This is a genomic window from Oligoflexus tunisiensis, assembly GCF_001748245.1.
GTDB classification, from domain to species: domain Bacteria; phylum Bdellovibrionota_B; class Oligoflexia; order Oligoflexales; family Oligoflexaceae; genus Oligoflexus; species Oligoflexus tunisiensis.
This window is the reverse complement of record NZ_BDFO01000001.1, coordinates 612893-843578: the sequence shown is the minus strand read 5'-3', so window position 1 is coordinate 843578 and position 230686 is coordinate 612893. Positions and strand designations below refer to the sequence as shown.

Annotated in this window: 194 protein-coding genes, 2 tRNA genes, 1 other RNA gene, 6 pseudogenes and 1 riboswitch (2 of these 204 cut by a window edge); of the genes and pseudogenes, 100 read left to right on the top strand and 103 right to left on the bottom strand. The window is 52.6% G+C overall.

Annotated elements, in window-relative coordinates:
* From dmeF to OLTU_RS03780, 3 genes are all read right to left on the bottom strand, one after another.
* Positions 1-553: the 5' portion of a CDF family Co(II)/Ni(II) efflux transporter DmeF gene (gene dmeF, locus OLTU_RS03790; protein WP_141731423.1), read on the bottom strand. The gene continues 407 nt to the left of window position 1, outside the view; 553 of the gene's 960 nt are visible here — the first part of the coding sequence; its start codon is at positions 551-553; its stop codon lies beyond the left edge, outside the window.
* A 117-nt stretch (positions 554-670) separates the two neighbouring features.
* Positions 671-1786, bottom strand: a complete 1116-nt coding sequence (locus tag OLTU_RS03785; RefSeq protein WP_141731422.1) for an SGNH/GDSL hydrolase family protein — start codon at positions 1784-1786, stop codon at positions 671-673.
* A gap of 76 nt (positions 1787-1862) precedes the next feature.
* Entirely contained in the window at positions 1863-2774 is a 912-nt protein-coding gene (locus OLTU_RS03780) for a TIGR02147 family protein (protein WP_141731421.1), read from the bottom strand.
* Positions 2775-3092: 318 nt separating this feature from the next.
* Here OLTU_RS03780 and OLTU_RS03775 point away from each other — a divergent pair, with 318 nt between their 5' ends.
* Positions 3093-3365 (top strand): LysR family transcriptional regulator, encoded by a 273-nt coding sequence (locus OLTU_RS03775; protein ID WP_141731420.1) that lies wholly within the window; start codon positions 3093-3095, stop codon positions 3363-3365.
* Positions 3366-3396: 31 nt separating this feature from the next.
* Here OLTU_RS03775 and OLTU_RS03770 read toward each other — a convergent pair whose 3' ends face one another.
* Positions 3397-3669, bottom strand: coding sequence for an acylphosphatase (locus tag OLTU_RS03770; protein WP_141731419.1), 273 nt, complete (start codon positions 3667-3669; stop codon positions 3397-3399).
* Between the two features lie 119 nt (positions 3670-3788).
* Between OLTU_RS03770 and OLTU_RS03765 the strand changes: the two genes are divergently transcribed.
* Both OLTU_RS03765 and fliG read left to right on the top strand, forming a co-directional pair.
* Complete coding sequence (locus OLTU_RS03765) at positions 3789-5057, top strand: AAA family ATPase (protein ID WP_141731418.1); 1269 nt, start codon at positions 3789-3791, stop codon at positions 5055-5057.
* A gap of 89 nt (positions 5058-5146) precedes the next feature.
* Positions 5147-6145 carry a flagellar motor switch protein FliG gene (gene fliG / locus OLTU_RS03760; RefSeq protein WP_141731417.1) on the top strand — a complete coding sequence of 333 codons (999 nt, stop codon included), beginning with the start codon at positions 5147-5149 and terminating at the stop codon, positions 6143-6145.
* 1 nt (position 6146) lies between these two features.
* Here the strand turns inward: fliG and OLTU_RS03755 are convergent, their stop codons facing one another.
* From OLTU_RS03755 to OLTU_RS03730, 6 genes are all read right to left on the bottom strand, one after another.
* Positions 6147-6326 carry a hypothetical protein gene (locus tag OLTU_RS03755; protein WP_141731416.1) on the bottom strand — a complete coding sequence of 60 codons (180 nt, stop codon included), beginning with the start codon at positions 6324-6326 and terminating at the stop codon, positions 6147-6149.
* A 55-nt stretch (positions 6327-6381) separates the two neighbouring features.
* Complete coding sequence (locus OLTU_RS03750) at positions 6382-7605, bottom strand: hypothetical protein (protein ID WP_141731415.1); 1224 nt, start codon at positions 7603-7605, stop codon at positions 6382-6384.
* Positions 7602-9575, bottom strand: coding sequence for a hypothetical protein (locus tag OLTU_RS03745; protein WP_141731414.1), 1974 nt, complete (start codon positions 9573-9575; stop codon positions 7602-7604). Before OLTU_RS03745 ends, OLTU_RS03750 begins: the two co-directional genes overlap by 4 nt.
* 450 nt (positions 9576-10025) lie before the next feature.
* Positions 10026-11009: an alpha/beta hydrolase gene (locus OLTU_RS03740; protein ID WP_141731413.1), complete on the bottom strand. Its 984-nt coding sequence runs from the start codon at positions 11007-11009 to the stop codon at positions 10026-10028.
* 108 nt (positions 11010-11117) lie between these two features.
* Positions 11118-12203 (bottom strand): WD40 repeat domain-containing protein, encoded by a 1086-nt coding sequence (locus tag OLTU_RS03735; protein ID WP_141731412.1) that lies wholly within the window; start codon positions 12201-12203, stop codon positions 11118-11120.
* 54 nt (positions 12204-12257) lie between these two features.
* Positions 12258-14201 carry a WD40 repeat domain-containing protein gene (locus tag OLTU_RS03730; protein WP_141731411.1) on the bottom strand — a complete coding sequence of 648 codons (1944 nt, stop codon included), beginning with the start codon at positions 14199-14201 and terminating at the stop codon, positions 12258-12260.
* 225 nt (positions 14202-14426) lie between these two features.
* On the opposite strand from OLTU_RS03730, the gene ssrA reads away from it, so the two are divergent.
* Positions 14427-14788: a transfer-messenger RNA gene (gene ssrA / locus OLTU_RS03725) on the top strand.
* Positions 14789-14847: 59 nt separating this feature from the next.
* Here the strand turns inward: ssrA and OLTU_RS03720 are convergent.
* The gene (locus OLTU_RS03720; protein ID WP_141731410.1) at positions 14848-16413 is read right to left on the bottom strand and encodes a hypothetical protein; all 1566 of its coding nucleotides are present in this window, start codon (positions 16411-16413) and stop codon (positions 14848-14850) included.
* Positions 16414-17263: 850 nt separating this feature from the next.
* Here OLTU_RS03720 and OLTU_RS03715 point away from each other — a divergent pair.
* The 7 genes from OLTU_RS03715 (at position 17264) to OLTU_RS03685 (ending at position 31860) form a co-directional block, all read left to right on the top strand.
* Positions 17264-17539 carry a helix-turn-helix transcriptional regulator gene (locus tag OLTU_RS03715; RefSeq protein ID WP_218109818.1) on the top strand — a complete coding sequence of 92 codons (276 nt, stop codon included), beginning with the start codon at positions 17264-17266 and terminating at the stop codon, positions 17537-17539.
* Positions 17540-18184: 645 nt separating this feature from the next.
* Positions 18185-21454: a DISARM system SNF2-like helicase DrmD gene (gene drmD / locus OLTU_RS03710; protein WP_141731409.1), complete on the top strand. Its 3270-nt coding sequence runs from the start codon at positions 18185-18187 to the stop codon at positions 21452-21454.
* A gap of 6 nt (positions 21455-21460) precedes the next feature.
* Positions 21461-25270: an Eco57I restriction-modification methylase domain-containing protein gene (locus OLTU_RS03705; RefSeq protein ID WP_141731408.1), complete on the top strand. Its 3810-nt coding sequence runs from the start codon at positions 21461-21463 to the stop codon at positions 25268-25270.
* A 79-nt stretch (positions 25271-25349) separates the two neighbouring features.
* Complete coding sequence (gene drmA / locus OLTU_RS03700) at positions 25350-28748, top strand: DISARM system helicase DrmA (protein ID WP_141731407.1); 3399 nt, start codon at positions 25350-25352, stop codon at positions 28746-28748.
* A gap of 3 nt (positions 28749-28751) precedes the next feature.
* The gene (drmB, locus tag OLTU_RS03695) at positions 28752-30554 is read left to right on the top strand and encodes a DUF1998 domain-containing protein (RefSeq protein WP_141731406.1); all 1803 of its coding nucleotides are present in this window, start codon (positions 28752-28754) and stop codon (positions 30552-30554) included.
* 4 nt (positions 30555-30558) lie between these two features.
* Complete coding sequence (gene drmC / locus OLTU_RS03690) at positions 30559-31350, top strand: DISARM system phospholipase D-like protein DrmC (protein WP_176736309.1); 792 nt, start codon at positions 30559-30561, stop codon at positions 31348-31350.
* A 219-nt stretch (positions 31351-31569) separates the two neighbouring features.
* Positions 31570-31860: a nucleotidyltransferase family protein gene (locus OLTU_RS03685; protein ID WP_141731404.1), complete on the top strand. Its 291-nt coding sequence runs from the start codon at positions 31570-31572 to the stop codon at positions 31858-31860.
* A gap of 65 nt (positions 31861-31925) precedes the next feature.
* On the opposite strand, the gene OLTU_RS03680 is transcribed toward OLTU_RS03685, so the two are convergent.
* The gene (locus tag OLTU_RS03680; protein ID WP_141731403.1) at positions 31926-32225 is read right to left on the bottom strand and encodes a hypothetical protein; all 300 of its coding nucleotides are present in this window, start codon (positions 32223-32225) and stop codon (positions 31926-31928) included.
* Complete coding sequence (locus OLTU_RS03675) at positions 32222-32983, bottom strand: hypothetical protein (protein ID WP_218109817.1); 762 nt, start codon at positions 32981-32983, stop codon at positions 32222-32224. Before OLTU_RS03675 ends, OLTU_RS03680 begins: the two co-directional genes overlap by 4 nt.
* 228 nt (positions 32984-33211) lie before the next feature.
* Between OLTU_RS03675 and OLTU_RS03670 the strand changes: the two genes are divergently transcribed.
* The 7 genes from OLTU_RS03670 to OLTU_RS03640 all read left to right on the top strand — a co-directional run bounded on the left by OLTU_RS03670 (position 33212) and on the right by OLTU_RS03640 (position 38841).
* Complete coding sequence (locus OLTU_RS03670) at positions 33212-33481, top strand: hypothetical protein (RefSeq protein WP_141731401.1); 270 nt, start codon at positions 33212-33214, stop codon at positions 33479-33481.
* A 25-nt stretch (positions 33482-33506) separates the two neighbouring features.
* The gene (locus tag OLTU_RS03665; RefSeq protein WP_141731400.1) at positions 33507-34127 is read left to right on the top strand and encodes an NlpC/P60 family protein; all 621 of its coding nucleotides are present in this window, start codon (positions 33507-33509) and stop codon (positions 34125-34127) included.
* Positions 34128-34142: 15 nt separating this feature from the next.
* Entirely contained in the window at positions 34143-35423 is a 1281-nt protein-coding gene (locus OLTU_RS03660; protein ID WP_141731399.1) for a hypothetical protein, read from the top strand.
* 768 nt (positions 35424-36191) lie between these two features.
* Positions 36192-36710, top strand: a complete 519-nt coding sequence (locus OLTU_RS03655; RefSeq protein WP_141731398.1) for a HEAT repeat domain-containing protein — start codon at positions 36192-36194, stop codon at positions 36708-36710.
* A 95-nt stretch (positions 36711-36805) separates the two neighbouring features.
* The gene (locus OLTU_RS03650) at positions 36806-37600 is read left to right on the top strand and encodes a CPBP family intramembrane glutamic endopeptidase (protein ID WP_141731397.1); all 795 of its coding nucleotides are present in this window, start codon (positions 36806-36808) and stop codon (positions 37598-37600) included.
* A gap of 502 nt (positions 37601-38102) precedes the next feature.
* A complete protein-coding gene (locus OLTU_RS03645) occupies positions 38103-38423 on the top strand; it encodes a DUF4258 domain-containing protein (RefSeq protein WP_141731396.1) in 321 nt (106 codons plus the stop codon).
* Positions 38407-38841: a helix-turn-helix domain-containing protein gene (locus OLTU_RS03640; protein ID WP_141731395.1), complete on the top strand. Its 435-nt coding sequence runs from the start codon at positions 38407-38409 to the stop codon at positions 38839-38841. Before OLTU_RS03645 ends, OLTU_RS03640 begins: the two co-directional genes overlap by 17 nt.
* A gap of 87 nt (positions 38842-38928) precedes the next feature.
* On the opposite strand, the gene OLTU_RS03635 is transcribed toward OLTU_RS03640, so the two are convergent.
* Positions 38929-42309, bottom strand: a complete 3381-nt coding sequence (locus OLTU_RS03635; protein ID WP_176736308.1) for a TM0106 family RecB-like putative nuclease — start codon at positions 42307-42309, stop codon at positions 38929-38931.
* A gap of 400 nt (positions 42310-42709) precedes the next feature.
* Between OLTU_RS03635 and OLTU_RS03630 the strand changes: the two genes are divergently transcribed.
* The 4 genes from OLTU_RS03630 to OLTU_RS03615 all read left to right on the top strand — a co-directional run bounded on the left by OLTU_RS03630 (position 42710) and on the right by OLTU_RS03615 (position 46648).
* Positions 42710-42934, top strand: coding sequence for a hypothetical protein (locus OLTU_RS03630; RefSeq protein WP_141731393.1), 225 nt, complete (start codon positions 42710-42712; stop codon positions 42932-42934).
* Positions 42935-43103: 169 nt separating this feature from the next.
* Positions 43104-43472 carry an IS66 family insertion sequence element accessory protein TnpB gene (tnpB, locus tag OLTU_RS03625; protein WP_141731392.1) on the top strand — a complete coding sequence of 123 codons (369 nt, stop codon included), beginning with the start codon at positions 43104-43106 and terminating at the stop codon, positions 43470-43472.
* A complete protein-coding gene (gene tnpC, locus OLTU_RS03620) occupies positions 43469-45100 on the top strand; it encodes an IS66 family transposase (RefSeq protein WP_141731391.1) in 1632 nt (543 codons plus the stop codon). Before tnpB ends, tnpC begins: the two co-directional genes overlap by 4 nt.
* Before the next feature lie 129 nt (positions 45101-45229).
* A complete protein-coding gene (locus OLTU_RS03615; protein ID WP_141731390.1) occupies positions 45230-46648 on the top strand; it encodes a chemotaxis protein CheX in 1419 nt (472 codons plus the stop codon).
* Positions 46649-46740: 92 nt separating this feature from the next.
* Here the strand turns inward: OLTU_RS03615 and OLTU_RS03610 are convergent, their stop codons facing one another.
* Positions 46741-47076 (bottom strand): serpin family protein, encoded by a 336-nt coding sequence (locus OLTU_RS03610; RefSeq protein WP_141731389.1) that lies wholly within the window; start codon positions 47074-47076, stop codon positions 46741-46743.
* Positions 47077-48508: 1432 nt separating this feature from the next.
* Here OLTU_RS03610 and OLTU_RS03605 point away from each other — a divergent pair.
* Together OLTU_RS03605 and OLTU_RS03600 are read left to right on the top strand one after the other, a co-directional pair.
* Positions 48509-49516: a type IV toxin-antitoxin system AbiEi family antitoxin gene (locus tag OLTU_RS03605; protein ID WP_176736307.1), complete on the top strand. Its 1008-nt coding sequence runs from the start codon at positions 48509-48511 to the stop codon at positions 49514-49516.
* Positions 49498-50301 carry a nucleotidyl transferase AbiEii/AbiGii toxin family protein gene (locus tag OLTU_RS03600; RefSeq protein WP_141731387.1) on the top strand — a complete coding sequence of 268 codons (804 nt, stop codon included), beginning with the start codon at positions 49498-49500 and terminating at the stop codon, positions 50299-50301. Before OLTU_RS03605 ends, OLTU_RS03600 begins: the two co-directional genes overlap by 19 nt.
* Before the next feature lie 128 nt (positions 50302-50429).
* Here OLTU_RS03600 and OLTU_RS33115 read toward each other — a convergent pair.
* Positions 50430-50648: pseudogene (locus OLTU_RS33115) on the bottom strand (DUF2201 family putative metallopeptidase); the annotation flags it as partial.
* A 155-nt stretch (positions 50649-50803) separates the two neighbouring features.
* Here OLTU_RS33115 and OLTU_RS03590 point away from each other — a divergent pair.
* Complete coding sequence (locus tag OLTU_RS03590) at positions 50804-53233, top strand: EndoU domain-containing protein (RefSeq protein ID WP_141731386.1); 2430 nt, start codon at positions 50804-50806, stop codon at positions 53231-53233.
* A 14-nt stretch (positions 53234-53247) separates the two neighbouring features.
* Positions 53248-53727 (top strand): hypothetical protein, encoded by a 480-nt coding sequence (locus OLTU_RS03585; protein ID WP_141731385.1) that lies wholly within the window; start codon positions 53248-53250, stop codon positions 53725-53727.
* A gap of 244 nt (positions 53728-53971) precedes the next feature.
* On the opposite strand, the gene OLTU_RS03580 is transcribed toward OLTU_RS03585, so the two are convergent.
* The 3 genes from OLTU_RS03580 to OLTU_RS03570 all read right to left on the bottom strand — a co-directional run bounded on the left by OLTU_RS03580 (position 53972) and on the right by OLTU_RS03570 (position 57353).
* Entirely contained in the window at positions 53972-54499 is a 528-nt protein-coding gene (locus OLTU_RS03580) for a matrixin family metalloprotease (RefSeq protein WP_141731384.1), read from the bottom strand.
* Between the two features lie 488 nt (positions 54500-54987).
* Complete coding sequence (locus OLTU_RS03575; RefSeq protein WP_141736737.1) at positions 54988-55443, bottom strand: chemotaxis protein CheW; 456 nt, start codon at positions 55441-55443, stop codon at positions 54988-54990.
* A 155-nt stretch (positions 55444-55598) separates the two neighbouring features.
* Entirely contained in the window at positions 55599-57353 is a 1755-nt protein-coding gene (locus OLTU_RS03570; RefSeq protein WP_218109815.1) for a methyl-accepting chemotaxis protein, read from the bottom strand.
* 629 nt (positions 57354-57982) lie between these two features.
* On the opposite strand from OLTU_RS03570, the gene OLTU_RS03565 reads away from it, so the two are divergent.
* The 4 genes from OLTU_RS03565 (at position 57983) to OLTU_RS03550 (ending at position 61524) form a co-directional block, all read left to right on the top strand.
* Complete coding sequence (locus OLTU_RS03565) at positions 57983-59008, top strand: N-formylglutamate amidohydrolase (RefSeq protein ID WP_141731382.1); 1026 nt, start codon at positions 57983-57985, stop codon at positions 59006-59008.
* Between the two features lie 332 nt (positions 59009-59340).
* A complete protein-coding gene (locus OLTU_RS03560) occupies positions 59341-59640 on the top strand; it encodes a ribbon-helix-helix domain-containing protein (protein ID WP_141731381.1) in 300 nt (99 codons plus the stop codon).
* Positions 59641-59843: 203 nt separating this feature from the next.
* A complete protein-coding gene (locus tag OLTU_RS03555; protein ID WP_141731380.1) occupies positions 59844-60830 on the top strand; it encodes an NAD(P)-dependent alcohol dehydrogenase in 987 nt (328 codons plus the stop codon).
* Between the two features lie 130 nt (positions 60831-60960).
* The gene (locus OLTU_RS03550; RefSeq protein WP_141731379.1) at positions 60961-61524 is read left to right on the top strand and encodes a histidine phosphatase family protein; all 564 of its coding nucleotides are present in this window, start codon (positions 60961-60963) and stop codon (positions 61522-61524) included.
* 100 nt (positions 61525-61624) lie between these two features.
* On the opposite strand, the gene OLTU_RS03545 is transcribed toward OLTU_RS03550, so the two are convergent.
* The 3 genes from OLTU_RS03545 to OLTU_RS03535 all read right to left on the bottom strand — a co-directional run bounded on the left by OLTU_RS03545 (position 61625) and on the right by OLTU_RS03535 (position 63669).
* Positions 61625-62116 (bottom strand): VOC family protein, encoded by a 492-nt coding sequence (locus OLTU_RS03545; protein WP_141731378.1) that lies wholly within the window; start codon positions 62114-62116, stop codon positions 61625-61627.
* A gap of 165 nt (positions 62117-62281) precedes the next feature.
* Positions 62282-62821: a hypothetical protein gene (locus OLTU_RS03540; RefSeq protein ID WP_141731377.1), complete on the bottom strand. Its 540-nt coding sequence runs from the start codon at positions 62819-62821 to the stop codon at positions 62282-62284.
* Positions 62822-62832: 11 nt separating this feature from the next.
* The gene (locus tag OLTU_RS03535; protein ID WP_141731376.1) at positions 62833-63669 is read right to left on the bottom strand and encodes a hypothetical protein; all 837 of its coding nucleotides are present in this window, start codon (positions 63667-63669) and stop codon (positions 62833-62835) included.
* A 448-nt stretch (positions 63670-64117) separates the two neighbouring features.
* On the opposite strand from OLTU_RS03535, the gene OLTU_RS03530 reads away from it, so the two are divergent.
* The gene (locus tag OLTU_RS03530; RefSeq protein WP_141731375.1) at positions 64118-64597 is read left to right on the top strand and encodes a hypothetical protein; all 480 of its coding nucleotides are present in this window, start codon (positions 64118-64120) and stop codon (positions 64595-64597) included.
* Positions 64598-64828: 231 nt separating this feature from the next.
* On the top strand, positions 64829-65254 hold the full coding sequence (locus tag OLTU_RS03525) for a hypothetical protein (protein ID WP_141731374.1): 426 nt from the start codon (positions 64829-64831) through the stop codon (positions 65252-65254).
* 69 nt (positions 65255-65323) lie between these two features.
* On the opposite strand, the gene OLTU_RS03520 is transcribed toward OLTU_RS03525, so the two are convergent.
* Positions 65324-65584: a hypothetical protein gene (locus tag OLTU_RS03520; protein WP_141731373.1), complete on the bottom strand. Its 261-nt coding sequence runs from the start codon at positions 65582-65584 to the stop codon at positions 65324-65326.
* A 242-nt stretch (positions 65585-65826) separates the two neighbouring features.
* Here OLTU_RS03520 and OLTU_RS03515 point away from each other — a divergent pair, with 242 nt between their 5' ends.
* Positions 65827-67344: a hypothetical protein gene (locus OLTU_RS03515; RefSeq protein ID WP_141731372.1), complete on the top strand. Its 1518-nt coding sequence runs from the start codon at positions 65827-65829 to the stop codon at positions 67342-67344.
* Between the two features lie 64 nt (positions 67345-67408).
* Here OLTU_RS03515 and OLTU_RS03510 read toward each other — a convergent pair whose 3' ends face one another.
* The 3 genes from OLTU_RS03510 to OLTU_RS03500 all read right to left on the bottom strand — a co-directional run bounded on the left by OLTU_RS03510 (position 67409) and on the right by OLTU_RS03500 (position 71536).
* Complete coding sequence (locus OLTU_RS03510; RefSeq protein ID WP_141731371.1) at positions 67409-68281, bottom strand: sigma-70 family RNA polymerase sigma factor; 873 nt, start codon at positions 68279-68281, stop codon at positions 67409-67411.
* Positions 68281-69441, bottom strand: coding sequence for an NAD(P)/FAD-dependent oxidoreductase (locus OLTU_RS03505; RefSeq protein ID WP_141731370.1), 1161 nt, complete (start codon positions 69439-69441; stop codon positions 68281-68283). The genes OLTU_RS03510 and OLTU_RS03505 overlap by 1 nt, the downstream gene beginning before the upstream one ends.
* Positions 69442-69547: 106 nt before the next feature.
* Positions 69548-71536 (bottom strand): 7TM diverse intracellular signaling domain-containing protein, encoded by a 1989-nt coding sequence (locus tag OLTU_RS03500; protein WP_141731369.1) that lies wholly within the window; start codon positions 71534-71536, stop codon positions 69548-69550.
* A 253-nt stretch (positions 71537-71789) separates the two neighbouring features.
* On the opposite strand from OLTU_RS03500, the pseudogene OLTU_RS03495 reads away from it, so the two are divergent.
* A pseudogene (locus tag OLTU_RS03495) lies at positions 71790-72029 on the top strand (plasmid stabilization protein); the annotation flags it as partial.
* Between the two features lie 173 nt (positions 72030-72202).
* Complete coding sequence (locus OLTU_RS03490) at positions 72203-73615, top strand: phosphoribosyltransferase (RefSeq protein WP_141731367.1); 1413 nt, start codon at positions 72203-72205, stop codon at positions 73613-73615.
* A 57-nt stretch (positions 73616-73672) separates the two neighbouring features.
* On the opposite strand, the gene OLTU_RS03485 is transcribed toward OLTU_RS03490, so the two are convergent.
* The 10 genes and pseudogenes from OLTU_RS03485 to OLTU_RS03445 form a co-directional block, all read right to left on the bottom strand.
* Positions 73673-75286: a response regulator gene (locus OLTU_RS03485; RefSeq protein WP_176736306.1), complete on the bottom strand. Its 1614-nt coding sequence runs from the start codon at positions 75284-75286 to the stop codon at positions 73673-73675.
* Between the two features lie 17 nt (positions 75287-75303).
* Positions 75304-76149 (bottom strand): CheR family methyltransferase, encoded by an 846-nt coding sequence (locus tag OLTU_RS03480; protein ID WP_141731365.1) that lies wholly within the window; start codon positions 76147-76149, stop codon positions 75304-75306.
* A 16-nt stretch (positions 76150-76165) separates the two neighbouring features.
* Entirely contained in the window at positions 76166-79621 is a 3456-nt protein-coding gene (locus tag OLTU_RS03475; RefSeq protein WP_141731364.1) for a response regulator, read from the bottom strand.
* Between the two features lie 196 nt (positions 79622-79817).
* A complete protein-coding gene (locus OLTU_RS03470) occupies positions 79818-80204 on the bottom strand; it encodes a nuclear transport factor 2 family protein (protein WP_141731363.1) in 387 nt (128 codons plus the stop codon).
* A 51-nt stretch (positions 80205-80255) separates the two neighbouring features.
* A complete protein-coding gene (locus OLTU_RS03465) occupies positions 80256-80660 on the bottom strand; it encodes a VOC family protein (RefSeq protein WP_141731362.1) in 405 nt (134 codons plus the stop codon).
* Between the two features lie 17 nt (positions 80661-80677).
* Positions 80678-81115 (bottom strand): annotated as a pseudogene (locus OLTU_RS33110) (GyrI-like domain-containing protein); the annotation flags it as partial.
* Positions 81116-81145: 30 nt separating this feature from the next.
* A pseudogene (locus OLTU_RS33105) lies at positions 81146-81562 on the bottom strand (YciI family protein); the annotation flags it as partial.
* 25 nt (positions 81563-81587) lie between these two features.
* Entirely contained in the window at positions 81588-81941 is a 354-nt protein-coding gene (locus OLTU_RS03455; protein ID WP_141731360.1) for a YciI family protein, read from the bottom strand.
* Positions 81938-82297: a YciI family protein gene (locus OLTU_RS03450; RefSeq protein ID WP_141731359.1), complete on the bottom strand. Its 360-nt coding sequence runs from the start codon at positions 82295-82297 to the stop codon at positions 81938-81940. The genes OLTU_RS03455 and OLTU_RS03450 overlap by 4 nt, the downstream gene beginning before the upstream one ends.
* A gap of 104 nt (positions 82298-82401) precedes the next feature.
* Positions 82402-83661 (bottom strand): RNA polymerase sigma factor, encoded by a 1260-nt coding sequence (locus OLTU_RS03445; protein WP_218109814.1) that lies wholly within the window; start codon positions 83659-83661, stop codon positions 82402-82404.
* A gap of 209 nt (positions 83662-83870) precedes the next feature.
* On the opposite strand from OLTU_RS03445, the gene OLTU_RS03440 reads away from it, so the two are divergent.
* Positions 83871-84131: an ACT domain-containing protein gene (locus OLTU_RS03440; RefSeq protein ID WP_141731358.1), complete on the top strand. Its 261-nt coding sequence runs from the start codon at positions 83871-83873 to the stop codon at positions 84129-84131.
* Between the two features lie 76 nt (positions 84132-84207).
* On the opposite strand, the gene OLTU_RS03435 is transcribed toward OLTU_RS03440, so the two are convergent.
* The 3 genes from OLTU_RS03435 to OLTU_RS03425 form a co-directional block, all read right to left on the bottom strand.
* Entirely contained in the window at positions 84208-84915 is a 708-nt protein-coding gene (locus tag OLTU_RS03435; RefSeq protein ID WP_141731357.1) for a hypothetical protein, read from the bottom strand.
* A 120-nt stretch (positions 84916-85035) separates the two neighbouring features.
* Complete coding sequence (locus OLTU_RS03430) at positions 85036-86136, bottom strand: NADH:flavin oxidoreductase (RefSeq protein WP_141731356.1); 1101 nt, start codon at positions 86134-86136, stop codon at positions 85036-85038.
* 75 nt (positions 86137-86211) lie between these two features.
* Positions 86212-87648: a hypothetical protein gene (locus OLTU_RS03425; RefSeq protein ID WP_141731355.1), complete on the bottom strand. Its 1437-nt coding sequence runs from the start codon at positions 87646-87648 to the stop codon at positions 86212-86214.
* 50 nt (positions 87649-87698) lie between these two features.
* On the opposite strand from OLTU_RS03425, the gene OLTU_RS03420 reads away from it, so the two are divergent.
* The gene (locus OLTU_RS03420; RefSeq protein WP_218109813.1) at positions 87699-88358 is read left to right on the top strand and encodes a HutD/Ves family protein; all 660 of its coding nucleotides are present in this window, start codon (positions 87699-87701) and stop codon (positions 88356-88358) included.
* Positions 88359-88589: 231 nt separating this feature from the next.
* Positions 88590-89657 (top strand): signal peptidase I, encoded by a 1068-nt coding sequence (gene lepB / locus OLTU_RS03415; RefSeq protein ID WP_176736305.1) that lies wholly within the window; start codon positions 88590-88592, stop codon positions 89655-89657.
* On the opposite strand, the gene OLTU_RS03410 is transcribed toward lepB, so the two are convergent.
* A complete protein-coding gene (locus OLTU_RS03410) occupies positions 89606-90379 on the bottom strand; it encodes an NAD-dependent deacylase (protein ID WP_218109812.1) in 774 nt (257 codons plus the stop codon). The genes lepB and OLTU_RS03410 overlap by 52 nt on opposite strands.
* 169 nt (positions 90380-90548) lie before the next feature.
* Between OLTU_RS03410 and OLTU_RS03405 the strand changes: the two genes are divergently transcribed.
* Together OLTU_RS03405 and OLTU_RS03400 are read left to right on the top strand one after the other, a co-directional pair.
* Positions 90549-91409, top strand: coding sequence for an EcsC family protein (locus OLTU_RS03405; protein WP_176736304.1), 861 nt, complete (start codon positions 90549-90551; stop codon positions 91407-91409).
* An 81-nt stretch (positions 91410-91490) separates the two neighbouring features.
* On the top strand, positions 91491-92771 hold the full coding sequence (locus tag OLTU_RS03400; protein ID WP_141731351.1) for a class I SAM-dependent RNA methyltransferase: 1281 nt from the start codon (positions 91491-91493) through the stop codon (positions 92769-92771).
* On the opposite strand, the gene OLTU_RS03395 is transcribed toward OLTU_RS03400, so the two are convergent.
* On the bottom strand, positions 92737-94089 hold the full coding sequence (locus OLTU_RS03395) for a hypothetical protein (protein ID WP_141731350.1): 1353 nt from the start codon (positions 94087-94089) through the stop codon (positions 92737-92739). The two genes, OLTU_RS03400 and OLTU_RS03395, sit on opposite strands and share 35 nt — an antisense overlap.
* A 12-nt stretch (positions 94090-94101) precedes the next feature.
* Entirely contained in the window at positions 94102-95160 is a 1059-nt protein-coding gene (locus tag OLTU_RS03390; RefSeq protein ID WP_141731349.1) for a hypothetical protein, read from the bottom strand.
* A gap of 631 nt (positions 95161-95791) precedes the next feature.
* On the opposite strand from OLTU_RS03390, the gene rbp reads away from it, so the two are divergent.
* The 3 genes from rbp (at position 95792) to OLTU_RS03375 (ending at position 99076) form a co-directional block, all read left to right on the top strand.
* Positions 95792-96133, top strand: coding sequence for an RNA-binding regulator (gene rbp / locus OLTU_RS03385; protein WP_141731348.1), 342 nt, complete (start codon positions 95792-95794; stop codon positions 96131-96133).
* 327 nt (positions 96134-96460) lie between these two features.
* A complete protein-coding gene (locus tag OLTU_RS03380) occupies positions 96461-97615 on the top strand; it encodes a DEAD/DEAH box helicase (protein WP_176736303.1) in 1155 nt (384 codons plus the stop codon).
* Positions 97616-97744: 129 nt separating this feature from the next.
* The gene (locus OLTU_RS03375; RefSeq protein ID WP_141731346.1) at positions 97745-99076 is read left to right on the top strand and encodes a S8 family serine peptidase; all 1332 of its coding nucleotides are present in this window, start codon (positions 97745-97747) and stop codon (positions 99074-99076) included.
* Positions 99077-99078: 2 nt separating this feature from the next.
* Here OLTU_RS03375 and mgtE read toward each other — a convergent pair whose 3' ends face one another.
* Positions 99079-100416 carry a magnesium transporter gene (gene mgtE / locus OLTU_RS03370; protein WP_141731345.1) on the bottom strand — a complete coding sequence of 446 codons (1338 nt, stop codon included), beginning with the start codon at positions 100414-100416 and terminating at the stop codon, positions 99079-99081.
* Positions 100417-100627: 211 nt separating this feature from the next.
* Positions 100628-100724, top strand: a riboswitch (purine riboswitch).
* On the opposite strand from mgtE, the gene OLTU_RS03365 reads away from it, so the two are divergent.
* The 5 genes from OLTU_RS03365 (at position 100718) to OLTU_RS03345 (ending at position 109416) form a co-directional block, all read left to right on the top strand.
* Positions 100718-101248 (top strand): hypothetical protein, encoded by a 531-nt coding sequence (locus tag OLTU_RS03365; protein ID WP_141731344.1) that lies wholly within the window; start codon positions 100718-100720, stop codon positions 101246-101248. Its footprint overlaps the riboswitch before it by 7 nt.
* A gap of 164 nt (positions 101249-101412) precedes the next feature.
* Entirely contained in the window at positions 101413-102684 is a 1272-nt protein-coding gene (locus tag OLTU_RS03360; RefSeq protein WP_141731343.1) for a replication-associated recombination protein A, read from the top strand.
* 105 nt (positions 102685-102789) lie between these two features.
* Positions 102790-106392: an ATP-binding protein gene (locus OLTU_RS03355; RefSeq protein WP_141731342.1), complete on the top strand. Its 3603-nt coding sequence runs from the start codon at positions 102790-102792 to the stop codon at positions 106390-106392.
* A gap of 296 nt (positions 106393-106688) precedes the next feature.
* Entirely contained in the window at positions 106689-108647 is a 1959-nt protein-coding gene (gene ftsH, locus OLTU_RS32610; RefSeq protein ID WP_141731341.1) for an ATP-dependent zinc metalloprotease FtsH, read from the top strand.
* Positions 108529-109416, top strand: a complete 888-nt coding sequence (locus OLTU_RS03345; protein WP_245676855.1) for a LysR family transcriptional regulator — start codon at positions 108529-108531, stop codon at positions 109414-109416. Before ftsH ends, OLTU_RS03345 begins: the two co-directional genes overlap by 119 nt.
* A gap of 24 nt (positions 109417-109440) precedes the next feature.
* Here the strand turns inward: OLTU_RS03345 and OLTU_RS03340 are convergent, their stop codons facing one another.
* The 5 genes from OLTU_RS03340 to OLTU_RS03320 form a co-directional block, all read right to left on the bottom strand.
* Positions 109441-114660: a SpoIIE family protein phosphatase gene (locus OLTU_RS03340; protein ID WP_176736301.1), complete on the bottom strand. Its 5220-nt coding sequence runs from the start codon at positions 114658-114660 to the stop codon at positions 109441-109443.
* Positions 114661-114831: 171 nt separating this feature from the next.
* Positions 114832-116004, bottom strand: a complete 1173-nt coding sequence (locus OLTU_RS03335) for a pyridoxal phosphate-dependent aminotransferase (RefSeq protein ID WP_141731338.1) — start codon at positions 116002-116004, stop codon at positions 114832-114834.
* Between the two features lie 21 nt (positions 116005-116025).
* On the bottom strand, positions 116026-116880 hold the full coding sequence (locus OLTU_RS03330) for a tryptophan 2,3-dioxygenase (RefSeq protein WP_141731337.1): 855 nt from the start codon (positions 116878-116880) through the stop codon (positions 116026-116028).
* Positions 116881-116968: 88 nt separating this feature from the next.
* The gene (gene rlmD / locus OLTU_RS03325) at positions 116969-118264 is read right to left on the bottom strand and encodes a 23S rRNA (uracil(1939)-C(5))-methyltransferase RlmD (protein ID WP_141731336.1); all 1296 of its coding nucleotides are present in this window, start codon (positions 118262-118264) and stop codon (positions 116969-116971) included.
* 120 nt (positions 118265-118384) lie between these two features.
* Positions 118385-119491, bottom strand: coding sequence for a hypothetical protein (locus OLTU_RS03320; RefSeq protein WP_141731335.1), 1107 nt, complete (start codon positions 119489-119491; stop codon positions 118385-118387).
* A gap of 264 nt (positions 119492-119755) precedes the next feature.
* Between OLTU_RS03320 and OLTU_RS03315 the strand changes: the two genes are divergently transcribed.
* The 4 genes from OLTU_RS03315 to OLTU_RS03300 all read left to right on the top strand — a co-directional run bounded on the left by OLTU_RS03315 (position 119756) and on the right by OLTU_RS03300 (position 122637).
* Positions 119756-120514 carry a response regulator gene (locus tag OLTU_RS03315; RefSeq protein WP_141731334.1) on the top strand — a complete coding sequence of 253 codons (759 nt, stop codon included), beginning with the start codon at positions 119756-119758 and terminating at the stop codon, positions 120512-120514.
* Between the two features lie 113 nt (positions 120515-120627).
* Positions 120628-121629: a chemotaxis protein CheW gene (locus tag OLTU_RS03310; protein WP_176736300.1), complete on the top strand. Its 1002-nt coding sequence runs from the start codon at positions 120628-120630 to the stop codon at positions 121627-121629.
* Positions 121626-122270, top strand: a complete 645-nt coding sequence (locus tag OLTU_RS03305) for a CPBP family intramembrane glutamic endopeptidase (RefSeq protein ID WP_141731332.1) — start codon at positions 121626-121628, stop codon at positions 122268-122270. Before OLTU_RS03310 ends, OLTU_RS03305 begins: the two co-directional genes overlap by 4 nt.
* An 85-nt stretch (positions 122271-122355) precedes the next feature.
* Positions 122356-122637 carry a (2Fe-2S)-binding protein gene (locus OLTU_RS03300; RefSeq protein WP_141731331.1) on the top strand — a complete coding sequence of 94 codons (282 nt, stop codon included), beginning with the start codon at positions 122356-122358 and terminating at the stop codon, positions 122635-122637.
* On the opposite strand, the gene OLTU_RS03295 is transcribed toward OLTU_RS03300, so the two are convergent.
* The 5 genes from OLTU_RS03295 to OLTU_RS03280 form a co-directional block, all read right to left on the bottom strand.
* A complete protein-coding gene (locus OLTU_RS03295) occupies positions 122634-123203 on the bottom strand; it encodes a D-glycero-alpha-D-manno-heptose-1,7-bisphosphate 7-phosphatase (RefSeq protein WP_176736299.1) in 570 nt (189 codons plus the stop codon). The genes OLTU_RS03300 and OLTU_RS03295 overlap by 4 nt on opposite strands.
* Complete coding sequence (locus OLTU_RS31760) at positions 123181-123462, bottom strand: hypothetical protein (RefSeq protein ID WP_176736298.1); 282 nt, start codon at positions 123460-123462, stop codon at positions 123181-123183. The genes OLTU_RS03295 and OLTU_RS31760 overlap by 23 nt, the downstream gene beginning before the upstream one ends.
* A 133-nt stretch (positions 123463-123595) precedes the next feature.
* On the bottom strand, positions 123596-123901 hold the full coding sequence (locus OLTU_RS03290) for a hypothetical protein (protein ID WP_141731329.1): 306 nt from the start codon (positions 123899-123901) through the stop codon (positions 123596-123598).
* 95 nt (positions 123902-123996) lie between these two features.
* Positions 123997-124770 (bottom strand): hypothetical protein, encoded by a 774-nt coding sequence (locus tag OLTU_RS03285; protein WP_141731328.1) that lies wholly within the window; start codon positions 124768-124770, stop codon positions 123997-123999.
* Between the two features lie 25 nt (positions 124771-124795).
* The gene (locus OLTU_RS03280; protein ID WP_141731327.1) at positions 124796-126040 is read right to left on the bottom strand and encodes a thioredoxin domain-containing protein; all 1245 of its coding nucleotides are present in this window, start codon (positions 126038-126040) and stop codon (positions 124796-124798) included.
* Between the two features lie 162 nt (positions 126041-126202).
* Here OLTU_RS03280 and OLTU_RS03275 point away from each other — a divergent pair.
* A tRNA-Ala gene (locus OLTU_RS03275) sits at positions 126203-126278 on the top strand.
* A 435-nt stretch (positions 126279-126713) separates the two neighbouring features.
* On the opposite strand, the gene OLTU_RS33100 is transcribed toward OLTU_RS03275, so the two are convergent.
* Positions 126714-127073 carry an IS3 family transposase gene (locus OLTU_RS33100; protein WP_176736297.1) on the bottom strand — a complete coding sequence of 120 codons (360 nt, stop codon included), beginning with the start codon at positions 127071-127073 and terminating at the stop codon, positions 126714-126716.
* 92 nt (positions 127074-127165) lie between these two features.
* Positions 127166-127468 carry a transposase gene (locus OLTU_RS03265; RefSeq protein WP_176736296.1) on the bottom strand — a complete coding sequence of 101 codons (303 nt, stop codon included), beginning with the start codon at positions 127466-127468 and terminating at the stop codon, positions 127166-127168.
* 412 nt (positions 127469-127880) lie between these two features.
* Here OLTU_RS03265 and OLTU_RS03260 point away from each other — a divergent pair, with 412 nt between their 5' ends.
* Positions 127881-131864, top strand: a complete 3984-nt coding sequence (locus OLTU_RS03260) for an NACHT domain-containing protein (RefSeq protein ID WP_141731324.1) — start codon at positions 127881-127883, stop codon at positions 131862-131864.
* A 169-nt stretch (positions 131865-132033) separates the two neighbouring features.
* Here the strand turns inward: OLTU_RS03260 and OLTU_RS03255 are convergent.
* The 5 genes and pseudogenes from OLTU_RS03255 to OLTU_RS03240 all read right to left on the bottom strand — a co-directional run bounded on the left by OLTU_RS03255 (position 132034) and on the right by OLTU_RS03240 (position 134725).
* Positions 132034-133091 (bottom strand): annotated as a pseudogene (locus tag OLTU_RS03255) (IS481 family transposase).
* A gap of 152 nt (positions 133092-133243) precedes the next feature.
* On the bottom strand, positions 133244-133972 hold the full coding sequence (locus tag OLTU_RS31755) for a hypothetical protein (RefSeq protein WP_176736295.1): 729 nt from the start codon (positions 133970-133972) through the stop codon (positions 133244-133246).
* Positions 133969-134169 carry a hypothetical protein gene (locus OLTU_RS03245; RefSeq protein ID WP_141731323.1) on the bottom strand — a complete coding sequence of 67 codons (201 nt, stop codon included), beginning with the start codon at positions 134167-134169 and terminating at the stop codon, positions 133969-133971. Before OLTU_RS03245 ends, OLTU_RS31755 begins: the two co-directional genes overlap by 4 nt.
* Before the next feature lie 108 nt (positions 134170-134277).
* Positions 134278-134412 carry a hypothetical protein gene (locus OLTU_RS32850; protein WP_281181097.1) on the bottom strand — a complete coding sequence of 45 codons (135 nt, stop codon included), beginning with the start codon at positions 134410-134412 and terminating at the stop codon, positions 134278-134280.
* 109 nt (positions 134413-134521) lie between these two features.
* Positions 134522-134725 (bottom strand): hypothetical protein, encoded by a 204-nt coding sequence (locus OLTU_RS03240; protein ID WP_141731322.1) that lies wholly within the window; start codon positions 134723-134725, stop codon positions 134522-134524.
* 127 nt (positions 134726-134852) lie between these two features.
* On the opposite strand from OLTU_RS03240, the gene OLTU_RS03235 reads away from it, so the two are divergent.
* On the top strand, positions 134853-135089 hold the full coding sequence (locus OLTU_RS03235; protein ID WP_141731321.1) for a hypothetical protein: 237 nt from the start codon (positions 134853-134855) through the stop codon (positions 135087-135089).
* A 265-nt stretch (positions 135090-135354) separates the two neighbouring features.
* On the opposite strand, the pseudogene OLTU_RS33095 reads toward OLTU_RS03235, so the two are convergent.
* The 5 genes and pseudogenes from OLTU_RS33095 to OLTU_RS03215 all read right to left on the bottom strand — a co-directional run.
* Positions 135355-135605 (bottom strand): annotated as a pseudogene (locus tag OLTU_RS33095) (molybdopterin cofactor-binding domain-containing protein); the annotation flags it as partial.
* Positions 135606-135709: 104 nt separating this feature from the next.
* On the bottom strand, positions 135710-138877 hold the full coding sequence (locus OLTU_RS03225; protein ID WP_141731320.1) for a response regulator: 3168 nt from the start codon (positions 138875-138877) through the stop codon (positions 135710-135712).
* 129 nt (positions 138878-139006) lie between these two features.
* Positions 139007-139270, bottom strand: coding sequence for a hypothetical protein (locus OLTU_RS32230; RefSeq protein ID WP_218109811.1), 264 nt, complete (start codon positions 139268-139270; stop codon positions 139007-139009).
* An 846-nt stretch (positions 139271-140116) separates the two neighbouring features.
* Positions 140117-140518: a type II toxin-antitoxin system tRNA(fMet)-specific endonuclease VapC gene (gene vapC, locus OLTU_RS03220; protein WP_141731319.1), complete on the bottom strand. Its 402-nt coding sequence runs from the start codon at positions 140516-140518 to the stop codon at positions 140117-140119.
* Complete coding sequence (locus OLTU_RS03215) at positions 140515-140739, bottom strand: antitoxin (RefSeq protein ID WP_141731318.1); 225 nt, start codon at positions 140737-140739, stop codon at positions 140515-140517. Before OLTU_RS03215 ends, vapC begins: the two co-directional genes overlap by 4 nt.
* Before the next feature lie 510 nt (positions 140740-141249).
* Between OLTU_RS03215 and OLTU_RS33335 the strand changes: the two genes are divergently transcribed.
* Both OLTU_RS33335 and OLTU_RS03205 read left to right on the top strand, forming a co-directional pair.
* Complete coding sequence (locus OLTU_RS33335) at positions 141250-141414, top strand: BrnT family toxin (protein WP_245676807.1); 165 nt, start codon at positions 141250-141252, stop codon at positions 141412-141414.
* Positions 141401-141721, top strand: a complete 321-nt coding sequence (locus OLTU_RS03205) for a BrnA antitoxin family protein (RefSeq protein WP_218109810.1) — start codon at positions 141401-141403, stop codon at positions 141719-141721. Before OLTU_RS33335 ends, OLTU_RS03205 begins: the two co-directional genes overlap by 14 nt.
* A gap of 249 nt (positions 141722-141970) precedes the next feature.
* On the opposite strand, the gene OLTU_RS03200 is transcribed toward OLTU_RS03205, so the two are convergent.
* Together OLTU_RS03200 and OLTU_RS03195 are read right to left on the bottom strand one after the other, a co-directional pair.
* The gene (locus tag OLTU_RS03200; RefSeq protein WP_176736293.1) at positions 141971-142246 is read right to left on the bottom strand and encodes a transposase; all 276 of its coding nucleotides are present in this window, start codon (positions 142244-142246) and stop codon (positions 141971-141973) included.
* On the bottom strand, positions 142230-142607 hold the full coding sequence (locus OLTU_RS03195; RefSeq protein WP_141731315.1) for a hypothetical protein: 378 nt from the start codon (positions 142605-142607) through the stop codon (positions 142230-142232). Before OLTU_RS03195 ends, OLTU_RS03200 begins: the two co-directional genes overlap by 17 nt.
* Before the next feature lie 312 nt (positions 142608-142919).
* On the opposite strand from OLTU_RS03195, the gene OLTU_RS03190 reads away from it, so the two are divergent.
* From OLTU_RS03190 to OLTU_RS03185, 3 genes are all read left to right on the top strand, one after another.
* Positions 142920-143540 (top strand): hypothetical protein, encoded by a 621-nt coding sequence (locus OLTU_RS03190; RefSeq protein WP_141731314.1) that lies wholly within the window; start codon positions 142920-142922, stop codon positions 143538-143540.
* Between the two features lie 177 nt (positions 143541-143717).
* Positions 143718-143861: a hypothetical protein gene (locus OLTU_RS32225; protein WP_218109809.1), complete on the top strand. Its 144-nt coding sequence runs from the start codon at positions 143718-143720 to the stop codon at positions 143859-143861.
* 232 nt (positions 143862-144093) lie between these two features.
* Positions 144094-144402, top strand: a complete 309-nt coding sequence (locus OLTU_RS03185; RefSeq protein ID WP_141731313.1) for a nucleotidyltransferase family protein — start codon at positions 144094-144096, stop codon at positions 144400-144402.
* 96 nt (positions 144403-144498) lie between these two features.
* Here the strand turns inward: OLTU_RS03185 and OLTU_RS03180 are convergent, their stop codons facing one another.
* The 4 genes from OLTU_RS03180 to creB all read right to left on the bottom strand — a co-directional run bounded on the left by OLTU_RS03180 (position 144499) and on the right by creB (position 148783).
* Positions 144499-144813 (bottom strand): hypothetical protein, encoded by a 315-nt coding sequence (locus tag OLTU_RS03180; protein ID WP_141731312.1) that lies wholly within the window; start codon positions 144811-144813, stop codon positions 144499-144501.
* Positions 144814-145242: 429 nt separating this feature from the next.
* A complete protein-coding gene (creD, locus tag OLTU_RS03175; RefSeq protein ID WP_176736292.1) occupies positions 145243-146571 on the bottom strand; it encodes a cell envelope integrity protein CreD in 1329 nt (442 codons plus the stop codon).
* Between the two features lie 112 nt (positions 146572-146683).
* Positions 146684-148102: a two-component system sensor histidine kinase CreC gene (creC, locus tag OLTU_RS03170; protein ID WP_141731310.1), complete on the bottom strand. Its 1419-nt coding sequence runs from the start codon at positions 148100-148102 to the stop codon at positions 146684-146686.
* The gene (gene creB / locus OLTU_RS03165; protein ID WP_141731309.1) at positions 148103-148783 is read right to left on the bottom strand and encodes a two-component system response regulator CreB; all 681 of its coding nucleotides are present in this window, start codon (positions 148781-148783) and stop codon (positions 148103-148105) included. It lies immediately after the preceding gene.
* 307 nt (positions 148784-149090) lie between these two features.
* On the opposite strand from creB, the gene OLTU_RS03160 reads away from it, so the two are divergent.
* Complete coding sequence (locus OLTU_RS03160; RefSeq protein ID WP_141731308.1) at positions 149091-150143, top strand: ABC transporter substrate-binding protein; 1053 nt, start codon at positions 149091-149093, stop codon at positions 150141-150143.
* Positions 150144-150166: 23 nt separating this feature from the next.
* Here OLTU_RS03160 and OLTU_RS03155 read toward each other — a convergent pair whose 3' ends face one another.
* The 7 genes from OLTU_RS03155 to OLTU_RS33090 all read right to left on the bottom strand — a co-directional run bounded on the left by OLTU_RS03155 (position 150167) and on the right by OLTU_RS33090 (position 158226).
* Positions 150167-152902, bottom strand: coding sequence for a response regulator (locus tag OLTU_RS03155; protein ID WP_141731307.1), 2736 nt, complete (start codon positions 152900-152902; stop codon positions 150167-150169).
* 6 nt (positions 152903-152908) lie between these two features.
* Positions 152909-155095 (bottom strand): ATP-binding response regulator, encoded by a 2187-nt coding sequence (locus OLTU_RS03150; RefSeq protein ID WP_141731306.1) that lies wholly within the window; start codon positions 155093-155095, stop codon positions 152909-152911.
* Positions 155071-156132, bottom strand: a complete 1062-nt coding sequence (locus OLTU_RS03145) for an ATP-binding SpoIIE family protein phosphatase (protein WP_141731305.1) — start codon at positions 156130-156132, stop codon at positions 155071-155073. The genes OLTU_RS03150 and OLTU_RS03145 overlap by 25 nt, the downstream gene beginning before the upstream one ends.
* A gap of 4 nt (positions 156133-156136) precedes the next feature.
* Entirely contained in the window at positions 156137-156544 is a 408-nt protein-coding gene (locus OLTU_RS03140; protein ID WP_141731304.1) for an anti-sigma regulatory factor, read from the bottom strand.
* Positions 156525-156920: an STAS domain-containing protein gene (locus OLTU_RS03135; protein WP_141731303.1), complete on the bottom strand. Its 396-nt coding sequence runs from the start codon at positions 156918-156920 to the stop codon at positions 156525-156527. Before OLTU_RS03135 ends, OLTU_RS03140 begins: the two co-directional genes overlap by 20 nt.
* Positions 156921-156933: 13 nt before the next feature.
* Positions 156934-157818 (bottom strand): STAS domain-containing protein, encoded by an 885-nt coding sequence (locus OLTU_RS03130; RefSeq protein ID WP_141731302.1) that lies wholly within the window; start codon positions 157816-157818, stop codon positions 156934-156936.
* A gap of 72 nt (positions 157819-157890) precedes the next feature.
* The gene (locus OLTU_RS33090; protein WP_141731301.1) at positions 157891-158226 is read right to left on the bottom strand and encodes a helix-turn-helix domain-containing protein; all 336 of its coding nucleotides are present in this window, start codon (positions 158224-158226) and stop codon (positions 157891-157893) included.
* Between the two features lie 258 nt (positions 158227-158484).
* Between OLTU_RS33090 and OLTU_RS03120 the strand changes: the two genes are divergently transcribed.
* From OLTU_RS03120 to OLTU_RS03105, 4 genes are all read left to right on the top strand, one after another.
* A complete protein-coding gene (locus OLTU_RS03120; protein WP_141731300.1) occupies positions 158485-159366 on the top strand; it encodes a hypothetical protein in 882 nt (293 codons plus the stop codon).
* A 173-nt stretch (positions 159367-159539) separates the two neighbouring features.
* A complete protein-coding gene (locus tag OLTU_RS03115; protein ID WP_141731299.1) occupies positions 159540-160019 on the top strand; it encodes a DUF333 domain-containing protein in 480 nt (159 codons plus the stop codon).
* Between the two features lie 75 nt (positions 160020-160094).
* On the top strand, positions 160095-161552 hold the full coding sequence (locus tag OLTU_RS03110) for a hypothetical protein (protein ID WP_141731298.1): 1458 nt from the start codon (positions 160095-160097) through the stop codon (positions 161550-161552).
* A gap of 134 nt (positions 161553-161686) precedes the next feature.
* The gene (locus OLTU_RS03105; protein ID WP_141731297.1) at positions 161687-162730 is read left to right on the top strand and encodes a vWA domain-containing protein; all 1044 of its coding nucleotides are present in this window, start codon (positions 161687-161689) and stop codon (positions 162728-162730) included.
* A gap of 37 nt (positions 162731-162767) precedes the next feature.
* On the opposite strand, the gene OLTU_RS03100 is transcribed toward OLTU_RS03105, so the two are convergent.
* Positions 162768-163262 carry a TrbJ/VirB5 family protein gene (locus tag OLTU_RS03100; protein ID WP_141731296.1) on the bottom strand — a complete coding sequence of 165 codons (495 nt, stop codon included), beginning with the start codon at positions 163260-163262 and terminating at the stop codon, positions 162768-162770.
* Positions 163263-163465: 203 nt separating this feature from the next.
* On the opposite strand from OLTU_RS03100, the gene OLTU_RS03095 reads away from it, so the two are divergent.
* The 4 genes from OLTU_RS03095 (at position 163466) to OLTU_RS03080 (ending at position 166709) form a co-directional block, all read left to right on the top strand.
* A complete protein-coding gene (locus OLTU_RS03095) occupies positions 163466-163714 on the top strand; it encodes a hypothetical protein (protein WP_141731295.1) in 249 nt (82 codons plus the stop codon).
* Between the two features lie 373 nt (positions 163715-164087).
* Positions 164088-164762 carry a PilZ domain-containing protein gene (locus tag OLTU_RS03090; RefSeq protein WP_218109808.1) on the top strand — a complete coding sequence of 225 codons (675 nt, stop codon included), beginning with the start codon at positions 164088-164090 and terminating at the stop codon, positions 164760-164762.
* 87 nt (positions 164763-164849) lie between these two features.
* A complete protein-coding gene (locus tag OLTU_RS03085; RefSeq protein WP_218109807.1) occupies positions 164850-166259 on the top strand; it encodes an aldehyde dehydrogenase in 1410 nt (469 codons plus the stop codon).
* Positions 166260-166469: 210 nt separating this feature from the next.
* Positions 166470-166709: a hypothetical protein gene (locus OLTU_RS03080; protein WP_141731293.1), complete on the top strand. Its 240-nt coding sequence runs from the start codon at positions 166470-166472 to the stop codon at positions 166707-166709.
* Between the two features lie 36 nt (positions 166710-166745).
* Here OLTU_RS03080 and OLTU_RS03075 read toward each other — a convergent pair whose 3' ends face one another.
* On the bottom strand, positions 166746-167351 hold the full coding sequence (locus OLTU_RS03075; protein WP_141731292.1) for a tRNA (adenine(22)-N(1))-methyltransferase TrmK: 606 nt from the start codon (positions 167349-167351) through the stop codon (positions 166746-166748).
* Between the two features lie 183 nt (positions 167352-167534).
* On the opposite strand from OLTU_RS03075, the gene OLTU_RS03070 reads away from it, so the two are divergent.
* Entirely contained in the window at positions 167535-169067 is a 1533-nt protein-coding gene (locus tag OLTU_RS03070) for a S1 family peptidase (RefSeq protein WP_176736290.1), read from the top strand.
* A 4-nt stretch (positions 169068-169071) separates the two neighbouring features.
* Here OLTU_RS03070 and OLTU_RS03065 read toward each other — a convergent pair whose 3' ends face one another.
* The 3 genes from OLTU_RS03065 to hrpB all read right to left on the bottom strand — a co-directional run bounded on the left by OLTU_RS03065 (position 169072) and on the right by hrpB (position 174682).
* A complete protein-coding gene (locus OLTU_RS03065) occupies positions 169072-169884 on the bottom strand; it encodes a TrmH family RNA methyltransferase (RefSeq protein WP_141731290.1) in 813 nt (270 codons plus the stop codon).
* Between the two features lie 15 nt (positions 169885-169899).
* A complete protein-coding gene (gene metG, locus OLTU_RS03060) occupies positions 169900-171909 on the bottom strand; it encodes a methionine--tRNA ligase (RefSeq protein ID WP_141731289.1) in 2010 nt (669 codons plus the stop codon).
* A gap of 229 nt (positions 171910-172138) precedes the next feature.
* Positions 172139-174682: an ATP-dependent helicase HrpB gene (hrpB, locus tag OLTU_RS03055; RefSeq protein ID WP_141731288.1), complete on the bottom strand. Its 2544-nt coding sequence runs from the start codon at positions 174680-174682 to the stop codon at positions 172139-172141.
* 132 nt (positions 174683-174814) lie between these two features.
* Here hrpB and OLTU_RS03050 point away from each other — a divergent pair, with 132 nt between their 5' ends.
* Positions 174815-175759, top strand: a complete 945-nt coding sequence (locus OLTU_RS03050) for an RluA family pseudouridine synthase (protein WP_176736289.1) — start codon at positions 174815-174817, stop codon at positions 175757-175759.
* Here OLTU_RS03050 and OLTU_RS03045 read toward each other — a convergent pair.
* Positions 175721-176974 carry a small ribosomal subunit Rsm22 family protein gene (locus OLTU_RS03045; RefSeq protein WP_141731286.1) on the bottom strand — a complete coding sequence of 418 codons (1254 nt, stop codon included), beginning with the start codon at positions 176972-176974 and terminating at the stop codon, positions 175721-175723. The genes OLTU_RS03050 and OLTU_RS03045 overlap by 39 nt on opposite strands.
* 49 nt (positions 176975-177023) lie before the next feature.
* Here OLTU_RS03045 and lipA point away from each other — a divergent pair, with 49 nt between their 5' ends.
* The 17 genes from lipA to OLTU_RS02960 all read left to right on the top strand — a co-directional run bounded on the left by lipA (position 177024) and on the right by OLTU_RS02960 (position 198809).
* Positions 177024-178058 (top strand): lipoyl synthase, encoded by a 1035-nt coding sequence (gene lipA / locus OLTU_RS03040; protein WP_141731285.1) that lies wholly within the window; start codon positions 177024-177026, stop codon positions 178056-178058.
* Entirely contained in the window at positions 178055-178978 is a 924-nt protein-coding gene (locus OLTU_RS03035) for a lysophospholipid acyltransferase family protein (protein WP_176736288.1), read from the top strand. Before lipA ends, OLTU_RS03035 begins: the two co-directional genes overlap by 4 nt.
* A complete protein-coding gene (locus tag OLTU_RS03030) occupies positions 178906-179613 on the top strand; it encodes a hypothetical protein (RefSeq protein WP_141731283.1) in 708 nt (235 codons plus the stop codon). Before OLTU_RS03035 ends, OLTU_RS03030 begins: the two co-directional genes overlap by 73 nt.
* Before the next feature lie 194 nt (positions 179614-179807).
* On the top strand, positions 179808-182117 hold the full coding sequence (locus OLTU_RS03025) for a tetratricopeptide repeat protein (RefSeq protein WP_141731282.1): 2310 nt from the start codon (positions 179808-179810) through the stop codon (positions 182115-182117).
* 335 nt (positions 182118-182452) lie between these two features.
* Positions 182453-182740 carry a hypothetical protein gene (locus OLTU_RS03020; protein ID WP_141731281.1) on the top strand — a complete coding sequence of 96 codons (288 nt, stop codon included), beginning with the start codon at positions 182453-182455 and terminating at the stop codon, positions 182738-182740.
* A 142-nt stretch (positions 182741-182882) separates the two neighbouring features.
* Positions 182883-184295, top strand: a complete 1413-nt coding sequence (locus OLTU_RS03015; protein ID WP_141731280.1) for a hypothetical protein — start codon at positions 182883-182885, stop codon at positions 184293-184295.
* Between the two features lie 9 nt (positions 184296-184304).
* Positions 184305-187478: a mediator complex subunit 15 domain-containing protein gene (locus OLTU_RS03010; RefSeq protein ID WP_141731279.1), complete on the top strand. Its 3174-nt coding sequence runs from the start codon at positions 184305-184307 to the stop codon at positions 187476-187478.
* A gap of 45 nt (positions 187479-187523) precedes the next feature.
* A tRNA-Val gene (locus OLTU_RS03005) sits at positions 187524-187600 on the top strand.
* 164 nt (positions 187601-187764) lie between these two features.
* Positions 187765-189090, top strand: coding sequence for an NfeD family protein (locus OLTU_RS03000; protein WP_141731278.1), 1326 nt, complete (start codon positions 187765-187767; stop codon positions 189088-189090).
* Between the two features lie 2 nt (positions 189091-189092).
* Positions 189093-189857 (top strand): slipin family protein, encoded by a 765-nt coding sequence (locus tag OLTU_RS02995; RefSeq protein WP_141731277.1) that lies wholly within the window; start codon positions 189093-189095, stop codon positions 189855-189857.
* A gap of 66 nt (positions 189858-189923) precedes the next feature.
* Positions 189924-191138, top strand: a complete 1215-nt coding sequence (locus OLTU_RS02990; protein ID WP_141731276.1) for a proline dehydrogenase family protein — start codon at positions 189924-189926, stop codon at positions 191136-191138.
* Positions 191139-191411: 273 nt separating this feature from the next.
* Positions 191412-192110 (top strand): outer membrane beta-barrel domain-containing protein, encoded by a 699-nt coding sequence (locus tag OLTU_RS02985; protein ID WP_141731275.1) that lies wholly within the window; start codon positions 191412-191414, stop codon positions 192108-192110.
* Positions 192111-192136: 26 nt separating this feature from the next.
* The gene (locus tag OLTU_RS02980; protein WP_218109806.1) at positions 192137-193759 is read left to right on the top strand and encodes a hypothetical protein; all 1623 of its coding nucleotides are present in this window, start codon (positions 192137-192139) and stop codon (positions 193757-193759) included.
* Between the two features lie 29 nt (positions 193760-193788).
* Positions 193789-196941 (top strand): tetratricopeptide repeat protein, encoded by a 3153-nt coding sequence (locus tag OLTU_RS02975; RefSeq protein WP_141731273.1) that lies wholly within the window; start codon positions 193789-193791, stop codon positions 196939-196941.
* 18 nt (positions 196942-196959) lie between these two features.
* On the top strand, positions 196960-198207 hold the full coding sequence (locus OLTU_RS02970) for a tetratricopeptide repeat protein (protein WP_141731272.1): 1248 nt from the start codon (positions 196960-196962) through the stop codon (positions 198205-198207).
* A gap of 9 nt (positions 198208-198216) precedes the next feature.
* Entirely contained in the window at positions 198217-198477 is a 261-nt protein-coding gene (locus OLTU_RS02965; RefSeq protein WP_141731271.1) for a hypothetical protein, read from the top strand.
* Between the two features lie 8 nt (positions 198478-198485).
* On the top strand, positions 198486-198809 hold the full coding sequence (locus OLTU_RS02960) for a hypothetical protein (protein WP_141731270.1): 324 nt from the start codon (positions 198486-198488) through the stop codon (positions 198807-198809).
* Here the strand turns inward: OLTU_RS02960 and hutF are convergent.
* From hutF to OLTU_RS02940, 4 genes are all read right to left on the bottom strand, one after another.
* Entirely contained in the window at positions 198799-200190 is a 1392-nt protein-coding gene (hutF, locus tag OLTU_RS02955) for a formimidoylglutamate deiminase (RefSeq protein WP_141731269.1), read from the bottom strand. The two genes, OLTU_RS02960 and hutF, sit on opposite strands and share 11 nt — an antisense overlap.
* Positions 200187-200999, bottom strand: a complete 813-nt coding sequence (locus tag OLTU_RS02950) for an N-formylglutamate amidohydrolase (protein WP_141731268.1) — start codon at positions 200997-200999, stop codon at positions 200187-200189. The genes hutF and OLTU_RS02950 overlap by 4 nt, the downstream gene beginning before the upstream one ends.
* A 95-nt stretch (positions 201000-201094) precedes the next feature.
* On the bottom strand, positions 201095-201475 hold the full coding sequence (locus OLTU_RS02945; RefSeq protein ID WP_141731267.1) for an Hpt domain-containing protein: 381 nt from the start codon (positions 201473-201475) through the stop codon (positions 201095-201097).
* Between the two features lie 23 nt (positions 201476-201498).
* Entirely contained in the window at positions 201499-202218 is a 720-nt protein-coding gene (locus OLTU_RS02940) for a response regulator transcription factor (protein WP_141731266.1), read from the bottom strand.
* A gap of 415 nt (positions 202219-202633) precedes the next feature.
* Here OLTU_RS02940 and OLTU_RS02935 point away from each other — a divergent pair, with 415 nt between their 5' ends.
* Positions 202634-203218 (top strand): matrixin family metalloprotease, encoded by a 585-nt coding sequence (locus tag OLTU_RS02935; protein WP_141731265.1) that lies wholly within the window; start codon positions 202634-202636, stop codon positions 203216-203218.
* A gap of 56 nt (positions 203219-203274) precedes the next feature.
* On the opposite strand, the gene OLTU_RS02930 is transcribed toward OLTU_RS02935, so the two are convergent.
* Positions 203275-204690 carry an undecaprenyl-phosphate glucose phosphotransferase gene (locus OLTU_RS02930; protein WP_141731264.1) on the bottom strand — a complete coding sequence of 472 codons (1416 nt, stop codon included), beginning with the start codon at positions 204688-204690 and terminating at the stop codon, positions 203275-203277.
* On the bottom strand, positions 204687-205778 hold the full coding sequence (locus OLTU_RS02925) for a glycosyltransferase (protein ID WP_141731263.1): 1092 nt from the start codon (positions 205776-205778) through the stop codon (positions 204687-204689). Before OLTU_RS02925 ends, OLTU_RS02930 begins: the two co-directional genes overlap by 4 nt.
* 331 nt (positions 205779-206109) lie before the next feature.
* On the opposite strand from OLTU_RS02925, the gene OLTU_RS02920 reads away from it, so the two are divergent.
* On the top strand, positions 206110-207273 hold the full coding sequence (locus tag OLTU_RS02920) for a sigma-54 interaction domain-containing protein (protein WP_141731262.1): 1164 nt from the start codon (positions 206110-206112) through the stop codon (positions 207271-207273).
* A gap of 51 nt (positions 207274-207324) precedes the next feature.
* Here the strand turns inward: OLTU_RS02920 and frr are convergent, their stop codons facing one another.
* The 5 genes from frr to OLTU_RS02895 form a co-directional block, all read right to left on the bottom strand.
* The gene (frr, locus tag OLTU_RS02915) at positions 207325-207879 is read right to left on the bottom strand and encodes a ribosome recycling factor (protein ID WP_141731261.1); all 555 of its coding nucleotides are present in this window, start codon (positions 207877-207879) and stop codon (positions 207325-207327) included.
* 26 nt (positions 207880-207905) lie between these two features.
* Positions 207906-208622: a UMP kinase gene (gene pyrH / locus OLTU_RS02910; protein ID WP_141731260.1), complete on the bottom strand. Its 717-nt coding sequence runs from the start codon at positions 208620-208622 to the stop codon at positions 207906-207908.
* Between the two features lie 89 nt (positions 208623-208711).
* Positions 208712-209608 (bottom strand): translation elongation factor Ts, encoded by an 897-nt coding sequence (tsf, locus tag OLTU_RS02905; protein ID WP_141731259.1) that lies wholly within the window; start codon positions 209606-209608, stop codon positions 208712-208714.
* 199 nt (positions 209609-209807) lie between these two features.
* Positions 209808-210596, bottom strand: coding sequence for a 30S ribosomal protein S2 (gene rpsB / locus OLTU_RS02900; protein ID WP_141731258.1), 789 nt, complete (start codon positions 210594-210596; stop codon positions 209808-209810).
* 160 nt (positions 210597-210756) lie between these two features.
* Positions 210757-211317, bottom strand: coding sequence for a YceD family protein (locus OLTU_RS02895; protein WP_141731257.1), 561 nt, complete (start codon positions 211315-211317; stop codon positions 210757-210759).
* Between the two features lie 170 nt (positions 211318-211487).
* Between OLTU_RS02895 and OLTU_RS02890 the strand changes: the two genes are divergently transcribed.
* From OLTU_RS02890 to fabD, 4 genes are all read left to right on the top strand, one after another.
* Positions 211488-214304, top strand: a complete 2817-nt coding sequence (locus OLTU_RS02890) for a 7TM diverse intracellular signaling domain-containing protein (RefSeq protein ID WP_141731256.1) — start codon at positions 211488-211490, stop codon at positions 214302-214304.
* Between the two features lie 127 nt (positions 214305-214431).
* Positions 214432-215703 (top strand): hypothetical protein, encoded by a 1272-nt coding sequence (locus OLTU_RS02885; protein ID WP_141731255.1) that lies wholly within the window; start codon positions 214432-214434, stop codon positions 215701-215703.
* A gap of 151 nt (positions 215704-215854) precedes the next feature.
* A complete protein-coding gene (gene rpmF / locus OLTU_RS02880) occupies positions 215855-216070 on the top strand; it encodes a 50S ribosomal protein L32 (protein ID WP_141731254.1) in 216 nt (71 codons plus the stop codon).
* The gene (fabD, locus tag OLTU_RS02875) at positions 216071-216997 is read left to right on the top strand and encodes an ACP S-malonyltransferase (protein WP_141731253.1); all 927 of its coding nucleotides are present in this window, start codon (positions 216071-216073) and stop codon (positions 216995-216997) included.
* Between the two features lie 56 nt (positions 216998-217053).
* Here the strand turns inward: fabD and OLTU_RS02870 are convergent, their stop codons facing one another.
* From OLTU_RS02870 to OLTU_RS02855, 4 genes are all read right to left on the bottom strand, one after another.
* On the bottom strand, positions 217054-218412 hold the full coding sequence (locus OLTU_RS02870; protein ID WP_141731252.1) for a M16 family metallopeptidase: 1359 nt from the start codon (positions 218410-218412) through the stop codon (positions 217054-217056).
* The gene (locus OLTU_RS02865) at positions 218409-219800 is read right to left on the bottom strand and encodes a M16 family metallopeptidase (protein WP_141731251.1); all 1392 of its coding nucleotides are present in this window, start codon (positions 219798-219800) and stop codon (positions 218409-218411) included. Before OLTU_RS02865 ends, OLTU_RS02870 begins: the two co-directional genes overlap by 4 nt.
* A gap of 159 nt (positions 219801-219959) precedes the next feature.
* Positions 219960-221939: a (Fe-S)-binding protein gene (locus OLTU_RS02860; protein WP_245676854.1), complete on the bottom strand. Its 1980-nt coding sequence runs from the start codon at positions 221937-221939 to the stop codon at positions 219960-219962.
* 149 nt (positions 221940-222088) lie between these two features.
* A complete protein-coding gene (locus OLTU_RS02855) occupies positions 222089-222451 on the bottom strand; it encodes a hypothetical protein (RefSeq protein WP_141731249.1) in 363 nt (120 codons plus the stop codon).
* A 243-nt stretch (positions 222452-222694) separates the two neighbouring features.
* On the opposite strand from OLTU_RS02855, the gene OLTU_RS02850 reads away from it, so the two are divergent.
* The 6 genes from OLTU_RS02850 to OLTU_RS02825 all read left to right on the top strand — a co-directional run bounded on the left by OLTU_RS02850 (position 222695) and on the right by OLTU_RS02825 (position 227947).
* A complete protein-coding gene (locus tag OLTU_RS02850) occupies positions 222695-223192 on the top strand; it encodes an RrF2 family transcriptional regulator (protein WP_176736285.1) in 498 nt (165 codons plus the stop codon).
* A 22-nt stretch (positions 223193-223214) separates the two neighbouring features.
* Entirely contained in the window at positions 223215-224660 is a 1446-nt protein-coding gene (gene sufB / locus OLTU_RS02845) for a Fe-S cluster assembly protein SufB (RefSeq protein ID WP_141731247.1), read from the top strand.
* 24 nt (positions 224661-224684) lie between these two features.
* Entirely contained in the window at positions 224685-225437 is a 753-nt protein-coding gene (gene sufC, locus OLTU_RS02840; RefSeq protein ID WP_141731246.1) for a Fe-S cluster assembly ATPase SufC, read from the top strand.
* Between the two features lie 12 nt (positions 225438-225449).
* Positions 225450-226736: a Fe-S cluster assembly protein SufD gene (sufD, locus tag OLTU_RS02835; protein WP_141731245.1), complete on the top strand. Its 1287-nt coding sequence runs from the start codon at positions 225450-225452 to the stop codon at positions 226734-226736.
* A gap of 64 nt (positions 226737-226800) precedes the next feature.
* Entirely contained in the window at positions 226801-227364 is a 564-nt protein-coding gene (locus OLTU_RS02830; protein ID WP_141731244.1) for a NifU family protein, read from the top strand.
* Positions 227365-227563: 199 nt separating this feature from the next.
* Positions 227564-227947 carry a hypothetical protein gene (locus tag OLTU_RS02825; RefSeq protein WP_141731243.1) on the top strand — a complete coding sequence of 128 codons (384 nt, stop codon included), beginning with the start codon at positions 227564-227566 and terminating at the stop codon, positions 227945-227947.
* A 40-nt stretch (positions 227948-227987) separates the two neighbouring features.
* Here the strand turns inward: OLTU_RS02825 and OLTU_RS02820 are convergent, their stop codons facing one another.
* The 4 genes in view from OLTU_RS02820 to OLTU_RS02805 are tightly spaced (at most 48 nt apart) and all read right to left on the bottom strand, a layout consistent with a single transcriptional unit that may run on beyond the window.
* Positions 227988-228527: a PaaI family thioesterase gene (locus tag OLTU_RS02820; RefSeq protein ID WP_141731242.1), complete on the bottom strand. Its 540-nt coding sequence runs from the start codon at positions 228525-228527 to the stop codon at positions 227988-227990.
* Between the two features lie 48 nt (positions 228528-228575).
* Complete coding sequence (locus tag OLTU_RS02815) at positions 228576-229751, bottom strand: ABC transporter permease (protein ID WP_176736284.1); 1176 nt, start codon at positions 229749-229751, stop codon at positions 228576-228578.
* Positions 229741-230472 (bottom strand): ABC transporter ATP-binding protein, encoded by a 732-nt coding sequence (locus OLTU_RS02810; protein ID WP_141731240.1) that lies wholly within the window; start codon positions 230470-230472, stop codon positions 229741-229743. Before OLTU_RS02810 ends, OLTU_RS02815 begins: the two co-directional genes overlap by 11 nt.
* Positions 230469-230686, bottom strand: the 3' end of a protein-coding gene (locus OLTU_RS02805; protein WP_176736283.1) for an alpha/beta fold hydrolase. Its footprint extends 1195 nt past the window's final position; 218 of the gene's 1413 nt are visible here — the last part of the coding sequence; its start codon lies beyond the right edge, outside the window; it ends in the stop codon at positions 230469-230471. Before OLTU_RS02805 ends, OLTU_RS02810 begins: the two co-directional genes overlap by 4 nt.

Sequence of the window (230686 nt, the reverse complement as noted above, 5' to 3'; positions counted from 1 at the left end):
AGCGCAAATTCAAATCATGACCATGATCATGCTTATGATCGTGGCCGTGTCCATGATCATGATGGTGATGATCATGCTCGTGGTCATGGCTGTGACCATGCCCGTCCTTCAGAAGCCACGCACAAAGCACATTCGTCGCCAGCCCCAGGACGGCAATCGCAATCGCTTCATTATAACGAATGGCAGCCGGCGTAATGAACCGTTCCACCGATTCAAACAGCATCATCCCGGCCACACCCAGCAAAAAGATGGCGCTGGTATAGCCCCCCAGAACTTCGATCTTCCAGGTCCCAAAACTAAAATGCGAGTGCCCCGCCAGCTTCCGCGCCGCGGCATAAGCCGCCACCGAAAGCCCAAGTGCCAGCGCATGCGAGGACATATGCCAGCCATCCGCCAGCAGCGCCATGGAATTGAACCACCAGCCGCCAATGATTTCCACAACCATCACCACGGCGGTCAGGATCACCGCACGCATGGTGTTGCGTTCCGCCAGAGGGTTGCCTGCATCAAACACGTGGGAGTGATCGCCTTGAATACCGTGCGGCCTTGTCATTGTCTTTTACTTCCGTGAACAGAATGGGGGCTTGTCCTTGCATCATCATAACCCGGCGTTGCGTCCAACGTCATAATTTTTGCGGGCGGCGGGAAGTCAGTCAATCCGGATCAGATATCAGGGCATGGCCTTGCGCATGGCCTCATCCACCATCTTTGCCAGCTTCAAGTGACCCTTCAGGCTCAGATGAAAGCAGTCATTGCTGATATCCTCGCCGATAAATATAAGGTCCGAGGTTTCCCGCAGATGGTGTATCTTGAACGACGGGTGCACATCCGCCAGCTTTTTCGCCAGCTTCTCCAGCTCCTGCCGATACGCGGCCAGCATTCCGGACAAACGCAGCTGCACCTCCGTGCCGCCTTCCTCATGCACCGAAAAAAGCGAAGGGCAATATCCCCGTGGCCCCTGCCCAAACATCAGACCAAAGATAAACTTGTCGCTCATCCCTTCCTTCAGGATCTCGCCCGTTGGACTTTGAAAACGCCCGCTCTGCAGATCCCGACAGGTCAGATCCTGTCCATAGGCCTTCACCGGCCGTGCAAGAATATCGGGCGAACTCACCGTCTGCAAAATCCCCAGCGGATCCAGCAGCCAAATATGCGTTGCACTGTGATCAGGCTGAGCATTTCGAATGAAATAGCGCAGCGCCGCTTCCTGATGTTTCGCATAATCTGCCGCCTCAGTCGCAAATTCTGCTTGCGGGGCACAGAGGTCATTGCCGGTAAAAAACATGAAAACATGTCGCGGGGCCTTTGAGTCTGTCGCATCCAGCAGACGATCGACCTGCCGCGTGGCATGCTCGGAACGTTCCCCATCCCGCGCTGCGATGAATATCTCATGCGGGCTGACCTTCCGTTTCCGGCCAAGCAGATAGCCCCAGCTGTATTCCTCTGTGTCCAGATAACGACGGCCCAGGGTGAACATCGCGCTGTCCGTCACCCAACTGAACGGGTTGCTGAACTCCCTGGGCGAAAATTCCAATCGTCGTGGCGGGAGCGCCGGCTTTTCGATCGGTTCCCAGGTCTCCTTGAGGATTTGGTAATATTCAGGTCCCGGACTGAGATCCACCTTGCCCGCAAAAATCTCGCTTAAAACGTCCAGATCAAAGCGCAGCGTTTCATGCGCAGCTCCCCCGGTGCTGATGCTATCGCCCAAAAAAGCGACCGTATCACCCCTTACAGGCCCGGCCCAGGTCATCAGACCGGCCAGGAGCCAACCCCAATATTTACGCATGGTGTCTCCGCTGAAGATAGCAGCGGAAGTTTTGACGTTTCCGCTGAAGATAGCAGCGGAGTCTTGACGGCTCCGCTTAGGAAGGCTGCGGAGTTTTGCGGCTGTCGTCCTTGGTTGAACACTCGGAGACGGGGAAGAACTGCGTGCTAAGGCAGTAGACCGTATCCTTCGCTCCAATATCGACATCCATTCTCTCCGCGAGTCTGTTGCATGTTTCACGCAGGGTAGCCATCAGCTGCGGCAGATTTTTTTCGGCAACTGCAACCATGTAGCTATGCATGGCGTGTGGGCGTGTCTCATCGACCGCCTCAATGGCCTTCCATAGTATCTGTCTGCAGAATTTTTGGAAAGACTCGGATTCGACTGACCCGACAAAGTTTTGCTGGGCCTTGACCAGTTCCAGGCGCCCCTCGTCGTTGCGCTTCAAGAGCCCCAGCCTTTCAAGGCGCTGCAAGGCGTCCTTGGCCTGCTCCACGGGGATCCGCAGGCTTTTAGCAATGTAATCCGGTTCGGCCTTCACATGATCAAGGCGGAGCAGTTCCATCACCGCGAGATTGTACCAGTCAGAAATTAAATGGAAGGTGTCATCACCGATCAAATCCGCAAGAGGCGAACGGCGGAACCTCTGCAACCTTATGCGGGCCGCTTCACGCAGGAGGCGACTGCGACCGTGCTGGCTTTCCACCAGGTCGAGGAAATACTGGGTTTCCTCTTCACTGAATCGCATCAGTCGCGCAATTTGCTGCGCTACTTGAGTTGACACACCCTGCTTGCCGTGTAAAATCTCGCTAAGTCTGCTGGGTGTTAGCGCGAGGTCACGTGCAAATGCTCCTTGCGAATAGCGAGGATTCTGTTTGATGCGACGTGCCAGTTCGCCATGGAGAATCTCGCGATAATCCTGATGCTTCAACACATCCATCAGACCCACTCCGGACAAAGGAGGACAAAAATCCTCGTTGGTTCGTAAGGCTTCAGGCACAAGGGCCATGGAGCTCCGTCTACGTCTCGACCTTGGGCGGCAACTCGGGGAAAAGAATCATGCACCTTTTGTATGCCAGCCAACAGTCTGCTGGCAAGCTCCGCCTGGTGTCACGGACCCTTTCGCATGAAAAAAACGATCCACTGTGGTTAAACTTTTGTATCGTGCCCAGGTACGCCAGAACAACAAGGCAAAAATACGGGAGAACTTCCCAGAATATTTTGTTTGACCAAAAAGTTGACCTCTTGGCCAGTTTTGTTTTCAATAGGGGGAAACTACCCGTACGTGAACCCAGGGGAAACCTTTCAGGAGTGAAGAGGCTGCGTCATGGAACCACAAAGCGAAAAATATAAGAAACTTCGCATGCTTGACATCGACGACTTGATCCTCCTGCAGCATTTGCTGAGGGGCGGACGACCTTCGACAGGAGCGGCGTTGCTTGGCTTGACCCCACCAGCGGTGAGCCACAGACTTCGGAAAATTGAAGATGTCTTTGAAATCAAGTTGTTTGATCGGATTGGCTCGAAGCTGAGTTTGAACAATGCGGGCAAGGCCCTGTCAGAAAAGGCCGATCGCGCTCTGCTTCTGATGAGCAACTGAGGCCCGTGAGCATCCACGATGTCTGTTCGACTCATCTTCTGATTTCAAAGCCTTTGAGCTGCAGAGCGGTGACATCCTGGACCTCATAACTGTGAATGTATCCAGTGAATCTATCCTGAATGGCTCGCAATAACGCAGCCAGCACCTCTTCCTCACCCTCGGCATGCATTTCCACCCGTCCGTCCGGAAGATTTTGCACAAAACCACGAACAGGAAATGCTGCGGCCAGGCTTTGCGTATGGTAACGAAAGCCCACGCCTTGCACGCGGCCCTTGAAGAAATAGCGTTTCGCGACTGTGGTCATTTAAGAGTCTCCTTTCCAGCGAGGCTCCATGATGACACCAGAATACTTCATCTTTCTATTCGCATTTTCCCACAACCCACATGCGCGTATAGTGAAACCGAACAACTGCCGGGACCGTCATGAGCCATCGTAAAGAACCCGATCCAGAAAACGCCCAAAGAGACTTCGAGGATTTCGTGCATCAACGATTCAGCGGCAGTTTCCCCAATTTTTCAAGCGCCGTGCAACCGCCACCACCACGCCGCGACCCGCGCGAGGAGGACGCCACGAACTGGGACTGGGAATTTCCCTACAAACCAAAGGACGTGAAGCGTTTCCTGGACCGCTCCATCATGAAGCAGGATGAAGCGAAGCGTGCCCTGGCGATTGCCATCTGCGATCATTACAACCAGGTGAAAGCCGTCTATAACGGCACCGACGCCGGCACCGAGGAATACACCAAGCAAAACATTCTGCTCCTCGGACCCAGCGGCGTGGGCAAAACCTATCTGATTCGCAAAATTGCCGAGCTCATCGGTGTGCCTTTCGTCAAAGCCGATGCCACAAAATTCAGCGAAACTGGGTACGTCGGCGCCAATGTCGAAGACCTCGTTCGCGAGCTCGTCAGTCAGGCGCGGGGTGATCTCCGCAAAGCGGAATGTGGCTTGATTTATTTGGACGAGGCTGACAAGCTCGCGTCCCGTCAGCGATCTCCTGGTCGCGATGTCAACGGGAGAGGAGTACAGTTTGGCCTACTTCGTCTTATGGAAGAAACCGAAATCGATCTGCGTTCCGGCCATGATCTACAATCGCAGCTCCAGACAATTATGGATTTCCAGCGCGGCAAGCTCGGTCGCGGGAAGATCAGCACGAAGCATATACTCTTCATTGTCAGTGGAGCCTTTACTGGACTTGAAGACATTATCCTCCGAAGAATCGGACGAGGTGCGCTCGGGTTCCAAACGGATCATACCCGGATCCCAGACGTAAACGGTCCCATCTTCGATCAAGCTACCAGTGAAGACTTTGTTACCTTTGGCTTTGAACCGGAATTCATCGGCCGTCTTCCGGTCCGCGTTGCGTGTCATCCCTTGAGCAAGGATGACCTTCTCAGCATCATGCTGAATTCCGAGGGTTCCATCCTCCGGCAGTATCAAAAATCTTTTCGTGCCTATGACATCGATCTGCGTTTTAGCGCGGACGCGCTGGATCGGATTGCGTCGCTCGCCCATGCGGAGAAAACCGGAGCGCGGGGGCTGATGACGATCTGTGAGAAAATTCTGCGGCCTTTCAAGTTTGAGCTTCCCTCGACCATGATTCGGGATCTGGAGGTTACGAGCGAGATGGTGACCGATCCGCAGGGGTTTTTGGAGCGACTGCTCCTGGATTATGAGAATACGTTGCATTGATAACTTAACTTATTGATATTATTTAAATAATAAGCATCAAGACCAGACCGTAAGCAGCCGATAAAGACCTTAAGAAATTGAGGTTTTTCATGGCTGCACGCAAATTCAATCCATCTCAAAAAGCTGCCATCCTTCTCCTGTCCCTGGGAGAGGAACTCGCGGCCGAGATCTTCCGCGGCATGAGCCCGAGTGAAGTGCGGACTGTCGGTACCGCACTGAAGCAGCTCGGGAGAGTGGAGCAGGCGGACATTGATGCGGTCTTGAAAGAATTCCTTGCAGCTCTGAACACCACAGCCAAAGGCATGAACAAGGACACCGCGGACTTTGCCCAGAAGGCCATCCAGCTCGCCTTCAAGGGTGACAAGGGTCAACAGATTGCCAAACAGCTCGGCCGCGGTCCTGCAAAAATGCGGTCCCTTGAGATCACCGATGCCACAACCCTGGCCCGCATTATGCAACTCGAGCATCCGCAGACCATAGCCATGATCCTCGCGCATGCGACATCCGACAAGGCCAGCGCCGTACTATTACAGCTCCATGAATCGCTGCGGACCGAGATTATGGTCCGTCTTTCCAAACTCGAACCCATCGATCCGGACCTGGTGATGGAAATCGATCAGCATATTTTGCAGGAAGTCGAACGAATGGGGTCGCTGGGTCAGAGAAAGCTCGGTGGCAGTCGAAAGGTGGCGGAGATCCTGAATCACCTCGACAAGGAAGGTCTGCAGCTGCTGGAAAAGATCGAAGAGCGGAATCCCGATCTGTCCGAGGAAATCCGGCAGAAGATGTTTACCTTTGATGATCTCGTTCTGATTGATTCCCGTGGTGTTCAGGAGCTGATCAAGGTTGTGCCGCGGGGGTCATTAACCCTGGCCCTGCGTGGGACCACGGAAACCATCAAAAACCTTTTCTATAAAAATATGTCGGAACGTTCCGCAAAAATGCTCGCGGATGACATCGATGCCCTGGGTCCCCAGAAGCAAAGTGATATTTTGAAAGCGCAGCATGAAGTCTTGAGCGAGGTAAGGAAGCTCGAGGAGGATGGGCGCCTCGTGATCGATCGCGACCAGAAGCGCCAGGTCAGTTGACTTATTCAGCCTTGGCCTTGGGACGTGGCAGCTTGATCAGGCCTTCGGCCACCAGGATCTTCACTTTATCTTCACCATGAACATATTTGCCCCTTTGCATGATCGCGTAGCGACCGCTGCGCTTTTTGATCAGGCGATAGGGTTTTTTGTCTTTCTTTGCAGTCTTAGCAGCCTTGGCCATGATACAGGATCTCCTCTGGGGTATTTGGGGACTATTGTATCATGAAGCTGAAAAATCAGATCCCGCGGATTTGAAAGGCGAGGCAGCGGATATGCTGGCCACCCTGGGAAAAGTTTTGAATGGCCTGCACGGCGGAACCGAATCTTTGCCTGACGACCTGGAGGGATTCGTCATCAGGGATAAGGACGAAACCCCTTAAATCCTGGGCTTTTTTTGGCCATTTTTGCAAAACGTCTGCAAGGTCCTTATAAAAATCCGCTGGGCGGGTCAGGCGTAACCCATAGGGTGGATTCAAGGGCATGAGGATGCGTTCGGCATCAGGCAGAGAGGCATGGAAAAGGTCAGCACATAGAGATGTCGCCTGCGGCTTCGCACCGAGAGGCTTGCTGAAGTTTTCAAGATGAGCAGGCAGGGCTGCGGCGATGTCCGGTTCCTTTTCTATGAGAAGTGCAGAAGGCAAAGCACTCTGTCGCTCCTGCAACCTTTTACGAATGGAATCGAGCGTCGCGCGGGGAGTTGCCGGAAGGCTTTCAAGATACTGATCCGGTCTCCACAAATAGGCCGGGATTTGTCCCAGGAGGAGCCACGATTCAAAGAGCAGGGTTCCACTGCCGGCAAAGGGCACCACGATAGAATCGGGTCGCCATTCTCCCTGAAGGCTCATCATCCAGCGCAAAGCCGAAGCCGCGAGACACTCCTGAAGAGGGGCTCCGTGCCTTGCTTCTGCTTTATAACCTCGGTGATGCAAGGGGTAGGGGCCCAGAGCGAGGAAGAGTTTGAACCGATTGCCGCGCTGCTCGGCCAGGATATACCAGGGGGCATCATCCTTCACAGTATGACCGTGATCGGTGAATATCCGGCTGATCTGCTCGTGGAGTTTGCCTTCATGATAAAGGTGGCTTTGAAAGGATTGTACCTTCAGTTGGACAGGGCATTTTTCAGGGAGAAACAGGTCAAAATCAAGGTTTCCGAGGGCCTGTTCCAGTTCCCCAAAACTGCCCACATGCCGGTCGAGGATATTCCAAAGGCAGGCTTGCGCGGTTAGAAGTCTTTGCGGGATTTCGATGAGCTGACGGAAATCCACCTGGGTGAGTCCGATGCCTTCCGGATCGTCCTGGATCTCCGCCTGGAATTTCCCGGGCTGGGTGAAGGTCTTGAGGATAAACCTGAGTTCATCCTCACAGATTTCCTTCCACCCTGGGGCCGGGACAATGCGAACATCCTGAGGCTTCGCATGAATATGTTTCTTAATCCGTTTCTCAAGAGCCGCTGCGGTCACCGAATCACCTTGCGCAGATAATCTTCCAAGAGACTATCCGTCTCCTCCGAGGATTCGCGTTTTTTCAGTTCGCGGACGTCATCCAGAACGTCCTCGCGGTAACGCCGATTCACCTGGTAGTCACGCCGAAGGTCCACATCACCACCGGCGACCTGATTACCATAGTATTGATCGCTCGTCACGCGCCGACGACGGCCGCGTTTGCCGTTATCCCTTTGCGACTGACGGGCGGCACTTTCAGCCTGCTGGAGGAGTCGACCTGCCATATCTGATGCGGATTCGGCATCCGTGAATTTATTCTCATTGCCGGAATCAATCGTAGCCTCCATGGCCTGGACGGCGGCTTTCATCCTTTCGCCGGCAGTTGGCGACATGGAACGGAGTTGGGCTTCGAGTTCGCGGGTGCCTTTGATATTGGAATTCTGATCCATTCTTACCGAACCCCAGCTTTCCTGCAGATCCGCCTCTTCACGTTGAGCAGCCTTGTCGAGCTTGGTTGAGACAGTGCTTTGGCGTTTCTGGAGTTCACGCAGTTGGTTCTGTGCGTTAGCCAGACCCTGCTGTCTTTGCTTTTCCTGCTCGGCCCGGCTTTGATCTTCCTTCTTTTCCAGGGCTTCGATCCACTGGCGATAAGATTCCACCGTCTGCGAGAGTTTTTGCAGGGCGTCCTCGGTTTGCGGTGGTTTGCTTGTGTCCATTTTTTCGATCTGGGTGAGAGCCTCGGTGAAGGGTTTTTTCTGAACCTGTGGCCATTCCTGGGGTTGGTTTTCAGGGCTCATGTGCTGCGTGCGCAGTTCCCAGCGGCGGTGGCGCTCTTCGAGGAAGTTTTTCATGCGTTCCACGACCCTGTTGACCGGGACTTTACGCTCTTCGGCTTTTTGTTCGAGCAGACGGCTGAGCGTCCGGGCGGCGACGAAGAAGTCGCGGTCGCGCTCACGGTCGTCGAGGGATTCGTGTTCGAAAAGGAACCGATTGAGATCTTCGCTGACCTGAACTGTGAGTTCCTGGTCCGGCCTCTTGGCGATGGCTTGGAATGTTTGCTGGAACATGCGGATCTGATGGCGGTCGAGACCGTCGAAGTATGGGGAATCTTCAGCCTGCTTGACCGCCTTGTTGCCGAGTTCGGCGAGGTGATTGGGGTCGTGGCCCTCCTTGCCTTGGACGGCCAGGTCCAGTTCTTTCTTGGCTTCAGCAAGTGTGCGCAGGGTTTGTTGGTAGCGGCCGTAGGCGCTCACGACTTTGATAACAAGGGGTTTGCTGCGCCCGACCAAGGGTCCGCTGATGGCACGGTCGGTGGCTTCGGCTACGATTTCTAGTTCCTGCTCGTCCTTGTCCATATAGGTTTCGAGGGGGAGGTTGTAGCTGGTTTCCAGTTCCAGTTTGTCCTGAGCTAGAACTTCTGTGACCAGTTCTTTGTGAGTTCTCTCACCGGCTTTGATTACGAGTTGAACGGACTGCAGGGGGTGTTCGGCCTTGACGAAAATATCGAGTGGAAGCGGTTTATCATCGGGCCAGGCTTCCTCGATGTCTGCGATGGTGCTTAAGGTTACTTGTGGAACGGGCAGGCGCTTCACCTTGATAACGGCTGTTGGTGTGCTGTTTGAAATTGTGCTGAGGTAGAGCTGGGCGTCTTCCGTCAGTGCAAATGTTACTGAGAAACGGCCGGTGGTTTCATTTCCCTCTGGGCCGGCGGCCTTGACCAGGCGGAAGGTTTGCAGGCTTTTGCCTTGGCTGTCTTTGAGTTGCAGGCTGGGTGCCGATTCCGGTTGGGCTGTTACCTGAACTTCAATCAGGTTCTGCTCCAGCACAGTAAGTTCAAGAGTGTCGCGGCTGAGCTTGAGCATTTCGCCTTCAGATTCCGGCATGCCTTCGACCACGCGTAGGCGTGCTCCATAGGTTAGACTGAGAGCGGCGCGCTCGAGAGATTGCAGGGCGCTTTCCCAGGCATGGCCTGCGGTTTGGCTTAACATGATGAGCGCTGCCAAAGGTATAAGCAGGGATGAACCCTTTGAGATGAGGAGATGCCAGCCGTCTTTTTTGTGCCTCTTTAGCTCGGAATCTATGAGTCGATTCCAGGTTGGATCCAGTGCATTATCCTTGGGCAGTTGAAAGGCGCTTTTGTTCGATTGTGGGTTGGCCATTTCCAAAGAAAGGAGCCATTCGCTCATCGAACTTGGACGCAGGCCTTTCTGCCAGCCAAGTACTAGAAATACAAAAAGACTGACAAGAAATATTGCCAGTTGCTGTCCCCAGGCTTCTGGACTGACCCAGGCCCATAGCAGGAACGTGCATAATGCAAGCACAGCCCCGCGGAGAACCCGCAAGGCGCCCAGCGCAAAGTTTATATTCCGCCGAAAATGATTCAGACGTGCAAGAGACATGGCCAAAGGCGAAGATTCTTCCATGGGCACCGTCACTAATTATGAGGTTGCTGAGATTTCACAACGTTTGCGCATCCAGGGTAGGAGGACTTCAAAGAGTCGCTCCAGTTCCTCTGGATCGCCGGAAAGAGCGTGAGACGAGATTCCTGTTACTTCAGCGATTTCTAGCTGGACAGGGTTTTTGTTCTGACTCACGAGTTTATGTAAAAGAGCATTGTTATAGAAAAGGTCATCTGTTGGGCAGATGAAAAGGACGTTGGCATCAATGGTTTTGAAAACATCGGCTACGGTCCGGATTGCTTGGAGGAGTTCCTCGGCAAAGCGGGCGGTGATGATGAGTGTTGCGTCCAGGCCGCGTTCCTTGCTTTCGTCGCTGAGGGGTAGAAAGTAGGGCAGCAGGAATCGGGGTACTCTTGCCCCGGGGAAAAGCTGGGCCATGCTGCTGACCAGGAGGCGGCTGAAGAATGGCAGGACGGTTTGCTCCTGTAGAATTGGAGAGAGCAGCAGGCATCGCTGGACATATTGGGGGTACATGGTTTGGAAATGCATCAGGATTAAGGCGCCTACACCCTGGCCGATTAGGAAGGGCTTTTTCCGCTGCGATTTGTGCCGGATCCAGGCTACCACTTGCAGTAAGTCATTCACCAAATCCTGAAACCGTAAGACATCCCCGGTCAGTGCCATTGAGCGGCCGTGTCCGCGCAGATCGAAACCGAAGACATTGAACCCGTTCTTTACGAGCAGTCCCGCCGCTTCGGCGTATAGCTCGACGTTCTCACCCAAATCATGAACAAAGATCACCGGCGGCTGCTCATTATGCGGCCGGGCCCAGCCTTGGACATAAACGGATGATCCTTCGTGGTCGATCGGGCAGGAGAAGGCTAGATTCTGAGCGGGCTCATCGTTCTCTTCTTCTGCGAAATGCTGCATCAAAGACGAGGGGCCGGTGTGGGTGGGGGTCTCCAGCTTCTGCGCACCCGTGGCCTGATCTTGTGGGTTTGGGGTGGTAGTCCGGATATCCAAAGCGGCCCTCCGCGCGACTTAAAAGCCAAAATGGCGACATTAAACCATCCTATTCTACCACAGTTTCTCGATGGTTAAGTAGCCGCATCTTAGCCCTTTGGTCCAGCCTCACTGCTGGGTGCATAAATCCTGAAACTGGGCCTTATACTTGTCAATGAACCAGGATGACTTCAGAACATCACCAGCGCCCGCGCAGACCATCTCCTTCAACGCCTCGACGTCCCGGGTCAGAGGCAAATTCCAAACTTTGATCAGCCCGTCATCGTCTCCAGTCATCAAAAGTCCGTCCTTCTCGGAATAATACATGGCGCGGGACGCTTTGGACGAGACCATGAGAGGCACACCAACGACCTTCTGATCCTTTGGATTCCAGATGCGCACTTTGCCGTCATTACTCGCAGTGACCAGATAGCCCGTGCTGGAATTCTCGAAGATGTCCCAGACGATACTGCCATCCGTATCAAAGTGATAATTCTCTGTGAAGCTGGCCAGGTCCACAGATCCCACCAGGCCATTCCAAAGACCTACGAATGCGGTTTTTCCATCTGTGGACAGATATCCGGAAATGAGTGCTTCGCTAAACGGAATCTGCTGGGTAACTTCCAGGGAAACGGGGTCAAAAAGCCCTAGATACTTATCGCGGGAAAGAAGAAGTAGCTTTTTGGATTGAGGTTCAAACAACAACTTGGCCCAACCAACGGAGACCTTGGCATCCGTTGACTCCATTGCCCCTTTAGGAGCCAGAATATAGCCATCCCAGCTTCCCAGATACATCTGAGATGTCCAAGGGTCAAACGCCATGGAATAGAGCCAGGTTCCGCTTCTTTCAAAAACAGGGTTTTCAACAGCAAGTGATTCCAGCGAATAGCGACGAACATGCCCATCCTTTGAAGAGGCATAAAGATAGTCTTTCTGTGGAGACAGCTTCAAATCATAGATCGTATCGGCCTGATCAACGACAATGCCTGCTCCGGACTTCATATCCCAAGCCATAACTTTGCCATCCGTTCCACCTGAGAAGAGCCTTTGATGATTCTCGTCGAACGCTAAACTTCGAATGGAGCTATTCCCTGTATGCCCAGTCAGTGTCTGGACAAAGTCATTTTTTCCGTTTGATCCCCAAATGCGGAGAATCGATGTATTGACCGTTGCGGCATAAATAGTCCCATCAGTATTGATAGCAACTTCATCCATTCCAAAGTAGTCAACTTTATGTGGCCCTTCAACCAATTGGGCAGTTTCCAGATCTCAGACACGGATGGCATTATCGAGCGAACCTGCGATAACGCGGTGGGCGCCTACATCAATCGACGTCACCGAAGCAGAGAGACTGGCAAGACGCTTGTGCAATGTTCCATCAGCAACATTATGAACCAATATTTGTCCATCTTTAGCAGCAGATATCAAAAAGCGCGAATCATGGGAAAACTCAATGGCGTTAACACCATCGGCATGGTCGGTTTCCATTTTCCTGACGAATGCACCTGATGTCAGATCCCAAAGTTTGACCGTTCGGTCCCAGGAACCAGTTGCAAAATATTTGCCGTCTGGAGAAATCTTCAAATCCATGATGACGTCTTGATGAAAATTCTGCTCGGATTCACTGGATATCGACTTTTGAAGCACTCCGTCTATGGACCAGATTTTCACAAACTTGTTCCACGAAGAGCCAACGATAAACTTTTTATCCGGCGACAGATCAATACGAAGAAACTCACCTTGGCAACAGGGTATTTCGCTCAATAGCTTGGTCTGTTCCAGATCCCAAACCTTAATAGTCTGGTCAAAGTTACCTGACACCAGGATCTTGTTATCAGGACTCAGAGAGAACGAAGATGCCGATGCCCAGTGCCCCTTAAGGGTGGAGATTCGTTTTTTGCTTCTTAGGTCAAAAACCTGAATATCACCATCATAGAGTCCGGCAATCAACTTCTCCCCATCAGGCGTCATCATCATGTTATTCGTTCGGCCCGCGATGCTGATAAATTGCGAATAATTATTCATTCCTATGTGTGCTGCATAAAAGAGCGAGATGATCGCATCTTTAACTTTATTCCTTTCGAATTCCGTCGCGAGACTTTTCCAAAGGGAATAATTGGAAAAAGCTTTATGAAGGACATCAAAAATTCCGTGAACCTTGCCAATCTCGGTTTGCAGCATTTCTGACCGACTTTCCAATTTTATCTGCTGCATTGCTGAGCTATCTGCATACAAGATGGGTGTGACCTGCTTCCAATCTGATCGATTGCCAGCCACATCAATCGCGGCGAAGTGCAATTCCCATGTTCCTGAATTCATACTTGGGGAGATCGGTTCCCCAACCGCTGCTGTTCTAATTTGATCTGGCTCACAAACGCGCTCACGGGAAGCAACGCTTTCGTCGACGGGTAGAAAGCAATACTCCACCCTCACGTCATCTTTAGTCGTGGTCTGCATCTTGAACCGCAACTGCTCCTGCCGGGGGATTACAAAATAATCCTTACCCTCGGTTGTATCCAGGATGAGATGACTACGATCCAGATCCGCTTCTGGAGGGGTGTTATCCAATTCCACTTTACATTCATGATCTCTGATTTGATCCTGCCTTAGATCCTGGATCTTGAACTTGAGACTGTACGATCCATCCTCTAGATGACCGGATATCAGTGGCAGCGATTGGCTACCCAAAAGCCAATTGCTTTGCAAAATGGGAATTTCAGAGTTGGCATCATAGAGCTCATAATTCACCCCCAAGCGAGTGGACGCTGATCCTTCCACCTTAAAAATCTGCTCGAATGTCAGTTTCGCTGAATTGAGGGTCTTTGTCGGGCAGGACAGTTTCAAAAGGTCAGAGGTGTTCGGCTCCAATTGCAGTCGATGTCCCCCGGAATCAACTATGCCGACTGTGGTCATAAGCCTTGATTCCTTATGCGCCACAGACCTTACTATCCATTCTGACTGTGATGGCATACGAAAACAGCCCTTGCTGCTGACTTCCTGCAGCTGCCATGTCCCATCAGTGAGCCCAATTACTTCAAACTCATTTCGGACAAGGAGGGTGCCTCTTGAAGTTTCGACGCGGAACCAGGGACGGCCGTTCGCAACGAAGTCTTCACCGCATTCCAGTGTTGCAGGCTGGACTCGATTGGTCAGCTGCCTGCATCCTGACATGACAAGAAGTAGTAGAAAGAAAATATTCACGTGCTGTTTCATCCGGATATCCTACTGTGCGTTGCGCTGCAGCAAGATGCCCTATCAAGCCCGGACTATCAATTTGCGCATCCGGAAACGGGGCTAAGCACGGGCAATTACACTTAGAATATCGTTCTCAGGATTTCTTTTTATAATATGACGCATCAAATTTCCGTGTTGTACTGGCAACAAAAGGCAACTAGTATGGGCTTCGCCATAACCGCCAAAGGTTATTTCCTGAATATTGGGGGCGTACTGGTTTCGACGGGTGTGGCAGTAGATTTTAAGGAGCATGTCCGGGGTGGGTACGCAACCCGGTTATAAAGGCGTACTAAACGTATAATCGGCAACGATCATACTTACGCACTCGCAGCCTAATTAGACTGCGCGTTGACCACGAGGCTCCAACACTCTTGGAAGACGTATTATCTGTTGGATTACCTTAACGACTCTCCGTCTGGGGGCTGTTAAGGGAAATTAATCAGGCTGCGGCCTTGGGTGCATGTCCGTGCGCACTTGAGGCAAGAGGATTAATAACGGTGCTAAGCATGTAGTAGCCTTTGTCAACACACATTCGGACGCGGGTTCGATTCCCGCCGCCTCCACCAAAGGTAAAAAACCCGCTGTTAGAAGCGGGTTTTTGCATTTCAGGGGTTTCAAAGCCATTTTACGGCTTGAGATGTGATGGCAATTTTGACGGATTTGGATTCGTATCGATCACGCCCTTCAAATCTGGGATTTGCACAGGCACCCTATCAGGATCAAAGTGCAGGTAACCAGGTCGCTCTGCCTTTTCTCCTGGTCCTGGAATCGGTTTATCATCGGGGCCATTGTTACTGTCGATCAGTTGGAAGTTCTTCCTCCAGTTTGTGCAGTATTCACGCCCATAATATTTTTCATCACAGATACCTCTCTTGAGAAGAGACTCTGCGTCACGCTTACGCGCAGCTTCCGACCTTGTATCGGCGCTGCCGTCGCTATAAGTTTTATCGCTTCCGTGCTTAACCTGCTCCATGTGGGCATCAAAAATGCATTTGGCCATGGGATCATTACCAGGATCCTCTTGGTTGAAGTCAACCCACATGCTTCCATCGCTCGGTTTTGAGGGTTCTCCAGCCCAATGCCCACCATCTGTTACCTCTATTGATGATCCACCTCCGAAATCATCATTGCGGGATGGTGATGGCGTTTTTGGCGAGCTCGTGTCAGTAGACTTATGCGATGAAGAACTCGAGCCAGTCTTCTCCTCTTCCTTCTTGGAAGCCGTATCGGGCACATAGCTGGGATTTGGAATGACTTTGCCAGAAGAGGTCAGGCAGTTTTTTTCATTGCGCATGCAGAGGATGTCTGGCTCAAACCCGGCTTTCTGTGGGTCTGCTTTTCCCATTTCGTAGTATTTCTTCCAAAGCTCGTCCGATTCCTTTTGAGATAGCGGCCCCTTTTCAGTGGATGTCCCTTTCTCTGAGCCTCCGTTGACTCCCGCGCTTCCTCCGAGAGTAACGCCTGGGCCACCTCCTGGAACTCCAACGCTCACGCTGCCGTCAATACCGAGGTTGGCACCACTGATGGTTGTGTTGGATTCAGTGGTTGACTTAACGGATCGGCGCGCCTTTTCCAGCTCAAGTTGCGCTGCAGCAAAGGTTCGTCCAGCAATGTCTCTTTGCTGATCGCTATAAGCATGCCGGTGCACGCCATCGTCCTTTGACTCCCGATAATCGAAGTGCCAAACGCCTCCGGAAGGTGATGTGGCTCCGCCCAGTTTGTGAGCTACTGGGTTGATTTTCGGATTGTGTATGAATGAATCAAGTTTGTTGATGCAACCCTTGGCTGCATCAACAAGTCCTTTGTTTAACACATCCGAGGCGCAATCAACTGCATTTTCATAGCCACCGAGTTTGCAAAAGGCCATCGCTGCTACGCGATCCGATTCAGGAGCGGAAGGATTCGCAGCTCGTAATTCGCGGGCTTCTGGACTATCTGAGTAGCATTTTTCGGCCTCAGCCGGTGTTCCTCGGGAGCTGCTTGGGCCCATAATTCCAGTTAGACTACCAGTCCGGAAAGGAGCTGAGTAATCTTTCGTATCTAAAGTCCTGCTACTATCAAAGTCTGCGGTGGCTCTGTCTTCGGCCTCTGCGCTGTCATCACAAGATGAGTAGTAAATCTTATGGCCGAATGCCGTTCCCGAGCTCATCATGGTTAAAAGAGCAAGTGAGATAAGTGTGTGTTTTTTCATTAGGCACCTTACTTCCGTTAGATCTCACGCCTAGTTGAATACTAGGCCGTATAGTCCTTGTCAATAAAAGCGTTCAACTGCAGCTGGAGGGAGCCATGGAAATTGTTTGATAATTTTCACTCATCGACAGCGCCAGTCCAATTGCTCACTTTGATGCAGTCATGCTGGTTCTGGTGCTTCATCATATGCTCCCTAAATTGGGCTCAACAGGAAGACCACTCTGCACATGGAATATTGCGATGCGTGAGCGTTTAACCGCATACATTTCATAACCTTTTTCACACCAAAGGAGAGAGAAACCAACTCTCGGAGTCAATGCATGGCTCTTTGTATTCACATTTCAAAAAAGGTCCAGATGGAAACTCAGCCATTCGATGACGAACCGCCTTTCATTCCAGAGAAGATCTTTGGCGTTACGCAAAGAAGCCGGCGCATGGGATGGCTCCGTTTGCCCCCGTGACTTCTCGTCGAGCCTGCACCAGCCTTGTAAAGAGAAGTTGAACAACCAACAATCTCCGAATGCGAGGCAACTTTTCGCATGGGCCGGTCAAAGATCCATGACCAAGAGCCTTACGTTCATCCGTCCTAAAAGTGCTTTCAAAGCCCCATTTTTCATACATAAAAGACCCAGGATCCGACTGCCAAGTCTCACTCAGAAGTTCCAATTCTGGAAGAAGAATGAATCGTGCTAGTCTTGCCATCGCCATAGGCGGCTCCACGGCTCTCTGATTTTGGAGATCCAAACCTATAGCTAGTTTGCCTATGAATTCAACGCGCTATACGTCTTTCCAAATCATAGCGAGCTGTCTATCTAGTTGAAGACAATATTTTGGTCATAGAGGTTCATAACATGGCTACTAAAGCCAAGAAGAATTCGAAGGCTATGAAGTTCTTTGAAAAATTGAACAAGGGTCCTTTAACATTTGGACAGTTGCTGCTGTCGATCCGGGAGGGCGAGCAACTCTCTCAGGAGGAGTTTGGTCAGCTGCTCGGGCTTTCGAAGCAGAAAGTCTGCGATTTCGAAAAAGAGCGCCGCCTGCCCAGCCCTGAGAAGGCTGCGGAGTTTGCTAGAAAGCTTGGTTATATACCGGAGAGTTTTGCAAAGCTGGTAATAGCAGATTCCTGAGCGAAACCGCTCAGAGTTTCGACGTCCTTTTCCCGAGCCTCTTTCAGTGATTCATAGGACTTTTTGATACGCTTTCGTGTTGAGATGAAGTCATCTCATACCGTCGAGAGATCAAATTCTTCTCGCGAGGCGAGGGGCAATATTGCCTTCATGATTGAGCGGTTCTTCAGATCCCTTAAAGAAGACTGTGTTTGGCTGAACCACTTCAAATCCAAGGTCGCAGCATTCGATGCCATTGCGAACTGATGGAATTCTATAACCACCAGCGCATGCATTCGGCGCTGGGTTACAAATCGCCCCGACATTATCGAAGCGAATTCTTAGTGGCTTAAGTTGTACGAAAAGTGCGGGAGCAGTTGACTAGCTCCGAAGTTAAGAGAGTTTCCACGGTGTCAAAATGCTTACAGCCTTCTCACGGTTAAGCACTTTAGCGGTCTAGCAAATTGGGTCTGATAACCCAGCAATGATGCAGATATTGGAATTCCAGCAATCGGCCTAGTGCTTGGATCCTACATGAGAATTTCCCCTTCCCTTGATAGACCTACCAAAACAATGTCACAATAACACTGACGTTTCTGCATACCATTCTTAACTATAAGCAGTCTACGCCAGTCCTAATGCTATTGGCTTAAGGGAGGGACTATTTTGGGCGTTGCAAGCCGAAGTGATAACACAGATTTGCCCAAACCTGGAACATTAGTCCACGTTCGCCAGCGAAATTACTTGGTAGAGCGGGTCGAACTTGCTCCAAGCCCCAACTTAGCTTCGGTTATCCACTTGTCATGTATTGATGACGACAACCAGGGCGCTCCATTATCAGTCTTCTGGGAAACTGAAGTAGATAAACGGGTTCTTGATGGTGACGACTGGTCACACATTGCAAAAAAAGGCTTTGACGACCCCACACTTTTTTCAGCATATTTGCACACTTTGCGCTGGAATACAGTCACTGCTACTGACCCGAAGTTATTCCAAGCCCCTTTCCGAGCCGGGATCAAAATCGAGGCGTATCAACTTGAGCCTCTCCGCAGAGCACTTGAAATGCCGCGCGTTAACCTATTCATCGCTGACGATGTCGGTCTTGGTAAAACCATCGAAGCTGGGCTCATTATCCGAGAATTGATGCTGCGTAAAAAGGCTCGATTCATCGTCGTTGCTGCGCCGCCTTCAATGCTTCCTCAATGGCAGTCAGAGCTCGAAAACCGTTTTGGCCTTTCCTTTCAAATACTCGACAGAAATTTTGTACGAGAAACGCGTCAGGAACGGGGGTATGCAGTCAATCCTTGGATGACACATACTAAATTCCTGATCTCCCACAAGCTTCTTATAGATGAAAACTATATCGGTCCATTACGAGCTTTGCTAGGCGAGTTTGAGGCCGGAACCGTCTTTGTACTCGACGAGGCTCATCATGCGGCACCCGCATCAGGTTCTAAGTATGCAATTGACACACGAATTACTAATGCAGTTCGAGACTTATCAAAGCGATTTGAGCACCGCCTCTTCCTATCGGCTACACCGCACAATGGACATTCAAATAGCTTTTCAGCTCTTTTGGAGATCCTTGATTCCCAACGTTTTATTCGAGGGGTGCCTGTAAATCCCAAAAACGTCAAGACAGTCCTAGTAAGGCGTATAAAAGAAGACCTTAGAGAACTTGAAGGTGGCTTCCCCAAAAGGGTCGTTAAGGCAATCAGAATCTCAGGCCTGCCATCCGATTCAGCGGAACTTCGACTGCCAGAATTATTGGATAGATATGCTCAGCTACGTGAAGAACGTCTGGATAAAGCACCTCGACGAACGCAGATAGCATCTGGCTTGGTCATTACACACTTGCAACAGCGACTCCTTTCGTCAGTCGAGGCATTCGTACGCACCCTTCGGGTACATTGCCGAGGCCTCCAGAAAGAAAACGTCAAAGCTGGAATCTCGGGCGACGTTGACTTTAAGACGCTCGATCTTCTGGGAAAAAGTGTGAACGCTAATGATGAACGAGCCGACCTTGCTATCGAAGAACTGGAATCAGAAGTTGATGCGCAGCTCGAGCTAGCATCCAGCATTGAAGCTACATTTGAAAAAAATCAGATTGACCTTGAAAGAGACATCCTAGCGCAGATGACGCAGTTAGCTGAGGCTCATCGAGGCCAGCCTGATGCAAAAATAAAAGCCATCACATCATGGATCCGAGACAATATGTGTCCTGGGCTTCCGATGGCGCCACTTTCCACTCCATCTGGCGCTCCGTGGAAAAACACAAGAGTCATTATTTTCACAGAATGGGATGACACAAAACGCTATATTTATGAGCAACTTCAAGTCTTGGTTGCAGGAACAGATCAAGGCAATCTTCGAATCGCTGTGTACCATGGACCAACTCCCCCTGCAAAGCGCGAGGAAATTAAGCGCGCTTTCAACGAAGATCCTGCTGTCAATCCGCTAAGAATTCTGATCGCTACAGACGCTGCTCGTGAAGGTCTAAATTTACAGAGTCAATGCCATAACTTGTTCCACTTCGACATTCCTTGGAACCCGAGCAGAATGGAACAACGAAATGGACGAATTGACCGGAAACTTCAACCTAGTCCTGAAGTCTACTGCCACTACTTTGAATACGAGCAGCGTAAAGAAGATCAAATTCTCATCAAGATAATAGAAAAGTCTGAGACTGTCCGCCGCGAACTCGGAAGCATGGCTGAAGTAGTTGACGTGAAAATTCATGAAACGCTTTCTTCCGGAATACGACATGGCAAAATAGAACAACACCTCGCATTATTTGAAGATGATGAAAACGAATGTGAGAGAAAAAGAACAGTAGACGAGGAACTCGAATCTAGTCGCGAACGTCAAGCAGAAATCCGCCAACAGATTGATCGATTACGAACTCAACTGCAGCGCTCTAGAGAATGGATCAACATTACCGAAGACAGCTTCAGAGAGGCAATATCGGCTTCGCTTAGGTTGCAACAAGCTCTCCCGCTAGAGCCAATTGCAGATTCCTCAAATGACGTAAAAACTTTCACATTTCCACGCATAGATCAAGGTCGAGGCGCATCACCCAGTTGGGCCACGACACTCGATAGCTTGAGAAAGCCCAAAAAATCTGACGAATCATATCAGGAGTGGCGAAAACAGTCTCCAATCCGCCCTATCGTATTTCAAGATCCTGGACTCTTAGACGATAGTGTAGTCCACCTCCACTTGGAGCATCGTGTATCGCAACGTCTTCTTGGTCGCTTTCTTGCCCAAGGCTTTACTGCATATGACCTAGCTAGAGCATGCTACACTCAAGCTAATGATAGTATTCCGAGAGTCGTGCTATTAGGCAGAATTGCCCTTTTTGGCGCCAACGCTGCCAGACTTCATGAAGAAATTATTTCAGTGACTGCACGCTGGCATGATCCGGAAGATCGAAAAGGGAAACTCAAGCCATATGCAGAAGACGCTGAACGTAAAACTCTGGATATCCTTGAAACAAGCCTTATAAATCCTCCAGGCAAGCTCCCCCCAGCAAAGATCATGAGTCGGCTACAAGCAGCGGTGGCACAAGATGTTAAAGACCTTCTTAGTCATCTCTATGAAAGAGCCGAAAGTATAAGTGAGTCCGCAGGACAAGAGCTTCGAAAACGTGGAATCAAAGAAGCCGACGACATGAGGGCAATTCTTGAAGACCAGAAGAAGCAAATAGAATCGCAGATAAGCCGACAGTTCCCTCAAGATAATCTGTCTATGCTGAGACAGCTTGATCCAAATGAAGCTCGACAGCTTGAGAGTGACCGTAAGCACTGGATAAAGAGATTAGCTTCTCTTCAAACAGAATTAAAAGAAGAACCGAAGCGGGTTGCGGCTGCCTACGAAATAAAGGCGTCACGCGTTGAGCCAGTCGGTATTGTCTATCTTTGGCCACAGATAGGGTGAGGTATTATGCGGGACATAGCTCTTGAAAACCATCGTGCTTGGCTTGGACTTCTACAACCTGTGGGCCTTGTCGTATCTCCAAATGCACTTGTGAGAGCACAAGCACAAGTTGACCAGAATATTGGTGACTTGGCGGTACGTTTAAAATCACTGCTAGTAGAGACAAAAGAGGGCGGTTGGATTCTTCCAGTAGACCAATTGCCAGCGCTTTTTATAGATCTCTTGGATTGGCGTCCCTCCGACCTTCAGAAGGTCGATGCAGAAGATCCCTCGCCGTCTATATACTTGGCAGACTACCAGGAAACCATAGCAGCGAATTTTGTTGTAAAGGCACAGACTACTGACCCAAGTCCATTGCTTTACATCTATGTCCATAGTAGTCAAATTGATTTTGATACCATTAGCAACGATGCCCAAGGCTGGCAGGCAAGCGCACAAGCCAAGTTCGAAAGACTCTTACGTGAAAAAGATGTCTCAATTGGGCTGCTGGTCGGAGAAAGTGCATTAAGAATCATTTATGCCCCAAAAGGAGAATCTGCAGGACACATTACCTTTCCGTATCAGCTAATGCAAGAAGTGGCTGGTCGAATCGTTCTTTCTGCTTTTAAAATGCTTTTCGGTGCGCAACGGCTATTTAGCGCTCCTACAAAAGAGAGACTACCTGCACTGCTCGCAGAATCTAGACAATACCAAAATGAAGTCTCAACAAAGCTAGCCGAGCAGGTTCTTGCAGCTCTTTATGAGATGATACGTGGTTTTCAAGCTGCTGATGAGCGTATTCAAGGAAACCTACTCAATACGGTTCTCGCTGAAAATCCTAACGAAGTTTACCACGCTGGCATCACGGTACTAATGCGAATGGTTTTCGTACTATTTGCGGAAGATCGTGGACTCATTCCAAGCGCTGAGATTTATATAAGAAATTATTCCCTAAAGGGGTTGTTTGAAAGACTCCGCGAGGATGAGCCCAGATATCAAGACAGCATGGATCAACGTTACGGCGCATGGTCTCAGATGCTTGTGCTATTCCGTCTGCTCTATGACGGTGTTGAAACGCCGCATTTCTCACTTCCAGCTCGCCATGGACACCTATTTGATCCGAACCGTTTCCATTTCCTAGAGGGGCGTAAGGCACGGAATGATAAAGTTGCACCTCCTCTCATCGCCGATGGCGTAATTTATCGCGTGCTGTCGAAACTCATTCTTCTTGATGGCGAACGGATTTCTTATCGAGCACTCGACGTCGAGCAGATTGGATCAGTCTATGAGACAGTTATGGGTTTCCAGCTTGAAATTTCTAAAGGTCTATCAGTCGCAATCAAACCTAAAAAGACTCATGGCGCACCAGTTCACATCAACCTGAAAGAGCTGCTGGCAAAACACGGATCAGATAGAAAGAAATATTTCAAAGCGATCACAGACCAGGAAATAGCTGGTGAAGCCGTTACGAATGCAAAAACACTGGAACAACTTGAAGCCGCACTTGAGCGTAAAATCTCACGCATAGCAACCCCACATGCCGTGCCTAAAGGCTCGCTAATCCTCCAGCCGAGTGATGCAAGGCGCCGATCAGGTTCACATTACACTCCCAGGTCGCTGACTGCACCTATAGTGGAAAGAACTTTGGAACCAGTTATTTCTGGCCTAGGTGACAACCCTTTACCTGAACAAATTCTCGAGATAAAAGTCTGCGACCCTGCCATGGGATCTGGCGCATTCCTCGTTGAAGCATCGCGCCAATTAAGTGAATTGCTTGTCACGTCATGGCACAGGCACAAACGCAAACCCAATATCCCCCCTGATGAGGATGAACTGCTGCACGCACGAAGACTGATAGTGCAACGCTGCATCTATGGTGTAGACAAGAATCCCATGGCTGTCAATTTAGCCAAACTCTCTTTATGGCTTGCTACCTTTGCTAAAGACCATCCATTCACTTTCCTGGATCATGCCCTGAAAGCTGGAGACTCACTGGTAGGCCTGAAGCTCGAGCAGATTGCAAATCTTACTTGGGATTCCAGGACTTTGGGCAGTGGACAAAATGCTGCTATTAAAGAAATGGTTCAAGATTATCTTTCACTACGCGATAAGATCCGTAATGCCACAGAATCCTCGACATATGATTCACTTACACAACTTAATGATAAAGCAGACGGATTGGTTTCCAATATCCGCCATTTAGCCGACCTTATAGTAGCCGCGTGGTTCTCAGCAGGAAATGACAGAGGCCGTAGATCAAAGCTTCAAGAAATCGAAATAATCGCTGCAAATATACTCGCTGCTGAGTGCAGAATTCGAAGTGCGAACTCTTTGCCAAACGGGCTTACAAGTTTTCATTGGCAGCTAGAGTATCCTGAAGTATTTCAACGCGAAAATCCAGGCTTCGACATCATTGTTGGTAACCCTCCATTTGCTGGGAAAAACAATCTAGCTGAAAGCAATGTTGAAGGCTATCCAAAATGGCTACAAATCACTCACCCTGAGTCTCACGGTAATTCTGATATCGTCGCACATTTTTTTAGGCGTGCATTTAACCTCATTCGTAGCAATGGGGCGCTTGGACTTATAGCGACCAATACAATTGGTCAAGGGGACACTAGATCCACTGGCTTGCGATGGATATGCAATCACGAAGGCCAAATTTATGATGCCATTCGCCGGAAAAAATGGCCGGGGCAAGCTTCAGTAATTGTTAGTATTGTTCATATATTCAAGGGATCTATTGAACAAAAAAAATCTCTGGATGGGCGGGAGGTCGAAAAAATCACAGCCTTCTTGTTTCATGATGGAGGCCACGAAGATCCTCACCGCCTTTACGCAAATACAAATAAGAGCTTCCAAGGATCAGTTGTTCTGGGCATGGGCTTTACTTTCGATGATACTGACACTTCAGGTGAAGCGAATACTCTTAAAAAAATGAAAGACCTGATCAAGAAAGATAGGAAGAATGCGAAGAGAATCTTTCCTTATATCGGAGGGGAGGAAGTCAACAACAGTCCCACACATACGCACCACCGATATGCCATAAATTTTGGAAGCATGTCCGAGAGCGAAGCCAGGAAATGGCCAGACTTAATCTCAATACTAGAAAAGAAAGTCAAAGGATGCAGAGGCTCACATTCTACTGCAGAATGGTGGCAGTTTGAACGTGTGCGTGATGAGCTTTACAATGCTATTGGTAAATTACCAAGAATATTGGCGATAAATTGTGGCGCTACTCCTCATGCTGCATTCACGTTTTTGCCTCCGAATATGGTCTTCGCTAATACTCTAGCGATAATATCACTATCGGATTGGGCATCCTTTGCAATAGTCCAATCCCGTATTCATGAGATCTGGGCCCGATTTTTTTCTTCATCCATGAAGGATGATCTACGGTATACACCGACCGACTGCTTTGAAACTTTTCCATTCCCCGAAAATTACGAAATCAACAAGAAGTTGGAGTCTGCAGGCAAGGAGTATTATGAATTTCGAGCTGCAGTTATGGTAAAGAACAGCGAAGGTCTAACAAAAACATACAACCGATTCCATGATCCAGATGAGTCTTCACCAGAAATCATAAAATTGAGAGAACTGCACAAGCAAATAGATGAAGCCGTATTAGATGCATATGGCTGGGAAATCATCAAGCCGGTTTCGGAGTTCCTACTTGACCATGATGATGAAGACGATAACAGTGAACATGTTAGATCCCGCCGCAAAAAACCATGGCGCTATCGGTGGCCTGAAAATATTCGTAACGACATCTTAGCTCGCTTAATAGAACTAAACATAAAGCGAGCAGAGGCAGAGAGCCTCAGGAGGGCATCCTGACGAAACTTAAAAAGTACAAATAATTCGAGATTGGAGCCTTTTGGAATACTACTGCAACGCATGAAGTAAAGGATCAATAATGGATTCACAAGCTGTCAGGAAAAGACTCGCCGAAGTCCTGGAACTTGATCTTGTGGGCCCTCGTCCAGGTTCAAGACACCAATCGGAAATATTGCCCCACGCACCAAGTCGTTGGTACTTGACCGGCTTTCTTGCCCCTATCAATGCGCGGCCCGAAGTCAGATCGGATGAAGCAGCTCATGATGAGCTGGATTGCGCTTCCGAATCTGGAAGTCTTGATGACCATACACCGGAATCCCAAGCAGCTCGTCAGACCTTTTTTCCTTCAAGCATCGGACTTAGCTTCCTAATTAGTGCCAGCGAAAACTCACTAAATGCAACAATTACCTGGGGTGATTACGAGTTCATCACAGACCGACAATCCGAAGCAGAAGTAGGGGATGAACCAAATGCTGCAAACAATTGGCAACGCGTGCCACGTCAAACCGTAGTTTCAATATCGTTAAGCAGGCCAAGAACAAGTCTACCAGTTCCCGGCAGTGGTGGAATCCAGCTTATCATATCCGTTAGAGACGTTGACGCCAAATGGGCTGCATCAGGTAAACTTTCCCCAGGAACAAGATCTGTTTCAATATTTGTGGTCAATGCAAGACTACCCTCTTCAAACGATCAATTACGCGATACTGCCTTTATATTCCAGGCACAGCTTGAAGTGCAATCTGTTCAAGGATTCATCCCTAGGCCTAATATGCGAGGTGCGACACTCGAAGATCATGATGAGCGAATTGCTGATCTCCAATACAGCAACGTTCATGAATATAGTGTTGGTCATGGTATAGCAGCCGAGTCCGAATCCGAAAATGGTCGCTGTCATACTATTCGTACAAAATGGATTCCCCAAAGCACAGTAGAGAGGGTTGAACCAGGTGAAGTTGAAAATGTTACGCTTGGGATGGAAGAACTTGCTTCATTTGAAGAGCCGGGCGCATTGATTGCTGGTCTCATGCCCCTAATTAACCAATATTCCGACTGGATTCAAAGTCAGACGAGCAAGATCCCGAATGAACCACGGACACGATCTGACACTGGACGCGAACTTATCAACCAAGCCGATTCTGCATTAAAACGGATCCAGTTCGGTATAAACCTTTTGCGAGATAGTGACGTCTTTACAGCGTTTAAACTCGCAAACAAAGTTATGGCCATAGCAGCACGTCAGCGCACATCAGTAATTGAGAGAACCAAGCCGGAGGCCACAAAACCGCCAAAGTGGCGCCTTTTTCAGCTTGCATTCATCTTGCTAAACCTTAACGCAATCCATGATCCCACACATGAAAATAGTAACCGTACTGTTGTCGACCTACTCTTCTTTCCCACGGGAGGAGGTAAAACTGAAGCTTACCTCGGGCTGGCAGCATTTACTTTGATAATGCGGCGTTTAAGGAATCCTGGCATAGCTTGCGCGGGCGTTTCAATTTTGATGCGCTATACCCTTCGACTCCTCACATTAGACCAACTAAGCCGCGCGACGACTTTGATTTGCGCTCTTGAATTGGAGCGACGACGAGATCCGAACCGACTCGGTACTTGGCCATTTGAGATTGGGTTGTGGGTTGGAAAGGCGGCAACTCCTAACCGCATGGGTAGATTAGGAGATAACGACCAATCCAGCGCTCGAACCAAGACTATTGCATATGGAAATAACAGCCAAAAATCTCCTCCCCTACCTATAGAAAAGTGTCCTTGGTGTGGAAGCGAATTAGGACAAACTTCATTTCGTCTATGGCCAAACCGCAACAACCCGACTGATTTGCATGTTCATTGCTCTGAGCGAGATTGCCCTTTTTCTGGCGACTTTCATCTACCGATTTTGGGCGTCGACGAACAAATATATAAGCGCTTGCCGTGCTTCCTTATTGCAACCGTTGATAAGTTCGCATCGCTTCCCTGGGTAGCAGAAACAGGAGCATTATTTGGGCGAGTAGACAGATTCGATAATCAAGGATTCTATTCCTCAGCTCTTCAATCACGGGGCTCACCAATACCAGGGGGCATACTCCCGGCACCGGACATCATTATCCAAGATGAGTTACATTTGATCTCTGGTCCGATGGGGACTATCGCAGGTTTATACGAAGGTGCAATCGATGCGCTTTGCGAACGAAATGTGAATGGCAAAATCGTCCGTCCTAAAATCATTGCTTCAACAGCAACGGTCAGACGAGCTGACCGACAAATTCAGGCACTTTTCAATCGAAAAAGCATCTATGTCTTTCCTCCACAAGGCCCCGACGTTCGTGACTCGTTTTTTGCGATCACAAAGGCGCCTGATGAGGCCCCTCCTCGACTTTACCTTGGGGTTGCAGCACAGGGGAGAAGCCAAAAAGTCACGTTACTAAAAACTTATATAGCACTCCTAAGTGCAAGCCAAAAGATCTACGATGAGTTTAAAACATCCAAAAATCGCAACCCAAACCCGGCAGACCCGTACATGACGCTCTTAGGTTACTTCAACTCGCTGCGTGAGCTAGGGGGCAGCCGACGGATAGTTGAAGATGAGATTCGAATACGCTTATCAGGATATTCCTCACGTGCCAGACTGGGAGATACAGAGGGACCTTTTGCCAATCGCTCCATTAAGCATGAACCAGTAGAACTAACTTCCAGAGTCCCTACACATGAGGTGTCAGGAACTAAGGATCATCTTGGTCTGCCGCATTCCGACAAAAATCATGTTGACGTTGCACTAGCAACAAATATGATTTCCGTAGGTCTTGACATCAGCCGACTCGGATTAATGGTGGTTCTCGGTCAGCCGAAGACAACTGCGGAATACATCCAAACAACGAGTCGAGTCGGGCGGGACGCTAAACGGCCTGGGCTCGTTGTGACTTTACTAAATGTCCATAAACATCGCGATAGATCGCACTATGAGCGGTTTGATTATTTCCATCAAACATTTTATCGGAATGTTGAAGTAACTAGCGTTACCCCATTTTCTCCAAGAGCACTGGACAAGGGACTCGCCGGAGCAGTTGTCTCACTGGCTCGCCATGGACTTCTCCAAATGACACCACCCCTTGGTGCAGGTCAAATCCTAAACCATATAAACAATCTAAGGTTCGTAGTCGAATCCTTCTCACTTAGGGCAGCTGATTATGTTACGCGACCGATTGAAGAGAAGGAATTGATAAGACAATCTTTAAGACAAAGACTGGATGATCTGCTCGACAAGTGGCAACGAATTGCACTGGAATTGCAACAAAGATCAACCAACCTACAATACAATCCGCTCGAAACTGGGGCTGCCGCTCCATTATTACATGATTTTCTTGATCCGAAACTCAATACATTGCCACAAGAATTTAGAAGCTTTCGAGCTAGTCGCTCAATGCGCGATGTCGAACCCAGTGTCGGCCTTATAGTGAAAACGCTTAACCTACAAGACGTCGAGTAAACAATGAGTAAACCAGAAATTAGGCAAAGCCAGTTAATTACAACTTTTGGACCTGGCTCGATGCTCGACCTTCCACAATACTCTGTGTTAGTGGGAGGTTTAGACTTTTGGAACTTCAGGCAGGGCGGAGATATCATCACAGAAACCCGGCTCGCCAGCAAAGTAAGGAATGTACTTCAGAAGGAGCAAGTAGAACTTCGCGCTCCCCCACAAAAAAATGAGACCTTTGAAGAACGCGAAAGGCTCGTAACAGTATTCCAGTTTCCAGAATACTTTGTAACTCAAGATACACTGCCAAATAATCTCCCATATCATGCGCGGTCGAGACGACTAGTCCATAGGCATGCACTAGCAAAAGGCCGGACATGGAAAGACGAAGATCGTCAAAACAGAACAGTAGTCCCTATTAGATTCGTTCGCGCATGCCCCAAAGGGCATATTGGAGATATCAACTGGAAGGAATTTGTACATCATGGACCTTCAACATGTTCTCGCGAGCTGTGGATAGATGAAGTTGGAACTTCAGGTGATCTTAGTGACGTTTGGATTCGATGCGGATGCAATGCTAGGCGAAGGGTCAGCGAAGCATCGCAAATCGAAACGCTTGCATTAGGGCGTTGTGACGGAAACCGTCCTTGGCTCGGAGTATATAGTCGCGAAGACTGCAATCAGCCTAACAGGCTCCTTATTCGAACTGCTAGCAATTCATACTTTCCACAAATTTTAAGCGTAATTTCAATTCCTGAACCAGTGGATGAGGCCGTCCTTGCTGTAGATGAACTATGGGAAAAAGGGCTATCAAATGTACAAAGCCAGGAAGCGTTAGCCTTCTTCCGCCAATTTAACGCCTCTGGCGCCCAACGTCTCAGTAGCTTCGACGACGCAAGAGTGTGGGAAGCAATTCAAAGTAAACGGAATAATGGCTTGACCTCAACAAATATCACTATTAAAGAACTCGAAATGCAGACCCTGAATTCTGTTAGTGACGAACTTGGAACAGACACCCCTCACGGTGATTTTTTCGCAAGATCTTTGCCAGAGAAAGAATGGAAGTCTGACCTCACAAGAGCGGTTTCTCGAGTTGTTCTTGTGCATAGATTACGAGAAGTGTCTGCACTTGTAGGTTTTACGCGTTTTGAAGCGATGTCTCCCGACGTCAACGGAGAGCTAGATCTTGATGTACAAAGGGCGGCACTAGGCCTGAATGTCGATTGGGTACCAGCCTACGAAAACCGTGGTGAGGGAGTCTTTCTTTCATTTAATCCAGATGCTATCCATCGATGGCTTGCAAATGAAGCTGTTATTCGACGTGGACGAGCACTCCAGGAAGGATTCCAGCATTGGCTTAATGAGCATCCAAACAGCAGGAGAACTTTCCCAGGGGTTCCCTACTATCTCTTACACTCCCTTTCGCACATTCTTATCTCGGCAGTCTCGCTAGAATGTGGTTACCCAGCCAGCTCGATTAAAGAACGCATCTATTGCAGCCCTAACGCATATGGAATTCTCTTATACACCTCAAGTCCAGATGCAGAGGGTACGCTTGGCGGGCTAGTAGAGACCGGAAGAGCACTCCGCGAGCACTTGCGAAACGCATTGGATTACATAAAACTGTGTTCAAACGATCCAGTGTGCTCCCAACATGAAATGGAAAGTGCTCACGACACTCGCTATTTGGTGGGTGCCGCTTGTCATGGCTGCCTTCTGATCTCTGAAACATCTTGTGAGCAGCATAACAATTTCTTGGATCGCGCTCTCGTAGTACCAACACTTGAAACTACAGATGCTGCCTTTTTTGGAGCTTAGGAGCATGCAATGGACCTCGAGGCTTGCCCATCTGGACTTACAAGCCATTATTGACGGCCTTGAACGTGGATCTCTTAGATCGCCATTTACGGAAGCCGGATGTTTCAGGCTTTTTGGTCGTGAAACCGGAAAAGTTGTACACCAAGGTTTAAAGCAGCTCAACAGCTTTGGGTTCAACGACCATCAGATATCAGTCGCCCTTGCTCTTGTGAGAGAAGATCGAGTCAACTCCCGAATCAATGAGAATTTGGATAGAATCGACCTAGTCTGGACGGGTCCAGAGACTATGGGAATCACAAATAGGGATACAAAGGTTGTAGTCCAGGAGCTCTTCCGGCATGCAAAAAGAAACGTTTTAATTTCCGGATTTGCGGTTTACCAGGGAAAAGATATTTTCAAGACCTTGGCCGAAAAAATGGATGGTGACCCGGATTTTTCCGTTGATATGTTCCTTAATATACATCGCCAGAGAGGCGACACGACTAGAAGGGAGGACCTAGTTAAAAGATTCATTGCCGAGTTTAAACAGAAGCAGTGGATTGGCACTCGGCTTCCCTGTGTATATTTTGATCCAAGATCTTTGGCCCTCGATCAAAAGAAAGGCTCAGTTCTACATGCCAAGTGTGTAGTAACTGATAAAACTGCGTCGTTTGTGACTTCAGCCAACTTTACGGAGGCGGCGCAGGAACGGAACATTGAGGTGGGTGTACTTATTAAAATACCCCTATTCTCAGAGAAGCTACATGACCACTTCGTTGCCTTGAGTTCGTCTGGTCTGCTGGAAAGAATAATATAAATCCTGAAACCCAAACTCGCCAAGCTCAGCAGCTAGGCAGTGGTAATTAAATTGGCCAGGATGTGGCCAACAGGATGAAGCAAATTGGATCTTCCTACGTGTTCCTGGCTGAAGCACAGCCAATGATTAAATTTAAATTCTAATAAGTTAGGCCGCTACCACGACTCCGAGTAACTTCTAGGTGGATTCCCGCCACCTCTACCAAACATGAGGAAACCCATGACTCCTCTGGATAAGATCAAAGCCCACCGACAGGAAATTCTCGATATCGCAAAGAAGTACGGAGCCAGCAATATCCGGACCTTCGGATCCGTTGCCCGTGGTGAAGCCGGTCCCGACAGTGACTACGATTTTCTCATAGATCTGGAACCGGGTCGCTCCGCATTTGAAATCGGCGGCCTTCTCATGGATCTCCAGGATCTCTTAGGCGCGAAAGTTGATGTTGTTACCGACAGAGGACTCAACAAGCACATCCGGGACAAGGTCTTGAAAGAAGCGATCACAGTATGAAAGATGATCGCATCTACCTTCGTCGAGAGACCTCATTTTGCTTTTCAGAAACTTCGGCATGTCTCCTAATTGGCTTCCCGCCGAGCTTCGGTAGCCCGAACTCTCAAGCCTGAATCCACAGCAATCAATTCGACTGTCTTGGACTCAAAATCAAAGGTCTTCGCCTGAAGCTTAATTGTCTCAAGCCCAGGTTTTTGAAAATTAAGAACTTCTCCCGAAAAGGCCCCATGAAGGACCTGTTGCATCTCGGCGGAAGTCAATTCAATGTGAATTTCCTTACCTTTAGGACCTGCGCCGCTCTCCTGGCCAGCGAAAAGTGCCGTTGTCACTGCGGATATCAATATTACCAGAGCAAGTTTTTTCATGGTTGTGCCTCACTTTTCGGGGAGCTGAGGAATGTGGAGACTATACCATAGGCCATGACATAAGGCCCAAGGTTCTTCTTGTCGTGCATAAGTTCAGCTAACGCATCGTCGGCATCCGTCAAAATCTTATGGGCTTTGCGTTTGGCCTCTAAAGAAAAACCTTCCGTCCTGATTCTAATCAGGCTTCCCCACTCATCAATTTTGCTCTCATCAAAGAGGTCAGCGATGTGCCTGATTTCGTCCAGCAAGAGGTCAAGATCAATAAATCTGAAAGACTCTCTAATGGCTTTGAGGTTCCCGTCTGGATCGTACTTAATGAGCTCGGCATCGAGAAGACGGCGCATGCAAATCTCAGAACGTTCTCCTATCTTTTGTTTAAGAGATTCCGGAGAAATCCCAGCCTCAGTAGCTGCGAGCGACAAAGTTAGAAACTCATCCCGGCTCAACCTTATTTTGGATTCTGTGACCACAGGTTCAATATTCTGCTGCTGGTCGGCATAAAATATTCCAGTCTCAGGGTAATGCTTTAGGATGAACTGAGCACCTTCCTTGCGGGGAAAGATGACGGCAGCTATCTGCATGGCGTTGGTTGCGGAGGCACTTACTTCCTTCTGGACAATCCGCCTGATTGATGAGTAAGGCACCGAACTTAGGTTTGATAGAACCTGAAGCGAAGAGTTTTTCCGCGTCTTCAACCAGGATTCAATGGCTTCCGCCAGTTCATCCCTAAGGTTCGCCATATCAAAACCTCCCATCATATTCACCGCAGTGAGCAGCCACGACCCGAAAAACTACCATGACGAGCGAATGAAGGAAACGATCTTCTGAGGTCTTTCTCATCGGTTCTGGATGGGATAAAACGGTTCTCGCTAACTTCAAACGTTAAGTCTCATAATCCAATACATACAAAGTTTTCGCAGTGGTGACTGATCGATTTTTGTTAATCGACGCGTCGTACATTCTTGTTCTCAAAATAAGGAGATTCTATGGGTTTAATTCGTTCTATTGCAGCAGCTCTGTCTCTCATAGCCCTTCCAACGTCTATTTCAGCGGAGGTTCATAAGCTGACTGAGAAAGAGTATCAGCAGTTTATCGATGAATTAATAGGGGCCATTGAAAAAGGAACGGTTGGGGTTGGCGGTGGTAACGGCGGAAGTCAAGGCTCTGGAACGTCGCCTGGCTCTGGGTCGGGCGAGAACAGTGATGACGATCCAGGCAATGACGACAGTGGCGATGGTATCGGTGAAAGTTGGTAATTCTAACTCTGAAAGTGAGTAATACATGAAACCATATATCGCGCTTTTTGCCTTTCTCGCGTCGGGCTACGCCTATTCCCAAGAGAAAATATGTGAGTCATGCGACCCACGAGTTTCCGGCGATATCGTACATAGGTCGTCGGGATTTGATAGTGGCTTTGTTGGGCATGCAGGAATTTATGTTGCAGATAACAAGTTCTATCATGTGACAAGCCATGGTTCCGATATCGAAGCCGCACTGCAGAAGGTGGGCTGGATCACGTTCTTCTCATCTGAGCCCGGTAAATTACGTGATTCGTGGGGAGCTAAAAGACCTGCCTCCCGGCCTAAGGGTATTACGTCCGCTGAGTTTTCGAAGCTTGCAACGGAAACTCAAAATCTCATGGAGGTAGGTACAGTGTATGATTTTATGCATGTGAATCAAAAAGGTAAGTTTATTCCTCAGGCACCGGATCGGCCTGTCATGTTCGGGAAAGGGCATATGCTGTTTGATTGCGTTGGATACGTCGAAGGTATATATGAAAATCCGCGGCGAGGCCTCAATATCAACCTCACGCCAAATGATCAGGAAGAAGGTGTAGGCTTGCCCTTGACCGTGCGCGAGCAAAGAGACAGTCCCTTTGTTGTATCCGTGCCTTCCACCTGAGAGGAGAAGCCCGTCATGAAGCGAGCAATAATCACTTTTACCACAGTCATTTTAGCTCTGGCAGCTGTTTTCCTTCTGCTTCCAGTTAGAAAAGATGGAAAAATGGACGCTACGGATGCGTTCGCTGACACGATTTCGCCCGAAAAAAGCAGAACTAGCGTGCTCAGTGAAAAGTCGAACGATGTGCTTCATGACAATATCCCTCCACCTAACAGCCCCACTCAGGAAAGTTCGGTCCTACCGAATTCAATTCCTGAGATGCGGGCCAAAATCAGGGAGTTTGCTGATAGGAAGTATTTCCCATACAACATTCTTTCCGCGATTTTGAATGGGCCATTTACACAGGATATGAAATTCATGGCCCTTCAAGCATTCACGCAAGTCCACTATGCAAAGTCCGATGAAGTCTACAAAAACACACAGGGCCTTATCGAATTTGTCGACAGGAATCTCCAGGACATGAATGAAAATCACCGCGGTGTCGTCATGGGACTGATCGATCAACTCAACGATGACATGAATCCGAATCAGGAAGCCGCATTGAATTACTTCGAGGGGAAGTTTCAAGACTACAGGCATACCGATAAGGAGATGGCAAAGCTCTTTCTTCGTGGGTTTAAGGATCAAGATCTGGTCAAGGACATCATGAATGATAGGAACGACAAGGTTCTAAGCGAAGCGGCGCAAAACCTTCTCCCTCAAATTGCGAGCCCCATGGTTATCAAAGAGATCCTTCAAGACAAAAGATTCACACCTGACCAGCAGGCCGTGGCGCTTCAGAGACTGGCCAGCAACGTGGATGGTGAAACCAGACCAAATGGAATGACTGATGCTGACGCCCTTATCATACTCGCAAAGGATCTTGATCAAAAGAAAGGGACTGGAGACAAATATTACAAGGCGGTTCTCTATGGCATTAGTGGGTCAAAGCACAAAGACCGCGAAAAATTCCTGGTTGGGGGAATGAAGAATAGCCTTGAACCATATAAGGCCAAAAAAGGTACGCGAGCTTACTCATCGGTACCCGAACTTGCGGCTATGTTCGGCTACCTTGTGGATCTGCCGGAAAGGTCGAGTGCCTATGAGTTCTTCGAGGTTGAGTTAGGGAGAATGGCAGCTGAGAATAAGTGCCCGGATACCGAAGCTGATTCTGCTCTCCTTGATCTAATATCGTTTTGGCAGGACGCATGCGAGCGATCGGTCGATGACTGCCCAGAGAAGGCGAAGAAGAATGAATACTATAAGGCAATTTCAGAGAGATATATGGCCTTAAAGAGTAGATGTCCTGCGATTTGATGCGGCTAAGAAAATAGCGCCTAATTTCAATTATGATGAATTACTCAACCCACCTCCCTGAGGCGAAGGATCACTGATACCATAAATGGGGCCACTTCACTCCTCACCAAGCACGAGCACAAAGTTTACAAACTTATGGCCACGGATCGTCTTCTTCCCAAGCTTGTAAAAGCCAACGTTTTCCACATGCTTTCCGCGACAGCTAGTGAGGGTGGCATCAAAATTAACAGGGCCTTGACATTCTTTCCTTGTTTGCCCACAGCGGCCAACCTTCTTCGTACAGCCCGATTCAGGCAGCCCTTGGCTATGGTAAGGTTGTCCGGCCGATTAAGCATCCTTGAAAATGACGACCTGTGCTTACCGGTCAATCGAGCGGCAAACCTGGTTTGATGTCCCTTTGTTTCCAGCATCAGGTACAAAGTATATGCAGCCACGACCTCAATGATACTCTTGGGAACAAGCTGGAAATCGTCTATGATGCGGCTCAGGTGCTTTTGCATCATCGGCTCCTGTGGCTGGAAGGTTTCTTTCTCGTTCTTCCAATTTCGTAGCAAGTGGCATATTTTTCAATGTTTTAGAAGGTCATATGAGTAAAACCTGCTATTCCCAGGTATCTCGTGCAAATGAGTCTTTGAAAAATTTAATGGGCTTGTTCTTCAGATCATTTTTATCTCAGCGCTTGCGTCATACGCACCGGCGCCTCAATCTCGTCGATTCGACGCTCCGGTTCCGCAAGAGCCTTCTAACTTTTTCATTGAGGAGTGCTGATTGGCGCTAAACTCTAAAAACAAAAAATTGGAAAAGCTTCTTTCACTTTGGAATTCAGAGAAGAAATCAGTCAAGCATCGAGCGGGATTTAACCTGATAACGTTGGATGTTTGTCCGACAAGCACTCTCCTTGAAATACTCGAATATTCACTTATTGACAGAATGAATACTCAACCTGAAATCGGCGCCTATCAGATCAGTCGGATACTCAAAGAGAAAAAAGATCCCATCATGTTTGACCTCATGATGGAATACTGCAAGCGAAAAGACCAGGTCTATCGTGAAATTGGCGCTGAGCTGCTCGGGATTCTGAGAGATAATCGAGCGATCGAAACTCTGGTCTCGCTGTTAGAGGATGAATGGCCTTTGGTCAGACGCGCCGCTATATGCTCTTTGGGGGAATTGAAAGAACATCCTGGAGTTATCGAAAAATTGCGGTCGCACTATGAACTAAGAAAGGAAGAAATAAATGTAACCTTGGCTCTGGAGAGAATTTTAGGACCTATCCTGCTGTCGTAGACAACCAGACTTATACCATTGTCTTTGAAACACAAGCTGACCTTGCTTGGCAGCTGAGACAGATCGCGTCTGCAAAATAACCGGAGAGCGATGGGATGCGTTATCTATTTGTGGCTATTGGCACGTTTCTTCTATCCGCCTTCTTTATCGTGATCCGATATAAAACAGGCTGGGTTGAAGGATTTTTGCCTAACTTTGTTGAGTTTGTCCTCTGGATTCCCATCGCTTTCTTCTTTGCGAATAAGGTGCTAAGGACGACAATTTCTCGTGTGCCAGTGGGTTTTCGGGAAATTGTGGTCATCATCAGCATGGTGTTTGCCACGATTTCAGCAAACGCTTCCATTCAGATCATGCAGTCGAAAATCTTCGGTCGCACGTGGTCCGCATCCTACAAAGACCCAGTTGCTAAGCCAGGATCAAGCGAAGTTCCAGTTGTTCCGACTGTTGGGGAAAAGATCGCCACCAATTTCGTCTCTGTTGCCGGCGAAGAGATTGGTTCCCGATTCATAATTGTCAGCGCGCTTTTGATGGTTATGTCCCCTGGCTGGGCGATTGCGCTTTCAAGCCTGCTTTTTGCTGCGCTTCACACAGTTATCCCGATTTTGGTCGGCATGCCTGAGATCGGCTTATTTCGCCTTGGTTCCACGGGTGTTATTGGGGTTGCCTGCGGGATTGCGTTCATAAGGTACGGCCTTGGTGCAGCGATAGCGATTCACTTCCTTGTCAATCTCGTGGGCTGGTTTGCCTACAACCAGACCTACATCGCCAACGCCATATTGTTCGGTTCTGGATTCGTCGCGTTGTTTGTGCTTCCACCAACACTCTGGTTCACCAGAAAACGGCGAAAACATGAACGGGAAACCCTCATTTCCCAAGCGGCAACGGTTTAGAGCCGGGACTATGCGGTAGTAATTTTGATACATTTCCCTGTAATTCTCATATGTTATCCTAGTAAACGATCGTTTACTACAATTATCTCTTAGTAAGCGATCGTTTACCAGGATCCAAAGAATTTTGCGGAGTCTATTTTCCGGGATAGAGGCAATGAAAGCAGTTATCTCCCTCCACGCCAGCGCCCGCCATCCGGTCTCCATCAACTCCGGCTGACCCGCAGCAATTGATCATCTTGGTGCTAGGCCCCTTGATTACGACCGGGAAGATCGAAAAAATGAACGTTACTTATTAAAATTATTGATATTTACTCCGAATCTGTCTCGCCTGGTTCAAATAACTCGGACATTTCGCAATTCAGTTTCCGTCTGGTCATTGTCTGAACTCTAGGCAAGATTTTAAAAAATCAGCATTACCTATTCCCAATTAATTCAATGCGATATAAAAGTAAATTGTGAATGGTTCACATTTTGTATATAACTTACCGAAGGAGAAGCCAAGGTGGCCCGCCCTCCTAAGTTTGTCGATGTCCTGGAAAAAGTCCGAGTTGCTGCAAGGACGGGAGCCTATAGGCCTACATTGCATGCTATCCAGCGGATGAAAGAGCGTGATGTGGATTTGACGGAAGTTGATTATGTGCTTAAAAACGGCCATAACTGCAAAAAGCACGACAAGTGGAAAGACGAGTTCCAGTGTTGGACCTACGGAATCTGTGGAAAAACTTTTGATGGAAAAAAAATCAGGCTAGCTGTTGCATTCAGTGGAAAGATGATGATCGTAACAGTCATCAATGAGGAGCTTAAAGATGGCCAGGAATTTTGAAATCTATGAAGCCCTGGGCTTCCCGATTATCATAGAAAACCCTCGCTATATTGAGTTCGCTGGCAATAAAGTTCTGGACGTCAATCCAGAGAAAATCATGAAGGCTGCGTTCAAGGCAGTCATTCATAAGCCTGCTCGACTTAGCGGTTCTGAAGTAAAATTTCTTCGTGGTTATATGCAAATGTCACAAGAAGAATTTGCCAAGCTTATCGGAGTGGAACGATCTATAATCTCTAAATGGCAGGACAGAAAGCACGAATTCACCGGAATGGATGTGCCAACTGAAGTTTTATTGAGAGTGCAATGCCAGCTTTTCATCAATAAAAAGGCCGGAGTTAAAAAAGAGTTCTTCGATGAAATGTTAACCAAGTCACTACTAACCAAAGACGTTGGTGAAGCTATTCGGCTTGCCTGCTAGAGTTCCCCGAAAATGAAGACGAAGAGGACTCAGAGATATTTGACCTAGCCTCTGCTGATATTCAGGAGACATATACTGCAAACCAACTCATGCAGCCTCTGTCTCCTTCCAATCAACAACCTCATTGTTCAGAACGATTCTACAGAAAAAGTTGACAAGGCACATCTGGTCAGGACTTTTGACAAACCCTGAAGCCAATGCCGGGTTCCCGACAACAATGGCCAGGCACTGGGCACGGCTCAGCGCTACATTAAGTCGGTTTCGATTGAATATGAACTCTACGCCCCGTGGAGCTTCATGCGAGCTACTGGCACCAAGTGATAAGATGACGACCGGAGCCTCCTGACCCTGGAACTTGTCCACACTAGCGATTCGAAATTCACGGCCCAGCTTACTTTGCAGAAGTCTAACCTGCAAATTGTAGGGGGACACTATAAGGATGTCATTCTTTGTAAGAGCGCGCTGAGATGCTCCGCTCTGGTTTTCCACAAAGCCCATATGTAAAAGTTCTTTAACGACCTTGTGGATGAGCTGGGCCTCCTCTTCGCTGCTTTGTCGATTGCCACTGTGGTGCACTGGCAGGTAATGAATACCACTTATGGACTGTACGAGGGCCTCCGTGCCGTTTGGAACAAGCATTCGGGTATTGGTACATGGATGGTGGTTCAGGCGACCTTCGTAAACCGCATCAGAAATGAACCGGCAGATACTCGGATGGAGACGTCTTGTAATGGGCAGGAAGACACCCTTATCCAACGGTACAGTGGTCAGACCCTTGAGGTAATAGTCCAAACATGAAAGCCCGCTGTCACCTGGATGACTCCCTTTCGCGGGCTGGGCCAGCTGCATCTGATCACCAAGAAATACAAAGTTTTTCGCAGAAGCCGAGGCAGCGATAAGGTTGGCGACGCATACCTGACTCGCCTCATCAATAAACAGGTAATCAAACTGATCTCTGAAGTTATCACTGGCAAATGCATAGACCGTCCCCCCAACCAGGGCAATAGAATCAAAATCATTCAACCCGGAACCACTGCGAACGAGCTCAATCTCCATTTCTGAGACCGGCTGTCCGATCTTGATGATCTTTCCAACCGTCGGCTCGCTCTTTAAACATCGAGCGGCTTCAGCCAGCAGGTTATCAATCGCCTTGTGGCTATTGGACATGATACCGATCCGCTTGCCCCGTCGGCAAAGTTCGGCGATGGCCCGGCTGCCGGTATAGGTCTTCCCAGCTCCCGGCGGGCCTTGAATGACCAACGAAGTCTCATCCATCCCGCATATCACCTGAATAATAGCCTCGACGGTTGTTAAGGCTGCGCTTACAGGCAGACGGGCGCCATTCTTAAGACGTGGGCTTTGTCGGTTAAGGAAATCATCAAGCGCCTTGTGGCGTGAACCCTCAACATGGGCCTTCGCGTATTCGCGTATGATCTTTTCAAACTGATTGGGTCTTGGCGGTTGAGGCAAAAGGTCCAATACTTCTGGCAAAGCCCCTTTCGAACTTGTCTTGAACCGCACGATACCGGACTCCTGGTTCAATTCAACGAGCGTGACCTTGAAGTCTCGATCATGCTTTAAGCAGAACGTGTCGTCCGCCTGAGCTTTAACATCCTGAGCCGGGTCAAACTTGAAGGTATACACGAGGCTTCGTGCGACCTTTTCGGGACTTTTCCCATCATGCACCAATCCCGCTATACAAGCCGGATCATCGTAGAGTTCTTCAGACGCCATCTCAAAGCGGGCGAAGTATTCCCAATACTCACAGCGCATCTCGCGTTTGTGATAGAAAAGCAGCTGGCTGAGAAGCGTACCAATCTCACCCATCCCGTCCAATTTCTTAATAAGCTCCTGGACTTCGGCTTCCTCAGGTTCGGGTCCCTTTATTTCAGGCAGGGGCTTCGAACGGATCCCGTTCTGCTCCATTTGCTTGCGGAGCCAGACCGTGAGCTCATAGGTCGACTGACAGTCGTCTTCATTGTACTTCCGGATGTCCTCGAGTATCTCAGCCGCCGAAGGCAGCCCCAATGCCGACGCATCAAGCCAGTTCTGGTAGTACACAACCGAGGCAGCAGCATTCGCGACGTCCGTATTGCGGTGAGGCCTATAAAGGTGCTCCACCACCTTGATCGAATAGCTATCGGCGCCGATCACAAAAGAATTCCGAACGATTTGATAAAGATCAACGAAGACATTATTACGCAGCAGGTCATCAAGCTTCGCTTCACTGCACCCATAGCGTTGGGCCAGATAATTGAGGGCCCTGGTCTCATAGGAAGCATAGTGATACACGTGCATTTGGGGATGTTTGAGCCAGCGCTCATGGACCAGCTCCACAAATCGTTTCAGCGCCTCCCGCTCCTCGGTGGCATCATGGGCCCAGATACATTCAAAACGGGGCTTCGAGGCATCCAGGGACACGTACCCCCAAAGGTACTCGAGCCCGTTGATCACAAGCGGGAACCCCTCCATATCGAAGAAGAGGTCCCCGGGGTCAGCCGGAGGCAATTGGGACAGTGCCTCCTCACCCCCTGACACCAATTCACAGTCCGGGATCACCTTCCCCCTCGAGCGGATCTGGATCCGGCACTGTTTGACCAGACGCCGCACGACATCAGGAGCTATCCCCGGCACACTGGTGTCTTTCAATTGCCCCAGCTGGGCCATGGTATGGACGCCTGCTGCTGCCAGACGCCTGGTCTGCATCCGTGTCATGCGAGCCACCTGGAACACGGAATCCTTCTCAGCAAGAATTTGTTTGGCAGCGGTCTCCCATGAACCAAAGGAATGAGACTGAATCGGATCTGGGACCTGATCCAAGGAAAATTGATCCTGGAACTCCAGAAAGCGCTTCTTAAGGGCAAAATAATAAAAGTAGGAGTCATGGGTTCGATAGGCTTTCTCTTCCCCTATGCCCAGGATCACACCAATACGCTCCGGGTGCCTGCCCTGGATAGTCTCAAACATGTTGACATAAGCGCAGAGCTGAATCAAAGAAGCGGGCTTGGTACTCCGGGAGAGCTTACAATCCCAAACCTCATAATGGTAATCGCCCAGCTTCGACCGACCTGCCACTCTGATTAAGAAATCAGCACGCCCCGCAAACTGCTCAAAGGCCAGCGGCGCTTGATAGATGACTTCCACCCCTGCCTTCATCGTCAGGATTGTATCTTCAACCGAACCCTTGCTCAGGTCAGCTATATTTCGACCTTGGTTTTGGAACTTCTGGAGAATTGCCGCTTCGTGGGCTTGTCCTTTACCCTGTAGAATCTTCATCATTTCGTCAGTGGGGTCTTTGGGAAAGCGCCCAGGAGATTCTTTCTCGCATCGATCCATCCACGAAGCGAACTCAGACTCTGCAAAAGTACAAAGATCAGAGGGTGAGAATACGAGTTGGCTTCCTACATAGCGCATGCTGTCTCCGATGCTGCGGACATGAGCAGCTGGCAGCCAGATGATCCTTTTCACCCAGACAGCCCTGCCCATGCTTCAGATATATCGGAGCTTTTCTTGCGAAAATTCGTGGTTCAGAAATTTTTACCGGTTTAAGAGGGGTGGCCTTTATCTCTACAATGATAAGATCTAGCTACTTTATCCAATATTTAAGGATAGTTGCATGGAACATTGATACATTTTTACCACATTTATCGTTTTTGTGGTCAAAATGTATCGCGCGCAAATGTCAGTCTAACGATGTGGAAAATTTCGATAATAGGCTAAAAATACTTAAAATGAAGATTGCAGAGACCTCAAATCTAGAATGCCATCACCTAACATGTTTTTATTTTTGGGAATGCGTTGCATCTTCGTGGGACTAGCCATCAAAGTCAGGTCTGATAGTATGTGATCAAAAGTTACAGGAGTTATCATGACCATCGAATCGCTTGCAGAATCATTCCGTGAGGCCAAAGCCAAGGCAGGCCATCCAGCCAGAATCAAGTATCCGAAAAAGCTTAAAGATGCTGCCATTGAATACTTTAAAGCGAATCCAAGCTTGACCCCAAGCAGGATGGCATCCATGATTGGGATATCCACAAGTTGCGCCGACAAGTGGTTCAAGAGCGTCAACAAGCTAAAGCAAAAGACAAGATAAAAACCGACCCGCCGAACTTTGTCGAACTTAAACCACAGGAAAATGCAGATCGGACCGTGGCAAATGATGGAGAGCTGAGGGTTCGCATTATTGAAGTCAGTATCCCAGCGGCTCTGGGAGAGGCAGAACTGTTTTCGTCACTCAGAGCTATCGTTCATGGGGCTGTCTAATGTTTATATCAACGAGTCAAATCAAAATTTTTCTCTATCGGAATACCATTGATGGCCGCTGGGGGATGGATCGACTATTTGCGCTGGTGGACTCTGAGTTGCATTTGGATCCGAGGTCCGGGACTTTCTTTGTCTTTTTTAACCGGAATCGCAGCTTGGCGAAAGTGGCCTATTATGACGGAAGCGGCAGCTGCCTGTTCTACAAGCGCCTCGAAAATGGCCAGTTCAAATATCCAAATATCGATGAAAATCAGAACTCCTGTGAAATCGCGCCGACAGAGCTGGCACTACTTTTGGAAGGCGGAAATTTAGACCCGATCATCAAGCCCAAACCATGGCAGCCTAAAATGAGGGTTAACTCCCATTGATTCTCGAATCTTACATCATTATTCTCTGCCGCATGAAATCTTATCCAGACATTGATAACCTGATTTATAGGGCAAGAAACGAGGCTCCTTGCCTTATCAAATCGGATCTCATGCGGCTTATACTTGATATGGCTTCAGCGCTGGAGTTTTGCAAATCTGAGCTGTCATTTGCCAAAGGCAAGCTGGGTGCGGCTAATCGCCAGCTATACCAAGGCTCCAGCGAGGCTGTCCCTGAGGATAAAAAATCACCGAAACCAGCAGCTGAAAAGGCAGCTCTTTCTGATTCCGCAGAGAAATCCAAAGCCAGGCTCCGGGAGCTCCAGGCCGAGGCTCGAAGGCTGGCAAGGGACTTGAAAGAGCGATCGACTCCAGCAGTCGATAAGATGGCCCACAAGCAGCGGACTGCTAAAATTCCTCAAGGGATCATCTGCCCTGAGTGCAGAGGCGAGATCAAAGATCAAGGCAAGTACCGTGAAGCCGTTGAGATTGACGTGCATCCATCAAGGTTCGTCAAGCGAACTGTTAACTTGCACAAGGGCTCCTGCAGTTGCGGCTCGACGACTCTTAGAATGCCAGCTTCGATCAGAGCCGCCGAGGGCTCTAAATTTAGCCCCCGGTTTGTATCACGGCTCGCTCTTGATAAATTTGATATATCTCTGCCGCTGTATAGGCAACGAAGGATGATGACCTATGAGGGGCTTGATCTTGACAGATCGACTCTGAATCGCGCCCTCGAAAGACGCAGCATTCTTTTGAGTTCACTTGCACAAAGAATTCACGAACTAAATCTGAAAGAAGAGTATCTAAATGTCGATGAGTCTCCGCTCAGACATTTTGAAAGTGGTCAGCGCAAGACTTCGTTTCTATTTTCGTTTGTATCGGACAAAGCTGTCAGCTACCAGGCCAAGGATGGCCGCAATCGTAAGGTTGTAGCAGACCTGATTGGAACCGGTCCTGGTGTGTTGCAAACTGATGGGCTCAACATCTACGACAATAAACTTTTAAACAAAGATCATGCCGGATGCCTTGCGCACCTGCGCCGTTATTTCTTTCATTCTCTCCTGTCATTTCCAAAGCAGTCGCTTGAAGTGATCAAGCTCATATCAGAGCTTTATGGTATCGAACATCGGGCAAGAGCGAAGGGGGTTACCGGCGATCAACTTTTGGTCGTTCGAGACAGCGAGTCTCGGCCTATTATGGACAGGATCAAAGAGCGGGCCAATTCTTTCGATCCGCCTCCAAGGTCTACCCTTGGCAAGGCCATTGGCTATTTGAACCGCCATTGGCAGAAGCTTTGCTATTTTTTAGAAGATCCGAAAGTCTGGCCAGACAATAACCGGGTGGAGCGGGCTCTAAGGCTTCCAAAGCTCTGCCAGAAAAATCACTTATTTACGCAGGCTCGCTCCGGCAGCGTTGCCCTCGAAGTCTACTATACAATCATCGCGACCTGCAGACTGTACATGATCTGTCCCGAGGACTATCTGACCGATATCACGATCAGACTCAATGAAGGTCACCAGATATCCCGCCTCGATAGCCTTTTGCCCTGGAATTGGCAGGCCGCCCCGCCCAATGAGATTGATCGCATCAAAAAATACGTCAGATATGATAAAGCTCGATCGGCCTAGACAAGAGTTTTATGGAATCAATTGTTCTTTGAAAACTGCATATGTAATGCCTACGAATATGCGAAGTCTTTGAATCGTTGAAAATGTCAGTGCCAATATTCTTCCCGGACGAATAATTCTTCCAGGGTTATGGCAAAGACATCCTATGCAGAATATAAAAGACATGAGCCAGAGCAAACCATACTCTATAAGGTTCTGGAGGAGCATTCCCAAACTTTTTTTGATACAATCGCCGGGGATTCCGATCGAAAGGCGTTACCAGATTTTATAAGGCGCGAGTTTGACAAATTTTTAAGCTGCGGCATTTTATCCGAGGGATTTGTCAGACTCAAATGTGACGATTGCATCCACTCAATTATTGAGCCATTTAGCTGCAAATGTCGAGGTTTTTGTCCGTCCTGTGCTGGTCGCCGGAACGTTCCATTTATCTCGCGGACAATGTTATCCCATTTGTTCCAACGAGGCACTGGGTTTTATCAGTCCCCTTCGAACCTCGCTATTGGATGGCCTATTAAAAGATCGGCGAATGCGCCATATGCGAGTCAAATCCGGATCATCCTTGCCATCCGCCTGGAACAGATCCGTGTTAAGTTCCTCCTAAGGTTTTGTGCGTCGCATCCGATTCATAATAGAGCGAAGGCACAGGCCAAAGGCCGTGGGCAACTTTTTCTGAGCACAATGGACTGGAGAATGAGCTTGGTTTTGCAAAAAAAGAAAATTCTACTTGTCGGCGCTGACCAGAGATGGGGATCCGCTCTGAAGAAAAATCTGGATGGACAACTCGATCTATCTCTAGGTGCTGGATTGGACGACCGGCTCGGTCAGACAACAGACCAGCTCTACGATATTATCCTTCTCAGCTCCGATGAGGGAAAAAAACTGGATTCCGACCAGTTGAAGTGGCTCAAAGCGCATGGGGAAAGGACCCGCATCCTCCTCTTCGATGAAGCAGCTGCAACGGAAACAGACTGGACCGAGTATCCTCTGAGCGTCATCGATAATATTGTAGCCAAGCCGATGAATGCTGATGATTTCATGCGAATTATAGGGGAGCAAACTCAGAAGCCGGAAGTGTCCCTGCGTTATCATCTCCGGTTGATCTCGTCCTTTACCATGGCAACGCGGGAGATTCTGGAATTCTATACGCAGCAGTATCCCGTAATCGGCGAGGTGAGATTGACCAAAGACAATCATGCCCATAAGGAGATCACAGGATTGATTTCCTTTATTGGCCAGGATGCAAAAGGCACTCTGTCTATTGATTTCGATGAAGCGTTTTTCCAAAAGGTGGCTCAGGCCACACTTGCTGATGAGAGCGCCGCGTCCGATCCGGAAAGCCTCCACGATTTCGCGGGTGAGATTTGCAATCAGGTGCTCGGTAAAGTCAAGGTTAGATTGGCTAACGAGGGAGTTCGCTTGACCGCGAGTCTTCCTAGAGTGGTCAAGAGACTTGGCAAACCCGTGTTCGATGAAATGCACCATGAGATCGTTCAGGTCCAACTCCAAATGCACCAGTCTCATTGTGTGCTGCGTTTCAATATGCTGTAAATTGTCATGAAGCATCCACGTCGCTAGCGATGCTGCTGCAGGCCTGCAGCAGCTTGTTGAGCGACGTCTCAAGATTGACCAGCAAGCAGCTTTCAATACTTGGGATTGGCAACAACCTCCTGGAAGAGCATTGCACCTGTCTGGCTGTCACGAAGAGCCAGGAAGAAGGGACGATCAGCAATAAAGCTCAAAATGGGCTTGGGCGGCAGAGATGTCACGCTCATCGTAACTCCAGTGACGGCAGCCGCCTTGAAACCGGCCTCATCCATTTCAACAGCAGTTTTCTGCAGAACCTGGCTGATAAAAACGGAGGCATCACCATGCGAACGGCCCATACGTCCGAATTGGGCTTGATGGGGATTGAAGGCCTGCACCATACCAGCCGCTTGCAAAAGTACACCGCTCAGAGAGCAAAAGGACATTCTCATGGCAGGGCCCTTCGAACGGTCGGTGATGCCCTCCTAAGACAGCTCTTTAGCATGCTCAGGCACAAAACTTTGTATGACCCAACGAGGCGCTTGCATCCGAATGCAAGCGCCCTATAGCAAGCCTTTGCGCAATCTAAACCGGAATCCCGAAGCAAATTGCGCATAGTTCTGTGATGGAGGCGTTTAAATGAAGTTTTGAATCAGCTCATAGATAAACTCACCAAATCCCCAGAGATCTTTAAGTAAGCTGTACACACCTGCGACTGCAGTAATGGACCTCATCATTTTTTTTGCTTTCCTTCTCAACTTTTTCTTGATCTTTGGCATGAATCTTAAAAACCTCGCGCTCAAAGTCAGAGAGGGAAGGAAAAGCTCTCCCTTAAACGGTTAAGATTGCTAGCCAAAATCGGGTCATCCTAATTTTTAAGCATGGGGTCATTTCGTATACGCGGTTTATAGACCGACAACACTACTTGCCCATCACGCGACAGGCCTCCTCTGTCGTGTGTTTACGCTCCATAACCTCACTGGTATCAGTGTATGAAACGGCTCAAAAGGAGGAAGGAAATCCAGAATTCAAGGGCTTCTTGATACGAATCGGAAGTTGTGATTTAAAAAGTGGTACCCGAATCGTCATGCCGTCAATCACGATCGGTTGAACTTCGGTATATTGAAAAGCCTATCCGGAACCCATGCAACGCACAGAGCGGTAAAATCCAGCATCACTCTTCAATGAAATACCTTTCCCTTGGGAGCAAACGGCAGTCTCCCGTGTTTTGGCACCAGGAAAGCATGCGCCCTCCTGATCTCGAGACGACTCTTAATCTGATGCTTCATCAGAATATCGCCCCTCTCGACATTGGTTGACAAGGCAGTCGCTTGTTGGGCGATTAAACTGCCGGGAAAGACTCCAAAGGCAGGCAGTTGCATACTCGTGAATCACAGGTGCTTCTGCACCGTTGGTAAAGCGCCCAGGTCTCCTTCTCGCATCGTTCCATCCAGGAGGCGAACTCGGATTCGGCGAAGGTGCAAAGGTCAGAGGTGAGAAGACAAGCTGCCTTCCTAAATAGCGCATGCGATCTCCGTTCTGAGGCATGAACAGCTTGGAAGGCCGGATAATCCCTTTAACCCAGCCAAACCTACTCAGGCTTCAGATATATCGGAGCTTTTTTGGGGGAAATATCGCGTTTCAGAAATCTTTACCGTTTGTAATCTATATGGTTGTTTTTATTAAATATTTGTTATGATTTTGCGCGATAAGTGCTTGTGTTTAATGGACAATCAAAGATTGAACAGAAATGTGAACGTTCGCACGAATTATGCCCGATAGGACATTTTTCGCAATATAGTTGGGATAATATGCGGAGCTATAGCAATTCGTTCACGTTTCATGCTATGTTCATATTATGTGAACACGATGGATTTTGTGAACATGGACAGAACAATTAAAAGCGCTCTCGATCGATTCTCTCACCAAACCGGCCTAAGAGTTCGGATCCAGAGCTATTGGATACTCGCCTCGATCGACCAGTCTTATGATGCTTCCATCGCTATTAAAATAGGAACTGCTGAATATCCATTCTGGGTGATCTACAACCAAAAAGGAATAAATAGACCACGATCATCAACTAGTAAAATAGAGAACGTTATCGAGATGGGGGATTTGTCTGAACAACAGAAGAGAAAATTCCTGGAAATAAGAACCCCATACATCGCGAATGATGGTGACTTCTCGATTCCCATCATCATAACGAATAGCGCTACCACAAAGAAATGGACAAGCAAGAAACAAAACAAGAACGACTCCCAAAGGAGCGGCAAGGCTTTCACAACTTCGATCGCCAAGGCAAAATTCATTCATTACCTCATGGCGATGAATCACGAGTCACACAAAACCCAAAGGCAAATAGCCGACCGAATAGATGTCTCGCTAGGCGCAGTCAACAAATATCTAAAAGAATTAGTAGAGTCGAACTACATCGTCAATGACAGTAATAGACTTCGCTTAGTTGACCCTGGCAAGATGCTTGAACTTTGGACTGTAGAGTATCTCCGAAGAATACTCCCGAAAGTTGAAAAGCACTTATTTGATGCCAATAGTGACAAACAGTACATGGATCTGCGAACCACTCCTGTCAAGCTCAAGAATGGCTACTGGAGCGGCGCGAAAGCTGCCGATTTGGTAATCGGGTCCGAACTTCCGAACCGTTTCCTCATATACAGTGATAGTCCACACGAAGTAGCAAAAGAGCTTCGCCTGCGCCCAACCGAAAATGGGAAAATAGAAATTCGTAAAAAGTTTTGGAATTTCGATTGGAAAGAAGAAAAGCAGGGCATAGTGGATCTGCCGCTCATCTATGCTGATCTCATGGATAGCGCAGATCCAAGAGACTTGAAGATCGCAAGGGAAATACGAGAGATATGGATAAAGCCCCTTTAATCGACATCGACAAAGACGTACTGGAAGGCTTGAATCATCTCCACAAGTTATGCAGCGACAATTTCATCATTGTCGGTGCAGCAGCTCGAGATATCTTAATGCAATATCATAAGCTCCAACCATCGAGAGCAACTAGAGACGCAGACCTGGCTGTCCGCATAGGCAGTTGGGACCTATACGCGGACCTTAAAGCCCGGCTCATTGGCCTCGGTTTTCGACAGCAAAGAGCAGAGTACAATTTCCATTACAAGACAGCGATATTCGACATTATGCCATTTGGAGATATACAGACGAACAAAAGCGAAATATTGTGGCCTCAAGATGGAAAGGTCATGAACATGCTGGGCTTTGATGATGCCTTCAGAACTGCCCATAAATTCAGAACCGACAACAATATCGAGATACGAATTGCCTCTCTGTCGAGCCTGGTATTGCTGAAGACAATAGCTTGGAACGATCGTCCCAGAGAAAGACCTCAAGACCCCATGGATATCGACACAATTATATCGAACTATCTTGAGGCCGGGAACTTTGACCGATTCTATGACGAAAACTCTGACTTGGCAGAGATGAAAAACTTTACAATGGAACGAGCAGGTGCTGCATTAATCGGGAGGGATCTCTATAGACTCTGTTCAAACCGAGCCCTTGAGGAAATGAAGGGAATATTGGAGAGGGAACTGGATCTCTCTGAAATATCAGTTTTCTTTCAACAGATGGCCAGACGCAAAAACATTAGTGTATGCATAGATCAGATCCAAGCCATGCTTTCGAACATGAAATGACCGTAAGCGGGAGACCTGTCTACCTCGCTCATTGAGCCATAGCTAGGCCTAGAGGCCAAAAACTACCTGGACCGATGGCTTGCCTATCCGAAACCCTTGCAGTGCAGAGAGCGGTAAGAGCGAAAGCATCACTCTTCAATGGAAAATACCTTCCCCTTGGGAGCAAACGGCAGTCTCCTGTGTTTTGACACCAGGAAGGCATGAGTTCTTCTGATCTCAAGACGGCTCTCGATCTCCCCATCAGTAATAATGAGAATCGGGCCATCCTTAGGAAAGTCTGTAGCCATCTCGAGTAGCTCAATCCCCGGCTGAAGAGCTGTGCCTCCCCGACCTTGGACCTTGACGCGCTCAAGCTTCAGATATAACCGAGAGATATCATTATCACATCTCTGAGAACGAAATTCCCTCAGGAATAGCCATTTTGGCATTGTTTACCCTTGTCCAACCTAATCGATTTCGATATATTCCCGGCTCCTGGCATCTAAAAGTCGGAGTCACCTATATGATTCGCATGAAATGTTTACTTCTTTCGATCTGCATTGCAGCCATCAGTGCTTTGACTCCTGTTGCGAAGGCTCAGGGACCATTGAGAATTCCAGACATCGACCCTGAATTATTGAAGGGACTCGATTTCGGCTCCCCTCCGAAAACAGAGTTGGAAATGCCATCCTTGCAACCCCGGGAGGACAAGTTTTCAATTAAACTCACTCCCGAAGAAGCTGAACTGCTGAAAAAGGCGCTGAATGAGAACAAAAAGCCCTCCTATCAACCACCCGAAGTCAAGGATACACGCTTCAATCCTCGGCTGGATATTGACGAAGCAACAGCCAAAGCCATCCTGGACAGACTCCCTGAGAAGGAGCCTGAATTCGGCAAGGTAGAGAGAGGAGGCATCATCGGCGCATCTGAGGGAAATTCGGAGGAACTCTCACCGGCTGAAAAGAAAGAATGGGAAGCCCATCAAGAAATATTGAAGGAAAATTTTGGCAGTCCTACGACGATCTGGACTCGCGTTGCGGACGATGTATTTCTAGGCGATACCTTACAAAACACGACGGAAAAACATCAGCTGAAGAGGATTCTTTTTGCCGATTATCTTGGCTATTTGAATGCCATTGGGCTGGAGCTTGCTTCATATGAGATATCCTTGAAAGCAGCTAGAGAGAAGTCCAAGTCTGGCAAGTGCTCGGCTGCCACCGCTGAAGAGTATGAACAAAACCTGATCGATGCAGTGCAGTCCGATCTCGATACATTTACCCGCTCCTATTGCAACAATATCTGTAAGGACCAGAGCGCTTTCCTGGAAAGAGCGAAGTTTGCTTCCCCAGATGGCATGATCGAGAGCTGTGCTGACAAGGCAAAAAAGATCTATGACCAGTACAACTGCAACGAATTTGGTCAGAATCCAGGCGGTGTAGGATCGTTTATGACTTCTGATTTGGCAGAGGGCGATTCCGTTGAGAACACTGATTTGCATGCAAGCCGGAACAACGCCTCATTCACCGCTGAAACAGCTACGCGTTTGACACCGTCGACGTCCAATCTCAATGCGTCCATTTCTCACGATCCAGGATTGGGAGAAAAAATCGCCATTGACGGAAACGGCCTAATAAACCGCGTGGACTTCAATACAGCCCTTACAAAACAGCGAGCCAATTGCAAGCGACTGGAAAGCATAAAATTACGTACAACATGGACGGCACCTGACGGTCAGGATCGGACGCCCTTTGTGATCCCGAGTGGGCGCGACCCCTTGGATCCAAGATGGACAACCCCTGCCGACAACTTTGAGGAGGAACCGGAGCCTATCGCCACGGCGACTCCAAGAAACAATACCTGTAAGACAACGGACAAGGTTGATGATAACCACTTTGTTAAGCTTCGATCTGAATACCAAAAAATCTCCCTCAGAAAGATTGCCGAGATACTGGGTGATTGGCCCTTACTTGATGAAAATGACAACATCAAAAAGGACTACTTACGTCTGATACTCCAGACCAGTGATCAGCTTTTCCTGCCGCTTATAGATGACCTGCAAGCGCAATACACGAAAGCCTGCGGGTCAAATTCCAATCTTGTGGCCGATACAACAATGGGAACCACAGACATCGGCGGCCGATCGTATGAAGTGATTGTAAGAGGCAGCCCCGATGACCTTAACAAAGATGATGAAGCCGAAAAATCCAAAGAGGAAGAACGACCTGAAACCTTGGCTGCTTACTTCAATCAAACGTCTTCACTGATGGATGGTTTTTTTGATGCAATTCTGCTTGGCTCCGAGCAAACCGGACCGGCAACAATCCCGGAATTCAGAGGTGCAGAAATTGCAAAAGCAGTCCTGGATGGTCGAATAAGTCCAGAAGACATTCCCGCGGAAGCAGCCAGGGGTCCTACCGGCCGGGTTGCCCAGGAAATTATCAAACAAACTGAAAAATATCTGGCGAACGGACAGTATCAGGGTTTCAAACTTTTCGCAGTTCAGTTGACAGGTGGAGTTGTCAGCGGCGGTGGCGCTGTGGCATTGAAAGACGGGGCGAAGGCTGTATATCGATCCGTGGGGTCGTTCTCCAGAGTCTTGAAGCTCACCAAGCAGCTTATTATGAAGCCGATGCTCCCAGGTGGACAAACCGGCGCGATTAACATAAGTCTTCCGAGTTTCAAGAAAGTCAAAGTGGAATGGGGTCACATTTTTTCGGGACATATGGCTGGCGGCTCAAGAATTGCAGAGGGCACCGCTAAAACTTTATTTCCAGACTATATGTCCCAAAAAGCTGTTCAAAAGGCTGTCGAAGAGGCATTCAGAAATGCCAAGAGAGTGGGCACTCAAGGCGATAGACTAATTCTGGTGGGGAAAGGTGGAGGCCTTTCAATCAAGCTGTATTATAATTCTGTTGAAAAAGTCGTTGAAACGGCCTTTCCAATTTTCAGATAAATTTAAGGTGCTTTATGAAAAGTGTTAGGCTGGTTGTGCGCGAGGAAACATTCTGTGTTGGGCCATCATCCAAGTCCTCTTTTACTGGTGAATTATATTTTGACGTGGATGGATGGTTTTTTCCCAGTAAGAGCTGGAATGACCTGATTCCCGGTGTTCTGCATATGTGGACCGATAATCTCATCGCAATCCTCCGCGGAGGATCTGAGAGTCACCAGTTGAATTTCATGGATGGCCCGTACAAAATATTAATTGCTATGGAGGGAAAAAGTCTAAAACTAACTTTCATGGAAGAAAAGTACGATACCGACACCGATGCTGAATTCAATGTTGAGCTGCGTAAAGTTGAAATTCTAACATCAGATTTCATAGAACAGATTTGCAATGCTGTTCGAGTAACAATTGAGTTTGCGAAGAAGAAAGGCATCTTATATAGCTCTATTCCTCCACTAGAAAAGAATTTGAAAATATTGGCAGAGTATTGTGCGAAGTGAAGATTTTTCAAATGGAACTGAAATCGGGTCAGTACGATCAGTCAGAAGGCATAATCTGAGGGCTAAACCAATCTGGAATGCTTGGTCGGAAAGTGACAATTCCTGCTGCGATTTATCGAATGGGTCAAAGACGGATTCAACATATATTCAGGAAAGTGCAGGTCATCCGTCGGCAAAATGAGCTGCACCCATACGCGTTCAAGACACAAACGTTTCGCGGATAAAAGCGCGGAATCGGCGAGAATCAAAAACCGGTAGGAGTCGACGTCGACACCGGGCTGCCGTAGATGGCTCGAATGTTTTGGATATCGGTGGCCGAAAATTCCGTCGTTTGGTTGTAAAAAGCGTAAGGATACATGACGTCCTTGATCGAAGGAGTGTGATCCAGGCCAAGAGCGTGCCCGACTTCGTGCAAAATGGTGCGTTCGTTCGCACCTTCCATGACCGTTATTTGAAAGCTGCCAAGGTCGGCGAAGGCTTCGACGGCGCAGCCGGGTCCAGAACCATCGAACGCCTTGCAAATCGCGGCTTGATCCGGCTCCGTTACGGCCAGAACCCGCGGCGGATTTCCCGCCCGTGCCGTTTCATTCATCCACTTGACAACCGCCCTGTCCACTCTGTACTGAAGGCCGGCGCTTGCCTGTTGAGCGGAAACGGTGGACACAGATGTGGGTTCGCCCCCGCAAGCGACGAGAAGAATCGCACTCAGGATCGTGAAGATGGCACCATGACTCGAAGAATGGCGAGCCAATTGACTGCAGAACGAAAGCATGAATCACCTCAAATTGTTTTTACCAAAGCAGGACCAACTGTAGCGGGCCTTGAGCAAGGTGCATGCCAGGTTTTTGCATATCACAGTGTGAACACTCCGCGCTGCGGCTCTTGCCATATGCCCCGGGGTGGCGATGGCTGTGAAATACCTTAAGAGCCCGGATTCGCTGCAATCGCCAGCACAACCTCGAGATTTACGCCTTTCCATGGTGCACTGTTTTTTAAAATCAGACGACGAGCTGGCAAGCTCATGCGGTTGCACAGTGCCTGGCGCAACTGCCAGCAGTATCCGGGTAAGTTGTTGAGAGTGCTGATGCTTATGGCGAAATCGGAAACAGTACGGTATTTTTACCAGATTTTTTCACCGCAAGTGGATGTATCTAATGATGATGAAAGAGGAAATCATCCCTATGAAAGGCATGAAACGTAGCGGTTTCGAGCATGATGGACAAGAACCTGATCACCGTCAGGCTCCGGAGCCAATCCTTGTTAAGCAGGAGTCATCTGCGCGAGGGCTTCCGCTTCCGATCCATAGAGCAACTTGCTGACATCCAGTATGATGCGAACCTCGTCCCCCACCTTGCCTATGCCACGGATGTAGCGGGCACTCTCATTGTGGGCCACGCGTGGTGGCTCGCAGACATTCTCCTCCGGAATGCTCGTCACTTCGTTAACGGAGTCCACTACAAGACCGATGGGATGCTCATCATGATTCACCACGATCACGCAGGTTCTTTCGTTATACTCCTGAAAAGGCATACGAAAGCGGGTGCGAACATCCATCACCGGAATCACCTGCCCACGCAGGTTGATAACGCCCTTTATGAAATCAGGCATTTCGGGCACGGCAGCAATTTTTTGAATGCCAATGATTTCCGTCACGTATTGGATTTCAATACCGTAGTCTTCTCCATGCACACGAAAGCCCAGATAGCGGCCTTTCATGCTATCCTCTTCATCCTCATTCCAGTCATCATCATCCTGATGCTCACGCTCATTGGCTTTTTTCGTGACCACAGGTTTTCCCTTCCTTGCTTGAATTTATGCCACCGGGATGCTCTTGCCACAACCGCGCTGGTCAAAGACCATCCCAGAGCCAATCATCCAGCACGTAGAATACGCACCTTCCCCAGGCCTTCTCTTTCAGCCGATGCATGATCCACCTGAGAGCGATCGAGCTTGAAATACGAAAGATTGCGCTGCAATTCCTGAGCCTGGCTGGCCAATTCCTCGGATGCGGACGCGGTCTCTTCAGCGTTCGCTGAGTTTGTCTGTGTAACTTTATTGACTTGTTCAATTCCAACTGCGATCTGCGCGATCCCAGTGGCCTGCTCACGACTGGCCGTGGCAATCTGCTTCACGATTTCCGCCACTTTCAGCGAGCCGTCGACGATCTCCTTGAAGGATGCCGTCGTCTTCTCGGCTTCACTCAAGCCGCTGGCCACCTTGCGCGAAGAGGACTCAATCAGCTCTGTGGTTTCTCGAGCTGCCTTGGCACTGCGACCTGCCAGATTGCGAACCTCCTCAGAGACGACGGCAAAGCCCCGCCCATGTCGTCCAGCACGTGCGGCCTCCACGGCAGCATTGAGAGCCAACAGATTGGTTTGAAAGGCGATATCATCGATGACTTTGATGATTTTGGATATTTCGAGGCTGGATACCTTGATATCCTGCATAGCCCGAAGAGTGTTTTCGATTTGTATGCGGCCGTGTTCCGCTGCAGCTTGAGCATACGCAGCGGTTTCGCTGGCGCTATTGGCAGCGTCGGCATTAATCTTGACTTTGGTGCTGATCTCGGTCACCGAGCTGGAGATTTCCTCAATCGCAGAAGCCTGCTCGTTCGCACCACTGGAAAGACTCTGGCTGGCACTTGAAACTTGGCTGGAACCAGACAAGACAAAATTTGCAGCTTGATTGGCCCGGGATATCACATCCTTCAGGATAGCGTTCATCTTCGAGAAGGACTTGCCCAAGCGATCCTTATCCGAAAGCACTCTAATGTCATTCGTCAGATTACCATCCGCAATGGCTTCCGCTTGTTCCGCCTTCTCATTCAAGCCCTTCACCATGGTCTGGAGATCATGGAAAACGCCGCGGCTGGTGGAGGTTCCAAAATCGATTGCAGTATCACCCAATGTGATCTGCTGTAACGCTGCGCTGAGAATAGCGGGATCAGCACCCAGCTGATGGGTCACAGCGTGGGTAATTTGAAAGTATACGCCGGCGAACAATATGGTGGTTAGGACGGCGAAAATTCCGATGAGGATGAGCAAAAAGCTGCCGCGTTCTTCAAACTTTTTGACTTCCTGAAGCGTTCTTTTCTCCAGGAGGCGCTCGAACTCATCAATCGGCTTCATGATGATGACTTTATTGTCATGATATTTCTGATCATGCATGATTTTGATGGCATTGGCACGTTCCGCCTTAACTTTCGCTGACTCGGTCTCGTCGCTGCTATTGATAGGTGTCTTCATGGCATTCATAGCGATCGTTTCTGTGGCCACCAGGTTATTGGAATTGGTTTCTGCCTCCTTGAGCTTGGAAAACTCCTCTTCTGAGAATCCCAACTCACGCATCAACGTCTGCAAGGGAACGGTCCTGCCGTCCGGCCGAGGAGCTTTTCCATTCCGGATGTCCAGGATATCAAAATACTCTTTCTCGTATTTTGCATCGCCTGTCACCACAAAGGTTCGAGCCAGCCGTGTTAGGTCCTCTGAACTTTTCCGCAACTCGTTGGCCAGCTGATAGGAATCGTAGCGACGTTCCTGAGCCGCATTGAGACTATATTGATTCGCAAAGAGGAACCCCAGGATCACCAGGGTCGCCAGCATCATTGTAAAAACAAGTCCACCCATAATTCTTATTTTTTTTATCAGGGGCATCTTTTCTTCTCTCGTTCCAATAAGATCATGAAAGATTCAGCAACCTGGTGTTCATGCACGGAATCGGCACGATAAATTTCCGCTTTAGAGTGATCTGAATATGTTGATTGGCAAAGCATAATTACGTGATGAGAAAAAGTGGTGCGAAATTTATAGTCTAAATGAGTGATTTGCCGAACCAGGTATGAGCCGAAGTTGAACCAGCAGCAGGTTTCACAGATTTTGCGGGCAACGAGCATTCAGTGAGAAGAGTTTTTTATTCGAAATTGGATAGTAGTCGGTTGCACGAATTCAGGTCAGATTAAAATGCTACTTACGATCGACCGGCAATGTGGTCACGCAAGTAATCGCTGTAATTAGTTATGTGCACGAAAACGCTCTGTGTGGCGCTGCTATTTCGTGTTATACCAATCCCTCAAACAGACCTTCAGTTGCCATGCCTGAGTAACCAAGAAGCACCCTGCCTGAATAGTAAACTTTGGTCACCATTTCACACTGGTGTTTTCATGCGACCATTTCTTTTATTTCAATCTATTTACTCGACGCCTGGCTTCATTTACAAGATACCCAAGAAACAATGAAAAATTTTGAGGATAATAAGTATGTTTAGTTCTTTCATACTTGGCTTGACCGGTCTCTTTTATGTCGTCTGGATTGCATCTTCTTCATTTGCGGAACAGAGAATCGGATCTGAAAATGGCAGAAGAAATCTGCAATCAGAACGATGCATCGGTCCAGCGCCAGCCGACTGGAAGTATGAAGCGAACGAATCCTATTTCGGAGAAAAGAATTATATCGAGTATATTCCAGGTCAGCTCCCTATCATCATCAGCGCACCTCATGGTGGTACGCTTGCTCCGGATGAAATTCCTCCTCAAGAAGGGGCATTGCGAGATGGAGGCAGCCAGGACAATGCTCGACAGGTCGTGGAAGAGCTCTTTCGCCTTACAGGTGAAAGGCCTCACCTTATCGTCAATCATCTCACCCGCAATAGACTCAACGCTAACCGGACCAAGACAAACGAGCTATCCTACGGAAACCCGGCCGCGGACAGAGCCTGGGACGAATACCATGCCTTTATCGAGGACGCCAAGGCGTGGGTAACATCAAGCTGTGGCAGGGGACATTATTTTGATTTTCACACCAATGGCCATGCAGACAAGTGGGTCGAACTGGGCATTGCGCTCGATAGGTCCGATTTGCAGCTCGCTGATGATGCGTTTAATACGAAAGCTCTTGTCAGTAAATCAACTTTGCGCCACCTGGCTCAGAACTCAGCCCTTTCTCTTGCTGAGATTGTCCGTGGACCCAGGAGTCTCGGGGGCCTGCTTGCTGCAGAAGGTATCAAGGTAGTGCCAAGTCCCGCATTCCCTGACCCGGGGAAAGGTGGTTACTTCAACGGTGGCTACAATGTCCGGCGACACGGCTCGACGCTAGGTGGTGTCATCGACGGGACTCAGATAGAGAGCCACGGTGTTTACATCAATAATGGTGCTGAAGCCCGCAGAGATTATTCCATTAAGCTTGCCCGATCCATAAAACACTTCCTGGAAATTCATTATGGATTTCGACTGACTGTTGAGAGAAGTGGGAAGGGTGAGGGAATGATCGAAGGGCAGGATCAATAGCAATCGAAGCGTCGCCTACCATCGATGCCTCCGTGGCAAGATCCCCTTAGGTTCTGTCTGTCGATTGCATGAAATGGGAAGCATTGCCCAAAATCGGCAACTAAGTCATATTAGCTGCACACCCAAAGAATTCATTCGCAGAATTACCCAAAATTATGCTTGTAAGTCCAGTTGCTTAGCAAAGCATCATTGAATTATTATTCTCTATGTAATTACATTGTATATACAGCCGGAGTTGGCAGTGGAGCTTGTTATATCAGCCTATCTAAAGACTGCATTCTATGTCGATCAAAGATCCGTTAAAGCATACAAATCAGCAGGCGGGATTGTTTATGAATGACAAGATTGAAAAGAAGAAAAAGCGAACTCAGAAAGACTGGATAGACCACGTTAATGAGAGCTCGAATGATTGGGAGCCAGATGGAAAATATGGTAACGACCCCGATCACATGGAAATAGGCCCAAGCTCAGTCGGCAACAAGAAGAGTGATCTAAGAAGCATCAGGATTGATGACGAGTTCCTAAAGGAGATCAAGGAAGCTGCGCAGGACGAGGGGTTCGATTCCTATCAAGCATTCATAAAAGTCATATTGAAAAGATACATCAAAGACAGGAAGAAAAGAGAAGCTTAAGAGAATCTCGGGTAAACCCTTAAACAGATCTCGGTTTTCATTAATGAGGACTGGTTGCCTTAACAACTCCTTTTCACCCCATTTAGCAAAATACCTGATTTCATCTAAATGCCCAGTTGCCTTGATAAAATTTGCGAGAGGCCCTATTCTCTCTCACTACCTGGATCAATCCAAGTCAATCACATGGACCTCGGAGGAATGACGTGAAGGCAATCGTCTACGAGAAATACGGCCCGCCAGAAGTCCTCAAACTCAAAGAGATTCCGACGCCCACAGCGAAGGACAACGAGCTACTGATCGAAGTGCGCGCGACCACGGTAACCTCGGGTGACGCCAGGATGCGCGCTTTGAATGTCCCCCGTGGTTTCGGGCTTCTCTCCCGTCTGGCGCTCGGGATCTTTGCCCCGCGGAGGCAGATCCTGGGAATGGAACTCTCGGGAGTGGTGGTTGCGGTTGGAAAGAATGTTACCCGATTTCAGGTTGGCAATCCGGTTTTCGGAATGTCCGACGCATACGGGGGATGCTACGTGGAGTACCGGGCCCTCCCCGAAACAGAGGCTATCGCGAAGAAGCCAGAAAACCTCACGTTCGAGGAGGCCGCCTCGCTTTGCTTCGGCGGGACGACGGCGCTCGACTTCTTTCGCAGAGGAAAACTCAGGAGCGGAGAGCGTCTCCTTGTCAATGGCGCGTCCGGAGCTGTGGGGACAGCAGCAGTCCAGCTGGCAAAGCATCTTGGGGCTCATGTCACCGGGGTGTGCAGTACGGCGAACCTTGATCTGGTTCGCTCGCTCGGCGCTGATGCTGTGATCGACTATACAAAGGAGGACTTCACACGCAATGGCGAGGTCTACGATGCCATTATGGATACGGCTGGCACGGCTCCATTCTCTCGGTGCCAGGTCTCGCTGAAACCTGGCGGACGGTTTCTTCTGGTCCTGGGCGGATTGTCCGACACGCTTGGTTCATCCTGGGTAAACATGACGACAGACAAGAAGGTGGTGGCCGGGGTGGCCAAAGTACGACCCGAGGATGTGCGCCTTCTCGGAGAACTGGCGGAGGCGGGGAAGTATAAGCCGGTCATCGACCGGACGTATCCGTTGGAGCAGATCGTGGAAGCGCATGCCTATGTTGATGAAGGTCATAAGAAGGGCAACGTTGTTATCACCGTGGGACATGGCGCTCTAGTGTGAGGTCGAAGGGTTTAAGAGTTGAACAAGGGGAAAGGTGCATTGCACTCATCGTAAGTGGGGTACCCCTTGAAAAGGCGAGGATCGTCCTTATGCTTCCTCTGGTGCGACTGATGAGAGTCGAGAGGAAATTATGACGATATTCTATCTTTTACGCCATGCCGAAAGCGCCCCAAGTCATGAACTGAAGGAAAGTCAATGGCCGCTGAGCGTCCGTGGTCAGGATCAAGCCGAGAAACTCGTACCGGTTCTGCAAGATCTAAGGATTCAACATATTTATTCGAGCCCGTATCTTCGAGCCCAACAGACGGTTCACCCATTTTCCCAGGCAACCCGGTTGCCTGTGAAGACTGCGCACGATCTTCGCGAACGTCATTTCTCGGATGGTTTGATCGATAATTTCCTTGAAATCATGGAACATGCATGGAGTAATTTGGATTTCTGCCTCCCTGGCTGTGAGTCGGGTCAGAAAGCTCAGAATCGTGTGCGTACCTGCCTGGATAGGCTGTTGGACTTGCATAGAAGCGAGACACTTCTTCTGAGTAGCCACGGTAATTTAATTGGCCTTCTCCTAAAAAGCCTGGTTCCGGAATATGGTTTCTCCAACTGGCGGCGTATGCGAAACCCTGATTTGTTTCGGCTGATTGTCACCGACAGCGGAGTAACCTGGGATCAAGGTTTTCGATTCGAGCTTTAAGAGCATCCGAAAACCGCTTGGAGGCAAGGCACCGCAGCAAAGCAGGCAACGCCGCATACGAGGGGTTTTCGGATAACTCTAACGCACGAACTCGAAGACCTCACTTGCCCGCACGCGCGCGCAAGATTTCCGCAACATCGATCTTCTTCATTTTCATCATGGCTTCAAACGCTCGCTTGGCTTCTGCCGCGTCACCGCTGGCCATCGCCTCGGTCAATGCTATCGGGGTGATCTGCCAGGACACACCCCATTTGTCCTTGCACCAGCCACACTGGCTTTCCTCCCCGCCGTTGCCGACAATTGCATTCCAATAGCGGTCGGTCTCGGCTTGATCCACTGTAGCAACCTGGAATGAGAAGGCTTCACTGTGTTTAAACATCGGTCCACCATTAATACCGATGCACGGGATGCCCAGCACAGTGAATTCAACAACCAGGACATCGCCTTTTTTGCCACTGGGGTTGTCAGACGGTGCCCGCTGTACACTGCGGATGCGACTGTCAGGAAAAGTTTTGGCATAAAAATGAGCTGCTTCTTCTGCGTCTCGGTCGTACCACAAACAGATCGTAGCTTTGGGAATGGAATTCGTCATACGCGTCTCCGAATTTGTAAATAAGCTTCGAATCATACTGAGCTGAGAGTCGAAGCCAACTCACAAATACAGTAAGAGGTGGGACCCACGTAGAAAAGGCAAAATTTTTTACATAATTTTTCGAATTGAATTCCGTCAGAGGCGTGAACGCCATAAAGACGGCTTTCAGTGCCCTGGCAAGTTCGGCCCTAAGGGTTCATAAACATCCACTGTCAGCACACTGGGATATGAATTTGGAAAGATACCAGGCCTCGGGAAGGGCAGACCTCCTCCGATCCCATTCGGCTCTGCAACATGCAGGTTCCCAATGCCTGCAGAAATTCCACCTGGATCGATTTCGCAGCCTTGAGTTCCCAGTTCACACCATTCCTTCTGCAAATTCAGCTGATACCGACCTGTGTTGAAACATACGAAGCGAGTCTCGACCGCGAACGAACCAGGACCGTCAAATCCTGCTTGACTGAAGCCATACAGGCAAGTCCTTCTCTGACTGAAGGCAGCCTGCAAACCGATGAACCGCGTGCCTTCAACTTCCACATAATTTCCAGCCTCGATGTAATTCAACCATTCACCAGACTTTTTAAGTCGCAAGAATTCCAACTTCGCAAAGTGATCGGAATAGGAATGCGCCTCTGCAGCTTGGGACGTTCCCAGGCCATAAGAGGCCAGGAACAGGGAGACAAGGACACGGCTGAGCTTATTCATATTCATTTCCTCTATGCATTCGTGGCTACCGGATAGATTTGAACATTGAACCGGATGACGGTATCGGCAGAATTGGATTCAATGCGCGACTGAACACTTCGAAGGCTTTGCTTTACGTAGTCCAGGTCCTGCAGGTACTTCGCTTTCTCTGCCGTGATAAAACCACTGTAAAATACTGACTCCTGAGAGTTACTCTGGAAATTATCCACATGATCAAGCGCTTCGCGTATCGAGGCCTTGAGATAATCAACTTCGCTCTTCTTATTGGTGGCCATATACACGTGAAGCATATTCGTGTAATCGGGTGAATAGCTGTAAAGATCAGCCTCTTTCACGAGCAATCCATTCTTCACCAAATCGTAGAGACCCCTTTCCACTTCGAGATGTTTGTCCCGTTTGAAGAGGTCAAAAATCTGCCGCTTGGTTGCCTTGCCATCTTTGAACAAATGGAGACAGACAGCCAGGAGCATGACGAGGTTGATATCCCGGACACCGGACAATTCCAGGGTGCCTGACGTGAGTTTCTTCTCCGCATCGCGCACCTCCAAACGGATGCGAGCGGCCTCGGCCTCACTCAGATCGCCGACATCGAGGATGAGCCTTCCTTTGAGCAACTCGGCTTCAGGAAGCGGCAAGGAAAGGAGATCGACCATAGGAACAACATGCTTGGGGTTCAGCTTCTTCTTCTCGTTGAAGACCTCGGACAGGTAGCTTCGGGATTTGATGCCGATCCGCTTCGAAATGTAACTGTAGGAAAATTTTGGGTCAACGGAACGGCGCAGAGCAATGAGTGATCTCAGTGCAACCAGGCTGGAACTGGAAAGAATGACAGAAGCAGGATCTACCATAATGGGCCCCTTGCAATGCGGCTTCTCTTGGTAATGGAAAGCTGGGCTGTTCGCAACGAAAAGATGCGCTGACCAAATAGCCAAAACCTGAGGGAAACAAACCGCTTGAGGTTCATGCCTGGCGCGAGACGGGACCTCCTGCCAGGGTATTGCAAAATCCTCTTATGAGACCGAAGCTTATGCCTCGTAGGCCAGACCTATCAGACTGTTGCACCGGTCAGACAAGGTTTTCGATGGCGTCACTTCGCCACTGAATGCCGTGGCTTTGTTCGTCAGCAGGCGCAGCCAACTGTTCGCTGACGGTGAACAGGAATTGAAGTTTGGATCCGATTCGAATCCACCTGAACATGAAATCGCGATAAGGTTGTTCTCGTGTTTGAGGGAAAGAAGAGAAGGGCTTTTCCTCGCGCGACACCACAACTTCTATCCCAGGATAATGGAGAGTCTTATGAAAAATTTTGCAATGTTTGCTCTTGCCGCTGGCCTTGTCGCTTGTGGGCAGAACACTGAGAATTCAGATGTTTCCAGCCGGGCAGGGCGACTTCCCAGTGTATATTCGTTTAGCGTGGACCGTCGTCCTGTTGATGGCAACTTTGAAGCCATCAAAATTAAGAAAGATGAGTTCGGCACCTACACCGCGAATTATCGCGTGATCACAGCTGGCTTCGGTGCACCCGTATCGGACACTACGGAAGAGCTGGGCACTGGATTGACCTGTGTTGAATCGAAGAAAGGTCGAATTCTTTTTGCGCTGAAGTGCTCCGTCGACATGCGGCCTGCAGATGGCGAGCTGATCGAGCTGACCTTGACCAGAGATTCCGAAGGTTTCTACGATGCGACCCTGCGTAAAGCGACTTACGCCACACTCCAGGGTCCAGCAACGGATGTTACCAGCGAGATCGCGCTCGGCCTGAGCTACAAGCGCTGAACCGATTGGTGGGTACGTGAAATTCCCGGCAGGCCGCTCTTATGGTCTGTTGGGACCACCCCCACCTTTGACAATGTGCTGATATCAAGACAACGTCCATGAATATGAACAAGCGCTGCCTTGCCATGACAGAGAATCAGGCTTTGGGCGGCGGGTTTCCCCGACGATGACCGCTGGCCCCGGAATTGCAACGCTCATCAGGCAATATCACAACATCATCGGGAGTATTCCATGAAATCTCTGATTACGGCCGTACTTTTGACCGCCTTGGGTTCCACTGCGCAGGCTGTCAGCAATGGTCCGCTGCCCCATTATATGATGAACTATGGCTGCGGGCCGGAGGAGAGGATTCCAGATGCCTGCACCGGTGAAGCGGAAGTGAGGGATTATTGTACCGGCTTCAAGAATCTCGTTCATGAAATCTCGAACGCCGGGAGTCATATTCCAGCTGAGGGTTATGCCATCTGGTGTTGGACCATCCTGGAAGACTGGACCCAGTGTCGGATTCCTTCGCCCAAACTCCAATTTCAATGCGTGAATTTTGTGAAAGACCTTGCTTCGCCGATCAGCAAAGGCAGCTGCGAAGCGAGTGGTTTCGAGGTCGCGCGGCAGATGTATCTGGAGGATGTGAAGAGCAAGTGCCCTGCAACGGAATGAGGGGCGTTTAAAAGCAGCTCTCGGCCTCAGCCGAGGGCGACATGAGTCTGCGCAAGCGATCGGTGATTTCTACGGTTCGCTCTTGCTCCTAATACCGAGTGATGTTCCGGTAGCCTGCTGATAAATTTTAGCCAGGGAGTAAAGAGCCAGCGCCGCGCAAAGCAGACCAAGCGGCCAGCCCCAAAGAAGCTTGATAAGGCCTCCCTTTCGTCCCAATTTCTCGCCGTCCAGAGCATGTGTATTCATGATACTCACGCCGGCGATCAGGCTGAGAAAAGCTGCAAATACGGCTTCTTTTGCATAATTCAAACGGTCTTTCCACCTGGACATCTCAGTCACTCCACAGGCTTGAGGTGTTGGGGAGTCGTAGCATGGGCACTGTTGGAAGGCGATGGATTTTCCTCTCAACCTGTTCGAAATCGTTCTCAACGAAGCGAGGTCGTATTTGGGCGCAATCCCATTTTCACGGGGAGGGGTGCGCACGGAATGCCTGGGAAGTCTGCCAATAATTTGGAACCTGAATTGCATAATGACCCTTGTTATCGGCCGCCCACCGGACAAGGAGAAAAATCATGCGTAGTGAAAATAGAACAGTTGTCGGCATCTTTTCCGATATTACTGCTGCAAGAAGGGCCACAGACGAGCTCCACAGCAAAGGAATCTCGGCTGCACGATTGGTCGAGAATGATCAGGCCCTGACGTTTACGGGTACGGCTGAAGGCGAGCACCATCGAGGCGGAGGGATAAAAGGCTTTTTTGCCCGTCTTTTTGGGTTCGATGATGATCGGCCCGCCTGGCAGCTGAGCTCGGATTCAGAAACCTGGTTCCAGGATGCCTACGATAAAAAGCATCACCTCGTCGTCATAGAGGACTGCACGGACATCAGTCTTTCCCGTGAGATCATCTCTCGCATGGGCGGCGTGGTCGAAGAGAAAGGCAGCCATTACTATCACACGGAAAGAGGCTCGCAGCGCAGTCAAGCCACGGCAGCAGATGCATCAGCCAGGGCAGGCAGCCCGGATTTTTCGACTGACAGTAGCCGGGGCATCAATTCCGAACGGCAACCCGCTAGGGATGAATCGCTGGATAGTGGTCGGCGTGCGGCGGTTGATCCTGCTGCCAGTTCAGCGCTTGGCGTCGATGTCGATCACATGCCTTTTGGCCATTCAGCTTCCCATCGCGATACGGCGGGTGGGAATCGTATGTCGGTAAGCGACCGCATATCTCAGTCCGGACTTTCCGGAACAGCGGACCATGTCCCCTTCTCGGGGCAGGTTTCCGGCGTTGATTCTTCTCAAGGAGGTGACCGCGTGTCCTCAGCTGGGCGCTCTTCCACGGCAGGGACTTCGGCGAATGCCGATGATATGCCTTTTGCCGGTCAATCGTCGGATGTAAGCCTTGGGCAAACCATATCCTCGGATCCCTCCTTTGGAACTGGAGTATCCGTGCCTTCAGAACACACGTCCTTTGCCGGTCAAGCTTTGGGCGACAGCTTAATCGTTAGTGCTGATCGGTTGGCTTCTGTCGACCGTTCCTCTGATACAGACAGCGGTTCCCGTAAGGATACATCGATGGAAAGCGGACAATCTTCAAGTACGAGCGCCGGATCTGCTTCGGGGGTTCCATCCGACTCAAACAGTATGCCCTTTGCAGGACGGTCTTTAAATACAGGCGTAACCGTTCACGGTGGTCCTGGAGGCACATCGGTTGCAGGCAGGGATCGGGCGCTTGACGGAATCTCAGGCGATGCGGATCGGACCCCATTGGTCGGGCAGCGTTCGCAAGATGGAAAGTCAATCAATCCTGGTCCCGGAGCTTCGGCGCATCGATCCTTCGATGCCACTATCGTTGGCGACGACCGTATCCATGATCGCGGCGTGTCAAATGCTGATGTTTCCCGATTAAGCTCTGATCGCATTATGGAATTGGATGAAGAGGACCAACCTATTGTTGATAAGACGGGTGGTGGCATCGATCGTGTCGGTCGCCTGGCTGATTCCGAGGATGAATCCATCGACAACGGCCATATCCTGCCAGACCGCTCTTTTCCCCCTCCGCGGCCACAGAGTCCGACTCAGCCAGGGGTGTAACGGGAACGAAGGATCCGTTTCTTTGCGGATCCTTTTTTTCAGTCGGTTTCTGCTGCATAACTGACTATTCCTGTTCCGCAGCCAGCCGCGCCTTCACCTTTTCAAGCTTATCCGGATTTCTGACAAAATAGAGATTACGGATATGTTCGCCGTCATAATCAAGATAAATCAAGGTTTCCAACTGACCATCCACCAGAAGGCAGGTTTGATCAGGCGGCAGGAATTTCGCGCTGACATTGATGTTGGGTCCGGCTGCACGCAGAAGACTGAACAGGAACTTGATGATGCGCCTGGCTCCTTCAATGGGTTCGACCGTGGCGGCGACTTTGCCTCCGCCATCGGAGTGGAGGATGGCATCAGCTTGAAGAAGCTTGATCAGCTCCTCGGTATTGCCCTGGGACCAGAACTGCAGAAACGCCTTCGTGATACTTTCGTGAGTTTTGGGGTCCGCGTGAAATCGCTTGCGACCCTGGTCCAGGTGAGCCTCAGCGCGCTGCCATGATTTGCGACAGGCGGCTTCGGTTGTGCCAAGGATGTCGGCGATTTCGCTGTACTTCAGATCGCAGGTTTCCCGTAAAACGAACACCGCTCGTTCCACGGGATTCAAGCGTTCCAGCAAAACCATGAGCGCCATGGAGATATCGTCCTGCACTTCGCGTAAACTTTTTTCGGTTTCGGCAAAAGGTTCCGGGAGCCAGGTGCCGATGTAGTCGACCTTGCGCCGATAAAAGGATCGCTTCTGGTCGATGGACGAATTCACCACGACACGGATAAGCCAGGCCCGGGAGTTCTCCACGGGTCCGCCTTCATGTGCGGATATTTTTAGATAAAGATCCTGCAGGACATCCTCGGCTTCCGATTGCGAGCCGAGGATTTTGTAGGCGACCCGCAGGAGCATCGGGCGTTCGCGCAAGTAGTCCTGAAGCAAGGTGTCCATTAAACGTCCTTTGGTTGATACCAGCGATAAAGGGCGACTCCCCAGCGCAGTTCCCACAACGGAACTTTCACGGTTCCCAGGCACACCATTTCCTTGATCCAGGCAGCCAGACGTCCTCGGAAAAACCGTTGCAACGGCTGGTCCTTGGCGTTGACGAACTGGAGGATGCCGGCTCTCCGGCCCAGGGAAATACAGCGTCCTGTGAATCCAAATCGAAAGGTTATCAATTTTTTTCCACTTTGCAAACGGTGCAGGAGGTCGGCTGCATAAGTTCCCATAGGACACGCGGAGGCACAGGACATGCGCTGCGCGGCAGTTGATGATGAGTCCAGTTCTGCAGCATCCCCGAGTGCCAGGATTCGGGGGTGGCTGAGGGAACGCAGATAGGGATCCACCTGGATTTGACCGTTTTTGGCCGTGCGAATACCGGAGTCGCGGGCCAGACTTGGGACTTCAAAACCAAGGCAGTTGATCGCGAGGGCGCAGGGTATTTCACTTTGGTCTGTGAATCCCAGTCGATCGACTGTGACACGAGCAATTGTTTTATTCTCATGAAGGTGAATGTTCAGCTTTTTGAGAACGCGGCGGATTTCCTGTTCGGCTTTGGGTGTATATCCAGTGAAAGCTCGCCCGGCATCGACAAGTGTGACATCAAGATGCGGATGGATTTCCTTGATTTCCGTGGCGGATTCGAGTCCGGTCAGGCCCGCTCCCATGACGACCACTGGGCTGCCAGCGGGAAGTGTTTGCAGGACCTCGCGGGCACGATCCAACGCCGGTCCTGCGTCCAGGGTGAAAGCATGCTCGAGCAGGCCGGGAATATTTTGAGAACGCTGCGTGCGGCTGCCGAGGGCATAGAGCAGCCAATCATAGTGAAGAATGCGGGAGCCTTCGGGGCTGTCCAAAACCAGGGTCTGCTGATCGGGTTGAATGGATTGAATGCGACCCTGGACGAAGTCCATGCCGTGGGGTTCCAAAAGATCGCGGTAAGCCAGGCGTTCCACAGAACGGCCAGCCAGATACTCATGCAATCGAACGCGCTGCACAAAATGTTCGTTGGCATCGATCAGGGTGACTTTCATACCTGAATACTTACGGAGTCGGGCGGCCGCGAAGAGGCCAGCGTATCCACCGCCGGCTATTACGATTTGGGGCTTCATGGTATCGCCTCCTATGTGATGGCAAACAGGAGACGATTCAGGGCGGAGGAATGGGACAACAATCTATTAACTAGTTATTAATATTGAATAATTTTACGCCGAAGATTTAGTAACCAGAAGCCCCCGAAGACTCAGCACTCTTCTGATCCAGGAACATCGAATAAAATACTTTCGCATCCGGATCATTCCGGATCTGAAAGTCTTTCAACTCACTCAAAGCATAGCGCTGAAACCTCTGCTGAAGGGGGAGTGGCAACTTCTCCACGAAGCTGGCCTGCGCGGTCAGGATATGGGCCTCAACATTGTTAAAGAGCACCCGCCGCAGGTTTTCATAACGATTCGCAAGGACAAGGGCCACGCCATGCAAATCGTATTCACGCACACCCGCCACCGGGTAAAACCCATGCACCTCGCCTTCGGCTATCCCGATGGAGCAATAGCGCGGAAGCTCGGGGTTCATGCCGGCTCGAACCTGGTTCCAGATGTCGATAAAATCCAGAGCCAGGGTCATGGCGATGGAGCTGCGGTCCAGGCCTTCGGGTATGGGAAAGGGGTAGCCGACGCTGCACATGAAACCGTCGCCGAGTTCCTTGATACGGTAGGCTTCGGCCATGGAGTTATTTTCATCGTACTGGCGCATCATGCGTTGATAGCATTTGATGAAGACTTTTTGGAAGAACTCCTGCTTGTGGATATCGGTAAAGCGGGTACTGCCAATGACGTCAAAGACGATCACAACAGCCGTGGAACTGCCGGTTTGCATGGTCTCTTCCAGATCCCTGCCCTGCTTCATCAGGGAAATCTGATGCGGGTAAACGATCTTGGCCAGCTGCGTATAGGAATGGTGAGTCTCATGCTCTTTCGCCATGAGATTTTGAATATAGATTTCCTTCTCCTGGTTCCGCGTTTCCCGCAGGTGACGCACGCGGTCGGCCAGGGCGAAAGAGAGCAGGGACATTTCACAGCAGCCGCCGATAAGGTTTCCATAGGTCGTCAAAAAATTGACAGGCAGGATTCCCATATTGCTTAAAGAGAAGGACAGAGCCCCCATCAGGAGGAAGACCCAGGCTGTGGTATAGAAATAAGCCGGACGGTGTTTCCTGGCCACGAAGTAAAGGCCCAGGCTCAGCATGCTGATGGTCGAGACGGCTGTCATGGCGTTTGCCAGCAAGGCTGCGATACGGTAGTTGATCTGCAGAATCACTGTCAACAGGACAGCAGCATAGAGCCAGCACAGCATGGAAAAGAGCCGATGCACACGCGGCAGGTGATGGTACAAATCAAGAAAACGCATGGAAAAGAGAGTGGCAAAGACGTTACAGGCCTGCACGCCAGCCAGGAATCCCCAGTTGGACAACCATTCCTGCACGGCGGGAGAGTCCGTAACATAGCCGGCCACGCCCTGCAAACCGATCTGCATCAGAAGAAAACCCAGACCATAGGCGACATAGAAAAAGTAGGTCTGAGAATGCAGTGACAGGGAAATGAAGTAATTATAGATGATCATGAAAGCGATCAAGCCGAAGGCCACACCAAGAAGAAAGTTCTCGATGGCCATCTTGTATTGAAGTTCCTTGGGGGTCCAGATCTGAAAAGGCATGCGGTTGGGACCGCTGGTTTGGACAGAAATCAGAAAAGCGTTGATACCGGGTTTAAGGATCAGAGGAAACAGGGGATGACGATAAAAGACCGGGCGGGTTTCGAAAGGCAGGTGATCACCCATCATGGCGATGGGCGCGGCCTGCCCCTCGGCATAGCTGTAAAGATGGATGGAATCCGTCATCGCATAGTAGTTTTCAAGATAGATCAGGCGTTCTTCAGGATAGGGATTGTCGATCTGGAAAAAGGCCCAGGCGGTGGCCGAGGTCATTTTCCAGTTGGGATAGTCGTCCTGTGAGGGCTGAAAGGAGGCGCGGCGGTCGGCAATCTGCTGGGCGGTGAGGGTCCCTGAGTCATCCTTGTAGAGGAAGAGATGTCGGCCCAGAGGATCGCCGCTATGTATCGCTTTCAATGGAAAAGGCGTGGCGCTGGCGGGGAACGTGGTTCCCCAATAGCCAAGGAAGAGCAGAAGAATTTTCAACGCCAATCGTGCCATCGTTCACATTGATTCTAAAAGTTAAGCCAATGGGCCCACTTTCCAGCTTAAGCGATTGGTCGAAAATGGGGAGGGACAAACTTGCCTGCTTTTGCATTCTGCACACCCCGGGCTGGTTTTGCAAAACATCAAGAACTCCATGATCATTCATAAAAAACCCAGGTAACGTGCTTCGTGAAGCGAATGGAGCAGAATTTGCAAAAAGGTTCTCCGGCTCCTTCTCGCATACCACCTCAACCAGGGAGAAAACATCATGCCAGTGGGTGACAAATCCAAATACACAGACAAGCAAAAGCGCCAGGCTGAGCATATTGAAGAGGGCTACGAAGAGCGTGGCCTTTCGGAAGAGGAAGCGGAACGCCGCGCCTGGGCCACAGTGAATAAGATTCACGGTGGTGGTGAAAAACCAGGCGGCTCGGGTCATGGCCGCGAGGAAAACCATGAACCCATGAAGCGCGGTGGCAAACTTGGAGGCAAGGCCCGCGGTAAGAAAGACGGTTGAGTCCCTGGATGGAATTCACCTTACATCAGAGTCCGCTTTCTCTGTTGACCTGTAGGTGAACTCTGTAGCGAAAACGATTCGAACTGTCATGTTCGCGAGACAACCCCAGAAACAGGCACGGAGTGTTGCATGCGACCCCACTTCCTACTTCAAAGAGAATCACTATGAAACAGCTGAAAAATAGGTCCGAAGCTGGACAATTGCTGGCCGAAAAATTGATGGCCTATGCCGATCAACCAAATGTGATGGTCCTGGCCCTGCCACGTGGCGGCGTGCCTGTGGGCTTTGAAATAGCCCAGCGTCTGAAGGCTCCCCTCGATGTGTTTCTGGTTCGCAAGCTGGGCGTTCCCGGACATGAAGAGCTGGCCATGGGCGCCATTTCCAGCAGCGGGGATCGGGTTTTGAATCAGGAAATCATCGATGCCCTGCAGATATCCGACAGCGTCGTGGAAAGGGTCACACAGCGCGAGCGTCAGGAAATAAAAAGGCGTGAAGCCCTCTATCGGCAGAACAAGCCGCCACTCAAATTCCAAGGGAAGACTGTGGTGCTCGTCGATGACGGACTTGCCACGGGTTCCACCATGCTGGCAGCCATTCGCGCCGTGCAAAAACAAAAGGCGGCAAAAATCGTCATCGCTGTGCCTCTGGCCCCTCCCTCAACCTTTGATAGCATGAAAAAGCTCGGCGACGAAATGATCTGCCTCATGACGCCCGAGCCCTTCTATGGTGTGGGTCTGTGGTATGAGGACTTTACGCAGACTTCGGATGACGAAGTGGTCAGTCTTCTGGCCCAGGCTGAAACATGGATCAGGACGGATCCCGAGGAGAAGGATCTGCCAGGGATGCAGCATATTTCCATTCCCGCAGGAGCAGTTGAACTGCCGGGAAAGCTCCTCATCCATGATGGCGACAGTCAGGGACTTGTCATGCTGATCCACGGCACAGGCTATCCTGGTCAAAGCCCGCAGCATGATCATATTGCTCATCGGCTCCACGAAGACGGATTTTCCACCGTGCGCTTCGATCTTCTCACCGAGGAGGAGGAGGCGTCCGAACTGCAAAGCCGTCATCTGCGCTTTGACATTCCCCTTCTGACCAAACGCCTTATCCAGGCCACGGAATGGGTGAAAAACGAACTGGCGCACGACCATCAACCGATCGGCTACTTCAGCTCCAGCACCGGCACGGCTGCTGCACTCAAGGCTGCGGCAACGTTGGGCCATGATATCAAAGCCATCGTTTCCCTGAGTGGCCGTCCGGAGCTCGCCGGTGAGTCCTTGAGCAAAGTCACGGCACCCACCCTGTTCCTTATGGGAGGACAGGATATTGCCATCATGGATTTGAATGTTTGTGCCCGCTCGCGCATGCGCCCTGGATTGGTGCGGATTGAGGTCATACCTCAGGCCAGTCATCTCTTTGAAGAGGAAGGGGCATGGCTGCGGGCCGCGAATCTTACCAGTCACTGGTTCGAGCAACATCTTATGGAAGACCATGAGATGCACGAGCCTTCACATTTTGCGCAGATCTTGCGATCACGGGATCGAGGCCGGACGAATGAATATGGAATGTCTGTGTGATGGATGGGGGGCCCCGCTGGTTTCCTTCAGAAATCATCGGGGTCTTTTCGCCACGTGTCAGCCCATCGCCTGAATCGGATGACGTCCGGCATACTCTGCAATGCTCGTGACGAGGCTGCGAAAATTCACGGGCTTGCTGAGATGCGCATCGCAACCGGCATTGAGACAGCGCCCCTGCTCTTCTTTCATGGCATGCGCCGTCAGAGCGAGAATCGGTTTGTTATAGCCCTGCCGACGCAACTGAGCGGTGGCTTCCAGCCCATCCGTGCCGGGCATTTGAATATCCATCAGCACCACATCAAAGTTGCCTCCCAGGGCTTTATTTACGGCTTCCGAGCCGTCGGAGGCCGTATCCACCATGGCCCCAAATCGGCCAATAATTCGACTCAAAAGGTTGCGATTGTCGGCTGAATCATCGACCACCAGCACCCGAATATCATCCAGGCGCAAGGACGAATCCACAGCGCCAAAGACCCTGCCGTTTTCCTTCTTCAGAAGGCTTTCGCCATCCACCAGCTGGGATTCGTGAATGGGACCGGGATCACAGCTCACCTGAAAGGTTGAGCCTACACCGCTGTGACTTTCCACCAGCACGACATCGCCACCCAGAAGCTCGGCGAGACGCTTGGAAATGATCAGCCCCAAACCTGTCCCGCCGAAGCGCCGGGTGGTGGAACCATCGGCCTGCATGAAAGGCTGAAAGATGCGACCGGCCTCAGCATCCGACAGGCCACAACCGGTGTCGGTCACCTGAAACAGCAGGGTCCCACCATAACGCCTGGGATTATAGGAGACATGCACACAGATTTCACCGCGTTCGGTAAACTTCAGACTATTACCGACGATATTGTAAAGAATCTGTTTGAGTCGCAGGATATCCGTGGAGATCTCGCGTGGCAGGCGCCCTTCGGTTTCAATCCTGAGGCGAATGCCCTTCTCACTGGCCTTGTGTTCATGCACAGCCCGGATATCCTGGAGCAGATCAGCCATCGACACCGTCACCCGATCCACTTCGATCTTTTCGGCTTCAATCTTCGAAAGATCCAGAATGTCATCGAGCAGCTGCAAAAGGAGCTGACCATTGCGCGTGATGGCATTGATGCAATTCTCGCGTTCTTCCGGCGACTGATCCTTGAGACGCAGAAGTTCCGCAAAGCCAAGGACCGCCCCGAGCGGCGTTCGGATCTCGTGGCTCATATTCGCCAGGAAATTGCTCTTGGCCCTGCTTGCGCTTTCCGCAGCATCGCGCAAGGTTTCGACCTCTTTCAACTTCTGCATGAGAGCCACTTTCTTCTGATAGAGATCGACGAAGACGGAAACCTTGCTGCGCACGATGGGAGCCATCAGCGGCTTGAGCAAATAATCCACAGCTCCATGCTCATAGCCTTCAAAGATATGTTGCTTTTCACTTTCCGAGGCCGTGACAAAGATGATGGGAATATCCCGGCTCCGGTCCACCGACCGCATGATCTGGGCCAGTTCAAATCCATTCATGCCAGGCATCTGCACATCGATCAAGGCCAGGGCGAACTCATGTTCCAGCAGCAAGGCCAGAGCATCAGGCGCGGATTGAACCTTGAGGATATCCACATCATCGGTCTTAATGATATTTTCGAGCGCCACCAGGTTTTCCCGACGGTCGTCGACGAGCAGAATTTTCGTTCTTATCATTGTACCCCCTACCGGATTCATTGAAGCGGTGCTCCACTCCGGACAACCTTGCGAAAGATCTTATGCTGATCGGACACCGCCTGGAACTCCTGGCCACCCCGAACAAACCGCACCGTTTCATGGGAACCCAGACAAAGATATCCCTTGAAAACCAGACTGCGGGAGAAAAGGTCGAGGACCCTGGCCTGCAAATCCCGATCAAAGTAGATCAAAACATTGCGACAGAGAATTACATGAGCCTCGCAGAAGACATCATCCACCACCAGATTATGGGTTGCGAACAGGATGTTCTTGCGAAGCGTCGGATCAAAACGCACGGCATCATAGGACGCCATGTAATACGAGGAAAAACTTTCACGGCCGCCAGCAGCTATATAATTCTGCGTATCACGCTTGATTTGGGTCACCGGATAAATGCCTTCCCTGGCCACCTTCAGAGCCGTGGGATTGATATCCGTGGCATAGATCACCGCACGATCATAGAGCCCGGCTTCCTTCAGCAATATGGCTAGCGAGTAGACCTCCTCGCCTGTGCTGCAGCCGGCATGCCAAATCTTGAAGGCCGACCAGGTGCTCAGGAAGGGAATGATCTCCTCGCGGAACTCCCGGTAAAAGGCCGGGTCGCGAAACATTTCACTGGTGGTCACGGTCAGATCCGGCAGCACTCTGGCGAAAAAATCCGGTTTCTGAAGAATTTCGTCCTGCAGCCGTGAAATCGTGGGAATGCCATATTTCGACAGGATGACAGTCACCAGCCGTTTAAACGATGCTTCGTTATAGCCTCCGAAATCATAGCCATAACAGGCATGAATCGCCTGAATCAGCAGCTTGATTTCGATATCCTCCACCGAACCGTGCATCATACGATGCCTTTCTGGTTTAGATTTTCTGAGGCAGCCAGACCTTGAGAAGCGAAAGCAATCGCTCCAGGTTGATCGGCTTGGGCAGATAGTCATTCGCCCCTGCCCCGAGGCACTGTTCCAGGTCGCCTTTCATGGCCTTGGCAGTCAAAGCGATGATCGACAATTTTTTCAGAGCCGGGTTCTCCCGAATCAGATGCATGGTTTCATAACCATCCATCTCCGGCATCATGATGTCCATCAGCACCAGCTCAATCCCCGGATCCTTTTCCAGTTGCGCGAGGCATTCCCGGCCGTTGCGCGCCACAGAGATTTTCAGGCCATGATTTTCCAGGGCATTCACCAGCGCATAGACGTTGCGCATATCATCATCGACCAGAAGTATACGCCGGCCCTTCAAACCAATCGCATCCGACCGCAGTTGCTGCAGGAGCGTCTGACTTTTGGGAGGCAGGGAACTTTCCAGCCGATGCAGGAAAAGGCTGACCTCATCCAAAAGACGCTCCGGTGATCGCGCTCCCTTGATCACGATACTCTGGGCATAACGCTCCAGAAGATTCTGCTCCTCGCGGCTCAGCTCCTTTGCGGTATACACGACAATCGGCGGTTTCGATCCAGGCAGCTCGGCATCCATGGCTTCCAGCAGTTCAAAGCCGCTGATATCGGGCAGGCGCAGATCGAGGATCACACAGTCGAACGTCTCAGACCAAAGTTTCTGACGCGCCTCAACTCCGGACCTGGCCTCCGTGATTTCAATATCACCGCTCCCCAGAAGATCCTTGGTCGCCTGCCGTTGAAATTTGTCGTCCTCCACCAAAAGTACCCTTTTCACCTTTCGGGCCAGTGTGCCCTCAAGACGATGGAAGATGTCTTTCAGCTCATCGGCCTGGGCCGGTTTTTGCAAATAACCGATCGCACCCAAAGCCAGGGCATTCTGTACATAACTGGTCCCCGAAATCACATGGATGGGAATATGTCGCGTCGCAGGATCCGCTTTCAAACGTTCCAGAACACTGAGTCCACTCATATCCGGCAGCTTGATGTCGAGCAGAACAGCGCTGAGGGAATGCGTCCGGGCGATCTCCAGGGCCGCTTCGCCACAGGTCACCTGCGCAGTTTTAAAGCCCGCTTCCTGGGCAAGGTCCGCCATCACCTTGCCAAAGGTGGCATCATCCTCGACCACCAGTATCAGCCGATCATCCGGCTGCAAGGCTTCCGGGATGATCGGGTCGGAAGGCCCATCCTGCGGAGGCGGCAGAGATTCCGGCTCGGGAGTCTGGACTTCGGCAGTCTCCGCATGAACCGGGGGCATCTCCTCCGGCAGATGCAGGGTAAAGGTGCTGCCCACCCCAGGCTGGCTCTGCACCGAAATCGAACCACCCAGAAGAGTCGCGAGTTCCCGTGAAATGGTGAGGCCGAGCCCCGTGCCACCATAAGTTCGATTGACGGAACCATCGCTCTGCTTGAAGGCTTCAAAAATCAGCGCCTGCTTATCCTCGCCAATACCGATGCCGGTGTCCTGAACCTTGAAAAGGATCGGCGTCGGGCCTGTGCCGCGTTCCATGCTGACCGTGACACGACCGACCGGTGTGAATTTCAAGGCATTGGCGACGAGGTTTTTCATAATCTGAAGCAGACGCTGGGAATCTGAGACTATTTGGGCGGGAACCTCTTCACTGCGATGAAGGACAAAGGTCAGGCCTTTTTCGGTCGCCGTGAATTGAAACTCGCGCTTCAGTTGCGCGTTCAGCTCATCGAGATCCACCGTCTCGCGCGTCAGATCGAGCCGACCCGCTTCCACTTTCGAAAGATCGAGAATGTCATTGATGAGAGCCAGCAGGTCATGCCCGGATTTGAAAATGGTCTGAGCAAAATCCACTTGCTTTTCGGTCAGCGTCTTCTCCTTATTTTCCGCCAAAAGAGTGGCCAGCAGCAGAAGACTGTTGAGCGGCGTGCGCAGCTCATGACTCATGTTGGCCAGAAACTCGGACTTGTAACGACTGGCCTGCTCAAGCTCGCGGGCCTTGGCCTCCAGTTCTGATTTGGCGGCCAAAAGTTTTTCATTTCTCTCCGCCAGCGCTTCCTTTTGCTGGACCATGGCCTGGGCCTGCTGTTCCAATTCTTCATTGATCTGGCGCAATTCCTCCTGCGAATTTTGCAGCGCTGCCGTATGCTGCTCGAGCTTTTCGTTGCTGGCACGCAGCTCCTCCTGCTGTGCGGCCAGTTCCTCGGCCTGTCTTTGCGTTTCCTCAAGGAGCTCCTGCTGCCTTTGCCGGGCCAGCGTTGAATTCACCACCACAGACAGAGTCGATTTCAGATCCGCGAAAAGATCCGCCGCACCGTGGGGCAAGGCCTTCAGAAAACCCATTTCCACAAGGCCAATACTGGGCTCACCGTCCGTATGCAGAGGCAGGATCACCACACGTTGTGGCACGGTGGATCCCAAGGCTGATGACACTTTCATATATTCGGGCGGCACATCCTCGAGTTCGATCCAATGTTTGTTTTGCAGGGCTTCCCCGGCAAGGCTATCCCGCAAGCCAAGGGTCGGCGGCACACCTTCCAGTGGACCTGATTGGGCAAAGGTTGCGCTGAGCTGCAGGCGGCCATGCTGCAAAACATAAAAAGCCCCGACCTGCATGCCGAGATACCCTGCAAAAAATTCCAGCGCCGCGCGGCCAACCTCCTCCGGGGTCTCCTTGCCACGCAGCATACGACCGGCTTCTGCGAGCCCGGTTTTCAACCAGTTTTCTTCATTAAGCCTTTGAGCCTCGATCCGCTGCTGCTGAATGGATCGACGGATGTAGTATTGCACCAACAGCATCAGCAGTACGGTGACGCCGGCAACAGCCAGGATGGACTGTTCCTGCCGGTAAGTTGCGGTTGCAGCCTGGCTCGCCCGGTCCTTGAGTTTTCGGCCCTCAGTGTCTTTCATATCCTGCACTATGAGTCGAATTTCATCCATGTGCTCCTTGGCCTGTGCCATGACATCAGAACCCTGGGCTACGGCCAAGGAGTCATTTCCCTGGCCTTGCCGCGTCGTCTCAATCGCTGCCGACTGCCATTGCAGCAAAGCCAGCGCCTTTTCCCAAAGCCGGGTCACCTTTTCCTGCTGCTCCGGAGCATCGATGGTCAGATTTCTGAGTTTACGGACGTTATCCAGGACTGCAGTACGACCGGCTTGAAACGTCTGAAGAAAAGGTTCATCACGGGTGGACAGAAAGATCTGGACGTTATTCACAGTTTCCGACAAGGCCGTCTGGGTCAGCTCCAGTTCGCGCAGAACATTATGAGTCTGCGTTACGAGCTGATTATGTTCCCGCACCTTCGTCAGATTTACATAAAGCATGGCCAGATTGCCCAGTATCACGGCCAAAATAAGCGCAGCGGCCCAGGTCAGAGTGCGGCTGCTGACCATGCTCAGACTCAAAAGACCCGAAGCTGCCGTGTTTTGTGCAGACTGTGCTCGATTCAATGTCACTATCCCGAAATGATTAAGGTCAAAATGCCTTGTTCATTTATGTCCATATATTTTGCAAAGTCCGGACCATGGATGGGGTGTAAGGCAGGGTATGCGGGAGAAGCCGCGCTGGGGAAAGACAGGCAGGTGGACCAGTACGCAGGACGCGTCACTGGCCTTGTGAAAACCGAAAAGGCAAGGCTGGACTCAATCAATTGAAATAATCACGCAGGGACACGATCCTTCCGTCACGCACCCGCAGGACCTGAACATACGACCGCCGATACTTTTCCCCGGTGTGGGTCACCTCGCCATGCAGATCGAATTCCACCACAATCACTTCGGGATCCGCCGTCTCATGGATCACCAGTTCATCGTACTTCAGAACGCGGTGTCCTGCTTCCTGGGCACTGCGGGCGTTTTCCATCACCCATTCGCGGATGGCTTCCCGGCCTTCAAGCTTGACCTTGCTGCCCTGTTTCGCCATGGGAAATTCCCACACGCCATCTTCTGCGAAAAGTTCCGCATGCTGATCCACATCAAAGTTCAGCACGAGCTTGTGCTGAATTTCCCAGATTTCCTTTGGAGTTTTTTGCATGTTCGGCTCTCCTGCAAGGGCCCGGAGCGGGCCCTACATTACAGGACGAGATTATTGCGGAACGGCGTTGGGGTCCATATAAAAGAGCTCCCAGACATGCCCATCCAAATCCTGAAAACTATCCTGCACCATAAACCCATAATCCTTGGGTTCCGTGTAGCGTTTGGCTCCGCCTGCCAGAGCCCGTTTGACTTTTTCGGCCACATCCTCCTTGCTTTCACAGGATAGGGCCACCAGCACCTCAGTCTGCTTGCTGGTATCACAGATGGCGTTTGGAGAAAAGCCGCGGAACTTTTCATGAGTCAGCAGCATCGCATAAGCGTCATCACCGAAGACGAGGCAGGCCGCTGTCTCATCGGAAAATTGTGGGTTGAAGTGATAACCGAGGCTCTCCCAGAAAGCCATGGAACGTTTCAGGTCCTTGACGGCCAGATTGACAAACATTTTAGTGCTCATGAGTCGATCTCCTTGATTCAAAATTTAAGGGGAACCCAGATTTCAATACCGCCCATACCTGTCGTTCCGTTGAAATCTTCCGTGTATTTTTCCAAAGTGGGCGTCTCAGCAGCCTCGAGTCCGGAATGCGGCAGCCACTTGTTGCAAATCACATCCATCGTGGCAGAAACCTGCGACACGTGTTTGCTGTGCATGAAGACGGCATAACGCTGAGCCGGGATCTTGAGATGAGTGAAACCGGACGGCAGCTGCGCGGTGTCCTTGACCTCCACAGCGGCCATGTAATGGAAGGATTTTGCGTCCGCTCCATAGCAGGCTCCATAGGTGGCTTTTCCAACCTGTCCGGGGATTTTCCCAAGATGGGGCACAAACTTCTCCCAGAGCTGGGGGATTTCGGCACGATTTTCCATCGTAAAGCGACGGTCCAGGCCGGCGATGATCATCGCGGGTCCGTTCTCAAAGCGCGGTCCTTCGAGGCGACTGGCTTCCATTTCCTGAATCATCCTTTCCTCCTGGGCCCGGAACTCGCCGGTGGGATCGACGGCCGCGAAATCCTCAGAAGCAAAGACCCGGCGGACTTCAATCTCCGATTCCCCTTCCATCGGATTGGGGCAACGCTTCACCCATTCAAGGGCTTCTTCCATGGATTTCACCTGCCAGACCCAAAAGCCGGCCACCAGTTCCTTGGTTTCTGCAAAAGGACCGTTGATCACCGTGCGATCCTTTCCCGAGAAGCGCACACGCGCTCCCTCCGAACTCGGGTAGAGGCCCTCGCCGGCCAGCATAATGCCGGCTTTCACCAGAGCTTCGTTAAAGTTGCCCATATCGCGCAGAAGTTCTTCGCTGGGCATCTGTCCTGCTTCAGACTCTTTCGTGGCTTTCACGATCACCATAACTTTCATGGAACCATCCTCTTATTAAAGTGCCTTAGGAAGGCATGTTCTCAAGTTCAAAAACGGGCCGGATTTCCACCGTGCCGCGCTTGGCACCGGGAATGCGGCTCGCGATTTCTATGGCGGCATCGAGATTGGGAACGTCAACGATATAGTAACCGCCGAGCTGCTCATGCGTTTCAGCAAAGGGGCCATCGGTAATCAGGCGCTTGCCATCCCGCAGCTGAATGCTGGTGGCGGTGGCCACCGAATGCAGAGGGGAGGCTGCCAGAAATTGCCCTTTCGTGGCGAGGTCATGACAGAGCTGCCTTGACTCCTCCATGCAGTCCTTGCGTTCCGCTTCGGTCCAGGCATCTTCCCTTGAGTAGATGAGCAGCATGTACTTCATTGCATTTCCCCTTTATCATCGGCTGGATGAATCGTGAACCAACCCGCCCGTATCCCGGGATGGTCGGAGACCAAAATGATGGCATGATTGAGATCGCGCGCTTCCAATAACATGAGTCCTCCCAGAACCTCATCAGTCTTGTCATGCGGCTCATCCGCAACCACTAGCTGACCATGAAAGCAGGTGAGTCCCACGGGCTCGCCTGTGGCTTGCAGGGATTCACTGGCAAAAAAATGACCGGATTCCCGCAGCCTGTTGTCGAAGTCGCGGCACGCCTGCAGAAAGGCCTCGCGATCCTTTCCGGTCAGGGCCTTCCATTGATTCCGCTCCACATACTTCAGGCAGATGAACTTCATCGTTGATTCTCCCGTTCCGCACCTATGAGACGAACGGGTGCTCCGGAAATCGACAGGAGCCGCAAATTTTTTTTCTTTAATATTTTCTGTTGTCTTCCAGGGACTTAACCGGAAGATGCTAACTCATTCAGCCGTCGGGTCAGAAAGCGCCGCTCCGGCTCCTGCCTGGCCAGGGAAAGGGCCAGTTCGTAAGATTTCCGGGCTTCCTCCTGGCGGCCGAGGCGCCGGCAAAAATCGGCACGGGCGGCATGGATAAGGTGATAGTTCACCAGCTCGCCGCGCTGGATCAAATCATCCACCAGCGTGATGCCAACTGCCGGCCCATCTCGCATGGCCACGGCCACCGCACGGTTCAATTCGACGACTGGGGACGCGGTGGCCTGCAGAAGAACATCGTAGAGCGCAACAATCTGGGCCCAGTCCGTTGCGGCTGCGCTGGGCGCCTGCGCATGCACAGCGGAGATGGCTGCCTGGAGCGTATAGGTTCCGAAGGAACGTGAGGCCAGAGCCTGCTCCACGAGTCGAACGCCTTCTGTAATGAGGGGCTGCAGCCAAAGGCTCCGATCCTGATCCTCCAGCAAAATCAAATCACCATCCGTGGATGTGCGCGCCTCACGTCGGGATTCATGCAGAAGCATCAAAGCCAGAAGGCCCATCACTTCGGGATCAGGCAGGAGTTCCAGAACGTGCCGCCCGAGACGAATCGCTTCCTGGGAAAGATCCGCGCGTGTCAGGGATAGTCCCGAGGACGCGGAATAACCTTCATTAAAGACGAGATAGATCACCGACAGAACCGAATCCAAACGCTCCGGCAGATCCGCACGCGCAGGAACCTGATAAGGAATCCCTGCATCGCGAATCTTGGCTTTGCCCCGTACAATGCGCTGGGCAATGGTTGCAGGGCTTGCCAGAAAGGCGGCGGCAATCTCTTCCGTGGTCAGGCCGCAGATCTCACGAAGCGTCAAAGCCACCTGGGTATTAGGGGCCAGTGCCGGGTGACAGCAGGTGAAAATAAGGCGGAGCTGGTCATCCTTAAATGTTTGTTCACTCCATTCCACGGGCAGAGTCACATCACTCTCCAGTCCAGCCAAAAGATCCGGGATGGCCTTCTGGAAGCGGTTTCGGCGTCTTATCGCGTCAATCGCTTTGAATTTTCCGGTTGCAATCAACCAGGCGCCTGGATTGGCAGGAATTCCATCCCGCGCCCATTGTTCAAGGGCGGCAGCAAATGCATCCTGCAGAACTTCTTCGGCAAATTCAAAATCACCGAGGATGCGGACCAGACTCGCAAACACGCGCCGTCCGTCACTGCGATAGATTTCTTCAATGGATTTCCGCACGCTTGCCACGTTTCCTGGTTCCACGACGCCGGCCCCCTGTCACTGAAATTATCTGCTCAAGCATGAGCCAGCATAATGGACTTGGGCCCATGTTTCCATCATTATGCGCGCCAGCAAAGCTCTCAGGCCCTTGCCTCCTGACCCTGCTGCACCATGGGAATGGAAAATTGTGACTCGCGCGGAAACCAAAAAAGGATCAGGATCAAGGCAGAATCTCGAGGGAGGATTCGCTTATGGAAACTCAACAGGCACGATTCGATGTGATTGGTTTTGAGAATCCTGAATTTGGCAAACTCCTGCAAGTGGCTTTGGTTCATCAGGGCGCATCCATTGCGTCCCTTCAGGTTGCGCCGCTGTCGGCGCCCATGACCGGCGACCACCTGATGCAGGCGACCGTGATTGCCACGCTGCCCGCGGATTGTTCCTTGCGCGAGGTTGAGCATGCGATTGAAGAGATATCGGATGATCTGTATGTGACCGCGCAAGCAGCCTGATCCGCTGATTGGATTCCAACATGGTCCCCTCTCCCCATGAAAGTCGAGGGGCGGGATCATTTTATTTCTGCAGCGCCTAAAAACGAGTCATGAGCAGACCCCAGGCCACATTCAAAGCCCCCGCATTTTCAGGGTCCTGTTTGATGCGCAGGATGCGCAGGCGAGCGTCCTCAAGTATGGATTGAATGGCAGCCGCTGCCTCGGGCTTCAAACCGGTAAAGCGGGCTTCCACCAGATTCCACGGATCCTCGTGACTGATGTTGTCGAGAAAAAGCCGCAGCAAGGGAATTAAAACATCAGGGCTGTTGAAATGAAAAAAGGCATGGCTGGGTCGATAGTGTTCATCATCGGCTTGAACCAGTCCAGCCGCCATGAGTTCCTGAACCACGGATTCTGTTCCACGGCCGAGGATTCGCCCCAGTTCATCCCGTGGAATGCGGCGACGCCCATAGATTTCCACCGCGGCACGACAGGCCTTGGGACTGAGAAGACGCCAGGCTCCCTGTCTGGCCTTTTGCTGCGAAAGGTAGCTGAGCAGCGGCGCGATATCAGGATACAGATTGAGAATGGTTTGCGTGGTGGCGGCATCCGGCTGGATATAGCGCAGGAGCCGCAGGGCGGTATCGATGGTAACATCCGATTTGCCGGCTTCGATGGAGCGCAGGTTGGTGTATGAGAGTCCACTGCTTTTGGCCAGAACATAGAGATTGCGGCCACGATTTTCGGCGACCCAGCCTTTGATCAGTTGGGAGAACACCGCCGATTTGTCTGCCGTTGGCGCCATATTCAGACTTCCTATGGGATTTCAACTGCTTGATCGAGTCGGGCCGTGTGGACGGACCCAACTATAGCAGACAGGAAGGCAGAGTTTTTATTGCAGCGAAACGAACGAAGCCTGGGCTGCTTAATGCAGCTTGCGCAGATCGGAACTTTGAAAGCCGGAGAGTTCAGTGGTGCGGCCGTCCTTGATCTTTTGGACCCAATGCGGATCGGAAAGGAGGGCCCGCCCCACCGCAACCAGATCAAAATCACCCCGATCGAAGCGTCGAGCCAATTCGTCGATGGGTTCAGGTGCAGAACTTTCGCCGCGGAAGGCCTTGACGAATTCACCGGAAAGGCCAACCGACCCCACGGTGATGGTGATTCTGCCGGTTAATTTTTTGGCCCAGCCGGCGAAATTCAAATCAGAACCGGCAAACTCCCCTTCCCAGAAGCGACGCTGCGAGCAATGGAAAACGTCCACACCCGCATCCGCAAGAGGCGTGAGCCAGGCTTCCATGTCCTGAGGCGTTTTTGCGAGTTTGAAATCGAAAGCCATGGGTTTCCACTGCGAAAGACGCAGAAGAATGGGAAAGTCAGGGCCAACAGCCCGACGCACAGCCTGGACCACGTCGATGGCGAAGCGGCTACGCTCCGGCAGCGTTTTGCCACCGTAACGATCCGTCCTCCGATTGGTGACCTCCCAAAAAAATTGATCGATCAGATACCCATGGGCCCCGTGCAGTTCGACGGCATGAAAGCCTAATTTTTTTGCAGCGGCGGCACTTTCTGCAAAGGCCGCGATGGTGGCTTCAATATCCGTGTCGCTCATTGCGCGACCGCCCTGGCTTTCTCCACGCAAAAGCCCCGAAGGCCCCTCAAAAGGCCCGGCGGGCAGCCAGCCGGATTCATGAGGATGCATCACTCCCATGTGCCAGATCTGAGGCGCCATCAATCCACCGACCTCCCGCACGCCGTCGATCACCTGTTTCCAGCCTTGCAGGGCGGCTTCACCATGAAACCTGGGTATATTGGGATCATTGGACGAGGCCACGCGATCAATCACGGTGCCCTCCGAAAGGATCAGACCGACTTCGCCCTGGGCACGACGCTGATAATAAGCGGCCACCTCGGGTGTGGGAATGCCGCCCGGAGAAAAGGACCGCGTCATCGGCGCCATGACGAAGCGATTTTTCAGGGTGAATGACTTGAGGCGGAAAGGCTGAAAGAGTGTGTCGATGCTCATGAGGGCAGTACTTCCTTGGCAAGTGAGCAGATCAGGCCGCAGCGGGCCTTTCTGCTTTGTAGCACTGCGTCCGGATTAAAATCCACCCATTCTGCGCGTTTTATACAGGCGTGCACGCGCCTTCACACTGAGGTTGGGCACGGCTCCCGTGGGCACGCTGTGATGGTGCAAACCCAGACCATTGCGAGCAGCTCCAGGCGCCACACCTTCCCAGGGTTTATCACCCGCTTCCAGCACATAGGCCGGATCCGACAGCCACACATAGCAGGCGGTTTTTCCCTGGCATTCGGCTTCGGAACCGATGCTCTGATAACCATGGACCTCAAGCCAGGTTTGAATGCGTTCATCAACCCAGCCGTGCAACATGAAGAAGACTGGATTCACATGGGAGGAATAAGTTCCGCCCAGATAGTCGTAGCTGGGGTCATCGAAGAGTTTCGAATATTTTTTCTCCCATTCCGGATCCAAGGGATCACCAGGAATGTCCATGTCCGCGGGATTCAAAAAGCGCATGTGCATGTTGTTGTGAATCGTTTCCTCGATCCTTTGACCATATTCACCAAGCGTCATCGTTTTGATTTTTTCCTGGTCCTGATAATCCTTTTCCCAGGTGTCGAAGACATCCTGCGCTGCGGCGTAAGCCGTGGAAGGATAGGCAGGATCCTCATAACGCGGCAGCACCTTCCAGGGTGGGACCATGGTCTTGCCCTGAGTCTTCAAATACTGACCGATGGCCTTCAGCATGTTGTGGTGCATATAAAGAAAATCCTCACCATCCGGACTGCGAGTGGAATTGCGTGCAGGCGGAGCCACCGTGGGACCGAAATGAGCGATCAAAGCGTCACGATCCGACGGCCCCAGTTGCGTCCACTGCGAGCGCATGCCGTGCCACAGATAATGCCAGAGACGATGGCCGCGATCGGAGCCCCAGGCACGCACCAGGCGATCCCGATCGGGATCACCGCTGCCTGTGCCCCAGGATCCTGTGCTGTTGATCGCATAGTAACCATGCCCAACAGCCGAGACATGACAGGTCATGGGGCTGCTGGCATCAAAGCTCAGATAGAGGTCGCCGATATCATGAGCACCGTCAGCCGAAAGTGTCCAGCCCTGAGCCGCGTCGCCGGCTATGGTCATGGTGATTTCCTGGGCCCGATAGCTGGGACGACTCTGCAGGTCCACGGGAGTCTGGATATCCTTTTCAACCATTTCGGTGAAGCGGGCCTGAGTCAGGCGCGGCTGGCAGGCTGCATAGGCATCCGCGGGCTTGATTTGAAGTTCCAGACGTTCCAGGCGCAGCATGCTATCCGCCGGCGGTGTCCCGGCCAGGCGATTGATGCTGACCACGGCCGGCTTGCCCGGTTCGATCAGCAGCGGAGCTTTGTCGAGCACATGGGTCACGCCGGCTTCCGGTGTTTTTTGAATCAGCTTTAAGCGACTCGAATTCCTATTCGTTGTTTTGCAGGCCATGGCCAAAAACACATAAAGGGAGCAGCATAAAAAGAGGCGCAAGCGAGTCTCCTTGTCAGGATGAAACGAATCAGGCTGGAAATTTCCGGAACTTGTCTGCTATTTTACAACACCTGACGGAAGGCACCAAAAAAAGAGAGGAAGGCCTTGCCATGAAAGCCCGTGTCACACACTTTACCCGCTCCGCATACAAGGTCATGCCCTGGAAAAATGGAGCCGGTTCCACCACGGAACTTTTCATCTCGCCGCGTGGGGCCTCCGTTCAATCGGGATTTGATTGGCGAATCAGCCTGGCTCGCGTGCCGGCGTCCGGGCCGTTTTCCTCGTTTCCCGGTTATCACCGCACGATCATGCTGCTGCAGGGTGAGCCCATGCGACTCGTGCATGAAGGCCATGGTACACATACTTTGCAGGCCCTCCAGCCTTATGCATTCCACGGCGCCTGGATCACCGAGGGAATTTTATCCGGCGGTCCGGTCGAGGATTTCAATGTGATGATGCGCGAGGACCTGGGACAGGCCCATGTGGATGTGCACCAGGTTCGAGAGGATACCCCGTTTCCAACCCGGTCGGCTCCCCTGCAATTCATCTGGTGCTGGTCCGGTGCGGCCACGGTTGAAGTGCAGACAATGCGTCACAGTCTTAAAGAGCAGGAATCCCTTTTGATCGAGGAAGGCGCAGACATCACGATTCATCCGGAATCGGCGACCAGTGTGTTCATCATCGTGAGTATAACGCCACACTCAGGCTGAACCTTTTGCATCGGTAAATTTATCGATAGACAGAAAGGCTTATCCCCGAAAACCTGAAGCTGTCTCTATTTCCCGCCGGGGTCCCGGCGTACAACCTGCCTGATTTGTTGTTTAAGAATTCCTTACCACAAAATCCTGGAGTTTTGGAAAATTTCGCGCAATCTTCTGCGCCGGTAGGCGTCTATTTTCGGGCCGAAAACCCGAAGGGCTTATATGCAAAGGATTTCACGCATGCCAGTGGAGGACCTTGAAAATACTGATGTCGCGCAAACGAGCCTGGAACGCCTGAGGCATTCCCTGGTGGTCCTGATCCTCCTGGACCTGATCACTCTAGGCCTTTACAGTGCCGCGCGCTGCTATCCGATCCACGCCGAACTCTCCCAACGCTGCGGCAGGCGCCTTTTTTCACTGGGTTTTCTGCACATTCTGATCATGCTCAACCTCGTGCTCTGGGTTCTGCGTTTTTCCCGGGACAATAGGCCTTTGGATGCTCCTGCGATCATGACGCGGTTGGGCGCAGCTCTGCTGTTCATCAGCATGCTCCTCATTTTTCGCCGCTTGCTGCAGGAGAAATTTCAGCTGCGCATTCTCCCTGCACCCCTCGCCGTTTTGGGGTTCTGGTATCTGCAGCATCGCATCAATCGCGCGCAGACGGCGTCCAATCCCATTCCATATCGGGACTTCTGGTTCACTCCGATGCTGGTCGTCGCCACTTACGTGGCCCTTTCTTTCACACTGGGCGCGACCAAAATTTATTATGTGGCCAACGCGTCGATGGAACCCACGCTGGTGCCAGGTGACTATGTGATCATGGATCAATTTTCGGACCTATTTCTGGATCCGCCCCAACGTGGCGATCTTGTGATTTATCAAGCCCCTCAGAATCAACAGAATGTTCAGGTGAAACGAGTTCTGGGACTGCCTGGCGATCGGCTCAGTTTTCGGGAAGATGGCATCCGGTTGAATGACAAGCCCCTTTCCTGCAGCAGTCTAGGTGTCAGGAAACCGAAGGCCGAAACCGTCGATCACAAACCCAAGCGTTTGTTTGAGTGCCAGGTGGACCACAATCCTTTTGTTCTGCAGCGCTATCAGGAAGGTCCTCTGACCGCCATCTACGGTGACTTCGAAGTGCCGTCGCAACATTACTTTGTGGTGGGAGACAATCTTCACAATTCATCGGATTCCCGTGTGATAGGAGCCATCCCTGCCACACATATTGTGGGAAGGGTCCGCATGATTATCTTCAGCTACCGCGCGGGTGAGTCGGTTCCCTGGTCACGCTGGTTCCAGCCGCTTTGAAGGCGCTGCAGAACCTCAGAAGCCGAGCCCTGCAAAAAAAGATCCGTGCGATCCGCACCGACTCTTTCCTTGTTGATCACGACGGTGAGTGCGCCGGCAGCCCGGACCTCATCCAAAAATCCGGCGGCCGGATACACAACGCCTGAGGTTCCCACAGCGATAAAAATTTCACACTGAGACAGGGCCCTCCCGATGCGTTGCAGGATCACCCGATCAAGCATTTCGCCAAACCACACGACATCCGGTCGGAGCGGGGATTGACAGCGCGGGCAGAGGGGAACGTCACTGCCAGCCGCAACCCAGGGGGATGGATGGCGTTCCTCCAGACAGATCAGCCGATGGATGCTGCCATGCATTTCCATCACATGTTCACTGCCGGCCGCCTGGTGCAAACCATCCACGTTTTGTGTGATGAGTGTCAGATGCGGAAACTGTTTTTCCCAGGCGGCCAGAATCTGATGGCCCAAATTTGGTTTGGCTTCCAAAACCTTCTGACGACGCCAGGCATACCAGTCAAACACCAGCTTCGGATTTTTGCGGAAACCTTCCGGCGAGGCCAGCTCTTCGGGACGGAATTGAGACCAAAGACCCTCCTGGGCATCACGAAACGTGGGAATGCCGCTTTCCGCCGAGATGCCGGCGCCTGTCAGAACCACAATGCGGCGTTCGGGGCTGAGTCTTTGGATAAAATTCTGCTCGTCAATCTTACCAGGCTTCATCATGCAGCGCTCATACTCGAAATTGCTTTCTCGCGTCTGTCCTGGCATGCTCTGGCCAGAAGCAGGTCGCGAGCTGGGTGTTCGGGCCTGGGGAATCAATGTGCTCGAAATGGGTCCGGCTTGCAACGGCTATCGGGGCAGGACAAGCTTATCCTCAAAATTAGGAAATGCCATGGCGTCGCGCGCATTAAATCAAGACGAAATCTCGTTCATACATGAAGCTGCCCAATTCCTGGACAACCCTGGTTTTGCCATTCACGCGATGAATCTGCTGGGTCAGCCTTTGGATGCTCTGCAGAAACAGTTGCCCGAACCACTGCGTGAAAAGATTAGCGAGCTGGTGAACAAAACGCTGCAGACTGCGCTGATGGCAGCCATCCAAACCGTGAATCCCGGAAATAAACTCCATCCCAGCTGGAACGAAGGTCTGGAAGGGACGCGCAAGAGCGGGCGCCTGCATACGGCGACCGTGGCCGTCACGGGAGCCATGGGCGGGCTTTTTGGTCTGCTGGCTCTGCCCTTTGAGCTGCCGATCTCAACCACCATGATGCTGCGGGGAATTTCGGATGTGGCCGCACAGTGGGGCATGGATCTCGAGGATCCCGAGGTGCAGCTGCAGTGTCTCTACGTCTTCACCCTGGGGTCCCTGGAAACAGTCGAGGATGACGATGTCGATTCCAAATACTTGAGTTCACGTCTGGCCTTTGATCAGATGATTCGCGCCGCATCCACGTATGTGGCGAAACAATCCGCCAAGGAAATCCTGCGGGCCTTTGATACCGGGGCGGCACCGGCCCTGATGCGGCTGGTCGCCCGTATTGCGCGATCCTTTGAACTGGCGTTGACGGAAAAGCTGGTGGCGGAGTCGATTCCGCTGGTGGGAGCCATCGGCGGCGCCACGATCAATGCTCTGTTCTGTGATTACTTTGTTGAGGCCGCCCGCTATCATTTCGGGCTTTTATACCTGGAAAAAATCCATGGATGGGATGCGATTCAGACGGAATATGAGATGAAGGAAGCCGTGGGGGTCTGAGAGGGTGTTGACAGAGTCTTCGAGGCGGGGTAAACAGCTGGATTCGTTTGATCCTTCGGGCCCTATCCAGGAGATATTCTTATGAAGGCAGCCTGCCGTTTCTTTGGCAAATGCTCCGGTTGCAGCCTTCAGCAGTTTCCCTATGTGAAGCAGCTGTTTGATAAAACCCGTGCTGTGCGTCTGCAGCTCGGACGTTTTGTTCCGGCTGGAAAAAATATGGAAGACGTGATTCACCCGATCGTGCCCAGTCCCGCAGAATTCGGTTATCGGACCTCGAGCAAACTCTGTTTGCATGAGGATGAACTGGGGCGTCGCTCCATTGGACTTTACGCACGCGGCACCAAAAAAGTTGTCGATATTCCCGGCTGTCCGATCCATCATCCGGCCATCAATAAACTCATTCAAAAACTTTTTGGTCCGGGCCAGCCGATTCCCGCACCCTTTTATCAGCACAGTCGCAGGGGATTCCAGCCGGGTCGTCTGAAGTTTCTCACGATTCGTTACAGCCCCGAAACCGACAGCTTTGGTTTGATCCTATCCCATACCGGGGTGCCACGTGCGGATCTCGAAGCCTGGGCTCAAAGACTGCGTGGACTCCAGCTCAGCATTTATGAATCGCTGATTCAACGCGAGGATGAGGACCTCGTCATTTCCCGTGATGTGAAGTTTCTGGCGGGCGATCCGGTCTTCACCTATGGAATCGAAGGCCGACGCTATGCGCTGGATCCGATGGCCTTCTTTCAAGCCAACTCCAGCCTTGTGACGACCTTTATTCAGCATATCGTGGAGGGTCTGAGCGGTGACGAGCTGCTCGATCTTTATGGAGGCTTTGGCACCTACACGATGGCCGCGGCACCGGCCTTTAAGAAGATCCATCTGGTCGAAGCCAACCCCCATGCCACGGAAGCGGCTGCGAAAGTGGCCCGTGAAGCCGGTCTATTGCAGGTGCAGTGCAGTGCTGCCGCTGTGGAGGATGTGCTGAAAAAACTGCTCAGGGGTTCCGCGTCCCAGAAGATTACGCATATGATCGTCAATCCTCCGCGCGGTGGCCTTTCTCCGCAGGTCCTGACAGCGCTTTCCCAAAGCGGCTGGCAGCGTCTACAGCGCCTGCATTATGTTTCCTGTAATATGGAGACCTTGCAAAGGGACCTTCAGGTGCTCACGCGGCAGGGCTTTGAAGTCGAGTCCATCACCCCCTTCGATATGTTTCCCCAAACGGATCATGTCGAGCTGGTGGCCAAACTTTGCTATCGTGGGGCTCAAAAGGCAAACCCGACCCGGGCGTTGATCGCATCGAATCGGGCTTATCCCAGGGCCAATAGGAGCGTTAGAAGCTCTCGTAGAATGCAAACTCGATCGTAAAGTTATCGGTGGCCAGCGGCACATTCTTACCTGAGATAAAAGTTTCCCGCAGGACCCGAATGTAGGCCGGATAGGGCCGGTCCAGGCCAAGGCCATCGAACTTGAAACCCATGGCGTAGGAGTAACGCTGCTCGCCTGGGTTGGTTTCCGTGTCGCCGGTAAATTCCGGAGCGGCAAGTTCATAGTTCAGCGAGGCTTCCACAGCCATCGGCTGCAGAACCGATGTAAGCTTGGCCAGACCAAGGTCAGCACGGAAGGTCCCGACCTGCCCCATGCCCTTCCGTGACACAGTCTGCGTATTGCCCTCACCATCACTGCCGACCGCGATCGCCGCGTCGCTGGTTGGGTCACCTTGATTCAATTGATTCGGATCCAAAAGACTTGATTTCTTGCGCCTGCCTTCGACTACCATGATTTCAGTCTGGTTCTGGAAGGACAGCCAGAGCGGAGCCCAGGGATGGTAATCGTAGTTCATACGAATGCCGAGCTGGATCATACCTTCGCCCGTCGGGCGCTGTGCGGCGGGAACATCCTCAAACTTCCCGAAAGGCATCCGCACCCCGAAGCCCAGAGCAAACACATTGGTCCGGGTCGAGACGAAGGAATAGGTGATACCAAAGTCCACGTCGCCCAAGCCCACCGCACCATCCGCAGGCGTGGCCGCATTGGTCACGAGCTCGGGCAAAAGAGCGAGTGTGTTCTGAGCAGGCGCGGCCGGTATCGTCGCCGTTTCACCCGTTGGAAGGGTGAGCGTGGAAGCAGGCAGCGTTGCGTTATTGGCGATCAGGGCATCGACCTGTGTGGCACACGCGGCCCCGGTGCAGAGTCCCTGAGCCTGGAGACCGGCAGCCAGTCGCGCCTTGAAAAGCGCCGTGTATTGTCCCACGGCCGTGTTATAGCGGTTGGAATCCCGAAACTTTTTCTTGTTAAAGGCGATATTATTTTTGGAAATATAGGGCGCCAGGAGCAGAAACGAGAATCGATCGCTCATCCCATATTCAATGGCGATGGCATTCACATTGGCTGTCAGATCGTAGCCAAAGTTTTCCTTTTTTCCGTCGGCATCATAGCCGGAATCACCCGTTGCGAAACGGTTGACACTTCGGATTCGATAAAAACCTTCTGGCAATGTTTTCCCGAGACCAAGCGAAGCATAGTAGAGTGGTGGTCCCTTTTTCTTCTTCTTTTTGGTTTTCGTACTCTCCTCACCGGATTTCTCGGTGGCAGGAGCCTCATCTTCCTCCTGAGCATGGGCGCCCGTCGCACCAATCATGCCAAGAAGGGTCCACATCATCAGCCGCTTTAACAACGAAGCCACGAGTAGCCTCCCTCAGTCGAGTGATCTCTTGAGACGGTTCTGGAAACTGGTTCCTTCTTCTTCTTCACCGTCACCCGATTCTTCTTCAATATCGTCCTTCTTCTTCGCTTTGGAGACACCTTCGAGGCGATTGCGCAGCGAAGCTGTATCGCTGTTGCTCTCGTCGCTGGTGTCTTCGCCGCTGCTTTTTCTTCGATTCGATGGTTCGGTCGGAGCTCTCTCTTTTTTCTTCTCGACCTTGGGAGTTTCCGCCACTCTCTCAACGGTTTTTACCGGTGGTGGCGGAGGCGCCACCGGCATGCCACGAATGGATTTGACAACGATCACGCGTTCGCCATCCACTATGCTTTCATAGCCATCGATATCCGCATAGGCGAGGTTGCTCGATAGCACACGCATGAAAGAGGATTTTTTCAACTTGGCCTTCACAAATCCGCCATCAGCAGCGCGGAAGAGCAGCAGGCAATCCTCAGGACAGCGATTGAACAGCGGACGGCTATAGGTCAAATTTCGAATTGTCAGAAACTTGGGTGGCTGTCGCGGCTCCTCCGGCTCAGGCGTAGGTTCCAGCATGGCAACCGTTGGCGCTGGTCTGGGCGGCGGCGACACACGAATGGGTGCCTTGCTCGGGGCTGCGACCGACCGTCTGGGTCGTGGCGCAGGCTCCGGTGGCAACGGATCGGCTCGGGGCAGACTGCGAGGCTCCGGTGCCGGCGGTGGAGGAGGCGTCGGTTCAGCCATGGGTGGCTGCTCAACATATTGGATCGAGTCATTTATTTCCGCAGTTTCCACGGGACGCACACGGGCTTCGCGCTTCAATCTCACGCGGCCGGATCCGCGATCACTTTCCTCGATCATGGCAACTTCTGGACGAGGTTTTTTGTTGCCGCCGAAGATGACACGTTTGACCACATAGGCCCCGCCCATGCCGATCAACACACCACAGACGATGGCAAACACGGGAACCAGTCCGCCACCGCTGCCGCCGAACAGGTCGCCTGGTTTAAAGGATCCTGATGAGGACCCTTTGCCTGAGGACGAACGGCTTCTTTTTGATTTGTTGCTACCCACAGCGAGCACTCTCGATAAGTTTGCCTACATGGAGCCTTTTCGGTCGGGATTTCAGGAAATTCGAGAAATTTCGTTAACGAACGGATATTACAAATTAATCAGAGATAGGATCCGAGCTAAACCCGCGAAGAGTGGAGGATTTTTACGGCCAGGTTTTGGTCCGGTGCGAATCGGAGTTCCGCGAAAATGTGCAAACACGATGGCAGGGAACCATTTTGACCCGATTCTTTCCTTTTGAGAAAGAATTCCAAAGGCTGCAAAGGCCCTCTCCAGATTGTGTACGGCTGTCCGAACCCCGTCTGACAGACCAAGCCAGAGCCGGGAACTCATGGCCCAGCTGGGGTCAAAATCGACCTCGAGGTATGAATTGAAACTGGACCCGCGTTGCGAAAGGCGCGTCCATCAGGCCTCACAAGATGATCTTGCCCACCCTGTTTGTTCTTTCTTGCACCGAAAACAAGAAGCAGTTAATCTCTTGCGAAGCTAGAGGTACGGTTCGTAAGTTGAGTCTCAACTGGAAGTTTTTTCTTGATCGCCTCTTCGCAGGCAGGTATATGATCTGTCGCGCGTCAGAGTCTACGGGCAGTTGGGCCCCTACCTCTTTTGCGGTTCCCAGCCTTAAGGAGGTGATATGGGCAAGAAACTTTACGTCGGCAATCTTCCGTTCTCCGCCACTGATGACGTGCTTTTTGACACGTTCTCGCAAAGTGGCACTGTGGTCTCTGCCAAAGTGATCATGGACCGTGAAACCGGTCGCTCCAAAGGTTTTGGCTTCGTCGAAATGTCGACTGACGCTGAAGCTGCTGATGCGATCGAAAAGTTCAACGGTGCAGATTACGATGGCCGTAAAATCACTGTGAACGAAGCTCGCCCACAGGCTCCTCGTGAAGGACGCGGCGGTGGATTCGGCGGCGGTCGTGGTGACCGTGGTGGTCGCGGCGGCTTCGGCGGCGGCGGTCGTAACCGTTATTAATCCGGACCAATTCAGTCCATAACACCTCTACGGATTTCCGTAGGGTTGAGACCCGTGCTGGTGGATCTTTCGATCCCCACAGCCAGCACGGGGCCAAACATACCCTCCATACTGATCCTCCCAGGACATTCAGAACCTGACACGATGCCACAGCGCAAACAAGGCATGGATAACGTCTGCAGTTTAGGTTATAATTTTAATACTGCCGAGTATCGTCAGAGTGGAGTCGTCCTTTCGGACGGCATGGTTTCACCAAATAGAAGATCCAAAGTGCATACATTTGAAGAGATGAACCTGCCCCGACAGTTGCAGAGGGCGCTAGAATCCATGAATTTTGCCTCGCCTACGCCTATTCAATCCCAGGCGATTCCTTTGGCTATGGCCCAGCAGGATTTGATTGGTTGCGCGCAAACAGGAACCGGAAAAACCGGTGCCTTTGGAGTGCCTCTGGTTGCGCGTCTTTTGCAGCAGCCCCAGGAAACGGCACTCATCCTGGCTCCCACCCGGGAGCTGGCGGTTCAGATTATTGAAGTTCTGATTCGCCTCACCCAATACGCACCTGAGCTGAGTCACGTGCTCCTGATCGGTGGCACATCCATGTCCACACAACTCCGAGCGCTGTACCGGCGTCCACGCATTATCGTAGCCACACCGGGACGTCTCGTGGATCATTTGCAAAGACGTTCCCTGTCGCTGCAAAATACCGGGATGCTCGTCCTCGATGAAGCCGATCGGATGCTCGATATGGGCTTTGCTCCGCAGTTGAATGAGATCCTGCGGCATCTGCCAGCAACGAGGCAAACGCTCCTCTTTTCGGCAACATTGCCCGAAAATATCCAGGGTCTCGCGCATCGCTATCTGAAAAATCCTGTACGGGTGAGTGTCGGCACTGTGGAAAAACCGGTGCAAAAAATTCATCACTCGGTCGTCCAGACAACTCCCGAAGCCAAAAACGATGTCCTGCTGGATGAATTGAATACCCGCGAAGGCTCGATCATTATCTTCACCCGGACCAAGCATCGCACCGATCGCGTGGCAAAATTCCTGACGAAGTTTGGTTATGCCGTTGCCCGTCTTCATGGCGACCGGACCCAAAGTCAGCGTGATGCGGCTATCAAGGGTTTCCGCGTCGGCACCTATCGCATTCTTGTGGCTACGGATATCGCAGCCCGCGGCTTGGATATTCCTCATATTGCGCATGTTATAAACTACGATCTTCCTCAATCACCGGAAGATTATGTGCACCGCATAGGGCGGACCGCACGGGCCGGTGCTGAAGGTGAAGCCATTTGTCTGCTGGTTCCCGAAGATCAGGGACAATGGCGCCGCATTGCGCGTCTCTATATGAAGGATGAGAGTTCGGCTCACGCGAAAAAAGGTCCTGTGATCGAACGCCGTCCAAAAAGCGGAGCATTGGCCGCAGAGACTTCTCTGCCGGATACAGCGCCCCGCCCACGTATCATTCCGCGCGTGCAACGCTAAGAAGTCGGGCTTCCCATGCATAGGAAACCCGCGTGGGAAAGCCATTTTTTCAATACCGTATGGACTTTCCTACACCTCCTGACTAGTGTGGTTACATAAATAGCTGCACACAATAAAACAGGTCGTGCCATGTATAGCAAAATCCTTGCTTTGCTCTCCTTTGGTGTTGTCAGTTCCTGGGCCTGGGCCGCAGGTTCACCTGTAAAGCCTATTCGCCCTATAATTCCTAATGACACCTACTTCACATCACAGTGGAATCTGCATAACAAAGGTCCCGGCCTGACTCCTGTCGGACAGAGTCAGGTGCAGGGCCCTGATCATGCGCATATTGCTGAAGCCTGGAGCCTTTTACAGGAGCTGGGGCTCGCGGATGATGTCCAGGACATCGGCCGGAGCATTCGCCTCGCTGTGATCGATGACGGTTTTGACCTTCAGCATGAAGATCTGAAGGACAAGTTTGTGGCGGTGAAAAATTTTGGAGGCCCCGTCAAGGCCAACAATCTTTTCAGCACATCGCCCAATAATTTTCACGGCACCCTCGTCACCGGTCTGGCCGCAGCCACCGCGGACAATGGCAAGGGCATCGTGGGAGTTTGTCCTGGTTGCCGCGTTGTGGCGGCACGCATGGGTGGCGACAAGCCAGCCGGCTCGATTGAAAAATATTATGAGAAAATTTTCGACTGGGTGATGGAGCAAAATCCGGATGTGATCAACTGCAGCTGGGGACCGGATCCTTCGACGACCCCCGCCTTTGCCAAAAAGTTGATCGATCGCCTGGCGCGTGAAGGACGCAATGGCAAAGGCACCGTTGTGGTTTTTGCATCCGGCAACACCGGCCAGGATTTTACCTGGAACCATTTTGCCAATTATCCGGGCGTAGTCACCGTCGGGGCAAGCAACAGCAAAGGCGAGCGCCATAGCTTCAGCAACTTTGGACCGACCATGGACGTTCTGGCTCCCACCAGCGGCGGCAAGAGCAAAGGCAAGCAGCTGGTCGATCCGATCTGGACCACCGATAATTATGTGGCCCCGGATTGTCTGAAGCCCGGCAGCCGGCCCTCCCCGAATTGCAGTGACATGGCGGGCTGGACTCCCTACTCAAACATGGCGGGGGGTGACAGCTGGGAAGGCCGTTATTCGGATCGTTTCTCGCATACTTCGTCGGCCGCTCCCATCGTGTCCGGTGTGGTGGGGCTGATTTTGCAGGCGAATCCGAAACTGACCGCAGCTGAAGTTCAAAAGGTTCTTCAGGATTCCGCGGATCGTATCGCGCCGGCGGATGCCAAATATGATGAAGATGGCTTCAGCATGCGCTATGGCTATGGCCGCGTGAATGCCCTGCGGGCGGTGGCTCTGGCTTACGAAATGGGCGGGAAAAAGCTGAGTCATGAGCTGAAGGCCCGCATTGATGTCACCACGCCCTGCACCCGCGGGAATTGCTGGAAGGCACCCTTCCATTAAGTCTAAAGCAGGGTTCCGCGCAGGATCAAACTCGCCATCGTAAAGTAGATGAGGAGACCGCACACGTCGACGAGCGTCGCCACGAACGGCGCCGAGGCCGTGGCGGGATCCAATCGACATTTTCTCAAGGCAAAAGGCAGCATGGAACCTATCAGACTGCCCCAGAGGACGACACCGACGAGGCTCGTCGCAACCGTGGCGCCAATCAAAAAGTAATGTTGACCATACATCTCTTCGCGATTCGGCCAGAAGGCAATACGCAGAAGACCAAAGGCCCCCAGGATCAGACCGAGGGCACTTCCAACAATAATTTCGCGTCCCAGCACCTTCCACCAATCACGCAATCGTACTTCGCCGAGAGCCATGGCCCGCACCACCAGGGTTGAGGCCTGGGATCCTGAGTTGCCGCCGCTGCTGATAATCAAAGGAATAAAAAGAGCCAGAACCACAGCGCGGGCGATTTCATGTTCATAGTAGCTCATGGCCGTCGCTGTGAACATTTCACCGAAAAAAAGCAGAGTAAGCCAGCCGCCGCGTTTGCGAATCATGCTGAAGATATCGATCTTCAGATAGGGCGCTTCCAGTACCTCGACACCCGCCATGCGCTGGATATCTTCGGTTGCTTCCTCTTCGACGACATCGACGATGTCATCGGCGGTCACGATACCTTTCATCCTTCCCGCGCTATCGACGATGGGAATCGCCATCAAACCATGATTGGCAAAGAGTTGCTTCAATGCCTCCTGATCCATGTTTTCATCGGCTGCAACCAGATTGGTGCGCATGATGTCCTGCACCAGTTTTTGATCCGGGGCCAGAAAGATTTCCCGGAGCGAGACAGCGCCGAGGAGTTTCTGATCGCGATCGAGCACATAGATGAAACGGAGGTTTTCCAGATTCTCGTGAGCCTGCTTGCGCAGATAACGGAGGGCTTCTCCCACCTGCATATCCGGGCGGATCCGGGCAAAACGTGGGTTCATCAGACCACCGGCCTGGTCCTCGGCATAGGCGAGCAGGGCCGCCACTTCCTTGCCCAGACGGGGGTCCAGCTCGGCGAGCATGGCATAACGAAGTTCAGGTTCAAATTCCTGAATCAAGTCAGCCAGATCATCAGGGGGCAGAATGCGAAGCCAGAAGCGGCGTTCAAACACGGGCAGGCTGATTAGAAGTTCGGCCTGTTCATCGGTTCGCAGAGTCTGAAAGAAGTCTTCCGCCGACGCACGATCCAGCTTCTGGAAGGCTTTCAGACGATCTTCGGGCGAGAGGTCAGCCCACGTTTCACGCAGTGCGTCCGTGTCATGATCCTGCATTTCGTCTTGAGTTTCGTCCAGGCGTACCATGCCACCCTCTTGCCTCACGCTTATGGAAGCGTAGTATGGCTAGTCTTCGACCCCAGCTTTGTCAAGGCTAATCTCCCGTCGTCTCTGGACTTTCGGCTCAACCTCAAGGTTTCGAGAGAGGAAATTTTTGCCTCGCAAGAAGTCATTCTGACCTAACATCCAAAATTGTTTGAATCTTCACCTGAGTGGTATTTCCCTTTATACTGTGTTGTGCTATCAAGCCCGTGAACTTCGTATAAGCTGAAAATTGGTTCAGCGTTTCTACCAGGCACCGTAAATGCTTGACTATGAGGATCTTTGCATGCGTTTAGCGTTTGTATTGGCTGCGCTTTTTATCGCAGCCTGTGGCCCCGCAGCCGATCCAGGATCACATCTGAGTGCGCGACCGACAGCCGAGGAAGGTCGCTACCCCATGGCCCCGGACGAGTCCATGACCCCCGGCACCACCTGTCAAAGCCCAAGTGAATACCGCTACCCTGAACGCATCCCCTACTGCAACCGCTCCGTTTCCACTTCGCACAAAAACAAAATCATCAAAACTTACGATAAGACCTTCAACTATACGATCGGCAGTATGCCGCGAAATGATTTTAAAATCGATCATTACATCCCACTTTGCATGGGAGGCAGCAACGATACGGCCAACCTCTGGCCTCAGCATAAATCCCTTTATGTTTACACCGATTCGCTGGAACAAAGACTTTGTTTGTATCTCGAGCGTGGACGCATGAAGCAGGTCGATGCCATCGCCTATATGAAGTATGTGAAGAATAATCTGGATGCCGTGGAAAGTGTTGAGGATGAAATCGAGTCCACCTACGGCCACCTCTGATCACCCAAGCTTATCAGGCTGAACGTCAAGGGAGGCCTGTTCCCCAGACCACTCGCAGATCCTGCGGGTGGTTTTTTCGCTGGCCATAACTTTCTGACTGGTTGGCCCCCTCCTGTTTTCCGGCTAAAAAGAAGGCGGTGCTTTAACCTTTCACGGAACAATCCATGTCACAGAATAAGCAGTCCCCTCTGGCCGCCCGCTATCGACCCGAGCAGGCCGATGAATTGATCGGACAGGAAAAGGTCTGGGCACCTGGCACGGCCCTGTGGAAGCTGGTTCACGCCGATCAGTTTCACGCGCTGCTCTTTTGGGGGCCGCCGGGCACGGGCAAAACCAGCCTGGCCCGTTTGATCGGTCGTATCGTCAAACGCCCTGTCATCGAATTGTCCGCAGTGGAAGCCGGCGTGAAGGACATCCGCGAGGTGATCCAGCGCTCACGCGAAGGCCTTGAGCTGGGCGACAAGGCGGAAATACTTTTCCTCGATGAAATTCATCGCCTCAGCAAGAATCAACAGGACAGTCTTTTGCCAGCGGTGGAAGCCGGCATCATCAAGTTGATTGGTGCGACCAGCGAAAATCCTTCGTTTTCCGTAAATAACGCTCTTCTTTCGCGGTCCCTGACCATTCCCATGCAAAAGATCAGTACGGAGGCTCTGGCTCAACTCTTTACCCGGGTCGCGCAGCGCGAGGAGCGAACGCTGAATCCTGATCTGGCGCTGATCCTGGCACGCGCGGCGGATGGGGATGCACGCGCCGGTTTGAATCTTTTGGAAGCTGTGCTGGGTGTGACCCGGGACAAGGCGGAAATCACCGCCGAGGACATGCAGCCGATCCTGCATCTCATTGCCCGGCACTACGATCGTTCGGGTGATTTTCACTACGATCTGATTTCGGCTCTTATTAAAAGCATCCGGGCTAGCGATCCGGATGCCGCCCTCTATTATCTGGCTCGCATGCTGCATGGCGGTGAGGATCCTGTGTTCCTGGCCCGCCGTCTGGTGATTGCCGCCAGTGAAGACATCGGCAACGCGCACCCCACGGCTCTGGTGGTGGCGCAGGCCTGCCTTTCCTCCGTCAAGGAAATCGGCATGCCCGAGGCGCGGATCATCCTCGCCCAGGCCACGACTTATCTGGCGTCGAGTCCCAAATCCAATCGCAGTTATCTCGGCATCAACCAGGCACTGGCTGTGGTGGAAAAAACCGGCGACCTGCCCGTGCCCATGCATCTGCGCAATGCGCCGACGCGCTTTATGAAAGAGATGGGTTATGGTCAGAATTATACCTATGCCCATGACAATCCGCAGAAGGCGGCGCAGCAGTCCAACCTTCCGCCGAATCTCGGCAAAGCGCGATTTTATGAGCCTTCCGAACATGGCGCCGAGAAACAGATTCGGGATTTTTTGGAAAGACTGCGCCCGGGAAGTCAGCGTAAGTAGGGGCCGCAGGCTCGGCGGCGGCAGCTTTTCACGGCTGCGGAACTTGCCTAATCCCACCGGAATGATCCGTGCTATGATGGTTACAAAATCCATGAGGAGCACGGAGTGAATAAGGTTCGGATCATTCTTCTCACCTGGGTCTGGGCAGTTTTTTCCCAGCCCTGCGCCTGGGGCAGCAAGGTCCCTGAGAGGAAGGATCTGCAGCATATCCGCACTTCGCTCTTCGACGATCCTTGTAAAACAGGGGAACGCGCCTCCAACCTGATGCATGCTCTGCATCCCGAACGTCAAACCCAGGCCTGGCTCGGAGCGGCGGCCCTTGCTGCGGAAGGACACTGGCTCTGCGAGCAGCCGGAAAAGGCCGCAGACCTCGCCCGCAAGGCCCTGCCCATCGCCTTCGCTGCCCAGGATCATCGCGCCATTACCATCCTTCATAGCGTGATCGCCGGCGCCGAGGAATATGCTGATCACTATGAAGAGGCCAAGGCCGGATTTCTGAAAACCCTGGAAGAGGCCCGCAAGGCCAATGATCCAAGCCTTCTGGCCTATTACTATAGCGTGACGGGCAACTTCTTCGATCGCAATGGCGAAGAGCGTTTCGCTTTTGAAGCTTATCAAAACGCCCTGGCTGCCTTTCAAAGTCTGCCGAAGGATGAACGCTACTACGATTTCATCGCCAACATGGGGACGCTTTATACCTCGCTGGGAGGCGAGAAGATGGAAGCCGGTCGGGCCATGCTGGAAGAGGCCCTGGACTGGTTCACCCGCAATAAAAAACGCTATGCGACCTATTACATCCTGGATGCCATTGCCTATCATCATTATGAACAAAAGCGATTGGATGAATCCTCTGCCGTTCAGAAAAAGGCCCAGGCCGTGGCCCAGTCGCTGGGTTATCAGCATCTCGTGGCTCATTCGGATCTGCGCCTGGGACGCAATCTGATCGAGGACCAAAAGCCGCGGGAGGCGCTGGTCTTTTTACAAAAGGCGCTGCCGGTCTTCCGCCGTCTGAGTTTTGATTATCAAATCGGTCCCACGCTCCTGGCGATGGCGCGTGCCTGGCTCCTGGATGGTCAGACTCAACCGGCCTGGGAAGCTTGCCAGGAGCTCGAGCAGTATTTCGGTCCCCAGGGTTCGCTGCACATGCGCGTAACCTTCCAAAAGGTTAAAGCTGATGTTCTGCAGGCGATGGGCCGAAGCCAGGAGGAACTCCTCACCCGGCGTCAGCTGGGCGAACTCAGTGACAAATACTGGCGGGAACGGAATGCGGTCACGATCGCACGCATGGCTACCAGTCTTGAACTCCAGCGTCAGGAACATCAGAACGTCCTTCTGCAGGAACAGAATCGTATTCAGACCCTGGAGTTGCAGCAGTCGCAAAGACTGCACCGTACGGTATACATCAGCCTCGTAGGGCTTTTGATTCTGGCCGCTGCCGCGGGCTGGGCTCTGATGAAAACGCGGGACGCCCGCAATCAAAAGCTGCGGATGCAAAGTCTGATCGAACAGGAGCAGGCCCGCACCACCTTCTTTCATAATACCTCGCACGAGCTGCGCACGCCCTTGACCGGTATCATTGGCTTTATTGATCTGATCCGCTCCGGGCATTATGGAACCGTGAATGAAACGATTCAGGGTCAGCTCGACAAGGCCAAACGCCTCGCGGAATCGCTAAAAAACCAGGTGAACATGATCCTGGACCTGGCGAAATCCAAACGCGGGGAACTGAGTCTGGCGCCTGTCCGTATCGATCTGCATAGGCTGCAGCATGATATCGACGACCTGGCGGAAGGCCTTTTGCTGCGTTATCCGCATTCGCAATACGATTCCCGCCTGGATTTGAAAAGCGGTGAGGCCAACTTCGTTCAGGATCGTGAGAAGATTTATACGATCGCCCGGAACCTGATCGGCAATGCCTTCAAGTTCGCCAAACCAGGGCGCACCAATCAGGTGACGCTGCGGCTCGAACGGCTCGCCGGTGAATTGATCCTGTCCGTGAGCGATACCGGTATCGGCATCGCCCCCGATCAAAGGCAAAGGATCTTCGAGGAATTTGCTCAGGTTGAATCCGATGCACGGCGAAAATATGAAGGCACGGGCCTGGGTCTGTCGCTCGTGAAGCAGCTGATTGATCTGATGCATGGCCGGATCGAACTGGATTCAACACCGGACAAAGGCTCGCGTTTCCGGGTCTGGATTCCTGAGAGCGCGGAGCAGCTTTTAACGGTGACGGAACAGGAAAAGCCGCTGATGGAAACCTCGCGGCTGGAGCGCATCCCGACCAATTCCGTGCCCCTGCCAGCCCATGTGCGCATGGCGTCACCACTGCTGGCGGATCCCGGCACCTTCCACATCCTGGTGATCGATGACCATGAATCCAACTGTGAAATACTTGCGGAAATATTGAAATCAGAGGGCTACCGCACCTCGATCGCGATCGGCGGCAAGGCCGGGATGGATGCGATCGTGCATCTGCATCCGGACCTTGTGATCCTGGATCTGATGATGCCCGATATCTCTGGGGAGGATGTTCTCCGTTTTGTGCAGGGTCGTGAGGATCTCTGCGATACGCCTGTGATCCTGGTCACCGCGCGGGCCAGCGAGGATGATCGCCTCATCGGACTTGAATGGGGTGCGGATGATTATCTGGCGAAGCCGATCAACCCTCTGGAATTGACCCTGAGGGTGCGCAATCTGGTGGGTCGCATTCAGCTGCAGCGCTATCAAAATGATCAGGAGCAGCGCGATCGCATGGTCCAGCTCGGGGAAATTTTCACCGATCTCAGTCATGAAATCAAAAGCATTCTGACCAGCTCGCGCGCGACCGAGCAGCTGACCGACCAGGAGCTGCGGGCCATCCTGCGGCATAATCCCTTGGATACCACGTTTCGCGAAAGCCTGCTGGATAGTCTGCTGGAGCGCCGCCCCACTTATGATTTTGAAAAGCGGGCTCAGGCTCTCGTCCTGCCGGGACCCGAGCAGCCGATTCCCGATAGCCTCCGTCAGTTGCGTTTCCTTCTGGCGCGAACCAGCATTCCCATCGTCGAACTGCAGGATCAATGGAAAAGATTGCAGAACTGGTCGCCGGCGGACATGGCGAGCTTCACGCATACACTGGATTTGATCTTTTCGTTCCAGGAGCTCCTGCGGGTGACTGTGGAAGCCCAGCGCCTCATGCGGACCATCCTGGCCTTTCACCAAAGTCCTCTGCTGCAGACCGAGATCTATGCGGATGAAGCAGTGGCGGGCACGCTGCTCCTCCTGCAAAGGCGTCTTGATAAAATGCGCATCCGGGTCTTTACCGATGTTCCCCACATCAAGATCGCCATTGGCCTGGCCACCCTGCAGCAGGTATTCCTGAACCTTCTGCAGAACGCCATGGATGTGATTGAATCCCATGTGGCCGAAGACCGCTGGATTGAAGTCTTCGGCATCATGGACTACGAAACCAAAATGCTGCGCATCGGTGTGAGCAATGCCGGACCGAAAATTGATCCGCTCCTGGCACGACAGATATTTGAGCGCGGCTTTTCCACCAAAGGACGTCGCGGGAGTGGACTCGGTCTTCCGGTTTCACGGCGCCTCATCAAACGCTTTCATGGCGACCTGGAACTCGATGAAACGGCGGAGACCACGACCTTTGTTCTGACTCTGCCTTTGGCCGTCCCAGGCAGTGGTACGTTGCGCCCTGGCAATCAGGCTTCCTGACGGCGCTCTTATACTTCATATAAAACAATAATGTTGTCCCATAATATCTATTTTCAAAAAGAAGTCAGCGGTCGCATGATGAGCAACAGGACTGAGGAATGACCTCCTTCTTGTTTATCCATCCCCCTATCTGCCTTCTTTACTGCTTGTATCTCCTCTTTTTTCCCCAAGTCATCCTGGTCCTAAAAAACCACTCCCTTTTTCTCTCAGGCCTTTTTCAGCTTGCCTGCTTTAAACTGAAGCGGATATTCGAGTCAAAGCGGTCACACGCAGCCGCCTTGCAGGAGTTATATTCCATGCCAAAAAAAACGAGATTTCAACTCGGCTACATTCTCCTGGCCGTCCTGGTTGCCATGTTGATTCAGAATCAGTGGTTTCAGGCGACTCAGGTCCGCAATATCCCTTACAGCGAATACCTGGAGATGGTTCGCAGCAACAAAGTGGCCGAAGTTACGGTCACGCCCACGCATATTCAAGGCAAGCTGAAAGAGGCTGATGGCCAGGGGCCGCAGCAGTTTGTCACCACCCGCATTGATCCGGAGCTCAGCAAGGATTTTGAAGGCACGGACACCAAAGTCTACGGACTGTTTGAAAGCAATTTCCTTTACGATCTTCTGGCCTGGATTGTGCCGGCCGTGGCTTTCTTTGCCATCTGGTTTTTCATGATGAAAAGACTCAGTGGGAAGGGCGGGCTCGGCGGCGAGTTCATGGCCATCGGCAAGAGCAAGGCCAAGGTTTACGTGGAAAGCGATACCAAAGTCACTTTTCAGGACGTGGCGGGCGTTGACGAAGCCAAGCATGAATTGCAGGAAATCGTCGCCTATTTGAAAAACCCGGCGGAGTATTCCAAACTCGGCGGCCGCATGCCCAAAGGCATTTTGCTGGTCGGACCTCCCGGCACCGGCAAAACCCTATTGGCCAAGGCTGTCGCTGGTGAGGCCGGTGTTCCTTTCTTTTCGATCAGCGGTTCTGAATTTGTGGAAATGTTTGTCGGCGTCGGCGCCGCGCGTGTGCGTGATCTGTTTGAGCAGGCCCGCACCAAGGCACCGGCCATCGTTTTCATCGATGAGCTGGATGCGCTCGGCAAGTCCCGGGCTGCTGGGGCGCTTGGTGGCGGTCACGATGAAAAGGAGCAGACGCTGAACCAGCTCCTCGTGGAGCTCGATGGTTTTGATTCGACGTCTGGTCTGATTCTGCTGGCGGCCACCAACCGCCCGGAAATCCTGGATCCTGCTCTTCTGCGGGCCGGCCGTTTCGATCGGCAGGTGCTGGTCGATCGTCCGGATAAAAATGGACGGGTGGAAATTCTGAAGGTGCATCTGCGCAAGATTAAATCCCTGGGCACGGATGTGGAACTGGAAAAAGTGGCTGCTCTGACCCCAGGTTTCACGGGAGCGGATCTTGCCAACCTCTGCAATGAAGCGGCGCTGATTGCCACAAGGCGGCGCGCGGAGCAGGTGGAACTCGCTGACTTTACCGAGGCCGTGGAACGGATCGTGGCCGGTCTGGAAAAGAAAAATCGCATACTCAATGAAACCGAGCGTCGCATTGTGGCCCATCATGAGATGGGCCATGCCCTGACGGCCGCGGCCTTTTCCACCACAGATAAAGTGCATAAGGTCTCGGTGATCCCACGCGGTATCGGGGCTTTGGGCTATACCATTCAAAGGCCCACCGAGGATCGGTTCCTGATGACCCGAGAAGAGCTGGAAAATCGAATTGCCGTTTTGCTGGCCGGGCGTGCCGCTGAAAAGCTTATATTCAATCATCTGTCCACGGGCGCTGCCGACGATCTGGTCAAGGCCACCGACATTGCCTGGAACATGGTCACCCGTTATGGAATGGAGGAATCCCTGGGCCACGTGACCTTCGAGCAGGATCAGCCGAACTTTCTCGGTGCAAGCTATGCCGCAAAACGGTATGGTGAGGAGACTTCGGAGAAGATCGATCTTGCGGTCCGAAAGATTCTCGACCGTTGTTTTTCACGCGCTCTGGAAATGTTACGTGAGGGTCGCGCGATCCTCGAGGAGAGCGCCCAGCTTCTTCTGGCCAAGGAAACACTGAAAGAAGAGGAGCTGGAAGTCTTTTTCCGACGATTGCGCGAGACGCTTGATAAGGTGGACAATGGACAACTGGATCAACTACCATCATCTGTATTACTTCAAGACAATCGCAACGGAGGGTGGCATAGCCAAGGCGGCGAAGAAATTGCGCCTCGGGCAACCGACACTCTCAACTCAGTTGAAACAGTTTGAGGATAATCTGGGACAGATCCTGTTTGAAAGGCGTAAAAAGCGCCTTTATTTGACGGAAGCCGGACGCATTGCCCTGGATTATGCGCAGGAAATTTTCAAACTCGGCGACGAGATGCTCGATGCCTTGAACGATCGTTTACAAAAGGATCGCATCGAGGTTCAGTTTGGGATCCTTGACAGCGTGCCCAAACATCTCGCGCTTCTGCTTATTCAGCAGGCCCAGTCGGTACAGAATTGCATCGTCTCCATTCAGGAAGGACGCGGGGATATGCTCCTGCGTGAGCTGAAGGCCCACCGCCTCGATCTTCTCCTCGCGAATGAATCGCCTCCGGTGATGGATGGACAGGGGCTCCATGCCCGGCGCGTGGCCCGCATGCCGGTGGTGATTTGCGGCGCGAAACAGTATTTGCCGCTTAAAAAAGGCTTTCCAGCTTCCCTGACCAATCAGCCCTTTATCATGCCGCTGGCCACCAATCGCCTGCGTGTGGACCTGGATCACTTTTTGAAGATGCAGAATATTCGCGTCGATACCGTGGCGGAAGTTCAGGATACCAGCCTGCAGAAACTGCTTGGGGCTAATGGGACGGGGCTTTTGCCCTTGGCTCGACCTGCGGCGGAGGACTTTCTGAACAGCAAGGAACTTTATGTGATCGGCGAGCTGGACGGCGTCCACGAGGATCTCTGGCTGGTGGCCGGTGACCGAAAAATTCAGAATCCGGTGGCTGCGCAGCTGATGCGTTCCTTCAAGGTCGATGGTGAGGCGCGCTGAGCTACAGACGTTCGCACGCTTGCGTCAACCGGCCTTGGCGCTCGTGGTCTGGCGCCAGCCATCCCAGCGAATGATAACAAAAGCATAGTCATCCGCTGCCTTGCGATTCTGCCAGATGTTGTCCGTTTGTTTGAGCAGCTGCTGTTTGATGAGATCCGGTTCGCGCGAGACTTCCAGTATCCGGGCCAGATCACGCGGATGCAGTTTTTCCCCTTCCGGCCCTTCGTTTTCAATCAAGCCATCGGTATAGAAGAAGAGGATATCACCCGGCTGCAGCTGCAGACGCTGGACCTTGAAAATAGGATCCCGGTGAAAGCCGAGCGGACTGCCGCGACCCAGGAGGGGTTTCACCTTGTAGTCCGAGATAATAAAGCCATTCGGGTGACCGGCGTTGATGAAGGCCACCTCACCCGTGCGCGAGTCAAACGAGACAAAGACCATGGTCATGAACTTATCGACCTTGGCGGCCGTATCGTACACGGCGCGGTTCACGCAGTTGGCGAGAATCTCCGTGGTCTCCGTGAGGCTCATGTCCCGCTGCACAGCCTGCAGAGTGGCGATCGATCCGTAAACGGAACCGGCTGCCGTTCCTGTGATCAAAGCGGATGATACACCGTGGCCCGTCACATCCCCGATAAAGAAGTAGGCACGATCCCGGGTATCCTCTTCATAGTAACCATACCAGTCCCCCCCGGTGTGATCGGCGGCCTTGAAATAATCCGCGACCGCAAAGGAACCAAGACGCTTGATGGTGGGGAAGAGCGCCTGCTGCACAAGCTGCGCTTCCTTCAGGGACGCTTCCAGGGTGTGGGCCTTTTCCGAAAGCTCCAGGCGTCCGGCCGTGGCCTGACCGACGAGTTCCAGAAGGCGCAGACGTTCCTGTGTGAAGACATGGGAAGAGACGCTGTTTTCCAGATAGATGATGGCGATCAGTTCCCGCTCGGCACCGCTGCCGATTTCGATGGGAATACAGGCGAGGGAACGCACCATTTTTTCCATCACATAGGGATCGCGCTCCAGACCAGGAATCGCCTTTTGAGGCACCTGGGCATCCGCCACCACCACCGAACGTCGCGTGCGGATCACATAGTTCACAAGGCTTTTGCATATGGTGTCGAGAGCCATAAAGCCCTTGTCCGCCTGGGTGATGACGCTATCATTGAACGATTGCCTGACGCGATAGGTATTGTCATCAAAGCTCTTGAGAATGAAGTGACCACAGTCCGCACCGGCGAGATGAACGGAACTGGAAAGAATGCGGGTCATCAAATGGGCATCGGTCGTCTCCCGGGTCATTTCCGAAAGGACCCGCTGCAGATACTGGAGGTCATAGGAATTCTCAGCCACCTTCAGGCCATGGCTGGGTGATTCCGCCAGCTGCCAGCTGCGATAGTGTTCCTTCAATCGGTTCACCAGTTTGGTGGCGCCCCATCTTTGATAGGCTTCAAAGGCCTTGCGCAAATAATCCTGAGCCAGGGTATGCAGGCCAAGACCGTGGAAGAGACAGGCCAGCTGTTCACAGGCAAGTCCCAGATCCTGCTGGACCCCGGCTTCCTCGGCGGCGCGAATCGCATGAGCATAGGATGCGAGCGCCTGCAGCGTCTTGCCTTGCAGCCTTTGCAACTCAGCTCGCAGAAGGTGATAGCGGTGCGCCTGGTTCTGCGGCACATACTTCATCCAGCGTTTGAAAATGCGCACGGCATTTTTCAGTTTCAGGATACTGGACCATTTCGCTTTCAGCCCATTGGTAGCCGCGCGAGCCAGCAGGATGCCGGCATAGAAGCGATAGACGGACATGCCGTAGGACCCCATCGCCGACTGCTTATGCTTTCGGGCCATGGTTTCAAAGCGGAACCCTTCCTGCAGATCATGATAGAGCGTGCAGAGAACAATACTGTTGGTGGCATAGTAGAATGTGAAGTCGGGAGCCTTGACCAGAAGCTCAGCATGCTTGCGATGATCAAAGATTGGCCCCAGCATCGCTGTCGTTTCTCCGCTATCCAGACAGAGATTCATCAAGGTCTGACGGGCCATTTCCGTATGCGCATTTAAATAATTATGATGCAGATCACCCACCATGCGGCGATACTCGGTCACCTCCTCTTCCAGTCGGAGAAGCGAGCTGCCCGCATAAAAGCTGTAATGACAGTAGAGGTTGATGGCATGGATCGCGAATTCGTATTCGCCGTATTCGACTCCATTGCGGAAGGCCTTGAGAAGACCGATCAGGCTGTGCCGCATGGGTTCCGACCAGGGATAAATAAAGGAGTGCAGCATGTGATCCACACGGCACTGCTGCTGCTTGTCCTCGAACTGGCGAACCAAAGCCTCGGCATAACGGGCGAGGCGGAAAGCATCACGATAGTGACCAAACACAGACAGAAGAATGGTTGCGAGGCCGGCATAGGCAAACGGCATCGATGGCACATGCCCGTGTTTCAGGCCGAGTTCAAAACCTTTCACGGCCAGCACCGGCATCAGATTGGGTCGCACCAGATAGGCCGCTGAACCCACCCGGGTGGCAATCCGGATGGCGGCGGCACTCAGGAGATCATGCGAGTGCCCGACGTTTTCCAGACGGCGCAGATAGTTGGTCGTCTTCATCAGGGCAATGGCCCGGATCAGATAGCACCCCACACGGAAGGTTCCCGGGTTGCGCGGAAATTTAAAACCGAAGTCGATCAAAACCGGTATCGCATAGTCCAGAGCTTCCTCAAGATCGCGGCTCATGATCTCGGCAATCTTCATCTCATGGAAGACGATGGTATCCACCTTGTCACGGGTATGCTTAAGCGCCTCCTCGACGATGGCCTGCTGAAGGTCCTTGTTCTGGTTCAGGAAGGCTCCGATGGCCATCTCTTCATGAATGGCCAGGCACTGGCGATAGTATTTTTCCCAGGGATTGTCACCGAGATACAGGATGGCCTTCCGCAGATAGGCAAGAGCCTGGGCAAAGGATGCGGAAAGACGAGCCTTGCGAGCGGCTCCCAGGTTCATCTCGGCGAGACGAATGTCCTCGCAGGGCTGACTGTGATCCACACTATGGTTGAAGTGATCCACAATGGAAAAGAGGCGATCCTGCTGCCCGCTTTCCGCGACCTGCAGCATATACTGTTCCGCAATGGCCCGATGCACGGAGCGCTTCACATCCGCGGTCAGCTCACCCGAGGCGACCTCGCGAATGGCTTCATGCGCGAAGCGCAACGTGCCTTCCATCACCAGACGTTCGGATTTATCCGTGCCCTTCTCCCGGGACTCATCATTGACCACAAAGACAAGGCCGCGCTCACACGCCCGCGCGAGAGCCGCACGAACCGTTTCAATATCCTGACCGGCGACGACCTGCAGATCATTCACCCGGAATTCACGGCCAATGCAGGCCGCCATGCCGATGAGATCCACATCGCCCGGCTGCAGTTTTTGCAGCTGGAGGAGGACGTGATTGACCATGCTGTCGTTGATGGTCCACTGCTGGGCGATCGACAGATTCCAGAAATAACAGAAACGGCGGTAATCGAAGGAGATGGCGCCCTGCTCGGTCAATCCCTGGATCATGTTGCGGACAAAGAGAGGAATGCCGCCGGTTTTTTGAAAGATAATGGCCGCCAGATCCTCGACCCGGTCCTGTTCCATCATGAAGAGTTCCGCCAGAAGGCGGGAGATATTGTTCGTCGACAGCGGATGCAGATGCATGACCGCATGATGGACGAACGCTGTCTGCAAAAGATTGGAAAGATTTTCCACCCGGCAGCGGACGTTTTTGGTGTCCGTGGCATAGGTGAAGATCAGGAAAAGATGCTCCGCCTTGTCCCCGCGAAGGATGGCATCCAGCATATCCAGCGTGCCGCTGTCGAGCCATTGTCCCTGCTCAAAGATCAGAATCAGAGGATGCTCACGCTGGCAGAAGGTTCGAATGAAATTGCGCAGGGTCATTTCAAAGCGGATCTTTTCCTCTTTGGGCGGCAGAGTCGGAATATCCTCAGCATTGCCAAGAACCAAAGCCAGGTCCGGACAGAGCTGAATCATCAGCGCAACGTTTTCACCCACGCTGTCGAAGATCTTCTTCCGCCAGGCGAGCATCTCACGCTGGGGTTTTTGCAAAAGGTGATGCACGAGCTCATCGACCGCTTCCATGATCGGGGCAAAGGGCCGGGTCGTCGTGTCAGGAACAGAGGAACCCCGGGCCAGAAGACAGCCGCTGACCTTGCTCAGGTCGTTGATGTGCCCGAGCAGACGGGTCTTGCCGATGCCCGCCCGTCCTTCAACCAGAAGGGAGACCGATTCTCCCGAGATGAACCGCTGATAGACGGCATCCAGTTCGGCGATTTCCACATCACGGCCATAGATCCGATCCGGGAATCGCAGATCATCCGGCACATCCCGTGTGCCGATCGACAGCATTTGATCAGGAAGATTGGCCTGTGACGACGACAGTGCTTCGCGAAGATCCTGCAGCACGCCCCAGGCGGTCTGATAACGTTCCGCAGGCTGTTTTTTGCTGAGCCTGGCCACGATTGCGGACACATAGGGCGAAAAATTCAGCACGCGATCGACAAGCTGATCGGCAATGACGGTCATATGCCAGTGGCTGCATTCATCCTGGCTTTTTTGCATCGTACTCAGTTCCCCGCCAAAGAGCTGATAAAGAGTCAGCCCCATGGAATAGAGATCGCTGCGCTGATCTGCGGGCTGATTGCTGGCTCCGGTCTGTTCGGGCGCCATGTATGGCCAGTGAACGGGATCCGGTTCAAAAAGCAGAGGCGGCGTCGCATCCCGTCGCGATCGACTGCGCATATGACTCGCATCGAGGAACATGAAACTGCGATCATCATCCCGAACCAGACAGGTCCAGGGATTGAGATTCAGCAGGATATAACCTCGCTTATGCAGCTCGACCAGAGCCTCAACAAGATTCACGGACAATTCAAGGCGCGTGGCCACGGTATGTCCAGGTCGCTGCAAAACCTGTGACAAAGGGGTCAGAGCTGGACAGATATAAAGCGCCCAGCATTCCTCGGCATCCTGTTCCCAGGCCTGGGCCTCGGGAAAGAGCGGCAGGGAAAGCGAACGCAGCAAGGCGAATTCACTGCGGAGACGGCCCACGCTTTCATGGCGAGCCGGAATGATTTTCACCAGAAAATTTTGGCCATCGCTTTCCCGCACCGCACGCACAAGGCGGTAGGGAAGGCCCGGAAGCTCCAGGCTATCCACGATGTTCAAACCAAATTTCCCAATCCGCGTCATGCTTCCTCTCGGCGCCCCATGCGCGTCACGCTTTCTCTCAGGCGAACCCTGCGAAATCAATAAAGGGCCTGCTTCGCTATCGGAGCTCATGGGAAGGAAAGTAAGGGGCGGGTGTGCGGCGCGGGAATGTGCCAGCCGTGGGAGGACGGCCGGCACTGGGAAAAATGGCGATTATAGGTTTTTGACCAAACGCGAAACGATCTCCATCGCTTCCACCGTATCCGGATCCTCCGGCACCAGGGCAAAGCGCATGTAGCCTTTAACCCCTTCGCTTAACCACTGGGAGGGGCTGGTGATCACGCCCTCTTCAGCCAGGCGGAGACAGAAGGCCACATCATCCAGACCACGCGGCACGCGGCACCAGAGGTAAAACGTGGCTTCCGGTTTGTGATCGATCATGCCGAGTTTTTGCAGGTATGGCATGGCGAGGTTAATGCGATTGGCAAAGATCTGCCGCCGCTCCGCCACATGCGTGTCGTCCGACCAGGCGATGGCCGCCGCTTTTTGCAGCATGGTGGGCGTGCCCACACCGAAGTTGGCTCGCGCGGTTCCGATGAGCGGCATATAGCGGGCATCACCGATCAAGAATCCGCTGCGATAGCCGGTCATGCCCGAACGCTTGGAAAGGCTCTGGAAGGAATAGACGTTCCTTGAAGTCAAGCTGATCGGAGTCAAAGGCTTTTGACCCTGACGATCCCAGGCCGGATCATAGATATCGATGTAGCAATCATCGGCCAGCAGCACGACATCGCGTTTTTCACACCATTCGATGATTTTTTCGAGATGCCCCTTCTTCAGTACCGCACCGGTGGGGTTATGAGGATAGTTGATCCAAAGAGCCGCCATTCGGGATTGAATGTCCTCGGGCAGAGTCCAGGGTTCCATCTGAAAATCATTTTCAGCCTTGAGGGGCATCGCATAGGGAACGCCGCCCGCATAAAGCGCCGAACTGCGATACACGGGATAGCCGGGATCGGGATAGGCGATGATATTTTTCCCGCCAGCCCGTCCCACGAGACAAAGCGCGATATGAAAGATCGCTTCCTTGCTGCCATTGGTGGCCATGATGTCAAAACCCTGGCCGGCCTTGATGCCGAAGTTCCGGTTGCAGTATCCCCAGATGGATTCAATCAAGTCCGGTCCACCCCGGGTGGCCGGATACTGGCTGATCGGGGTCACGCTCTGCGCCACAGCCTCACGGATCGGCGCCCAGGTCGGGATTTTGGGATCACCGGTCCCAAAATCGTAGACCTTCTTGTTCTGACTGATCAAACGCTGCCGAATCTTCGACAGTTCTTCCATGGGATAATTGGGCAAATTGAGCGTGACTTCATTCAGACTCATGCATTCTCCTTGCAAGACGCTTCAGCGGCCACCGTAGGGCGTTGTGCCTTGCCCGAGGTGATTGCGAACCTCCCAGATATCCGGAAAGGCGCTTTTATTCAATGTGGATTGCAGGTAGCGGGCGCCGAGGGATCCACCGGTTCCGGCCAGGTCGCCGATCATCCTGCGAACCATCTGCACATGACGGTATCTCCATAGTATCAAAAGTTCATCCAGATCGACGAGCGCTTCCAATGCCAGATAAAGGTGATAATTCTGGGCCGGATTCTCGTAAATATCGGTAAATAGCTTCACGAGTTCGGGGTGACTGTTGTGAATTTGCGTCACATCCCGTTCCAGAACATCCTTGGGCACGGGAAAGCCCTGCCTTTGCAAATAGCGCAGGAAATGATCGTAAAGCGTCGGCTCCTGCATGGCGGCCTGAAGCTTGGCCGATGCCGCCGGATCATGGGAGAAGAAACGCAGATGAGCCGGATTCTTCATCCCAAGGCGAAACTCAAACTCACGGAACTGATAGGATTGGAAACCGCTGGCCGGATTCAGGTTTTTGCGGAAACGATTGAACTCGGTTGGAGTCATGGTTTCCAGAATATCCACCTGCTGCAGAAGAACCTTCTGTATGGTCGTCACCCGATGCAGCGCCTTGGTCATCGGCAGGATGTCGTCCTGGGTCAAGGTTTCCTGACAGTGCTTCACCTCGTGCAGAATCTGTTTGAACCACAGTTCGTAGACCTGGTGAATCACGATAAAAAGGAGTTCATCATGTTCCTTCGGCTGCGACAGTTCCTGCTGCAGACCGAGAAGCTCATGCACGTGAAGATAGCGGCCATAGGTCAATGTTTCAGGATTGGGTTGGACGAAATTATCGTAGGTCATCGCGTGTTCTACCCATCTTGTTGGTGCTGAACACTTGTATATCCCAGGTGGGAGCTGCTGTCGAGGCAGCCCCCCGGTATTTTAAGGCTTACTGGATGACGGCCAGCCATTCCAGTTTTTCGGTGTAGGGGAACATGTCAAAACATTCAAGCTGGAGCAACTTATGACCGGCTTTGGTCAGATCCACCAGATCGCGGATAAGGGTTTCGGCTTCACAGGACACATAAATCAAGCGGCTGCCCGGACGCTGATGCAGACCGTTCAGCACGAGTTCGCGGGCGGCCGGGGCCAGTCCACGACGCGACGGATTGGCAACGATCAGCTCGGGTTTTGCCGACCAATCCGGGAATCGACCGTCCAGGTCTTCCACGCGGCCGGAAATATAGGCCGGACGGGCAGCGGCAGGGATTGCGTTGCGCACACAGTTGGCTTCGGCATCGCGAATGGCCTGCGGGTTCTCTTCAATCCCCAGCGTACGATAGCCCGCCTGGGCCAGGAGGAGCGAAATCTGGCCGGTGCCGCAATAAAGGTCCCAGGCCACAGCATCGCCCTGGCGATGACCGGCGATCTGTTCCACGCGACGATAGATCATCTCCGCGGTCCAGGGATTCACCTGGAAAAAGCTGGTCGGACCGATCTCAAAGGTCAAACCGCAAAGGGATTCACGCAAACCTTCGGCCCCTGCGAGCTTTTTGGTCAAGGAACCAAAGATGGCATTGGTGCGGCTCGGATTGATGTTTTGAAAGGCGGAGACGATCAGGTGGCCCTTCTGCCGCAAACGCAAAACCATGGCTTTCAGTTCAACCTTGTCCTTCTCTTCCCGCGTGACAAAGGTCAGCATCAGCTCTTCAGTTAAATGCGTGGCGCGAATGGCCAGATAGCGGAGGTCGCCGCTATGGGTTTCTTCACAGTATGGCTGCAGATTCGAAGCCTCGAGTTCCGCCTGCAGATCAGGCAGCAGACGATTGATCGAAGCGCGGTGCATCGGACATTCCTTCAGATGGATCACCTGATGGGAATTGGCCGCAAAAAGTCCAATGGCAAAGCGCTCACCAGCCTCGGGTTTGACGGCAGCTTCACGGGCATGCCTTACGGCAAGCTTTGCATGCGCGCGATAGCCGGTGGAACGTGGTGAGGCCACAGGATTGATCACGCTCACGCCTTCCAGCAGCCCCTGTTCGCGGAACTTCTGCAGCGCGGCCTGATATTTGTGATGAAGGCTATGTTCGTAGTTGCCATCGACCGGACTGTGGGTCCCGCAGCAGGATTCGTCCTGGGCAGGGGCGGCCGGGCGTTTGCTCAAAAACTGTTTGCTATGATCGTTCTTCCACCGTTCACTGCGAAAAATCTTGGCTGTCGAGCGATGTGTTTTGGCTACTGTCATGGCTTATCTTTAATTGAGGAGTGGATTAACCAGAGCGCCAAGGAAGGGGCGCAGGGGCCTTTTATTACCACTCCTGACAAGCCAGGAAAACACTTTTCCTTCAAAAGCAAAGCGGGTTCATCAGTAGATCCAGTCGTCACGCTTGACCGGCAATCGCCCGGATGACACGTTCAGCTGGCGACGGTAGATCTTGACGCCAAGATTCTGCGTCAAGGCGCGCCATGTCGACCACTCCTCCTCCAGCGTTTTCACGGAGTAAGGCGTATTGGGCGACTTGGATCCCTTGGAGAAGGTATAGGGTCCAAAGAGATAGATGGCCGTGTGCCGAATCCATTTGAAGTTGATGTGCTTGGGAGATTCCGGCGGAACCCCGAAGAACACCATAAGATCCCCATATTTAAGGGGGGAATTACGCGGATCGACCTCATAGAATTCGCTGCTGATGACCCGCCAGAGTTCGTCATAGTTGATCATGGCTCGATGATAGCCTTCCTCTTCCTTCACATTGACTGAAGGAGCCCGGGTCAAATGCTGATCAAAGAAGGCCAGCGCCGCATGAAAGCAGTTCGGTCCGCGATAGATGATAAATTTTCCGGCCATTTTTTTCGCAAAGGTGGGCAAGAGGTCATCATCCAAGGTGAGGTCGGTCCCGGCTTTGATCTTGCGGTGAATGCGTGAAATCTGCTCGCGGGGCAGCAGATAGCTCAGCTGATTCCGGAACTCTTTCCAGGTATTCTTTTCACCCGCCAGTTCCTTGGATTTGACGACGACCTGGTGGTGTTCCTTGGAAAGTTCGTCAGCCAGCGCCTGGAAGTTGATGAGCTTGAAGTCATCGGACTGCAACTCAACCTTGACCGAGGATCGTGTCGTGGGCCCCAGTTTTTTAAGACGATCCAGGAGGAGGTTCTGCAGAGCCTCGCTCCGTCCTCCGGAGGCCAGACGCTTCGCCATTTCCGTCACTCCCGATTCGGATCGGGGTATGGTGAGACTGATGGGTTCCACCGTCTCATCCTTCTTGGGATTATAGGCACGCATCTTCAATTTTCGAGACGGTATTGTGATTTTACGGACCCGATCTGTGACAGGCAAAGTAAGACTCGCACGCAGTACATTCAAATCCTGTGTGAAAGGCAAAGTCACAGGGCGCAGGTCAGTGATCGCCATCAGAGGCAGCGTGGACACTGCTCCCACGAAGGTTATCAAACAGGCTTTGGCCAGTCTTTGCATGAAAACTCCCAACCGCTTATTAGCAAAAGGTAAGGATCGATTCCCTTTGGCTTTTCCAGTCTGTGTCGACCGCGATCCCAGCCTTCCCGATAGAGAAAATGCATCTGGGGGATCACCTTGATTCTAACAGATGTGCAGGGGCAGTATTTTCCCAGTGACCTTCGCTATAATGGAACTAGAGGCATGGTCCATCCCTTCGATTTTGGAAGTCACTGAGCCTCTGAAGACTGCATCGAGATTCATACGCATGAAAGGGATTATTCCATGACAACTGTTTTGATCGCTGATTCATGCAAGCCCAGTCTGGTGATGACATCCGAGGTCTTCAAAGACAAGATCATGGGAACAGTCGTGGACGTCGCGGCCACGGGCAAGGAGGCTCTGGACTACCTTACCGCACGACGCCCGGATCTGTGCGTGGTGGACTTTGATTTGCCGGACGTTGATGGGCCGGCTTTGGTGGAAGCCATGCGCCGGGTCTATGATGGGCCGATTCTGATGACGGCCTATCCCAGCGACATCGTAAAACAGGCCGTCGTGGACAATCTCTTTGCTTATCAGGACGCCTCGGCCTGGATTCCCAAGCCGATAAACTTCGATGATCTCTCCGAAAAAATCGATCGTTTTCTTTTGAGCAAACATCGTTTGGAACGCCGCTTCAACGCCAGCTTCATGACCCAGCTCGTGGGCAAGGCCGCCGGTCGGGGCAAGCGTGCTCCCAAGGTGGATGGCAAGGTTTTGAATATCAGCCTCGGCGGCGCCTGTGTGAAACTTCAGGGACCTTTAAAGGTGAAGAAGGCGCAGGAGCTGACCATGTCGATCGAATTGCCGGCACAGGAGGAAGACGGCAAGGCCGCGGCCCGGAAGAAAAAAACTCTGTCCGCTGCGGAATCGAAGATCAAGGCGAAGGTCGCCTGGATCAACTCGAAAGGTGAAGTGGGTCTGCAGTTCGGCAAGCTCAGCGATGTGCAAAGGAAGCAGCTCGAGATTTATTTCAGGACTTTGATGGCGGTTGAAATCTGATTTCGAATCCCTTTCAGCCTCGAACACAACCCAGCAACAAGGCTGGGTTTTTTGTTGTCCCTATCAAGCCTTTCCCAAAAAAGCCGATGGTTAAGGCAGCGAAAAGGGACTTTATGTTGAACCGTATGAAAGCCAATCTCTCCGATCTCGACAACCACTTCGAGGTGGGCGGGAACTATTTTGAGCTGATCGAGTTCTCCCTGCTTCGCAACCTGCCCGGTGGGCGGGTGATCAAAGGCCACTACGGTGTGAACGTGGTGAAAGTCCGCGAAGTCGTGCATATGCCGCGGATCAATCCCCTTTCGTCCTCGGTTCCAGGCATTGCCGGCATCTTTGAACTGCGCGGCATCCCCATCCCGGCCGTGAATCTGTGCATGGTGCTCGGCGATTACCAAAGCCCCATCACCCCCGATCAGCAGATCATCGTCACCGAGTTCAGTCAAAAACGGGCCGGTTTTATCGTGCATTCCACGAATCGCATCCGGCGGGTGACCTGGGACAAGGTCCTGCCGCCGTCGGCGGACAGCAATTCCTCGATCACGGGCATGATGCTGATCGAGGGTTCTGAGTTTCTTTTTATCCTCGATCTTGAAAAAATTATTGCGAGCCTGGAGTCCAAGGCTCACGGACATCATACGATGGAAGCCCTGCCGGATCTTCCACACGGCTTCGATCACGCGGTGCAGCACCACAACCTGCTGAGGGATCGCAACGCCCCGTGCATACTCCTGGTCGATGATTCCAACCTGATCCTGACCAATGTCTCGCGCGCCTTGCACCATGAAGGCTACCGCGTAATTCAGGCAAGAAATGGGCTCGAAGCCTTGCATAAGCTCGAGCAATCGCAGTCCGCTGGCAATGCCGCCGGCCGCGTGCAGGCGATTATCACCGACGTGGAGATGCCGCAGATGGATGGCATCACCTTTATCAGCCGCGTGCGGAAAATGAGTGAATTCGACAGGATTCCCATCTTCCTGCACACCTCACTCGGTGATACCGGATCGCGGGACCTGGGCGAAAAAGCCGGTGCCAATGGCTACCTGGTGAAAAATGATGTGCTGACCATCATTGAAACCTTGAAAAGACACTTTCGGCTCAGCACAATACCGGCATGAGCACCCCGATCTCCACCCGCGTTCTCTTTTTCCTGGTTCTGATCCTTTTGGGTTGGGCGCTGTCGCTGTTCTATGGTTTTGTGAGTCAGCTGCTTTCACCCGGCTGGCTGAGCATTGCCGTCCTGCATAGCATTCTCGCCTGGCTTCTTTGGCATTTTGGCCGCCAGCTGCGGGGCACGGTCCGCTCGGGAGCGCTTGCTTTTCTGCCTGCTGCCTTGATTGTGGGTGGCAGCCTGGGCGGGAGCCTTCTGTCACGGGCCTGGGTCGCTGGCGCTCCGCCGATTGACCCGAGCTGGGATCCAGGTCTGTTAGCGTTTGTGCTCTGGATTCCCGTGGTCGAGGAGGTCGTCTTTCGCTTCGGGATTGGAGGCTGGGCCCGGCAGAAGCTCGGTGATTTCTGGGGAGCCTATGGTTCGGCTCTGGTCTTTGCCATGGCCCATGGGTCCGGCGCCTGGGATCAGCTGGCCATGCCGATGGGCCCTCTGCTGCTCGGCTTATGCTGTGAATGGTTATACGTGGTTTCAGGCCGTTTGACGGCCGCCATGGCTTTGCATGCCGCCTGCAATGCGAGCGGCTGGATTTTCGCAACACTCGATGAGCGCTGGCTCGACTGGCTTCAGGCCTTATACCTGAAGGTTTGAACCGCGTGGGTGCTGTCTATGTGGCCTGTTCTGCCGCCAGCAACTTTTGTGCTAAGGTGGAAGGACGGGATCAATGGAGTAACGCATGCCCGATGACAAGGATTTGATTTTGAATGAAGAAAGTGAGCGTCCCCTGACGCCTGAAGAATTGGCTCGTGAGCGGATGAAACAAATGACCCGCGTGGTCTGTATCTGTAAAGGCATTCCGCTGGGAAAAGTTTTGGAAGCCCTGCCGGGCTGTGATACCGTGGCCGACGTCAATCAGAAGGTCGGCTCGGGTTCCGGTGGCTGCAAGGGCGAACGCTGCGGACCACGCATCAAGATTCTTTTGAAAAAGTACAAGGAACACAAGTCCGGAGGGGGTTAAGTGGACCTGTTTTGAATCGTCCACTGAGCCGCTTCCCAAAGATCCCGCACTTTCACGTGCGGGGTCGCATGACCCTCATACTGATCGCTTTCGATCTGAATTCCCTTCACTCCCGCTTTCAATCCGCATTCGACATCGCTGGCCCGATCGCCGACCATGACGCTGTGCTCCCAGTCGATGGCAAAGTCCTGTCCCGCCTTCTCGATCAAGGCAGTTCCGGGTTTTCGGCAGCTGCAGACCATGGAATATTCGAACACCGAACCCTGGGGATGGTGCGGGCAGTAGTAAATGCCGTCGAGAGGAAATCCAAGCTGATCCTGCAGGCGTTTCTGCAATTCCGCGTGGAAATGATCGACATCCTCGGGCGTGTAATAACCACGGGCGACGCCTGCCTGATTGGAGATGACGATAAGAAGAAAGCCATGATCGTGGAGGAGTTTGAGGGCTTCCGGCACACCGGGGAGGATTTCAAGATCCTCGATGCGATAGACATAACCTGTGTCACGAACGAGAACGCCGTCACGATCCAGAAAAGCAGCCGGTCTACTGATTATTTTTTTGTCCATAAAGCCAGAGTCGATCCATTTCCCGCACTGCAAACCGGGCCGATCGCCTGAGGACCTTCCGATAGGAGGTGGCAACCTCGGCCTGGGCCTCCCCGGCGGCCAGGAGGTAGTTGACATCTTTGATAAATCGTTCGAGATCCCAGAAATCCCGCACGGGCATCAAAAGTTCGATGACCTTGCCGATTTCGCTATAGGATTCCACATTCTTACTTTGCATATAGATCTGCTTTTTACCACAGATCAAATATTTGCGGATCATTCTGCACCCCCTGCGGGGTTTATCGGCAGAATTTGCCGGTTCTCAAGAATGATCCTGGGGTGGGTGGCGACCATCACCGCCACGGGGCCGCGCGAAGCTAAATAACCGTCACCCCCGCAGGGGGGCCGTCGATTCAAGCCTTCGCGGTCTCGGCCGTCTCCACCGCTCCTTCCGTCACCTCATCCTTGTTCTCTTCGAAGTCATGCATGACCGAATGATAGATCCGACGCCACAGCGTATTATCCTTGCGCAGCCAAGCTTCAAACAGCTTGCGCGCGGAGCGGTTCACCATCGCGCGTTTCAAAAAGTAATCCGCAAATTCCTTGGTGTCCTTGAGGTTCTTCAATTCGGCGACATGGTGTGAAAGAACCAGCAGTTCCACGCCGCGGGCGCGCAGGATCAGCGAATTTTGAATGGGATAAAGTTCAACAGGTTGCACGACTTGACTCCTGAAAAATAATCACCAGATAGGCCCCAAGGGCACTGTGGAGCCTGTTTATACCCTGCTTGTGAAAACTTGGTCAAGTTGAACAGTCAACTCTTCCGGCTCTGACAGTCAGCATCCTCCCCGGAAAACAGGCCTTCCGCCTCCAGCCTGCCAGCGGCATTATGTCGGGCTCGATACACCTGGAAGGGGTAAGTTAACTCCTTGGATTTCGGGGAATAACCCAGCACTTCCTTCAGGAAAAAGCCTCGGAAAAACTTCAGCATGAGCTCCCATTCCGGATGGAGTTCGGGCCGGATCTCCAGATGCGAACAATCCACCAGCAGACTCCAGGCGGAATGCCACTGCATCAGGTTATTGGTCAGCTTGCTGCGCAAGGTCTGCAGCTTTTCCTTGGTATCGATCACTGCATCCGCAGCAAACGAGAGTTCGACGACATGCTGCCGAAAATGATTTTGCAGTTGAATGCTGCTGCGAAAATCCCCGGGCTCGACGGGTCCACGCGCTTTGCGCAGACCGATCGCTTCCCAGGCGGCCTCTTCGGATTCCGCATATTCAAAGGGCGTCAGCTCGGAAAATTCCTTGTCGATGCCCCAGATCACGGCCTTCTTCAGGAAAAAACCTGTGAGAACTTTTTCCATACGTTTCAGCGCCGCCTGGATCGCAGGCTTATCCGCATCCAGAGCGAGCCGCAGCTGCGATCCATCGATCACAGCCTTGTAAGGGGAATGCCAGGATTTCAGAGCACCGAGCCAGGTCTGCCTCCAGTTCATCACATCGGCATCGCCGCCCAGAACCGTCGGCTCGGCAAAACGCATGCTGAGAATTTTCTGTTGGTAGTCATGTTCAAAGGTAATATTCATCACTGGCCTTCTTTTCTCGTCACAATCAGCTGTTCAGCAAGGCCTCAACGACCTGCTTTAGAGTTCCAGGATCCACGGCGCCGTTGTACTTGCGGCCGTTGATAAAGATCGTTGGTGTTCCCGACAGTCCCGCGTCGTTGGCCTGTTTGATATCATCCTGAATCTTCTTCACGATGTCCGGCGAGGCCTTGCACTGCTTGATCTGTTCATCATTCAACCCCACATCCTTGGCCCACGCAACCAGCCTTGTGGAGTCGATATCACGGAAATTGTCAAAGACGCGCTGATTCATGTCCCAGAACTTGCCGATCTGCCCGGCGCAACGGGTCATGATCGCAGCTTCACAGGCGAAGGCATGCATCTTCGTTTGCACGCTTGGGTTGCAGTTGCTGTCGAGCGGGAAGTTTTTGAACACGATGAGAACCTTGTCTCCCATTTCCTGATGCAGGGCTTTCAAAGCCTTGGAAGCCGTGGCACAGGCGGGGCACTGGTAGTCGGCGTATTCCACGATCTTGACTTTGGCGTCGTCCGAGCCCAGGCGATAGTCTTCACCCAGTCCGCTGTAAGCGGTGTAGTCGATTTTCACCGAAGGAGAAGGTGTGGGATCCAGTGCGGCCAGGATCGGCGCCTCCCGATTCGCCCCGAGTTTTTCCATGTGCTGTTGCACTTCCTCCTCGGTCATCGGATTGTCAGGTTTGAAATTGCGGGTCGAAGTCGGCTTCACCACCTGATAGACGGCTATCGTGGCCACCAGGGCGATGATTCCATACCAGCCGCCGTTGTTAATGCTTTTGAAACTCCAGGGTTTGGGAATCGCATCGCGGGTAAAGAACAGCACCGCGGCTTGCATCAGCGTGACAGCATAAATACCGACACAGGTTGGGCAGATTTTTCCGATCACAAATTCCGAGATCCCAAAGAGGACGATGGAAACCAGCACCCCGATTCCCACCATGACCGCATAGGCTTGCAAGGCATCCTGCCGCAGGTTTTCCTTCATGCGGGCGGTGATAAGCAGAGCAAAAAGACCGAGGAAGTAACCAATTCCATAAACGCCCATCGGGTTGCCCCAGGGGTCCTCGGCGAACTTGCTGTTCGCGATATCATCGCAACTCAGGGTGTCATTGATGTTGCAGGCAAAGCTGGTCGCGCCTGCCTGCTTAAGCTCCAGATGATGGAGGAGCGAATAGATCGACAGGCCGATGCCCAATACCGCCAGTATGCTACCCAGCAGCAGCAGATTCTTAAACTTCTCTTCTCTGTTTACCATGGGGCTGATTCTCCTTCCGCAGAGCCTCTACAAGAGGGATCATCGTAAAAGAGCAACCGGCGCCTGGCAAGCAGAGAGAAAAATCGTTGACAACGAAATCGGGTTCAAGCATAAACCGTGTCTACCTCGCAGCATTGCGAGGCGATCTTCTGCAAAGAGATCGGGGGTATAGCTCAGTTGGTAGAGCGTCGCAATGGCATTGCGAAGGTCATCGGTTCGATCCCGTTTACCTCCACCATGAAAAACCCGCTGCTTGGGATTCCAGCAGCGGGTTTTTTCGTTTCCGTTAAGTAAATCCCAGGATAGATACGTGCCCGCTGCGCGGTCACATGGACTTGTTTTGAGCCCGCGTTCGCGGGCTGGAAATACAGTCTATAGTCAAAGCAATTTCTGCTAAATCTCGCACTTCTGCCTGAATCGTCAGCTCATCCTCCCAACTTGCTTAACCAGAAAACGGCTATTAACCAACAGTAGACTTCACGTCAAGAAATCAGTTCGATACCTTTTACTTCCCACCACTCATTAACATAAATCCAATTTCACAATCAGTATGGACACGTGCCCGAACCATAGTCACTTGAGTTCCTCTGGTAGGGGCTTAAGCAAAATCTTAGATTGTCCTTCAAAATTTGTCTCAGCAAAACGATCCGGCGGATTTACTAACAATTTGATTCTAATTGCGAGCCACGACAGATAGCGGTCCATTTGGAATTTTAAAGGTCTGGAAGTGAACCCAAGAGGACTCATGCCAAGCAGGTTTGTAGTAATCCCAAATGACAAAATTGCTTTGGGCCGAAAATAGAATTCTATTGCAATAGGGCTTTCGTCTGAATTTGCGCTTTGTTTTGGCACGAATCCCCATTTCCCTCATCAGTCGTTCCACCCGCGTTTCACTGCACTGAAATCCCTGCTTCAGAAGCTCCTTATGGATTCTGGGACTTCCGTAGTTTCTGCGGCTATCTTCAAATATACGTCGAATGGCAGCCTGAATCCTGCTGCGTTCAATCGCTCGGGGTGAGGGCCCACGCTTCATCCAGTCGTGAAATCCGCTGCGCGAAACCCCTAAAATATCGCACATGACTGAGATAGGGAAATGCTCCCGATGCTCGCGAATGAAGGCATACCTTACTTCGGGATCTCCACAAAGTATGCCATTGCCTTTTTTAATATCTCGCGCTCCATTGTAAGCCGCTTCACCTGCTGCTCAAGTTGTCTAATCTTGTCCTCCTGACTGGACAGATTGCCCTTGCCCGGAAACGCTTCCTGGCCACTGTGCTGGTAGTCCTTGATCCAGGACCCCAGGGCTGGCTGGCTTATCCCCAGATCTCTTGCCACATCGGAGGCCTTCATTCCCTTCTCCGTGACCAGCTTTACAGCTTCAATCTTGAATTCTTTGGTATAGCGTTTTTGCTTTTTCTTGTCAGCCACTTGGCACCTCAATGTAAGGGTTATCCACCCATTATACATTCCCCGTGTCCGATATTCTGAGGAGCTTCAGTCTAGACTTAAATTCATAGTTTATTGGCAGTTACAATCGAAGAGATGGGCTATAGATCAATCAGCTTATAAAATTCAATAAATTGATCTGCAGAACTTTCAAAATAACATCTTACATTGACACACTCCGCGATCAACTGACCTCAAAAGCGCATGTGGCCGGCATATTCTAGGATTTTTCTTCTTCTTGAAAAGGCGATCAACTGCTCGAAATCAGTCTTGCCATCACATAAAATCTTAAGCATGATCGCTTGGATGGATACTTGAATAGTACAGGGTCGTTTGATACCACTCTAAGCCATCGGCCCTTTGAACAAACCATTTCAGAGGATGAAGAATACCAATGACCCGCTTCGAAGCTCCTCTTGATACAATGAAACGACTTAATCAGCTCGCAGAAAAAGCTATCAAAGACGTTGGGCCAAGATACTGTGAAGCTACCCATGTCGAACTCCAAATATCAAAATACTTCGATGGTTTGTGCCGGACCAAGCAGTTTAAAGAACTACTGCAAAAGATCAAAGGTGAAACACGCAGAGCCTTTAAAGCAGTTGATGATCACTCTTTCTACACGCCCAACCATGAACTTTCTGAGACTTTTGCAAAATTACGCGCATCCGTCGAAATAGTTCTTAAGCATAGCGAAGAGCTAGATTTTAGCTTTGACTATGATGCACACGGCGTCTCCCTTAACCAAGAGTGCAAAGAGCTATCCGAAATTGCAGAAAAATTGGAAAGGTTACTTTACGAATATAAATCGCCGGATGATGACAAGGACAGGAAGTACTCTGGATTTAAAAGCAGAGATGAAGAATACCGGTACTATTTCAGGCGATTTTCCGCAAAGGCACATGAATTTTATCTGATCACTGCGGGACATGCTTTTGAGCTATACAAAAAACCTACGCTTTGGATCAGTGGTGTAGCCGGTAGCGGGAAAACTCATTTGCTCTGCGATATCGTCAAACAAAGATTGTCAGATTCCCAACCCTCGATTTTTCTGCTTGGACAACAAATCGCAGACAAAGAAATTTGGTGGTCCCTTGGAAAAAGCATAGGACTTCCTGAGAGCCAAAGGTCACAGGATGATTTTATTTCGGCCACGAAACACCTCTCAGATCACTATAAGTCTAAAGTTCTAATAGTTATTGATGCAATCAACGAAGGCATAGGCCTGAGTTATTGGCCAGAGAAGATTCCAGTCCTTTTAGAAATGACTCTTGAAAACAGGCACTTGTCTTTAGTAATCAGCTGTCGAAGTAGTTATACGAATTTTTTCAAACCACAAAATGAATGGATTTTCGTCGAGCATAGAGGTTTCGAACAAAATATATTCCAAGCGACAAAGCGATTTTTTCAACACTACTCCATCGTAAGCCACGAAATACCTTTAATTGGTGAATTTAGCAATCCACTTTTTTTAAGAACATATTGCGAATCTCTTAGTGGCGAAACCATAAAAACGACTAGCCGCGGACATAATGGAATAAAGTTTATTCATGAAGAATATTTTAAAAAAATCGATTTATTGATTGGAAAAAAAATTGGATACCCCCCATCAAAAAAACCTTGCCATCAGATAGCGAAGGAAATCGCGCTAAACATGGCTAAGGCAGGACAAGAGTGGATCTCAGTTAAAGAATTTGAAACTATCGTCGACGAGGAAAAGGCTACTTATGGCATCAAAGGAGATATCGGCTACCATATGCTGGAGGAGGGTTTATTCTCTAAAGATATATATTACAATACAAAATCAAAAGCACAAGAAGAAGGGATTCGGTTTGGCTTTCAGAAATTTTCCGATATATTCATTGCCAGAGAGGTAATGAAGATTGAAAAATTCTCCAAGGAAAACATAGGACGTAATTTTAAAAAATCTCGTCTAATCGCAGATATTTTCTCCAGGGCTTATCAAAATAGAAATCTAATAGAGGCACTGGCTACATTAATTCCAGAATGGACGAAGGGCCGCCATGAGCTAATAACTCTGGCCAAAGGGATGGCGGATGATGAATTTCTGTTTGAAGCATATCTAGATAGCTTGATTTGGAGGAATCCTTCGGCATTTCCTGACAAGCCTGACTTCTCAAAATTTCTTAGGCGAACCCTTGTCACGAAAAAACGTTACTATTCTTTCCTAAAAGCTGTGCTTGCCCTGTGTACGACACCCGGACACCATCTATCAGCTGAATTTCTAGACTCGCATCTTCGAAAAATTAGATTAAACAACAGAGATTCTCTGTGGTTGCCATTCCTTCATAACAATTACGACGAAGAGGGAGTAATTTCACGGGTCGTAGAGTGGGCGTGGAACATTGATCTGCAAATTGTTTCAGAAGAATCCCTCTATCTATTGGGTTTGACGTTAGTTTGGTTCTGCGCGTCTTCAAACAGATTTATTCGCGACCACAGCACCAAAGCATTAGTTTTAATTTTCATCACGAAGCCTGCATTTGCAGTAGAATTTATTGAGAGATTTCAGGAGATTGACGACGAATATATTATCGAGCGTCTTTTTGTCTCCTCATATGGAGCCTTAGCCCGTTCAACAAATCCAATAGACTTTAAGAGCTTAGGAACGCATGTTTATGAGAAGATTTTCTTAGCAAAAAAAGTCCCAAGAAATTTCGTCATTCGCCATTACGCACGTGAAATAGTCCCTCTATGTATGCTAGAAGGATGCATATCTAATGTTAACCTTGATCTGATGAAGCCACCATTCGGCTCTAACTGGCCGAAAAAGACTGTATCGAAAAAAACATTGGAAAAGAAGTTTGACCTTCAAATCGGATTTGACACAGGTGATCCTAGGTGGGGAGCTTCCACAATTTTTTCGTCTGTAATGGGCTTTGGAGACTTTTCTCGATATGTCTTGGGATCGGATCATAGTCCTCGCTGGCGGCTCCGAACGTATGTCCCGCTGGAAACTGCAATATCCGCTTTCAAGATGAAACTCAAAGGAAAACAGCGAAGAGAAATGTTTGATTTAATTGTTCGGGCCACACGCTCTGGCCTTTTGGGTTTTGACCAAGCTTCAAAGACAAGAGCAATTAACATTATCATTGCCAATATCAAAAAAAATCTGATTGCCTCTCTAGATGAGAAGAATAAAAAAGAATTGACGAACCTGTTAAAGAGGATACGTAAACCACAGAATAGTACAGAGGGCTTTGTGTCGGTCGAGACTGTACAGAACATGGTATTGGAAGGAGTGTATCGCCTCGGTTACGATCCACAACTGCACGGAATGTTTGATCGATATTTAGAGAGAGACTCTGGAAGAAGAGCAGATAAACCCGAGAGAATTGGAAAGAAATATCAATGGATAAGTTACTTCAATGTACTTGGGTTACTAATTGACCAATGCGTATATAATCGATACGGGCAAGAAATTTTAGAAGACCCGTTACTTGATGATGTTGGTTACGTTGATCAAATTGATCCGACGCTTACTCTGCGCTCCGAGAAAGATTTACGAAAATGGGAACGCGACCTTAATCTAAGTTATCCTAACCTAAAATGGGATGAGGAAAAATCAAATGCGGACTGGCTTAAGCAGATCGACGATTTATTTAGTGGTCCTGATTTAATTGAACACCATGACTCGCAAGACAAAGTTTGGACTATACTCAATGGGGGCTATACATTTCGTCAAGAAGATCCAGCTGATGCTGACCGGGATGATTCTTTAAGGCGAGATCAATTCTACCTAATTCAATCTTTCATTTTTTCCCGAAAGGATCGTCCAAAAGTAATCAAGTTTTTAAAAGACAGCAACTTTATTGGTCGATGGATGCCTGAAAGTGGCAATCGAACCAATCCTCATTTCGCAGAACTCTACCAGGAAAGATATCGCATGGAGGACTTTGCAAACGGCTTTTGGGAAAATGATCATCGCAATTTACCATTCAAGGTGATACTTCCAAATGAGAGTTATTTGTATGAAAGAGGCAACTTCGATTGCTCAATCAGCGAATCCTTTACCCTAAACGCACCGTCATACTTTCTCGCTAAAGAAATGCAGATTGGACTTGGCCATTTTGATGGAGGCTATGTATCCAAAAAAAATGGAGATCTTCTTGCGATAAATATTGCTGATCCTGTTACACCCTACGGACTCCTATTTCGCAAAGATTTGCTGATAAGCTTTTTACGTGAGCGACAGCTCGATATTTTCTGGGTAGTTTTTAGCGAGAAAAACCTAATTGGCCATTTGTCAGAGCGGTCACCTGGAAGACTCGAAGTCAGTACGGCTTTTATTCTGGATGATACAAACTTACAAGAGGTAGGACGAAAAGTTCAATATATCGACTGGTCATCAGATTGATAAAAGGTCTTGTTGGACATAAAATTTGAAGATTCAACCAGTAAGAGCTACAGCAAATTATCCATAAATATCAGGTGTAATCGAAGTAAGCCAAACGCTTGGTTGAACTAAGGTCTTTAAATGCATTAGTATGGAATTGCGTTGACAGATTCCCCTCGGCATCGCTTTCCTAGTTCAACATCTTGACTGCATTTCCTCCTTCCCGAACGTAATGGTGATAGAGTGTTAACCCGTCAACGAATGTCTCCATAGGAGTGCGGCCCTGACAGTGTTTGCCTTGGTTCGTGCGCTCGTTATTATAGTGGTTCATATACTGGTCGAGGTCGCGTTGAAGCTCATCCATTGAGGCATAGAGCTTCTTCCTGAACGCCACTGAATAGAACTCGTCCTGGATGGTCTGATTGAGCTTCTCAGTGATGCCGTTGGTTTGTGGATGCCGTGCTTTGGTCCGAGTGTGCTCAATGTCAGCAAGGTGTAAAAAGGGCTGGTACGGATGGTTTTCCGGCGTGCCGCAGTACTCGGTGCCTCGATCTGTGAGTGTCCGCATGAGCTGTACGCCATGCTCATCATAGAATGGAAGCACCTTGTCATTGAGGAAGTCTGCCGACGTAAGCGCGGTCTTGTCGCTATAAAGCTTGGCAAATCCGACGTTTGAAAACGTATCGATCCCGGTCTGCTGGTAGATCTTGCCAACGTCTTTGATGTAGCCGACGTAAAGCGTGTCCTGGCCAAAGAGAAAACCTGGATGGTAGGTTTCAATCTCCCCATGGGCCTGGCGTTCTTCCCTGGCCGATTCCAGGGCTTTAAGCTGCTCTTCAGTGAGAATGCCCTGGGTCTCAGCTGCCCATTTTTCCAGGCGCTTAAGCCTCAAGTGCTTTTTCTCAATGCCATGCCGGAGCCATACACCCCTTATGCCACCGGAGCTCACGAGAACGCCTTCCTTCTTTAGCTCGTTCTCCACCCTGGCCTGTCCATGCGTTGGATACTCGAGACTGTAAGCGAGAATGCGTTCTTCTACCTCGGTTGCGACCCTATTTGCAATCTTTGGTTTCGTCTTTGCCTTCGCAGCAAGCCTTCGACACCCTCTTCCTGCAATGTCTGCTTGATGTCGTAGTAATGCTGCCTGGAAACGCCCAACTTCCTGCAAGCCTCGCTAACGTTTCCCAAAACTTTCCCGAGTTCAACGATATTCAATTTTCTGTTAATGATATACTGATCTTTGGTCATGGTTCACCTTACTGGATAAAATGTTTAGTGTGGTAACTTCCATTTTACCGAAGGGAACCTGACCTCCTCACCTGGGCAGTATTTGCCGTGTGTAAACGCTATTCTTAACTACTGCAAATAAAAAACCCCAGATTTAGTCTGGGGTTTTTCTTTTAGTGCAGAATCGGTCTTCTTCCGATGCTGGTTCCGCCGCTACCCGGCATTGGTCCCGGGGGCGCTTCGCTAACAGTAACGGTCCCCCCGCCGCTGGGAACAGACCCGCCCGGCCCATACCACCCGCCTTGTCCGCCGCCAGTGCTTGCACCACCACTACCGCCGCCACCACCAGTAGCGCCACCACCTTCGCTTGTGCCTTGTTTTTCTCTACTTTCTTTTTGCTTCTTTTCTTGCCAGCGCTTCCATTTTATGTAAGACCTGCGGGCTTGCAGACAAGAAGTGGGCGCTAATCCGCAAGACAATCCTGCGAAAAATAAAGCAGCGCCGCCTGTTGAAATAGACCCCGCGATTCCGCTGGCACAACCAAAAGCAGCGCCAAGGCAAGACAAGGTATTCATCGTTACATCAAATTCTTCGTCAGACATGCCGTCGATTAAATCGGCGTCGGCTGAGGCGCTTTCGCGATGAATAGTGGGCGCGGGCAGGGCGTTGTAGCGTTCATTGGTCACAGCTTGAAATATGACACCTGCCGATTGAAATTCCCGTACCAGTGCCGGATCAAGCGTGTCATAATCGTCTTTTGTCACAACGATTTGAGCAAGAAACCCGTTGTGGTCAACAATTTTCGCGCAGAAATCGGAGTCACTGTAGCAGATTTCTTGGTATGTACCAGCGAAGCTTTTCGCAGCGAAAAGCATCAAAAATATAGTTAGGAAATATTTCATGTCAAACCCTTATTCCCGTCTTGTTTTTTTTGTCCGACTTGAATCACTAAAGCGCCCAAAAACAGCACTTGGGCTGTCAGTGCCAATTGCACGCTTTTATCATTCCAGCGTGGCTGGTCGGATGTAAAAGCATAAATTGCCAACGCGCCGATCAGTAATCCGAAGGTCGCGCACGCTATCTTAAGAATATTCTTCATTCTGCTGTTCCTTAAATGCTTTGGTAGAAAGGATTTCCGCGCCTATTTACGGCCAGATTTATACCCCAAACCAAGCAACAATAAAAGCGCCTGAATGACCTAGCAAGGTTAGTTTTTCTTTACCCGATCTATCCCGACCTCAATTACCCCGCTGGCAAAGATTTCCATAACTTCGCCGTCTGGTAGCGGAATCGCTTTGATCGGGATTGGTTCGGCTGGTTCCGGAGCCTTTAATTCTGACATATCGGGTCCTCCTTAATTGTGTGTTCACAAGGAAGACCAGAACGCGGTCCCGGATATTGCAGATTAAAAGGCTTTTTCTGTTCTGTTTGATGACCGCAAAAACGAACACCTACCGATTCCGGGACACCCAGTCCTTTAAAATCGCTTCAACCAATCCGTTGAAAGACCCTCCGCTGGCTTCTGCCAGCGCTTGTAAGTCATCGCGTAAGTCAATATCTATATAGATACCCGTCTTCACCTTCCGGGGCTTTTTCATACTTTCGATCAGCTTTTCGGCAGCTTGAACAGCCTTCGCTTCTGATTTCTTTACCAATTCAACCACCTTTTATGTGAATATCTACATGAAATTGTTCCCGCAATTAATCACTTAAATTTTAACATAAACTTCGGGGGCAGTATTTGCCGATAAGGATTGTGTGAAATGTGGAAGGAACAATATCATGAAAAAGCTGCTTATTTTGACAATACTTTTGACAGCCTGCGGGACTGATGAACAAGTCGACCCTGCCCCGCAGCAGGCCAGCTGGACAGAAAAAGCGAATACCTTCGCGGATGAAATTGACGAGTGTCTCGATCAGCAAACGACGAAGTGCTTGCAGAAACCGAGGAATCCGCAGCGTTCACTTGTGGAAAAACACAGCAACAATAACGCGATATTCAAGGAGAATGCGACATGAAAGCTTTAAATCAAGCCATGCAAATCTTGGCAGAAACAAAGGGTATCGACTGGAACCCTGACATTGCAGACCGCGCGACCGGACGTGCGTATGCGATCAATTGAGGCGCGATTCAGCACGCTTACATTCTTTTGAGCAGGCTATTTGCGGGGCAAGACAGCGCCGTTTCGATGCTTTTGGCCGACATCTGCCAGCACGAACCGCATACGATTCTTGCGGCTTCAGAGGTAGCATGCGTCCTGCTTGAAAGCGGGGGCGATGCCGCGCCAAGGCGTTTGTCGACAACCAACGCTTCCATGGGGACGGCCCAGCACCCATTGTCATGGCACCTATTACTTGGCTCCGCGCCGCCTTCGGGTTGAGAATGCGTCCCGCCGAGCAAACAGCAAGCATACCGCGCAGCCAAACTTCCCCGGTTGCGGCATCGACCGCGGCTTCAACGAAATGCGCGCCGAACGTGGTCTGCTGCTGCTCTTTGGCAAGTTCACCGTATTCGATTGCGTCCTCGGCAATCAGACCCTCATCACGAGCCGCCTCGCCGGGGTTCAAGCGTGGAGTTGTGTGCAACGGCTAGAGCCTTTGTTGCCCTGCCAGCGCCTTGGATGCGAATGCGCCACCGGTCATATCGAAGACTGCGACGGTTGAAATCGCTTGATGGTCTCAATCAGTTTCGCCCGGTTCACCGGCTTCGTAATATGGTCATTGCAACCAGCCTCCAGGGAACGGACCATTTCAGACTTCAACGCATGTGCTGTTACCGCCAGTATCGGCTTATCATAATTCCGCTTGCGAAGCAGCCGCGTTGCCTCCAGGCCTCCTAGTTTCGGCATCTGCAAGTCCATTAATATCAAATCATAATCCTTACGGGTCGCCATATCGATCGCTTCCAACCCATCGTGAGCGACATCCAGTATCACGCCTTCGGGCTTCAGATAAGCGCGAATCAGCGTCACGTTGTCAGCTTGATCTTCAGCAAGCAAAATCTTGAGGCCGGGCAGCTGCTGGGTACTCCTGATATTTCGAGGCGATGCCACGACGGGCGAGGATCCGGCGACCTCGTATTGAAACGCAGCATTCCGAACATCGCCCGTCGGAATCGTTAGACTGAATGAACTGCCGATCCCTGGCACACTACGTTGCAAGGATAGATCGCCTCCCATGGCCCGTGCGAGCTTCTGCGAAAGAAGGAGCCCGAGGCCGCTGCCACCGTATTTCCGTGTCACCGACGTATCGGCTTGCCCGAATAGCTGGAAGAGGTTCTTTTGTGACTCCAGCGGAATTCCAATCCCGCTATCCTCGAAAGTCATATGTATGGAGGGAGCGCCGGGTCCTTCCGAAAAGCCGATCCGCACGTGAACGAATCCGTGATCGGTGAACTTGATTGCATTCCCCACAAGGTTGAGCATGATCTGCCGCAAGCGGGCCACATCAGACCAGATCAATTCCGGGATGGGCGTCGCCAGGAAGAGCTTCAGCTCCAGATCCTTCCGCTCAGCCTGTGCCCCTAGCGCATCGAACACACCAGCCACGAGTTCGGTGACGCTCAATTGCTGGAAATCGAGGTGAATATGCCCCGCGTCCACTTTCGAGATATCGAGGATATCATCGATCAATCGAATCAAATGCGAGCCCGCCGAACGGATCCGCTGCACGAAATCCGCGCGATCAGCCTCGGTAAAGTCCTGCTCCATCAGCAGGTCGCTGAACCCTATGACGGCGTTCATGGGCGTGCGAATCTCGTGGCTCATATTGGCGAGAAATTCCGACTTCGCCTGATTCGCCGCTTCGGCCTCATTCTTCGACTTCAAAAGCTCCACATGCGCCCGATTAATGGACGTCACGTCTTCTGCCACCGCCACGGCTGCGATGATCTCCCCTCGATCATTCCTGACGGGAGCCGCATTCAATCGCATGATGCCGTCCGAGCCATCTCCGCGCTTCACGTAGGCGTCTTCGTTGACAACGACTTCTCCATGCAGGGCCCGGGCTAAGGGCCATTCCTCCGCCGCATAGGGGCGCCCATCGGCATGGAATCCCGCCCAGCCTTCGTTCTGCGGGATCGATTCGTTCGCAGCGAAATCACGGCGCCACATCTCTTTCAATTTGTGCTCCGTTGCAAACAGAAGCCGGCCTGAGGGCGCTTCAGCGACGATGACCGCGGCCGGAATCTGCTCCAGAACGGTCTGAAGAAGCCCTGACTTGGCAGCGAGATCCTCCTCCACCCGCAATCTTTCACCGATCTCCCGCAGCAATTCCTCATTGCGGGCCGAAAGGAGCAGGAGAAAGGTCGCGATCGACCCGATGGACCCGAGGCTTCCAAGGACCATAAGCCACGAACTCGTCCCCGGGAGCTCCGCCGCATGCCCCGGTGCTGGCCTGAGCGTAATCCTGAAACGCAGCCGGTCCGCGGAACTCGCCTCCGCATCGCGCGAGACGCTCAAGGTCGAATCCAGGTGATTCGACAGCCTGGCATCGGACTCATACAGCTTTACGAGCCCTTCAGCGCCATGCATGGCGACTTCAACCTTCAACGATTCGTTGAGGAAAGGCAGCATGAGCGCCTTGATCATGTCCTGGCCATTGAACACTCCGTTGAGGTAGCCGCGGGGGTCGCCGTTTGGATGCTCGACCGGCAAAACCAGCAGAAATCCCAGGTTGTTCGACGGATCCTGCACCAGCTTGACAAGTGCCGTCGCAGTCGGCCGACCGCTTCTCACGGCCGCGGCATGGGCAATGCGTCGGGTTTCGTCCGAAGCCAGGTCGTAACCTACGGCCGCCCGATTCGTTGCTAGAGGTTCAATCAGCCTGACGATGATATGTTGCGCGCGCATCTTGCAGGGTACCGTGTCCCCGCTTCGATTCTTCTCCAAGCATCCGGCCGGCGCTGAAGACATCCCCTTGGTCGATATGTGTTCAGCCCAGGCCAGGGCCCTTAATCCGGGAGTGGAAGAAAGCAGGATGTCCGCCGTATCCCGGTAACGCAGAGGATCAATGACAGCAGCATGCCGAATCTGATTCTCCAGCACGCGCATGGTATCGACATACTGATCCAGCCTGTTTTCGAACGCGGACACCAGGATCTCCACACGGCCTTCAAGGCTTGCGATCATCTCGTCGCGTTCCGACTGCCTTAATTGATAGCTCACGAGAACGGCGATGGCCGTCACCCCCGCTATCGGCAGTCCGAGGATCAGCAGGCGGCGTCTCCAGAGAGGCCTCGGTTTGCCAAAGAAGCAGAGTGCGATGGAAGTGATCGTGATGCCTCCGATGGAATCGCCAGCCCACCAATTTAACCATGAATAGAGAATCCCATCACTTTGCAGCACACCGAAACGATAAAGGATGAATGTGCTCCACGTGCTTGCGACCAGGCAGCCCAATGGACCCGCGGTCAAAACGAAGAGAAGAATCTCGCCAGGTTTGATCAAGGCCAGAGGCTGCGGTATAAGCCTGCGGATGAACCAGGTCCGAACCACCGCCTGCATGAAAGCACCCATTCCCAGCACGCTAGCGAAATATATTGCGTCGGTCCAGCTTTGAGTCGGCGCCCGCACAAGTTGATTGATAAAAGGGAGAGCGATGGCCCCGAAGAGAATGGCAGGAAGCGTGCGCCAACCTATAAGCAGCAGGGCGGCCAGCGCAATCCCTGAAGGCAGGTAAACGGGTGAGGCATACCCCGTCACTACCCCGAGCGACTGCGAAATCCTGCCGCCAATTAAGTAGAGCGCAAGAATCAGGAGATTCAGAAGAAGGATGCGGGTGCTGCCCTGCTTTTCGCCCGAGACCACAGTCTGTCCTCCGCTTCATGTACGGCAATTGATTCCAATGGCCTGAGTTTGCTGGGTGAAAGCTTCGGAAGCAAGCCTTTAAGAGTTCGCTCAGTGCAGAAACACGACACCTTCATCCTAATCCGACGGTCAGGCTGCTTTCTTAGCATGGGCTTTGCTTTGTCCCATGACCTCCGGAGGCTTTTTTTGTGCAAATTTGGTGGCCATTTCGGCCGCTGAAATCGATTTTGAACGTTCGCTGAACAGCGACTTTGAATTCCAACAGCTTTTATGACAACCAAACAAATGGTCAAAATTTGGGTAGACCAATTCATGCAATGAATCGCGGGTTCCCCGCACATATAGGAAAAGTGCAATCGTCAGCCTTCGTACTGGACTGGTATTGGGCCACATCCTGTTCAAGCAACTTTCGTATTTTGCTTTTTGCTGCTACAGATCTTCTGATCTGTTGCTTCAGTACAAATCAGAAGGGTCGACAGTGCGAAGCTGACGATCATAGCTATTCCTTAATAATCTCAGGTCCACGTGGTTTCTCGAGACTCGCAGAAGCCTTCACCTAGCACACCATGAACTACATTAGGGCCTTCGCAGATCATTGATATCATAAACAGGGCGGCTGCAACGATTGCTGCAGTCTCTGCGCTACCGGCGAACTGCCTGTCTTAGAGCGACAGTCAACTGATGCCCGTTCCATTCTATGCCTCTGCACTTTGGTTATATACATTGCATTAAATAAACCAGCACTTGGATGATTTACGAAAAGCCTACGGCCCCGATATGCTTGAGTAGCTCCGAGGGGGGGAAGGCAGATGGAGCACATCTCACACTTCCGTGTTGCCAGCTACCAACGTCCTCGCTCCCCTCAAAGTCGGATTCTGGATGAATTCCGCCTCATGAGCAGGTTGCCATGACGGCAGCCCAAGGATGGCAACGTTCAAATTCCTAACAACCCTACAGGCAGCAGGGCATCAAGACCGGCTCCGCTGGTAGAGCCTTATTGTCTAAAAATCGCCTTTCCGGCTTGCAATCCCTTAATAGTTAGACTAACTCACAACAGCAATGGCAGAGCCGTCGCAATGGCATTTCGAAGGTCATCGGTTCGATCCCGTTTACCTCCACCATGAAAAACCCGCTGCTTGGGATTCCAGCAGCGGGTTTTTTCGTTTGCTTGATGGATTTGTACCCGCTACGCGGTCACATGGACTTGTTTTGAACTTACGTTCGCGGGCTGAGAAATGACTATTCCACAACCCAGTCCTGGGTTTTGAGCTTTGATATTCGATCAAAATCTCGACCATGAGTAACAAGAATAAGATCCTGAGATACTGCGTGAGCGGCAATCAGCATGTCTATCGATCCAATAGGTTTCCCAATTTTTTCAAGAGAGGATCGAATTCGCCCGTATACTTCTGCAGCTGTGGTATCGAAATCAAGGATTTCGAATGCAGTCAAAAACAATCCGAGTGCCTCTTTGTTCTTTTCGATCGCCGAGCTTTTCTCTACACCATAATGAAGCTCAGCTACGGTTAGAGAGGACAACGCCACATCACCCGGTTTTTTCTTCATCAGTGTTTCCAACACCGATGGGTATTTCCTGCGGATCAAAAAAATACAAGAATTGGTGTCGAGCATATACTTCATAGCTCTTCACGATCCTTGTCCGCCGGCTGCGTACGCTCTTCCGGAAAATCCGAAAATATCGAGAGACTTTCGTTAAGCAATCCCCAAGGATCGTTCATTGGTATCAACACAACGGCATTGCCGATTCGCTTCACATACACTTCGTCACCAGGCAATCGGAACTCCTTGGGAAGCCTCACAGCTTGAGATCGGCCATTCTTGATCAATTTTGCAGTAGTCATCTAGAACCTCACTGGTATATACCATCTGATATATACCAATATCGGCGACCATCGTCGATATCTTAAATGTTCATTATTATCAAAAAGTTATGAGTATAGATGGTTATGCTGAAGTCGCGATGGCGTTGCAAAGGTCATCGGTTCGATCCCGGCTACCTCCACCATCCCAAACTTAAAATCCAATTCAAAATCAGAGTTAGACATGTGCCCGCTGCGCGGTCAGATAGACTTGTTTTAAGCCCGCGTTCGCGGGCTGAGATGACCCTCAAATTCGCCTTTGGTTCATCTTGGAAAAAGTTCGAAATGGCAACAACCCATTGATTTTATGCATTTAAGCAGCCCCTTTCAGGCTTGTATTTACAAACGTACATACAAGCTGTAACCTTAAGTTGAAAAGAATGGGGGAATGATGCAATTTTCCTGGGACGAATCCAAAAACAAATCCAATCAGAAAAAGCATGGTTTGAGGTTCGAAGATGTCATTCCCGTTTCCGCGATGAGTGGGCCATCGTGAGAACTGATCCCGATCACCCAGCGGAACGATGGGTTATTTTGGGAGCCGCTCGTTATCTTATCGTTGTTGTTGCCGTATACACCTATCGCGATGATACCATTCGAATCATCAGTGCCCTTAAATCCACAGCAAAGGAAAGGCGAAGCTATGAAGAAAAGTAAGAAAAAAGTCAGCCGAAAAAAGACAACTGGCATGAGAAAAGAATACGATTTTTCCAAGGCAGGTCGTGGAGCTGTTGTTGAAGGTGATAGTGTCAAGCTCCCAATAACCATTCGGTTGGATGGAGCGATTATCGACTACTTCCGAGAGAAGGCTGAAAACTCTGGTGGCGGTCAGGGCTATCAGACACTGATCAATGAGGCATTAAAGGAATACATTCAAGGCGCAAGAATTGAAACATTGCTTCTTTCTGATGACTTTGCTGAGAAGCTATCGCGATCTCTTAAGAAAAAAGACCTAGCAAGTTGAATTACCGTTGGCAATTACTACAAAGTATACAATCTTATTACTCGCCGATTGCACTGAATTCGCCTTAGCATCCGCTAGGCTTTATCTCATGCCGCTTTCCAGTTCGGTAAGCGCCTCATTCGCAGCCTTTTTAAACCGCTGCACTCCGTGAAATTGGTTGAGACTCCTGGTCCCATCCTGCAGCTTCCGAACGCCCACAAATTCTGTGACGGTCGTTCCCGGCCTAGGAATGCCCTCTTCTTTGCATCGCTAGAGATTGCAGGCAGCGAGACAGAAGTTGATGTGTGCTTCAAAAGCCTTGAAGTTCGCCGATCGACAGTCCCCGTAGCCATGATTTTGCTTCATATCCTTGTGCCAGGATTCGATGGCCCAACGGTTCCGGTAATTTTTCACGATTTCCCGTGCTGTCAGGGCCGTATTGCTCGATACAATATATTTCCTAGACTTTGAGCCATCCCTTTTCCTGACTTCTGAATATACTGCCGAAACAAGCCCAAATCCTTTGCGCTTAACGTTCGGCGCCATTCGCACGCGATATTCCTTTCGCTTCATTTTTCCGCCCGAAATGGCAACCGATGCGATTTATGGCCTTTTGAACTTTCTTGGCGTCGTAGCCTGCGTCGCACACGAAATTCAGGTGCTTGATGTCGTCTTTGGGAAAGAGTCCGCTGGCGTGAAGCCAGTTCAGCCATTCAATTACGAGATCATTCTCCGTTTTATACGTGTATCCATTATTTTCACAAAACTCCCTCGAATAATGAGCGAGAGTGGACAAAGGGACGATTTCGCCGTCCAGGAAGAGAACAAAATTGATAAACTTGTGGCCGCGGATCGATTTGGGAATCAACTCAAACTCTTGTATTATACGGCTCAGATGCTTCTGCATCATCGGCTCCTGCGCTGGAAGTTTGGTCTTTAAGTTGCTTCCAATTTCGCTGCAGGAGCTAGTTTTTTCAATAATTCAAATCAGTCATTCCACGAAAGCATTTATTTTGAGGGTCTCCATAAGCTAGGGCAAATCAAATTGCCTTCAGTCACAACTTTGAGCTTAGGCTCTATATTTTCTGCAATCGCTGAGTACTTATGCAAAAAGTAAGTAACCGAAAAAGGCATTCAAATCAATGCTTAGCACGAAGCCTTGCTAATGCTAAGTTTTTTTACGATAACGCCGATCGAAAGGGTTGGACAAGGAGTTGCTATGGTTTTGTCAATATATGCGAGTACAAGAATCCTCTTCATCTGCTCTATGCTGCTCGCATGCGGTAATGATGAGAGTAAGTTGCAATCGCTTCAGGATAGGTTTGAAGCAATATATGGCTATACGGATTGCAAGGAAGTGGTTCTTGGAACAGGGTTAACGCAGCCGACGTGGATAACAGTGTTTCAAACCTACTCCGGTGGGTACCTTGACCAAAAAGAAACAACGTTTTTGGACGAAACGTGCAAAACGTCGTTTACTTCGGTGAATCGCTGGGCAACCTATCAAATTCTGAGTTCGCCAAGCGAGGATACCGGCGAAATAAAGTTGGCAATTAACACCAGACGGATCCTCTCACTTACAAGCGATGAAGCTCCACCTGAAATGCAAGGAATTCCTCGTGTCAATTGCAATTCTGAGATGGCAGGTGACCTACGGAAAGAAGAATGCAAGACCTACTTTGATGCCACTGGTTTCGTCACCCGTTATGTGACCCTGAATCTAACTCCCGAGGGCTTGCAACCTTTCAAGGACATCGATACGGCAGGTACTACTGAAGAGACCCGAAGTACCGATCTGGCGCCATATACTTTAAGTGTTCTGAATCCGATCGATAATTAGCCACTGCTAGTAACTCAACGATAGTGGGCATTCCGAGGCCGGGAACCATAGTCGCATAATTTGTGCGCGTTCAGAAGCTGCAGGATGGGGCCAGGAGTCCCATCCAATTTCACGGGATCGGGATGCAGCGATTGAAAAAGGTCGCAAATGAGGCGCCTGCGGGCTCTCCTCAATCCCATGAACGACGTTTTGCTGGACGTTGGCAACGAAACCGACCTTTATAAAGCCATCCGGTGGCGTGTTCGCACCAACTGGTATGACCACGGGAAAATTGCCGAAGATTTCAAAGCGGTGACAAACTTACCTGTCGTATGGACATAGCATTCTGTATAGGCACACCACCCCGCAAGCCCCGGAGGGGGGGATAGGGGGGGGATAGGGGGGTGTTAGCGCTCGTCTTAGTCCTTTAAAAGTTTGTGCGTGCACGCTTGCCAACGCCATCGAGCCCGTTTACCTCCACCGTGAAAAACCCGCTGCTTGGGATTCCAGCAGCGGGTTTTTTCGTTTTCAGCTACCATAAGTTTTGGAAAGAAGTATGTCTGGGAGGCTAGCCATGGCTATCAAGATTAGCTTCGACGCTCAACAGCTGCAAGAGTTCTGTGAAGAGCAAAAAGTGAAACGCTTGGCGCTTTTCGGGTCTGTTTTGCGTGATGATTTTTCGCCAAACAGCGACATTGATGTGCTGGTTGAGTTCGAAGAGGGACAGACCCCGAGTCTTCTCTGGTGGCCTGATATGCTGGAAAGACTTTCCAAAATCTTCGGCGGACGCAAGGTTGATCTTGTTACATTAAAAAGCCTGAATCCTCGTTTAAAGCCTATCGTACTTGCTGAGGCGGTGAATCAATATGTCCAAAAGAGATGATAAAATTCTCATTGCTGACATGATCGAACACGCTACTGATGCGATTGAATTTGTCGCTGACTTTTGTCAGGACAAGAAAACGAAAGCCGCTGTTATTCACCCCATCCTTCGAGCCTGCTTAGCTAAAAAATGGCGGTCAACACCTTCTTTCAGGTAAGTTTTCATGACAGCCTGTCGCGAGATATTTAAAAACAGTGCGATCTCATCCAACTCGCGTAGAAACTCCTCGGTCAGATCTACGTTCAGTTTAACGATGTTATCGCGCTTCTCCATTTTCTGAACTTCTCTTGGCGGCATGCGTTTCGCTTCGCCAAAATACTGGCTCGTATCTTCACCACGCAGAGAGGCTGCTTCAATTTGCTCAATCGTTGCGGGCTTCGTCCTTTTCCTTTTTTTAGGAGTTTTGCTCATAAATTTTCGCCTCGCTCAATGTTGACTTCCAAAATGTTACAAGCCACTCATACTCACCTTAGTCGTCTTCTCGGACCTCTACGATGAGTGTCACCAATTTTCCTTTTACGAAACTGATACCACGTTCTCGTTTAAGCAGAGCGTTCTTTCCTTCGTCCCAGTTTACCTGCACAGGCCTGCCCCCACTTATTGGCAGATAATATAACAGTTATGAGGCAAAGTCATAACTGTTATGATTTAAACTTAACATATTTTTATTATTATAATTATTTCAATTGACGGATTGTTTGGTCTGGTAATATTGCGCAATTTCCGTGGTCGCCACACGGGATATGAAGCTCTCTGGGAGGTCTAATCCGAAAGACTTCTTCAGGGATAACATAGAAAGCCCGCTGCTTGAGATTCCAGCAGCGGGATTCCTCGTTATGGTCAACGCCCAAACTTCATATCATTCCAGTTCACCCGGCGCGTGACAATCATCGCAGTCGCAAGCAGCACAAACAGCAGGCATGAACCATAAAGTAGCGCATAATCCTCGGAAATCAAGATCCCATAAATGATGGCATCCAACAGAGCCAGCGCGAGCGCAAACCCCAACGAATGCTTCCAGGAGTGCACGACATACCTGATATAAAAACCGAGCAGAGACACCGAAGCGACACTGGCCACCAAATAAGCCCACGCAAATGCGATATGTTCGGACAGTGCAAGAAGCAGCACATAAAACAGAACCAAGGCAAAACCCACGAGACCATATTGAACAGGGTGAATGGAGAGCTGCTTGATGGTTTCAAAAACCAGAAATGCAGCAAACGTCAGGACAATGAAAAGAAATCCATACTTAACCGATCGTTCCGTCTGCTGATAAATGTCCACCGGTTGAACAAGCCTGACCCCGATCTCCTGATTCTGCAGACCGGTCGCAGCCGTCTGGCCGGTGATCAGCTGCGAGATATTGGTCGAAAAATGGGTGGACTCCCACTCCGCCCCAAACCCCTCTTCCGTTATTTGATGACTCTTGGGCAGGGCCCGTCCTTGAAAGCTCGGATGCGGCCAGCCCGCCTGAAGCACGACCTTCGTCTCTTCGCCGACAGGAACCCAACTCAGGGATTGCATGCCTCGCAGAAACAGATCGACGGCAAAAGTAAAGCTCCCCCCAGCCTGGACTTCAGAGGGCAAATCGGAATGAAATCCTCCTTCCACTCCCAAACTCACCCCGTGGTGACCGGGCTTGACAGCATAATTTTTACCGTTCCAGGTCAGCACCGGAATCGTGGTCAATCCACGACTATCCTTGACCAGAACGACAAGATAAGGTTGCAGCCACCGTAACGTGGACCCGGGAGGCGCCTGGATATCCTTGGGCTCGCTGAATTCGAAACGCCCTTCCAGTTTCAGCTGTGTCCCATAAAGAAGAATCTCATAGAGACTTCGATAACGCCGCTCCACCTGCAGGCGCCCATTCATCGTGAGTTGCCGAGGTAAAATGAATTGCTGATGCCGGGTGACGTTCTGCTTCGTCGTTCGGACACCTTTTTCGTCAACAACTGTCGACAAGGCCTGCAGCTCATAGGGCAGCACCAGAAGCGGGCCGGCCAGAATCTGGCTGCCTGCTGTGGTTTGGGCCATGTCCTGATACACCTGTTCACGACGCTGACTTCGCTCGGAAACTGTTTCCGTCACCACAATCAAGGCAATCGATAGCACCAGACCCAAAAATCCGATGATAACCAGTTTAAGAATCCCCTTCAAAGACATGCACGTTACCTCCGAAAGGTTCACCCCGCCATGAGGCGAACCTGGTACAAGAGTAGGATCCAGATATGAGTAGAGCTCGAAGTTTATGTGAAGGGAATGTGAAGTCTTGACTTTAAGCCGGAATATAAAGGCGGGCCTCAGCGCCTCCTTCGGGATGATTGCCGATTTCGACCCGTCCCCCATGGAGGACCATAACCTGTTTGACAAAAGTCAGACCGAGGCCCGTGCTTTTCGTGTCCCCTCCTGGCCTTGGCAGGGAGTAATAGCGATCAAAAACACGATCCTTGGCATAGTCCGGGATGCCTGGACCACGATCCCGGAGTCTGAGGCACCAGCCTTGATCCTGACGTTCGAGGCTGAGATGAAGAAGACTGTCCTGAGGACTGAAATCCACCGCGTTTTCAGCGATATTAAGCAGCGCCTGTTCCAGGAGGAAAGGATCACCCTGAACCATGGCCTGGTCGGGCACGAAGATTTGGAGTTTCAGACGATTCTTCTGGAGTTTGGCCGTGAGGCTCTTGGCGACCCGCCTGATGATATCCAAAAGATCCAGGCGCTCGGTTGCATCCAGAACCTGACGATTTTCCAGACTGGCCTGCTGCAACATTTTTTCGATCAGGACATGCAGCCGCCTGGTTTGATCGGAAATCGATGCCAAAAATTTTAGTCTTTGGGGCTCGGGCATGGGCTCCTGCAAGAGCTCTGACGCGGCCTGGATCGCCGTCAGCGGGCTCTTCATCTCGTGCGTCAGGGTCCCTATATATTCCTCAACGTACTGTTTACCCTCCAGCCGCTCACGCATGGACTGCAAAGCCTGGCCGAGGCGTTTGATTTCAGTCAAAGAAAGTGAAGGCAAAACTACGCGTTCGCCGCGCGTCACGGCTTCCGCATAGGCGACCAGCTTCTGGACGGATGCCGACAGCCAAACGCTGATCAGAATTCCAATTAACAGAGAGGCCGCAAGGAGCCAGTACCCTGCGTGAACCATCTTGCGTCGGGTTCGTTCAATAAAGGGCTCAACGGAAAGATTGGATTTGGCGATCGTCAGAACCCCAAGGATTCCACCCTCGGCCTTAATGGGCGCCGCGACATACATCGTCGTGGACTCGCCATTCGCATCCGGACTGCTGCGAACTCCATACTTTCCCTTCAAAGTGAGATAAACATCATTCCATTGCGAAAAATCCTGACCCAAAGCTTCATTCGCGGAATCATATCGCACAATTCCGCTGGCATCCGTTATATAGATACGAAAGCCCGGACGCGTGCGAGAAAAGCCCCAGATCGCAGCATCCAATTGACGAGATTGATAGGACGCGACGTGTTTGGAAAACGTCCCTGATGGAAGAAGACCGTTTTTCATATCATCCACGGCAAGCTCGGCCAACAGGTTCGCGGCATCGACCAGACTGTCTTCCATGGACTGCCGGACGCTGGGTTTGATTTCATCCACGAAAACGTTCAGAACAAAGAAGCCGGCCAGGAGTGCGATCAGCAGGTAGCCCAGAAAGATGCCAATTCCGAGACGCATTTAAGACTCCAGTTGCAGGCTATAACCAAGACCACGGTGAGTCTGGATGACTTCGGATTCCGGTTTGACAGCACGCAATTTCGCTCGCAAGGTTTTGATATGAGTGTCCACGGTTCGCTCGTCCGTATCCAAAGCATCGGTCCATATAGCATCCATGAGCACAGCCCGACTAAAAATGCGTCCCGGCTGGCTGCGCAAGACCCCAAGCAGTAAAAGCTCGTAACGGGTCAGTCGCAGAGGAACGCCATGAAACGTGGCTGTTCCATGGTCAACATTGACCTCGAGTGATGGAGAAGTTTTCCTTTCCGAAGAACCGGCAGTCCCAGCGCGTTTGAGTATGCGCTTGATACGAGCGACCACCTCACGCGGACTGAAAGGTTTGGTCACATAGTCGTCACCACCAAGCTCCAATCCGAGCACTTTATCGATTTCGCCATGTCGGGCGGTAAGGAACAGAATGGGCAATTCAGACTGGCGTCTAATGTCCCGGCAAAGATCAAAGCCGTTGATATCAGGGAGCCCTACGTCGAGGATCATGACATCGATATTCCCTGACGCCAGTGTGTTCATGGCCTCCTGCCCAAGCCTGGTCCAGACTGTGGTCAAACCTTCCGTCTCGAGAGCGTAAATCAGAGTCTGTGCTATCGCCTCTTCATCTTCGACGAGCAGGACTTTGGGCATGGTTACAAGCACCTTGGTCGATGGTCTTTGGGTTATTGAGCAAGCACCTGGAAATCATTGAGGGGCCCGTCCTACTTTGCCAGGATTGAGCCATCCCAGTCAAGCCTACAAAGCATGGCTGGAACTGGTTCAGGAAGGGGTCGACGGCTTAAAGTCTCGTGGCTCCTGCCCTTGCAGGAGGGCGACATCAGGTTAAAAGCCGCCAGCATCTGTCTATTCTTACCAATACCCATTCCTCACGAGGCGAGGCATAAAAGTGGGGGAAACGCTCCGTGAAACAGCCAGCTCACCCAGAGAAGCCCCAGCCATGAGTCATCAGAGAAAAACAGCAAGCTCAGCCTCCAGATTATATACCCTCGTACCCGCGTTTTGGTTGTTAACCCTGGCCTTTCTTTCAACGCTCGTATCCTGCAAGAGCTGCGAGAGCACTGAAACCGTGCGCATTGGTGTCACGCCATGGCCGCCTTTCGAATTCCTATTCCTCGCCCAGGAGAAAGGCTTTTTTGAAAAGCGCGGCCTTCAAGTCAAAATCGAGGAGTATCCGACCGTCGAAGACACACGCCGAGCGTTCGAAAAAGGGCAGATCGATATCATGGGCATGACGCCATCGGACATCATCCTGATTCGCCAGAATTCTGAAAAGCGGGCTCAGGCTTTTGCTGTGATTGATTTTTCCAACGGCGCCGATGTTGTGATCGCAAGATCGGAGATTCGCCATTTAAAGGACCTTAAGGATAAGAAACTAGGGGCGGAAATCACAACAGTCAGTGCCTACCTGCTGCTCAAAGCCCTGGAAGCAGGAAATTTGAGCCTTGGAGATGTCTCCATTGAGTCACTGAACCAGGCTCATATGGTGAAGGCATTAAAGTTGGGGAAAATTCAGGCGGCCAGCACCCACCCGCCCTATTCCGTGGAACTGCTCGCCAGTCGCGAATTTCACGTGATATTCAGCAGTGATCAAATTCCCGGCGAAATCATCGATCTCCTGGTGGCAAGCGCCGATTCCATTGAGCGCCGGCATGCAGATTACGCCAAGGTTCTTCTCGGTTTTTTTGAAGCCATAAGTTATGCCGAGAAAAACCCTGAAGAAGCTTATGCTTTCATGGCAGCTCGCGAGAATCTCGAACCCCAAACATTTCAACGTTCATTTGATAACGTCGTGATGGTCGGTCTGGATGAACAGCAGGATTTTCTCGGGCCACAGGGAAAAATAGAAGTTTTAATTGAGCAGGTCGCCTATACGATGGCAAAGCTTGGCCATTTGGATCAGCCATTCCTTGCCGCCGAAACATGGACTGATAAAGTGGCCCGAAGTGCCAGTGAACAACTCAAAACTTCGGGCGAAATTGATGAGAATTAGCCTTCAAGCAGGCTGCCCTCCTGCTAATGAAGAGAGTGGAGACTTCCTTTGCAGCTCGCGATCGTATGGATCAGCTGCTTGAAATTCAAAGGTTTGCTCAAATGCGAATCACAGCCCGCATTGAGCGTCTTAACCTGCTCCTCCTTCATGGCATGAGCGGTCAACGCAATGATGGGTTTCCCATAGCCGCGCCGCCTGAGCTCCCGGGTTGCCGAATAGCCATCTACATTGGGCATCTGCATATCCATCAGCACGATATCGTAATTCCCGCGCAGGGCCTTGGTCAGAGCTTCGGCGCCGTCTTCAGCGAAGTCAATTTCCGCTCCGTTCTGGACGAGGATGCGCTTCATTAATTTTCGATTATCCGCTGAATCTTCGGCAAGCAGCACCCGGATCCCCTCCAAAGGATTCTCAGATTCCGTCGCGGCTGCCAGCCGACTGCTTTCAACCAGCGCATTCATAACCCCGGTCGTATGAATCAAGCCCGCGCCGATACTGATGACAAAGGTACTGCCGCGCCCCGGCTCGCTGGCTTCGAGGGTCACGTCGCCGCCAAGGGCATGCGCGAGCTTCCGCGACAGAACGAGGCCCAGCCCGGAGCCGCCATAGTTTCGCGTGGTCGTCACATCCGCCTGCGCGAAAGGATGAAAGAGACGCTCGCGCTCGGTCAGCGAGATGCCTCGGCCGGTATCCTTCACAATAAATGAGATCATGGGCGCCCCGCTCCTGGACTTTCCCATGGACATCGTTACACTGACCTCACCTTGATCGGTAAACTTGATGGCATTGCCAACGATATTCAGCAGTATCTGCCGCAAGCGGGAGGGGTCTGAAATGATGGTGTCGGGCACGCCGGGCTCGACCCGGCTCCCCAGACAAACCCCCTTCTCACGGGCCTTGATGCTGAGGGAACTCATCACATCATTCATGAGCTTCAGAAGATTGATCTCCAGATGCTCAATTTCGAAACGACCGGATTCAACTTTCGAAAGATCAAGGATATCATCGATGAGCTGAGCCAGATCACGACCATTTCGATTGATCGTATTGATGAATTCCTCGCGATCACCCTGCGAGAGAGTGGGCTCGCGTAAAAGCTCGCCGAAGCCAAGGATGGCCCCGAGCGGGGTTCTGATTTCGTGGCTCATGTTGGCAAGAAAGGCACTCTTCATGCGACTCGCCTCTTCCGCACCTTCCTTGGCGGCCTGAAGTTCAACAGCCTCTTTCTTGCGCAAGCTGATGTCTTCCGCTATCCCGGCTATTCTATAAAAATGGCCGTTGGGATCGCGCACCGGAAACGCACGATCACTGACCCAGCGCACATCGCCATCAGGCCGGATAACGCGATACTCGGCCGCAGCCGGTTCGCCCGTACACTGACGATCCCAAAAGTCCCGGACCTTGCCCTGATCTTCGGGAAGGATGCATTCCAGGAGTCTGGCGGGAGGCGCCGCTGAAAAAAACCGGCTGTCACGTCCCCAGACTTCTTCAATGGTAGGGCTGACGTAAAGCAGCTCCATGGTTTCGATGTTCTTCAGCCAAAAAATTTCACGGATGTTTTCCGCCAGCTGCCGAAATTTCTCCTCGCTTTCACGATGGCAATCTTCCGCGAGCTTGCGTTCGGTCACATCCCTTGTCACCTTCGCATATCCACGAGGACGACCGTCCTCGTCCTTAAGAAGCGTCGTGAAGCCGTCGGCGAAATAACGACTTCCGTTTTTCTTCATATACCAGCGTATGTCGGCCATTTGCTCTTTTTCCTGGACTGTGGACAGCTCCTGATCAGGGATGCCTGCCTCGCAATCTTCAGGCGTAAAGAGTATGGCAAAACTCTTTCCCAGGACATCGGTGCTGGCAAAGCCCGTGATACGCTCTGCACCGAGATTCCAGTCCACGATGTTTCCATTGAGATCGATAAAGAAGATGAGCTGATCCTTCGCATTCTCCATGAACAGGCGGAAACGCTCTTCGGAATCGCGTGCCGCCTTCTCAGAACGCCGCCTTTCGGTAACATCGACCAGGGTCAGGACAATCTCACAGCACCCCATGCCGGCATCCAGCTCAACGGGATTGACCCGCCCCAGGTACCAACGGTCACCGATGGCGATGTCCACCACATCATCGACCGGCTCTTGAATTAATTGACCAAGTGTTGCCCTGGCCTCCGCAGCCATGGGCTCCTGTTCAGCCAGGACATCCAGGATGGATCGGCCTTCACACGCCGCGTTTTCACGATTACACCGTAGTATGGCCTGGCTCATGGCGGCATTGAGCTGCCTTATCGTGCCGTCAACAGACAGCACGGCCACCCCATCAGATATGGCATCGAACGTGGCCTTCCATCGCCTTGAATAGGATTTGGCCGCCTCCTCAGACCGGCGTACGCGCAGAAGCGATTTCACCGTGGCGATCAACTCGGGTGGCTCAACGGGATGAATGAGATATCCATCCGCCCCCAGATCGAGCCCCTGAATTTTATCGGCGGCTGACGTATAACAGGCCGAAAGGTGAAGAATGGGCATGTCACGGGTCGCCGGGTTTTCCTTGATCTTCTGACAGACTTCGAATCCTGTCATGTCAGGCAACTGAACGTCAAGAACCACCAGGGACGGTCCGGCGGCGAGCTTGCTCAAGGCCTCGACACCGGTTGCGGCTTCCAGGACTTCATAGCCGGCCATCCGAAGGGCCCAGGCCGTGGTATAGCGAATCGCATCCTCGTCATCGACGAGAAGGATCGTTGCGCTTTCATGTGCGTTCATATCGCTTTATTCTCCTGTCAATCCCAAACCAATCAATCCAGCCTGGCATAAGGCCTCCCGGATGCGGGACATGGTTTCGTCCTGCGGCAGTTCCTTGGAAAGAATCGCAATGGGAAGGCCATGCTGACGATCAAAGTCACTCATTTGAACACGCAGGGACGAATTGATAATGATAGGGATATCCCTGGTGGCTGGAAAACTCTTGAGTGATGCAAACACTTCAAAGCCACTCATATCCTGCATGCGAAGGTCCAGGAAAATAACCTGTGGCCGATCCTCGCGAGCCCGTCGCAGCCCTTCCTCTCCCCCTGTCGCCTCAAGAATCGTGCAACACGAGTCCTTCAACATATCCTGGAGGAGGTAGCGAGCAATCTCGTCATCGTCAATGATTAAGATCCGATTGGGAAGCATCCGGTTGACAAGATCATGGAGCCTGTTCAGGAACCAAATCTGGTCATCCAACCGGACATGAAGACTCCTGTCGTGCAGCTTCTTCGTCAGCGCATCGGAGACCAGGGACATCATGATGATGGGAGCGCTGCCTGATGTGAGCTCGGAATCGACATCCATGAAAAACGGCCAGCTTAAGGCTGAAAGCGGGCTCTCATGATTCAGGCAATCCAGGGGCACACCGGGCACGGCATCGCGCAAGGTCTGCTGCGCGCGTGCCAGCGATTTGGTGGCGATGGTTTGAAACAGCTCGCGTTCGATAAACCTGGCGCCGGGTGGAGGCTCCGCATGCTCCGGCAGGCAAGCTGAAGCCGGGGATGGAATGTCCTGGGGCAGGTCCGGCATCCTATCAGGTTGCGGCGCACGATTGTTTGGCACAGACGATGAAAAGCGGAGAGGCAGACGAGCGGTAAACGTTGAACCGATTCCTGGTTCACTCACAACGGAAACGCTTCCACCCAGTAACTCCGCCAGGCGCCGTGCGAGCGGCAGGCCGAGTCCCGTTCCTTTGGCTCGACGTTGGAGAGGACTATCGAGCTGCGTAAACTCTTCGAAAATCCACAGCTGGTCCTTGGCGGGAATACCGATCCCGCTGTCGGTGACAGAAAATGCAATCGCATCATCATCCAGCAGCTGCGCCTTGACGCGAACCTCACCTTTGAGCGTAAACTTTAAGGCATTGGAAATAAAGTTGCGGAGAATCTGGGAGATCTTGCCCTCATCGGAGTAAAGACCTGCGATCGATTCCTCGATTTCAAAAACCAGATCAATCGGGCGTTCCTGACCAAGAAGGGGCCGAAACATCGCGCGCAGTGAGCCAAAGAGCTCCGTAACGTCGACGTCTCCGGGAAGAACTTCAAGACGTCCGGCCTCGAGTTTGGCCGTATCCAGCATGTCATTGATCATATCCGAGAGCTGCTCAGCCGATCGTCGAATAAAGGTGATTTGTTTTTGCCGTTCGGATGATAAGCGATCCATCTCGCACGGACTCAGCAGTATCCTTGTCAGCGAAAGGATGGAGTTGAGAGGCGTCCGAAATTCGTGGGTCATGTGCGAAAGAAAGCGCGACTTGACTTCACCCGCCTGTTTGATCGCTTCCGCCTTCTCCTCAAGCTCCTTGTTCAGAGCGACGACACCGCGATTGGTGTCCGCCAGCTCTTCATTAAGAAAGCGCAGCTGATTGCGCTGAACAGTCAGTTCCTCCTCTCGTTCCTGAAGGGACTGGAGAGCCTGAGCCAGCTCAGCATTCTGCTGCTTCAATTCGGAGAAGGCGTCCTGCGGGAGCGATTTAGCCAATTCGTTCGCCAGGTGCGCGATCTCCTGAGGTTTGAATTCGCTGTCCCGCAGGGGAATCTTCTTTTCGAGAATGACGAGTGTGCCCTGGCCGGGAGTGCTTTGGATCTGGAACGTATCCACAAGGCGCCGGGCACCGACAATACCCAGCCCCATACTAGCCTTTGACTCGTTGCCACCGGCAGAAATTTCGGGATTTTGGATGCCATCGCCGCGGTCCTGGATGCGAACCTGATAAGCCGGTCGCGGGCCACTCGTCACGGCGAAGGTAGCCCGGCCTGCAGCCGGATACCGGAACGTATTGCGAGCGATCTCCGAAACCGCTGTCGCGATACGGGTTTGTTCCTGCAGCTCAAAGCCAAGGAGAGCTGCGATCTGGCGGGCACGCTGCCGGCATAGAACCAAATCCTGCTCGTGAGCAAGACTTACATTGAGCAGGATGCTGTCCATTCGGTCAACCCTGAATAAGGATGAAGGGCGCGCACAACGATGACGGTGGCATCATCCCGACCGCGTCTAAAGTCGCGGAAGAGAACACCGGCAATGAGAGTGGGATCATGCGCAAATAATCCCAGATAAGGGCTCAAATCACTGCGCGTGGAGAGTCCATCGGATTGCATGATGAGAATGGATTCCGATTCCCAGGAATAAGTGAACTCCTGGAATTTGCGCACCGAATGACCCAAAATTCCTGGATGCGAGACCATATGATGGCAGGCGTTTCGGGTGTTGAGACTCCCAACGATATTGCCAATTCCCGTATAGCGGACGATGGAACGATCGAGATCAATCTCAGCAACGGCAGCCGCGGCACCGCGGGTTTTTCGGAGAGCATCGTTACAACGCTCCAGCACGGGTACCGGGGCCAGGCTGGGAACCTGCTGGAAAACAGCAGCGGCTTCGCGTGCAGCATCAGCCGCACCCAGGCCGTGGCCAAGCCCATCGGCGACCAGGAAAAGTCCGCGCCTGCCCTCCACATGAGCCGCCCAGATATCACCGCAGACATCCTCGCCGGGATAAGGCACGGAAATCGCCCCCCAGGTCAGGGGAGCATCATGGCCTTTGGCCTGCTCTGCTTTCGAGCTGCGGGGATACACGCGACATAGGATGGCCGTTCCCTGTCCAGGCGCTGAGTAAATGTCAAAGGAATCTGACAGGCGCCGTATCGCGCCCAGACCCGAGCCCTGCGTACCGCCCGTCGAATATCCATCGACGAGACAGGAAGCCACATCACGCATGCCGGGCCCACGATCGAGCGCCAGGATTTCCACGCCTGCCGTCAGATTCTGATTTTTACAGGTTTGAAGAATAATAAGGCCACCATTGCCATAACGCACGATATTGGTGGCCGCTTCCGTGATTATAAGACTGACCCGGCCCTCTGCAATACTATCGAGGCCACAGGAAACAGCAAGCTTTTGGCCCAGTCGCCTGGCTTCGCCTACCTGGCTCGATTCCGTGATCTCAACCAGGATTGGTGTCATCATATGCTTACCTTTTCCACTTTGTTAGCACAACACGTGTGCCTTCACCGGGACGGGAATGAAGCTCAAAGTCATCGACGAGACGTTTGGCCCCACCGAGCCCGAGGCCCATGCCGCATCCGGTTGTAAAACCGTCCGTCAACGCCTTGTCCAAATCTGCAATACCTGGACCACTATCATGAAAAGTCATCCGCAAACATTTGCGTGCCGCATCCTGAACAATCTCGAATGTGGCCGTGCCACCTCCGCCATAGATCAGGGTATTGCGTGCAATTTCGCTGACGGCTGTGACTGTTTTGGTTTGATCCGTCATGCCGAGACCCAGCTCGCGAACCAGCATCCTGGCATGTTGCCGCGCTTCGACCACACCCGCTTCTTCCCTGATCAGAATCGTCTCATGTTTCAGGACTTGCATGGATGTCCTCACCCCTGTCCCTGCCCAACGAGCGACGCAGGAGCGCCATGCCCTTATCAACATTGAGCGCTGTTCTTACACCCGGCAACGACATGCCGAGCTCAACAAGAGTGATCGCAACGGATGGCTGCATACCGACCAGCACCGTTTCGGCGTCCAAAATTCTGGACATGGCGGCGATGTTTCCAATAATCCGTCCGATGAACGAATCGACCATCTCCAAAACCGAGATATCGATTAAAACGCCACGCGCTTTCGTGGCGGCAATTTGGGAAGTGAGATCTTCCTGAAGGATCATGGCAAGCCGGTCATGCATATCGACCTGGATAGTCACGATCAGAAACTCACTCATTTTGAGAATGGGAATACGATCCATCTGATCATTCGCCTCACGCGTTTCCGGTCTGGAAGAGTGATGTTTTGTCGAAACCGCTCATGGAAGCGCTCCGCCTGCGCATGGCAAGAGCAAAGGCATCGGCGAGCGAGGCCTTGGTCGCGACCTTGCCCAGGTCGATGCTGAGATGCACCATCGTCTGGGCGATCTGCGGTCGAATGCCGCTGATGATGCACTCTGCACCCATCAAGCGGGTCGCTGCAACGGTCTTAAGGAGGTGCTGCGCGACCAGGGTATCCACCATGGGAACGCCGGTGATATCAATAATCGCGATATCAGCTCCTGTGACAACAATCTCCTGAAGCAGGGCTTCCATCGCAACCTGAGTGCGTTGGCTGTCCAGTGTACCGATCAGCGGCAAGGCCAGGATCCCATCCCAGAGTCGGATCACGGGTGTGGAGACTTCGAGCATTTCCTGCTGTTGACGATTGATGATCTCCTCACGACCCTTTTGGTAAACTTCGGTTGCATAGAGGCCGAGCTTATCAAGCAGGGACGCCGCGGATTCGATCTCCTCAAAGAGGAGACCCGGCTCACGATCGAGTTCGGCACGGAGCTTTCTGAAGAGCGGCAGCCGCAGAGAAAAAATAAAACTGGCCGTCTCCGAAGGGCTGAAACCCTGCTTGGCGCGCGAGCGCGAAATGTTGGAGACGAATTCACGCACCGCAGACCACTCATGGCTATCAATATTGAGGATGCCCGCTTCGGCTGGTACATCCCGCAGCAGCCTGAGAAACATCAGGCTTTGGTCACGGAGCTCCGTTTCGGACATCAGCTCTTTACGGAGCATGGGAGCAGCCAGCTGCTCCTTCACCCATTCCTTGAGAAGATCGTCTTCAACATTCTCAATAACCATAAACAAACGACTTCTCGATTTCATATGAGCTCCCTTTGACCATCATCATTGGATACGTTTGTTTGCAAACAAGACCTGACAAGGTCTGTCGCTTTCCTACTCTTCCACTACGTCTGACATTATCTTGACTTTGTAGGCCAGCCTCTCCCGCCGGAGAAGCTGCTCAAGGGCCAGCTCCAGGAAAGCCTCTTCATCAAGGCCAAGAGCCAAGGCGATTTCAACAATGCGTCGCGGTCTCGGAACTCTGCGACCCGATTCAAGGTCACATAGATTGGCTGAAGAAATCTTCAGCAAGGCTGCGAATTCGCTTAGAGTGGCACCTTCCCGTTCACGTACTTCCCGGAGTGTCTTACCTACCGAAGCTAGCCCGGACCCTTTGGGATGATCCGTTAGCGAGCGTGTTAGCCTTCGTTTTCCGGCACGCCGCGCCATAGAGCTCCCTTGTCGAAGTACAATGGAATGCTTCACCGTCTATACTTCACTCCGAAGTATCACACAATGAAAAACCAACGTGCATTGAAGTATGCGCAGGCCCTTGAATTCCACACATGCCAGGAGATGGGTGTCGAGAGAACAGGACATCGCTTTTTGGCATCACCCTGCGTTCTCTGCATCAGCTGGCTCTTCATCCTCTCCTCATCATCCTCGCCTAGGATATCTTCATGTATCTCCGAAACTGGAGGATGACTTATGACAAGCACAGGCCTCAAAGGAACCAGAAGTTTTTACTCCCCACCGGATGTGGGCCAGCGCGATGCGATTCTTCACGAGTATGCCCGCTTTCTTGAACAACGCAACGGCGGCACCGACCCTGAAACAGGCTTTGTGAATCGGGAAGCCTGGCTGGAGTCAGCGGCAGCGACATCGGTTCGCCATCGCGGTGAAGTTCCTCAGGAATCCTTTGAGCGCAACTACGTGCGCTTCAATCCCGGTGATCCTCTGTCCAAGAAAGCCATAGCTTTGCTGGCTTTCACCAAGGTGAATGCAGGAGAAGCCTATGGCGTTGAGGTCATCAGCAGGTCGCGTCACGCCCGGCCCGAAACGTCGGACATCGCCGATCAGGTGGAACGCGTTCTGACCCACGAAGAGATCTATCACACCAAAATACTGCTGGGTGCTGCGCGCCAATTCGATCTCCCGGAACCGGTGGGTGCATGGAAACCCCCAGTGCCTCTCAAACTGCTCATCAATGTGCTGGCCCACTCGCCCAGGACCATGTTTCATCCCATCCTGCTCGGCTCCGAATTTTCCGGGGTCTTTGCCTTTCAGTGGCTTCTGAATCGGATCGGTGAGGTCTTCCGTGATGAACCGGAGCTTCGCGATTCTTTGGAGCAACGCCTGATCGAAATTCTGATCGATGAGGTGGGACATGTCGCATTCAATCGTATAATGGTTGGATCATCAGGACTCAAGTTTGCCCACTCTGTGGCTGCTCATATTGCCGAGGGAACATCCGGCCACACGCCTGAATTTCGGGCACTGGGCTGGGACAAAAATACGATCCATGCCTTCGATCATTTTGATTACATGAGCCTTCCCGATGAGGTGCGCAGTCGAGCATTTTTTGCATAAAAAGCAGGACGCACGGCCCGAATATGCTGTGCGTCCGTCGTAGCATCAGTAGAGATACTCACAAACAATAACCCGCCCCGTTTCCTGGTCATTCCACTTTTCAAGGCGCTCTATGCATGCTATTGAAAACTCCTTGCGTATAGACTTATTGATTGCCAACGTTAGGAGGCTTTATGAAAAAGTTTTTGCCAATCGTTTTCTTTGCTGCGCTTTCCTCATACCAACAGGTAGCCCTGGCCGGAGTTGGGGTGCCGAATCCTGCATCGACACTCTGTATTGATCTTGGGGGCACACTTCAATCGTATGTAAGAGAAGATGGGGGAGCCATCAGTCTCTGCGCCTTCAACGATGATGTTTACCTGAATGGGTTAATTGAAGAATGGACACTCTTCCGTCACAAGCAGGAAGGCGCAGCCCCTTCCCTCGCCGTGAAAGCCTATTTTGATCACGTTGCGTACCAGGCGCCCGAGGGCCCCGTGGGACATCCCGCCCTGCAATACTGCGAGCAGCTCGGTGGAATCCGCACGATCATCATCGAAAGCAGCGGCGATGAGTCGGGCGTCTGCGGGTTCCCCGATGGATCGCAGATTGAAGAGTGGACGCTCTTCAGAGGACCGGACATTCATCAGAGCCTGTCCAAAGTGTTGCAATAAAAGAACTGGCAGGCCTGAGCAAAGCCTGCCATTTTCAAAGGGGTCAGATACTTTAATTGAAGAGGACAGGTTGAGATGGGAAAGAAGCAATCCGCTGATGGAGTCAGTTTACCGGCTGGCCAGACAGGTTCTACATTCTTCCGCAACATCATGAGTGATGCCGCGACAGCATTTCCGGAGGAGTTCAGGAATTTTGTTTTACCCAGCGAATCATCCTTCAAGAAAAACTTTGGTGAAACGGTCGTTCAATTCGAAAGCTTTCGCGTCGCGTCACGCAAGCGCTCAGAGATCGCCCGTTACATGGTACAGCGCACGCATGAGCAGTTGACGTTTGATGACGGGCACTTTCAAGGGCTCTTTCAGGATTTCATGGCCCAGGGTTCCGATCCCATCAAATTTGAAACGACGACCTTTTCGGGAAAGGCCGGTTTCATCCCCGCCGTGCCTTTCCGTGGGATTACTTACACGGGCCCTTCGCTGAATTACCTGGGCCAGAAACTCCTCAGCGAAAGCAAGATGACCAATCGTGCGGCGCGGGCCCTCGCCTGGCTGGCAAACTACGCGAGTGCTCAGGATGGAAAAATCGATCTGACGGGCAAAAAATTCGTCATCCTGGGGGCCTCGGCTGAACTCGCGCCGACCAAAATTTTACTGGCCGCTGGCGCCTCGGTTCTGTGGATTGATATTAAAGCTCCCGATGGCATTCTTGCGGAAGCACATAAATATGCGGGCTCGCTGTCGTACTGCGCCGATGCCAACAATATCCTTCTCCAGCCGCATAAAATTCGCGCGAGTATCGAAGCCTTCGCGGAGGGCGAAGCCGTGCACATCGGAATGTTTGCCTATGCCGCAGGTGCCAGCCAGGAATGGCGCCTGGCTGCCACCATGAATGCCATTCTCATGAGCCTGCCGCCGGCCTGCGTCGCCTCCGTTTCCATGCTGATTTCCCCGACCTCAGCGGCCGTCATCCAGCCCGAGGATGTATCGAGTGCGCATACTCTGAAGAACAATCCTCCCTTTTGGCAGGCACTGCTCAAGGGCGTGGGACAGCTGAAACAAAGCGTGAGTTTCGACGTGAACGGCATCCCGGTGGCGCGCGCGATCGTTCCTCTGCAGGGCGTCAGCTACCAGGCGGCTCAGTATATTTCCAAGATCCTGGCGGCTGAGGTCTTTGCCACTCAGGGTGTTGATCTGAAAGGTCCACCCAGGCCCGTGCGTGTTTCCTCCAACGTGGCCGGAATCACCAAAACCCGCTCCCTGAATCATCCTGTTTTTCAGGCCGCCTTCCTCGGAGCGCCGACCTTTGGCGTCGAGATTTTCGAAGTGCCCACCACCCAGGCTTTGGGCACGCTTCTGATTCTTCATGACCTCCTCAATTCCAAGGAGAACCCGGAAGGCGATATCAGTGCGCTGTTCACAAAGCAGGTGCATGGCGGCATCTATTCGCGCGCCTTTGCCCTGGATCCCATGATTCGCATCGCGACTCTGATGGGTATGGTGAAACGCCCGAATCTTCTCCTTAAAATGTTCTAAACCCACACGGCTGCGATGAGCAGCCGTTTTTCTAATTGCAATGGATTACATAAGGTTAGGGAAGGTCCAGGCAGAAGTTGACTTCACTTCAGGCCTCATGCTTCACTGCGAGCAAAATCAAAGAGGATATCGCCATGAAGCTGATCATCACGACTTTGCTTGCGGCTGCTTTCCTTGAGGGCCACGCCCTGGCCAAGGACTCCTACATTACTTTCATCATGGATCGCAGTGCCTCCATGCACACCCAGCGCGTGGATGGCAAAACCCGCTGCGCGTTTTCCAAGGCTTTCACCCGCCAGACTCTGAATAAACTGTATGAACGCTACGCGGCGGAAGGCACGGTTTACATCAACCTCGAACTGTTTGGCAGTCAGGGTGGACAGCAATCGTTGACACAGGGCTTCAACAAGGACAGAACCCAGGTGCTGGCGGCCATCGACCAACTCGCCAGCGAGGACTGCGAACAGAGCAGCACCGCACTCGCCGATGCCATGTGCTCGGCAGCCAATGGCATGCGAACCCTGACGGCTGGATTGGATTCCAATCTGATCGTTTTTGGGATCACGGATGGAGAGGAAAATTCCAGCTCATTCCGGGACTGCGGTCCAAACCTCGCGGCCGGCTGGCAGGATTACATCAAGGCCAAATTCAAGAATGAAACGCCTCGCATCATTTATAATGCTGCAATCTTTACGGGCGAGAATATCCGCACCCAGGAACCCGATGCGATTCCCCAGCAGGAAATTCCCCGGGCAGCCACGTTCCAATTTCTGATCGAACTGGCCCGGGAAACGGGCGGAACCGTGACGGTGGTCAACGATCAGGACAGCACGCCGCCCACGCAATTTCCCGTGCCTGAATTGCCGATGAACAGCTTTCAAACCGTGAAATTCGTTAAGGATTCCCAGTCCACCTGCGTGGATGCCGCGGCCTTTGCCTTGATCGTACACACCGGTGACAATGATCTCAAGCGGGTCGATCGCGTGGAGAATGATTACCTCCAAACCTCGCTGCTGGCCCGCTACCAGGACTGTTCCGTAACGGTGACCTGTGCCCAGGCTCCGATTCAGAACCTCACGGCTCTGGTCTATCATCGTCTCTGTTCATCCAACAGTCTGGTAGGCGATCTCGACGGCAAGCTCATGCGTGAGTTCGATGCGAATTTGAACCTTTATTAAAACCAGTCGGACGGCCGGAGCCGTCCTGGATCCGGCCTCAGTCCACCGGGGCGGGGCCGATGCCCTGCAGAGTGTTCGGGCACAGGGACTCGATCACATTTCTCAAAATCAAGGCTTCGGAAGACGGATTGTTTTGAATGACGCCCGTGCCCCCGTTTTCATCGTAGAGCAGGACGCGGGTGACGGAGTCATTGGGGTTGATCCTATAAGCATAATATCGGACCGAAGGACCGTCCACAGCACCTGACTGAGCGACCAGTTTGGTTTGCTGGGCTTTCTCGATCAGCTGCATGTATCCACCACTCAGAGTTTGATTCTTTGTTTCCACGCTCATCAGCTGACCGCCGCCGCCGAAGTTCGTGGTCAGGACGGTCTTCTGAGCAAAGATCTCGCACTTTTGGGTCTTGGCATACTCAGCCATGACAAAGCCTGTGCTGGCTTCCTTGACAAGCAAAGGTCCTACGTAACGGGCTTCTGCTGTGGTACTGATCAGCAACATGGCGGCAAGAGTGTAGCCTGCATACTTCATCATATTGTTTTCTCCTTTTCGCGATAACCAAGGACTCTCTAATCCAAAATGCGGGCGGGGTCCACTAAGATCAAAACCAGGCGGACCAGGACCGCAGGCCATCAGAAAATTTGCCCACTATGGATTGGTACGATTTATGAAGTCAAAAACTGTCCGCAACTTGCGGACGCAGTCAGAACACATGCAAAACGGATGAGAGGTGATTCATGGGTACCGGAAATGACACGCCGCAGCGCGATAAATCGAGTCAGCATTCGAAGCCCCTTTCCGAAGAGAAGTCGGGAAAAGGCTCAGGGCGTTATGACGAGGACACGGGCCGCACTAAAATGCAGCCTGGCAAAGGCAACCCACCCCAGTCCAATGCCGGCAATGATCCGCAGCGTTTCTCCGACAAGATGAACGAATCGGGGCAGCCGGACCTTGGTACCAAGGGTAATCAATCCAGGAACCGCTGATGACTGGACCTATACAGTCATCCAGGCTTGTATGGGCACTCTGTCCTTAAAAACATTCGATCTGTCATGGGACCGAGACAAGGAGGGGACTTAGTCCCCTCCCCGGTCTTTTATTTTTTCCAAACGTAAGGATTGACACCAAGGTCGTGACGGTTGACCGCAGAAAATGCTGGGCAAAGTTCCGTTGTGCTTAAAAAATGATCCTGTTCTTTTCATAGGCTATAAAAATCGTTCAATTCCTCAAGAGCCCGGCCGATAGTCTTAACGTGAGGTATTTCGTCTTGGAGACAGAGTTATGGCGGCCACGGCACTCATCGGAGAAGAACAGGTATTGGACCAGGCAATCGCCCAACAAAGTATCGGTTTCGGCCTGATGTCAGTTGCAGGCTGGGAGAAGTCTGTCGACTACGCCCTCTATGAAGTCTCGCATCACAATATTGGCATCATCTCCAGCGATCCGCTCGAAGTCGGCACCATGGTCACGGTCGAATATCGGGACAATCAGCGGATTCCGCTGATCGTGCATCAGATCGTGCCCAAGAAAAATCTGCCGCCCGGTTACAAGCGTTTTCGTTTGATCACCACCGATCCGGAGGTCAATTTCGAACGCATACTGCCGGAATCCTCGCAACGCAAGGTGTCCTTTAGCAATCGACATCAGTATCATGTGCGTTTTGCCCGTTTTAATACGGAAATACCCACGCGCGTGGAAGCTCGTACCTTTGGGTCGGAAGAACCCTATCATTTGAAAACGATCAACGTATCGAAGACCGGCTTTCTTCTGGCAAGCCCTCCTGGGTTCAGGGTGCCCTTCCATGAGTCGACCCTTTTGGAACTGACGCTCTTCGTCGAAGATCAGGCGATCCGCTGCCTCGGCAAGGTGATCCGCTGTGAAGTCGACTTTGAGAAGAAGTTGAAACGATACGGCATCACTATCTGCGACATCCATGCCGAGGATCGGGAGCTGTACTTCTCTTTTATTGAAGACACCGAACATCGCAAGAACAGGCAAGTTTTCCGGGCTTTGAACATTCCCATGCCGATTTAAGGCACTTTTCGATCCGGCGTGTACATGCTAGAGTGGGGGCCGCTCGACCCTTTGGACGACCGACATTCATGAGAGAACGAGTACCGTATGTCACACGCCCTCCCTGCCACGACCACAGACACAACCCTCACGCTGGATGAACTCATCAAGCGTCAGGACCAGTATTTTCAATCGGGTGCCACGCGCTCCTATGAGTTCCGACACGCGCAATTGCAGAAGCTTTTGCAGGTGGCTCAAAAGTATGAAAAAGCCATACTGGACGCTCTGGCCCACGATCTGCGTAAACACGAAACGGAATCCTTCCTGGCCGAAATCGGGATTACTTATGCGGAGATTTCGGATGCCCTGAAGCATCTGAAACGCTGGATGAAGCCCCAGCGGGTTGGATCTCCCTTGGCGGTCTGGCCGGCCCGGAGTCACATTGTGTCTGAGCCTTTGGGACGGACGCTGATCATCAGTCCCTGGAATTATCCTTACCAGCTCTGCATCACCCCTTTGATTGGGGCGATCGCCGCGGGTAATGTGGCCGTTATCAAGCCTTCCGAGCTGGCTCCTCATACGGCAGCCGTTCTGGAAAAAATGATCAATGAAAGCTTCGCTCCGGAATTCATCCACGTGATGAACGGCGGGGTGAAGCTCAGCCAGCAGCTCCTCGACGAACGCTGGGATCATATTTTCTTCACCGGGAGCACGGCCATCGGCAAGGTGGTGGCCGCGGCGGCAGCCAAACACCTGACCCCTTGCACGCTGGAGCTGGGCGGCAAAAGTCCCTGCCTGGTCACCCGGAATGCAAATTTGGACGTCGCCGCGCGGCGGATCGTCTTCGGCAAATTCCTGAATGCCGGACAGACCTGTGTGGCCCCTGATTATGTCCTGGTGGAGGACGCGATTCATGATGCCCTGATCGAAGCTCTGCGCCGGGAAATTACCCTGCGTTTTGGCAGCGATCCTTTGAGGAATGAACAGCTGCCTCGCATCATCAATGAACGCCATTTCCAGCGCCTCACCCGCCTGATCGAACCCGGCAAGGTCAACTTCGGGGGGCGCATGGATGCCGGTCAGCTGCTGATTGAACCGACGCTCATGACCGGTGTTCAGGTGCATGATCCGGTCATGCAGGAGGAAATTTTCGGTCCCGTTCTGCCGATCATTCCGGTCAAGGATTTGGAGCACGCGAAAAAATATATTCAGGGCTTTGAAAAACCGCTCGCCCTCTATCTTTTCTCGGGCGACAAGCGGGAACATCAGAACATCATCAGGTCGGTGAGCTTTGGCGGCGGCTGCATCAACGATACGCTTATGCATCTGGCCAATCCCAAGCTGCCCTTTGGTGGGGTGGGAGCCAGTGGCACCGGCGCCTATCACGGGAAGTATTCCTTTGATGCCTTCTCTCACAGGAAAGCTGTGCTGGTGAATGGAACCGGCCTGGATCTGCCGGTGCGTTACTTTCCCTGGATTCCTTCCAAGGAAAAGATCCTCCGTCTGCTCCTCAAGTAGCCAATTCCAACCCCTTGATTTTACAGCATGGCCTGGGGCTCGCTCATGAGTCCCGGTTATGGCTGAACTTTTTTGCATAAGCCCGTGACGGGAAATTACCCCGCTTATCCCTCCGAAATTTTACCAAAAAATAGCGTTTCTTCACTTTCTGCATATTCATCACCGATACAGAGTACGGGAACCAACAACATTTTTTGGGAGGGCTTGCGTATGCAACCCGAATCCAAACCGTCAGCCGATCTGAACGATGACCGTTACGAGAAGCATTTTGGGGCCGCGGGACGTCGCCGCGGGTTGATCGCCATGGGTCTGGCCGTGATTATCATTTTGGGTGCCATCATTGGCATCACCCGATCGATGAGCTATGTCGGTGGCCTGAACTCGCAGGTCTATGATGCGTTCGACACCTCCAAGGATGGAAACAAGGCTTCTGAAGCGCCGGCGGAATGAGCGATGGCGCAGAATAAATTACGGTAAGGCCCCGCTTCAAGGGGCTGGACGGGCTTCTCTGTTTTTCGTAACCGCCGCGTACCAGGCACGCAGCGATACGACGAAATTCTGGACGTGAGGATCCTGTCGATTCGCGTAACCTTCACCCAAAAGGTGAATGGGTCCACCCTTTTCTTCCAGAACGATGATCTCGCGAAAGCGCTCCGCTTCCATCACCACATCCTCAGCCACCAGACCCAGGGTCTGTGTCAGCAAAAAACTTCGCAGTTCGAGTGAGTTTTTTTCCGGACAGATGATCAGACGATGGGGACCGAGGCCCTCAGAAAACAGCGCGCGGATGATGGTTACGATCGTGCGTATGCCCACGCCAGCCATCACCAGATCGCTCGGCCTTGCATCCAGTTTGATTTTTTCCGCAGGACCGTTGATCACCTGGACGCGTGGATCATCGGTGAGTGCGCGCGCCTTCAACGCCTCATGAACCGCGCGCAAAGCATTGGGGCTTTGATCCACGAAGACCAGACCGGCCAGAGGCTTTTGATCCCAGGCAGTCAACCCAATATAACCATGATCACAGCAAAGATCATAAAGAACGCTGTGCGGACGCACAAACGAGGCGAGACGGCGAATACGATCACTCATGGGTACAGTTCCTCAACGGCGGAGAACTCCCTGTCTAGCCGCTTTTCATGACTTTGACAAGGCCGGGAAACCAAGTCCAATTGGCAAGGCTCGACCAACGAAGCCAGCCTTGGGTCTCCGGCTGTGGTATAAAGGAAAGTCATCGCTGAGCGACTCGATGATGCCATGCGCGAGGAGAAAAACATGTCAACATATGGGCAATGGGTCTGTGTTCTGTCTTTTCTCATTCCCGGTCTTTCCCTGGCTGCGGTCGAAGGCCTGCAGTCGAAGGCCGCGGTTAAGCCGGAAGGGGCCCTGGCGCCGGGGCCATACTGCACCAATGAATATGCGGATGATCTCTCGGCCCTGAACCCCAAGGCGCGGGAATTGGAGCAACGGCTGCCGTCCTATACCTTTTGCATTCGCACCCTGGCGACCTATGAATGCCCTTCCTATGGACCCGATGGGAATTTGCGCCGGAAAAAACGCAAGGTCGTGGGTCACGGGACAGCCTTCGCCTACAGGACCCAGGGCGGGGAAACCTATATCATGACCAACGAGCACGTCGCCGACTGGCCCGTGGTCACCGACGAGCAGAATCCAGCTGACGATGTGCCGGCCGGCTGCAAACGCGTGTCGGATTCGGTGAAGATTGTGGATGATGAAAGCGACAGTTTTGATCGTGATGATATTCAGTTGACGCGAGTGGTATCCGATCCCCAGCTCGATATCACCATTCTGAAGACCAAGGAGGATCTGCCGGTCCTGCCCTGGAAGATTGGGCACAGTTCGGGTCTGAAGGAGCGCAATGTCGTCGACGTGCGCGGTTTTCCTTTGGGTGTGTTCAAAGCCACGAATGCCGGCAAGGTGATTGCCGCCTACGATCATGATGAATACAAGGAGTGGGACCACGTTGATTTTGTGATCGATGCCCTGCTTTCACCCGGGAATTCAGGGTCGCCGGTATTTGCCGTATCCTGCAAAACCGGGGAATTCGAACTGGTCGGCGTTTATCATGCAGGTTATACCGAGGGCAGCGCCTTGAATGTGGTGATCGGCATCGACCAGATTCGGGAACTCATGACCACCTTCAAACGCAAGCCGCAGCCGCGCATGGCCAGCAAGCTGGCTCTGAATCAAAAGTCCCGTCTGCGCGTGGTGAACGGTGCGAAAAATTCCATGGCCCCGTATTTTCCCTTTGGCAATATGACAGCGGCCGTCCGCTATCGTACGGATGGAACGCTCGTTTATGAACTCCTCAATCGCAGTTTCCCGACCCGCGTTTATCCCGTGCTGGTCATGGAGGATCTGCCCAGCTCCGATGAAAGCAACTTTGGCATCATGGGGCGCATATGGATCGGCAATCGCCAGGGTCTTAAGCATCATAAGTGGGCGGATCTGGATGCCGATGCCCAGGAGCAGTTTGATAAACTCCTCGATGCGATGCGCGCGGAAAGTCTCGCCACTTTTGATTTGCGTGATGCGGATCGGGTCGCGGAAACCAGCCGGGAAAAGTATGATCTGAGCAAACGCCTGGAGCGCGCACTGCAGAAAGCCAGTGCCGGTTATGCGGAGCTGGCGTCCAATACCGTGGATTTCGCGGAAAAGCGTGGACCGCAGCCGGGTGAGATCGCCATTGAACTGCGATCCATACTCGCGTCGGGGGATCGGCAGGAAGGCTTTTCCACAATCGCACGCTCCGCGACGCCCACGGAGTCGGTTGAAAAAGTGAAATGAGGTTTCAGGGCTTTAAAAATCCAGAGGTCAGCCACTGGCGCCGGATCTCATGAACCGCGATGCCAGCGGCGACCGCAACATTCAGGGAATTCTTGCGCCCCCAGCAGGAGATTTCCAGCACCGCATCGCAGGTTTTCAGAAGATCGGATTCAAAACCATAGCGTTCATTGCCGAGCAGAAGAGCGGTCTTCTGCTGCGGAAAGGCAAAGGCTTCAAGGCGCACCGCTGAAGGGCTGGTTTCCAAAGCATAGAGCGCATAACCTTCCTTGCGCAAGGTTTCGAGGCAGGCTTCACGATGCGCATGCCATTCCCATTCCACCAGCTGCTCCGTTCCCAAGGACGCACGGCTGACCTTGGCCTGATCCGGTGTCGCCGTGTAGCCGGTCAGATGCAATTTACTGACGCCCAGGCATTCCGCCAAACGCCAGATGGAGCCCAAATTGAAAGCGGATCGCAGATTATCCAGAACCAGCACAAGCGGCATAAGTTGGGCCGCCCTGGGTTCGGCGCGATCCTCGCTGGCCACCGGAAAATCACCATCGGCGATGGCACGACTGTGCTGCCGTTCGATGGGAACGACGAGGCTCATGAACTGATGGAATGTGGGCTTGTCCGGAATGCGTTGTCTTAATGAGGCCAGGCTTCGCAGCGTGGGACCACGATGCAAAGCTGCGCCATCCAGAAGTTCAAAGAGTTTTTGCAGGGCCTCATGCCGACCGACTTCATCATCCCAGGCGGCCTCGACCCGCAGAATCTGATCGAGCAGTTCGCGCAGAGCCATGGCTTCGTTCAGCTCCAGAAAGCGTCGCAGGTCCATGGCTCACCCTTCCGTTCAGCTGATGCGTTGGCCGGGAACGGCGTTTTTATCGGGGAAGAGCAGAGCCAGTTTGTCTCCATCTCCCGAGGCCAGGACCATGCCTTCGCTCACACCGAACTTCATCTTCCTTGGGGCCAGGTTCGCCACCATCACCGTGAGTTTGCCGACGAGTTCCTCGGGCTTATAGGTGGATTTAATGCCGGAAAAGACATTCCGCGTCACGCCACCGCCCAGGTCCAGGGTCAATTGCAAAAGTTTGCCGGCCCCTTCCACGTGTTTGGCGTCGATGATTTTCACGACCCGCAGATCGATCTTTTGGAAATCCTCGATCCCAATGGTGGGTGCAAGGTTTAATGCCGCCTCACCGGAGGGGGCGGTCTTTTCCATGGAAGCGGCGGCCAGGGCTTTGGCCTCCTCCAGCATGCTTTGAACCTGAGCCATCTCCACCCGTTTGGCGAGATGCTCATACGGGGAAATCTCGTGGAATTCCAGAATCTGCTGGGCACTGGTCCAGGTGTAAGGGTCCTCCTGGAAGAGGCGTTCCACTTTCGCGGCATAGCCGGGGAGAACCGGTTTCAGGTAAACCGTCATGATACGGAACAGGTTCAGGATCCCGGTCAGGATCTCGATCGTGGCCGCCGCATCGGTTTTCACAAGCTTCCATGGCTCATGCTTGTCGAAATATTTGTTCGCCTCATCCGCAATTCCGCGGATGGCGATGATGGCCTTGGCGAAATCGCGTTCTTCATAATGGGTGGCAATCTGCTCGCTCAAATCCTGGGCCTGGGTCACAAGCGTCCGGCCTTCCTCGGACAGTTCGCCCATTTTCCCGCCCAGCTTTTGCAGCATCTGCGCCCCGCGCGAGGCCACGTTGGTGATCTTGCCGATCAGGTCCGAATTCACGCGTGAAACAAAGTCCTCAAAATTCAGATCGAAGTCATCGATCGACGAGGACATTTTGCAGGCGAGGTAATAGCGCAGATAGTTCGGATCCAGGTGCTTCAGGTAAGTCCCTGCCGAAATATTGGTGCCGCGCGACTTGCTCATCTTCGCGCCGTTGACCTGGAGCATGCCGTGGACCATCACCTGGGTCGGTGTATTCAGCCCGGCCGCTTTCAGCATCGCAGGCCAGAAGAGGCTGTGATGATAGATGATGTCCTTGCCAATGCAGTGGAAAATTTCGTGACTGTTCCAGTAGTCTTCAAAGGTTTTGCCCCGCGCCCGCGCATAATCATCGAGCGAGGCCAGGTAACCGATGGGTGCATCGAACCAGACGTAAAAATACTTGTCGGGATAACCGGGAATCTCGAAACCGAAGTAAGGTTTATCGCGGGAAATGCACCAGGACTGCAGGTCATCCTTCAGCCACTCGTTGAGTTTCTTGGCGATTTCCGGGCCAGTGTGTTCGGGCACCCATTCCTTCAGAAAGCTTTTGAAGTCGTTGAGTTTGACAAAGACGTTCTCGCTGGCTTTCTGCACAGGGGGATTACCGCAGAGCACGCACCGCGGGTTTTTCAGTTCCTCGGTTGCATAGACCGCACTGCAGTTTTCACAGCCGTCGCCGTACTGATCCGGTGCGCCGCAGCGTGGGCAGGTGCCTTTGACAAAACGGTCCGGCAGGAACATCTTATCGAATTCGCAGTAGGCCTGTTGTAGGGTTTTGGTTTCAATATGACCCTTTTCCTTCAAGGCCGTGAAAATGCGATCCGAGATCCTCTTGTTCGAGGGACTGTTGGTCGAGCCATAGTTGTCGTAGACGATTTCAAAACCGTTAAGGTCACGCACGTGTTCGACACGCGCAGTCTCGACCAGCTGCTCAGGCGTCACGCCCTGCTTGCGGGCGTTGACCATCACCGGCGTTCCGTGAGTGTCATCGGCACAGATGTAATAGCAGTCATGGCCCCGCATGCGTTGAAAACGCGCCCAGAAATCAACCATGCAATGTTCCACCAAATGACCGATATGAACCGGGCCATTCGCGTAGGGAAGCGCCGCTGTGATAACTATTTTGCGTTTTCCGGACATTTCGAAACCTCTCCTTCCAGCATATATGCCACATCGCCACACAAGTCCTGCGGCCAGGCGGCTACTATAGAGGAATATCAAGCGAAGTGCCAGGCCCACCTGCGCATGGTTCGTCCTCAGCCGAAGGGTCCACGCGGCCGGCATGCGGGAAAGTACGTTACCCTCCGCAGGAGGGCCAGGTCGATGCGCGGCCGGCTTAAGAGAAAGAACGTTACCTTCCGCAGGAGGGCTAGGATGATGGGCGCGGTCGGCGCTCATCGGGCTTCTCACTCACCGGATCCTCCGGCCAGGCATGCTTGGGATACCGCCTTTTCAGCTCCTTCTTCACCTCATGATAACTCCCCTGCCAAAAACCAGCGAGATCCTGCGTAATCTGCGCCGGACGTCGGCTGGGAGCCAGAAGCTTCAGCAATAGAGGCGCCCGGTCCGAACAAATCCGCGGCGTGGCGGGCTGTCCGAAAAATTCCTGAATGCGACCCTCAATCCAGGGCTCCCCGGGATCCTCATAATGAATGCGAAACTTTTTCCCATTTTTCATCGTAATCTGATCCGGACACTGCCGCTGGAGGAGCACAATATCCTCATAATCCAGCTGCTCCTCAATCGCCCGTCGCAGGCTGCGACTGGCCACATCAGCCAAAGACCGGGCCCCCTCGCAAAGATGCGCCAGCAAAAGATCCAGCATATCCCCTTCAAACCGGGGCAATTTATGCGCGAACTGATGCCGATCCAAAAGCTCCACCTTCTTATGATACGCAAGAAATTCCGTCAGATCCGGAAACGCCTCCGGCCAGCGCTGTTTCACCGTCGTCAGCAGCAGCTCCTCAATCGCGGCCGCATCCGCCTGCTCCAGCACTTCTTCCAACACGAGCCGACCGTAATTCAAACTCGTCACTTTGCGGGCCCGCCCGGTCTTCTCATCCAGTCGAATATCCAGCGCGTTCTGCACGAGATGAAAGGGATCCTCCTTCAACCACTCGGTCTCCACAGCCGAAGCCACAAAGATACGGCCGCGCTGCGTATCCGCCTCTTCACTCAGAGTTTCCCGCGCGTCGATGGCCACCAGCCACTCGCGATCCCGCACCACCGACGACTCATTCAGAACCGCACCACGCCCCAGGCAGAAATTAAAATGCCGCTGCTTTCTATGCCCCGCCTGACTCGCCGCCGGTCGATACTTCGCCACCCGATCGGCAAATCCGGCAAAGATCGCCCGCCTGATGCTGGGACCATCCAAAGGCCCCAGCTCCTGCAAAGTCTCCGCTTCACAGCTCCGCCGCAAATTTTCATAGAGCTGACGGAGCCTCTGCATCTTCACAAAATCCAGATCGCGTCGGGCAACTGGTTTTTTCAGAACGCATTGCAAAAAGAGCTCCATCTGATACGTGACATCACATTCCAAATGATCCCGCGCGGCTTCGTCCCCACGCAGCAGCATGCCCTCACTGATCATAAGCGCCGCCAGCAATGCCGCACCCGGAATCCCCTGGTTTTTCCCAGCGATTATGATGCGACCGAGGCGCGGATGCAGCGGAAACTCCGCCATGAATCGACCATCCGCCGTCAGCTGGCCGTCCTTATCCAACGCGCCGAGGGACGTCAAAAGCTGAAGGTTATGCTGCAGAATGTCTTCATCCGGCGCCTCAAACCACGGCAGGGTTTCCCAGGCTTTTTTCTCGTGGGGAAGAATCGCCTGAATTTCCAGGAGCGTCTGGCAAAGGTCAATGCGTTTGATTTCGGGCTCGGTAAATTTCGGGCGCCCATTGAAATCCATCGCGCTGAACAGTCGATAGCAAACGCCCGGCGCAATACGGCCCGCGCGTCCCATCCGTTGAATGCAGGACGCCTGGCTCACCCTCTGGGTTTCAAGAGTTGGCAGACCGCTCCACGGGGCATAACCGGAAATTTTCGCCTTGCCCGTATCGATCACCCCGCGAATGCCAGGGAGCGTGACCGAAGTTTCAGCCACGTTGGTCGCCAATACCACCTTCGGCACTCCGGGATTTTGCAGCAGCAGCCGATAATTGCCCGCAAGATCAGCTGTCAAAGGAATCCAATCCGCCCGCATGCCCAGCCCATTTTTAAGCCGTTCCGTGCAACGCTGAATTTCGGCAAGGCCGCTCAAAAAAATCAGAACATTGCCTCCGCAGCGTTCATCGTCCAGAATGCGCGCCGTCGCTTGAAAAACCTGCTCCTCCAGGGACGTTTGACTGCCGCCGGGCAAATAGTCCAAAGCCACAGGATATGTGCGCCCGGGAACATTGAAGACCTGAGCCCCATCCAGATACTGTTCCAGCATGCTCGTATCGAGCGTCGCTGACATGATGAGCAGTCGGAGATCAGAGCGACGTGATTGCAAACCACGCAACAGAGCCAGCGCAATATCCGTATGGATATGCCGCTCATGAAACTCATCGAGGACCACAACATCAAAGTCCCGCAACTCGGGATCCTGCAGAAGTTTACGGGTCAAAACCCCTTCCGTCACAAACAGGAGCCGCGTGGCCGGCGAGCTTTTATTTTCCAATCGAATCTGATAGCCGACCGTTTGCCCACAGGGACTGCCGGACTGTTCCGCCACCCATTCGGCCGCCAGCTTTGCCGCCAGACGCCTGGGCTGGACCACGAGGATGCGTTGAAACTTTTGCAGAAGAGCCTGGGGAACCCTTGTGGTTTTCCCGGCCCCTGGCTCGGCTTTCAAGAGAACGGCCGGATTCCTCTGCAGGGCGGCGGCGATATCATTGAGAAATGGGTCGATGGGAAATGCAGACATGTCCGTCTCAGTTAAGGTTATCGGTCCGGTTTTACTGGAAGTTCGCCTGGAAATCCAGAAACTTGACTATTCCCAGCCAGAATGTTAACACTTGCTGCCCTTTATTCCGGATTACCAAGGAGCCCGCGTTTCATGGAAAGGCATTCCATTCAGGTCAGTTACCGTTTGAACGGCATGCGTCTTGATGCAGCCATTTCCGAGTCGATCCCTGGTCTTTCCCGCCGCCGTGCCAAAGCCATTGTCGATATGGGTGGCGCCTATGTGAATAAAAAGCGCGTCCGCATTGCCTCGAAAACCGTGGGCAAGGGCGATCGCATCGATGTCGAATACAACGAAAAACTTTTCGAGCCCGGTAAAAAGGAAGCCTTGAGCCTGAAGCCCGAGGACATTCTTTACTTCGAACACGATATCATCATCATCAACAAGCCTGCGGGTCTGCCTTCCCAGGCCACCCGGGATCAGGCTGTGCTGCATGTGATTCCCTTGCTCGATAAACTGCTCGGGGAAATGGGACATAAGAAGATGGATCTGCAGCTGGTCCATCGTCTGGACAAGGACACGACCGGTGCCCTCGTCATCGCGACCAATAAGGATAAGATGACCTTTCTCACCGATCAGTTCCGTCAGCATTCCATTCAAAAGACCTATCATGCCCTGGTCTGGGGTGTGATCGAAAAGTCTTTTGAAGTGAAATGCATGCTGAGCGCGATTCAACCCAATACCGGCAAGGTCAAGGTGGTGAAATCGGGCGGTCGCTCCTCGCAAACCCATTTTGAAGTGATCAAGGCCTACCCGAACCTGCGCGTGTCCCTGGTCAACTGCCGACCCATTACCGGACGCAGTCATCAGATCCGCGTGCATCTCGATGAAGCCGGTCATCCCATTATTGGTGACAAGGTCTATGGGGAAGGCAAACGCCATCAGCTGCCGGATGAACTCCTGCAGGCCGCCTCGCATCAACTGTTGCATGCGGCCAGCATTCGTTTTCAACCGACTCTGGATGCGGCCCCTGTGGAAGTGACCGCACCCTATCCGGAATCATTTGCGGGTTTTCTGCGGCTTGCGGACAGCCTTTGATTTTTGCGCCGTGACCGGCGTCACCTTCGGTTTTTCCATCCGCTTCCAAACCACACCACGCAAACGCTCGGGACCGGCATCTACCGGTTCCTTGATCAGCCCCTCATCCGTGCACAGAAGATAATTGAACTTGCGTGACCCGCGAGCGGCTTTTTCATCCAAAGGTCGACCGACAACCACAGCGTCCGGACCTTCGGTATTCTTCAAGGTCCGCAAGGCCATCGCGATATCAGGACTCACAAACACATAGGCGGAAGCGCCCAGACGGTGCCGATCAATACCCAGAATGCGATCGATCTTGGGCATAAGCGGTGGCTGCTGCCATTCCCATTCGCTATAGCACCAGTCACGTGCGCGTTCGAGCATCGGACAGTTGGCGCTATGCGGGCACGGGTAAAGCGCCTGATAGCCCATGGCGCAAAGTTCGTCGCGAAGCTGTTGCGCGGCGCGCGCCAAATCCTGCGTCGCGGGTTCAATCAAGGTGATCAGCCGCCGACCCTGCTTGAGACCCTGCCCTAGATGCCGCAGCATGGCCTGAGACGTCTTGGGGCTGTGCGCGATTTCATTCCAGACATAACCGAGCTGATGCCAGACGATATTTTCGTTCGCTTCATCAGCCTTGCCGCGTTCGCGCTCCAGATACTCATCCAGACGTTGCTGCCGTGTGACAAGCGTCGCTGCGGGATCGAGCTGCTGCAGGCCATGCGCCGCGGCGTCGAGAAAGGCCTTGGATTTATCGACCAGTTCAACGGAACAGGGGAGCTTCTTTTCCTCGCGGAACAAAAGATCCAGAGTCGCAAACGTCAAAGCACCGGTGCCGCAGCCCAGATCCTCGATATGAAGAGGCCGGTTCTGCTCGCGCAGCCAGCTGATGAGACCCATGCGATGTTCGACGCGCCTGAGCATGCCCTGCGTACGCGCAAGGTTCGCGAGATGAAAACCGAGAAGATAGGTCAACGCTTCCTTTTTGGGATCCATCAGGTAACGTGAGACTTCAGCCCGATTGAGCGTAAAGGCTTCCCAAAGCTCAATGAGTTCCCGACGCATTTCGGGAATCACAGCCGCGGCGAGATCCAGATCGGAAACGTCCTTGCGCGGACGGTCCAGGTTGCGAGGAGTCTTGGCAAGGCTGGCCACCGTAGCAGCCCAGATGGAATAGCTGCGCCTGCTGGTCAGCAACGTATCCGGACTTGTGGGACGGGAAATTTTTGCCATAAAACAGATCCTCTTTGATAATACCAGGGAGGACAGCTTCTAACATGGAATGAGCCAAAAGGCGACCATCCTCCTCTGGCAATCGCGGGTCTTCAATGTTAATGTGCGGCTGTTCGTGCCAACGCTGCCCGCAGCCCATCGATCAAGGGGTTATGCCGTGACTGACAATGCTGATGCTGTGCAAAAGCCAGCGCCCTTGCATATTAATAAGCCGGAATGGCTGAAAACAAAGATCCCGACGGGGGATATATTCTTCGACATCAAGCGCGATCTGCGCTCGAAAAACCTCTATACGGTCTGCGAAGAAGCCAAATGCCCGAATATCAATGAATGCTGGGCGACCAATACCGCAACCTTCATGATCCTCGGTGACACCTGCACCCGCGGCTGCCGTTTTTGCAATGTCAAGACGGGCAATCCCAATGGCTGGCTTGATCCACATGAAGGGGAAAAGACGGCTCAAAGTGTCGCCATGATGCGGCTGAAATATGCTGTTCTGACCATGGTTGACCGTGATGATCTGCCGGATGGTGGGGCGGCGCATATCAAATCGGTGTTCGATGCCATCCGCGACAAGTCACCCGCAACGCTGCTTGAATTTCTGGGCGGGGATTTCCAGGGGCGGGACAGTTCCCTTGAGGTCGTGCTGAGTTCGAAAATGGAAGTTTTCGCGCACAACATCGAAACGGTGGAGCGTCTGACCCCAAGAGTGCGGGATGCCCGCGCGTCCTATCGACAGTCGCTGCAGGTTCTGGCCCGGGTCAAGGAACTGGCGGATTATCCTGTGTTCACCAAGAGCGCCCTGATGCTCGGCCTCGGTGAAACCATGGATGAAGTCGTGCAGGCTCTCAAGGATCTGCGTGAACATCAGGTGGACTTCATCACGATCGGTCAGTACATGCGCCCTTCGAAGAAGCATCTTTCCATCAAGGAATTCGTGGAACCCCAACGATTTGATGAACTCGCTGCCATCGCCGATGAGTTGGGCTTTCTTTCCTGTGCCTCGGGCCCGCTGGTGCGCTCGTCCTATCGCGCCAGTGAATTCTATGCCAAGGCTCTGCAAAAAAGAGCGGAGCGCGCGTGAGTGTTCGTTCCCGGCTGATCACCGTTTTCCTGAAAGCGGTGCTGCGTATCGTCGCTTCCGTCCCTCCAGGCTGGATTCCCTGGCTCGCGAACGGTGTGGGAATCCTGGCGCCAAAACTTTTGAAACGGGATCGCAACCTCATCGTGAGCAATGTGCAGCGCGTTTATGGTCTGCCGGGCCACAGCTCCTTCTCCCATTCCTTTCAGCAGCAGGTCTTTCGCTCGCAATGGTGCGTGCTGATGGAAACCTTGCGGGCCAATTTCTCCAAAGAGGATCCGGTCCAGGTGGAAGGCCTCGAGGAACTGGCCCGGACCACACACGAACTGATGGCCGCGGGCAAGGGTCTTATTATCGTGACCGCACACCTTGGCAACTGGGAGTTTGTCGCGCGTTACACGGCCAAGGCCAGCGGGCGCCGTTTCAATGCCCTCGCCAAACCGTCCAAACTCCCGGAGCTGACCCGCATTCTGGATGATCTCCGGCAGCGCATGAATACGGCCGTTTTGTGGACGGACAGCAAAAATCTTCTGAAGGATATGCTGAAAATTCTCAAAGCTGGCGAATGCCTTGGCTTTGTGATGGACCAGAAACCGGAGGGACGGGTGGGGCCCCGGGTTCAGTTTTTTGAGCAGCCCACCGAATTTGTCAGCGGTCCGGCCAAACTTTCGATTCGACTGGGTTCCCCGATCCTCGCGGTTTTTTGTATGCGGACCGGGCTCCTGCAATATAGAATAATGCAGAAGCTGATTGTTCCTGCTGATCATGGTCTGACCGATGAAATTGAGCTGACGCAAAAAATGGCGACCTCCATCGAAACCGTGATCCGCCTCTACCCTGAGCAGTGGCTATGGAATTACAAACGCTGGCGTCCTTCAGTGCCTCCTTCCGCGAACGCATCCTCCGCGCCCAGCAGCGTTTAGGCAGGGCTCTGCCTTTCCTTTGCATCGAAGATTTGATTCTCATGATCACGCTGCTTGCGGCCTTTCCCGATCAACGTTCGCTCTGGATTGGGGGCACGATTTCGGGCTGTGCGTTGATTCTGCTCTTCTGGGTGCAGGGTTACACCAGCCACGCGCAGGAGCATGCGGTCATCGGACCTTTTCGCTTTGTGCGGCATCCTTTGCGTCTCAGCCTCTGGCTCCTGGCCATCGGCTTCAGTCTGGGAGCCCGCTCCTTCCCGGGACTTCTCTTCAGTCTGGGCATCCTGCCCCTGCTCTATACCTTTGATCTTTCGCATGAGGAAGCGCAGCGGCGTCGGCAAAATCTTGCAGCCTTCCGTTACGGAAAATTTGTTCCGGCTCTGGTCCCCACGATTTTTCCCTATCGCCGTGAGGCGACAGCCGCGCCTTTTTCCTGGCGCAGCGGCCTCTTTGGTTCGGACACCACGGTACGGCGACGCCTCGGCCGCTTCGTGATCGGCTGGGCCGTGCTCGTGCTCCTGGAGCGGACGATTCTGCCGGTAAAAGGCGCCTGGATTGTCTCCGGACTTTGGCTCCTTCTGCTCCTCATTCGGATCATCCTGCACCGCAAAACTCTGCGCCTCGTCTTTTCGTAAAAGCGAAAGCCCCGCAAAAATTTTTCCTTTTCCTGCTGTTTTGGCAGAAATTCCCTTGAAAAGGGACTGCCAAGTCCTTGAAACGTCTGGACGCCTGACGAATCTTGCCGCAATGGTAAAGACCATTTGGTCCGGCCTGTTTTAGTTTCAAAAACCGCAGTCGATAAGCCTGGAAAGCGGGTGAGGTAAGCCGTATGACGCCATCGCATTCCAGTAATCCCCAGCTCGACGAAGCCAACAAGTATATATTTGTGAAGGCTTACGATAAGGCCGAGCGAATGATCGAAGATCTCGTGAACAGCGAGGCCTGGCGCGATGATCTCCTCCTGCACCTGCGGCGGGTCGAGCTCGCTACCAAACTCGACACCCTTGCTCATCTGCGCAAGGTCTACGAAGAGGCTCTGGAAAAGGAGCCTGAGAACGTGACCTGGCGCATTGCGCTCATCTTTGTCGAACAGCACGGCGAATTCATTGAAAATAAGGAAGCCCTGATCCGATTGCAGGCGCTCCTGCGCACCATCGGCCCGCATCCTGCCATTTACTATGGCATTGGCTTCTGCATGGAAATCGAGAATAACCTGGAACGCAGCCGTTTCAACTACGAGCAGTGCGTGAACCTCGATCCGAACTGGTATCCCGGATACTTTGGTCTGAGTCAGATCTGTTATCAGGCCCATGATGATAAAAAAGGCGACCAGTATTTCTTCCTCTTTGAAGAGATGGCCCCTTACAACGTCTATGGGAACTTTGATACCCATCGCCGTCTGTCGAATGAATTTATGGATCGCAATGACTTTGATGCGGCTGAGATGGCCATTCAAACTCTTTCCGAATGGTGGATGGAAAACAAGGGCATCTGCCCGCCTGAAATTCAGCTCTTTGAACGCCTGGCCACAGCCCGGGTCGCTGATCTGCGTGGCGATTCCGCACTCGCCGAGCAGCGCCGTTCCCAGGCCCGTCTCGTGGCGCATCGCATCCTCGAAGATCAGATGCTGTCCGAAGGCGTCCTCTATTTCTCGGCCAAGGTTCTTGAGGAGTTCAGCGAATTCAATCTTTCGCTCGATATGTATCGCAAAATCCTGAAGGCCGAAGCTGCCAGCCCGGAAGTCATTCAAAAAATCGGCGGACAGTTCCTGTCGATGGGGGAAGTGGAGCTGGCTCATGAGCTCTTCCAGGAAGCCTACCGCGCCCATCCCGATCAACCGGAAATTCGTTTTTGCCTGCTTGTCTCCAAACTGCGACTGGCCAAGGTCAATGTCGAAGACTATCTGATCAACAAGGAGCGTTTGAAAAAACTGCTCGATTCACCGTCCGACAAGGTGGAACTTCTCAGTTTGCTCCATTCCCTGGTGGCAAAATTTCCCGAGGATCCTGATGTCCAGGGGCACATGGCGGAAGTTTACCTGCGCCTTGGCAACAAGGACAAGGCGGTGAAGCATTTCCATCGCATGTATGAGCTCGACTCCCAGAGCCGTATCACGACTCTGAAATATGCGGCTTTCATCATGCAGTTTGGTGATCCTGATCAGGCCAAACGCATCCTTGAAAACGTCAACCGCAACGATCGGATGAGTGAGGAGGAACTCTGCGAACTGCACTGGCTTCACGCCAACTATGAGTTCCGCAAGGGCCAGTTTCAAAACAGTCTGGATCAGCTGCATCAGGTTTTGCAACGTGACCCCTGGAATATCGCTTATCTGGTGCTGCAGGTCCGAAACCTGTCCGAGCTGGCCCATGGCAAGGTGGAATTCGATGTCACCGATTCCACCTTGAAGAAACTCGCCGAGAGTGACGAATCGGAATTGAATTGGCAGGAGTATGATGCCAAGACCCGCGCCCTGGCAGGAACCAGGCAGATCGCATTGGTCTATGCCCGGGAAAAGCTGCGTTTCCTCTATGGAGACGGCCAGGATCTGGTCCTGATGCGCCTCGTGCAGGCTGCCTCAGCGTATGATGCCCGCCAGGCGATTTACGACCTTTTGAAATTGCTCAATACCAATTTTGATAGTCCGGAAATCTACTGGTCGCTGGGTGTTCTGTTCAAGGAACTCTGGCAACTCGAGACGGCCAGCGTATGGTTTGATCAGATGCTCATGATTCCCTCTCTCAAAGATAAACAAAGAGCCAAGGCCTACCTTGAACAGGCCGACTGTTATATCTGGCGAGGGGTGCAGCTCGAAAAGGCCGTGGAATACGCAAAACTCGCTTTGGATCTGGGACTGACCCACGATAAGCGGCCGCTCCGGGTGCTGGCCCATGGACTCCTGAAACTGGGTAAAGTGCGGCAGGCCGAAGTGTATCTGGAAGACAACGAAGGTGATAAGGATCCTGAGGTGATTTATCTCCGTGGTTTGGTGAAATATCGCAACGGCGCCTGGCAACAGGCCAATGAAGTCTGGAAACCGCTCCTGACCCATCGCATTGAAAATTTACGTTTCCACAATATCAAGCAGGAAATCATGCGGTATTACTTCGATAAGGAGCCCTACCGCGGGATCAACTGAACAGGCCTGGGCCTTGTGTTCCACAAGGCCTTATACCCTCATCCTCCCCCCTTCATTTTTCGTGTTTATCCCAACGAAATCTCTGCATGAAACTCTCGCATCTCGAAACAATTTTTGTTGACACCGAATACGGGATGTGGAAAATGAAGCACGAGCACAACACATATCTATAAAATTCTGATGCGGCTTAGCGCATGTAGCCCAGCACCTTGAGGCATTCGCACCTCCAGACTGTGGTCCATGTCTGGGTTCGTCAGAGCCTGGTATCATCAGTCCCATACTGGTGATGGAACAGTCGGTTATTATTCTCTGCTATTCAGAAAGGAGAGGGGCGCATGCGTAAGTCAGTTACCAATTCATGCAGTGTCTGTTGTGAGGCGCGTAAAAGCCGTTCACGTGAGTTCAGTTCACATGCGTGGTCAGCTCTCACGATGTGGGGCGAGGTCGAACAAAGAACCTTCGGCCAACCCATCTGTGAAGGCTGTTATCGGGAATTGCGCGATCTTTTGATCGAGCGTTCGGAAGAACTGCATGCCATGCCCATGACCCAGCCTGATTTCGCCAGCGTTCTGGAAATGCCTTTCATGAATAAAGAGACCCCGGCCGCCCAGATTGCCAGCTAAGTAAGCTCAAGGGCTCGGCAATTTTAACCCGGCCCTGGGCAAAAATTAGTCAGATATTTCGCCCTGTTAAGCTAAAGTTCCAATCTCCTGGTCCGATACGGGTTCTGCGTGCATTGCGCAGGACAGTTCCCAGGAGGTTTGGATGGTTAAAAGTCAGAAAAATAACAGGATGCAAGGTCCTGATCCGGAATACCTGCAAGCCCTCCGGCTCTATTGGCAAAATGAGAAAGAGGGAGCACTTTCCCTGCTCAGCGAGCGCCTTGCCGATGGAAAGTCGCAGCAACCTCACCCCTACTACCGCCTCTGGATTGAAGCGCTGGCCGAAGACCAGGATGAGAGCAGTCTTCGTATTCTGCAGCGGCACATTCAAAGAAATATCAATTATCAGCATCCCAGTTGGATCGGACTCTATGCGCTGACGGGCCTCATTCATTACGAATTGGGCGAACTTGAAGCGGGCCGCATTCTGCAGCGCAAGCTCCAGCGCCACAGCTCGGATCCCTATGTCCGTGAACTCAGCCTGGTGCTCGGCGCTGATCTTTCGGAAGAGGATCAGCTGCAGGTCGCCAAAGGCATGATCAAGACCACAACGGATTACTTTGTGCTCCGGCGTGCCGCCTTGCTCGGCGTTCGTGACCAGGACTCCGCCTTCTCTCGCAAGGTCCTGGCCACCCTGCAGGAACGCATCGGGGAATGCCCCTTGGATGCGGAGATTGGCTTTCATAAGGAATTCAGTGCGAAGGAGTTTCGCAAGGCCTGGCAGTTCGCCCGCTTTCTGCGCGATGCCTTTCCCTTGAATAGCCAGTATCAGTTCTACTTCGCTTATACCTCCTATCTGATCGATCGCAATCGCACAGCTCTCGAAGAGTTTCTGAAACTGAATCGTCGCAGCCAGGAGGAGGATCCTGATGTGCTGTGTATGATCGGGGCGACTCTTCTGCAAGGTGGGCGTAAGTCGATGTCGGACAAGCTCAGAAAACGCAGCGAGTATTATTTGGAAAAGGCGCGTTCGCGTCTGAAATCCCAAGGCTTGCCAACCGACTACCCACAGGAGCTTCTCTTGCGACTCCATAAAGATGATGAAGTCCCGAATTCCGGCCGCCACTGGATCGTCAAACTCTCGGCCAAGCAATGTTATGACCTTTACCATAAACCGGAACACCGCATCGAATATTTACATCGTGCCATGGGTCCTTATGTGAAGGCCGGTGATACCTGCATGTTCGTTTCGGAAAGCCGCGTTGCCGACGGTGAAGACGTGGGGATATGGCGTCTGAATGCGATTTATAAGGCCCTATCGGACCCTGAATGGCATCCCACCCACCGCTGGCAGACCATTTTAAAACTACAGATGCGAATGGAAGTGTCGATTCCCTTGGAGATCGAGGGGAATCAGAAGGATCGCCTGCCCGACGATGGTCCCCATCGTTATGGACTTTATGAAATTGATGACTCGGCCATGGTTTGGATTGAAGACAGTGTCCGTACCTTTACGTTGGATGATCAATCCTTTGCCCAGGTCTTTGCCGAGCTGAAGTTGGCTCGCTCCGTATAAGGGTTTTTTATGAAACAGCTGATTTTGATCGGACTGCTCCTTGGGAGCATAATGCCAGCTCTTCGGGCTGAGGCACCACCCCCTCCACGCCCCTCTGAGGCGCAGCAGGAGGTCAAGGAGGAGCCTTTCGTTTCCACGGGGGAACGTGTGGAGATCCCGGACGTGGGGTTCAGTATCGTGCCGCCCAACGGCTGGCTGGTGCACAAGGAATCGCATGGTTCGTCGCTGCTCTTTGAGGCGCCCAAACAGCCTGATCAAATCTATCAGCCGACCATTCAGATCATGGTTTTCAACAAGCATCGCTATATCGATGAAGTGACCATGAAGGAGTATGGGGACCTGATCGTCGAGAAGTTCGGCAAGATTTCCAACCGCGTGTCGGGCTATCGCCTGCGTGATGCCGCCATTCAGCGTTTGGAAACAGGCGATCCTTCGATCCTGTATTATACGGAATTTCAGTATGATGATGTCCCCATCATGCAGATGCATATTCTGATCTCGTCGGCGACCAATCACTTTGTAATGACCTACACGGATCTGGCGACGGTCTTTGAGGATGAGAGTTCTCCTGGACTGGCGATCGCTTATACCTCCATGCATTCCGCCCAACTCGCAAGCGATCCACCCTGGAGGTGGCGTGGCCCCGTCCTGACGGGTATCGTCGTGCTGCTTATGCTTCTGGCCTGGTTTATGTTTCGATTTATGCGGGCGCGGCGGCTGGCTCGCCTCGGACAGCGTATCGAGGAAGAGGATAACAAGGAGATTACGGAGGACGAGGAGTCCCATTATTACAGCCGACATTCGCCGGCAACTCATGCAGAATCGCATGTGGGTGATGATGACGATTGGTCATCGGGGGGTTCACAGGCGAAGTCAGCGGCGGCGAAGAAGCCTATGCAGAGTTCGCATTTTGATGACGATGACGAACCTGAAGTTTCCGAAGTGATACCGATTTCCATGTTGGAAAAATCATTGCATCCCGGTCGGAAGCGGCGGCAGGACATGGCCCATCAGCAGCAGGCACCATCAATGCCACAGCAGCCGACAGGTGGACCGGCTTATGCCCAGCAACAGCCGATGCAGCAGCCCATGATGCAAGGGCAGCCTTATGTTCAACCACCCATGCCCTCCCAAGGCATGCCGATGGAACAACAGCAGGGTTATCCGCAGCAGCCAATGCCGCCCCAAGGCATGCCGATGGGACAGCAGCAGGGTTATCCGCCGACGCAAAATCAACCGCACGCTCAAGCACCGATGCCGCCTCAGGGCATGCCGATGGAACAACAGCAAGGTTATCCGCAGCAGCCGACACACAATCAACCGCACGCTCAAGCACCGATGTCGCCTCAAGGCATGCCGGCCGGCCAACAGCAGGCTTACGCGCAGCCGATGCAACAGCCGCAGGCTCAAGCACCGGTGCCTCATCAGCAGTCGATGGAACAGCAGCAGGCTTATGCGCAGCAGATGCCACATCAGCAGCCGATGCCTTCGCAGGGAAGGCCAATGGATCAACAGCAGGCTTATCCGCAGCAGCCGATGCAACAGCCGCAGGCTCAGGCACCGGTGTCTTCCCAGGGCAGGCCGATGGAGCCACAAGGTTATCCTCAGCAGCCGATGCAAAATCAGCCGCACGCTCAAGCACCGGGCAGGCCGATGGAGCCACAAGGTTATCCTCAGCAGCCGATGCAAAAACAGCCGCACGCTCAAGCGCCGATATCTTCACACGGTGATCCGATGCAACATCAGCCGGCTAATTCACAGGCTCAGGCACCGATGCCGCCTCATGGCACGCCGATGGGGCAACAGCAGCCTTATCCACAGCAGCCGATGCAACATCAGGCGCCGATGCAACATCAGGCGCCGATGCCGCCCCAGGGCATGCCGATGGAACAACAGCAGGCTTATGCAAACCAGCAACCCGCACCGGGACAGCCCTATGCTCAACCACCCATGCCACCGCAAGGCATGACGATGGAACAGCAGCATGCTTATGCAAATCAGCAGGCACCTCAAGGCCAGCCTTATGCTCAACCACAAGGCGTGCCCCCACAGCAGTCCTATCCCAATCAGCCAAACTCCAGGCATCCACAGCAGCCGATGCAACAGCAGCCCATGACGCCCCAGGCTTCCATGCCTCAGAATCCTGTTGCTCCACATCAAGGCATGATGCCCCATCAGCAGCCTGGCTCATCGCATCCTATGCCCCCGCAAGGCATGCCGCATGATCAGCAGGCCGTTTCCCATCAACCGATGGCGACTCAGCAGCCTGCACAGGACCGGCCCAGGCCCGGAAAAAATCCTGGTATGCAAGCGCCTGCACCCATGGCGGCACCGCCCATGCCGTCAGCACCCGAATTTGCTCACGCGTCGGCCTCGCATCCGGAGTTTATTCCCAATCTGCAACCGCAGTCGCAGCAGCCGACCTCGGAACAGCCCGCTTATGTCCACCAGGCTTATGCTCCGGCAGGCCAAACGGCTCCGAAGCCTGCTTTTGCAGGACAGCCGGCACCGGCACCTGCGCCTCAGGGCTTTGTGCCACCGCAACCGGCCGCGCCCGCGAGTCCTCAGTTTGCTCCTGCGACAGAGCCTGAACAGGAACTTCCCATCACGTCCTCGCGCATGGCACAAAGCCAGCCGAGCAAAAAGCAACCGCTCAGTCAGCAGCTCGATGATGAACCTGAGATGACCGAGGAAGCCCGTCTTTCCGAAATCCTGCCAAAGGCTGGAACGATCGAGAAAAGCAAGCCCAAACGCAAAGGCCTTTTCTGGCGGAAAAAGAAAGACGAGGATGAGGATCAGGACGAAGGCACCGATGATTCATGGCAGGTGGACTCAGGAAAAAAATCCAAGAGTAAAAAGGTCGAGGACGAAGACCTCGAACCCGGCGATTCGTGGGATGTTGCCCCTAGCAGTGATGTCCTGACCGAAAAGGACGATGATGAGCCTGCGGAGGCGGAGGCGAGTGCCGATGCCTGGGCACCCGAAGCCACGAAAAGATCGGAGCCAAAAAAAGACAGTCTGCTTAATGAAACCCAAGGTCCACAACGCCTTGTCCGTCGTGCTCCGCAAGGACCCGTGACCAAGGAAAACAACGCCAACGCCTCGGTGACCGAAGATGGGTGGAATCTAAGCCAGGTCGCGTCGGACCATGACGAAGAGGATGAGGACGAAGAAGTCGGTTGACAGCATTTCTGAATTCTGCGATAACCCATTCCTCGTTTGAGGATCGGGCGCTTAGCTCAGTTGGTTAGAGCATTAGCCTTACAAGCTAAGGGTCCACAGTTCGAATCTGTGAGCGCCCACCAGATCTTTCAGCGAGTTCAGTTTTCTGCACTCGCTTCTTTTTTTCCCCAACATTTCTGACAAAAGCTCGAGCACTTTTTCTCAAGGTGTGCGAATTCAATTTGGCCTTTGCGGCCGGCCGTGATCAGAGGTAGCTTGTGTCTTGCACGACAGGAGGTCCTCATCCATGGCGTACGGCTTTCTACGAACTCTGTTCACCCTGCTCCTGGGCCTTATCCCGCTGCTGGCCCGCGGTGCGGATGCACCCGCACCACGCTGGCTTGAACTGCATCTTGGAACCATTGGAGCGGCCTCCGCTGATATATTGAAAAGCTCTCTGAATGAAATCGACCGCGAGAAGATGGATGGCCTTCTCATCGTTCTCGATACGCCGGGTGGATCGCTCGAGGCCACGCGGACCATGGTCCAGGATATTATGGCGGCCAAGGTTCCCGTCGTGGTTTGGGTTGGCCCCGATGGCGCACATGCGGGCAGTGCCGGAACCTTCATCACGCTCGCGGCCCATGTTGCGGCCATGGCTCCAGGCACCAATATCGGGGCGGCGCATCCGATCGATATCAGTGGCCGCGATATCGACGATCAGTCCGACCTGCGCTCCAAGATTGAAAACGATACGGTCGCCTTTATTGAATCGATCGCCGTGGCACGCGGTCGCAACCGTGAGATGGCGGCTTCCTTCGTCAGCAACTCCCTTTCCGTTACTGCAAACGAGGCACTGGAAAACAAGGTGATTGATGTCATCGCCTCGGATGTGACAACCCTGATGAAAACCATCGATGGCCGTGAAGTCAGGATCGGGGAAAGCAAACGCACGCTCCAAACATCCAACGCGGAGCTGCACGCCTTCAAGAAAAATTTCCGTCATCAGCTGCTCGAGATCCTGAGCAACCCCAACCTTTTCTATCTCCTTTTCATCGTCGGCCTTGCGGGACTGGCATTCGAAATCACGCATCCAGGCACCATTGCCCCGGGTGTGATCGGCGCCATCAGTCTTCTGCTCGCTCTTATTGCCTCTTCCATGCTGCCGGTGAACTTCGGAGCCATGCTGCTGATTCTGGCCAGCGTCATCTTCATGGTGGCGGAAATCTTTCTGCCGAGTTTCGGCGTGCTGGGCCTTGGCGGTCTGATCGGTTTTATCACCGGCTCGATCCTCCTGATCGACGACAAGGCCGAGCCCGCCATGCGCATCTCCCGCTGGCTCATCTTTCCGGCCGCACTTTTTCTGGTGGCCTTCTTCCTGGCGCTGGCCTGGCTGATACTCAGGAATATGCGGTCCAAGCCTCAATCCGGAGTCGAAACGCTGATCGGTGCCGAAGTCGAAGCGGTCGAATACTTCGTTGACAGCCACGGCCGCGTTCGCATCTTTGGAGAATATTGGAATGCCACGGAAGTGAATCATCAAACCGTCCAGCCGGGTGACCGGCTTGTGGTGGAAGTGATCGATGGACTCAATCTGAAGGTCAGGCTCCTTCAATCGCCACGAAAGGATTAACCATGGAATTCATGCTGGTACTGCTGGTCATCGGAGTTCTTCTCATCATTAGCGCTTCGGTGCGCATCATCCCCGAGTATCAAAGAGCCATCGTGTTCCGCCTGGGCCGGGCCCTGAGTCAACCCAAGGGCCCTGGGATTATATTTTTGATTCCCGGCGTCGATCGCGTGGAGGCCCGGGTGTCGACCCGGGTGGTGACCATGGATATCGATCCGCAGGATGTCATCACACGGGATAACATCTCGCTCAAGGTGAATGCCGTGGTCTACTTCAAGGTGGTCGACAGCATGAGGGCGATCATCAACGTTGAGAATTATCTCTATGCAACGGCGCAGCTCTCGCAAACCCACCTGCGCTCCGTTCTGGGCGAACACTCTCTGGATGAACTCCTGGCGGAACGTGAGAAGATCAACCTGCACCTGCAGCGCATACTGGATCAAAACACTGATTCCTGGGGGATCAAGGTGGTGGCCGTCGAGGTGAAACACGTCGACCTTCCTCCCGATCAGCAGCGCGCCATGGCCCGCCAGGCGGAAGCCGAGCGCGAACGCCGGGCCAAAGTCATCGCGGCCGAAGGGGAGTTGCAGGCGGCCCAAACACTCCGCAGTGCTGCCGATCTGTTATCCAATAATTACACAGCCTTGCAGCTGCGTTATCTCCAGACCATGGCCGACATGTCAACTTCGAACAACGCAAAAACCATATTCTTTCCACTGCCTATCGATCTGCTCGAAGCCTTTCAAAACATGAGGCCAAAAAAAGAGTGAACTCATGACTTTTACGGGCTCTTCTGCTAGGGTGTTCTCGCCACGGATCCTACGGAGAGCCACGTCATGTCCAATCCCAAACGTCAACCCGAAGCGCCTGCTGCCCAGCTCGATCTGACCAATACGGCCATTGCCTTTGCCTCACTGAGCGACGAGCAACTCAAGCAGGCCATTTTTCTGTTCAAAGTGATTGGCAATCCCCTGGTTGTCAAACTGGGCCCAACCTTCGCCGACCTTTCCCTCAAATTGCGTCTGCCCATTCAAGGGCTGATCAAGAAAACGATCTTTTCCCATTTCTGCGGTGGCGAGACCATTCCGGATTGCCTCCCACGCATCGAGAAACTGGGCTCCAAATCGGTCGGCACCATCCTCGATTTTGCCCGTGAAGGCGGCGGCCAGGACGCGGACTTTGATCTGGTTACCCAGGAAATCATTCGAACCATTGATATGGCTGCGCAGCACCGCAGTCTGATTCCGTTCGCTGTATTTAAACCCACGGGTGTGGCCACGCTCGATCTTTTGGCCAAGCTGGATCGCGGGGAGCAACTGAGCGCGGACGAGCAGGCCGCCTTTGAACGCGTCAAAGGCCGTTTTGAAGCCATTTGCCAGCACGCTGCGAAAAAGCGTGTTCGCATCATGATCGATGCCGAGGAAACCTGGATTCAAAAAACCGTCGATGCCCTGGCCATGGATTTGATGGCCCGATTGAACAAGGAACAGGCGATCGTTTTCAATACCGTTCAGCTTTATCGTCATGATCGTCTGGAGTTTATCAAGGCCTGCCATCAGACGGCCAAGGAGAACGGTTTTTATCTCGGCCTGAAACTCGTGCGCGGCGCCTATTTGGAAAAGGAAAATAATGTCGCCGCTCGGGAGGGACGCCCTTCACCGATCAACCCAAGCAAGGAAGCCACGGATCGTGAATACAATGAAGCCTTGAAATTCTGTGTGGCCCATGTCGATCGCATTGCGATCTGCGCCGGCACGCATAACGAGGATTCCGTGCGTCTTTTGGTTGAACTCATGGCTCAACATCACCTGGCGCCGAACGATGAGCGCATTCACTTTGCGCAGCTTCTCGGCATGAGCGATCACATCAGCTTCAACCTCGCCGCAGCCGGTTACCTCGTGGCGAAGTATGTGCCTTATGGAACCGTCTCGGAACTCCTCCCCTATCTGACAAGACGGGCCCAGGAAAATTCCTCGGTCCTGGGACAAAGCAGTCGCGAACTCGATCTTTTGAATCGCGAATACGCGCGACGTAAAGCCGCAAAAAAATAATCCTTCATCCGCTTTCTTGAAGAGGGCAAGTCTTGCCCTCCTATTCCTACCGACGGCTCGTGTTACACTCTTTACAAGGCTTGCTGGGTTTCGTGCGTCACGAATCGGCTTCGTTTTTCGATTCAGACCCTGCGAAATTCCGCGGTAATTTTCAACAATTACATGCAAGTCTGTGATGCTCCCGGCAAATGTTTAAGGTTTCGATCCAATTCACCGAACTATTTCGTTATAGGAAGGTTTCCCCTGTGCGGGAGGCTTGATTAGAGGTCACCTATGAGATTACGATCTGTTCGCACACGTCTTTTTTTGACAACTCTGCTGATGAGCCTGGCGCCTTCACTGTTTGCCATCGACCTTAAGCCCGAAGAGATTCGCGGCAAAGGTCAACAGTCCCCTGTGACTATTTTACAGAATCGTTATTTTACCAAGGCTCTGCGCCCTGAACTCGGCGTCTCTTACGGAACCATTACCAACGAAGCCTACACCGACACCACACTGTTCGGATTCCGCGGAGCGATGTTCCTGAATGAATGGATCGGGGTCGAACTGCAATCGATGACAGCCAAGGTCGCGGATTCTGATGACCGCAAGGCTTTGCGAAAAATCACATACTATCGCCGTGAACCGGATGGATCCTTTGTCCAGGGGATACTGGACCCCGAGGTGAACGAAATCAAGAAAGTGATGGATGTGAGCGCGATCCTCGCACCCTTTTATGGAAAGCTCAATCTCGCCGACTTCCTGATTGTGTATTCCGACGTTTATTTTACAGCCGGCATGTCGCGCGTCAGCTCGGATCAGGGTGACCTGAACGGCATCAACTACGGGGCTGGCCAACGTTTCTACTGGGCGAAAAATCTTTCGATGCGCATCGACTTCAAAGCGCGCACCTATACGGAAACTCGCAACGGTGCGGACTATCGCAAGAATACATATAGCGTCGACTTTGGTCTGAGCTACTACCTGTTTTAATAATTCTGGCCTTGGGTGGGAGCGTGATGACATTGAAAACGATACATAGCATACTGCTGATGGCCGGGCTGGTGAGTACACCGCTCTGGGCCCAGACCCATAGCGGCCAGTCGGCCCCGCGGAAAGCAGCAGCCAAACAGGTTGTACAGGGTCCATTCAATCCAGCCACAAACAAACGCCTCGCTGTCCTTTTTGATAAATATCGGAAAGGCGAACTGCAGAAGCGTCCTGCCTGGGATGCTCTGGACACCTTTGTTCCGAGGCTCAGCGAGCTGACCCAGGAGAGCCGTATCGCCTATGAACAGGTGCGGGCCGAGCTGCTCTTCCTCGCCGGCTATCCCCTGCTGGCATCCGAGCATGCGATCCGGGCCCTGGGCCTGACTCAGACTCCTTATGATGACAAACATGGGCCGCTCTGGGAGATTCTTTGGAAGACCTCCAAAGTTAAGCCGATTCAGTATATTCTTGAGGAACTCGGAACCAAGCTCGGCCAGCGGGAAGGCAATCCTCCGGCATTTGGCAACAACTGGAACTATATCCTGGCCAATGCTTTTGCCGCGAAGAATGATACCGCGGCGGCGAAGAAAGCCTATGAAAAAATTGTGATGCAGGATCGCTATTTCATGCCGGCTCAGTATCAGCTCGGTCTGATCGCGATCAAGATGAATCAGCCGCAGCAGGCGGAAGCCTATTTCCGTGCGATTCTGAATCCCACGGCCCAGGATCTGGCGGAGCTTCGCCGCTATGAAATGGCGGAAATGCTCAACTACACGCACATGGCGCTGGCCCGGCTCTATTATCAGGAACGCCGCTTCATCGAAGCCGCTCAGGAGTATCGCCTGATCCGCCGCAGCAGCGTGCTCTTCTATGATTCGCTCTTTGAACAATCCTGGGCTCTGTTCATGGCCGGCAGCGTGAAGCATGCCCTCGGCGCCCTTTATTCCGCGCATTCACCTTACTTCCAGGATCGTTTCAATCCGGAAGGCAAGGTTTTGGAATCGATGATTTATTACTGGGTTTGCCGCTACGACGACGCCCGAAATGCCCTGGCGGATTTCGCGGACACCCACCGGGATGCCGTGGCGAACCTCGGGATCTTCCTTGATCGGCAGCGCCTGAGCTCCGAAGCCGCCTATCGACTCTTTGAAAACCTCATCACGGGTGTCTCGGGTGAATCGATCGGGATTCCCATCAACGTGCTGAACACCGCCGCGCAGAGCGACGTCATGCTGCTGGTCCGCGATCAGTATGCGACCCTGGTCGAGGAGTTGAATGCCCTCGAGACCTATGGGATCTATGGTTCCCTGCCGGATATTGAACCGTATCAGCAGATGCTGCTCGGTCGGTCCGCGATCCTGCGCAACGAGATCGGCACCCGCTTCCTCGGTGAGCTGCGCAGCCTCAAGGATCACTTTGACGAACTCTATGACCAATCCCAGTTCCTTTACCTCGAACTGCTCATGAGCCAGAAGGATCAGATCCTGGGCAAGGAGCTGCACGGGGACAGCAAGCTGTCGAAGGTCACGGATAAGGATGCCGTCACCGGCTGGAGTCGCAAGACGCTCAGCTGGGAAGACAATAAATTTGAATACTGGTGGGATGAAATCGGCTACCAGATTATCGATGTCGAACCTGAGTGCAAGCTCTAGCCAACAATGGTTCTGGCAAAGGGGATATCATGAGAATGAAGAACATCACTAGAACGCTGATCGTGCCCATCTTTGCACTGTCGCTGGTCAGCAGCGGATCCGATGGATTGGCTGCCCCCAGGAAAGAAAAAGAAAAAGCCAAAATGGTAAAGGACGCTGCTCCGGCCAAGGGCGACATGAGCAGCTATTTCGCTGAGAATCGGCAGGGCGTTCCCCTGGAAAAGCTGAAGGAAGCGGACGCTCTGCGCATGCAGACCGTGAACAGCATCCACAAGCTTCTCGCCACCCCGAATATGCAGCCGAACCGCAAGTTCGAACTTTACCTGCGCCTCGGTGAACTGCATTCCGAGCGTGCGGAATACATCCGCGACCTCGAAATGAAGGATTACGAAACCAAATATGAAAAATGGAAGAAGACCAAAAAGGGTGCCGAGCCGCAGCTCACCACCAAGGCTTCCCAGGCGGAACTTCTGAAGAGTACCGAAGCCTTCCGCAAACTGGTCAAGGAGTTCCCGAAACATCCCCGTACGGATGCGGCTCTCTACTCGCTGGCCAAGACCATGATGCTCCTGGAGAATGACAACGCGGTTCTCTATTTCAACATGCTTGTGAAGAACCACAAGGATTCCATGCTGCTGGCGGATACCTACCTCGCCCTGGGTGAATTCCATTTCTATAAACATGATATGGAAAAAGCCAAGCTCAACTATAAGAACGCGATGGATGCTTCCAAGGGCAACCCTGACAAGGAAGCCAAGGTTTACCCTTTCGCCGTTTATAAGCTGGGCTGGGCCTACTACAACTCCAAGGTCAGCAGCGACCAGGAGACCATGGAAAATGTGAACAAAGGCATTGCCGCCTTTAAACTGGCCATCAAGATTGCGGAAAAGGACAAGAACAATCCTGGCAACTTCAACCTGCGCCAGGAAGCGATCAATGACCTGATCATGGTCTATGCGGAAACCGAAAAGATTGATGAAGCGATGGACTACTTCTCCCGCATCGGCGAGAAGGAATCCTTCTACGACATGCTGGAACGCCTCGGAAACATCTACGAGGACAACGGAGAGAACAGCAAGGCCATCGACGTCTTCGGTCGTCTTCTGGCGGAATCGCCCACGCGTCCCCGCAACCCGGAAATTCATGCGAAGCTGGCCAAGCTTTATGACACGACCTTGAACTCAGCCGCTCTGATCGACAACATGAAGCGCATGAAAGCGCTGTATGTGGATCCAGGCAGCAAGTGGATTGCCGCCAACGCCACGAAAAAGGATGTGCTGGACGAAGCTGTGGAGAAGACCAGAAAGAACATCCACCGCTTCGGGACCCTTTATCATCAGCAGGGCCAGAAGACCAAAAAGAAAGCCATGCTGGCGACTGCCGCGGAACTTTATAAACTTTATCTGGCCACCTTCCCGAAAACCGAAGAGGCCTATGAACTGCGCTATTACCTTGCGGATATCCACTTCCAATTCGAACAGTTCGAAAATGCGGCGGACGAGTACTATACCGTCACGCAGGAGCGGCCCAAGGATGGCAAGTATCTGAAGGAATCCGCCTTCAACGCAGTCGTGGCGATCAAAAAAATCGACGAAGCGACCAAATATCAGAAGCTGCCGCCACTGGGTCAGGTCTCCAAGCCCATCCCATTGCCACGTGTGAAGCAGAAGATGATCACCGTCATCGACAACTATGCCGCCCTTCTGCCCAAGGAGAAGGAAGGCTTCCCCATGCGCTATACCGCGGCCATGACCTGGTTCGAGTATGGCCACTATCCGGAAGGTCTGAAACGTTTTGAAGAGATCGGTATGGATATCCCGGATACGACCCAGGGCAAGAGCGCGATCAAGATGATCCTGACGTTCTACGCCGAGCGCAAGGACTGGGAAAACCTCGTCAAGTACTCGCGGAAGTATTATGACCACAAGGCGATCGTTGCGACCTCTTTGAAGGACGATCTGATCAAGGCCATGAAAACCGGTGTGTTCAACCTTGGTCTGCAGCAGAACAAGGAAAACAAACTGGCGGAAGCAGCCAAGACTTTCGAATCCTTCCAGGCCCAGTTTCCCAAGGATGATAGCGCGGATGCCGCCCTCTATAACGCCTCGACCGCATACTATAAGCTGGCCCAGGTCGAGGATGCCCTGCGCGTCGGTCACCTGCTTCTGAAGGAATATCCCAAATCCAAGCTGGCCCCCAAGGTCTCGCTGGATATGGCTCAGACCAACGAATCCCTGGCGGACTTTGATCAGGCGGCCAGACTCTACAAGTACTACGGCCTGAACTTCAGCAAGGAAGCCGATTCCGTCAAAGCCCTCTATAACGCGGCCACGCTTTATCGCGGTCTGAAGGACTATCCCGAGTCCATCAGCCTCTATAAGAAATTCATTTCCCTCCATGGCAGGGACAACCTCGCCCGCACGGCCGTACTGCAGATCGCGGAAATGAATGAGCTCAGCAAGAACTGGGGCGAAGCCACCCAGTATTACAATCAGTATGCCGATCTCTGGCCGGAACGCTCCGAGCAGAACCTTGTGGCCCGTGCCCGTCTTGCCAAGATCGCTCTGGTCAGTGGCCACCGCGCCAACGGCCTGAGGGAAATCCGGCGCCTGCAAAAGGATCTGACCGCGAAGAATGCGCCTCCGGCCCTGGAAGCCCGGCGTATCGCAGCGGCCGCCCTGATGGAGGACATCGAAGGTGATTACAAGAACTTTACGGAAATCCGGGTGACGGATGCGGCCCGTATCGAAAAGGAAATGGCGGGCAAGCAGGAAAAACTGGTCGGTCTCGTCCGTCGTTATCAGGAAGTCATCGAGCTTGGCAGCGGGGAACACACCGTGTCCTCCCTTTATCACCTCGGCGTGATGCATGAGAACTTTGCCAAGGTCCTCTTCGATGCCCCGGCTCCGAAAGGCGCCAACCAGAAGGCTATCGACGACTACCGCAGCTCTATCGAGAAGGTGGCGTTCCCACTGCGGGATGAAAGCAACAAGTTCTTTGAAGCGGCCTTCAAGCGTTCGCAGGAGGTTCAGACCTTCACCGAATGGACCCGCAAGGCTTATGAAAAAATGGTGGAACTGCAGCCTGATAAATATCCGGCTGTGGATGAAAAGACTACATCGCCCACGTATATGTCGCACCTCATGGTCTGGGACGAATCCGTCGCTGACCTTGCGAACTGAAAGCTGGAGGAAGCCACTATGAAAAAACTCATCTCCCTCGCACTTCTGGGCGTACTCGGCTTGAATCAGGGCTGCAGCACCACGGGACAGGTCGCCCGGGTCGACAAGGAAAAGCGGAAGTTCGAGCTGCAAAGCCAGGACGATACCAAATCCGCCATGAAAACCAATGAAGAGGGCACGACCCAGACGCTGGTCATGAAGCTTGAAAAGCGTCTGCAGACGAATCCACGGGATCTGAATGCTCATATCAACCTGTCCCAGACTTATCTGGCGATGGGCCGCTATGATCGTGCAGAAAAATCCTGTCGTGATGCCCTGCGCATCGACCCGCGCAATGAACTGTCACGCAAGATCCTCGCGCAAATTTACTATCGTCGTGGCAACCTGGAGATGGCCAACATCATCCTGAACGGCCTCGATGCCATCAACAGCAAGGATAGCCAGATTCTGAATCTGCTCGGCATGATCGCCCTGCGGCAGAACAAGCCTGAATTTGCCCTGCAGGCTTTCCAGGAAGCCCTGAAGAGCAATCCGTCGGATATCGCGGTGCGCATGAACCTCGGCGTTCTTTACGTTCACTATCGCCAGCTGGGTCTGGCCGCCGTGGAGTTTGAGCGCATACTCAAGGTGATGCCGGAGCATCCGGATGCCAACCTGCATATGGCCATCATCGAATCGAATCGCGGCAACCTGGAAAAGGCCGAGGAACTTTATCAAAAGGTGCTCGACATCTCCGCGAACAACCCTGTGGCCATCTTCAATCTGGCCGTGGTGGAGGAACGCCGCAAGAACTTCGACAAGTCCATCGACTATCTGAAACGTTACCTCGATACCGACTTTGCCAAACGCAAGAACAATCAGGAAGTCTTTGCTCTGATTGAAAAGGTGCGTTCGGAAAAGGAAGCCACCACCGGCAAGCGCGTCTCGGATGATGACATCATGAAACTCGCCGCCAAGGCCAAAGCCAACGCCACGGCCGTATCAGCAGCCACCAAGGACAAGGAATTTGTGGACGCTGATCCACGCATTCAGGAAGCGGAAGCCTCGCGTCCGGCTGGGTCCCGGACAACTCAGGCACCCCAGACGGCTCCGACAGAACAGGCGGCTCCGGCTTCTCAGGCGGCGATCAATACCGATGGCACCACCACCACGGCACCGGCTGTCACGGCGGAAAAAGCTCCACCACCCAAAGCGCAACCCAAAAAGAAGAAAACCTATCGCAGCGATGAAGAGGAAATCAATGATCTGGAGAAAATGCTGGAATGAGGCTAAACCATGAGAAAATTACTTTGTTTCACACTGGTTCTGTTTACGGTCAGCATTCAGGCTGCTGAAAAGAAGAAGCCCAAGGAAGGCAATTACACCACGACCATGGACTTTGATTCGTCCATGATCGACGGAAAAATGAAGGCGCCGTCCGGCTTCTTTCTGCAAGGCCGGAATCGTCAAAGTCTGAGTAATATGGTGAAATTGCGGTCAAATTTTAATGGCAAGCTGCGCGACTCCGAAGCCGCTGTGAAAGCTCTCGTCAAGTAAGGTGACTCATGCGTGGAATGATCTGCGGTCTGTTTCTGTTGGCGACGCCGGTTCTGGCTCAGAGCGCGGCGCCGGCTTCGGCCGCTCCCAAATTCAAACTGGAATGCCAGGCAGGCACCAAGGTCACCGGCGCGGTCGATCGCTGGTCACCGCTTTCCACCTGTCCCGGCGGCTATCAGGTCACAGGCCTGAGCCGCATCGATCTCCTCGGCGATCACAATCGTCCAAATCTTCATGTCAATGATTTCGTCTGCGATGAACGGGGCTGCAAGGCCTGGTGCATCGGGGATGGATGCACCGTCGAGGCCCGCTGCTGTCGTGTCACAGAGTAAGGTCGGCCGTCACCTGACGCATGACCTTGCGGAAGGATTCCACGGTTTCCCGCTTCCTCAAATGCTGCCCGCCACTGACCTGCTTGATACCCTGAACATAGACCGCATCGATCAGATTCTGATCTCCGGCATACATCGCAATGCCCAGAACGTGGGATAAAGGCCGCTCCACCAGGCGATCATGGCTTCCATCCAGCACGATCGCATCAAAAGGCTGTCCCAGATCAAAGGCTTCGCCGGTCAGACCGAGAGCCCTGCGCCCGGATGTCTGCACGTGATCGAAAAGAATCTGGCCGGAATCCAGCGCTCCATGCTGACAAAGAAGGTTTCTCTTTTCCATGAACAGGCGATGCACGATCTCCGGATAACGCGCTTCCCCAAAGGGACAGAGGCTGACATGCGAGTCCGTTCCAATGCAGAAGTTTCCACCCTGGTTGAAGTACTCCGGGAAGGGAAAGATGCCATCCCCGAGGTTGCCTTCCGTGGACGGGCAGAGCACGACCGTGGCCTGGGAGGCCACCAGCTTTTTAATTTCCACCGTATTGATATGCGTGGCATGCACGAGGTTATGATGATCCGACAGCGGGACGTTATCGTAAAGCCAATCGACCGCGCGGCAGTGATAGGCCTGTTCAAAAGCCAGCGCATCACTCGACTGTTCGGACACATGAAAATGCGCGGGGCCAAGCGCCCAGTGGGTACCGAGGATGGTTTTGATATCGCGTGGCGGCGCGGCCCGCATCGAATGCACACCGTAACCGACCAGAACTTCGGGATAGAGTTTGCGATTGGCGTTGGCGATATGCTCCAGAAGCCCCAGATACTCATCCGTGTCCTTGCAATAAAAACGGCGCTGACGCGGTTGAATGGGTTTTCCGGGAGCAGCCTGATGATAATAGACCGGCACCAGGGTCAGGCGAATGCCGGCGCGGCGGGCCGCTTCCATAATGGAAATGGAAAGTGTTGCGGGCTGGGCATAGGCATGACCGGATTTATCATGATGCAGATAGTGAAACTCACAGACCGAAGTATAACCATACTCCAGCAGCGACTGATAAAAGCGCGTGGTCAAGTCCAGCAGCTGCTCAGGATCCAGAACCGCCGCGAGCTGATACATTTTCTCGCGCCAGGACCAGAAGTCATCGCTCTCATGTCCCCGCTCCAGACGTTCCGCCATCCCGCTCATCAGGTATTGAAAGGAATGCGAATGCCCGTTGGCAAATCCTGGGAGTAGGTAACCTTCATGTTTTTCCGTGATCGCCTGGGCCGGATGTTCGCTACCGATCGCACTGATGCGACCCAGATCATCCAGGCTCACAAAGCAGGGTGTGATCCACTCGTCCTGAACATAGCCCGCCTTAAATTGCAAAACCTGAGTCATGGCATGGTCTCCAATACTGCGGACAATTCCAGGAGGGCCGTTTGCAGAAGATTTTGCACCTTCGCGCTTTTTACCGCATCGAGGCGGGAGCGTGCCTCATTCATATACACGTCCTGCGACATCTCCAGCTGCAGCGCGTGAACACGGTTCGCAGGATTGCCAAAGGCGCGCGTGATCTGTCCGCCCTTGAACGGCTGATTATAGGTGATCTGATAAGGCGAGTTTTTCAAAACCCGCAGGAGGGTTTCACTCAAACGATGATCCGCACTGGCTCCCTCGCGATCCCCGACGATCATGTCGGCAAAAGGATCCTTGGCCAGGGAAGGAACCGAACGTCGAATCGAATGCGCATCAAAAAGCAGCACATGCTTGAATTTTTTCTGTGTGTTCAGAAGGAGCTGCTGCACGGCCGCATGATAAGGCTGATAGTAGAGGCGGGCGCGACGCTCACGCTCGGCAGCATCCGGCCGGCGATCCGCTTCATAGAGTTCCACCCCATCAAAGGTGGTCAGCGGCATGGCATCGGTCTGTCGCCTTTGGTCCGTATAGAGCGCCGGGCCTTCCATAGGGCGGTTCAAGTCCACCACATAGCGGCTGAGTCGGGCATGAATCATGGGGATGCCCAGACTTGTGCAGAATGCATAAAGTTCCGGAACAAACCAGTCGGTATCCGGCAATTGTTTCAATATATCGGGTCGCAGGGTTTGAGCCACTTCATCGGGCACTTCGGTCCCGGCATGAGGAACGCTTACGATGATGGGCTTGAGAGCAGCCTCAGTGGACCTGAGATGATAAATGGGGAAAGACATAACGGGCCTCGGCTTCGGAGGAACTTTTTGAGGTCCTATCTTAGCGCGAGGCCCAGGAAGATTGCAAAGGCTAACACCGATCGAGCCTTAGGGGCTTATAACCATTTGGTCTCAAGCTCTTTTTTGGTGAGGGGATAGGTCTTGTGCAACTCCGCCAGGACTTCCGATGCATTTTCGACTTTACCTCCACGTCCCATCACTTCCAGTTGCTCGGCCAATTTCATCATCATCATGGCACCCAGGTTGCCTGAAGTGCCTTTGAGAGCATGGCCGGAACGTTCGAGCTTCACAGGATCCTTGGCTGCAACGGCCGTATCAAGCTCGGCCAGCAGTGCAGGACAACGCTGGAAGAAAATATTGAGCAGCTCCTTAAAAAAGTCATCCTCATCATCGGGCTCAGCCAGATTTTTGATGGCCTGAAGTTTCTGCGCATCAATAATCGGCCAGGCTTCATCCAGCTTGGGAGCTGCACCCATATGGTTTTCCTTCCAGCGATCGATCAGGACGCAACATCAAGATGCTGCTGACCTTGACCAAGGTATTTAAGGTAGAAGCCGACACCGTATTTGGTTTCGATCACGACATTGTCCGACACATCCTTAAGGAGCTGGCGAACAGCGTGAAGCTTCCGGTGCAGGGCGTTGTCGGTTACCTTGATCTGACCCCAGCAGCGCATTTTCAAAGCATCCTTCTCGACGATCGCGCCTTCCGTATTGGCCAGGCAGGCCAGAAGGTTGACTTCGATAGGGGAAGCAAAGCGCTTGCCCGAGGGACCTTCGACCGTGCGATGGGCGGAGTCGATGGTAATATCGCCGAATTCCACGACTTCCTTGGCTGCTTTTTGGGCGGCATCCGCCATGCGGAGTTTGAAGCGGGCATCCACTTCATCAGGAATCAAGGGCTTACGGATAAAGTCATCCGCTCCGGAGTTCAAGGCTTTGACAATGCTGGTTTCCGCGGGGGTGCCCGTGATCACCAGAATTGGGCAGAAAGGCCATGCAGCGCGCAGATTGGGCAAAATATCCAATCCGGTCCGGCCATTACCCAAATGGATGTCAATAAAGACTGCGATGGGGTGCAGCTCGTCCACCTTGGCCAGCAGCTCTTCAGGATCCTTCATCCCAACGGTGCGAATTTTCGTCGACCGTTCGATGATCTGATGCACCATGACATCATCGTCCAGGGTAATCGTGTACGTATCACTTGGGTTGCCTTTCATGTCCGCATCCTTCACTTAGGGCGTTGAACCTTTTTCTAAGTAAAGAATCGGTGTGGACCGGGCAATTTTTAACCTGCGAAAGTTTTTTCCCAGGAAGAAAGTTCCTCCTTGAGCGTAAGATCTCTAAATTCTTACAGAAATAGAATCCAGGAATTTTTTGCCCAGGAGCTAAGTGGGCAGGTATTTCACTCCACGCGGCGTTCCGAAAATGCCTTCCCGAAGGATTCGCCAGGCGAAGTTCTTCTAAAGAACTGACAAAACTGAAATTTTTTGAAAAGCGAAAAAATGGCCAACCGGGGCTTGACTACGCAATCATGACTCAGCTATAACCCAGTCAACCCGGCACTCCCGGGGTTCTGCTGCTCCTGCTGTTGTTGCTCTTACTGCTGTTGCTGTTGTTGTTGAGGTTATCCCCATGTTACGCCATACCTTTTTTGTGCTCGTCTCACTTTTCGTGTTTTCGGCTTGCCAGGAATATCACGTGGTTGAGGTCAAAGACTTCCGTATCCATGCGGAAACCCAGGACCCCGACCTTCAGCGTGCGATCAAGGTGCTCGCGCAACGCTATAACCGGGACGTGGGCACGCAGGCCCTGACCATCGTGGACCGGGAGGAGGAGAGCAATTCCCGCATCCGCTTCACCGCGGGCCTGCACGACGACGGCCACAAGCTTGGCCTGGGCAAGTGGATCACCACCACGCAAAAGGAATCCTCGCTGACCCTGAAGGGCGAGAAAAACACCCGCACCGTGGCCTATGCCATGGAAATTGAATTTGATCTGGAAAACTTTGAACGGAAAGCGGCTCAGATTGATGATGCGAGCAGTGAAGAAGCTCAGCATCTTTACCATCTTTTCTGCCACGAGATCGGTCATGGCCTGCAGATGGAACATAGCCGTGAAAGTTCCAACATCATGTATCCGACGATCCCTGAGACTTCCAACCGCTATATCGATTATAAGGCGTATTTCAATCGGGTCCGCTCATTCCTGAGCCGATGATTACGGCCTGTATAACAGCAACTTGGGCTCTCTGCATAGCAGAGAGCCTTTTTGCTTTAGTAGGCATTCCGTCCACGGATCACTTCATCAAGAGTCAAAAAGAGGATCTTGATGTCGAGCCACAGCGACCAATTTTGAATATAAAAGAGATCGCACTCAATCCGCTTTTCAATGCTGGTGCTGCCACGCCAGCCGTTGACCTGAGCCCAGCCGGTGATGCCCGTTTTCACCTTATGCCGCAGCATATACCCGGGCACTTCCTTACGGAATTTATCGACAAAGACCGGGCGCTCGGGCCGCGGTCCCACGAGGCTCATGTCCCCACGCAGAACATTGAAAAATTGCGGCAGCTCATCCAGGCTCGTTCGCCGCAGAAAACTGCCGAGGCGGGTGGCTCTTTGATCACCGGGTCGGGCCCAGACCGCTCCGGTATGATGTTCCGCATCCACCGGCATCGAACGGAACTTCAGACAGTTGAAGCGCACCCCATCGAGCCCCATGCGTTCCTGGCGATAAAGGATCGGCCCGCGCGAGCTGAAGGGAACCAGCATGGCGATCACCAGCATCACGGGGCTCAATAGCATCAAGGCCAGGGAAGCCCCCAATATATCCAGACCACGTTTCAGAATGCAGTTGAAGCCCGAGAGCGGGCTTTCATGAATGCTGATGACCGGCGAGTTATCAATCAGTTCAATGCCGGGTGACATGCGGCTGAAGCGTTTAATATCCGGCAAAATCCGGATATCGTTGACCTGATCCGCGATCTTTTCCAGCTCGCGGTCCAAAAATCCCTGGAACGGATAGGGCAGGGCAATGACCACGGTTTGAATCGGATTCTCGACAAAGAAATGGGCCCAGTCCCGGGTCTCTTCCACACGGGCGAGCTGCTGCGCACGCAGGACTTTTTCCTCCTGCTCTTGAATTTGTTCACCCGGCATGATCACACCAGCCACCAGGGAACGCTCGACGCCGAGTTTGTTGCTGATCGACAGGGCCTCAAGAATCCCTTCACCGCGCGCGATGATCAGGACCCGACGCGGATCAAGGCGGCGACGATAGGCCCGAATAATACGCCGAACCAGATCGCGCCCCAGGATCACGGCAAAGGGCTGCAAGGCGCCGAATATCAAAAGGGTTATACGTGAATAGCGATATTCTTCATAAAAGTAGGTGAAAGCGATCAGCGCGAGCAGCGCAACAAAGGAAGCCGGAATAATATCGAAGACTTCATAGCGGAAACGCTTCTGCTGACCGAGACGCCTCAGGCCACCGGTGAAGGCAAACGTGACCAGCCAGATGCCCCAGATGAAAGGGATCAGCTTGCTGTAGAGCATGACCGGTGGGACGCCCAAGGGAACGTCGATCCAGGAATAAAAACGCAGCAGGAAAGCCAGCACCCAGGCCAGGGTAATCATTATCAAGTCCCCAAGAAGTCGCAGGGAAAACAGCAGCTGGCTGGTCTGTCGATTCATGCTCGATCCTTCACGATCGCGTCGATCTCCTGACGCATTCTTCTTTGAAAATTATCACGACTGAACGTCGCTGCAAAAGTGGTGAGATAGTCCCGATGGAAGGATTGACTTTGAAAATTCTGCAAAGCCGTGCGCAGGGACTCGATGGTCGCCTCTTGAAAAAAGAGGCCGGTTTTTCCTTCCTGAACAAAATCCAAAGCACCGCCCGCTTTGAAGGCGATCAGGGGTGTGCCTGCAGCCAGCGCTTCGATCGCTGTAATACCAAAATCCTCGACGCCGGGAAAAATCAGAGCATCGGCATCCTGGAAAAGCTTCACCCATTCCGCGGCTGATGGTTTCACGCGAAATTCGGTCATTTTTCCAGCCAGTCGTCGCAGTTGCTTTTCCTCAGGACCGGAACCGGCCACAATGAGTTTTTTCCCCAGCGCTTCGCAGGCAGCGATGGCCAGATCAAAACGCTTGTAGTTGACAAAGGCTCCTGCAGCCAGGAAATATCCGCCTTTTTTTGGATTTTGAGGTTTGAAACGTTCGACGGCAACAGGTGGATGCACAACCTGCGCTTCACGTCCATAGTAGCGCTTCACACGCGTTCGCACGAAGCTGCTATTGGCCACAAAACGGTCCACACGATGGTTGGACGCCACATCCCAAACCCTCAGTTTGGAAAGCAGAATATGCTTGATCATCTCGATCAGTGAGAGAGAACGGTGAGGAGTCAGATAATAACGCCTTTGATCCCAAATATATCGCATAGGTGAATGAATATAGGAAAGATGCCGGGCGTCCGCCCCAACCAGAACGCCTTTCGCCACGCACGATGAGGTGCTGATGACAAGATCATAATCCTCCAAAGGCATCGCTTCGACCGCTGCCGGTAAAAGCGGCAGCAGGATCTTGCGAAAACGTTTGAGAGCATTCAGCCAGGGATCGACGATGATCGTGCGACGCCGGATGGATTCGGGCATTTCCGTCTCGTCGTAAAACAGCGTGTAAATAGGAGCATTTGGATAGAGTTCGAGCAACGCCTCAAGGACTTTTTCCCCGCCGCGCCAGGTCACCAGCCAATCATGCACAAATGCGACACGCATTCAACCCCCTGCCTTTTTTAGGCTCCGTGAAGAGAAAATTATGCGCTGCAGTCTTAAAAAACTCAGCAAAAAAACGATGTCGTACTCGATGCCTGCCCCGTCCAGCGCGGTCGTCGTCGACCTACCAGAAAGACTGGGTACCTTGCGAGGCTCTCTCACGGTCTGTTAATATAAAAGTGTAGACCCCTTGCATCACAGGTTTCCGGTTTTCGAAAGCAGCCTTTCGGGCTCTCTCCCTTTTATGACTGATTACGACTTTGTCAAAAGTCCATCGGAAAAAGCGCTTCCCCGTACCCATCTTAGCGCGCCATGAGGAGGCTTCAGCTTCGCTATGAATCAACGCAATCTCTATGACAGCAACGTCGCATCGGAACTGATTCCCCAGGTTCTGGACAAGGAGGGGCCTCTTCCTGTTGGGACCCTGCGTCAGGCCCTGGACGACATCGTTGGCAAGAGCGAAGCCATGGAAAAGGTCTTTCAAACCATTGGCAAGGTCGCACGGTCAGATTCGCCAGTTCTGATTCACGGAGAAAGTGGCACCGGCAAGGAGCTGGTCGCCTGCGCCCTGCACCGCTTGTCCCACCGCGCTTCCCGCCGGTTCCTGGCGGTCAACTGCAGTGCCATTCCCGAAACCCTGCTCGAGTCCGAACTCTTCGGCTATGTCAAAGGCGCCTTTACCGGGGCGGACAAAAGCCGGAAAGGGTACTTTGAAGAAGCCGCCGGCGGCACCCTCTTCCTTGACGAAATCGGCGAGATGCCACCCCGCCTGCAGGCCAAGCTCCTCAGGGTTTTGCAGGAAAAGCAATACAGCCCGATCGGATCCAATGAAGTCAAGATTTCCGATGTGCGCGTGATTACGGCGACCAACGTGGATCTTGAGGAAGCGGTCGCCCAGGGTCGTTTCCGGCTCGACCTTTTTTATCGTTTAAACGTGCTTCCCATCACTTTACCCCCCCTGCGCGACCGCAAAGGTGATGTGAGGCAGCTGCTTGACTACTTCCTGCAGCGTTCCAATCAGCTGCATGAGCTCAACCACCTCTGTTACTTTCAAACCGAGGTGTACCAGTGCCTGGAGCAATATCCCTGGCCGGGCAATGTTCGTGAGCTGCAAAACCTGATCGAACGCCTTGTGGTCATGAGCGGGGGCGGTTCCATCACGCTCGAGTCCCTGCCTCCTGAATATCGGCGTCCCAAAGCCGGTGCCACCAGTCGGGATCGCGAGATTCCCGTTGAAGTTCCCAAAGATCTGATCGAACCCGAATGGGCTCAGGATGCTCAGCCTGCGGGGGCCATCGAAATTCTGCCGGTGGAAGGGATCGATCTGGAACATTACATCGAACGCCTGGAAAACAGCCTGATCATGCAGGCTCTCGAGCGGACGGGAAACAACAAGAATCAGGCGGCGAAGCTTCTTGGTTTGAATCGTACAACTCTGGTCGAAAGAATCAAGAAGAGAAAACTCGTGCCTCTCAATCTTCCTTCCAAAGAGCTTTGATTCGCAAGCTTGCGAATAAGCGCCACCCCATTCCGGGGTGGCCGCAAAACATCAGACAGTCATCACTTCTTTTTCTTTTTTGGTCAGGCGCTCATCAACCGCTTTGATGAAGTTGTCGGTGAGTTTTTGAATCTCATCCTGCATGCGCTTGCTTTCATCTTCCGTGATCTTCTTATCCTTCTCGGACTTCTTCACTTCTTCATTCACATCACGGCGGATGTGGCGAATGGAAACCTTCGCTTCCTCCGACATTTTCTTCAGGTTCTTCACGATTTCCTTGCGGCGCTCTTCAGTCAGCTGAGGGATCGGGATGCGCACGACCACACCATCGCTGTTCGGCTGCAGGCCGAGGTCAGCTTTCATGATGGCTTTTTCGATTTCCTGAATCAGTTTCTTCTCGAAAGGCGCGACCAGGATCGTGCGCGCATCGGGAGTGGACAGCGTTCCCACCTGGTTCAGGGGGCTCATCGTTCCATAATAATCAACTTTCACAGAATCCAGCATGCTAATGGAAGCGCGGCCGGTCCGTACACGGGTCAGGTCCTTTTCAAAACCCACCACGCGTTTTTGCATCTCGTCTTTGCATTTGGCAATAAAGTCAGTCATATCACTTTTCCTCGAATACTAAATGATCAACGAACCAGGGTGCCGCCGACTTCACCTGTGATGGCTCGAAGGACGCAGCCGGCCTCTCCGAGCTTGAACACGCGAATCGGAATGCCTGCTTCCATACACATCGTAATCGCTGTGGCGTCCATGACATTCAACTTCTTGCTGATGACATCAAAGTAAGTCAGCTCGTCGAATTTCACGGCATTGGGAAACTTATGCGGATCGCGGTCATAGATGCCGTCGACCTTGGTCGCTTTCAGTATCACCTCAGCACTCACCTCGCGCGCCCGCAAACTGGCTGCGGTGTCGGTGGTAAAGTAGGGATTGCCGGTGCCGCCGGCGAATATCACCACCCGACCCTTGGCGAGGTGTTTGATCGCCTTCCGCCGAATATAGGGCTCGGCCAGCTCCTGCATGTGGATGGCTGTCATCACCCGACTATAGACGTTGTACTTGGTTTCCAATATACCCTGCAAGGCCAGGCTGTTGATCACAGTCGCCAGCATTCCCATGTAATCGGCATTGGCGCGATCCATGTCCCAGCCGGACGCCCGTGATCCTCGCCAGATGTTGCCACCGCCGATCACGATGGCCACTTCCACGCCCAGCTTCTGGATATCGGCGATTTCACGCGCGACAAATTGCAGAGCGTCGCCTTCGATGCCGAATCCGCGCTCGCCACCCAACATTTCACCGGAAAGTTTGAGCATGACTCGTTTGTACTGTGCTTGACTCATTGACGCCTCTTGCGGCAGGTTTTCATTGCGGGGAATAATCCGAAGAATGCGGACAAAAAAAACCCCGATATCATCGGGGTTTCACTTCATCAAGAGCGAAGGGCTGCGGCGACTTCATCCGCGAAGTTTTCCTTCTTCTTGTCAATACCTTCACCCAGCTTGAAGAGGTGGAACGAAGTCAGGGTTGCACCCTTGCCTTTTTCCGCCACCAGCTTGCTGACGCTCGTCGAAGGATCCTTGATAAAGGCCTGCTCGGTGAAGCAGATCTCTTTAAAGAACTTGTTGATCTGACCCTGCAGGATCTTCTCGTGCATATTTTCAGGCTTGCCCTGCTCCAGCAGAGCTTTGCGGCCAAGGGCTTTTTCCGTTTCGATTTCTTCCGGACTCACTTCATCCGACTTCAGATAACGCGGAGCCGCGGCGGCTGCATGCATCGCCAGGTCTTTGCCGAGTTCCTGAATTTCGGGGCCTTCGGCGCCGTTCAAAAGAACGATCGCACCGATTTTGCCACCCATGTGGGTGTAGCCAGCAACGGTACCTTTGTTCGTGGTAAGAAGGGCCACGCGGCGCAGGCGCATGTTTTCGCCGATCTTCGCGATCAGGCCTTTCAGATTGTTTTCAACGGTGTCGCTGCCCATTTTCAGGGTGTTCAGCGCATCCAGGTCACCCACCTTGTTTTGCAGAGCGAGCTTCGCCACGTCGTCGGCGAATTGCATGAATTCCGGGTTTTTGCTGACGAAGTCCGTTTCCGCGTTGAGTTCGATCACCACGCCCGAGCGTTGATCTTCGCTCACGAGGACCTTCACGACACCTTCCGAAGCCACGCGATCGGCTTTTTTCGCAGCGCGCGACAGACCGCGTTCACGCAACCAGAGGATGGCCTTTTCCAAATCGCCTTGGTTCTCTTCCAGCGCTTTTTTGCACTCCATCATGCCAACGCCAGTTTTTTCGCGCAGCTCTTTCACCATACTCGCTGAAATTGTCACGGGGTAACCTCCCAAATTATTTTGAAGATTAAGATCGCAGTTTCATGAAGACCGGTATGGCCCGCACCCTCTTAAGCGCCTCGGCATCCTAGCTCAAGTCAGAGGTCAGGACAAATGCCATTACGACATTTTTAGGGCACGCGCTGGGGTGAGGGAGGACATACAAAAGCTGCCCCTTGCGGAGCAGCTTGCGTGCAGATTACTTTTTCTCGACGTTGACTCGGTTGCCTTTGTCGTCCCGGAAGCTGCCTTCCTGAACCTGGAAGCCGCCGCGCTCAGGTTTTTCACCGTCGACGTCCTTGCCGCGTACCCGACCTTCAGCACAGGCCTGAGCTGCGGTGCCGATGAAGAGTTGCAGCGAACGCAGGCTGTCGTCGTTGCCTGGGATGGGATAGTCGATCAGAGTGGGGTCAGCATTGGTATCAGCAATAGCCACCACAGGGATACCAAGACGCTTGGCTTCCTTGATCGCGATCGTTTCCTTGTGCGCGTCCACCACGAAGAGAGCCGCGGGCAGACCAGGCATATCCTTGATACCGCCAAGGGCCAGCTCCAGTTTCTCTTTTTCACGGCTCAGGTTCAGAGCTTCTTTTTTGGTCAGCTTCTGAAACGTGCCGTCGGTCGCCATACGCTCAATTTTACGCAGACGGTGGATCGAAACACGAATGGTTTGAAAGTTGGTCAGCGTGCCGCCGAGCCAACGGTGGTTGACGAAGAATTGATTGGTGCGACGGGTTTCTTCCTGCACGAGGTCGCGAGCCAGACGCTTGGTGCCAACGAACAGCACGTGGCCGCCGCGAGCGGTCGTGGCTTCGAGGAAGTCACAGGCGCGCTGGAACATTTTCACAGTTTTCTGCAGGTCGATGATGTGGATACCGTTGCGCTGACCGAAGATGAAAGGAGCCATTTTAGGGTTCCAACGACGGGTCTGGTGACCATAGTGGACACCGGCTTCGAGCAGCTGCTTCATGTTAATCGTAACGGCCATGGGGTCTCCAAAAAGTGAGAAGGTTTAAACTTCGGAAGCGAACAACTCCAGCCCGATCGGGGCTGACCTTCCAGCTTTCGCTTCCTGTTTTTTAGGGAACATGTTCCCTTGAAAAAAGCTCGACCAAGCTATACCCGCAGGCCGGGTAGGGCAAGAGAAATCAGTCGTTAGGTAACTTTAAATTCCGAAGAGCGGCAAAAGGACTATGCTCAGGTTTGATGGCATCCTGGAATACGGCCTTGCTGCTAACGTCTTTATGACATACAAGGCAGGACTTTCCATCCGGGGTAGTCTTCACCAAACGTGTCGGCAGTGCCGTCTGAATGAAGTCATTGATGATCACTTCCAGATCCATCATGCCCTGCGCATCGATATAATAGGCATCCATATCCGAAGGTTCAAGGTCGCGTTCCACGACCTCCTCCTCCTCGTCCTCCACGGGAGCCTGCTCGAGGTACCGCACCTTGATCTTGCGCGAGATTTCCCAGGGAATCATGTCCTCACAGCGGCTGCACGACACGGTTGGGGTAAAGTGAACCTCGCCCTCAATCTGATAGAGACCATAATTGCTCGGGGTCACGGTCAGCGACCCGGTGATACGGCGCGCGGGAGGAACCGCACCGTTGATATCAAACGACTCGTAGATCAGGTGGAGCCAGGGCTCGTCACCGGAAATATCAATAGTTTTGGGGCTTCTGAGCTCTTCCGCCTTTAATTTCATGTAAAACTCCTTACACCAAGCCCTTTGTGGCCGATCGCTGGCTGAATCTATTCCCGGATTGACGGATGGGCAATAAGTAAAAAAGACTTACTATGGCAGATGGAGCATGACGCATCTTGATAAGCCACTATAATATGAATGCAGGCGAAAAATAGGACCGGGAGGCAATCGTGAGAAATGCATTGGCCATCATGCTGCTTTGGTTGTTTATACCAGTGGCGTCCGGGCTGGCTGCAGTCGTGGCCCAGGATGGAGTCCTCGACCTCAGGGGCCAGGACCTATCCCAACCCATCCGTGCGATCGGCCACTGGGATTTCTACTGGAATCAGCTGCTCACGCCCGAGGATCTGAAACAGGCCGATCTTCCGAAAGTGACCATCAAGGTGCCTGGACTCTGGTCTCAGGATCCGGCGCAATATCCCACCAAAGGTTATGCCACCTACCGGCTGCGCGTACGGATCGATCCCGGGCAAAAGCTGGCCTTGTTTCTGGATGCCTCCATCTGGTCGGCGTCGCGGATCTTTGTCGACGGCGAGGAGGTGGCTCATCTGGGAAAGGTCGGGACCAGTGCCGACACCTCCGAGGGCGGCGTGGCGACCCGAATCCATGAGTTCCAGCCGCAGAACGCGGAATTTGATCTCATCATCCAGGTCAGCAACTTCGAAATCTTTCTCTGCGGCATCACCCTGCCTCCTCAGTTTGGGACCCTGGAAGCCCTGGCCCGCGATCGCAACCAGAAGGTGGCCCTCGATGTCTTCCTGGTCGGGGCTCTTATCATCATGGGCATCTACCACCTCTGCCTTTTCGTTTTGCGGACCGAAGATCCATCCACACTCTGGTTTAGCGGCATCTGTTGCTTCACTGCTCTCTGGCAGGCGACATCGCGGAATGGATTGCTCACGCTCTTTGTTCCTGACTTGGGCTTTGATGAGCGCTTGCGCATTTACAACGGCGCCTGGATCATAGGGGTCACCTCGTTCACTTGGTATTTCCACTTTATCTTCGGCAGGGCCTATGCCCGCTTCGTCTGCTGGCTGTCCACCGCCATCACCATCGCTTTTGCCACGGTCATGCTCGTCACCAGCGCCCGCATTTTTGTTGGGCTGGCGAATGTCTATCATTTCACCATGCTGATGGTCCTGATTTATTCCACGGTCGTTGTGATCCGCGCCGCGCTTCGCAAGGAGGAGGACGGCCGCCTGATGCTGTTCGGCTTTGGAATTCTCGTCTTTACAGCCGTTCATGACGTCCTTGCCATTCGCGAGATCATTTCGTCTCCCATGATGACGGCAGGCGGACTCTTTGGCTTTATCTTCTTCCAGTCCTTCTTCCTCGCCCGACGCTTTTCCAATGCCTTTGTGAAAGTGAAGCAGTCGGAAAAGGAAATCCGTTCGCTGTCGGAGGATCTCAAAACCCTGAATAACAACCTCGAAAAACTGGTCGAGGAAAAAACCCGCGACATCCGTTCCATCATGGAGCATATTCCCCTCGGCGTCCTGATGATCAAGCAGGATCGCAAGATTCATAAGGATCACTCCAGGCGCGTCCATGAATTTTTGGATAAGGAACAGCTTGAAACCGCGAATGCCGCGGATCTGGTCTTCGCCGGTTCCCATTTGAATTCCGATCAAAAAAGCCAGGCGGTCAGCTGCCTCGACGCAAGTTTGGGCGAGGACGCCGTGAACTTTGCCATGAATCACCATCTGCTGCCGTTTGAAATGTTCTGTCAGGACGGGCCGGACAAGCAAAGGATTCTGGAATTGACCTGGGATCCGATTGTAACGGTCGATAACCGTATCGATAAAATTCTGGTGACCATGCGGGATGTGACCGACCTGCGCCGGCTGCAGGCCCGCAGCCAGGAGCAGCAGCAGGAGCTCGAATACATCGCCGAGATCATGAATATTCCTCCGGATCGCTTTGAACATTTCCTGCAGACCTCCGATGAACTTCTCGAACAAAGCCGGACGCTCCTCGATGGCATGCAGCGCAAGGGTCCCTCAGCCAAGGTCTTAAAACTCCTCTTTATCAATATGCACACGCTCAAGGGTGCCGCGCGCGGGCTTTATCTGAAGCAGTTGAGTCAGATGTTCCATGAAGTGGAGCAGTTCTATGCCGGGATTCAGGAGGGGAACGACTGGAATATGCGGGTCATGCGCGAACAGATTGAGAACGCGCAGAAGCTGGTCGATTACTATAAATTCATGGCTCACAACCGCCTGGGACGTCATCCCGAGAAGTCCCAGATTGCGGAATATCATATCGCTGAAATCGAAACCCTCTATCAGGGACTCAAGGCCTGGCCCGGTCCGGCCAGCCCACTCATCGATCGAATCCGTGGGCTCTTTTACAGCAAAATATTCAAGGACGCGCGCCTCATCTTTGATGATCTCTTCAGCTCCGTCCCCCTCTTGGCCAAGGACCTGGCCAAGGAAAACCCGAACATCCGCCTCGATACGCGCGGCATTTACCTGAGCCAGCGGGCGGAAGTGATTTTCCGCAAAATCTTCATTCACCTCATCCGCAATGCGATGGATCATGGACTCGAACCCGCCGCGGAACGGCAGAAGCTTGGCAAAAGTCCGGAAGGCACCATCTATGTGCATATGCAAAGATTGGGGGATCGCCTGGAACTGCGCTGCTATGATGATGGCCGGGGCCTGAATCTCAAGCGTCTTGAGGCGGTCGCCATTCAAGGCGGACTGCTGCCCACCGGCATGAACTCCAGCCCGCAGACGATCGCCAACCTGATCTTTCATCCCGGTATGTCGACGGCCCGTGAGGTCAGCGATATTTCCGGTCGTGGCATCGGCATGCATGCGGTTCAGGCCTTCATCGAAGAGAACCAGGGAAGCATTACGATCGAGCTCGACTCGCATGGCCGAACCCCTCCGGATCATACCGCGTTCCGGCTCGTTATCGGGCTTCCATTCATACTTTTTGAAGAGGCGGACTGGGCTGTGCGGGCTCTTGCCAAGCCAGCGTAGATTCACCCTTTCTGCTTGAAAAGTTCTTGAGTTACCGAAGGATACAAGAAAAGACTCCACTTTCTTACGAGGCGGCCGATGACAGACCGGAGATATAAGCATCCAGGGATGGAGACAGTCGACCCGTATGGAGAAACGTTGGAACGTTTACCACGGAAATGACTACCTGGGCCTGAAAACGGCCAGGGAGATCAGGGAGGCTTTGCGCCAAGGCACCCTGGATCCATTCGACAAAGTCTCCCGCGAAGGTTCCAATATCCGCGAAGATTTGATTGAAGTTGATGAGATCTTCAAGGAAACCCCCGAAAGTCCCTCCGCCGGCGCACCCACGACCGGGCCCGACACTGAAGGCACGGTAGTCGCGGATCGCAGCGTTGTCATGGAAGCGATGCAGCCCAGCAAATCGCAGAGCACGGGCTCCAAATCCAAACCCAAGCCCGTGGATAATGACGAGCCGGAAACCGGCAATTCTCAGGATTTTTCCCAGCGCAACGATACCGGCACGCGTCACTCAGGCAAGCGCTACTACCTGATCGATCGTGAAAAAGTCCTGGGACCACTCAGCGCCCTCGAGATTCAGTCCCTTTTCAATCGCAACATGCTGAACAAAAAAGTGCGCGTGCAAAAGATCGGCAACGAAAAAACCATACCGATCACACAGTTTATTGCCTCCTACTCTGGCGATCGTTTGAAGGAATTGGCCGAAGATGGCCGCATTCCTCAGCAGATCGGCGTCGGCAGTCCCTCGTCGAAGGTGATGAATGAACTCGCCCGCATGGCCAACAGCCGCCGTGTGGCCCAGGATCGCAAGAATCGCGCCTATCTCGTCATGGCCTTTATCGGTCTTATTCTGGGCGCTTTGGTTTACCTCCTTTACGAACAGACCACGAGTGAGCCTGAGACACGCAGCGCAGCCGAGGAACAGGCAGATGATTCGCAGCCGGCCAGCAAGGCGCGACCACGCCTGATTCAAAAAACGCCCGAGCCGCCGCCCAAAAAGGATCCACCGCCACCGCCACGGAAAGTGGAAAAACCGGAACCCCGTCGCGTGGAACGGCGCCCCACGCGGAAGACTCCGCCCCGGGTCTCCCAGAGAAAAGAGGAACCAGCCAAACAGGATAATACGCCCCAGGGTCCAGGTCCCATTGCGAAGGCCATGGAGTCAGCGGGACGTATTCAGACGATTGGGCCGCTCACTTTCAGCAACGCAGCCCTGGAATCGTGCCCAAGCAAGTGCACTTTGACGTTGTTTGATGGAACCGGCTCCAGTATGAAAGCCGTGTTCTTTAAGAATGCTTATAATGACCAGCTCCGCAGCCGCGCCAAGGGCGCCTTCCTGACGGGCAACACCAAGATGGATCGAGGCGAACTGACGCTTTTCATCCAGGATGTTCGCTAGCTCTCCCAACGCCTCCACAACTTCCGCAAACAAGTCCGAACTTGACCAGACGACAGGGAAACTGTAATAGGGTAGGTTCCTGATGACAGGACGGCGAAAGCCCTGACGCAAAATATTATTCAATACGCCTGCGATCAAAGGAGTATTTCTCATGGCAGTACCTAAGACCCGAACATCCCATTCGAAGCGCAACATGCGCCGTTCGCACCACGCTCTGAAAGTTCACGGCGTATCGATCTGTGCCAATTGCAGCACGGTAAAGCCTCACCATGGCATCTGTGACGCTTGCGGCCACTACCGCGGCAAACAATGGCTTGAGCCCAAGAAAATGACCTCAGGTGACACGAACTTCTCTGCCGAGGGATAAATGTCAGCAACACTCGCCATGTTCCCAGGGCAAGGAAGCCAGTATGTGGGCATGAGCCAAAAGCTCCTCGAAGCCTTTCCCTATGTGAAAACTGTCTTTGAGGAAGCAGAAGATTCCTGCCAACTGCACATTCGTCGTCTTTGCCTGGAAGGTCCTGAAGACGAACTCAAGTTGACAGCCAACACTCAGCCCTGCCTTCTGGCGACTGCGGTCGCGTACTGGAAGGTCTTGCAGGATGAAGTTGGACTCAAGCCGGATCTCTATGCCGGTCATAGTTTGGGTGAATATTCGGCTCTGGTCGCAGCCGGCAAGCTGGGTCTGGGTCGCGCGAGTTATCTGGTCAGAAAGCGTGGCGAAGCCATGCAGAAGGCTGTTCCCCCGGGTGTCGGCGCCATGGCTGCCGTGATGAAAATGCCCGTGGATCAGCTCGAAGCGCTCTGCGCCCGGCATTCCCAGCCTGACCATCGGGTTGAAATCGCCAACTACAACAGCGATGCGCAGCTTGTGATCGCAGGTCATGCCAAAGCCGTCATGCATCTCTGTGAAGACCTTCAAAAGATCCCCATCCGTTATGTGGATCTTCCGGTGAGCGCCCCCTTCCATTCGAGCCTGATGAAACCAGCCAAGCTGGAAATGCAGGGACTCCTGGAATCCAGTTATCTCGCAAAAAATTCAGAAGGCATCATTGCCAACATCACGGGCTCTGTCGTGCGCGATTACAGTGCGCAGTATCTGATCGATCAGATCGATGGCCCGGTGCGCTGGATTCAGTCCATCGACACCGCGAAAAATGAAGGCATTCAGCGCTTCATCGAAATCGGGCCTGGCAAGGTTCTGTTTGGACTTGTGCGCCGCATGGTGCCGAGGGACGGATTTGAAGTGATCGCCAGCGATGATATCGTGGAGACGGTCAAGGCTCTTTCCTGATTTCCGTTCCTGAAAACAGGAGCTGACACGACGGGCAGCTCCTTTCTCCCCGAATCTCAATTCAAAGTTTTCAAGAAGGCATCCGCCCAGGTTTTCTGGAAGGATTTTTCCTTGTAGACCACACCCAGACGGAAATCCTTCAGATACTGCCTGGCCACGCGCTGGATATCCTCGGGCGTGACCTTTTCCAGTTCACGCGGCATCTGATACAGCCGTTCGACATTTCCATTATAAAGATAGGACGCCGCCAGGGAACTGGCGAGGCTGCTGTGCTCCTCGAGCGTGAGGAAGTAGCCGGTGGCAAAGACCGTCTTGTGCCGTTCCAGATCCTCCTTGCTGAGTTTTTTATCGCGCAGTTTTTTGACGACCGGAGCGATCGCTTCCAGGGTTTCCCTGGGCCGCGACGTCGAGGCATGAATCACGCCGATACCCATGGCCAGCGAAACCTGCTGAGCATAGACCGCATAGGAAAGCGAGCGTTTGGTCCGCACTTCACTTTCCAGCTCTTCACTCAGAATACGGATCAGAAGATTGACGGCGGCATCATCCGGACTCGTATAGGACGGAAGTGAGAACTTGGCCCGCACATAGGCGGTGGGAATATCCCGATCAGCCAAAGCAAAGATGCGTTTGGGATTGAATTTCGGTGTGGTCGGAGCCTTCAGCTCGCTCGTTCCCTGGGTGAGGGTACCGAGATGCTGCGTGAGCAGCTTTTGCAATTTGTCCTTGGGCATGCCGGCCACGACCACGATCACCTTGCGGCTTTTCTTCATCACATCCGTGTGCAGGGCAGGCAGATCCTTGAGCTGCAGTTTTTTCAGATACTCCAGCTCCTTCGCGTTCGGCACCCAGTAGGGATGCTGCCCACCATAGAAGGCGCCATTCACCACTTCATTCACATAGGCTTCCGGATTTTGCGTCATGCTCTTCAGCGAGGCCTCAACCTGCTGCAGAATCAGCTGGCCCTCGGCCGGATCCAATGCGGGTTCCTTCAGAACACTTGCGTAGACCGGCAGAAGCTCAGGCAGATTCTCTTCCAGTGTGGCCATGCTGCAGGCGCTGGTTTCAATGCTCACCCCGCAGTTGATGGAGGTCGCATATTTTTCCATCAGCTCATAGAGCCTGTCCTTCGGCCAGGTTTTGGTGCCACGCTTCATGAGTTCAAAGAGCACACCCAGAGTCGTCTGCTTTTCAGCCGGCAGATGCGACTCGCCAAAGGCCAGAGCCGTGGCGATCTGCACAATCTCAGTGCCCTTGATGTGGCGGTAAACCACCGGAATCTTTCCCGGCAGCTCGAAGATTTCGGTGTTCTGCTTTTGCATGCTGATGGTCGCATCGCTTACCAGCTGTTTGGCGGCAAGTGGTGCCGTCCAGGCCAGTCCCAGGGAAAGGGTCAAGGAAAAAATTCGCTTCATTTGCTGGCTCCTTGCTTGGCGGATTCACGCTGGAGAGCTTTGGTATTATCCACCAGCTTCAGTTTCTTTGCGTCCTCATCCGAAAGAAGCACGCTGGTCACCTGGGCCTTGTCGACAAAGTATTGTTTGGCAAAGGCCCGCACATCCTTCAGGGTTACCTTGCTGAGTTCGGTCACATAATTCTGGTAAAAATCGAGTCCGGTCACGGCCCACCAGAAGGCCACATCCTTGATATAGGCGCTCGGGCGGTTCTCCGAAAACTTGCGATCGATCACGAGACTGCGGCGCACATCGATCAGCTGCTGCTCCGTGAAATAATCCGGCTCCATCCACTGCAGGGGTTCCTTTTTCAGGGCCTCGCGCACCTCCGCGAATTTTTCCGGGCTGCAACTCGCCCAAAGGTTCAGCTCACCGGCCTGCGATTGCGTCAGGTAACCAAAGCCGGCTCCATAGCTCAGACCGGAATCGATGTAGCGCTTATGAAATTTGCTGAGGCGATGGTTGACCAGTCCGCTCAGGATATCCGCCACCGACGCATCGTGCGGGTTGCTGCGAGCCAAAGGACCCGAGTAGGTGAGCGTCAGCCCCACGTTCCGGGCCTGCGCATGGGCATGAACGATGTCCTGGGAGGCCTTGGGAAAGGCAGGAAAAGCGGGAGCCTCAAGCGGCTTCCAGTCCTTGGGATTTTGCCAGCGGCCAAAGATTTTTTTGACCATGCCGGTCAGCGCCGCGCGATCGAAATCACCGGAGACGAGCAGGGCACTGTTTTTGGGAACAAAGACCTCGTCCTTGATGGCCATCAGCTGCTGGCGCTGGGCCTTTTCAATGATCTCCCGCTCGCCCAGAGGATAGCGAAGATACGAAAGGGGTCCATAAATCGCGTTCAAACGCGCGAGATAAAGATTGAAGCCTGGCTGGGAGGCGTTGCGGTCCCACTCATCCAGGACCACCTTGCGTTCGCGTTCCAGCTCCTGCTGGTCGATCAGCGGCGTGGCGATCGCGTGATACATGAAATCAAGGCCTTCCTCGAGGAAGGCGGACGGCAGCGTAAAGTAGTAGCGCACGAGCTCGGGATGCGTATCCCCGTTATAAATGATGCCAAGGTCCTGGATCTTGCGCTGAAAGGCTTCCTGATTGGGAATGGAGGCATTGCCCTTGAAGAACATGTGCTCCCAAAGATGGGTCAGGCCATTGGTGTCCGGTTTTTCGGTAAACGCCCCGGCCTTCACAGCCAGCACGATGGTCACCAGGGGAACCTTGCGCGCCTCAAAAGTCACCAGCTCCAGGCCGTTGTCGAGTCGATCGGTTTTGAGTTGGGCCCAGCAATCGGGCACGGCCAAAAGCAGAATGGCCGCACTTAGGGCGGCTCTCTGGAGAGCTTGGAACATGTCACCCCCGGAAATCACATATGGATGGATGTGGAATCATCCCCATATCCTGCCAGTGTCATTCACTTGGTGTCATCGTTGATTTTCAAAAAGAGGCGGGAGGAAGCCGGCTGAACGCTGCTGAGACAGACGTTCAGCCGGGATTTTTTACGAAAGTCTTTATTCGCCTATCGAACGCGAGACGATCTCGGCGATATCGAGGACCTGAACGCTTTCAGCCTTGCCCTCAGCCTTCACACCATCATTCATCATGGTCATACAGAACGGGCAGGCTGTCGCCACGGTGGTGGCTCCGGTTCGGATGGCTTCCTTCGCCCTGTCTTCGTTGACCCGGGTTCCGATGTGCTCTTCCATCCACATACGCCCCCCGCCGGCACCGCAGCAGAAGCCTTTTTCCTTGTTGCGCGGCATCTCGGTGAGTTTCACGCCCGGCAGCTGAGCCAGGGATTTCCGCGGTTCTTCATAAACTTCGTTATGACGACCGAGGTAGCAGGAATCGTGATAGGTCACGTTCTTCGCTGCATCCGGCACATCACCGGCCTTGATCTTGCCCGTCTTCACCAGATCCGAGATGAGCTCACTGTGGTGAACCACTTCCGCCTGGAAACCGAAGTCGGGATATTCGTTCTTGATGGTGTTGAAGCAGTGGGGGCAACCCGTCACCACTTTTTTCACCTTATACTTGCTCAAGGTCTCCACGTTTTCGCGGATCGCCGCATCCGCCAGGTACTCGTTGCCGAGACGGCGGGCGGTATCACCGTTACACTTCTCCTCGGTCCCAAGGATCGAGAAGCTGATGTCGGCCTTTTGCATGATATTCACGATCGACTTCGAAACCTTCTTGTAGCGATCGTCGTAACTTCCCGCGCAACCAACCCAGAAGAGATATTCCACGTCGCTTTTCTCAGCCATCGTCGTCACGTTCAGGCCTTTCGCCCAATCCGCACGCGTGGCCGGAGCCATGGCCCATGGCGAGAAGTTGTTTTCCAGGTTCCGGAAGGTGCCTGCGAGCTCGGCCGGGAAACTGCCTTCGGTGAGCGTCAGGTAACGGCGCATGTCGACGATGGCTGGAATGTGCTCGATATAAAGCGGGCACGCTTCCATACAGGCTCCACACGTCGTACAGGACCAGAGTTCATCCGGATGAACAAAGCCGTTGATCAGAGGCGTGCGTTCGGCCTCAGGCTTCTCCTGATGGTCGATCATCGAGTACTTGATATCGTGGATAATCTTGCGCGGATCCAGCGGTTTGCCGGTGTTATTGGCCGGACAAACTTCGGTACAACGGCCGCACTCCACACAGGTCTGCCCGTCCAGAACCTGCTTCCAGGTAAACTCGGTTGGGTTGTTCACGCCGAAGGATTCCGCCGACTCATCAAAAACCATGGGACGCAGGCGGCCACGGGCTTTGTGATTGCGGAAGAAAATGTTCGGCCAGACCCAGATCAAGTGCTGGTGTTTGGAAAAGGGCAGAAAGGTCACAAAGCTGAAAAGCACGGTGCAGTGCGCGATCAGCATGGTCGTGTCAAACGCATGCCAGTCGTTGACGACACCGCGGAAGGTGGAGGCAAAGAAGGTTGAGAAAGGCAGAGCACCGGTCGGCAGATTGCCAGCCAGGGCCCGTGAACCCAGCATCACCATCGAGGTATAAACAAGACCGAGAATGAAAAGGAGCACGACCATGGCGTCCTTTTTCGAAGCCTTGTTCAATATCGCGAGACGCTTGGGCGCGAAAAACAGCCGGCGCAGAATGGCAAAAACCATCGCGGCGAACACAGCGAAGTTGGCCAAATCCTGCGACACGAGAAAGGTTTTCAGGGCCGCACCGGTCCCGAGAACCTCGGTGATGTGAAAACCCGGGATCATTCCAAAGAGAAGCGTTTCCAGCGTTCCCAGCGAAACAACCACAAACCCCCAGAAAATAAAGGCATGCATGATGCCCGATACGGGATCGCGAAACATTTTTGCCTGGATGAGACCGCCCCACAGTGTTTCCGCGAGCCGTGCTCCCGGATTACTGATACGGTCCTCCTCCTTGCCTTTACCCTTCTGGATGCGATCCCAGATTAACTTCAGATTGTATCCGAAGTATGCGAAAACGGCGATCGTGATGATCGCAAATCCGATGTGAAAAACCATCTCCACTGTAAGCCCCCTGGACTGAATGAATACCATAGCCAAGACGTTGCATGATCGAGGCAATAACAATAATAAGGGGAGATGCGAATGTCGAGCTAGTTTCCTTTGGAATTTTCCGGCACTCGGGCTCGCCTGGTAGGGAAGTGCGATCAGGAAACAGATGGGCGCGATGGCTTTCCCAGCTCAGCGAGCTTTTGTTGCCTGAGTTCGGCAGCGCGGCGGAAGGCATTCAGGGTTTGCCAGGCTTGCAACATCATGCGGTGCGTCTCGCTCTGTATTTTGGACTCAAGGCCCTCAGCGTACACATCCAGATATTCCTGGATGCGCTCCAGATAAACCGGATCATTGAGAGCATGTCTTTCCGCATCACCGCCCCGGCTCTGGTAGCCGCGTTTGAGGCTGCGCAAAACCTGTGGTAGAAGGCTGCGCAGTCGGTCCGCGACCTGCAGGTTCTCCCGGCTGCGGGCACCATGACGTCGAATCAATTCCACCAAATGGTCGGGATGCATCATCGGGAACCCTTCCTGCCTTCATTCAGGTCTAACAGAGGGCGTCTCAGGCATCCATAAGAATTGACTTTTCCCTCGCATTTTATGACGCGCACAACAACCCAATGATATCACATACGAATTTTGACAGATAAATACTTGACTAATTTAGTCAACATTATATCTTCGAGTTGCCTAATGTATAGCTTTCCGCTAAACATTAACGCTCTTCGCAGGATAGGCTGCTTTTCGCACCAGGAGCGAGCTTTGAACCTGACTTCGCGCAGTCGCTATGCGCTGAAAATCATGCTGGATTTAGCATACCGCCATAACGAACCCCTGGTCCGACGTCAGGAGATTGTGGCGAGGCAGGGCATTCCCTCGAAATACCTCGACCAGATTCTCGTGCGTCTGCGTCGGGACGGGCTTGTGGAAAGTGTGCGCGGACGGACAGGCGGCTATCGCATCGGACGCGATACCAACCTGATCAATGTGTGGGAAATCTTTCGCGCGGTCGAGGATGGCATTTATCCCGTTGAATGCGTGGATGAACATGCCGGTTGCGAATTCCATTCCGCCTGCATTGCCAAGGAGCCCTGGCAGCTCATCTTCGAAAATGTGCGGCGTTCACTGTCACAGATGACTCTGGCCGATATTGCGGAAAAGTTTCAGCAGGACGAGAAAAACTGTGCGGGTACCGGTGTCCGCGAGTGCCGCCCGGGCCGCGAGCCCTTGCGCGCTTTTGAATCATCGGCCAGCCCCTGACACAGGATTGAGGATAAAGGTTATGGACTCCACGACCAAAAAAAATCAGTTGGCTTCGCGCGAATACAAGTACGGTTTTGTCAGTGATGTGCAGACCGACGAGTTTCCACGCGGATTGAACGAGGACATCGTGCGGCGTATTTCGGCCATCAAAAAAGAGCCGGAGTTCGTTCTCGATTTTCGCCTGAAGGCCTTTCGTTTCTGGCAGACTTTGACAGAACCCGCCTGGGCTCATGTCACGTACCCGCCGATCGATTTTCAGGCGATTCAATACTATGCCGCGCCCAAGAAAAAAGGCGACGGCCCCAAGAGTCTGAATGATATCGACCCGGAACTTCTGGCCACCTTCAATCGACTCGGCATTCCTCTCGGCGAGCAGCAGCGCATCACCGGTGTGGCTGTGGATGTGGTCTTTGACTCCGTTTCGATTGCCACGACCTATAAAGAGGAGCTCGGCAAGCTCGGCATTATCTTCTGCAGTATCTCGGAAGCCATTCAGGATCATCCGGCGCTGGTGCAGAAATATTTGGGCAAGGTCGTTCCTTACAAGGACAACTTCTATGCTGCTTTGAACTCGGCGGTCTTTACCGACGGCTCCTTCTGCTATATTCCCAAGGGTGTCAAATGCCCGATGGATCTCAGCACCTATTTCCGTATCAATGCCGCCGGAACCGGGCAGTTTGAACGGACGCTGGTGATTGCCGAGGAAGGCAGTTCGGTGAGCTATCTCGAGGGCTGCACCGCGCCGCAGCGGGATGAAAATCAATTGCACGCGGCTGTGGTGGAGCTGATTGCGCTCGACAACGCCGAAATCAAATACTCGACGGTTCAGAACTGGTACGCTGGCGACGAGGAAGGTCGCGGCGGGATCTTTAACTTCGTCACCAAACGCGGCCTCTGCGCCGGCAAAAATTCCCATATTTCCTGGACCCAGGTGGAAGCCGGCTCGGCCATCACCTGGAAATACCCGAGCTGCATTCTGCAGGGCGACGGGTCGCACGGGGAGTTTTTCTCGGTGGCCTTGACCAACAACAAAATGCAGGCCGACACCGGCACCAAGATGATCCATATCGGCCGAAACACGCGGAGCCGCATCATCTCGAAAGGGATCTCGGCCGAGCAATCGGTGAACACCTACCGCGGTCAGGTCAAAATTCTGCCGTCCGCCGAAGGGGCCCGTAACTATTCTCAGTGTGATTCGCTCCTGGTCGGCGATCAGTGCAGTGCCAATACCTTCCCCTATATTGAGGTGAAGAATCAGACTGCGGTGGTGGAGCATGAAGCCACCACCTCCAAGATCAGCAAGGAACAGGTATTTTATTTGAAATCGCGTGGCATCGACGAGGAGCAGGCGATCGGTCTGCTCATCAACGGTTTCTGCAAGGAAGTCTTCAAGGAGCTGCCACTGGAATTTTCGGTGGAAGCGGTGAAGCTTCTGGAAATGAAGCTCGAAGGCTCAGTCGGTTAACCCAAGGCAAACGAGGCGCGTTCAATGCTCAAGATTCAAGGTTTAGATGTCCGTGTCGACACCAAGCAGGTTCTGAATGGTTTGAACCTGACGGTCAACGCCGGCGAGGTTCATGCCATCATGGGCCCGAACGGCAGCGGGAAAAGCACGCTATCCAAGGTGATCGCGGGCCATCCCGACTATGAAGTGACCGGCGGTTCGATTCAGTATGAAGTCAACTTCAAACAAAAGAACCTTCTGGAACTCGACCCGGATGCAAGAGCCCGTGAAGGCATTTTCCTCGCCTTCCAATACCCGGTGGAAATTCCCGGTGTGCCGAACCTTGAGTTTTTGCGCGCGGCCTTTAACGCGGTCTGTAAACACCACGGCGTGGACCCGATGGAAGCTCCGGCTTTTTATCAATTCGTGCGCGAAAAAGCCAAAATGCTGGAGATCAGCTCGGACTTTCTCGATCGTCAGTTGAACGTGGACCTCTCCGGTGGGGAAAAGAAGCGGAACGAGATTCTCCAGATGGCTGTGCTCGCGCCGCGTCTGGCTTTGCTGGACGAAACCGACTCGGGACTTGATGTGGACTCGCTGCGTATCGTGGCCGAGGGCGTGAATAAACTGAAAACGCCGGACAATGCCATCGTCATGATTACGCACTATCACCGGATCCTGAATTATATCAAGCCCGATTTCGTGCATGTCCTGGCCGGTGGTCGCATCGTCAAATCAGGCGACATTTCGCTGGCTCTGGAAATCGAGGAACGCGGCTACGATTGGCTGCTCAACTGAAAGAGGGTGGGAATGCAAGCCAATATTGACAAGGTTTTCGCCAGCGTTCAGGGTTCGGATTGGACACCCGCCTGGATGCAGCCGCTCCGGGCGTCCGCTTTTCAAAAATTCAGCACCCTGGGTTTTCCAACCCGGCAGAACGAGGATTGGAAGTATACCAGCCTGCGCCCGATCACGAGCAGCAGCTTCAGCTGGCGGGATGAAGCGCATCCGGAGACGACCAAGGCGCTTGAGAATTTCATGATCAAGGGCGCGGATACGCTGGTCTTCCTGAACGGCAGTTTCGCGCCGCATAAATCCCACATGCGCCCGGAAAGTGGTCTGACGGTTGTGCCCCTGCACAAGGCGCTCAAGACCAAAAAAGACCTGATCGCAGCCCATCTGCAGAAAGACGCCTCGCGGACACGCGGCAGTTTCGAGGAACTGAATGAAGCCCTCTTCAGCAGTGGCGCTTTTATTCAGGTGGAGGCGCGGCATGCGGTGGAACGCCCCCTGCAGTTTCTGTTCGTCAATACGGAAAGCGCGGCGGCGCAGCTCATCAGTCCGAAAAATATTATCAGCATTGCGGACGGTGCCAGCGCCACGGTGGTGGAAAGCTATTTCAGTTATCTCGAACCGCATCTCACCAACGTGGTGAGCAGCTATGAAGTCGGCCGAGGCGCGCAGCTGCGTCTTTTCCAGGAAAAAATCCTGAGTTCGCAGTCGCTGCATATCGGCCTGAGCCGGATTCGGGCGGCGCGGGATGCCCAGGTGGAATGCTTTACCCTGACCATGGGTGGCCGCATCTCCCGCTCGGAATTGCAGATCGATCTTTTGGAACCAGGCGCTCAGGCGAAGCTCGATGGTCTTTACCTCGGTCGCATGCAGACCCATCTCGATCATGTGACCACGGTGCAGCATCTGGCCCCCCATACGACGAGTTCCCAGGTTTACAAGGGCATTCTCTATGATGAGTGCCGCGCTGTTTTCAACGGTCGCATCAATATTGTGAAGGATGCCCAGCAGACGGCGGCGCATCAGCTGAACAAGAATCTGCTGATGAGCCCGGCGGCGGAAGCCGATTCGCGGCCGCAGCTGAAGATCGATGCCGATGATGTCAAATGCTCGCATGGCGCCACAATTGGCCAGCTGGATGCCGTGCAGGTCTTTTATCTGCAAAGCCGCGGCATTCCCCGCGCGGACGCTGAGCAGATGCTGGCCAAGGCTTTTGTCCGCGATGTGATGTATCGCATCCAGAATGCGCCCATGCAGTCCCGCATGCTCAGCCTTCTGGAGAATTACGGCGGCATAACGGTTTAATGGGGATTGAGGTACAAACGTGTCGTTGCAGCAGTCAAGTGATTCAGGGCAAAGGAGTTCCGCCATGGACGTCAAGATGATGATTCAACCGACGCCGAATCCATATGCGAAGAAGATCATCTGTAATCTTGATGTCAAAACCACAGGCAAGATCACTCTTTCCACGCCCGAGGAATGCGCCCACATTCCCCTGGCCAAAGCTCTGTTTGAGATAAGGGGTGTGACGCAGGTCCACTTCTTTGAGAACGCGATTACCCTGACTCAGGATGGTTCCGTTTCCTGGGACGTGATTTTGGAAAGCGCGAGGAAGCTCATCAAGGCGCTCCTGCCCGAGCATAATCCCGACTTCCAGTCGCCCGAGGAAAAGCGCCGCGAACAACTGAGTCCGGAGCTTTCAAAAATTGAAAACATTCTGGATCGCACCATTCGTCCGGCTCTGCAGGGTGACGGCGGGGATCTTGAGATTCTTAAGCTCGAAGGGCATTACCTGACCATTCGCTATGAAGGGGCCTGCGGGACCTGCCCGAGTTCCGTAACGGGAACCCTGGCGGCCATCCAAAGCATCCTGCGCGAAGAGTTTGATCCGCACATCGAAATCATTCCGCTTCAGGAAACGGTCGAACAATAAGCTGGTTTCCGGGCCTGCGTGCCTCGCAGGCTTTTTTCTTTCAGCAGGCTCAACCATTCCATCGCCAGCTCAACCGTCGGCCCATCAAGGCACCCACTTTCGTCATGGTTGGGACCTGCCATTGACCCCTTTGCTGCGTGAATGTTAGCGTCACTCTCAGAAAATTCTGTGTTCAGAACTTATTTCGGGAGAAACGTTCATGGCAAAGACCAGGTTTATTGTCCTGACTGGATCCGTTCTAGGTTCGCTCTATTTTGCAGCACCCGCCGCGGCCTGCAGCCTCGTGAGTTTCAGCCAGGAGGATATCAAGGGCGTGATGATTCCACAGATTGCGAAAGTATCCAAGGTCGCGGAAAGCGCGATCAAGCCTTCCGATCTCACCGATGCGAAACTCGATTTCCTTGTGCCCCTCGGTGCGGATTGCAGTGGTCTTTACGGGGCCTATCATGCCTCAGCTTTCAACTTCACAGTGGATCTTTATCCCACCGTCCGCTGTAACTACACAGGGCTGGCGATCATCATGGGATATGGCATCGACCGACCGGTCTCGGTCCACGTTCGTCGCGAGTGCACGGTTTCATGAACCCGAGGTGTCCGCGGTCGAGTCCGGGCGATGCGTCGCTTCAGGGCTCGTCCTGTCTTGGCGGAAGCACTTTCGTCCCGAGGTCCAGGCCTCCCGCAAAGCCCTGGAGTTTGGCCAGCTGTTCCTCATCCAATTCGATGAAGAGCACGCGGCCACGAGCCAGGATCCGTCCGCTCAAATCCTCGATCCGGCCTTCGGTAAAAATCTTGCGTCCTTCGCGTTTGCTGATGGAACCGTGCAGAACGAGTTCGGTATTGAGCGGCACAAACGTGACGAAATCCGTTTCCAGATTAAGGGCCACCACCTTATAGCCATGCGCCCAGACCGCACCGCCGCAGATCTCGTCAATGGCTGCGGCCTGAGCACCACCATGGGTATGTCCCGGGGGTCCTTCCGCACCTGGCCCGAACCAGATGCGCCCCATCAGGACATCCTTCTCCCGCGTTTTATAGTAGCGAACGCGTATGCGGTCACCGTCCGGTTCACCCGAAACAAAGGAACGAATGACTTCGGCAAAGGGCAGGCGAATCTCCTGCCAATCTTCACCGAGAGGACCAAGCGTAGTCTTATGTTGTGTCATGGGTCACCTGCTGGTTTTGTTGTAAGGCGCAACCTGGATCTTACTCACTCAGGTACCTGAGCGAAACAGCTTTTCATTGTGAAAAGCCCGGTACACAACCAGCATAAAGAGCAAGCATAGGGCCACGGTTCCGCCACTGGCAACGAGGCAGGCCAGCCAATTGACTGGCTGTTCCTTGCCAAGGCGCAGAAGAGCCAGGGTCTGGCCCAGGCTGGGCAACCACGGTGCTTGCGGCATCTTCTCCAGAGCACTGGCAAACGTCGCTGGCAGCAAACCCAGCAGCGACATAATCGTGGCGTAGGTTTGGGCCTCTTTGACGGAACGTGACAGTGTTCCGATCATCATTTGTAAACTCGTGGCCATCAGAACGAGCGGCACAGAGATCACAAGGCTTTTCACGACAAAGGCCCAGGAGAGGTCCGCACCCATGCCAAGGAAATTCTGCAAAGGCGCGGCCTGGATCAGGAGTTTAAAGAAGAGCGCCGAGGCCATCATGCTGATCATCCCAACCAGAGCAACCGCCAGCCATTTGCCCAACAGGAACGCCGTACGAGGCGTCGCTGTTTGCATCAAAGACTCCAGCGTATGGCGTTCCCTTTCACCGGCCACGCTATCCACCGCCAGGTGATACGTTCCCAGAAAACAGGCCATCAGGATCGTCGAGAGAAAGAGCTGCACCGTGCTCATGCCAAAGCCCTTTTCCGGTTTGATGGATTTGGCTTCCACCAGCAAAGGCTTGAGAGTTGTGGGATCCACGCCCCGCAGGATGGCCCGCCGATAACCCAAAGTGGTCTGCCAGCCTTCCAGGAGCAGACCCAAACGTTTGGCAGCGATACTCGATTTTTCCTCGACCTCATCATACCAAAGGCCCAGTTTCGGCTGTCGGAAGTTCGTCAGTGCTTCTTCATAGTCCTCGGGCAGATTCAGGATAACATCGAATTTGCGATTGGCCAGGAGCTGGGTGTCCAGCTGCTCCAAAGCCGTTATGTTCACCCGATTTTCCCGCAGAAAATCGCAGAGACCTTCGGCCCGTGAACAGCCCACCACACCGGCCTGCAGGGTTCGCTCCATGTTTTCTGTCACCTGTGACAGAAGCACGCCGATCAGCAGCACATAAAAAAGCGGCATTCCGAGGAGGATGCCGGCCATGGAACGCAGCGTGCGTCGATCCCGGGAGAGATCCACCAGTTCCTTGCGAATGATGACGAGAATATCACGGAACATGCTGGCCTCCCTCGAGCGCTGCAACGAATGCGTCTTCAAATTTTTCTGCCCCCGCGCGGAGATTCCATTCCGCCACCGGCGCCTGCCCCAGAGAACGGCCATCATGCACGATGATCACCGAATCGCAGAGCATTTCCACTTCCTGCATGATATGGCTCGAGAAAACGAGGCAATGTCCCTCATCCCGCAACCGTGAAAGGATCAGCCGCAGTTTGCGGGTTGCCCGCACATCAAGACCGGCACTGGGTTCATCGAGAATCAGGTTTTTGGGTTGATAGACCAAAAGACGTCCGAGCAAAACCTTCATGCGCTGCCCGGTGGAAAACCCCTGCACCCGTCGCTCGAGGATGTCATCCAGGTCCAAAAGCTTGCGCGCACGTTCGATGCCCTGATCCAGGGCGGAACCGGAGATGCCCATCAGCTGTCCATAATAGGCCATGTTCTCACGTGTGGTGAGCCTCTCATAAAGGCCCTTGGCATCAGAAAGAATGCCGATACTTCGCCGTTGTCGACGATCGTAAATGGCCAGAGGCTGCTGATCGAGCGTGATCAGGCCCGCATCCGGCGTCAGCGTTCCAGCCAACATGCGAATGGTCGTCGTCTTGCCGGCACCGTTGTCACCGAGAAGACCTGTGATCTGACCATCCTCTGCCTGAAAACTGACGGAACGCACCGCCTCCACCTTGCCAAAGGATTTTTTCAATTGCTTCACTTCGATCATGGGGTGGATGCTCCCTTGAAAAAATGCAGACCCTTCAGTTGACTGAGGCAGGCAGGCGGTTCGATGCGGGGATTTTCGGAAGCGATAAACTCGATCATCGCATCCTGAACACAGCTCACATAACTGATATTATGCCCATAGTCGGGCAGAACGAGATGCGTGGACTGAGGCAGAGAGTTTTTCAGACTCGCCACATAACGCGGAGGCGTCACCG

What these genes read in the sequence shown, in the direction of transcription:
- OLTU_RS32225 (WP_218109809.1), top strand. Translation starts at nt 143,718, where the DNA reads ATGAACGACGTTTTGCTGGACGTTGGCAACGAAACCGACCTTTATAAA.
- OLTU_RS02970 (WP_141731272.1), top strand. Translation starts at nt 196,960, where the DNA reads ATGAAAAAACTCATCTCCCTCGCACTTCTGGGCGTACTCGGCTTGAAT.
- OLTU_RS02855 (WP_141731249.1), bottom strand. Translation starts at nt 222,451, where the DNA reads ATGATGCATCCCGACCATTTGGTGGAATTGATTCGACGTCATGGTGCC.
- OLTU_RS03000 (WP_141731278.1), top strand. Translation starts at nt 187,765, where the DNA reads ATGGCGTACGGCTTTCTACGAACTCTGTTCACCCTGCTCCTGGGCCTT.
- fabD (WP_141731253.1), top strand. Translation starts at nt 216,071, where the DNA reads ATGTCAGCAACACTCGCCATGTTCCCAGGGCAAGGAAGCCAGTATGTG.
- pyrH (WP_141731260.1), bottom strand. Translation starts at nt 208,622, where the DNA reads ATGAGTCAAGCACAGTACAAACGAGTCATGCTCAAACTTTCCGGTGAA.
- OLTU_RS02870 (WP_141731252.1), bottom strand. Translation starts at nt 218,412, where the DNA reads ATGAAGCGAATTTTTTCCTTGACCCTTTCCCTGGGACTGGCCTGGACG.
- OLTU_RS03215 (WP_141731318.1), bottom strand. Translation starts at nt 140,739, where the DNA reads ATGACTACTGCAAAATTGATCAAGAATGGCCGATCTCAAGCTGTGAGG.
- ftsH (WP_141731341.1), top strand. Translation starts at nt 106,689, where the DNA reads ATGCCAAAAAAAACGAGATTTCAACTCGGCTACATTCTCCTGGCCGTC.
- OLTU_RS03190 (WP_141731314.1), top strand. Translation starts at nt 142,920, where the DNA reads ATGGTTTTGTCAATATATGCGAGTACAAGAATCCTCTTCATCTGCTCT.
- OLTU_RS03115 (WP_141731299.1), top strand. Translation starts at nt 159,540, where the DNA reads ATGAAAAAGTTTTTGCCAATCGTTTTCTTTGCTGCGCTTTCCTCATAC.
- sufD (WP_141731245.1), top strand. Translation starts at nt 225,450, where the DNA reads ATGCAAGCCAATATTGACAAGGTTTTCGCCAGCGTTCAGGGTTCGGAT.
- OLTU_RS03030 (WP_141731283.1), top strand. Translation starts at nt 178,906, where the DNA reads ATGGAATTACAAACGCTGGCGTCCTTCAGTGCCTCCTTCCGCGAACGC.
- OLTU_RS02945 (WP_141731267.1), bottom strand. Translation starts at nt 201,475, where the DNA reads ATGGGTGCAGCTCCCAAGCTGGATGAAGCCTGGCCGATTATTGATGCG.
- creD (WP_176736292.1), bottom strand. Translation starts at nt 146,571, where the DNA reads ATGTCTTTGAAGGGGATTCTTAAACTGGTTATCATCGGATTTTTGGGT.
- OLTU_RS03335 (WP_141731338.1), bottom strand. Translation starts at nt 116,004, where the DNA reads ATGAGTCTGAATGAAGTCACGCTCAATTTGCCCAATTATCCCATGGAA.
- OLTU_RS03245 (WP_141731323.1), bottom strand. Translation starts at nt 134,169, where the DNA reads ATGAAGAATATTCTTAAGATAGCGTGCGCGACCTTCGGATTACTGATC.
- rlmD (WP_141731336.1), bottom strand. Translation starts at nt 118,264, where the DNA reads ATGACAGTAGCCAAAACACATCGCTCGACAGCCAAGATTTTTCGCAGT.
- OLTU_RS03100 (WP_141731296.1), bottom strand. Translation starts at nt 163,262, where the DNA reads ATGATGAAGTATGCAGGCTACACTCTTGCCGCCATGTTGCTGATCAGT.
- OLTU_RS03520 (WP_141731373.1), bottom strand. Translation starts at nt 65,584, where the DNA reads ATGTCCAGGTGGAAAGACCGTTTGAATTATGCAAAAGAAGCCGTATTT.
- OLTU_RS02940 (WP_141731266.1), bottom strand. Translation starts at nt 202,218, where the DNA reads ATGAAAGGCAACCCAAGTGATACGTACACGATTACCCTGGACGATGAT.
- OLTU_RS03735 (WP_141731412.1), bottom strand. Translation starts at nt 12,203, where the DNA reads ATGGATGAAGTTGCTATCAATACTGATGGGACTATTTATGCCGCAACG.
- creB (WP_141731309.1), bottom strand. Translation starts at nt 148,783, where the DNA reads ATGCCCAAAGTCCTGCTCGTCGAAGATGAAGAGGCGATAGCACAGACT.
- OLTU_RS03150 (WP_141731306.1), bottom strand. Translation starts at nt 155,095, where the DNA reads ATGGACAGCATCCTGCTCAATGTAAGTCTTGCTCACGAGCAGGATTTG.
- OLTU_RS03075 (WP_141731292.1), bottom strand. Translation starts at nt 167,351, where the DNA reads ATGAGTGATCGTATTCGCCGTCTCGCCTCGTTTGTGCGTCCGCACAGC.
- OLTU_RS03110 (WP_141731298.1), top strand. Translation starts at nt 160,095, where the DNA reads ATGGGAAAGAAGCAATCCGCTGATGGAGTCAGTTTACCGGCTGGCCAG.
- fliG (WP_141731417.1), top strand. Translation starts at nt 5,147, where the DNA reads ATGGCTGCACGCAAATTCAATCCATCTCAAAAAGCTGCCATCCTTCTC.
- OLTU_RS02925 (WP_141731263.1), bottom strand. Translation starts at nt 205,778, where the DNA reads ATGCGTGTCGCATTTGTGCATGATTGGCTGGTGACCTGGCGCGGCGGG.
- lepB (WP_176736305.1), top strand. Translation starts at nt 88,590, where the DNA reads ATGCCAGTGGAGGACCTTGAAAATACTGATGTCGCGCAAACGAGCCTG.
- OLTU_RS03490 (WP_141731367.1), top strand. Translation starts at nt 72,203, where the DNA reads ATGAAACAGCTGAAAAATAGGTCCGAAGCTGGACAATTGCTGGCCGAA.
- OLTU_RS03375 (WP_141731346.1), top strand. Translation starts at nt 97,745, where the DNA reads ATGTATAGCAAAATCCTTGCTTTGCTCTCCTTTGGTGTTGTCAGTTCC.
- OLTU_RS03485 (WP_176736306.1), bottom strand. Translation starts at nt 75,286, where the DNA reads ATGATAAGAACGAAAATTCTGCTCGTCGACGACCGTCGGGAAAACCTG.
- OLTU_RS03090 (WP_218109808.1), top strand. Translation starts at nt 164,088, where the DNA reads ATGTCAGTTGCAGGCTGGGAGAAGTCTGTCGACTACGCCCTCTATGAA.
- OLTU_RS31760 (WP_176736298.1), bottom strand. Translation starts at nt 123,462, where the DNA reads ATGATCCGCAAATATTTGATCTGTGGTAAAAAGCAGATCTATATGCAA.
- OLTU_RS03530 (WP_141731375.1), top strand. Translation starts at nt 64,118, where the DNA reads ATGAAAAATTTTGCAATGTTTGCTCTTGCCGCTGGCCTTGTCGCTTGT.
- rpsB (WP_141731258.1), bottom strand. Translation starts at nt 210,596, where the DNA reads ATGGCCGTTACGATTAACATGAAGCAGCTGCTCGAAGCCGGTGTCCAC.
- OLTU_RS03315 (WP_141731334.1), top strand. Translation starts at nt 119,756, where the DNA reads ATGACAACTGTTTTGATCGCTGATTCATGCAAGCCCAGTCTGGTGATG.
- OLTU_RS02860 (WP_245676854.1), bottom strand. Translation starts at nt 221,939, where the DNA reads ATGGTTTTTCACATCGGATTTGCGATCATCACGATCGCCGTTTTCGCA.
- OLTU_RS03295 (WP_176736299.1), bottom strand. Translation starts at nt 123,203, where the DNA reads ATGGACAAAAAAATAATCAGTAGACCGGCTGCTTTTCTGGATCGTGAC.
- OLTU_RS03730 (WP_141731411.1), bottom strand. Translation starts at nt 14,201, where the DNA reads ATGAAACAGCACGTGAATATTTTCTTTCTACTACTTCTTGTCATGTCA.
- tnpB (WP_141731392.1), top strand. Translation starts at nt 43,104, where the DNA reads ATGTTTATATCAACGAGTCAAATCAAAATTTTTCTCTATCGGAATACC.
- OLTU_RS03525 (WP_141731374.1), top strand. Translation starts at nt 64,829, where the DNA reads ATGAAATCTCTGATTACGGCCGTACTTTTGACCGCCTTGGGTTCCACT.
- OLTU_RS03515 (WP_141731372.1), top strand. Translation starts at nt 65,827, where the DNA reads ATGCGTAGTGAAAATAGAACAGTTGTCGGCATCTTTTCCGATATTACT.
- OLTU_RS02885 (WP_141731255.1), top strand. Translation starts at nt 214,432, where the DNA reads ATGGAGAAACGTTGGAACGTTTACCACGGAAATGACTACCTGGGCCTG.
- OLTU_RS02980 (WP_218109806.1), top strand. Translation starts at nt 192,137, where the DNA reads ATGACATTGAAAACGATACATAGCATACTGCTGATGGCCGGGCTGGTG.
- hrpB (WP_141731288.1), bottom strand. Translation starts at nt 174,682, where the DNA reads ATGTCTGCATTTCCCATCGACCCATTTCTCAATGATATCGCCGCCGCC.
- OLTU_RS03565 (WP_141731382.1), top strand. Translation starts at nt 57,983, where the DNA reads ATGTTTAGTTCTTTCATACTTGGCTTGACCGGTCTCTTTTATGTCGTC.
- OLTU_RS03130 (WP_141731302.1), bottom strand. Translation starts at nt 157,818, where the DNA reads ATGAAATCGAGAAGTCGTTTGTTTATGGTTATTGAGAATGTTGAAGAC.
- OLTU_RS03665 (WP_141731400.1), top strand. Translation starts at nt 33,507, where the DNA reads ATGAAACCATATATCGCGCTTTTTGCCTTTCTCGCGTCGGGCTACGCC.
- OLTU_RS03045 (WP_141731286.1), bottom strand. Translation starts at nt 176,974, where the DNA reads ATGGCAAAAATTTCCCGTCCCACAAGTCCGGATACGTTGCTGACCAGC.
- OLTU_RS03775 (WP_141731420.1), top strand. Translation starts at nt 3,093, where the DNA reads ATGGAACCACAAAGCGAAAAATATAAGAAACTTCGCATGCTTGACATC.
- drmB (WP_141731406.1), top strand. Translation starts at nt 28,752, where the DNA reads ATGAGTAAACCAGAAATTAGGCAAAGCCAGTTAATTACAACTTTTGGA.
- OLTU_RS03300 (WP_141731331.1), top strand. Translation starts at nt 122,356, where the DNA reads ATGCCCGATGACAAGGATTTGATTTTGAATGAAGAAAGTGAGCGTCCC.
- OLTU_RS03465 (WP_141731362.1), bottom strand. Translation starts at nt 80,660, where the DNA reads ATGAGCACTAAAATGTTTGTCAATCTGGCCGTCAAGGACCTGAAACGT.
- drmC (WP_176736309.1), top strand. Translation starts at nt 30,559, where the DNA reads ATGCAATGGACCTCGAGGCTTGCCCATCTGGACTTACAAGCCATTATT.
- OLTU_RS03650 (WP_141731397.1), top strand. Translation starts at nt 36,806, where the DNA reads ATGCGTTATCTATTTGTGGCTATTGGCACGTTTCTTCTATCCGCCTTC.
- OLTU_RS03365 (WP_141731344.1), top strand. Translation starts at nt 100,718, where the DNA reads ATGCGTTTAGCGTTTGTATTGGCTGCGCTTTTTATCGCAGCCTGTGGC.
- OLTU_RS03720 (WP_141731410.1), bottom strand. Translation starts at nt 16,413, where the DNA reads ATGAAAAAACACACACTTATCTCACTTGCTCTTTTAACCATGATGAGC.
- sufC (WP_141731246.1), top strand. Translation starts at nt 224,685, where the DNA reads ATGCTCAAGATTCAAGGTTTAGATGTCCGTGTCGACACCAAGCAGGTT.
- vapC (WP_141731319.1), bottom strand. Translation starts at nt 140,518, where the DNA reads ATGAAGTATATGCTCGACACCAATTCTTGTATTTTTTTGATCCGCAGG.
- frr (WP_141731261.1), bottom strand. Translation starts at nt 207,879, where the DNA reads ATGACTGACTTTATTGCCAAATGCAAAGACGAGATGCAAAAACGCGTG.
- OLTU_RS02985 (WP_141731275.1), top strand. Translation starts at nt 191,412, where the DNA reads ATGAGATTACGATCTGTTCGCACACGTCTTTTTTTGACAACTCTGCTG.
- hutF (WP_141731269.1), bottom strand. Translation starts at nt 200,190, where the DNA reads ATGACTCAGGTTTTGCAATTTAAGGCGGGCTATGTTCAGGACGAGTGG.
- OLTU_RS03180 (WP_141731312.1), bottom strand. Translation starts at nt 144,813, where the DNA reads ATGAGCAAAACTCCTAAAAAAAGGAAAAGGACGAAGCCCGCAACGATT.
- OLTU_RS03500 (WP_141731369.1), bottom strand. Translation starts at nt 71,536, where the DNA reads ATGGCACGATTGGCGTTGAAAATTCTTCTGCTCTTCCTTGGCTATTGG.
- OLTU_RS03400 (WP_141731351.1), top strand. Translation starts at nt 91,491, where the DNA reads ATGAAGGCAGCCTGCCGTTTCTTTGGCAAATGCTCCGGTTGCAGCCTT.
- OLTU_RS02990 (WP_141731276.1), top strand. Translation starts at nt 189,924, where the DNA reads ATGTCCAATCCCAAACGTCAACCCGAAGCGCCTGCTGCCCAGCTCGAT.
- rbp (WP_141731348.1), top strand. Translation starts at nt 95,792, where the DNA reads ATGGGCAAGAAACTTTACGTCGGCAATCTTCCGTTCTCCGCCACTGAT.
- OLTU_RS03320 (WP_141731335.1), bottom strand. Translation starts at nt 119,491, where the DNA reads ATGCAAAGACTGGCCAAAGCCTGTTTGATAACCTTCGTGGGAGCAGTG.
- OLTU_RS03685 (WP_141731404.1), top strand. Translation starts at nt 31,570, where the DNA reads ATGACTCCTCTGGATAAGATCAAAGCCCACCGACAGGAAATTCTCGAT.
- OLTU_RS03705 (WP_141731408.1), top strand. Translation starts at nt 21,461, where the DNA reads ATGCGGGACATAGCTCTTGAAAACCATCGTGCTTGGCTTGGACTTCTA.
- OLTU_RS33090 (WP_141731301.1), bottom strand. Translation starts at nt 158,226, where the DNA reads ATGGCGCGGCGTGCCGGAAAACGAAGGCTAACACGCTCGCTAACGGAT.
- OLTU_RS03140 (WP_141731304.1), bottom strand. Translation starts at nt 156,544, where the DNA reads ATGCAAGTCCTGAAACATGAGACGATTCTGATCAGGGAAGAAGCGGGT.
- OLTU_RS02895 (WP_141731257.1), bottom strand. Translation starts at nt 211,317, where the DNA reads ATGAAATTAAAGGCGGAAGAGCTCAGAAGCCCCAAAACTATTGATATT.
- OLTU_RS03575 (WP_141736737.1), bottom strand. Translation starts at nt 55,443, where the DNA reads ATGAAAGGCCGCTATCTGGGCTTTCGTGTGCATGGAGAAGACTACGGT.
- OLTU_RS02815 (WP_176736284.1), bottom strand. Translation starts at nt 229,751, where the DNA reads ATGTTCCGTGATATTCTCGTCATCATTCGCAAGGAACTGGTGGATCTC.
- OLTU_RS03745 (WP_141731414.1), bottom strand. Translation starts at nt 9,575, where the DNA reads ATGTTAAGCCAAACCGCAGGCCATGCCTGGGAAAGCGCCCTGCAATCT.
- OLTU_RS03050 (WP_176736289.1), top strand. Translation starts at nt 174,815, where the DNA reads ATGGAAAGGCATTCCATTCAGGTCAGTTACCGTTTGAACGGCATGCGT.
- OLTU_RS03380 (WP_176736303.1), top strand. Translation starts at nt 96,461, where the DNA reads ATGAATTTTGCCTCGCCTACGCCTATTCAATCCCAGGCGATTCCTTTG.
- OLTU_RS03505 (WP_141731370.1), bottom strand. Translation starts at nt 69,441, where the DNA reads ATGAAGCCCCAAATCGTAATAGCCGGCGGTGGATACGCTGGCCTCTTC.
- OLTU_RS03105 (WP_141731297.1), top strand. Translation starts at nt 161,687, where the DNA reads ATGAAGCTGATCATCACGACTTTGCTTGCGGCTGCTTTCCTTGAGGGC.
- OLTU_RS03145 (WP_141731305.1), bottom strand. Translation starts at nt 156,132, where the DNA reads ATGATGACACCAATCCTGGTTGAGATCACGGAATCGAGCCAGGTAGGC.
- OLTU_RS03610 (WP_141731389.1), bottom strand. Translation starts at nt 47,076, where the DNA reads ATGAGAATGTCCTTTTGCTCTCTGAGCGGTGTACTTTTGCAAGCGGCT.
- OLTU_RS03305 (WP_141731332.1), top strand. Translation starts at nt 121,626, where the DNA reads ATGAGCACCCCGATCTCCACCCGCGTTCTCTTTTTCCTGGTTCTGATC.
- OLTU_RS03260 (WP_141731324.1), top strand. Translation starts at nt 127,881, where the DNA reads ATGACCCGCTTCGAAGCTCCTCTTGATACAATGAAACGACTTAATCAG.
- sufB (WP_141731247.1), top strand. Translation starts at nt 223,215, where the DNA reads ATGGACTCCACGACCAAAAAAAATCAGTTGGCTTCGCGCGAATACAAG.
- OLTU_RS33100 (WP_176736297.1), bottom strand. Translation starts at nt 127,073, where the DNA reads ATGAAGCGTGGGCCCTCACCCCGAGCGATTGAACGCAGCAGGATTCAG.
- OLTU_RS32230 (WP_218109811.1), bottom strand. Translation starts at nt 139,270, where the DNA reads ATGTGGCCCAATACCAGTCCAGTACGAAGGCTGACGATTGCACTTTTC.
- OLTU_RS03160 (WP_141731308.1), top strand. Translation starts at nt 149,091, where the DNA reads ATGAGTCATCAGAGAAAAACAGCAAGCTCAGCCTCCAGATTATATACC.
- OLTU_RS02975 (WP_141731273.1), top strand. Translation starts at nt 193,789, where the DNA reads ATGAGAATGAAGAACATCACTAGAACGCTGATCGTGCCCATCTTTGCA.
- lipA (WP_141731285.1), top strand. Translation starts at nt 177,024, where the DNA reads ATGAGCCAAAAGGCGACCATCCTCCTCTGGCAATCGCGGGTCTTCAAT.
- OLTU_RS03285 (WP_141731328.1), bottom strand. Translation starts at nt 124,770, where the DNA reads ATGAATATTACCTTTGAACATGACTACCAACAGAAAATTCTCAGCATG.
- OLTU_RS02960 (WP_141731270.1), top strand. Translation starts at nt 198,486, where the DNA reads ATGCGTGGAATGATCTGCGGTCTGTTTCTGTTGGCGACGCCGGTTCTG.
- OLTU_RS03510 (WP_141731371.1), bottom strand. Translation starts at nt 68,281, where the DNA reads ATGGACACCTTGCTTCAGGACTACTTGCGCGAACGCCCGATGCTCCTG.
- OLTU_RS02825 (WP_141731243.1), top strand. Translation starts at nt 227,564, where the DNA reads ATGGCAAAGACCAGGTTTATTGTCCTGACTGGATCCGTTCTAGGTTCG.
- OLTU_RS03080 (WP_141731293.1), top strand. Translation starts at nt 166,470, where the DNA reads ATGCAACCCGAATCCAAACCGTCAGCCGATCTGAACGATGACCGTTAC.
- OLTU_RS03615 (WP_141731390.1), top strand. Translation starts at nt 45,230, where the DNA reads ATGGCAAAGACATCCTATGCAGAATATAAAAGACATGAGCCAGAGCAA.
- OLTU_RS32850 (WP_281181097.1), bottom strand. Translation starts at nt 134,412, where the DNA reads ATGTCAGAATTAAAGGCTCCGGAACCAGCCGAACCAATCCCGATCAAA.
- OLTU_RS03550 (WP_141731379.1), top strand. Translation starts at nt 60,961, where the DNA reads ATGACGATATTCTATCTTTTACGCCATGCCGAAAGCGCCCCAAGTCAT.
- mgtE (WP_141731345.1), bottom strand. Translation starts at nt 100,416, where the DNA reads ATGGTACGCCTGGACGAAACTCAAGACGAAATGCAGGATCATGACACG.
- OLTU_RS03605 (WP_176736307.1), top strand. Translation starts at nt 48,509, where the DNA reads ATGGACAGAACAATTAAAAGCGCTCTCGATCGATTCTCTCACCAAACC.
- OLTU_RS02920 (WP_141731262.1), top strand. Translation starts at nt 206,110, where the DNA reads ATGAATCAACGCAATCTCTATGACAGCAACGTCGCATCGGAACTGATT.
- OLTU_RS02950 (WP_141731268.1), bottom strand. Translation starts at nt 200,999, where the DNA reads ATGTCTTTCCCCATTTATCATCTCAGGTCCACTGAGGCTGCTCTCAAG.
- OLTU_RS03135 (WP_141731303.1), bottom strand. Translation starts at nt 156,920, where the DNA reads ATGGATCGTATTCCCATTCTCAAAATGAGTGAGTTTCTGATCGTGACT.
- OLTU_RS03450 (WP_141731359.1), bottom strand. Translation starts at nt 82,297, where the DNA reads ATGAAGTTCATCTGCCTGAAGTATGTGGAGCGGAATCAATGGAAGGCC.
- OLTU_RS03015 (WP_141731280.1), top strand. Translation starts at nt 182,883, where the DNA reads ATGGTTAAAAGTCAGAAAAATAACAGGATGCAAGGTCCTGATCCGGAA.
- OLTU_RS03545 (WP_141731378.1), bottom strand. Translation starts at nt 62,116, where the DNA reads ATGACGAATTCCATTCCCAAAGCTACGATCTGTTTGTGGTACGACCGA.
- OLTU_RS03095 (WP_141731295.1), top strand. Translation starts at nt 163,466, where the DNA reads ATGGGTACCGGAAATGACACGCCGCAGCGCGATAAATCGAGTCAGCAT.
- metG (WP_141731289.1), bottom strand. Translation starts at nt 171,909, where the DNA reads ATGTCCGGAAAACGCAAAATAGTTATCACAGCGGCGCTTCCCTACGCG.
- OLTU_RS03785 (WP_141731422.1), bottom strand. Translation starts at nt 1,786, where the DNA reads ATGCGTAAATATTGGGGTTGGCTCCTGGCCGGTCTGATGACCTGGGCC.
- OLTU_RS03310 (WP_176736300.1), top strand. Translation starts at nt 120,628, where the DNA reads ATGTTGAACCGTATGAAAGCCAATCTCTCCGATCTCGACAACCACTTC.
- OLTU_RS02995 (WP_141731277.1), top strand. Translation starts at nt 189,093, where the DNA reads ATGGAATTCATGCTGGTACTGCTGGTCATCGGAGTTCTTCTCATCATT.
- OLTU_RS03640 (WP_141731395.1), top strand. Translation starts at nt 38,407, where the DNA reads ATGGCCAGGAATTTTGAAATCTATGAAGCCCTGGGCTTCCCGATTATC.
- OLTU_RS02930 (WP_141731264.1), bottom strand. Translation starts at nt 204,690, where the DNA reads ATGAATCGACAGACCAGCCAGCTGCTGTTTTCCCTGCGACTTCTTGGG.
- OLTU_RS03340 (WP_176736301.1), bottom strand. Translation starts at nt 114,660, where the DNA reads ATGACGCGGATTGGGAAATTTGGTTTGAACATCGTGGATAGCCTGGAG.
- OLTU_RS03780 (WP_141731421.1), bottom strand. Translation starts at nt 2,774, where the DNA reads ATGGCCCTTGTGCCTGAAGCCTTACGAACCAACGAGGATTTTTGTCCT.
- OLTU_RS03755 (WP_141731416.1), bottom strand. Translation starts at nt 6,326, where the DNA reads ATGGCCAAGGCTGCTAAGACTGCAAAGAAAGACAAAAAACCCTATCGC.
- OLTU_RS03580 (WP_141731384.1), bottom strand. Translation starts at nt 54,499, where the DNA reads ATGCTTTCGTTCTGCAGTCAATTGGCTCGCCATTCTTCGAGTCATGGT.
- OLTU_RS02830 (WP_141731244.1), top strand. Translation starts at nt 226,801, where the DNA reads ATGGACGTCAAGATGATGATTCAACCGACGCCGAATCCATATGCGAAG.
- OLTU_RS03670 (WP_141731401.1), top strand. Translation starts at nt 33,212, where the DNA reads ATGGGTTTAATTCGTTCTATTGCAGCAGCTCTGTCTCTCATAGCCCTT.
- OLTU_RS31755 (WP_176736295.1), bottom strand. Translation starts at nt 133,972, where the DNA reads ATGAAATATTTCCTAACTATATTTTTGATGCTTTTCGCTGCGAAAAGC.
- OLTU_RS03455 (WP_141731360.1), bottom strand. Translation starts at nt 81,941, where the DNA reads ATGAAGTACATGCTGCTCATCTACTCAAGGGAAGATGCCTGGACCGAA.
- OLTU_RS03715 (WP_218109818.1), top strand. Translation starts at nt 17,264, where the DNA reads ATGGCTACTAAAGCCAAGAAGAATTCGAAGGCTATGAAGTTCTTTGAA.
- OLTU_RS02810 (WP_141731240.1), bottom strand. Translation starts at nt 230,472, where the DNA reads ATGATCGAAGTGAAGCAATTGAAAAAATCCTTTGGCAAGGTGGAGGCG.
- OLTU_RS03680 (WP_141731403.1), bottom strand. Translation starts at nt 32,225, where the DNA reads ATGAAAAAACTTGCTCTGGTAATATTGATATCCGCAGTGACAACGGCA.
- OLTU_RS03440 (WP_141731358.1), top strand. Translation starts at nt 83,871, where the DNA reads ATGGAAACTCAACAGGCACGATTCGATGTGATTGGTTTTGAGAATCCT.
- OLTU_RS02820 (WP_141731242.1), bottom strand. Translation starts at nt 228,527, where the DNA reads ATGACACAACATAAGACTACGCTTGGTCCTCTCGGTGAAGATTGGCAG.
- OLTU_RS03630 (WP_141731393.1), top strand. Translation starts at nt 42,710, where the DNA reads ATGACCATCGAATCGCTTGCAGAATCATTCCGTGAGGCCAAAGCCAAG.
- OLTU_RS02935 (WP_141731265.1), top strand. Translation starts at nt 202,634, where the DNA reads ATGTTACGCCATACCTTTTTTGTGCTCGTCTCACTTTTCGTGTTTTCG.
- OLTU_RS02965 (WP_141731271.1), top strand. Translation starts at nt 198,217, where the DNA reads ATGAGAAAATTACTTTGTTTCACACTGGTTCTGTTTACGGTCAGCATT.
- OLTU_RS03330 (WP_141731337.1), bottom strand. Translation starts at nt 116,880, where the DNA reads ATGACCTACGATAATTTCGTCCAACCCAATCCTGAAACATTGACCTAT.
- rpmF (WP_141731254.1), top strand. Translation starts at nt 215,855, where the DNA reads ATGGCAGTACCTAAGACCCGAACATCCCATTCGAAGCGCAACATGCGC.
- OLTU_RS03585 (WP_141731385.1), top strand. Translation starts at nt 53,248, where the DNA reads ATGAAAAGTGTTAGGCTGGTTGTGCGCGAGGAAACATTCTGTGTTGGG.
- OLTU_RS03205 (WP_218109810.1), top strand. Translation starts at nt 141,401, where the DNA reads ATGAAGAAAAGTAAGAAAAAAGTCAGCCGAAAAAAGACAACTGGCATG.
- OLTU_RS03020 (WP_141731281.1), top strand. Translation starts at nt 182,453, where the DNA reads ATGCGTAAGTCAGTTACCAATTCATGCAGTGTCTGTTGTGAGGCGCGT.
- OLTU_RS03410 (WP_218109812.1), bottom strand. Translation starts at nt 90,379, where the DNA reads ATGATGAAGCCTGGTAAGATTGACGAGCAGAATTTTATCCAAAGACTC.
- OLTU_RS03070 (WP_176736290.1), top strand. Translation starts at nt 167,535, where the DNA reads ATGTCAACATATGGGCAATGGGTCTGTGTTCTGTCTTTTCTCATTCCC.
- OLTU_RS03280 (WP_141731327.1), bottom strand. Translation starts at nt 126,040, where the DNA reads ATGGTAAACAGAGAAGAGAAGTTTAAGAATCTGCTGCTGCTGGGTAGC.
- OLTU_RS03570 (WP_218109815.1), bottom strand. Translation starts at nt 57,353, where the DNA reads ATGGGTGGACTTGTTTTTACAATGATGCTGGCGACCCTGGTGATCCTG.
- OLTU_RS03590 (WP_141731386.1), top strand. Translation starts at nt 50,804, where the DNA reads ATGATTCGCATGAAATGTTTACTTCTTTCGATCTGCATTGCAGCCATC.
- creC (WP_141731310.1), bottom strand. Translation starts at nt 148,102, where the DNA reads ATGCGTCTCGGAATTGGCATCTTTCTGGGCTACCTGCTGATCGCACTC.
- OLTU_RS03660 (WP_141731399.1), top strand. Translation starts at nt 34,143, where the DNA reads ATGAAGCGAGCAATAATCACTTTTACCACAGTCATTTTAGCTCTGGCA.
- OLTU_RS03535 (WP_141731376.1), bottom strand. Translation starts at nt 63,669, where the DNA reads ATGGTAGATCCTGCTTCTGTCATTCTTTCCAGTTCCAGCCTGGTTGCA.
- OLTU_RS03540 (WP_141731377.1), bottom strand. Translation starts at nt 62,821, where the DNA reads ATGAATAAGCTCAGCCGTGTCCTTGTCTCCCTGTTCCTGGCCTCTTAT.
- OLTU_RS03435 (WP_141731357.1), bottom strand. Translation starts at nt 84,915, where the DNA reads ATGGCGCCAACGGCAGACAAATCGGCGGTGTTCTCCCAACTGATCAAA.
- OLTU_RS03155 (WP_141731307.1), bottom strand. Translation starts at nt 152,902, where the DNA reads ATGAACGCACATGAAAGCGCAACGATCCTTCTCGTCGATGACGAGGAT.
- OLTU_RS03120 (WP_141731300.1), top strand. Translation starts at nt 158,485, where the DNA reads ATGACAAGCACAGGCCTCAAAGGAACCAGAAGTTTTTACTCCCCACCG.
- OLTU_RS03405 (WP_176736304.1), top strand. Translation starts at nt 90,549, where the DNA reads ATGGCGTCGCGCGCATTAAATCAAGACGAAATCTCGTTCATACATGAA.
- OLTU_RS03430 (WP_141731356.1), bottom strand. Translation starts at nt 86,136, where the DNA reads ATGAGCATCGACACACTCTTTCAGCCTTTCCGCCTCAAGTCATTCACC.
- OLTU_RS03025 (WP_141731282.1), top strand. Translation starts at nt 179,808, where the DNA reads ATGACGCCATCGCATTCCAGTAATCCCCAGCTCGACGAAGCCAACAAG.
- OLTU_RS02865 (WP_141731251.1), bottom strand. Translation starts at nt 219,800, where the DNA reads ATGTTCCAAGCTCTCCAGAGAGCCGCCCTAAGTGCGGCCATTCTGCTT.
- OLTU_RS03200 (WP_176736293.1), bottom strand. Translation starts at nt 142,246, where the DNA reads ATGGCGCCGAACGTTAAGCGCAAAGGATTTGGGCTTGTTTCGGCAGTA.
- OLTU_RS03480 (WP_141731365.1), bottom strand. Translation starts at nt 76,149, where the DNA reads ATGATGCACGGTTCGGTGGAGGATATCGAAATCAAGCTGCTGATTCAG.
- OLTU_RS03675 (WP_218109817.1), bottom strand. Translation starts at nt 32,983, where the DNA reads ATGATGGGAGGTTTTGATATGGCGAACCTTAGGGATGAACTGGCGGAA.
- OLTU_RS03600 (WP_141731387.1), top strand. Translation starts at nt 49,498, where the DNA reads ATGGATAAAGCCCCTTTAATCGACATCGACAAAGACGTACTGGAAGGC.
- OLTU_RS03195 (WP_141731315.1), bottom strand. Translation starts at nt 142,607, where the DNA reads ATGCAGAAGCATCTGAGCCGTATAATACAAGAGTTTGAGTTGATTCCC.
- OLTU_RS03065 (WP_141731290.1), bottom strand. Translation starts at nt 169,884, where the DNA reads ATGGACCTGCGACGCTTTCTGGAGCTGAACGAAGCCATGGCTCTGCGC.
- OLTU_RS03560 (WP_141731381.1), top strand. Translation starts at nt 59,341, where the DNA reads ATGAATGACAAGATTGAAAAGAAGAAAAAGCGAACTCAGAAAGACTGG.
- drmA (WP_141731407.1), top strand. Translation starts at nt 25,350, where the DNA reads ATGGATTCACAAGCTGTCAGGAAAAGACTCGCCGAAGTCCTGGAACTT.
- OLTU_RS03470 (WP_141731363.1), bottom strand. Translation starts at nt 80,204, where the DNA reads ATGCAAAAAACTCCAAAGGAAATCTGGGAAATTCAGCACAAGCTCGTG.
- OLTU_RS03185 (WP_141731313.1), top strand. Translation starts at nt 144,094, where the DNA reads ATGGCTATCAAGATTAGCTTCGACGCTCAACAGCTGCAAGAGTTCTGT.
- OLTU_RS03235 (WP_141731321.1), top strand. Translation starts at nt 134,853, where the DNA reads ATGAAAAAGCTGCTTATTTTGACAATACTTTTGACAGCCTGCGGGACT.
- OLTU_RS03770 (WP_141731419.1), bottom strand. Translation starts at nt 3,669, where the DNA reads ATGACCACAGTCGCGAAACGCTATTTCTTCAAGGGCCGCGTGCAAGGC.
- OLTU_RS03085 (WP_218109807.1), top strand. Translation starts at nt 164,850, where the DNA reads ATGTCACACGCCCTCCCTGCCACGACCACAGACACAACCCTCACGCTG.
- OLTU_RS03360 (WP_141731343.1), top strand. Translation starts at nt 101,413, where the DNA reads ATGTCACAGAATAAGCAGTCCCCTCTGGCCGCCCGCTATCGACCCGAG.
- OLTU_RS03765 (WP_141731418.1), top strand. Translation starts at nt 3,789, where the DNA reads ATGAGCCATCGTAAAGAACCCGATCCAGAAAACGCCCAAAGAGACTTC.
- OLTU_RS03010 (WP_141731279.1), top strand. Translation starts at nt 184,305, where the DNA reads ATGAAACAGCTGATTTTGATCGGACTGCTCCTTGGGAGCATAATGCCA.